The 227255-nt window shown below is 63.3% G+C and carries 215 protein-coding genes, 1 tRNA gene and 1 other RNA gene (1 of these 217 running past the window's edge); 70 read left to right on the top strand and 147 right to left on the bottom strand.

The annotated features are described in order from the left end of the window. The 3 genes from CSQ93_RS16720 to CSQ93_RS16710 all read left to right on the top strand — a co-directional run. On the top strand, positions 1-95 hold the final stretch of the coding sequence (locus tag CSQ93_RS16720; protein WP_099379002.1) for a sulfate adenylyltransferase subunit 1. 1222 nt of this gene lie to the left of the window's left edge; only the last 95 of its 1317 coding nucleotides appear in the window; its start codon lies off the left edge, out of view; its stop codon occupies positions 93-95. A 28-nt stretch (positions 96-123) separates the two neighbouring features. Further along, positions 124-888, top strand: coding sequence for a uroporphyrinogen-III C-methyltransferase (gene cobA, locus CSQ93_RS16715; protein WP_099379001.1), 765 nt, complete (start codon positions 124-126; stop codon positions 886-888). A 231-nt stretch (positions 889-1119) separates the two neighbouring features. Beyond that, entirely contained in the window at positions 1120-1770 is a 651-nt protein-coding gene (locus tag CSQ93_RS16710; protein ID WP_158301267.1) for a hypothetical protein, read from the top strand. Here the strand turns inward: CSQ93_RS16710 and CSQ93_RS16705 are convergent. The 4 genes from CSQ93_RS16705 to lptF are packed head-to-tail and all read right to left on the bottom strand — an operon-like array spanning position 1767 to position 5450. Continuing rightward, on the bottom strand, positions 1767-2735 hold the full coding sequence (locus CSQ93_RS16705) for a stealth family protein (RefSeq protein ID WP_233516217.1): 969 nt from the start codon (positions 2733-2735) through the stop codon (positions 1767-1769). The genes CSQ93_RS16710 and CSQ93_RS16705 overlap by 4 nt on opposite strands. Continuing rightward, complete coding sequence (locus CSQ93_RS16700; protein WP_099378998.1) at positions 2732-3139, bottom strand: sirohydrochlorin chelatase; 408 nt, start codon at positions 3137-3139, stop codon at positions 2732-2734. Before CSQ93_RS16700 ends, CSQ93_RS16705 begins: the two co-directional genes overlap by 4 nt. Next, on the bottom strand, positions 3139-4308 hold the full coding sequence (gene lptG / locus CSQ93_RS16695) for an LPS export ABC transporter permease LptG (RefSeq protein WP_099378997.1): 1170 nt from the start codon (positions 4306-4308) through the stop codon (positions 3139-3141). Before lptG ends, CSQ93_RS16700 begins: the two co-directional genes overlap by 1 nt. Further along, positions 4305-5450 (bottom strand): LPS export ABC transporter permease LptF, encoded by a 1146-nt coding sequence (gene lptF, locus CSQ93_RS16690; RefSeq protein WP_099378996.1) that lies wholly within the window; start codon positions 5448-5450, stop codon positions 4305-4307. Before lptF ends, lptG begins: the two co-directional genes overlap by 4 nt. Before the next feature lie 67 nt (positions 5451-5517). On the opposite strand from lptF, the gene CSQ93_RS16685 reads away from it, so the two are divergent. Next, entirely contained in the window at positions 5518-7011 is a 1494-nt protein-coding gene (locus CSQ93_RS16685) for a leucyl aminopeptidase (RefSeq protein ID WP_099378995.1), read from the top strand. A gap of 99 nt (positions 7012-7110) precedes the next feature. Here CSQ93_RS16685 and CSQ93_RS16680 read toward each other — a convergent pair whose 3' ends face one another. From CSQ93_RS16680 to CSQ93_RS16665, 4 genes are read right to left on the bottom strand one after another with little or no spacing between them, the layout of a single operon-like run. After that, the gene (locus tag CSQ93_RS16680; RefSeq protein ID WP_199534432.1) at positions 7111-7635 is read right to left on the bottom strand and encodes a hypothetical protein; all 525 of its coding nucleotides are present in this window, start codon (positions 7633-7635) and stop codon (positions 7111-7113) included. 11 nt (positions 7636-7646) lie between these two features. After that, positions 7647-8117, bottom strand: a complete 471-nt coding sequence (locus CSQ93_RS16675; RefSeq protein WP_099378994.1) for a CreA family protein — start codon at positions 8115-8117, stop codon at positions 7647-7649. 33 nt (positions 8118-8150) lie between these two features. Further along, on the bottom strand, positions 8151-8339 hold the full coding sequence (locus CSQ93_RS16670) for a DUF1653 domain-containing protein (protein WP_034782199.1): 189 nt from the start codon (positions 8337-8339) through the stop codon (positions 8151-8153). Between the two features lie 10 nt (positions 8340-8349). Continuing rightward, positions 8350-8721 (bottom strand): hypothetical protein, encoded by a 372-nt coding sequence (locus CSQ93_RS16665; RefSeq protein WP_034751548.1) that lies wholly within the window; start codon positions 8719-8721, stop codon positions 8350-8352. A 569-nt stretch (positions 8722-9290) separates the two neighbouring features. Here CSQ93_RS16665 and xth point away from each other — a divergent pair. Then, positions 9291-10055 carry an exodeoxyribonuclease III gene (xth, locus tag CSQ93_RS16660; RefSeq protein ID WP_099378993.1) on the top strand — a complete coding sequence of 255 codons (765 nt, stop codon included), beginning with the start codon at positions 9291-9293 and terminating at the stop codon, positions 10053-10055. Here the strand turns inward: xth and CSQ93_RS16655 are convergent. After that, on the bottom strand, positions 10052-13714 hold the full coding sequence (locus tag CSQ93_RS16655) for a sensor domain-containing protein (protein ID WP_099379027.1): 3663 nt from the start codon (positions 13712-13714) through the stop codon (positions 10052-10054). The genes xth and CSQ93_RS16655 overlap by 4 nt on opposite strands. 211 nt (positions 13715-13925) lie before the next feature. Here CSQ93_RS16655 and prpR point away from each other — a divergent pair, with 211 nt between their 5' ends. The 5 genes from prpR to CSQ93_RS16630 all read left to right on the top strand — a co-directional run bounded on the left by prpR (position 13926) and on the right by CSQ93_RS16630 (position 19249). Continuing rightward, a complete protein-coding gene (gene prpR / locus CSQ93_RS16650) occupies positions 13926-15551 on the top strand; it encodes a propionate catabolism operon regulatory protein PrpR (RefSeq protein WP_099378992.1) in 1626 nt (541 codons plus the stop codon). Between the two features lie 21 nt (positions 15552-15572). Beyond that, positions 15573-16499 carry a phytanoyl-CoA dioxygenase family protein gene (locus CSQ93_RS16645; RefSeq protein ID WP_099378991.1) on the top strand — a complete coding sequence of 309 codons (927 nt, stop codon included), beginning with the start codon at positions 15573-15575 and terminating at the stop codon, positions 16497-16499. Positions 16500-16589: 90 nt separating this feature from the next. Next, complete coding sequence (locus CSQ93_RS16640; protein ID WP_099378990.1) at positions 16590-17462, top strand: alpha/beta fold hydrolase; 873 nt, start codon at positions 16590-16592, stop codon at positions 17460-17462. A 3-nt stretch (positions 17463-17465) separates the two neighbouring features. Then, positions 17466-18533 carry a sensor histidine kinase gene (locus tag CSQ93_RS16635; RefSeq protein WP_233516216.1) on the top strand — a complete coding sequence of 356 codons (1068 nt, stop codon included), beginning with the start codon at positions 17466-17468 and terminating at the stop codon, positions 18531-18533. Continuing rightward, the gene (locus tag CSQ93_RS16630) at positions 18530-19249 is read left to right on the top strand and encodes a LytR/AlgR family response regulator transcription factor (protein ID WP_099378989.1); all 720 of its coding nucleotides are present in this window, start codon (positions 18530-18532) and stop codon (positions 19247-19249) included. The genes CSQ93_RS16635 and CSQ93_RS16630 overlap by 4 nt, the downstream gene beginning before the upstream one ends. A gap of 5 nt (positions 19250-19254) precedes the next feature. Here the strand turns inward: CSQ93_RS16630 and CSQ93_RS16625 are convergent, their stop codons facing one another. From CSQ93_RS16625 to clpS, 3 genes are all read right to left on the bottom strand, one after another. Further along, positions 19255-22611, bottom strand: coding sequence for a S41 family peptidase (locus tag CSQ93_RS16625; protein ID WP_233516215.1), 3357 nt, complete (start codon positions 22609-22611; stop codon positions 19255-19257). A 172-nt stretch (positions 22612-22783) separates the two neighbouring features. Then, positions 22784-25084, bottom strand: coding sequence for an ATP-dependent Clp protease ATP-binding subunit ClpA (gene clpA / locus CSQ93_RS16620; protein ID WP_035825884.1), 2301 nt, complete (start codon positions 25082-25084; stop codon positions 22784-22786). Then, positions 25081-25383 carry an ATP-dependent Clp protease adapter ClpS gene (gene clpS, locus CSQ93_RS16615; RefSeq protein WP_034751577.1) on the bottom strand — a complete coding sequence of 101 codons (303 nt, stop codon included), beginning with the start codon at positions 25381-25383 and terminating at the stop codon, positions 25081-25083. The genes clpA and clpS overlap by 4 nt, the downstream gene beginning before the upstream one ends. Before the next feature lie 32 nt (positions 25384-25415). Here clpS and CSQ93_RS29500 point away from each other — a divergent pair, with 32 nt between their 5' ends. Both CSQ93_RS29500 and cspE read left to right on the top strand, forming a co-directional pair. Beyond that, entirely contained in the window at positions 25416-25607 is a 192-nt protein-coding gene (locus tag CSQ93_RS29500) for a hypothetical protein (protein WP_219312979.1), read from the top strand. A gap of 97 nt (positions 25608-25704) precedes the next feature. Beyond that, the gene (gene cspE, locus CSQ93_RS16610) at positions 25705-25908 is read left to right on the top strand and encodes a transcription antiterminator/RNA stability regulator CspE (protein ID WP_010395943.1); all 204 of its coding nucleotides are present in this window, start codon (positions 25705-25707) and stop codon (positions 25906-25908) included. An 87-nt stretch (positions 25909-25995) separates the two neighbouring features. Here the strand turns inward: cspE and icd are convergent, their stop codons facing one another. Next, complete coding sequence (icd, locus tag CSQ93_RS16605) at positions 25996-27249, bottom strand: NADP-dependent isocitrate dehydrogenase (protein WP_099378987.1); 1254 nt, start codon at positions 27247-27249, stop codon at positions 25996-25998. A gap of 292 nt (positions 27250-27541) precedes the next feature. Between icd and CSQ93_RS16600 the strand changes: the two genes are divergently transcribed. The 3 genes from CSQ93_RS16600 (at position 27542) to CSQ93_RS16590 (ending at position 29114) form a co-directional block, all read left to right on the top strand. Next, complete coding sequence (locus CSQ93_RS16600; protein ID WP_096234386.1) at positions 27542-28105, top strand: pseudouridine synthase; 564 nt, start codon at positions 27542-27544, stop codon at positions 28103-28105. Positions 28106-28215: 110 nt separating this feature from the next. Continuing rightward, positions 28216-28539, top strand: coding sequence for a hypothetical protein (locus CSQ93_RS16595; protein ID WP_099378986.1), 324 nt, complete (start codon positions 28216-28218; stop codon positions 28537-28539). 131 nt (positions 28540-28670) lie between these two features. Next, on the top strand, positions 28671-29114 hold the full coding sequence (locus tag CSQ93_RS16590) for a DUF192 domain-containing protein (protein ID WP_099378985.1): 444 nt from the start codon (positions 28671-28673) through the stop codon (positions 29112-29114). A gap of 157 nt (positions 29115-29271) precedes the next feature. Here the strand turns inward: CSQ93_RS16590 and rpsT are convergent, their stop codons facing one another. Continuing rightward, positions 29272-29538: a 30S ribosomal protein S20 gene (gene rpsT, locus CSQ93_RS16585; RefSeq protein WP_010395935.1), complete on the bottom strand. Its 267-nt coding sequence runs from the start codon at positions 29536-29538 to the stop codon at positions 29272-29274. 308 nt (positions 29539-29846) lie between these two features. On the opposite strand from rpsT, the gene murJ reads away from it, so the two are divergent. Beyond that, complete coding sequence (gene murJ / locus CSQ93_RS16580; protein ID WP_099378984.1) at positions 29847-31394, top strand: murein biosynthesis integral membrane protein MurJ; 1548 nt, start codon at positions 29847-29849, stop codon at positions 31392-31394. A 153-nt stretch (positions 31395-31547) separates the two neighbouring features. Here murJ and CSQ93_RS16575 read toward each other — a convergent pair whose 3' ends face one another. From CSQ93_RS16575 to gspG, 12 genes are all read right to left on the bottom strand, one after another. Continuing rightward, a complete protein-coding gene (locus CSQ93_RS16575) occupies positions 31548-32042 on the bottom strand; it encodes an FxDxF family PEP-CTERM protein (RefSeq protein WP_099378983.1) in 495 nt (164 codons plus the stop codon). Between the two features lie 222 nt (positions 32043-32264). Beyond that, positions 32265-32912, bottom strand: a complete 648-nt coding sequence (locus tag CSQ93_RS16570) for a type II secretion system protein (protein ID WP_099378982.1) — start codon at positions 32910-32912, stop codon at positions 32265-32267. Positions 32913-32917: 5 nt separating this feature from the next. Further along, complete coding sequence (locus CSQ93_RS16565) at positions 32918-33310, bottom strand: type II secretion system protein (protein WP_099378981.1); 393 nt, start codon at positions 33308-33310, stop codon at positions 32918-32920. A 3-nt stretch (positions 33311-33313) separates the two neighbouring features. After that, positions 33314-33805 (bottom strand): type II secretion system protein, encoded by a 492-nt coding sequence (locus CSQ93_RS16560; RefSeq protein WP_099378980.1) that lies wholly within the window; start codon positions 33803-33805, stop codon positions 33314-33316. Next, the gene (locus CSQ93_RS16555; RefSeq protein WP_099378979.1) at positions 33802-35844 is read right to left on the bottom strand and encodes a secretin N-terminal domain-containing protein; all 2043 of its coding nucleotides are present in this window, start codon (positions 35842-35844) and stop codon (positions 33802-33804) included. The genes CSQ93_RS16560 and CSQ93_RS16555 overlap by 4 nt, the downstream gene beginning before the upstream one ends. Beyond that, positions 35844-36371, bottom strand: coding sequence for a hypothetical protein (locus CSQ93_RS16550; protein ID WP_099378978.1), 528 nt, complete (start codon positions 36369-36371; stop codon positions 35844-35846). Before CSQ93_RS16550 ends, CSQ93_RS16555 begins: the two co-directional genes overlap by 1 nt. After that, on the bottom strand, positions 36368-36931 hold the full coding sequence (locus tag CSQ93_RS16545; protein ID WP_099378977.1) for a hypothetical protein: 564 nt from the start codon (positions 36929-36931) through the stop codon (positions 36368-36370). Before CSQ93_RS16545 ends, CSQ93_RS16550 begins: the two co-directional genes overlap by 4 nt. Beyond that, the gene (locus CSQ93_RS16540; RefSeq protein ID WP_099378976.1) at positions 36928-37476 is read right to left on the bottom strand and encodes a hypothetical protein; all 549 of its coding nucleotides are present in this window, start codon (positions 37474-37476) and stop codon (positions 36928-36930) included. The genes CSQ93_RS16545 and CSQ93_RS16540 overlap by 4 nt, the downstream gene beginning before the upstream one ends. Beyond that, positions 37473-38291, bottom strand: coding sequence for a hypothetical protein (locus CSQ93_RS16535; RefSeq protein ID WP_158301266.1), 819 nt, complete (start codon positions 38289-38291; stop codon positions 37473-37475). Before CSQ93_RS16535 ends, CSQ93_RS16540 begins: the two co-directional genes overlap by 4 nt. After that, positions 38284-39981: a GspE/PulE family protein gene (locus CSQ93_RS16530; protein WP_099379025.1), complete on the bottom strand. Its 1698-nt coding sequence runs from the start codon at positions 39979-39981 to the stop codon at positions 38284-38286. The genes CSQ93_RS16535 and CSQ93_RS16530 overlap by 8 nt, the downstream gene beginning before the upstream one ends. Next, on the bottom strand, positions 39981-41186 hold the full coding sequence (locus tag CSQ93_RS16525; protein ID WP_099378974.1) for a type II secretion system F family protein: 1206 nt from the start codon (positions 41184-41186) through the stop codon (positions 39981-39983). Before CSQ93_RS16525 ends, CSQ93_RS16530 begins: the two co-directional genes overlap by 1 nt. 36 nt (positions 41187-41222) lie before the next feature. Next, positions 41223-41666, bottom strand: coding sequence for a type II secretion system major pseudopilin GspG (gspG, locus tag CSQ93_RS16520; protein ID WP_034751618.1), 444 nt, complete (start codon positions 41664-41666; stop codon positions 41223-41225). A gap of 422 nt (positions 41667-42088) precedes the next feature. On the opposite strand from gspG, the gene CSQ93_RS16515 reads away from it, so the two are divergent. Next, entirely contained in the window at positions 42089-42460 is a 372-nt protein-coding gene (locus CSQ93_RS16515; protein WP_158301265.1) for a protease inhibitor I9 family protein, read from the top strand. Between the two features lie 6 nt (positions 42461-42466). On the opposite strand, the gene CSQ93_RS16510 is transcribed toward CSQ93_RS16515, so the two are convergent. The 5 genes from CSQ93_RS16510 to CSQ93_RS28900 all read right to left on the bottom strand — a co-directional run bounded on the left by CSQ93_RS16510 (position 42467) and on the right by CSQ93_RS28900 (position 48093). Further along, on the bottom strand, positions 42467-43150 hold the full coding sequence (locus tag CSQ93_RS16510) for a LuxR C-terminal-related transcriptional regulator (RefSeq protein ID WP_099378972.1): 684 nt from the start codon (positions 43148-43150) through the stop codon (positions 42467-42469). Then, positions 43150-43872: a winged helix-turn-helix domain-containing protein gene (locus CSQ93_RS16505; RefSeq protein WP_099378971.1), complete on the bottom strand. Its 723-nt coding sequence runs from the start codon at positions 43870-43872 to the stop codon at positions 43150-43152. The genes CSQ93_RS16510 and CSQ93_RS16505 overlap by 1 nt, the downstream gene beginning before the upstream one ends. 120 nt (positions 43873-43992) lie before the next feature. After that, on the bottom strand, positions 43993-44649 hold the full coding sequence (locus tag CSQ93_RS16500; protein ID WP_099378970.1) for an NF038129 family PEP-CTERM protein: 657 nt from the start codon (positions 44647-44649) through the stop codon (positions 43993-43995). Between the two features lie 10 nt (positions 44650-44659). After that, positions 44660-47674, bottom strand: a complete 3015-nt coding sequence (locus CSQ93_RS16495; RefSeq protein WP_099378969.1) for an ExeM/NucH family extracellular endonuclease — start codon at positions 47672-47674, stop codon at positions 44660-44662. 146 nt (positions 47675-47820) lie between these two features. Next, positions 47821-48093: a hypothetical protein gene (locus CSQ93_RS28900; protein WP_158301264.1), complete on the bottom strand. Its 273-nt coding sequence runs from the start codon at positions 48091-48093 to the stop codon at positions 47821-47823. On the opposite strand from CSQ93_RS28900, the gene CSQ93_RS29495 reads away from it, so the two are divergent. Next, positions 48092-48814 (top strand): PEP-CTERM sorting domain-containing protein, encoded by a 723-nt coding sequence (locus tag CSQ93_RS29495; RefSeq protein WP_233516213.1) that lies wholly within the window; start codon positions 48092-48094, stop codon positions 48812-48814. The genes CSQ93_RS28900 and CSQ93_RS29495 overlap by 2 nt on opposite strands. Positions 48815-48880: 66 nt before the next feature. On the opposite strand, the gene CSQ93_RS16485 is transcribed toward CSQ93_RS29495, so the two are convergent. From CSQ93_RS16485 to CSQ93_RS16445, 9 genes are all read right to left on the bottom strand, one after another. Continuing rightward, positions 48881-49921: a TIGR03790 family protein gene (locus CSQ93_RS16485; RefSeq protein WP_099378968.1), complete on the bottom strand. Its 1041-nt coding sequence runs from the start codon at positions 49919-49921 to the stop codon at positions 48881-48883. Between the two features lie 74 nt (positions 49922-49995). Then, complete coding sequence (locus CSQ93_RS16480) at positions 49996-51450, bottom strand: mannose-1-phosphate guanylyltransferase/mannose-6-phosphate isomerase (protein WP_099378967.1); 1455 nt, start codon at positions 51448-51450, stop codon at positions 49996-49998. Then, complete coding sequence (locus tag CSQ93_RS16475) at positions 51447-52625, bottom strand: sugar phosphate nucleotidyltransferase (RefSeq protein WP_099378966.1); 1179 nt, start codon at positions 52623-52625, stop codon at positions 51447-51449. The genes CSQ93_RS16480 and CSQ93_RS16475 overlap by 4 nt, the downstream gene beginning before the upstream one ends. A gap of 49 nt (positions 52626-52674) precedes the next feature. Next, positions 52675-53937: a glycosyltransferase family 4 protein gene (locus tag CSQ93_RS16470; RefSeq protein ID WP_099378965.1), complete on the bottom strand. Its 1263-nt coding sequence runs from the start codon at positions 53935-53937 to the stop codon at positions 52675-52677. After that, positions 53918-55228 (bottom strand): nucleotide sugar dehydrogenase, encoded by a 1311-nt coding sequence (locus CSQ93_RS16465; protein WP_099378964.1) that lies wholly within the window; start codon positions 55226-55228, stop codon positions 53918-53920. Before CSQ93_RS16465 ends, CSQ93_RS16470 begins: the two co-directional genes overlap by 20 nt. Further along, complete coding sequence (locus tag CSQ93_RS16460) at positions 55225-57240, bottom strand: heparinase II/III family protein (RefSeq protein ID WP_233516212.1); 2016 nt, start codon at positions 57238-57240, stop codon at positions 55225-55227. The genes CSQ93_RS16465 and CSQ93_RS16460 overlap by 4 nt, the downstream gene beginning before the upstream one ends. Positions 57241-57247: 7 nt before the next feature. Next, positions 57248-59116, bottom strand: a complete 1869-nt coding sequence (gene asnB / locus CSQ93_RS16455) for an asparagine synthase (glutamine-hydrolyzing) (protein WP_099378963.1) — start codon at positions 59114-59116, stop codon at positions 57248-57250. A gap of 26 nt (positions 59117-59142) precedes the next feature. Next, complete coding sequence (locus CSQ93_RS16450; RefSeq protein WP_158301263.1) at positions 59143-60177, bottom strand: glycosyltransferase family 4 protein; 1035 nt, start codon at positions 60175-60177, stop codon at positions 59143-59145. 231 nt (positions 60178-60408) lie between these two features. Next, positions 60409-61620, bottom strand: coding sequence for a glycosyltransferase (locus CSQ93_RS16445; RefSeq protein ID WP_099378961.1), 1212 nt, complete (start codon positions 61618-61620; stop codon positions 60409-60411). Between the two features lie 316 nt (positions 61621-61936). On the opposite strand from CSQ93_RS16445, the gene CSQ93_RS16440 reads away from it, so the two are divergent. Beyond that, positions 61937-62929, top strand: a complete 993-nt coding sequence (locus CSQ93_RS16440) for a glycosyltransferase (protein ID WP_099378960.1) — start codon at positions 61937-61939, stop codon at positions 62927-62929. Positions 62930-62979: 50 nt separating this feature from the next. Here the strand turns inward: CSQ93_RS16440 and CSQ93_RS16435 are convergent, their stop codons facing one another. From CSQ93_RS16435 to CSQ93_RS16370, 14 genes are all read right to left on the bottom strand, one after another. Continuing rightward, positions 62980-65211 carry a heparinase II/III domain-containing protein gene (locus CSQ93_RS16435; RefSeq protein WP_099378959.1) on the bottom strand — a complete coding sequence of 744 codons (2232 nt, stop codon included), beginning with the start codon at positions 65209-65211 and terminating at the stop codon, positions 62980-62982. A 204-nt stretch (positions 65212-65415) separates the two neighbouring features. After that, positions 65416-66360, bottom strand: coding sequence for a glycosyltransferase family 2 protein (locus CSQ93_RS16430; RefSeq protein ID WP_099378958.1), 945 nt, complete (start codon positions 66358-66360; stop codon positions 65416-65418). After that, positions 66360-67778: an O-antigen ligase family protein gene (locus CSQ93_RS16425; RefSeq protein WP_099378957.1), complete on the bottom strand. Its 1419-nt coding sequence runs from the start codon at positions 67776-67778 to the stop codon at positions 66360-66362. Before CSQ93_RS16425 ends, CSQ93_RS16430 begins: the two co-directional genes overlap by 1 nt. Continuing rightward, positions 67771-69309, bottom strand: coding sequence for a lipopolysaccharide biosynthesis protein (locus tag CSQ93_RS16420; RefSeq protein ID WP_099378956.1), 1539 nt, complete (start codon positions 69307-69309; stop codon positions 67771-67773). Before CSQ93_RS16420 ends, CSQ93_RS16425 begins: the two co-directional genes overlap by 8 nt. 64 nt (positions 69310-69373) lie before the next feature. Further along, the gene (epsI, locus tag CSQ93_RS16415) at positions 69374-70060 is read right to left on the bottom strand and encodes an exosortase-associated protein EpsI, B-type (protein WP_099378955.1); all 687 of its coding nucleotides are present in this window, start codon (positions 70058-70060) and stop codon (positions 69374-69376) included. After that, positions 70057-70944, bottom strand: coding sequence for an exosortase B (xrtB, locus tag CSQ93_RS16410; RefSeq protein ID WP_099378954.1), 888 nt, complete (start codon positions 70942-70944; stop codon positions 70057-70059). The genes epsI and xrtB overlap by 4 nt, the downstream gene beginning before the upstream one ends. 20 nt (positions 70945-70964) lie before the next feature. Next, on the bottom strand, positions 70965-71843 hold the full coding sequence (epsG, locus tag CSQ93_RS16405; RefSeq protein WP_035828798.1) for a chain length determinant protein tyrosine kinase EpsG: 879 nt from the start codon (positions 71841-71843) through the stop codon (positions 70965-70967). A 13-nt stretch (positions 71844-71856) separates the two neighbouring features. Then, a complete protein-coding gene (epsF, locus tag CSQ93_RS16400) occupies positions 71857-73254 on the bottom strand; it encodes a chain length determinant protein EpsF (protein WP_099378953.1) in 1398 nt (465 codons plus the stop codon). A gap of 41 nt (positions 73255-73295) precedes the next feature. Further along, a complete protein-coding gene (gene epsE, locus CSQ93_RS16395) occupies positions 73296-74084 on the bottom strand; it encodes a polysaccharide export protein EpsE (protein ID WP_099378952.1) in 789 nt (262 codons plus the stop codon). Positions 74085-74140: 56 nt separating this feature from the next. Next, positions 74141-75079, bottom strand: coding sequence for an EpsD family peptidyl-prolyl cis-trans isomerase (locus CSQ93_RS16390; RefSeq protein WP_233516211.1), 939 nt, complete (start codon positions 75077-75079; stop codon positions 74141-74143). 527 nt (positions 75080-75606) lie between these two features. After that, complete coding sequence (locus CSQ93_RS16385) at positions 75607-76989, bottom strand: undecaprenyl-phosphate glucose phosphotransferase (RefSeq protein ID WP_099378951.1); 1383 nt, start codon at positions 76987-76989, stop codon at positions 75607-75609. Positions 76990-76997: 8 nt separating this feature from the next. Then, positions 76998-78236, bottom strand: a complete 1239-nt coding sequence (epsL, locus tag CSQ93_RS16380; RefSeq protein ID WP_099378950.1) for an XrtB/PEP-CTERM-associated polysaccharide biosynthesis outer membrane protein EpsL — start codon at positions 78234-78236, stop codon at positions 76998-77000. Between the two features lie 40 nt (positions 78237-78276). After that, entirely contained in the window at positions 78277-78939 is a 663-nt protein-coding gene (locus tag CSQ93_RS16375; RefSeq protein ID WP_233516210.1) for a CAAX prenyl protease-related protein, read from the bottom strand. A 176-nt stretch (positions 78940-79115) separates the two neighbouring features. Next, complete coding sequence (locus CSQ93_RS16370) at positions 79116-81008, bottom strand: ATP-binding cassette domain-containing protein (protein WP_099378948.1); 1893 nt, start codon at positions 81006-81008, stop codon at positions 79116-79118. Positions 81009-81228: 220 nt separating this feature from the next. Between CSQ93_RS16370 and CSQ93_RS16365 the strand changes: the two genes are divergently transcribed. After that, positions 81229-81303: transfer RNA gene (locus tag CSQ93_RS16365), tRNA-Arg, on the top strand. A 69-nt stretch (positions 81304-81372) separates the two neighbouring features. Here CSQ93_RS16365 and CSQ93_RS16360 read toward each other — a convergent pair. The 14 genes from CSQ93_RS16360 to CSQ93_RS16295 form a co-directional block, all read right to left on the bottom strand. After that, positions 81373-82113: a PEP_CTERM-anchored TLD domain-containing protein gene (locus tag CSQ93_RS16360; RefSeq protein WP_233516209.1), complete on the bottom strand. Its 741-nt coding sequence runs from the start codon at positions 82111-82113 to the stop codon at positions 81373-81375. A 119-nt stretch (positions 82114-82232) separates the two neighbouring features. Continuing rightward, positions 82233-82625: a RidA family protein gene (locus CSQ93_RS16355; RefSeq protein WP_099379021.1), complete on the bottom strand. Its 393-nt coding sequence runs from the start codon at positions 82623-82625 to the stop codon at positions 82233-82235. Between the two features lie 26 nt (positions 82626-82651). Then, positions 82652-83803: an acyl-CoA dehydrogenase family protein gene (locus CSQ93_RS16350; protein WP_099378947.1), complete on the bottom strand. Its 1152-nt coding sequence runs from the start codon at positions 83801-83803 to the stop codon at positions 82652-82654. Between the two features lies 1 nt (position 83804). After that, positions 83805-84659, bottom strand: coding sequence for an enoyl-CoA hydratase family protein (locus tag CSQ93_RS16345; protein ID WP_099378946.1), 855 nt, complete (start codon positions 84657-84659; stop codon positions 83805-83807). A gap of 2 nt (positions 84660-84661) precedes the next feature. Next, a complete protein-coding gene (locus CSQ93_RS16340; RefSeq protein ID WP_233516208.1) occupies positions 84662-85189 on the bottom strand; it encodes a MarR family winged helix-turn-helix transcriptional regulator in 528 nt (175 codons plus the stop codon). 13 nt (positions 85190-85202) lie between these two features. Further along, positions 85203-86003, bottom strand: coding sequence for an SDR family NAD(P)-dependent oxidoreductase (locus CSQ93_RS16335; RefSeq protein ID WP_099378945.1), 801 nt, complete (start codon positions 86001-86003; stop codon positions 85203-85205). A gap of 1 nt (position 86004) precedes the next feature. After that, positions 86005-88392, bottom strand: a complete 2388-nt coding sequence (locus tag CSQ93_RS16330) for a bifunctional salicylyl-CoA 5-hydroxylase/oxidoreductase (RefSeq protein WP_099378944.1) — start codon at positions 88390-88392, stop codon at positions 86005-86007. Further along, positions 88389-90008, bottom strand: a complete 1620-nt coding sequence (locus tag CSQ93_RS16325; RefSeq protein WP_099378943.1) for an AMP-binding protein — start codon at positions 90006-90008, stop codon at positions 88389-88391. Before CSQ93_RS16325 ends, CSQ93_RS16330 begins: the two co-directional genes overlap by 4 nt. 93 nt (positions 90009-90101) lie before the next feature. Beyond that, positions 90102-90812: a response regulator gene (locus CSQ93_RS16320; RefSeq protein ID WP_099378942.1), complete on the bottom strand. Its 711-nt coding sequence runs from the start codon at positions 90810-90812 to the stop codon at positions 90102-90104. A gap of 86 nt (positions 90813-90898) precedes the next feature. Next, a complete protein-coding gene (locus CSQ93_RS16315) occupies positions 90899-95128 on the bottom strand; it encodes a hybrid sensor histidine kinase/response regulator (RefSeq protein ID WP_233516207.1) in 4230 nt (1409 codons plus the stop codon). A gap of 54 nt (positions 95129-95182) precedes the next feature. After that, a complete protein-coding gene (locus CSQ93_RS16310; RefSeq protein WP_034751717.1) occupies positions 95183-96352 on the bottom strand; it encodes a patatin-like phospholipase family protein in 1170 nt (389 codons plus the stop codon). A 50-nt stretch (positions 96353-96402) separates the two neighbouring features. Beyond that, positions 96403-98178 (bottom strand): gamma-glutamyltransferase, encoded by a 1776-nt coding sequence (ggt, locus tag CSQ93_RS16305; RefSeq protein WP_099378941.1) that lies wholly within the window; start codon positions 98176-98178, stop codon positions 96403-96405. Positions 98179-98262: 84 nt separating this feature from the next. After that, positions 98263-99021, bottom strand: a complete 759-nt coding sequence (locus CSQ93_RS16300; RefSeq protein WP_099378940.1) for a 3-hydroxyacyl-CoA dehydrogenase — start codon at positions 99019-99021, stop codon at positions 98263-98265. 149 nt (positions 99022-99170) lie between these two features. Beyond that, complete coding sequence (locus CSQ93_RS16295) at positions 99171-99593, bottom strand: hypothetical protein (RefSeq protein ID WP_233516206.1); 423 nt, start codon at positions 99591-99593, stop codon at positions 99171-99173. A 246-nt stretch (positions 99594-99839) separates the two neighbouring features. Between CSQ93_RS16295 and CSQ93_RS16290 the strand changes: the two genes are divergently transcribed. Continuing rightward, on the top strand, positions 99840-101906 hold the full coding sequence (locus CSQ93_RS16290; protein ID WP_099378939.1) for a TonB-dependent receptor domain-containing protein: 2067 nt from the start codon (positions 99840-99842) through the stop codon (positions 101904-101906). A 3-nt stretch (positions 101907-101909) separates the two neighbouring features. Here CSQ93_RS16290 and CSQ93_RS16285 read toward each other — a convergent pair whose 3' ends face one another. The 8 genes from CSQ93_RS16285 to CSQ93_RS16250 all read right to left on the bottom strand — a co-directional run bounded on the left by CSQ93_RS16285 (position 101910) and on the right by CSQ93_RS16250 (position 108751). Next, the gene (locus CSQ93_RS16285) at positions 101910-102272 is read right to left on the bottom strand and encodes a hypothetical protein (protein ID WP_099378938.1); all 363 of its coding nucleotides are present in this window, start codon (positions 102270-102272) and stop codon (positions 101910-101912) included. Positions 102273-102460: 188 nt separating this feature from the next. Then, positions 102461-104584 (bottom strand): sodium-translocating pyrophosphatase, encoded by a 2124-nt coding sequence (locus CSQ93_RS16280; protein WP_099378937.1) that lies wholly within the window; start codon positions 104582-104584, stop codon positions 102461-102463. Between the two features lie 178 nt (positions 104585-104762). After that, the gene (gene adk / locus CSQ93_RS16275; protein ID WP_099378936.1) at positions 104763-105419 is read right to left on the bottom strand and encodes an adenylate kinase; all 657 of its coding nucleotides are present in this window, start codon (positions 105417-105419) and stop codon (positions 104763-104765) included. A gap of 244 nt (positions 105420-105663) precedes the next feature. Next, positions 105664-106419, bottom strand: a complete 756-nt coding sequence (gene kdsB, locus CSQ93_RS16270) for a 3-deoxy-manno-octulosonate cytidylyltransferase (RefSeq protein ID WP_099378935.1) — start codon at positions 106417-106419, stop codon at positions 105664-105666. Between the two features lie 2 nt (positions 106420-106421). Then, positions 106422-106598: a Trm112 family protein gene (locus CSQ93_RS16265; RefSeq protein WP_010395789.1), complete on the bottom strand. Its 177-nt coding sequence runs from the start codon at positions 106596-106598 to the stop codon at positions 106422-106424. Beyond that, positions 106579-107634 carry a tetraacyldisaccharide 4'-kinase gene (gene lpxK, locus CSQ93_RS16260; protein WP_099378934.1) on the bottom strand — a complete coding sequence of 352 codons (1056 nt, stop codon included), beginning with the start codon at positions 107632-107634 and terminating at the stop codon, positions 106579-106581. Before lpxK ends, CSQ93_RS16265 begins: the two co-directional genes overlap by 20 nt. Positions 107635-107708: 74 nt before the next feature. After that, on the bottom strand, positions 107709-108149 hold the full coding sequence (locus tag CSQ93_RS16255; RefSeq protein ID WP_035825768.1) for an ExbD/TolR family protein: 441 nt from the start codon (positions 108147-108149) through the stop codon (positions 107709-107711). Further along, a complete protein-coding gene (locus CSQ93_RS16250; protein ID WP_070224614.1) occupies positions 108146-108751 on the bottom strand; it encodes a MotA/TolQ/ExbB proton channel family protein in 606 nt (201 codons plus the stop codon). The genes CSQ93_RS16255 and CSQ93_RS16250 overlap by 4 nt, the downstream gene beginning before the upstream one ends. Before the next feature lie 869 nt (positions 108752-109620). Between CSQ93_RS16250 and CSQ93_RS29490 the strand changes: the two genes are divergently transcribed. Together CSQ93_RS29490 and xseA are read left to right on the top strand one after the other, a co-directional pair. Continuing rightward, positions 109621-109764, top strand: coding sequence for a hypothetical protein (locus CSQ93_RS29490; RefSeq protein WP_233516205.1), 144 nt, complete (start codon positions 109621-109623; stop codon positions 109762-109764). A gap of 315 nt (positions 109765-110079) precedes the next feature. Next, positions 110080-111441 (top strand): exodeoxyribonuclease VII large subunit, encoded by a 1362-nt coding sequence (xseA, locus tag CSQ93_RS16240; protein WP_099378932.1) that lies wholly within the window; start codon positions 110080-110082, stop codon positions 111439-111441. An 81-nt stretch (positions 111442-111522) separates the two neighbouring features. Here the strand turns inward: xseA and CSQ93_RS16235 are convergent, their stop codons facing one another. From CSQ93_RS16235 to CSQ93_RS16210, 6 genes are all read right to left on the bottom strand, one after another. Next, positions 111523-113985, bottom strand: coding sequence for a TonB-dependent receptor (locus CSQ93_RS16235; protein WP_099378931.1), 2463 nt, complete (start codon positions 113983-113985; stop codon positions 111523-111525). Positions 113986-114092: 107 nt separating this feature from the next. Next, positions 114093-115133: an ABC transporter ATP-binding protein gene (locus tag CSQ93_RS16230; protein ID WP_099378930.1), complete on the bottom strand. Its 1041-nt coding sequence runs from the start codon at positions 115131-115133 to the stop codon at positions 114093-114095. A 1-nt stretch (position 115134) separates the two neighbouring features. Continuing rightward, on the bottom strand, positions 115135-116502 hold the full coding sequence (locus tag CSQ93_RS16225; protein ID WP_099378929.1) for a GH1 family beta-glucosidase: 1368 nt from the start codon (positions 116500-116502) through the stop codon (positions 115135-115137). A 26-nt stretch (positions 116503-116528) separates the two neighbouring features. Continuing rightward, positions 116529-117347 carry a carbohydrate ABC transporter permease gene (locus tag CSQ93_RS16220; protein ID WP_034751746.1) on the bottom strand — a complete coding sequence of 273 codons (819 nt, stop codon included), beginning with the start codon at positions 117345-117347 and terminating at the stop codon, positions 116529-116531. Further along, on the bottom strand, positions 117344-118339 hold the full coding sequence (locus CSQ93_RS16215) for a carbohydrate ABC transporter permease (RefSeq protein WP_233516204.1): 996 nt from the start codon (positions 118337-118339) through the stop codon (positions 117344-117346). Before CSQ93_RS16215 ends, CSQ93_RS16220 begins: the two co-directional genes overlap by 4 nt. Before the next feature lie 7 nt (positions 118340-118346). Continuing rightward, positions 118347-119636 carry an ABC transporter substrate-binding protein gene (locus CSQ93_RS16210; protein ID WP_099378927.1) on the bottom strand — a complete coding sequence of 430 codons (1290 nt, stop codon included), beginning with the start codon at positions 119634-119636 and terminating at the stop codon, positions 118347-118349. A gap of 405 nt (positions 119637-120041) precedes the next feature. Here CSQ93_RS16210 and CSQ93_RS16205 point away from each other — a divergent pair, with 405 nt between their 5' ends. The 4 genes from CSQ93_RS16205 (at position 120042) to CSQ93_RS16190 (ending at position 125410) form a co-directional block, all read left to right on the top strand. Further along, positions 120042-121061, top strand: a complete 1020-nt coding sequence (locus CSQ93_RS16205) for a LacI family DNA-binding transcriptional regulator (protein ID WP_099378926.1) — start codon at positions 120042-120044, stop codon at positions 121059-121061. A gap of 185 nt (positions 121062-121246) precedes the next feature. Beyond that, positions 121247-121825 carry a superoxide dismutase gene (locus CSQ93_RS16200; protein WP_034751750.1) on the top strand — a complete coding sequence of 193 codons (579 nt, stop codon included), beginning with the start codon at positions 121247-121249 and terminating at the stop codon, positions 121823-121825. A gap of 125 nt (positions 121826-121950) precedes the next feature. After that, positions 121951-124923, top strand: a complete 2973-nt coding sequence (locus CSQ93_RS16195) for a sensor histidine kinase (protein WP_099378925.1) — start codon at positions 121951-121953, stop codon at positions 124921-124923. 115 nt (positions 124924-125038) lie between these two features. Further along, positions 125039-125410 (top strand): lysozyme inhibitor LprI family protein, encoded by a 372-nt coding sequence (locus tag CSQ93_RS16190; RefSeq protein WP_099378924.1) that lies wholly within the window; start codon positions 125039-125041, stop codon positions 125408-125410. A 110-nt stretch (positions 125411-125520) separates the two neighbouring features. On the opposite strand, the gene CSQ93_RS16185 is transcribed toward CSQ93_RS16190, so the two are convergent. Next, the gene (locus tag CSQ93_RS16185; RefSeq protein ID WP_158301262.1) at positions 125521-127110 is read right to left on the bottom strand and encodes a CYTH and CHAD domain-containing protein; all 1590 of its coding nucleotides are present in this window, start codon (positions 127108-127110) and stop codon (positions 125521-125523) included. A gap of 121 nt (positions 127111-127231) precedes the next feature. On the opposite strand from CSQ93_RS16185, the gene mgrA reads away from it, so the two are divergent. Beyond that, positions 127232-128272 carry an L-glyceraldehyde 3-phosphate reductase gene (gene mgrA, locus CSQ93_RS16180; protein ID WP_099378922.1) on the top strand — a complete coding sequence of 347 codons (1041 nt, stop codon included), beginning with the start codon at positions 127232-127234 and terminating at the stop codon, positions 128270-128272. Positions 128273-128277: 5 nt separating this feature from the next. On the opposite strand, the gene CSQ93_RS16175 is transcribed toward mgrA, so the two are convergent. The 3 genes from CSQ93_RS16175 to CSQ93_RS16165 all read right to left on the bottom strand — a co-directional run bounded on the left by CSQ93_RS16175 (position 128278) and on the right by CSQ93_RS16165 (position 129559). Continuing rightward, a complete protein-coding gene (locus CSQ93_RS16175; RefSeq protein ID WP_099378921.1) occupies positions 128278-128766 on the bottom strand; it encodes a DUF2244 domain-containing protein in 489 nt (162 codons plus the stop codon). A gap of 73 nt (positions 128767-128839) precedes the next feature. Beyond that, positions 128840-129157, bottom strand: coding sequence for a hypothetical protein (locus tag CSQ93_RS16170; protein WP_099378920.1), 318 nt, complete (start codon positions 129155-129157; stop codon positions 128840-128842). Between the two features lie 96 nt (positions 129158-129253). Further along, a complete protein-coding gene (locus CSQ93_RS16165; RefSeq protein ID WP_099378919.1) occupies positions 129254-129559 on the bottom strand; it encodes a hypothetical protein in 306 nt (101 codons plus the stop codon). Positions 129560-129845: 286 nt separating this feature from the next. On the opposite strand from CSQ93_RS16165, the gene CSQ93_RS16160 reads away from it, so the two are divergent. From CSQ93_RS16160 to CSQ93_RS16130, 7 genes are all read left to right on the top strand, one after another. Next, a complete protein-coding gene (locus CSQ93_RS16160; protein WP_099378918.1) occupies positions 129846-130163 on the top strand; it encodes a DUF4148 domain-containing protein in 318 nt (105 codons plus the stop codon). Positions 130164-130290: 127 nt separating this feature from the next. Further along, on the top strand, positions 130291-131703 hold the full coding sequence (locus CSQ93_RS16155; RefSeq protein ID WP_099378917.1) for an efflux transporter outer membrane subunit: 1413 nt from the start codon (positions 130291-130293) through the stop codon (positions 131701-131703). Between the two features lie 73 nt (positions 131704-131776). After that, positions 131777-132283 (top strand): MarR family winged helix-turn-helix transcriptional regulator, encoded by a 507-nt coding sequence (locus CSQ93_RS16150; RefSeq protein ID WP_046682655.1) that lies wholly within the window; start codon positions 131777-131779, stop codon positions 132281-132283. Positions 132284-132293: 10 nt separating this feature from the next. Beyond that, positions 132294-134450, top strand: coding sequence for an FUSC family protein (locus CSQ93_RS16145; RefSeq protein ID WP_233516203.1), 2157 nt, complete (start codon positions 132294-132296; stop codon positions 134448-134450). After that, positions 134440-134640 (top strand): DUF1656 domain-containing protein, encoded by a 201-nt coding sequence (locus CSQ93_RS16140; RefSeq protein ID WP_086138240.1) that lies wholly within the window; start codon positions 134440-134442, stop codon positions 134638-134640. Before CSQ93_RS16145 ends, CSQ93_RS16140 begins: the two co-directional genes overlap by 11 nt. Before the next feature lie 41 nt (positions 134641-134681). Then, positions 134682-135587 (top strand): efflux RND transporter periplasmic adaptor subunit, encoded by a 906-nt coding sequence (locus CSQ93_RS16135; RefSeq protein ID WP_099378916.1) that lies wholly within the window; start codon positions 134682-134684, stop codon positions 135585-135587. Further along, positions 135584-136498 carry a LysR family transcriptional regulator gene (locus CSQ93_RS16130; protein WP_099378915.1) on the top strand — a complete coding sequence of 305 codons (915 nt, stop codon included), beginning with the start codon at positions 135584-135586 and terminating at the stop codon, positions 136496-136498. The genes CSQ93_RS16135 and CSQ93_RS16130 overlap by 4 nt, the downstream gene beginning before the upstream one ends. A gap of 10 nt (positions 136499-136508) precedes the next feature. Here the strand turns inward: CSQ93_RS16130 and CSQ93_RS16125 are convergent, their stop codons facing one another. The 5 genes from CSQ93_RS16125 to CSQ93_RS16105 all read right to left on the bottom strand — a co-directional run bounded on the left by CSQ93_RS16125 (position 136509) and on the right by CSQ93_RS16105 (position 140587). Further along, positions 136509-137039: an ester cyclase gene (locus CSQ93_RS16125; protein ID WP_099378914.1), complete on the bottom strand. Its 531-nt coding sequence runs from the start codon at positions 137037-137039 to the stop codon at positions 136509-136511. 120 nt (positions 137040-137159) lie between these two features. Then, the gene (locus CSQ93_RS16120; RefSeq protein WP_099378913.1) at positions 137160-137906 is read right to left on the bottom strand and encodes an SDR family oxidoreductase; all 747 of its coding nucleotides are present in this window, start codon (positions 137904-137906) and stop codon (positions 137160-137162) included. 81 nt (positions 137907-137987) lie between these two features. After that, the gene (locus CSQ93_RS16115; RefSeq protein WP_099378912.1) at positions 137988-138212 is read right to left on the bottom strand and encodes a hypothetical protein; all 225 of its coding nucleotides are present in this window, start codon (positions 138210-138212) and stop codon (positions 137988-137990) included. A gap of 12 nt (positions 138213-138224) precedes the next feature. Continuing rightward, positions 138225-138896 (bottom strand): thiol:disulfide interchange protein DsbA/DsbL, encoded by a 672-nt coding sequence (locus CSQ93_RS16110; RefSeq protein WP_070219418.1) that lies wholly within the window; start codon positions 138894-138896, stop codon positions 138225-138227. Positions 138897-139042: 146 nt separating this feature from the next. Then, entirely contained in the window at positions 139043-140587 is a 1545-nt protein-coding gene (locus tag CSQ93_RS16105) for a TonB-dependent receptor domain-containing protein (RefSeq protein ID WP_099378911.1), read from the bottom strand. 245 nt (positions 140588-140832) lie between these two features. Between CSQ93_RS16105 and CSQ93_RS16100 the strand changes: the two genes are divergently transcribed. Further along, on the top strand, positions 140833-143121 hold the full coding sequence (locus tag CSQ93_RS16100) for a M1 family metallopeptidase (protein WP_199534430.1): 2289 nt from the start codon (positions 140833-140835) through the stop codon (positions 143119-143121). After that, positions 143118-144002, top strand: coding sequence for a hypothetical protein (locus CSQ93_RS16095; RefSeq protein WP_099378910.1), 885 nt, complete (start codon positions 143118-143120; stop codon positions 144000-144002). Before CSQ93_RS16100 ends, CSQ93_RS16095 begins: the two co-directional genes overlap by 4 nt. Here the strand turns inward: CSQ93_RS16095 and CSQ93_RS16090 are convergent, their stop codons facing one another. Continuing rightward, the gene (locus CSQ93_RS16090) at positions 144003-144893 is read right to left on the bottom strand and encodes a LysR family transcriptional regulator (protein WP_099379015.1); all 891 of its coding nucleotides are present in this window, start codon (positions 144891-144893) and stop codon (positions 144003-144005) included. A 113-nt stretch (positions 144894-145006) separates the two neighbouring features. Here CSQ93_RS16090 and CSQ93_RS16085 point away from each other — a divergent pair, with 113 nt between their 5' ends. Beyond that, a complete protein-coding gene (locus CSQ93_RS16085; RefSeq protein WP_099378909.1) occupies positions 145007-145810 on the top strand; it encodes a DODA-type extradiol aromatic ring-opening family dioxygenase in 804 nt (267 codons plus the stop codon). Positions 145811-145879: 69 nt separating this feature from the next. Here CSQ93_RS16085 and ylqF read toward each other — a convergent pair whose 3' ends face one another. Then, positions 145880-146800, bottom strand: a complete 921-nt coding sequence (ylqF, locus tag CSQ93_RS16080) for a ribosome biogenesis GTPase YlqF (protein WP_035825692.1) — start codon at positions 146798-146800, stop codon at positions 145880-145882. A 229-nt stretch (positions 146801-147029) separates the two neighbouring features. Between ylqF and CSQ93_RS16075 the strand changes: the two genes are divergently transcribed. Further along, on the top strand, positions 147030-147827 hold the full coding sequence (locus CSQ93_RS16075) for a hypothetical protein (RefSeq protein ID WP_099378908.1): 798 nt from the start codon (positions 147030-147032) through the stop codon (positions 147825-147827). Positions 147828-147980: 153 nt separating this feature from the next. Continuing rightward, entirely contained in the window at positions 147981-148373 is a 393-nt protein-coding gene (locus CSQ93_RS16070; protein ID WP_099378907.1) for a hypothetical protein, read from the top strand. Between the two features lie 28 nt (positions 148374-148401). On the opposite strand, the gene CSQ93_RS16065 is transcribed toward CSQ93_RS16070, so the two are convergent. Then, positions 148402-149328 (bottom strand): histone deacetylase family protein, encoded by a 927-nt coding sequence (locus CSQ93_RS16065; protein ID WP_099378906.1) that lies wholly within the window; start codon positions 149326-149328, stop codon positions 148402-148404. 217 nt (positions 149329-149545) lie between these two features. Between CSQ93_RS16065 and CSQ93_RS16060 the strand changes: the two genes are divergently transcribed. The 5 genes from CSQ93_RS16060 (at position 149546) to CSQ93_RS16040 (ending at position 155416) form a co-directional block, all read left to right on the top strand. Beyond that, positions 149546-150454: an AAA family ATPase gene (locus CSQ93_RS16060; protein ID WP_099378905.1), complete on the top strand. Its 909-nt coding sequence runs from the start codon at positions 149546-149548 to the stop codon at positions 150452-150454. Positions 150455-150459: 5 nt separating this feature from the next. Next, positions 150460-151473, top strand: a complete 1014-nt coding sequence (locus CSQ93_RS16055) for a DUF58 domain-containing protein (protein WP_099378904.1) — start codon at positions 150460-150462, stop codon at positions 151471-151473. After that, positions 151470-153491, top strand: coding sequence for a transglutaminase TgpA family protein (locus CSQ93_RS16050; protein ID WP_099378903.1), 2022 nt, complete (start codon positions 151470-151472; stop codon positions 153489-153491). Before CSQ93_RS16055 ends, CSQ93_RS16050 begins: the two co-directional genes overlap by 4 nt. 8 nt (positions 153492-153499) lie before the next feature. Next, positions 153500-154645 (top strand): lytic murein transglycosylase B, encoded by a 1146-nt coding sequence (mltB, locus tag CSQ93_RS16045; RefSeq protein WP_233516202.1) that lies wholly within the window; start codon positions 153500-153502, stop codon positions 154643-154645. Positions 154646-155083: 438 nt separating this feature from the next. After that, a complete protein-coding gene (locus tag CSQ93_RS16040) occupies positions 155084-155416 on the top strand; it encodes a hypothetical protein (RefSeq protein ID WP_034751784.1) in 333 nt (110 codons plus the stop codon). A 100-nt stretch (positions 155417-155516) separates the two neighbouring features. Here CSQ93_RS16040 and cysM read toward each other — a convergent pair whose 3' ends face one another. Next, on the bottom strand, positions 155517-156419 hold the full coding sequence (cysM, locus tag CSQ93_RS16035) for a cysteine synthase CysM (protein WP_035825682.1): 903 nt from the start codon (positions 156417-156419) through the stop codon (positions 155517-155519). 252 nt (positions 156420-156671) lie between these two features. Here cysM and CSQ93_RS16030 point away from each other — a divergent pair, with 252 nt between their 5' ends. From CSQ93_RS16030 to CSQ93_RS16015, 4 genes are all read left to right on the top strand, one after another. Further along, complete coding sequence (locus CSQ93_RS16030) at positions 156672-158441, top strand: FAD-dependent oxidoreductase (protein ID WP_099378901.1); 1770 nt, start codon at positions 156672-156674, stop codon at positions 158439-158441. Between the two features lie 125 nt (positions 158442-158566). Next, entirely contained in the window at positions 158567-160132 is a 1566-nt protein-coding gene (locus CSQ93_RS16025) for a phospholipase D family protein (RefSeq protein ID WP_099378900.1), read from the top strand. 231 nt (positions 160133-160363) lie between these two features. Continuing rightward, entirely contained in the window at positions 160364-161122 is a 759-nt protein-coding gene (locus CSQ93_RS16020; RefSeq protein ID WP_099378899.1) for a PEPxxWA-CTERM sorting domain-containing protein, read from the top strand. 35 nt (positions 161123-161157) lie between these two features. Continuing rightward, positions 161158-162003: a sterol desaturase family protein gene (locus tag CSQ93_RS16015; protein WP_099378898.1), complete on the top strand. Its 846-nt coding sequence runs from the start codon at positions 161158-161160 to the stop codon at positions 162001-162003. A gap of 87 nt (positions 162004-162090) precedes the next feature. Here the strand turns inward: CSQ93_RS16015 and CSQ93_RS16010 are convergent, their stop codons facing one another. The 15 genes from CSQ93_RS16010 to gyrA form a co-directional block, all read right to left on the bottom strand. Further along, positions 162091-162801, bottom strand: a complete 711-nt coding sequence (locus CSQ93_RS16010) for a ComEA family DNA-binding protein (RefSeq protein WP_099378897.1) — start codon at positions 162799-162801, stop codon at positions 162091-162093. Positions 162802-162966: 165 nt separating this feature from the next. Beyond that, entirely contained in the window at positions 162967-163920 is a 954-nt protein-coding gene (rfaE1, locus tag CSQ93_RS16005) for a D-glycero-beta-D-manno-heptose-7-phosphate kinase (RefSeq protein ID WP_099378896.1), read from the bottom strand. Further along, positions 163917-165284, bottom strand: coding sequence for a UDP-glucose dehydrogenase family protein (locus tag CSQ93_RS16000; RefSeq protein ID WP_099378895.1), 1368 nt, complete (start codon positions 165282-165284; stop codon positions 163917-163919). Before CSQ93_RS16000 ends, rfaE1 begins: the two co-directional genes overlap by 4 nt. 85 nt (positions 165285-165369) lie before the next feature. Then, on the bottom strand, positions 165370-166545 hold the full coding sequence (gene lapB, locus CSQ93_RS15995) for a lipopolysaccharide assembly protein LapB (RefSeq protein WP_099378894.1): 1176 nt from the start codon (positions 166543-166545) through the stop codon (positions 165370-165372). A gap of 46 nt (positions 166546-166591) precedes the next feature. Beyond that, a complete protein-coding gene (locus tag CSQ93_RS15990) occupies positions 166592-166894 on the bottom strand; it encodes a LapA family protein (RefSeq protein ID WP_034751796.1) in 303 nt (100 codons plus the stop codon). Positions 166895-167148: 254 nt separating this feature from the next. Then, positions 167149-167454, bottom strand: a complete 306-nt coding sequence (locus CSQ93_RS15985; RefSeq protein ID WP_008446215.1) for an integration host factor subunit beta — start codon at positions 167452-167454, stop codon at positions 167149-167151. Positions 167455-167471: 17 nt separating this feature from the next. Continuing rightward, the gene (gene rpsA, locus CSQ93_RS15980; protein ID WP_071650172.1) at positions 167472-169184 is read right to left on the bottom strand and encodes a 30S ribosomal protein S1; all 1713 of its coding nucleotides are present in this window, start codon (positions 169182-169184) and stop codon (positions 167472-167474) included. A gap of 112 nt (positions 169185-169296) precedes the next feature. Beyond that, on the bottom strand, positions 169297-169965 hold the full coding sequence (cmk, locus tag CSQ93_RS15975; protein WP_099378893.1) for a (d)CMP kinase: 669 nt from the start codon (positions 169963-169965) through the stop codon (positions 169297-169299). 16 nt (positions 169966-169981) lie between these two features. Further along, positions 169982-171337: a 3-phosphoshikimate 1-carboxyvinyltransferase gene (gene aroA / locus CSQ93_RS15970; protein WP_099378892.1), complete on the bottom strand. Its 1356-nt coding sequence runs from the start codon at positions 171335-171337 to the stop codon at positions 169982-169984. An 18-nt stretch (positions 171338-171355) separates the two neighbouring features. Then, positions 171356-172264: a prephenate dehydrogenase gene (locus CSQ93_RS15965; protein ID WP_199534429.1), complete on the bottom strand. Its 909-nt coding sequence runs from the start codon at positions 172262-172264 to the stop codon at positions 171356-171358. Positions 172265-172268: 4 nt separating this feature from the next. Next, positions 172269-173375 carry a histidinol-phosphate transaminase gene (gene hisC, locus CSQ93_RS15960; protein WP_099378891.1) on the bottom strand — a complete coding sequence of 369 codons (1107 nt, stop codon included), beginning with the start codon at positions 173373-173375 and terminating at the stop codon, positions 172269-172271. A 127-nt stretch (positions 173376-173502) separates the two neighbouring features. Then, positions 173503-174573, bottom strand: coding sequence for a prephenate dehydratase (pheA, locus tag CSQ93_RS15955; RefSeq protein ID WP_077400751.1), 1071 nt, complete (start codon positions 174571-174573; stop codon positions 173503-173505). A gap of 180 nt (positions 174574-174753) precedes the next feature. After that, positions 174754-175845 carry a 3-phosphoserine/phosphohydroxythreonine transaminase gene (gene serC, locus CSQ93_RS15950; RefSeq protein ID WP_099378890.1) on the bottom strand — a complete coding sequence of 364 codons (1092 nt, stop codon included), beginning with the start codon at positions 175843-175845 and terminating at the stop codon, positions 174754-174756. Between the two features lie 27 nt (positions 175846-175872). After that, positions 175873-176457, bottom strand: a complete 585-nt coding sequence (locus tag CSQ93_RS15945) for a DUF2059 domain-containing protein (protein ID WP_158301261.1) — start codon at positions 176455-176457, stop codon at positions 175873-175875. A 106-nt stretch (positions 176458-176563) separates the two neighbouring features. Further along, positions 176564-179248, bottom strand: coding sequence for a DNA gyrase subunit A (gyrA, locus tag CSQ93_RS15940; protein ID WP_099378888.1), 2685 nt, complete (start codon positions 179246-179248; stop codon positions 176564-176566). A gap of 656 nt (positions 179249-179904) precedes the next feature. Here gyrA and ompA point away from each other — a divergent pair. From ompA to CSQ93_RS15900, 7 genes are all read left to right on the top strand, one after another. Continuing rightward, positions 179905-180615, top strand: coding sequence for an outer membrane protein OmpA (gene ompA, locus CSQ93_RS15935; RefSeq protein ID WP_034782001.1), 711 nt, complete (start codon positions 179905-179907; stop codon positions 180613-180615). 127 nt (positions 180616-180742) lie between these two features. Then, entirely contained in the window at positions 180743-181438 is a 696-nt protein-coding gene (gene ubiG / locus CSQ93_RS15930) for a bifunctional 2-polyprenyl-6-hydroxyphenol methylase/3-demethylubiquinol 3-O-methyltransferase UbiG (protein WP_099378887.1), read from the top strand. A 68-nt stretch (positions 181439-181506) separates the two neighbouring features. Next, positions 181507-182211, top strand: coding sequence for an HAD family hydrolase (locus CSQ93_RS15925; protein WP_099379013.1), 705 nt, complete (start codon positions 181507-181509; stop codon positions 182209-182211). 83 nt (positions 182212-182294) lie between these two features. Beyond that, positions 182295-182655, top strand: a transfer-messenger RNA (tmRNA) gene (gene ssrA, locus CSQ93_RS15920). Between the two features lie 418 nt (positions 182656-183073). Beyond that, positions 183074-183391 carry an HNH endonuclease gene (locus CSQ93_RS15915; RefSeq protein WP_099379012.1) on the top strand — a complete coding sequence of 106 codons (318 nt, stop codon included), beginning with the start codon at positions 183074-183076 and terminating at the stop codon, positions 183389-183391. Between the two features lie 206 nt (positions 183392-183597). Further along, positions 183598-184149 (top strand): GNAT family N-acetyltransferase, encoded by a 552-nt coding sequence (locus CSQ93_RS15910; protein WP_099378886.1) that lies wholly within the window; start codon positions 183598-183600, stop codon positions 184147-184149. A gap of 290 nt (positions 184150-184439) precedes the next feature. Beyond that, complete coding sequence (locus tag CSQ93_RS15900) at positions 184440-184859, top strand: hypothetical protein (protein WP_099378885.1); 420 nt, start codon at positions 184440-184442, stop codon at positions 184857-184859. A gap of 406 nt (positions 184860-185265) precedes the next feature. Here CSQ93_RS15900 and CSQ93_RS15890 read toward each other — a convergent pair whose 3' ends face one another. From CSQ93_RS15890 to CSQ93_RS15870, 5 genes are all read right to left on the bottom strand, one after another. Then, positions 185266-185634 carry a hypothetical protein gene (locus CSQ93_RS15890; RefSeq protein ID WP_158301260.1) on the bottom strand — a complete coding sequence of 123 codons (369 nt, stop codon included), beginning with the start codon at positions 185632-185634 and terminating at the stop codon, positions 185266-185268. A 13-nt stretch (positions 185635-185647) separates the two neighbouring features. Continuing rightward, positions 185648-186109, bottom strand: coding sequence for a penicillin-insensitive murein endopeptidase (locus CSQ93_RS15885; protein ID WP_099378882.1), 462 nt, complete (start codon positions 186107-186109; stop codon positions 185648-185650). A gap of 217 nt (positions 186110-186326) precedes the next feature. Continuing rightward, positions 186327-186770 (bottom strand): HD domain-containing protein, encoded by a 444-nt coding sequence (locus tag CSQ93_RS15880; RefSeq protein ID WP_099378881.1) that lies wholly within the window; start codon positions 186768-186770, stop codon positions 186327-186329. A 14-nt stretch (positions 186771-186784) separates the two neighbouring features. Continuing rightward, positions 186785-187630 carry a hypothetical protein gene (locus CSQ93_RS15875; RefSeq protein WP_158301259.1) on the bottom strand — a complete coding sequence of 282 codons (846 nt, stop codon included), beginning with the start codon at positions 187628-187630 and terminating at the stop codon, positions 186785-186787. Positions 187631-187755: 125 nt separating this feature from the next. Continuing rightward, positions 187756-189357: a sensor domain-containing diguanylate cyclase gene (locus CSQ93_RS15870; RefSeq protein ID WP_099378879.1), complete on the bottom strand. Its 1602-nt coding sequence runs from the start codon at positions 189355-189357 to the stop codon at positions 187756-187758. A 361-nt stretch (positions 189358-189718) separates the two neighbouring features. Here CSQ93_RS15870 and CSQ93_RS15865 point away from each other — a divergent pair, with 361 nt between their 5' ends. After that, positions 189719-190060, top strand: a complete 342-nt coding sequence (locus CSQ93_RS15865) for a hypothetical protein (protein ID WP_099378878.1) — start codon at positions 189719-189721, stop codon at positions 190058-190060. A gap of 1 nt (position 190061) precedes the next feature. Further along, on the top strand, positions 190062-190430 hold the full coding sequence (locus tag CSQ93_RS15860) for a hypothetical protein (RefSeq protein WP_099378877.1): 369 nt from the start codon (positions 190062-190064) through the stop codon (positions 190428-190430). Positions 190431-190476: 46 nt separating this feature from the next. Here CSQ93_RS15860 and CSQ93_RS15855 read toward each other — a convergent pair whose 3' ends face one another. Then, on the bottom strand, positions 190477-190719 hold the full coding sequence (locus CSQ93_RS15855; RefSeq protein WP_070303981.1) for a hypothetical protein: 243 nt from the start codon (positions 190717-190719) through the stop codon (positions 190477-190479). Between the two features lie 273 nt (positions 190720-190992). Between CSQ93_RS15855 and CSQ93_RS15845 the strand changes: the two genes are divergently transcribed. The 3 genes from CSQ93_RS15845 to CSQ93_RS15835 all read left to right on the top strand — a co-directional run bounded on the left by CSQ93_RS15845 (position 190993) and on the right by CSQ93_RS15835 (position 193064). Next, positions 190993-191742 (top strand): hypothetical protein, encoded by a 750-nt coding sequence (locus CSQ93_RS15845; protein ID WP_099378875.1) that lies wholly within the window; start codon positions 190993-190995, stop codon positions 191740-191742. Positions 191743-191747: 5 nt separating this feature from the next. Continuing rightward, positions 191748-191990 (top strand): Imm32 family immunity protein, encoded by a 243-nt coding sequence (locus CSQ93_RS15840; protein ID WP_099378874.1) that lies wholly within the window; start codon positions 191748-191750, stop codon positions 191988-191990. 63 nt (positions 191991-192053) lie between these two features. Further along, positions 192054-193064, top strand: a complete 1011-nt coding sequence (locus CSQ93_RS15835) for an SMP-30/gluconolactonase/LRE family protein (RefSeq protein WP_233516201.1) — start codon at positions 192054-192056, stop codon at positions 193062-193064. Here CSQ93_RS15835 and CSQ93_RS15830 read toward each other — a convergent pair. Beyond that, positions 193051-194118 carry an SDR family oxidoreductase gene (locus tag CSQ93_RS15830; protein WP_099378873.1) on the bottom strand — a complete coding sequence of 356 codons (1068 nt, stop codon included), beginning with the start codon at positions 194116-194118 and terminating at the stop codon, positions 193051-193053. The genes CSQ93_RS15835 and CSQ93_RS15830 overlap by 14 nt on opposite strands. A 98-nt stretch (positions 194119-194216) precedes the next feature. On the opposite strand from CSQ93_RS15830, the gene CSQ93_RS15825 reads away from it, so the two are divergent. After that, positions 194217-195116 carry a LysR substrate-binding domain-containing protein gene (locus CSQ93_RS15825; RefSeq protein ID WP_099378872.1) on the top strand — a complete coding sequence of 300 codons (900 nt, stop codon included), beginning with the start codon at positions 194217-194219 and terminating at the stop codon, positions 195114-195116. Positions 195117-195119: 3 nt separating this feature from the next. Here the strand turns inward: CSQ93_RS15825 and CSQ93_RS15820 are convergent, their stop codons facing one another. From CSQ93_RS15820 to CSQ93_RS15760, 13 genes are all read right to left on the bottom strand, one after another. Further along, a complete protein-coding gene (locus CSQ93_RS15820) occupies positions 195120-196073 on the bottom strand; it encodes an ABC transporter substrate-binding protein (protein WP_035825547.1) in 954 nt (317 codons plus the stop codon). Positions 196074-196127: 54 nt separating this feature from the next. Beyond that, the gene (locus tag CSQ93_RS15815; RefSeq protein WP_070257549.1) at positions 196128-197102 is read right to left on the bottom strand and encodes an ABC transporter permease; all 975 of its coding nucleotides are present in this window, start codon (positions 197100-197102) and stop codon (positions 196128-196130) included. 19 nt (positions 197103-197121) lie between these two features. After that, a complete protein-coding gene (locus tag CSQ93_RS15810) occupies positions 197122-198654 on the bottom strand; it encodes a sugar ABC transporter ATP-binding protein (RefSeq protein ID WP_099378871.1) in 1533 nt (510 codons plus the stop codon). Between the two features lie 81 nt (positions 198655-198735). Next, positions 198736-199602 carry a fumarylacetoacetate hydrolase family protein gene (locus CSQ93_RS15805; RefSeq protein ID WP_099378870.1) on the bottom strand — a complete coding sequence of 289 codons (867 nt, stop codon included), beginning with the start codon at positions 199600-199602 and terminating at the stop codon, positions 198736-198738. Positions 199603-199623: 21 nt separating this feature from the next. Further along, positions 199624-200379, bottom strand: coding sequence for an SDR family oxidoreductase (locus CSQ93_RS15800; RefSeq protein WP_099378869.1), 756 nt, complete (start codon positions 200377-200379; stop codon positions 199624-199626). Positions 200380-200400: 21 nt separating this feature from the next. Further along, positions 200401-200730: an L-rhamnose mutarotase gene (locus tag CSQ93_RS15795; RefSeq protein WP_099378868.1), complete on the bottom strand. Its 330-nt coding sequence runs from the start codon at positions 200728-200730 to the stop codon at positions 200401-200403. Then, positions 200727-201569 (bottom strand): amidohydrolase family protein, encoded by an 843-nt coding sequence (locus tag CSQ93_RS15790; RefSeq protein ID WP_199534427.1) that lies wholly within the window; start codon positions 201567-201569, stop codon positions 200727-200729. The genes CSQ93_RS15795 and CSQ93_RS15790 overlap by 4 nt, the downstream gene beginning before the upstream one ends. After that, positions 201566-202585 (bottom strand): aldo/keto reductase, encoded by a 1020-nt coding sequence (locus tag CSQ93_RS15785; protein ID WP_099378867.1) that lies wholly within the window; start codon positions 202583-202585, stop codon positions 201566-201568. The genes CSQ93_RS15790 and CSQ93_RS15785 overlap by 4 nt, the downstream gene beginning before the upstream one ends. 11 nt (positions 202586-202596) lie before the next feature. Next, positions 202597-203820 carry a UxaA family hydrolase gene (locus tag CSQ93_RS15780; RefSeq protein ID WP_099378866.1) on the bottom strand — a complete coding sequence of 408 codons (1224 nt, stop codon included), beginning with the start codon at positions 203818-203820 and terminating at the stop codon, positions 202597-202599. Then, complete coding sequence (locus tag CSQ93_RS15775; RefSeq protein ID WP_099378865.1) at positions 203817-204152, bottom strand: UxaA family hydrolase; 336 nt, start codon at positions 204150-204152, stop codon at positions 203817-203819. Before CSQ93_RS15775 ends, CSQ93_RS15780 begins: the two co-directional genes overlap by 4 nt. Positions 204153-204177: 25 nt before the next feature. Continuing rightward, entirely contained in the window at positions 204178-205095 is a 918-nt protein-coding gene (locus CSQ93_RS15770; RefSeq protein WP_099378864.1) for a GntR family transcriptional regulator, read from the bottom strand. 114 nt (positions 205096-205209) lie between these two features. Then, positions 205210-206346, bottom strand: coding sequence for a D-mannonate oxidoreductase (locus tag CSQ93_RS15765; RefSeq protein ID WP_099378863.1), 1137 nt, complete (start codon positions 206344-206346; stop codon positions 205210-205212). Position 206347: 1 nt separating this feature from the next. Then, entirely contained in the window at positions 206348-207358 is a 1011-nt protein-coding gene (locus CSQ93_RS15760) for a zinc-binding alcohol dehydrogenase family protein (protein WP_099379010.1), read from the bottom strand. Between the two features lie 339 nt (positions 207359-207697). Here CSQ93_RS15760 and CSQ93_RS15755 point away from each other — a divergent pair, with 339 nt between their 5' ends. Then, entirely contained in the window at positions 207698-208732 is a 1035-nt protein-coding gene (locus CSQ93_RS15755) for a MerR family transcriptional regulator (protein WP_099378862.1), read from the top strand. 66 nt (positions 208733-208798) lie between these two features. After that, entirely contained in the window at positions 208799-209878 is a 1080-nt protein-coding gene (locus CSQ93_RS15750; protein WP_099378861.1) for a hypothetical protein, read from the top strand. Here CSQ93_RS15750 and CSQ93_RS15745 read toward each other — a convergent pair. From CSQ93_RS15745 to CSQ93_RS15730, 4 genes are all read right to left on the bottom strand, one after another. Beyond that, positions 209875-210564, bottom strand: a complete 690-nt coding sequence (locus tag CSQ93_RS15745) for a M24 family metallopeptidase (RefSeq protein ID WP_099378860.1) — start codon at positions 210562-210564, stop codon at positions 209875-209877. The two genes, CSQ93_RS15750 and CSQ93_RS15745, sit on opposite strands and share 4 nt — an antisense overlap. A gap of 128 nt (positions 210565-210692) precedes the next feature. Beyond that, entirely contained in the window at positions 210693-211655 is a 963-nt protein-coding gene (locus CSQ93_RS15740; protein ID WP_099378859.1) for a GlxA family transcriptional regulator, read from the bottom strand. A gap of 3 nt (positions 211656-211658) precedes the next feature. Then, positions 211659-212873: a D-amino acid dehydrogenase gene (locus CSQ93_RS15735; RefSeq protein ID WP_099378858.1), complete on the bottom strand. Its 1215-nt coding sequence runs from the start codon at positions 212871-212873 to the stop codon at positions 211659-211661. Next, on the bottom strand, positions 212870-213322 hold the full coding sequence (locus CSQ93_RS15730; protein ID WP_099379009.1) for a winged helix-turn-helix transcriptional regulator: 453 nt from the start codon (positions 213320-213322) through the stop codon (positions 212870-212872). Before CSQ93_RS15730 ends, CSQ93_RS15735 begins: the two co-directional genes overlap by 4 nt. A 91-nt stretch (positions 213323-213413) precedes the next feature. Here CSQ93_RS15730 and CSQ93_RS15725 point away from each other — a divergent pair, with 91 nt between their 5' ends. Continuing rightward, positions 213414-214607, top strand: a complete 1194-nt coding sequence (locus tag CSQ93_RS15725) for an MFS transporter (protein WP_099378857.1) — start codon at positions 213414-213416, stop codon at positions 214605-214607. Between the two features lie 7 nt (positions 214608-214614). Here the strand turns inward: CSQ93_RS15725 and CSQ93_RS15720 are convergent, their stop codons facing one another. The 4 genes from CSQ93_RS15720 to CSQ93_RS15705 all read right to left on the bottom strand — a co-directional run bounded on the left by CSQ93_RS15720 (position 214615) and on the right by CSQ93_RS15705 (position 218024). Beyond that, positions 214615-215310, bottom strand: a complete 696-nt coding sequence (locus CSQ93_RS15720) for a Crp/Fnr family transcriptional regulator (protein ID WP_034781930.1) — start codon at positions 215308-215310, stop codon at positions 214615-214617. Positions 215311-215465: 155 nt separating this feature from the next. Continuing rightward, complete coding sequence (locus tag CSQ93_RS15715) at positions 215466-216113, bottom strand: response regulator (protein ID WP_099378856.1); 648 nt, start codon at positions 216111-216113, stop codon at positions 215466-215468. Between the two features lie 32 nt (positions 216114-216145). Then, on the bottom strand, positions 216146-217378 hold the full coding sequence (locus CSQ93_RS15710) for a GAF domain-containing sensor histidine kinase (protein ID WP_099378855.1): 1233 nt from the start codon (positions 217376-217378) through the stop codon (positions 216146-216148). Positions 217379-217442: 64 nt separating this feature from the next. Beyond that, entirely contained in the window at positions 217443-218024 is a 582-nt protein-coding gene (locus tag CSQ93_RS15705) for a DJ-1/PfpI family protein (protein WP_099378854.1), read from the bottom strand. Between the two features lie 171 nt (positions 218025-218195). On the opposite strand from CSQ93_RS15705, the gene CSQ93_RS15700 reads away from it, so the two are divergent. Beyond that, positions 218196-218525 (top strand): hypothetical protein, encoded by a 330-nt coding sequence (locus tag CSQ93_RS15700; RefSeq protein ID WP_099378853.1) that lies wholly within the window; start codon positions 218196-218198, stop codon positions 218523-218525. Positions 218526-218591: 66 nt separating this feature from the next. Beyond that, positions 218592-218891, top strand: coding sequence for an antibiotic biosynthesis monooxygenase family protein (locus CSQ93_RS15695; protein WP_099378852.1), 300 nt, complete (start codon positions 218592-218594; stop codon positions 218889-218891). A 42-nt stretch (positions 218892-218933) separates the two neighbouring features. On the opposite strand, the gene pncB is transcribed toward CSQ93_RS15695, so the two are convergent. From pncB to CSQ93_RS15680, 3 genes are all read right to left on the bottom strand, one after another. Then, positions 218934-220124, bottom strand: coding sequence for a nicotinate phosphoribosyltransferase (pncB, locus tag CSQ93_RS15690; protein ID WP_099378851.1), 1191 nt, complete (start codon positions 220122-220124; stop codon positions 218934-218936). A gap of 78 nt (positions 220125-220202) precedes the next feature. Continuing rightward, positions 220203-221066 carry a cysteine hydrolase gene (locus CSQ93_RS15685; RefSeq protein ID WP_099378850.1) on the bottom strand — a complete coding sequence of 288 codons (864 nt, stop codon included), beginning with the start codon at positions 221064-221066 and terminating at the stop codon, positions 220203-220205. 128 nt (positions 221067-221194) lie between these two features. Continuing rightward, positions 221195-221449, bottom strand: coding sequence for a hypothetical protein (locus tag CSQ93_RS15680; protein ID WP_099378849.1), 255 nt, complete (start codon positions 221447-221449; stop codon positions 221195-221197). A 141-nt stretch (positions 221450-221590) separates the two neighbouring features. On the opposite strand from CSQ93_RS15680, the gene CSQ93_RS15675 reads away from it, so the two are divergent. Next, complete coding sequence (locus CSQ93_RS15675) at positions 221591-221890, top strand: hypothetical protein (protein WP_099378848.1); 300 nt, start codon at positions 221591-221593, stop codon at positions 221888-221890. 17 nt (positions 221891-221907) lie between these two features. On the opposite strand, the gene CSQ93_RS15670 is transcribed toward CSQ93_RS15675, so the two are convergent. Then, the gene (locus CSQ93_RS15670) at positions 221908-222462 is read right to left on the bottom strand and encodes a hypothetical protein (RefSeq protein WP_158301258.1); all 555 of its coding nucleotides are present in this window, start codon (positions 222460-222462) and stop codon (positions 221908-221910) included. A 114-nt stretch (positions 222463-222576) separates the two neighbouring features. Continuing rightward, on the bottom strand, positions 222577-223182 hold the full coding sequence (locus tag CSQ93_RS15665; RefSeq protein WP_099378846.1) for an FMN-dependent NADH-azoreductase: 606 nt from the start codon (positions 223180-223182) through the stop codon (positions 222577-222579). Between the two features lie 133 nt (positions 223183-223315). On the opposite strand from CSQ93_RS15665, the gene CSQ93_RS15660 reads away from it, so the two are divergent. Continuing rightward, on the top strand, positions 223316-224230 hold the full coding sequence (locus CSQ93_RS15660; RefSeq protein ID WP_099378845.1) for a LysR family transcriptional regulator: 915 nt from the start codon (positions 223316-223318) through the stop codon (positions 224228-224230). 59 nt (positions 224231-224289) lie between these two features. Then, positions 224290-224517 (top strand): hypothetical protein, encoded by a 228-nt coding sequence (locus CSQ93_RS15655; RefSeq protein ID WP_099378844.1) that lies wholly within the window; start codon positions 224290-224292, stop codon positions 224515-224517. Between the two features lie 13 nt (positions 224518-224530). Here the strand turns inward: CSQ93_RS15655 and CSQ93_RS15650 are convergent, their stop codons facing one another. From CSQ93_RS15650 to CSQ93_RS15635, 4 genes are all read right to left on the bottom strand, one after another. After that, positions 224531-224842 carry a MerR family transcriptional regulator gene (locus CSQ93_RS15650; protein WP_034759737.1) on the bottom strand — a complete coding sequence of 104 codons (312 nt, stop codon included), beginning with the start codon at positions 224840-224842 and terminating at the stop codon, positions 224531-224533. A 3-nt stretch (positions 224843-224845) separates the two neighbouring features. Continuing rightward, complete coding sequence (locus CSQ93_RS15645; protein WP_099378843.1) at positions 224846-225766, bottom strand: DnaJ C-terminal domain-containing protein; 921 nt, start codon at positions 225764-225766, stop codon at positions 224846-224848. A 96-nt stretch (positions 225767-225862) separates the two neighbouring features. After that, positions 225863-226552, bottom strand: coding sequence for a beta/gamma crystallin-related protein (locus CSQ93_RS15640; RefSeq protein ID WP_099378842.1), 690 nt, complete (start codon positions 226550-226552; stop codon positions 225863-225865). Between the two features lie 104 nt (positions 226553-226656). Next, on the bottom strand, positions 226657-227255 hold a 599-nt coding region (locus CSQ93_RS15635; protein ID WP_158301257.1), incomplete at its 5' end, for an IS1595 family transposase.

Genomic DNA, 227255 nt, shown 5'->3' with positions numbered 1-227255 from the left:
CCGACGCGTATGCCGATATCCGCGCCACCGGTGCCTTCATCCTGATCGATGAAGTCACCCACCAGACGGTCGCGGCCGGAATGGTTCGACTCTAACCCCGCATCGTCCAGGAAAGGCAGCCATATGAACAGCTCCCCATCTCTCCCCGGCAAGGTCTACCTGGTCGGCGCCGGCCCCGGCGCGCAAGACCTGATGACCTTGCGCGGCGCGCGCCTGCTGGCGCAAGCGGACGTCGTGCTGCACGACGCGCTGGTCACCGAAGAGATGCTGGAGTTGTGCCCGCAGGCGCAGAAGATTCTGGTCGGCAAGCGCTGCGGCCAGCTGTCGACGGCGCAGGCCTTCATCAACAAGCAACTGGTCGACAACGCGCGCAAGCACGCCATCGTCGTGCGCCTGAAAGGGGGCGACCCCATGCTGTTTGGCCGCGCCGACGAGGAACTGCGCGCGCTGGAAGAAGCGGGCATCGACGTGGAAGTGGTGCCAGGCATTACCACGGCCCTGGCAGCCGCGGCCGCCACGCAGCAGCCGCTGACCAAGCGGGGCGTGTCGCGCAGCGTCGCCTTCTTTACTTCCAGCACGGCGCCGGGAGAACCTGACCAGACGCGCATTCCCGACTGCGATACCCTGGTGCAATACATGGGCGGCCGCGAAGCCATCGCCACGGCGCAGCGCCTGCTGGCGCAGGGCCGCCGTGCCGACACCCCGGTGGTGGTCATCGAAAACTGCAGCCGCCCGGACCAGCGCATCGTGCGCCTGCCGCTGAGCGCCCTGGCGCATGGACTGGGCGACACCCACGGCCCCGTGCTGGTGATGCTGGGCGACGCCATGGCCGCGCGCGCGCACCAAGCCATCGCAGAACCGGTCGCCATTCTGGCGCGCCATGCTTGAATAAACACAGCGTATTTTACCGACTTTAAAGTCAGTAACCGACGTCTTCAGAAAAAACATGATACGATGCTCACGCATCTTTTCTCGAGAAGTTGTTGCGTGATAGCAATAAATTCACGCTTCGCCCCGCCATAGCGCTTGCCATGCGGTCTCTCGGCTGACCCTCCCCGAAAAAAGCTGCGCCCGCAGGCTGCAATACCGCGCCGCGCAACTTTAGCCTTACGATCACACATGAATTTCACCTCCATGCGCGAAGCCCTGACTTCGCTCAGCCGCAGCAATGTCGGCGTCGCCAGCGCTGTGCTGCTCAGCATGCTCGCCTCCATCGCCCTGTGGACGGTGTTCCCGAATATCGACGACGAAAACCATTTGCTGGAATGGCTGCAGGCGCTGTTCCTGGCCCTGGCCTGCACCGTGCACGGCGTGCGCGCCTGGCAAGAGACTGACCGCCAGTCCTTGCGTTTCCTCATGCATGCCGGCTTGTCTGCCCTGCTGTTTGGATTCCTGCTGCGCGAACTCGATATCGACCAGTTCGGCACGGCGCCCGCCTGGGCGCAGCTGGAAAAAGCCCTGCGCGTGGTGGAACTGCTGATATTGATACGCGTGCTGATCTTTTTCGCGCCGCGCGCGCGCAAGGTGTTTGCCCATGCGCCGCAGATTTTCAGCATGCGCATCACCATCCTGACGGCCATCGGCGGCTTGCTGATGGTTGCCGGCTGGCCGTTCGACAAAAAGGTCTTCCATGGCATGCCGGACGCCTATGCGCTGCTGGGTGAGGAAGTCTTCGAACTGGGCGCCTATCTGCTGCTGTTCCTCGCCTCGCTGTCCGACAGTTCGGCCGCCGCCCGCATCAGCCTGGCGCCGAAGAAGAAAGCCGCTTAAGCGCCTTCAAATGAAGATGGCAGCGGCAGCAGCCGCTGCAAGGTAGCGGCCACGCGCAGCAAACGCGGGTCGTCATCGTCGGCCTCGTCGCAGGTATCGTTGATACAGAAAAACGGCAAGCTGCCGAAACGCGCCGCCAGCTCCTCCAGCTGTTGCGGCGCCTGCACATCGCCGCTGGCGATATGCAGCGGGTCGAGCATGTGCGAGCGCGCCAGTCCCTGATGCACCATCCAGCGCGGCACCAGGTCGGGCAGCAACGCCGGCACCTGCCACGAACGGAACACCGTCGCGCGCACGCCGGCAAACATGGCCGGCGCCAGCCCTTCCAGTGCATGCAGCGCGCTTTTCAGCATGGGCCGCGGCGCATGCGCATACAGGCGCGGTTCATGCACGTATCCGGCGTACTGCGCCGACAGCCATTGCCGCGACAAGGTGGCGCAATTGACAGGCGCCGCCACGTCGGCGCGCAAGTCCGGCAGGTCATCCTGCAGCGCACTCTCCGTGAAAACACTTAAACACCGGTCGCCTGCCCCGCCAAACCAGAATGCGGGCTCGAACGGCGCGCCGAAAAATACGTCGTCGTTCAGATACAGGAAGCATTCGGACAAGCCCGGAATATGGTGCAGATACGATTCGATATGGCCGGAATCAAACACCGGCAAGGATGCATCGGGCATCAGGCTCGCATGGTCGACCACCGTCAGGCGCGGTGAGGCGCGCAGCCAGTCGGGCACTTGCCGGTCCGTCAGCAGGTAGATGTGGCCGTGGCCGGGAAAGAAGCGCTCGAGCGCGCGCAGGTTGTAGCGCAGTTCGCCGTTGTCGCGGTAGCGCCCCGCCACGTTGCCGTGCAGGGCCAGCTGGCCGGGATGCGCCTGCGCCCAGGCGGCATAGGCGTGCTGCCGGCGCGCGCGCCAGGCGGGATCGGCGCCGTCCACCCACAGGTAGACGATGTCGATGCCGCTCAAGGCAGAAAGCTGGAACCTGGCGCCGCCACGCAGTAATCGGCGATGGCGGCGAGCACGCTGGCGTTCTCGCCCACCGCCTCGACCACCTTCAGGCGCAGTGCCGGATGCTGCTGGCGCAGTTCTTCCAGCAGCAGCGGCAAGTCGCGCAGCACATGCCCGCCCTGTCCCAGGAACACGGGCACCACGGTAACGTCAAGGATGGCGCCGGCGGGAAGCTCGGCCAGCAGGGTCGCCACCAGTTCGGGCAGGCGCGGCGTCATCAGCTCCAGGAAGGCCAGGTGCACGCCGGTAGCAGGCATGCGCGCCTGGGTCAGGTCGCGCAGGCGTTCGAAGGGCGCGGCCCACGATGCGGCGCGCGCGCCGTGGGCAAACAGGATCAGCGCCTGCTTCACGTTCGTCTCCATCAGTGCCGCTCCACCCACCACAGGGCGCCCAGCGCCAGCAGCAGGTACAGGGCACTCGGCGCCACCGCCGTCAGGAAGGCCGGCCAGGTGCTGAGCAGCCCCAGATGCGAGAACAGGGTGTTGACCAGCATGAAGCTCACGCCGATCATGATGCCGATGAAGATCTTCAGGCTGATGCCGCCGCTGCGCGTATGCATGTAGGCGAACGGCAGCGCCAGCGCCATCAGCACGAAAATGGCCAGCGGGTCGATCAGCTTTTTCCAGAAGGCGATGCGGAAACGCTCCGTTTCCTGCTTGTTCTCGGCCAGGTGGCGCGTGTACACGGCCAGTTCGCTGGCCGACATGCGCTCGGGATCGGACGCCGACACCGTCAGGATCTTCGGCGTCACTTCCGACGTCATGTCCTTGCTGGCGCTTTGCACCGTGTGCACCAGGCTCGTTTCCTGTCCATAGTAGTTCGCCAGCTTCGGCTCGAACCCGGGCGAGGTGGCCGCGCTGTTCGAGAACGAGGTTTCCGTCACATCGGTCAGGCGCCAGATATTATTGCCCTGATATGTAGCCCCCTTGGCCACGGTCAAGGTGCGCAAGCGCATATCGGTGTCAAATTCATACAGCTTGACGTTTTTCAGCTGGCCATCCGGACGCGCTTCGCCGACATTGAAAAAGCGCGAACCGGTGACGGTGCCCGTCAAGCCCTCGCTCTTGACCATGTCCTTGGTCCACAGGCCCGAGCGAAACTCGCTCGACACGGCCGCGCCGCGCGAGGTCAGCTTGAGGCGTTCGGCCAGCGGTTCCGTGCGCGGCGTGATCAACTCGCCGAAGATGAAGGTGATGACGACGAAGACGATACCGATGCGGAACAGGAAACCGGCCGCCATCGCCGTCGACATGCTCGATGCGCGCATGATGGTAAATTCGGAACTGGCGGCAAACTGCGCCATCGTATAAATGGTGCCGATCAGCGCCGCGATCGGCATCACCTCGTACACGTGTCCCGGCACCAGCACCAGCACGTACAGGAAGGCATACTGGATGGTGTAGCCGTTGCGCCCCACCTTGGGCAGCTCGCCCGTCAGGTCGATGAAGGCTTGCAGTGCCAAAAAGGCGAGCAGCACGAACAGCACCGCCTGGAATATCGAGACCGCAAAATAGCGCTGTAAAATCTTCATTTCGATGCCGCTTTACTTGTGTTGCCGGCGCGGCGCGCGCGCTTGAAAGCCGCCAGCAGGACCAGCGGATGATAGCGGTGGTTCACATTCAGGCGCCACGCAAACAGCGCCACCACGGCCAGCGCCGCCAGCAGGTGCAGCGGCCACCAGGCCAGGCCGAAAGTCAGGCGGCCTTGCTTCACGCTCGCTTCGATGACCTTGATCAGGTTGCTGTACGTAAAGAAAATCAGCAGGGCGATAATCAAATTGGTCGAACTGCCGGCACGCGGATTGACAAAGCCCAGCGGGATGGCCAGCAGGATCAGCATCAGGCCGATCAGGGGCGCGCTGACCCGCCACAGCAATTCAGCCATGGTGTAGGGATTCGGCTCGGCGATGAGCGCCATGGTGCTCATGGCGCGCACGCCCAGTTCCGCGCCCAGCTCCTGCTGCTTGCTCTCGATGCGCATGATGTACTGCTCGAATTCCATGGTCTGGAAGTCCGCTTGCGTCGGCACGCCCTGGTAGCGGCGGCCGCTCTTGAGCACCAGGAAGCGTTCGCCCTTGGCGTCGGTATTGATCACGCCTTCCTTGGCGACGACGACGACGGCGCTGCCTTTTTCATCGACGGTATTGACGAAGACGTTTTGCACCACGGTCTTCTCCCCGCTGACGCCCTCGACGAAGAAGATGCGGTTGCTGCCGGCCGATTCGCGGAACTGGCCCGGCGTGACTTTCTGCAGGTCTTCGCGCTTCTCGAAGCGCGCCACATATTCATCGCTTTTCTTTTGCGCCCACGGCGTGGCGTACAGGCTCAGGACGCCGGTGGCCAGCACCAGCGGCAGGCCGAAGCTGAGCACGGGCCAGATCCAGCGCGACAGGCTCAGGCCGGAGGCGAACCACACCACCATCTCCGACTCCTTATAGCTGCGGGTAACGACCATCAGCACCGAAATGAATCCGGTGAGGATGAGGATGGTGGGCAGCTGCATCAGGGCGGAAAAAACCATCAGCGACATGACGTCGGACGACGCGATCTTGCCGCCCGCCGCCTTGCCGAGAATACCGATCAGCATCCAGGTGAGCAGGATGCTGAACAAAACTGTGAAGGTGGCCCCGGCGGCACTAGCCAATTCACGTCGAAGGGCGCGTTGAAAGATCATTCGGAGTTTATAATTCGGGTCAGTTAGTTGAGTAACACGTTACTAGTAAATGAAAACGGAGAACCAAATGGACTTTAGCATAAAAGCATTCGATACCAAGAGCACCCTCGGCACGGCCAAAAGCGGATGCATCGCGGTTGCGGTATTCGAAAACAAAAAACTGTCGCCAGCGGCAAAATCGCTGGACAGCAAGGGTGCGATTTCGGCTGCGCTGAAGTCCGGCGACATCAGCGGCAAGCCTGGCAGCACTTTGCTGCTGCGCGCAGTCGATGGCGTCGCCGCCGAACGTGTTCTGCTGGTAGGCATGGGCAGCGATGACACTGTCAGCGAAAAAAGCTTCACGACCGGCGTACAAGCCGCACTGAAGGCCTTCGGCTCGCTGGGCGCTGCGGACGCCATTATCGCATTACCGCTGGCTGAAGTGAAAGAGCGCGACGTAAATTGGGCAATCCGTTGCGTGGTGCAAGCCGCCCACGACAGCGAATACCGCAGCGACTCGCAAAAAAGCAAAAAAGATCCGGCGCCAGCAGGCGTGCGCAAGATCGTCCTGGCAGCGCCGGCGACAAGCGCCACGCGCGGCGCGCTGGCGCAAGCCATCGCCATCGCCAACGGTTCCGACCTGACGCGCAACCTGGGCGACCTGCCGGCGAACGTCGCCAATCCGACCTACCTGGCCAACACGGCCAAGCAGTTGGCCAAGGATTACAAGTTCGAAGTCGAAGTACTGGACCGCAAACAGCTCGAAGCGCTGAAAATGGGCAGCTTCCTGTCCGTCACCAACGGCAGCGAGCAACCGCCGAAGTTCATCGTCCTGAAACACATGGGCGGCAAGGCCAAGGATGCTCCGGTGGTCCTGGTCGGCAAGGGCATCACCTTCGACACGGGCGGCATTTCGATCAAGGCCGGTCCTGGCATGGATGAAATGAAGTACGACATGTGCGGCGCCGCCTCGGTACTGGGCACCTTCCGCGCCATCGGCGAAATGAACCTGAAGCTGAACGTCATCGGCGTCATCGCCGCGTGCGAAAACATGCCGTCGGGCCGCGCCACCAAGCCGGGCGACATCGTCACCTCCATGAACGGCCTGACCATCGAAGTGCTGAACACGGACGCCGAAGGCCGTCTGGTGCTGTGCGACGCGCTGACCTACGCCGAACGCTTCAAGCCGGCAGCCGTGGTCGATATCGCCACCCTGACGGGCGCTTGCGTCGTGGCCCTGGGCCACCACAACAGCGGCCTGTTTACGCGCAGCGATGCGGCGCATGACCAGCTGGCCAATGAATTGCTGGCAGCAGGCAAGCAGTCGAGCGACACGGCATGGCGCATGCCGATCGAAGAAGCGTACAACGAGCAGCTGAAGTCGAACTTCGCCGACCTGGCCAACATCGGCACGCCAGGCGGCGGCTCTGTGACGGCAGCGGCCTTCCTGGAAAACTTCACCAAGAAGTACACCTGGGCGCATCTGGACATCGCCGGCACGGCATGGAAGTCGGGCGGATCGAAGGGCGCGACCGGTCGTCCAGTTCCCCTGCTGACCACGTTCCTGATCAACCGCGTGTAAGTTGACGCCTGCCGGTAGCGCTGCGCTACCGGCATCGTCAGGCACAAAAAACCGCCAGGTCTTGCGACCATGGCGGTTTTTTTATGCGTGGATTCTTAATTAGTAGACGACGGGATTGGGCAAAGGCGATGGCGCCACCTTCGGCTGCACCACCGTTTCCGGCACGGCCGCCGCGGGCGGCGCTGGCATCGGCGCGGGCGGCGGCGCCAGGCGCGCGGGGTCTTGCATGACGATGGTCAGAATCGATGGGTAATCGAAGCCGGCGCCCGTGTTGCGGTCGACGAAATAGCCGACGCCCAGGGTCAGGATGACATTGCCCCAGACGCTGCCATTGAGCTTGGGGTCGATATGATCGTCCGTCGCGATGGCGGGCGAACCGTGCTTGCGGCAGTCAACCTTCAACGGTTCCTGGCTCTTGCGGATGGTGATGCGTCCGGGCGTCGTGACGAACCACTTGCCCACGTCGTTGCTGAGGATGCAGCCGGCGCCCGTCAGCTCGCGGTTGTCCTGGATGGTTTGCACCAGCACCATTTGCTCGGTGTTGCCCGTCAGGGTGGCGCAGCCGCCCAGGCCAAACAGCAGCAGCGTCCTGGCGGCAAGGGCAGCAGACGATGGCAGGCGCATGGGACGCTCGCTTAACGGACGGGAATCGGCTGGTCGCCGGGCACGGCGACGGCGGTGACGCTGTTTTTTGGGCTGCCATCGATCAGGCGGTCGGAATACACGAGGTAGACCAGCGCATTGCGCTTGCTGTCGACCATGCGCACGACGCGCACGTGCTTGAAGAAGATCGAGGCACGCTCGGTAAACACCTCTTCCTGGCGCGGCAGCTTGCCCTTGAATTGCAGCGGCCCCACCTGGCGGCACGCCACGGCCGCATCGGCCTTGTCTTCGGCCAGGCCGACGGCGCCCTTGAGGCCGCCCGTCTTGGCGCGCGACAGATAGCAGCTGACGCCAGCGACACGCGGGTCGTCATACGCTTCGACGACGATCTTGTGGTCAGGGCCGATCAGTTTGAACACCGTGTCGACCGAACCGATGGTTTCGGCGTGCGCCACGGCGCAGGCAAAGCCCAGCACCAGAGCGGCAGGCAGCAATTTACGCATGAAGAGTATCCCGGGCACGCACGCAGGCGGCCATCAGTTGATGGGAGCGAAACGCTGGACCATGACGCCTTCGACTTCGATCAGTTGAAAGAACACGTCCTTCGGCCGGGTCCAGATGGAACCGTCGGCGGCGCGATACACGATCATCGGCGTCAGATCCGCTTCCAGCGTGGCTTCGCACACCAGTTCATAAATGCCGCCCTTGTAGTGCCGATAACGCATCGCCGTCCCCTCAAGCCGTAGAATCTTCGCTCTTGTCGTCGGCCAGTGCCTTCTGCTTCTGCTTCAGGCCCTGGATCACTTTCAGTATGCCTTCCATGCCGGCCGCGCCATCGGCGCCGCTGAAGGCGTCGAGCACCTCATTGAGCACCTTGTTGCGCACGGTCGCTTCATCGGAGGACATTTCCAGCGCGCGCTGGGCTTTCGCCGCCTTTTCGGCCGCGCTCACGCGCGGCTTGGCAGCCGTCTTGCCATGCGTCAGAGCAGCCTGCCAGATAACCCAGCGGCGCTGGGTCTCGAAAATCAGGTACTCATCCGGTTTGTCTTCTCTTCGCCGCACAATGTGGCCGTCACGCTGCGCCCACGCTTCAAATGCAGTTCGCATTTTCTTCCTTTGCAAATGCTACGCGCAAGTCTCACTATTAAAACTGCAACATTTCAAAATAGTACCATCTATTGATGTCGCAAAACAGTCTCATAGATATAGTACTGCAATTTATATAACAAGTCTGGCGGCGCCAGGGACGGAATTGACGCTCCGTCCCCGGCACAGTGGTCATGTAATCGGAATAGCAATTACAACTAATTACAACTGCTTCCTGTTCGGTTCTTAACTTGGCTGTAACAAAGCCGTATGACACAGTTGTTACACGGTGCCATTTTAGTAGTTTTTATCGCGTTTTAGCGAGAAACTTTACACCTTTGTCGCGTTAAACGGCGGGACGCATCCTGCCACGCCAGCCACTTATGCCAAATCAAACATAGGGGTTGATCAATGATACACAAAAACATAATATTCATGCGCCACGATTGGTTAAGTATAAATACTTTATTTGTACTCTTTTTCCCGGCCAGTCAATAAAGCCCCTACCCGGCAAGCGGCGCAAGACGTCATCGACACGCATGCGGTAAGATTCGCGCCTATCGCCACCCATTCAAGCAAGGATTTTTCCCATGAAACTCGCCACCTGGAACGTCAACTCGCTCAAAGTGCGCCTGCCGCAAGTGCTGCAGTGGCTGACAGACAACCCGGTCGACATACTCTGCCTGCAAGAGACCAAACTCACGGATGACAAGTTCCCCGTCGCCGAGATCGAGGCGGCCGGCTACCAGGTGGTCTTCAGCGGCCAGAAAACGTATAACGGCGTGGCCATCCTGTCGAAGCTGCCGATCACCGACGTGGTCAGGAACAACCCGCGCTATGAAGATGCGCAGCAGCGCATCCTGGCCGCCACCATCGGTGGCGTGCGCGTCGTCTGCGCCTATGTGCCGAACGGCCAGAGCGTCGATTCGGACAAATATGAATACAAGCTGGGCTGGCTGGCCGCCCTGAACGACTGGCTGGCCGAAGAAGCGCAGCAGCACCCGCAACTGGCCGTCGTCGGCGACTACAATATCGCGCCCGACGATCGCGACGTGCACGACCCTGTCGCCTGGGAAGGCCAGGTACTGGTCTCGGACAAGGAACGCGCCGCCCTGCAGCGCCTGTTCGACATCGGCCTGACGGATGCCTTCCGCCTGTTCGAGCAGGCGGACAAATCGTTCAGCTGGTGGGATTACCGCCAGCTGGGCTTCCGCCTGAACAAGGGCCTGCGCATCGACCATATCCTGCTCTCGCCCGCCCTCGCCGGCCGCTGCACGGCGTGCGTGATCGACCGCGTGCCCCGCAAGTGGGAACAGCCGTCCGACCACGCGCCTGTCGTGGCGACGATTGACTAACTAACGACTATCCGCTCCAGCAAGGCCTGCGCGTTCACGGCAGGCACTGGCGCGGAAAATAGATAGCCCTGCGCATAGCGGCAGCCGTTCGCCTGCAGCAGGGCGAACTGCTCTTCCGTTTCCACCCCCTCGGCCACGGCCGACAATTGCAGGCTGTCGGCCAGCGCGATGATGGCCGCCACGATGGCGCGGTCTTCCGCGCTGTGTTCGAGGTCCTTGATGAAGGCGCGGTCGATCTTGACCTTCTTCACGGGGAAGCGCTTCAGATAGGCCAGGCTGGAATAGCCGGTGCCGAAGTCGTCGATCGACAGGCGCAAGCCCATGCCATTGATCTGGCGCAAAATCTCCAGGGTATGCTCGCCGTGCTGCATCAGTGCCGTCTCGGTGATCTCGAATTCCAGCAGCGCCGGATCGATGCCCGTCTCGCGCACCACGGCGCCGATGGCCGCCACCAGCCCCTTGTGCATGAACTGGCGCGGCGACAGATTCACCGCCAGCGGCACCGGCTGCAAGCCCTGACGCTGCCAGGCCATGCTTTGCTCGCACGCTTGGCGCATCACCCACTCGCCCACCGGCACGATCAAGCCGTTTTCCTCCATGATGGGAATGAAGCGGTCCGGCAGCACCAGGCCGTGGCCGGGACGGCGCCAGCGCAGCAGCACTTCCATGCCGTGCAGCCGGCGCGTGGCGATATCGATGATCGGCTGGTAAAACAGTTCGAACTGCTGCAGCGCCAGCGCCGTGCGCAAGCTGCTTTCCAGATCAAAATGCAGGGCCGCCGCCTGATTCATCGTCTGCGTGAAGAACTGGTAGTTGTTGCGGCCATTGCCCTTGGCATGGTACATGGCCGCATCGGCATGGCGCATCAGCGCGTCAACATCGCCGCCATCGTCCGGATACAGGCAGATGCCGATCGACGGCGTCACGTGCAGCACGTGGCCGTCGAGCGGAAAGGCGGGCGTCAGCGCCTCGATGACCTTCTCGGCCACGCGCGCCGCTTCGTCGCTGCCGCGGATGCCCGGCACCAGCACGACGAATTCATCGCCGCCCAGGCGCGCCACCGTATCGCTGGCGCGCACGGCGCCGCACAGCCGGGCGGCCACTTCCTTGAGCAGCAAATCGCCCGTCATGTGGCCCAGCGAATCGTTGATGGTTTTAAAACGATCCAGGTCGATGAACATCACGGCCAGCTTGCGCCCGGAACGCTGCGCGGCCAGCATGGCCCGCTCCAACCGGTCCGACAGCAGCGCGCGGTTCGGCAAGCCCGTCAGGTTGTCGTGGTAAGCCATGTGATGCACGCGCGCCTCGGCCTGGCGCCGCTCGACGATCTCGCCCTGCAGCAGCAGGTTGGCGCCGGCCAGTTCGGCCGTGCGTTCCTGCACGCGCAATTCCAGCTCGTCGCGCGCGCGGCGCACCGCCTCGGCCGCCTCACGACGGGCCGTCACGTCGTCGACCAGCCACACGGAACGGCCGTGCGCATGCGCCAGGTCGAACGGCCGGCCGGACAGGCGCGCCCAGAAGCGGCTGCCATCCTTGCGCACCAGCTGGTATTCCGACATGTGCACCCTGCCCGCCTCGAAATCGCGCGCCGTCTCGCCGCGCGCCGCCTTCCACGCGGCCACGTCCGGATACAGGGCCTGCACCGACAGGGCGTTGATCTCGCCCGGCCCATAGCCGAACAGCTCTTCCATCTTGCTGTTGGCGCGCAAATTGTAGCCGCCCTCCACCACCGAGATGCCCAGCACGGCGCTGTCGAGGATGGCCTGGTTTTCCAGCAGCGCGTTGCGCAGGGATTCTTCGGCGCGCTTGGCTTCCGTGCGGTCCTCGATTATCCAGATGGTGCCGGCGGCGGGATCGTCGGGATTGACGACATAGGCGATCAGCTGCGCCCACAAGGTCGTGCCGTCACGACGCATCATTTCCACTTCCGTCTGGAAGGGCTTGGCCACGGACAGGAAGGGAAAAGCCGCAGCGCCCAGCAAGTCGTAGGATTGCTGGGACACGTACAGCGCGCGTCCGGGCAAGCCCAGCGCCTCGTCGCCGCTGTAGCCGAACATCGCGGCAAAGCCCAGGTTATAGCGCGTGATCTGGCGGTTCTTGGTATACAGGATGCTCACCGAGGCATTCGTCATGATGGCCGCCACTTCCATCTGCGTCTGGCGGCTGGCCGTGACGTCTTCCAGTATCCAGATGGCGCCCTGTTCGCTGTGCGCCTGGTCGACGGCCTTGGCGCGGATGCGGCACCAGAACAGGCTGCCGTCGCGGCGGCGGAACAGCGATTCATCCTGCTCGTACGGCAAGCCCTGTCCCAGCAGCGGCGTCGCTTGCACGCCAAATGCCTCGTAGGCGGCGGGCGAGGGAAACAGCTCGGCGGCGGGCAAGCCCGTCATCTCTTCCTGCGCGTAGCCGAACATTTCGGCAAAGCGGGGATTGCAGCGCAGGACCAGGCGCGAACGGGAAAACAGGATGCCGACGGAGGCATTGTCGAGGATAGCCTGCTGCTCCAGCATCAGCTGGCGCGTCGCCTCTTCGGCCGCCTTCTGCGCGCTGCGGTCGTCGAACAGCCAGATCGTGTCGCGCAAGCCACGGTCCGTCTGGCTCTCCGGGTTCAGCACATAGCCATACGCCAGCGCCCAGAAGGTGGAACCGTCGCGCCGACGCATCTCCATCTCGCCCTGGAACGGCTGGCCGCGCCGCAGCAGGGGCGACGCCTGCCGCACGACATTTTCATATGCCGCGCGCGACGGATACAGGTCGGCGACGGCCAGGCCCACGCCGCTGTCGCCATCAAAGCCGAAGCATTCGGCGAAGCGCCGGTTGTAGCGCAGCACGCCCTTGTCGCGCTGGAAGCCGATGGCCAGGGGCGCGTTGTCCATCACGGCCTGCATTTCCAGCATGGCGCGACGCAGCTGGTCCTCATCGCGCCGGTGGTCGCTGATATCCTCGATGATCCAGACCGTGCCGTCATGCGTATTCAGGGGATCGACGGCGCGCCCGTGCAGGCGGCTCCAGAACAAGGTGCCGTCCTGGCGCCGCAATTCCAGTTCGGTGCGGTAGGGTTTGCCCATCGAGAGCAGCGGCGCCGCTTCCAGCCCCAGGGCGCGGCAATGCTCGGCGGAGCGGTACAGCACCGCGCCCGGCATGCCCGTCAGCTGGTGGCGCGCATAGCCGAGCATCTCGGCGGCGCGGATATTGCACTCCTCGATGAAGCCCCCCTTGGAAAAGACGATGCCGACGGCCGCGCTTTCCAGGATCGCCTGCTGCTCCAGCAAAGTCTTGCGCAAGGCTTGCTGGTCGCGCTGCTGCACGCTGATGTCGGCAAACACGAGGGTCGCGCCCGGCAAGCCATCGTCCACCAGCAGGGGCCTGGACCAGACCTGTACGGCGATGGCGCCCGATACTCCTTGCAGGCTGCTGTCCCAGTGCCGTTCGCGCCCGGCCGCACCGAGCGCGCCGCGCAGCATGCTGGTGCTCGACGCGCGGTAGGCGTCCGTAAAGCAGTCGGCCAGCAGCCGGCCCGCGATATCCCGCCCCAGCAGGGCGTGCAAGGCGCCATTCGCCGCCACCACCATGCCGCAGGCATCGCAGGCGCAGGCCGGCAAGGCGATCAGCTGCAAGGCATCGGCGATGAAATCGGGACTGGTCGGTACGCGGTTCATGGACACCATGGATGGTTAACGGCAAAGTGAACATGCGCCTGGGAAACATATTCTTCCAAGCATCATGGTGCTGCTAGATCATAAACCAGTTTCCGGCGGTTTTTTCATATTCCTTATTGGCAATATCTGAAACGCCACAGACCAGGTGCAACACGATCGTTGCAACGCCGTTGCATGGCAAGAAAATGAAACAAATCGTTTAGAATAAAGCATGCGCCGCCCTCCCCAACCTCCGCTAGACCACCGCGACAAACCCGTCATCTGGACCGTCTCCGTCTCACGCCTGTTCGACCTGTTCCGCGACATCACGCTCGAATACGACGACCTGGCGACGATCGAACCGATCAACCTCGGTTTCGACGACGCCGTGCGCCACATCCGCGAACGCATGGCCACGGAGCGCTGCGACGCCGTCATCGCGGCCGGTTCGAACGGCGCCTACCTGAAAGGCCGGCTGTCGGTACCCGTCATCATCGCCAAGGCCAGCGGCTACGACGTGATGCAGGCGCTGGCGCGCGCACGGCGCATCTCGCCGCACATCGGCGTCGTCACCTACCAGGACCCGATGCCGGAACTGGCCGAATTTGCCGCCACCTTCGGCTTCCAGATCGCGCAGCGCACCTACGCTACCGAGGAAGACGCGCGCGCGCAGATCAATGAACTGAAGGCGGCGGGCGTCAAAGCCGTCGTCGGCGCGGGGCTCGTCACCGACCTGGCCGAGGAAGCCGGGTTGGCCGCCGTCTTCGTATATTCGGCCACGGCCATCCGGCGCGCCTTCGACGACGCACTGGAACTGGCGCGCCTGACCCAGATCGAATCGAACCGCGGACGACGCACGGTGGTGGCCGACACCCTGCGCGCGCGCCACGGCCTGCACGATCTGCGCGGCGAATCGGAAGCGATGGAAGCGCTGCGCCAGTCGGTGGTGCTGTATGCGCGCTCGCCGGCGACGGTGCTGATCCAGGGCGAGACGGGCAGCGGCAAGGAACTGGTGGCGCAGGCGATCCACCGCGAAAGCCCGCGCAGCCTGGGCGCGAACCGCCCCTTCATCGCCATCAATTGCGGCGCCATCGCCGAATCCCTGCTGGAATCGGAACTGTTCGGCCACGAGGACGGCGCCTTCACGGGCGCGCGCCGCGGCGGCCATGCGGGCCTGTTCGAGGCGGCCAACCACGGCACCCTGTTCCTCGACGAAATCGGCGAGATGCCGCTGGCCCTGCAAACGCGCTTGCTGCGCGTGCTGGAAGAGCGCGAAGTGGTGCGCGTGGGCGGCACGCGGCCCATCGCCATCAATGTGCGCATCATCAGCGCCACGCACTGCGACCTGGAGCAGCGCATCCGCGAAGGACGCTTCCGCGCCGACCTGTTCTACCGCCTGGCCGTGCTGCGCCTGCATTTGCCCGCCTTGCGCGAACGCGCCAGCGACATTCCCGGCCTGACCGAATGGTCGCTGAAAAACGCGCTGGCCGCGCTGGGCGCCCGTCCGCACCCGAACCTGCACGCGGAAATCCAGGCTTGCGCACCGCTGCTGCGCCGTTACGACTGGCCCGGCAACGTGCGCGAATTGCGCAACCTGGCCGAGCGCCTGGCGCTGTTCCTGGCCGCCGAACCGCTGCAGGCGCTGACACCCGCCTTCGTGCTGGGCGTGGCGCCGGAACTGGCCAACGCTGGCGGCACGGCGGTGCTGCCGGCGGCGCCGGCCGCCACCGTGCCGCCGCGCCTGGAAGACGAAAGCGCCAGCGCGGTGCTGGCGCGCTTCGGCGGGCGCCGCGACGCCGCCGCCCACTACCTCGGCATCAGCCGCACCACCCTGTGGCGCCGCCTGCGCACCGGCTAACTCCCAACCAACGACGACACCATGGACGACTGGCCTCACCTGCACGATTTATGGCAGCGCTGCACGGGACACGCTAGCGCGAGCGGCAACCAGGGACTGGCAAGCGACCAGCGCGACATCAAGGCGCTATACGCGCGCGGCATTTCGATGGAAGACGCGCTGCACTTCCTGTATCAGCAACGGCCGACGCTGCAGGCTTACACCGACTGGATCGCCGCGCGCACGCGCCCACGTCCGGCGCACGCCGCCAGTCCCCACCAGGACGTGCTGTCCGCTTCCGACCTGCACCATTTCGAGGAACACGGCTATCTGGTGCTGCGCGGCGCCGTGCCGCGCGCGCAGTGCATCGCCGCACAAACGGCGATCTGGGACTACCTGGGCGCCAGCCCCGATGATGCGGCATCGTGGTACCGGCCGCACCCGGGCAAGCGGGGGCTGATGCTGCAGTTTTCCGACCATCCGGCCCTCGAGGAAAACCGGCACAATGCGCACATCCGCCACGCCTACCAGCAGCTGTACGGCACTGGCGCCGGCATCTACGCCAGCATCGACAAGGTGAGCTTCAATCCGCCGGAAACGCCGCAGCACCGTTTCCTGGGCAGCGCCCTGCACTGGGACGTCAGCCTGCAGCAGCCGGTTCCCTTCAAGCTGCAAGGCATGCTGTACCTGAGCGACTGTCCGGCGCGGCACGGCGCCTTTCACTGCGTGCCCGGCTTCCAGCGGCACATGGCCGACTGGCTGCGGCAAGTACCGCCGGGCCGCCAGCCGCGCGAATGGGCCATTAAAGACTTGCAAGCCGTGCCCGTCGACGGCATGGCCGGCGATTTCATCATCTGGCACCAGGCCCTGCCCCACTGCGCCACGCCCAACCGCGGCCCGGCACCGCGCATGGTGCAGTATCTGACCTACCTGCCGGACCAATGCCAGGATCAGGATGCGTGGATCTGAACCACTCATCCCGCCCTGCCGCCGCTCATCCCGCAGCGCTGGCCGCGGGGCGCGTGCGCCGCTAGCATGGTCGTCAAGGAGGAGTACCCCATGAAACGAACCCTGCAAACATTGATCTTGCTCAGTACCCTGTTGGCGACGGGCGTCAGCCAGGCCGCCGCGCCAAAGGCCTTCACGGTCGAAGTCACCGGACAAGGCCGTCCCCTGATCCTGATTCCCGGCCTCGCATCGTCGGGCGAAGTGTGGCAAGGGACGGTGGCGCGCCTGTGTGGCCCGCAAGCCGCGCGCCAATGCCACGTGCTGACACTGGCCGGTTTTGCCGGCGCGGCCCCCATCGAAGACGACTTGCTGGCGCAGGCGGAGCGGCAACTGGCCGACTACATCGGCAGCCAAAAACTGGGCCAGCCAGCCATCATCGGGCATAGTCTGGGAGGCTTCCTGGCCCTGAAAATGGCCATCGACCATCCGGCGCAAACGGGCAAGCTGGTGATCGTCGACTCGCTGCCGGCACTGGGCGCGACGCAACTGCCCACCATCACGCCGCAGCAACTGCAAACCATGTCCACGCAGATGCAGACGGCCATGCGCGCGCAGGATGACGCCATCTACGCCGTCAGCCAGCGCCGCGCGGTCAGCAGCATGGCCAGCGCGCCGGCCGACGTGGAGCGCATCATCGGCTGGGGACAGCGCTCGGACCGCGAGACGGTGATCAAGGCCATGGGCACCCTGATGGCCAGCGACCTGCGCCAGGACGTGGCGAAAATCAAATCGCCGACCCTGGTGCTGGGCACCTGGATCGCCTACAAGGATTATGCGCCGCGCGCCGCCATCGAAGCCACCTTCCAGCAGCAGTATGCACAGCTGCCAGGCGTGCAGATCGCGTTGGCCGACACGGCGCGCCATTTCATCATGTACGACCAGCCGGACTGGATGCATGCGCGCATCGAACAGTTCCTGGACTAGACAGTGAACGCGCCCTTGCAACGGCCGCCGCTGCTGGCCAGGATCAACTGGTACTGGACCTTCCAGCTGGCCGGCTGGGGGGCGCTCACCCTGTTCAACAGCGTGTATGGCGGCTCCACGCAGCTGCGCATCGTCGTGACGATTGCCAGCTGGGGTTCCCTGGCCGGGCTGCTGCTGTCGCACCTGTGGCATGGCGTACTGCGCCGGCGCGGCTGGGCGGCGAATGGCTTGCGCTGGACGCGCATCGTGCCATCGCTGATCGTGCTGGCCGCCATCCAGACGGCCAGCGTGGCGGCAGCCTTCCATGTCATGTATCCGCCGGGCACCCTCCGCGGCATCGCCTGGCTACCCGGCGCGCTGCTGTTCTGGTTCGGTGTCTACCTGACCTGGACCGTGTTTTACTTCACTGCGCAGTCGCTGCGCCGCGCCAGCCGCTTCGAGGCCGAGGCGTTGCGCCTGGAAGTGCTGGCCAAGGATGCCCAGTTGCGTGCCCTGCAGGCGCAAGTCAATCCGCATTTTTTCTTCAACAGCCTCAATAGCGTGCGCGCGCTGATCTTCGAAGACCGCGACGCGGCCGCGCACATGATCGACCAGCTGGCTGGCCTGATGCGCCACGCGCTGCAATCGGGCCAGCATGCCACAGTGCCCCTGTCGGCCGAACTGGACGCCGTGCGCGCCTACCTGGCCATCGAACAGATACGCTTCGAGGAACGCCTGCGCGTCAGCTTCGCGATCGAGATAAGTGCTCCTGGCCTGGAGCACGTGCGCGTGCCGCCCATGGCCCTGCAAACGCTGGTGGAAAACGCCGTCAAATACGGCGTCGAAGCGAGCGCCGAGGGCGGCGACATCCGCATCACGGCGCGGCGCGCCAGCCCTGCCGACGGCGCCACCTTGCTGCAGATCGACGTGGCCAACACGGGCGCCTTGCGCGAACCGGGCAACTCCACCTGCGTAGGCCTGCGCAATGCGCGCCAGCGCTTGCAACTGGCCTGCGGAGAGCGCGCCAGCCTGGAACTGTGTGAACAGGCGGGCTGGGTACACGCCACCATCCACCTGCCGGAGCAGGCATGAACGGTCAGCCGCTCAAGGTGCTGCTGGTCGATGACGAGCGCCTGGCGCGCGCCGAGCTGCGGCGCCTGCTGGCGCCGCATGTGCAGCAAGGTGCCGTGGAGATCGTGGGAGAGGCGGCCAGCGCGGCCGACGCCGTCGCGCAGATCGGCAAGCTGCGCCCCGACCTGCTGCTGCTCGACGTGCAGATGCCGGGCGGCTCCGGCTTCGACCTGCTGGCCGCGCTCGATGATGCGCCCGACGTCATCTTTTGCACGGCCTTCGACCAGTACGCGCTGCAGGCGTTCGAGGTCAGCGCCCTCGACTACCTGCAAAAACCCGTGCAGGCGGCACGCCTGGCCACGGCCCTGGCGCGCGCCGGCGCGCGGGCGCAAGCCGTGCCGCCGCCCGCGCCGCGCAAGGTCTTCATCAAGGATGGGGAACGCTGCTGGTTTGTCGCGTTTGACGATATCCGCCTGCTGGAATCGGAAGGCAACTACACGCGCGTGCATTTCGGCGCGCAGCGTCCGCTGATGCTGCGCACCTTGAACCAGCTCGAAGAAAAGCTCGATCCCGCCCTGTTCCTGCGCGCCAACCGGCGCCAGATCGTCAACCTGGCGCAGGTGGCGCAAGTGTCGCCGAATGCCGCCGATGGCCTCGACCTGCACCTGCTGGACGGCAGCTTGGTCGAGGTCTCGCGCCGCCGCGCGCAGCAGTTCAAGGCCGCCTGCGGCCTGTAACGCGATTACTTCAGCGCGGGGATCGGCTGTGCCTGGAAGGCCGGGCGCGGCTGCTCCTTGAGCTTTTTCGCCAGCATGTCGAGCGCCACTTCCAGCTGGCGGTCGGCGCCATTGAAGGTGGCGTGCGGCGGATTTTCCACCTCGACGTCCGGCACCACGCCCACGCCTTCGATCAGCCACTGGCCATCGATGCCGAACTGGCCGTTTTCCGCCACGCGTGCCATGCCGTTGTCGGCCAGGCGCGTATTGTCGCTGAGCCAGACGCCGGCGCCAGCCGTGCGCTTGCCCACCAGCGGCGCCAGGCCCAGGGCCTTGATACCGGCGGCGAAGGTCTCGCCATCGGAATACGTGAGTTCATCGACCAGCACCACCAGGTGGCCGCGGAAGGTGTTCTGCATGTTCGACGACGGCTGCACGCCCGGCGGCGCCCAATAGGCCCAGGCCTTGCGCAGCAGTTTTTCGATGATCCAGCTGTCGATATTGCCGCCGTTATTGCGCCGCACGTCGATGATCAGGCCTTCGCGGTTGATGTTGGCGTAAAAATCGCGCGCGAACGAGGCGATGTCATTGGCGCCCATGGCGCGCAGGTGCAAGTAGCCGATGCGCCCCTGCGAAGCGGTGGCCACCTGCTCGGCGCGGCTCAATTCCCAGTCGCCATAGCGCAGTGCCGTCTGTTTCGCCATGTTGACGGGCGTGACGATGACGGCGCGCGGCGCGCCCCCTTTGCCATTACCCCGTTTAACTTGCAGCAGCACCTGCTTGTCGGCCTGGTTCAATAACAGGTCGCTGATGTCGCGCGCGGCCAGCACATTCTTGCCATTGACGGCCGTGATCACGTCGCCCGCCTTCACGTCCACTTCGGGGCGCGACAGCGGTGCGCGCGCCGACGGCAATTCCGCTTCGCTGCGGTAGACATGCTCGACCTGATAGCCATCGCTGGTGCGCGCCAGCACCGCGCCCAGGCCCGCCGGCGTGCCTTCCTGCTCCGTGCGACGCAATTCGCCGGGACGGATCTGCGAATGCAGGGCGCCCACTTCGGCCACCATCATGCCAAGTAAATCATTGAGTTCGGCACGGTCCGTGACCCGCTCGACCAGCGGCGCATATTTGTCGCGCGCCGCCTTCCAGTTCACGCCGCGCATCTTCGCGTCGTACAGGAAGTCGCGGTGCAGGCGCCACGCGTCGTTGAACATCTGCTTCCATTCCAGGCGCGGATTCGAGACAAACGTCCAGTCGTCGACCTTGACCTTGGCCTTCGACAGGTCGGCCGGCAGCTTGGCGCCCGCCTCGATCACCAGCATCTCGCCCGGCCCGGTGGCGGCCGCAGTACGGTAATACAAATGCTTTTTATCCTGCGCCAGGTCGAATTCGCGCACATTGGCCACCAGCAGTTCCGGCTTGGAACCGGTATTGCCAATCGCCAGGGTCTTCAGGCTGGACTTGTTTTCGCCGCTTTCCCGTTCGAGGAAGTACAGGCGCTTGTCGTCGGCGGCCAGCGCGCTGTAATTGCCCGCCGCCAGCGGCACTTCATACAGGCGCTCGGCCAATCCCTGGCTGACAATGGCCGGCAGCGCGGCTGGCGCCTTTTTCACGGCCGTCTTGCCGTCGGCTTTGTCCAGCGCTTTTTCTGCCGCCAGTTCGGCCGCCTTTTCATCGTCCGTTTCGGCCGGTTTCACTCCCGGACGGCTCAGCTCATCGTCGGGCTGAAACGGGAAACGGTTGCCCGGCTGCAGCGCCAGTGCATACACGCCGATGCGCTTGTCGAACACGGGTCCCATGTTGCGGTCGCCCCATGGCGAGCCGTTGGCCAGCTGGAAATTGCGCGCCGACATGAAATACAGCCAGCGCCCGTCGGGGGAAAACACGGGCGAACCGGACGTATAACGGTCACTGGTGACGAATTGCAGCTGTTTCGACGCGAGGTTGTACAGGCCGATCTGCTCGCGCTGCTCGTTGCTGGCCACGCGCACGATGGCCAGGTTGCGGCTGTCGGGCGACCATTGCACTTCGTCGTGCTTGTCCACGCCGGCCTTGCCTGCGTCGTCGATCAACTGGTTGCCCCTGGTCGCCAGATCCAGCAGCCAGAAACGGCCCTTCTTGTCCGTGTGCGCCAGCCAGCGCCCGTCCGGCGACGGGTACAGTTTCCAGCGGTGATTATCTCCTTGCGTCGTCAGCTGCTCGCCCTTGCCCGAACCATCGGCGGCGTACTTCCAGATTTCGTTCTCGCCGCTCGTGTCGACGATGGCGAAGACGGATTTCTCGTCGCTGGAAAACACGGCGTCGCGCGCCCGCGCCCCTTCGGGAATGGCGATATCGACGCGGCGCAGGCTGCCCGTGCCGGCGATGCTGACACGGCCCCGTGCAGTAAGGATGATGCGGTCATCCTTGCCCGACACCTGGACATTGCTCAAGGTGTCGAGCGGCGAGCGGATCTGGCGCGCACGCTGCTGGTCGAAATCGGACACGAGGCTGATCGGCAATGGCGATGAGTCCGTCCCTGCCGCCAGGTCCAGCACCTGCAGGTCTGCACCCAATTGATACACAATCTTGCCGTCGCCCAACTGCGCATTGCGCACATCCCACTGCGTGTGGCTGGTCAAGGCGCGGCGGTCGGAGCCATCCGGCAGCATGCTCCACAGATTGTCGCTGCCACCCTCGTCGCTGATGTAATAGACGCGGCCTTGCCACCACATGGGGCGCTTGTTGTTGCCAGCCAACACAGCAGGCTCCGCGTGCATGCGCACGGCTTCTCCCTTGCCGCCCAGGTCATAGCGCCACAGGGTGGCATGCGCGCCGCCCCGGTAGTTGCGCACATTGTCATTGGTCATGGCCAGGCCGAAACGCGTGAAAAACAGCGTCTTGCCCGCGTCGTCGAGCACGGCATCGTTCGCGTCGGCCACGGGAAACACGCGGCGCGTCTGTTTCACGGGATCGATGGCGGCGACGATGCGGCGCGAAGCGGGACCATCCGTGTTTTGCGTGCTGACCAGTACTTCACCCTGCGCCGTCCAGCCCAGCACCAGCACGCCGCCATTGTCATACGAAATACGGCGCGGCAAGCCGCCGGCCAGCGGCATCACATACGCTTCCTGCGCCCCTTCATACGCGGCGGAAAAGGCCAGCCACTGGCCGTCGCGCGAAATCGCCGCGTTCGTTTCATAGCCGGGATGCGTGGTCAGGCGCTGCGCCGCGCCACCGCGCACGCTGCTTTTCCACAAGTCGCCTTCGGCCGTGAAGACGACGGTATCGCCGCGCACGGCGGGGAAACGGAAGTAGCTGCCGGCAGGCGCGGCAGCGGCAGCAGCGTTACCCAGCAAGCCGGCGGAAAACAAGAGGAAGGCGAGAGTACGGGAAATTTTCATGTGAGCATCCAGATAGCGGTCAGGTGGCATGGACATCATGTCGATACCGGACAGCAATTCTGGCATAACTACGACCAAAGAAAACCTTCTTAAAACCTTCTTTATTGCCCATAAAAACGTAAAAAAACCCGCGCCACTTGCGTGGGCGGGTTTTTCGTTGACTGCAGGAAGCTTATTCGACTTCCACCGTTTCCGGCGCAGCCGTCGGTGCCGCGTCTGGCGGTTCCGGGAATTCCAGCAAGACCTGGTCCTTGTCGTCGAGGTCGACGGTGACCCGTCCGCCGGTGACCAGGCGGCCGAACAACAGTTCGTCGGCCAGGGCCTTGCGGATCATGTCCTGGATCAAACGTGCCATCGGACGCGCACCCATGAGCGGATCGAAACCTTTCTTGCCGAGGAAAGCACGCAGCTTCTCGGTAAATACGGCTTCGACCTTTTTCTCGTGCAACTGCTCTTCCAGCTGCATCAGGAACTTGTCGACCACGCGCAGGATGATTTCCTGGTCCAGCGAGCGGAAGCTGATGGTCGCGTCGATGCGATTGCGGAACTCCGGCGTAAACATGCGCTTGATGTCGGCCATCTCGTCGCCAGCCTGCTTCGAATTGGTGAAGCCGATCGACGTCTTTTGCAAGCTTTCCGCGCCCGCATTGGTCGTCATGATGATGATCACGTTGCGGAAATCGGCTTTGCGGCCATTGTTGTCCGTCAAGGTACCGTGATCCATCACTTGCAGCAGGATATTGAAAATGTCCGGATGGGCTTTTTCAATTTCATCGAGCAACAAGACCGCATGCGGCTTCTTGGTGATCGCTTCCGTCAGCAAGCCTCCCTGGTCGAAACCAACGTAGCCCGGCGGCGCGCCGATCAAACGACTGACGGCGTGGCGTTCCATGTATTCCGACATGTCGAAACGGATCAGCTCGATACCGAGGATGAAGGCCAGCTGTTTCGCCACCTCGGTCTTGCCCACGCCGGTCGGACCGGAGAACAGGAAGGAACCGATCGGCTTGTCCGTCTTGCCCAGGCCGGCACGCGCCATCTTGATGGCCGAGGCCAGCGCGTCGATGGCGGGATCTTGCCCGAAGACAACATTGCGCAAGTCGCGGTCGATCGTCTGCAGCTTGCTGCGGTCGTCCTGGTTGACCGTTTGCGGCGGAATGCGCGCGATCTTGGCGATGATGTCCTCGATCTCGGCCTTGCCGATGGTTTTCTTTTGCTTCGATTTCGGCAGGATGCGCTGCGCCGCGCCCGCTTCATCGATGACGTCGATCGCCTTGTCGGGCAAATGGCGGTCGTTGATGAAGCGCGCCGCCAGTTCGGCCGCCGTCGACAGGGCCGAGGCCGAGTATTTCACGCCATGGTGCTCTTCGAAGCGCGATTTGAGGCCGCGCAAGATTTGCACGGTTTGCTCGACGGTTGGCTCGTTGACGTCCACTTTCTGGAAGCGGCGGGAGAGCGCATGGTCTTTCTCAAACACGCCACGGAATTCCGTGTACGTGGTCGCACCGATGCACTTCAACTGGCCATTTGCCAGTGCCGGTTTCAACAGGTTGGACGCGTCCAGGGTGCCGCCCGACGCCGAGCCCGCACCGATGATGGTGTGGATCTCGTCGATGAACAGGATGCCGTTCGGATTGTCCTTCAACTGTTTCAGCACGGCTTTCAGGCGCTGTTCGAAGTCGCCGCGGTATTTGGTCCCTGCCAGCAAGGCGCCCATGTCCAGCGAATACACGACGGCATTCTGCAGGATTTCCGGCACATCGCTTTGCGTGATGCGGTAAGCGAGGCCTTCGGCGATGGCCGTCTTGCCCACGCCCGCCTCGCCGACCAGCAGCGGATTGTTCTTGCGGCGACGGCACAGGATCTGGATCACGCGGTCGACTTCTTCCTCGCGGCCGATCAGCGGGTCGATCTTGCCTTCCGCAGCGGCCTTGTTCAGGTTTTGCGTGAACTGGTCGAGCGGGCTTTCCTTCGGCTGGCCATCGACGGGCGCTTCTTCCACGCCTTCGGAGGCTTTCGCGCTTTCCGTCGACTGGTCCTTGCGCACGCCGTGCGAAATGAAATTGACCACGTCCAGGCGCGTCACGCCCTGCTGGTGCAGGTAGTAGACCGCATGCGAATCCTTTTCGCCGAAGATGGCCACCAGCACATTGGCGCCCGTGACTTCCTTCTTGCCATTCGAGGCGGACTGGACGTGCATGATGGCACGCTGGATCACGCGCTGGAAACCAAGCGTCGGCTGGGTGTCGACTTCGCCCGTGCCAGGCACGGTCGGCGTGTTGTCGCCGATGAAATTGGTGAGGGTCTTGCGCAGGTCCTCTATATTGACCGCGCAGGCACGCAACACCTCGGCAGCGGAGGGATTGTCCAGCAGTGCCAGCAGTAAATGCTCAACCGTGATGAATTCGTGCCGTGCCTGCCGAGCTTCGACAAACGCCATGTGCAAACTTACTTCTAATTCCTGCGCAATCATACTTCCTCCATCACGCACTGCAGGGGGTGCCCCGCCTTGCGCGCATGCGTTAAAACGAACTCCACTTTGGTACACGCTATATCTTTAGAGAACACGCCGCACACTCCTTTGCCGTAGCGATGAACACTGAGCATGATTTGCGTCGCCGTTTCACGGTCCTTGTTGAAATACTCCTGAATGATGGCCACCACAAATTCCATCGGGGTGTAGTCGTCGTTGAGCAAGGCTACCTGGTAGAGCGGTGGCGGCTTCAGCACTTGCCGCTCCAGCAGGGTTTCTGTGTCGTGCTTGGTTGCCATACGCTTATTCTAATGCTTTCACAGTGGTTGTCATGCGCAATATCTACGCCTTTCCAATTGTTTTCAATCTTACGCGTTTTCTTAATAGTGCGCAGATGGCGACCTTGCCGCCAAAATCAAGAGTTGCTTTTTTGGTTGCCGTGAAGAATTTGGCAATATCGATGGAAAAGCGCTTGACTTCATTATTTATTCCGCCAACAATGCTGTATCGACTGTTGCAGTAATGTACAGCTTGATAAGAAGTGAGACGTCGAGGAGGGGGCAAGAAGCTTCTTGCTTTTATGGCTCGTGTGATTTGTTTTAATTTTGAAAGTTCTTTTTATGGCAACAGGTACAGTTAAGTGGTTCAATGATTCCAAAGGTTTTGGCTTCATCACTCCAGATGATGGCGGCGAAGATTTGTTTGCTCATTTCTCCGCAATCAACATGAACGGTTTCAAGACCCTCAAAGAAGGTCAAAAAGTTCAATTCGAAGTCACGCAAGGCCCTAAAGGCAAGCAAGCTTCCAACATCCAAGCAGCCTAAGCATCGCCTGCCCTCAGATGTGAAAAACCCCGTCTCCTGACGGGGTTTTTTTTCGTCCGCAGGGTGCGCAGCACCCTGCCCCTCGTGTTACATGTGCTCGATCATCACGGCGCCGAAACCGGAGCACGACACTTGCGTGGCGCCTTCCATCAGACGGGCAAAGTCATAGGTGACGCGCTTCGAGGCGATCGACTTTTGCATCGAGGAAATGACCAGGTCCGCCGCTTCCAGCCAGCCCATGTGGCGCAGCATCATTTCCGCCGACAAAATCAGCGAACCGGGGTTCACGTAATCCTTGCCAGCGTACTTCGGCGCCGTACCGTGCGTCGCTTCGAACATGGCGACGGAGTCGGACAGGTTCGCGCCCGGCGCGATGCCGATGCCGCCCACTTGCGCCGCCAGCGCGTCGGAAATGTAATCGCCGTTCAAATTCAGGGTGGCGATGACGCTGTATTCGGCCGGACGCAGCAAAATCTGTTGCAGGAACGCGTCAGCGATGGAATCCTTGACGATGATGTCGCGGCCCGTCTTCGGGTTCTTGAACTTGCACCATGGACCGCCATCGATCAGCTCGGCGCCGAATTCCTTTTGCGCCAGCGCATACGCCCAGTCGCGGAAGCCGCCTTCCGTGTACTTCATGATGTTGCCTTTGTGCACGATCGTCACGGATGGCTTGTCATTGTCGATCGCGTACTGGATGGCCTTGCGCACCAGGCGCTCCGTGCCTTCGATGGAGACGGGCTTGATGCCCAGGCCGGACGTGGCCGGAAAACGGATTTTCGTCACGCCCATTTCATTGACGAGGAAATCCATCAATTTCTTGGCTTCGGGCGAACCTTGCTGGTATTCGATGCCGGCGTAGATATCTTCCGAGTTTTCGCGGAAAATCACCATATCCGTCTTTTCCGGCTCTTTCACGGGCGATGGCACGCCCGTAAAGTAGCGCACGGGACGCAGGCAGACGTACAGATCGAGCTGCTGGCGCAAGGCCACGTTCAGCGAACGGATGCCGCCGCCCACGGGCGTGGTCAGCGGGCCCTTGATGGAAACGACGTAATCTTTCAGCACTTCCAGGGTTTCTTCCGGCAACCACACATCGGGACCATACACATTCGTCGATTTTTCGCCCGCGTAGATTTCCATCCAGCTGATCTTGCGCGCGCCGCCGTAGGCCTTGGCCACGGCAGCGTCGATCACCTTGATCATGACCGGGCTGATATCGATGCCCGTGCCATCGCCTTCAATGAAGGGAACGATGGGATTATCTGGTACATTCAGCGAAAAATCGGCGTTGACGGTGATTTTTTGGCCGTCAGCAGGTACAGTGATATGTTGATACATCGTGATCTCCGAAGTGGGACACACCGCTGGCGGGCAACACAGGCCGGCGACGCGCTCTGCGGTTGCAGAGTTTACAAAAACAAGTCCGAACATGGCGGCAACAACGCACTTTAGCAGGGAAAGAACACCCGGGCCATCCGCGGCGCCAAAGAACCTCGTTGCCATACTGCCTAAAGTCTTCTATAAGACATAAGACTTACGTTTCACATTATGCACCAGTATCTTACAGGGCGCCACGCTTTTGCGGCGCCGACCAGCAGCCACCATCGCTTACATCAATTCCTTTACCAGCATGCCACTCATCCTCTTCAATAAACCATTCCAGGTCCTGTGCCAGTTTTCGCCGCAGGATGGCCGCGCCACCCTGGCCGACCATCTCACCATCCCCGGCATCTACCCGGCTGGCCGGCTCGACGCCGACAGCGAAGGCTTGCTGCTGCTGACGGACGATGGCCGCCTGCAGCACGAGATCAGCCACCCGGACCGCAAGGAAGCGAAAACCTACCTGGTGCAGGTCGACGGCGTGCCCGATGCGGCCAGCCTGGCGCGCCTGCAGGCGCCGCTGGACCTGGGCGACTTCATCACCAAGCCGTGCAAGGCCGTGCGCATCGCCGAGCCGGACTGGCTGTGGCCACGCAATCCCCCGATCCGCGCGCGCGCCGACAAACCCACCTCGTGGCTGGCGATCACCTTGAAAGAGGGAAAAAACCGGCAAGTGCGGCGCATGACGGCAGCCGTCGGCCTGCCCACCCTGCGCCTGGTGCGCAGCGCCATCGGCCCGTTCTCGCTGGCCAGCCATCCCTTGCTGCCCGGCGAATGGTGCGAGGTGCCGGCCGAGAACATAGGAAAAGCGTGAGCGGGGCAAGAAAAAACAGCCTTGGCATCGAATTTTGCCAATAAGCACTATTTATTTTTAGATAATGCATTAAAATCATCCCACCTTAACATGACAGAAAAGGAAAGATGATGACAAAAGTAATTCTGGCCCTGGCCGCCTCCCTGCTTGCTGGCGCCGCACTGGCGCAATCGGGCGCCAAGGTGCACGCTTCCGCCGCGACCGATGCCGTCAAGCCGCCACCCGCTTCGGCAGCCAGCCATGCGTCGGCAGCTACCGACGCCGTCAAGCCGGTGCCGCCGGCCTCGGCCACCGTCAACGCTTCGGCCGCGACGGATGCGGCGCGTTCCGGTGCATCAACCAAGGCTTCGGCCGCGACCGATGCGCAACGCATGATTCCCCAGGCGCGCAAGACGAAGCAGCCGGCTGCTGAAGCTGGCAAGCCCGTGAAGTAAGTGCAGTTCCCGGGGTTACGGCAACAGCCATGTTGCTGTAACCCCACGCTTTCGGCGCGGACAGGCAGCATGCTTGACCAGGCAGCCGCCAGCATGGCTTAATCGCCGCTTCGCAGCCACCATCCCGCCCCATGAAAAATTCCCTACGCCGTCTCAGCCTGTCCATCGCCCTGCTGGCCTGCGCCAGCATTGCCCAAGCACAAACCAAGGGCGTGCAACTGTCGGCTGGCATGCACTTGATCCTGGCGGAAGTGGCCGCCACGGAAGCGCAGCGCGAACAGGGTTTGATGTACCGTGAAAAAATGGAGGCCAATGCGGGCATGCTGTTCGTCTTTGGCAATCCATCGACGCAATGCATGTGGATGAAAAACACGCCACTGCCCCTGTCCGTGGCCTTTATCGACGCCAGCGGCAAGATCGTCAACATCGAAGACATGCAGCCGCACACGCTCGACAGCCATTGCTCGACGAAGACCGTGCCCGTGCGCTATGCGCTGGAAATGCACCTGGGCTGGTTCAAGCAAAAGAACATCAAGCCAGGCATGAGCATCGGCAACTTGCCGGCCGCGCGCTAGGCGGTGGCCGCTGTCCGCTGCGGACACGGCCGCGAAAAACCGCGAAAAAGAACGCGAAAAAACCCGCCAGAATGAATCTGCGGGTTTTTGCTTTTCAACCAGTGCCAGCGTACCGGCACAGACAAGGCCACTGTAGTGGCTTGCCTGCTGGCGAATATTAAGCGGACAGTGCTTTCAAAGCAGCTGCCAGACGGCTCTTATGGCGAGCTGCCTTGTTTTTGTGGATGATCTTCTTGTCAGCGATACGGTCGATGGTCGACACGGATGCTTGGAAGATTGCAGCAGCAGCTGCCTTGTCGCCGCCCTGGATCGCTTTGCGAGCAGCTTTGATAGCCGTGCGCAAGGTCGAACGTTGGGACGAATTGTGTGCGTTTTGCTTAACTGCTTGACGAGCGCGTTTGCGCGCTTGTGCGGTATTTGCCATGGAATTTCCTAAAACAGGGTCAAAGTGCGTTTGCAAACATTAGTGTTTGCCAACCGGTGCGTTCTGTGCGTCTGCCGAACCATGTGTGCCAAACCAGTGCCTGTCAAACATTAGTGTCTGCGTAACAGAATTCTGTACAGCCTTCGATTATAGCGATATTTTCAAGCGGGGGCAAATCAAAAAACCGTGTGCCACGTCAAAAACACGTGAAAATGGGGCTGACAAGGGCGAATAGGCGGCGCTTGTTACCCGCTTGTTACCATATTTTAACCGTTTGCCGGTACTGCGCCCGGCTATAATCTGCCCCCATGAACTTGCTTAAAACCCTCGCCGCCATTTCCAGCATGACCATGCTGTCCCGTGTAACCGGATTATTGCGCGAAAGCCTGTTCGCGCGCGCCTTTGGCGCCGGCGCCTACACGGATGCCTTCATTGTTGCCTTCCGCATCCCCAACCTGTTGCGCCGATTGTTTGCCGAGGGCGCGTTCTCGCAAGCGTTCGTGCCGATCTTGTCAGAATACAAGAACCAGCATGGCCAGGAAGCGAGCAAGCAACTGGCCGACCATGTGGCCACCACCCTCGTCTGGGCCACCTTGCTCGTGTCCGCCATCGGCATCGTGGGCGCGCCATGGTTTGTGTACGCGATCGCCACGGGCCTTTCCAAGGATCCGGGCGCCTTTGACGCGGCCGTGTGGATGACGCGGTTGATGTTCCCATATATTACTTGCATGTCCTTCGTGGCCCTGGCCGGCGGCATCTTGAATACCTGGCGCGAATTCAAGATTCCCGCGTTCACGCCAGTGCTGCTGAACCTGTCGTTCATCGCCGCCTCGCTATTCCTCGCGCCCCATCTGGCGCAGCCGATCTACGCCATGGCCATTGCCGTGTTCGCCGGCGGCCTGCTGCAAGTGGCGATCCAGATTCCCGCGCTGATCAAGATCGGCATGCTGCCGCGCCTGTCGATCAATCCCGCCATCGGCCTGTCCGACGGCGGCGTGCGTCGCGTATTGAAGAAGATGGGGCCGGCCGTGTTCGCCGTCTCGGCAGCGCAGATCAGCCTGATGATCAACACGAGCATCGCGTCGCGCCTGGCCGAAGGCAGCATTTCCTGGCTGTCGTACGCGGACCGTCTGATGGAGTTCCCCACCGCCATGCTGGGCGTGGCCCTGGGCACCATCTTGCTGCCCAGCCTGTCGAAAGCGAACGTGGATGGCGACAAGACGGAATACTCGGCCCTGCTGGACTGGGGCTTGCGCCTGACCTTCCTGCTGGCCCTGCCTGCCGCCGTCGGCATGGCGACCCTGGCCACGCCGCTGATCGCCACCCTCTTCCATTACGGCAAGTTCACGGCCGAATCCGTGACCATGTCGACGCAGCCGCTGGTGGCTTACAGCCTGGGCCTGATCGGCATCATCTTGGTAAAAACCCTGGCGCCCGCGTTTTATGCGCGCCAGGATATCCGCACGCCCGTGAAAATCGCCATCGGCGTGCTGATCGCCACGCAGCTGATGAATCTGCTGTTCGTGCCCTACATCGCCGTGGCCGGCCTGGCCCTGTCGATCGGCCTGGGCGCCTGCCTGAACGCCACTTTTCTGTACTGGGGCTTGCGCAAGCGCGGCATCTACCAGCCGAAACCGGGCTGGGCCAAATTCTTCCTGCGCCTGCTGCCGGCACTCATCGTGATGGGCGGCGTGGCGTATCTTGGCGCCATACGCATCGACTGGATCGCTATGCAAGCCCATCCGCTGCTGCGGGCCGGCGCGCTGGCCCTGGTGGTGGCGCTATGCGGCGTGGCGTACTTTGCCACCTTGTTCCTCGTTGGCTTCCGCTTCCGCGATTTCAAGCGCCACGCGTAACAACATGCGCAGGACGTTGTTGCCTGCGTCTCGCCGTACTAGCGTACTGTCTTCGACTTGGCGCCTGGTCCTGCACATGTTGTCGTAATCACACACATATCAAGAAACAAAAAAACCCGCCTCGGCGGGTTTTGTCATTCCAGCCAATAAAAATCAGGCAGCTTTGCGGGCGCGGCGGGCCGCGAAGCCGACCAGCGCCAGGCCGCCCAGCAACATGCCGTAGGTTTCCGGTTCCGGCACGGGCAAGGCGGAGACCGTGCCCACGTACTGGCCATTCTGCAAACCGCTCAAGCCTGACACACGCACCTCATAGGTACCCGCAGCCAGGGAACCGGCCCAGCTCAGGCTTTGGATGCCAGCCACCGACGTCAGGGTCAGGTCGCCATAACCCACCAGTGTGGCGGCGAAGTTGCTGATCGCGCCTTCGGCAACGGAAAACGTTTGCAATGCGCCAAACGAGGTCGACGATGGGGTCAGCAGCTTGAAGGTCCACAAATCATCGACCACCGAATTGGCGGCGAAATTGGTGGTGATCGATGCCCGCGTATCGAAGCCGCTCGGGTCCAGGATGCCCAGATTGTAGGTGGCCGCCGATGCGCTGAACGATGCTGCAGCCAGAATGCCTGCCGCGATAAATTTCAATTTCATAAATTATCCCTTAAAAGTAATTTATGGCCGCCAAGTGGGTCAGCCATCGCTTTAGTACTGAAAGTACCAAGCGGAATGGTAGCATAAAGACATTAAATTACTTGTAATTATTTTATCGAAATTTCATTTATTGAAAGTGTTTCCTCTATGAAATGGTTATGAGTCAAGATGAATTTCCAAGTGAAAATAGTTGCCCTTGGATACTTCGTTGTTGACTTATGGTTAAAGCGCATTGCGCGCTTCCTGTTCTGCGCCGCTCTCTTCGTCCGGCGCCACCACCTCGTGCGGTACCGGTTCGGGCGCTGGCGCAACAGGATGCGGCGGCGGAAACAACGCTGGCGGAGCGGCGGAGGGCGGCGCGACGGCGTCTGCCGGCACCAGGGCCAGTCCCGCCGGCGGCACGGGCCCGCCGGCAACAAACTGCCACTCGGACAGGTGCGACTTGCCTTCGAAACCGGTGAAACGGGCCTCGAAATTACCTACTTTTAAAGGCGCGGACGACGACAGGCTATGCACGCCGATGATGCCCTGGCTGCCGGGCTGGTACAGCAAACCCCACTCGGCGTGTCCCGTGATGGGGTCCACATACAGTTTGCGCAAATGGCGGCGCACCTGCGGAAAGCGGGAATCGCGCAGCAAGGCGGCCAGGGTCGGCGGCTGCGGCGGCTGGCCCGCTGGCGTGGCGCCCGCGTAACTCTGCAGCGCATCGACAAACTGCGCGCCGATGTCGAGCAATTCCTGCTCGGCCGCCTGGCGCTGCAACAGGGAACCCATCTTCAGCCCGGCCGCCCCCACGAGGCCCAGGATGGCCACCAGGATGATCAGGCCCAGGTAAGTGAAACCACGCTGGCGGCGCGCAGGACGGTGCATGGCCGCTACCAGTCGGCGAACGGCGTGCCGCTGCGGTCCTTGCCGGGCGCGCCGCTTTTCACGTCATACACCTGGCCCGGCGTGTCGTCGGGCGGCGGCACGATGAACCAGCTGCTGTCGCTATCGGTGATGGGGTCGATGGGCATGGCGCGCAGGTATTTCTTTTCCACCAGTTGCTCCAGTGAATCGGGATAGCGCCCCGTATCGCCGTGGAACTGGTCGATGGTCGTGCGCAGGTTACGCAAGTTGTCCGCCAGCACGGTTTCCTTTGCCTTGTCGAGGCTGGGAAAGTAGCGGGGCACGGCCAGGGTCAGCAGCAGCGCCACGATGCCGAGCACCACCAGCAACTCGATCAGGGTAAAGCCGCGCGTGCGGGCGGCGCGGTCATGGACAGGCATGGTTCACCATACACGGTAAGGCACGTTGTTCAGGCCGGTCTTATTGGAAGTCGAGTACACATCGTACACGTCGTCGCCCTCGCGCGGTTCGGCCGCCTCGCTGGCGTAGCTGCGCTTACCCCACGTCTGCGCATCGCTCAGGCCCGCGTCCATATTGAACGGGTCGCGCGGCACGCGGCGCAGGAAAAACAGCTTGCTGCGCTTCGGGTTGCGCTGGTCAGGCACGCCCTCGACCAGCAGTTCCAGGCTTTTCGGATAGCCGCTGGCATCGGGTGCGCGCAGGACGCGGCCTTCGTCGCCGGCCCGCTTGTAGGCGTCGAGGCCCTGGCGGATCTCGCGCAGCGCGCGTCGCAATTCCTGCTCCTGGCGCCGCTGCACCGTCACCTGCGTGACGGGGATCACCAGGGTGGCCAGCACGCCCAGGATGGCCAGGGTCACCAGCAGCTCGATCAAGGTGAAGCCGCCTTGCCCACCCTGCGCATGCACCAGTCTCATTTGGCGGGAGGCGGCGCCACCGGCACCGGCTGGCTGGACGAGAACGGCAGGGGCGCCGCCTGCAGCGGCACGGGCTGGCCAGCCGATATCGGCAAGGGTGAGGCGGCCGGCTCGGGCGACGGCGCCACTTCCGGCGCCGGCACGCTCTGCGGCAAAGTTTGCGTCAGCGGTGCCGGCGGCGCGCCCGGCGCCATCATCTGCTGCGCCGGCGCCGGCTGCATGCCGACGGCCGACGGGCCGGAACGCACGATCACCGTGCCCGGCATCTGCGTGGACGCCTTGGCCGTCATGTCGGGACGGCGGCGGAAGCTGCCTTCCGTGCCGGCGGAAAACTCCGACTCCTTCGCTTCCGGGCGCTGCACCGTGCGTACCAGGTGCGGCGTGATCGACAGCACGATTTCCGTCTTCTGGCTATCGTCCTTGCTGCTGCCGAACAAACGTCCCAGCACGGGAATGTCGCCCAGGCCCGGCACCTTGTTGCCCGAGCTGCGCTCTTCATTGTTGATCAGGCCCGCCAGCACCTGGTTTTCGCCATCCTTCAATTGCAGCATGGTCGATGCCTGACGCGTGCCGATCTGGTACAGGGTCGAGCCACTGCGGGTGGTGGTGGCCGCCCCCAGGTTGCTCACTTCGAGCGAGATGCGGATGCCCACCTCATTGTTCAAATAAATGGTCGGCTCGGCGTTCACCGTCAAGCCCACGTCCAGGTAGCTGATCGATTCGGAAGCGAAGCCGCCCGTGCCCGGCGAAATGGTGGTGGTCACCACAGGCACCCTGTCGCCGATGACGAACTTCGCCTTTTCCCGGTTGCGCACGCGAATGCGCGGGTTGGCCAGGATGTTCGCGTCGCCATCCGTCTTGTTGGCGTTTGCCGTCACGGCCAGGTTGCTCACGCCGATGCTGCGCTGGTTCAGGTTATTCAGGTCGTTGATGGTCAGCCCGATTCCGCCCGAGGTGGAAAGCGGCGTCAGGGTCAGGCTCGATGGCCAGGCCACGCCCAGTTCCATCAGGCGGCTGCGCTTGACTTCGAGGATTTCCAGTTCCAGCACGACCTCCGCCTCCGGCACGTCCTGCAGCGCGATCAGGCGCTCGGCCAGGCGGATCGCCTCGGGCGTGTCACGCACGATGACGAGGTTGAGTTTTTCATCGGCCACCACGTCGCGCGTCTTCAAAATGGTCTTGAGCGTGTTGGCCACCTGCTTGGCGTCCGCGTTCGCCAGGAAGAAGGTTTTTACCAGCACCTCCTGATACTCCTTCAATTTTGCCGCCACGTTCGGGTAGATCAGGATCGTGTTCGCATCCATCACCTGCTGTTCCAGCTGGTTCGTCACCAGCAGGAAGTACACGGCCGATTCCACCGTACTGTTTTTCAGGAAGATCGACGTTTTCGCATCCGCCTTGACGTCCTTGTCGAAGACGAAATTGAGACCGGAACGGCGCGCGATCAGCTCGAACACCTGCTTTAAGGGCGCGTCGCGGAACTCGATCGTGATCGGCTGCTTGTACGACTTGGCCAGGCCCGATTCGACGATGGGCGGCGCCGTCTTTTCATCGACTTCGCGCAGCAGCGCGCGCGCGCCGGCGTGGTTCGGCTGCTCCGTCAGGATGGCGTTCAGGCGCTGGCGCGCCGGGTCGTATTGTTTTGCATCAAACGCCGCGCGCGCTTCGGCCAGCAATTTCCCCTGGCGCTGCTCACGTTCGAGCGCGCGCAAGCCGCTGTTGGCGCGCTCGTTCTGCGCATCGATTTCCAGCACGCTCATGAAAGAAGCACGCGCCAGCTCGCCCTGCCCCGCCTGCGCCTGGCGCTCGGCCTGTTGCAAGCGGTTGCCGGTCGCCCGTTCGCGCGCCTGCAGGTAGGCGCTGCGGTATTGCGCGTTGCCGGGGTCTTGCTGCAGCGCTTCCTGCAGCTTTTGCAGGCCGGCCGGTATTTGATCTTGCGCAATCAGCTCGCGCCCGTCGCGGTAGGCTTGCTGCCCGGCGCAGCCGGACAGCAGCACCAGCAGTAGCGGCAGCAGCGCCGATGAAAAGGAACGAGGCATCACTCGGAAACTCCAATGTTGAGCTGCTGAACCTGGTTCAACGGCAGATAAGTGAGCGTCATGACGGGCGGTGCGATCGTCACGACCTTGTAGGCGCCATCGATGACGGTATGGGCGCGCACGATATACGTCTTGTCGGCGCGCGACAAAAAGACTTCCCAGGCGCCGTCGGCGGCCGCCTTGCCCAGGTAGACGAACGGCAGCGGCGGCGCCATCGGCGGCGGCGGGGGCGCGGCCGTCACCGCCATTTTCGGCGGCGGCGGATTCCAGTTCTGGCTCTGGAAGACACCGCCAGCGCCATCGGCACCGCCAAAGGTCTCGCCCTCCTCGCCCGCCACTTCGCTGCGCGGCAGCAGGGCCAGGATGGCCGGCTGCGCGGCTGGCGGCTTGACTGCCGCATGGCGCGCGGGCGCGACGGCCCGCTCGACCGCTTCGGCCACCTCGGCCACGGGCTGGCGCTCGCCCCACAGCAGCAAGGCACCCGCGCCCAGCACGCCGGCCAGCATGAGACTATGCCGCGGCGTCACGGCGCTTCTCCCGCGCTGTCAGCTAAATAAAACGTCAGGCGCAAGCGCGCTTCGAGTTGCGGATCGGCGATCTGCTCGCGGCGGAAACTCAGTTCGTCGAGCGAGGCGAAGGGAGCCGCGCGCAGCGCTTGCAGCGCGAACTGCCACACGGCCGCATAACTGCCCTTCAGCGGCAAGGTCACCTGCCAGGTGGCGACCTTGCTGGCCTTGTCGTAGCCGCTCTTGTATTCGCCCTGCGCCAGCAGCAAGCCGTTTTTCGCGGCCAGGTCGAACAGCTGCTTGACTTGCTGCTCCGCGTGGCGCTGCTGTCCCAGGGCGGCATAAAAGCGCGCCAGGTTCTCGCTGGCCGTCGCCGGCGGCGCCGCGATGGCGACGGTCAGCGCTGGCACGGGCAAGGGACGCGCTTCCAGCCGCGCCGCCACGGCGCGCTGCTGCCAGGTCCACGCCCAGGCGGCCACACCCAGTGCGAGCAAGGCCACGGCCAGGCAGGCAGGCGCCCCCAGGCGGCGCAACAGCAGTTGCGCGCGCAGGCGCACGATCGCGAGGTCGATGGCCATCATGGCGTGCCCCAGCGCGCTTCGAGCTGGAAGCGCAAGGGTTTGTTCGGATCAAGCGCATTGATTTCATGGCGCAGCAGCTGCACGCGCGTGCCGAACAGCTCCTGCTGCTTCAGTTGCGCGATGTAAGCCACCATGGCGTCGCTACTGGTCGTCTCGGCCGTGATCTTCAGCACGCGCTTGCGCGCATCCGGTTCCAGCGCCAGCAGCGCGATGGCGGGCGGCGTGGCGCTGGCCAGCGCATCCTGCAGGTCGCGCCACGGCAGATTCAGTTGCAGGATGGCCGCATTCACGGCTGCCGCCTGCGCCGGTGCAATCGGTGTTTGCGGTGCGCTCACCGGTCCCTGCGTGGCGGCCAGCACGCGCTGCTGCGCCAGCCGCCAATGCGCCTCGCTTGCCTGCTGGCGCTGCAGCGCGGCGCTGCCGCTGTACGCCGCCGTGACGGCCAGCGCCACGCCCAGCGCCCCCGTGATCCACGCCCAGACGGGAACTCGGTGCAGGCTGCGGCGCCAGTTGGGTGGCGCAAAATCGATATCGAGGCGCGTCATGCCACGCCTCCGCTGCGGGCCAGCCGGGCAGCCGGCGACAAGGCGCCTTCCCCGTCCGGCGTGGAGAAAATCTGGCAGTGGAACGCTTGCGCGGGCGCCAGCCAGCCCGCTGGCGCCGCGCCGCACAGCTGCAGCAGCGCCGGCGCGGGCACGCCTTGCAGCAGCGCCTCGCGCGCCAGCACCTGCAGCAGCCAATCCTGGCCCGCGCCCTGCGGCACGGGAAGTGCGCGCACGGCGCGCAAATACCCATCGTGCCGCACGCCCAGGGTCAGGACGCTCTCCTGCAGCTGGCCAAACCAGGCGCCCGGCTTCAACGCGCCGTGCCAGCGATTCCAGTGGCGCGCGAATTGCGGCGTGATGAAAATCAGGGCCAGCTTGCGTGCGGCCGCCACGCGCGCCAACTGCGCCAGCAGAGCGCGGGGCACGGCGCAGAAAAACGGCGCGCGCGCATCCCAGGCGCTGCTGCTGTGCCACAGACCCGGCGCATCGCCATACAGCGACTGGAAGCGCAGCGCGGCGGCCGCCTCGATATCGGCCAGGCGCGCCGCGCCTTGTGGCATGTCCACTTGCCACAGGCGCGCCAGCGCATCGTCAAGCACCACGGACAATGGCCAGCCCGCGTATTGGCCAACTGGCAGAATCTGTTCCAACGCCTGGCCCAGGGCGGCAAAGTCGCCGTGCAGCGCGTCGTCCGGCGCATACGCGGCTTCACCCAGCAAGGTCCATGCGGGCGCGCGCCAGCGGCTGCTGCGCCACAGGCTCACCTTGCCCGCTGCCACGCCCAGGCGCAAACCTTGTCCATAAGCTCTACGCATGCAGGGTGACCCTCTTGATTTCCGTGATGGTGGTGGCGCCCCGCTTGACCAGTTCCAGCGCCGCCAGACGCAGGCTGCGCGTGCCGTTCGCGTACGCGGCCGCCTTGATCTGGCGGATCGGCTTTTTATCGACGATCAGTTCGCGGATTTCATCGGTCAGCACGAGGATTTCGGCGATCGAGCGGCGTCCCTTGTAGCCCGTGCCGCGGCAGTCGCCGCAACCCTTGCCCTGCTTGAATTGATATGTATCAACGTCGGCGCGCGCCAGGCCCACGCTGGCCAGCTCACTGTCGTCGGGCGTGTACTCCGTGGCGCAATGGGGGCAGTTGGTGCGGATCAGGCGCTGCGCCCAGATGCCGTTCAGGGCCGAGACGAACGCATACGGGTCGATGCCCATGTGGGTAAACCGGCCGAACACGTCGAAGACGTTATTCGCATGCACGGTGGTGAGCACCAGGTGACCGGTAAGGGCCGATTGCACGGCGATTTCCGCCGTTTCGCGGTCGCGGATCTCGCCCACCATGATCTTGTCGGGATCGTGGCGCAGGATCGAGCGCAAGCCCTTGGCAAAGGTCAGCCCCTTCTTTTCATTCACGGGAATCTGCAGAATGCCGGGCAGCTGGTATTCGACGGGGTCTTCGATGGTGATGATCTTTTCGCGCCCGTTATGGATTTCCGTCAGCGCCGCATACAGGGTCGTCGTCTTGCCCGAGCCCGTGGGGCCCGTGACGAGCAGCATGCCGTAGGCTTCCTGCGCCAGCGCGCGCAATGCTTCCAGCGATGGCGCGTCAAAGCCCAGTGCTTCGAGGGTCAGCGCGCCGTAGGCCTCGATCATGGCGCGCTTGTCGAGGATGCGGATGACGGCGTCTTCGCCATGGATGCTGGGCATGATGGAGACGCGCAAATCGATTTCGCGCCCGCCCGATTCGACGCGGAAGCTGCCGTCCTGCGGCACGCGGCGCTCGGCGATATCGAGTTCGGCCAGCACTTTCAGGCGCGAGATGATGTGTTCGGCCACTTCGATGCCGTTGACGGACGTGGCGTGATCGAGCACGCCGTCGACCCGGTACTTGACGGCCAGGCCGCCGGCCGTGCTTTCCAGGTGGATGTCGGAGGCGCCTGCTTTGAGCGCGTCATACAGGGTCGAGTTGACCAGCTTCACGGCGGGGCTGGCCGCTTCCGACACGCTGGCGAACGACAGCACGGCGGCCGTCTTGCCGTCGCGCCGCGCGTCCGTGGCGGCGCCGGGCAGCAGGCTGTCGACGGCGCGCGCCGATTCTTCCTGCTTCGACAGGTAGGCGCCGATGTCGGCCTGCAGCGCCAGACGGATGTTCAAGGCGCCCTGCCCCGCGCGCGCATTCAGCCAGGTTTGCAGGTCGAGGTCGAACGGGTCGGCGATCACGCCCACCAGTTGGCCGTCGGCGGCGCGCAGCAGCACGCTGTGGCGCGCCAGCGCCTGCGACAGCGGCAGCACGTCGAAGGCGGGAGACAGCGCCAGCATGTCGGCCGTTTCCAGCACGTCCAGGCCGAACGGGCGCGCCAGTGCGCGCACCACGGCGCGCGCCTCGATGCCGCTCAGCTGCTGCAATTCCTCGACCAGGCTGCGCTTCGATTGGCGGCTCAGGATGCGCGCGCGCTGCAGCAGCGCAGGGTCGATAGCCACGCTGGCGACGGTGGATTCGGTTTGCATCATGAAATATCGCCAGCAAGGTCAAAGATGGGCATGTACAGCAGGATCACGATGGCGCCCACGACCAGGCCGATGGCGGCCATCAGCAAGGGTTCGAACGTGCGCGTAAAACGGTCGATCCAGCGGCTGATTTCGCCGTCGTAAAAGGCGGCCGACTGCGTCAGCATGGGGCCCATGTCGCCCGTGCGCTCGCCCACGCGCAGCATGCGCAGGGAAATCGGCGTCGTCAATTGATGCTGCTCAAACGCCAACGACAGGGGCTGGCCCGCCTCGATGGCGCCGCGCGCCTGCTGCAACGACGCCTGCATGCCCGGCGACACCATCGCTTGCACGGTGGCAATCGCCTGCACGATGGTGATGCCGCCTTCGGCCAGCATGCCCAGGGTCAGGTACAGGCGCGACAGTTCATAGATGCGCACGCGCTCGCCGATGCCGGGCAGTTTCGCCAGCAGGCGCGCCACGCCGCCATGGCGCAGCACGCGCAGCACGGCCGTGAACACCATGCTGCTGACCAGCGCCAGCCCGAGCAACAGCAGCACGCCGTGTTCGGTGACGAACTGGCCCCAGCTGAGCATCACTTGCGACATCCACGGCAGGTTGCGCCCGGCGCCCTTGTAGACCTCGGCAAAACGGGGCACCACATAGCTGATCAGGAAGGCGCTGACGCCGCCGCCCACGGCCAGCAGGATGGCGGGATAGATGGCGGCGCTGACGATTTTACTGCGCACCGTATCGATGCGCTGCTGGTAGTCGATGTAGCGCGACAAGGCGCGCGGCAAGTCGCTCGTGCCTTCGGCCGCCTTGACGATGCCGATGTACAAGGGCGGAAACAGCTCCGCTTGCTCGCCCAGCACGGCGGAAAAGCGCTTGCCTTCGCGCAAGCCTTCCAGCAGGCGCGTGAGCACGCTGCGCGTGGCCGGCGACGCTTCCTTTTCCAGCAAGGCTTCCAGCCCTTCGACGATGCCCAGGCCCGCGTTCAGCAGCGCCAGCAACTCCTGGCTGAACAGCAGCAGGGGCAGGGCCCGCGCACGCTGGCGTCCGGCCGCGCTGAACGGCGTGGCCCGCACAGGGCGGATGGCGCTGACGAACAGGCCGCGCGCCTCGGCCTGGCGGCGCGCGTCGGCTTCGTCGCGGCCGTCGATCACGCACGTATGCAAGGTAGCAACTGCCTGGTCCGTGGAAAGCGCGCGTACTTCGAACTGCATGATGGCTTGTCCGTAGGAAAAAGAATGGCGCTGGCGCTATTGCGAGCTGATGTCGGCGTTCTCGCCGCTGCCGCCCGGCTGGCCATCCTTGCCCATCGAGACGATGTCATACTCGCCCTTGCTGCCGGGCGCGCGGTATTGATAGGCATGGCCCCACGGGTCGAGCGGCACGGCCTTTTTCAGGTAGGGACCATTCCAGCGCGTGCCGGCGGCGGGCGGCGCGACCAGCAGCGCGGCCAGGCCTTCTTCCGTGGTCGGGTAGCGCCCCACGTCGAGCCGGTAGGTATCGAGCGATTTTTCAAACGCCTCGATCTGCGCCTTGGCCACCGTTACTTCGGACTTGCCCAATTGGGCGAAATATTTGGGGCCGACATATGCCGCCAGCAAGCCGATGATCACGATGACGACCAACAGTTCGAGCAAGGTAAAGCCGCGCGCATGGCGCGTTGCCGCAAGGTTCTGCCTGTGTGCTGCATGCATCCGGTAACTCCTTCTTGCCTACCTTCAATACGTTGCCGCCATGTGCGCCGCTAGTGGCCGCGCACAGGCGGTGCGCGCCTGCCTGATGCCTAAGTAACCCCCAATAAATTATTGTAATTTCTGACTTCCATAACCGGCGCTAGGCGGCGTTGCTCACTGCTAGCAATGCTCGCACTGCGTCGCAGCGAGCGCCTTGCATAGCATCCGGTTCTGTTCGTCATAAATTCACACTAATTTCCCGAGGCTTACTTAGCAGGCTACCATGCCGCTTATGGTTAATACAATCTTTTGTTTGTACTGAAAACAACAAAATTCCGAGGGAAAACATCGCGTTTTCCCTGACGCAAGTCGCGCGCCACCCGCCTTGCGACCGGCGTACAATCGGCGCACGAGCGGCCATGCGGCCTGCCTTGGGAGCTTGCATGTCTGCAATCCGTTTCAGCCTTGCCATCCTGGCCGCCGCCAGCGTACTGCCGGCCGGCGCAGCGGCGGCACAACGACAAGCATATATTGTGCAACTGGTGGCCCCGCCGCCAACAAGCATGGCAGCCGATGCGGCCCAACGGCAAGCGCAGCGGGAAGCCGGCCGGCGCGCCGTGCTGTCGCTGGTGCCCGACGCCACGGTGCAATACCAATATACGGCCGTGCTGAACGGCTTTGCCGCCCTGCTGACGCCGGACGAAGTCACGCGCCTGCGCGCCAGCCCGCTCGTGGCGCGCGTGGCGCCCGGCACCGAGGATCAGTTCAACGATGGCGGCACGCACACAACCGCCGCACCCCGGCCGCAGCGCTAAGCGGCTTCAGGCGGCCAGCAGGCGCAGCGCGATGCCGCGCGACACGGCTTGCGTGCGATTGCTCACACCCAATAATTTGTAGATGCGCTGCAAATGGCTTTTCACGGTCCCGCCGCTGATGCCGAGAATTTGCCCCACCTCCTCATTGCTCTTGCCGATGCTGACCCAGTGCAACACTTCCAGCTCGCGCGCACTGGCCGCGCGCGCCGCGCCGGTGGGCGCTGCCTGCGCTCCGTCCGGCAGCGCCAGCCAATGGATATGCAGGTAGGGCAGCAGCAATTCCAGCACATACGCCTGGCGCGCCGGGTCAGGCCGGGAGGCGCAGGAGGCGCAAAACAGGGCAAAAAAACTGCCGGCGCCCGCAGCCGCGCTGCCATGCACGAGGACTCCGTCGAGGATGGCCACGCGCCGCCCGCCTGCGCGCCAGGCTTGCGCCAGCCGCGCCACCTGTCCCTTGCGCGGGTCGCTGAGCGCCCGCACCTCGGCCTCGGCCAGCACCGCGCTATGCCAGGCCGCGCTGCGCACCACGCCGCCATCGGCGCCCAGCTGCGCGCAGACGAGCACGGCATGCGGCAGCAGCGCCTGCAGCGGCCCCTGGCTCCACAAAAAGAAATCGCCGGGCACGGCGATGCCATGCGCGCCGAGTATGGCGTGCAGCAGGTATTCCTGTTCCCGCCCCGTCAGCAGCATCAGGCGCGCACGGCGGTGTCAAAGGCGTCAAGCGCCAGGTAGCGATAGCCGCTGCCGCGCACGGTTTCGATGCGGTGGCCGCAGCCGCCCGGCTGCAAGGCTTGCCGCAAGCGTCCCACGTGGGCGTCGACCGTGCGTTCGTCGAGATACGCGGCATGGCCCCACACCTGGTCCAGCAGCTGCGCGCGGCTATGCACCCTGCCCGGATGGTGCATGAAGAAATGCAGCAACTTGAATTCCACGCGGCCCAGATTGACGGGCACCTTGCCGGCCGTCACGCGCCGGGTGTGCGGATCGAGGCGCAAGGCGGTGGCGCTGGCCGTGCTTGCGCCTGCACGCAAGGCCGCAGGCGCGCGCCGGCGCAGCAGCGCATGCACGCGGGCCAGCATTTCGCGGGGGCCGACAGGCTTGCACAGATAATCGTCGGCGCCGCTGTCCAGCGCCAGCACCTTGTCCTGTTCGCTGTCGCGCGCGCTGAGCATGATGATGGGCAAGTCGCACAGCACGCCATCCTGGCGTACCTGGCGCAGCAGCGCGATGCCGGACGCATCCGGCAATTCCCATTCCAGCAACAGCACGTCGGGCGGGTCAATTGCCAGCAGCGCCAGCGCGCCACGCGCATCCACGGCGCAACTGACCCGGTAGCCGGCGCCCGCCAGGTTATGCGCCAGCAGCGCTTGCATGGCGGGCGCCGGGTCCAGCACCAGGATATGGCCAGGCATCGATGCATCTCCCGAAAAAAGTTGGCGGCAGTCCATGAAAAACTAGACTACCCGACAAGTTTTTTACTATGCATCAAGCGTAAAACGGTGACCAATACAATTTAGTTTCCTGATTTATAGCTATTTCAAATAAATAGACGATGGGCGTGTGGCGGATTGACGGCGGCGCAGGGCAAAACCGATCAGCGCCAGGCCGCCCGTCAACATCATCCATTCCGACGCTTCCGGCACGGCCGAGATCGTCGCGATGCTGGCGTAGCTGCTGCCCGTAATGCCGGCGGGCAAGCCGCCGTTCAGCGGCGTCAGTTCGAATTGCACGAGGTTGCCATTTGCATTGCCCAGGTAAGTGGTGCCGGTGTAGTCGAGCAAGCCTACGCCAAATGTCGTGCCCGCGTTGCCGGCCGTGCTCAGGAAATCACCGCCGAAGACGACGTTGAAACCGAACTTGCCGCCCAGGGTCACGTTGTGAAACCAGTCGTTGTAGGCGCCGCTGTTTCCAAAGGTCAAGGTACCGGGCACGCTGCCGCTGACATTGCCTTCCAGCGATTCCAGCGCGCCGAACGCGCCCGAAAAATTGCTGAGCACGGCGCTGGCGCCGGGCACGGGGCTGTTACCGGCGATAAAGGCGAAGTCGAGGAAACCGGCGCCCGAAAACTGGCTCGTGTCGATTTCCACGCGATAGCCGAGCGGATCCGCCAGTGCCACGCTGGAGCTGGCAGCCAGCATGGCGCCCAGCACGGCGCGGCGCAGAGCCAGATTAAGTGTCGTTGTCAGCATGATGGTGTCCTTAGAAGTTGCCGGCGAAAATGCTGGCGGAATAATGGATCGTCACTTTCGACGGATTGGTGAAACTGACGGCAAACGAGGCCGTCGCGCCCGGCGCCAGGCTGGCCGCGTTGACGGTGACATACTCGGCGCCCGCATGGCTGCCCGTGGCATTCGCCAGGGTCACGCCAGCCGGCAAGCCGCCGAACACCACCTGGAACGGACCGTTCAAGGCGCTCATGCCCGTGTTGGTAAACGAGAACGTGCCCGTGTATTTTTGCGTCGCGCGGCTGTACGTGAGGCCCGAGCTGGTTGTCGCCACGCCGGCCGTGACGTCGCGGTAGGCCGGTTGCAAGTCCAGGCTGATGACGACGGGATCGTGGTCCGAGGCGCGGTAGGGCAAGCCGTTGTACAAGTCTTGCGGCTTGGCCGAGTCGATGTTGTAGTCGATCATTTCCGGCTCGTCCGCATTCACATGCCATTCGGCCACACCGGCCACTTGCGGGCTCAGCGACGCACTGGCCAGTGCATGGTCGAGGTAGCCGCTCTGGCCGCCGAATACGTACGAATACGGCATGCCGGACGGCCGCACGAAACGCTCGAGTTCGTTGACGAAGCCGACGCCCGTGATGACCTGGATCGGGTCTTCCGCACCATATGAGTTCAAGTCCCCGATGACCAGCACGTCCGCGTCGCCGGCAGCGGCCGCCACCTGCGGCACAAAGCTGCCCACCAGGCGCTGGGCTTGCTGCACGCGGGTGGCGTTCCAGCAACTCTGGCTATCGTTCTGGTCCGCATCCAGCCCGCTCGAGGGGCAGCTGCCCTTCGATTTCAGGTGATTGACGATCAGCGAGAATTTCTCGCCATTGCTTGCAAGAAAAGTTTGCGCCATCGGTGGCCGGTTGTTGATGGCGTTGGCGTCCGACAAGGCGCCGCCCACCAGGCCCAGCTTGCCTGGCTTGTAGATCATTGCCACGCGGATGGCGTCCGTGCCCGTGGCGGCCGGTTTCGGCACGACGGCATACGTGACGCCGCCGATGGCAGCGTTCAACTGTTCGACCAGGTAAGTGACGGCTATTTCGCCATTGTTCTGGATTTCCATCAAGCCCACCACGTCCGCATCGATAGCCTTGAGCTCGGCGACGATCTTGTCGCGCTGGCGCTCGAACTCGGCCAGGTTGTCGGCGCCGCGGCAATTGCTCTTGGTGGTCGATGCGCCCACGGTACAGCCCTGCCCCGTCTGGCCAAAGATATTGTTGCCATTCGTAAAGGTCGTGAAGAAATTCAACACATTCGCGCTGGCCACCTTGACGTTGCCGGATGGCAGTTCCGGGCTGCCCGTGCGCGGATTGTCGCGCGAGAATTGCGGCGTTTGCGTCGGCTGCAATTTGTAGGCGGCGCCGCCACCGCCGATGGCACCGAAATCCACCACGCCCGTCAAGTCGGCCACCGTATCGCCGCTGCGCACGGTGTTGTCCTGGCCAAGATACGGAATGCTGGGCGGCGTGACGAAGATGCCATCATCGAGCACAATCAGGTTGTTCGCATTGGCGGCGATCAAGGCTTGCGCCTCGGCGGAGCCAGCCGGATGGTGATTGGTCGGCACTTCGCGCCGGCCCGCCGACAGGGTCAATTCACCGCGCGCGCCCAGATAGGCGTTTTGCGACACGGTCAACGGTTGCGTGAAGCGCACCAGCATGCCTTCCACGGCGGCCAGGTTTTCGTTCGGTAAGGTTACATTCGTCGGCACGATGCTGTGGCCCGCGCTTTGCACGAGGATGGCCGTCACGTCCTTGAATTCCGTATAGGAATTTTTCGCGCCCGAGGGCGTGTATTCGACCACCGTGCCCGTCACGCGCACCAGTTCGCCCGGCTGCACGGTGGTGGCCGTCGCGCCCGTGTATACAAAGATACCGTCCGACGTCGATGGGTCGCCATCGCCGGCCGCGTCCTGCATGAAGAAGCCCGTGCCCACTTTCAAGGTCACCACGCCTTGCGTCGTTTGCACGGAATTGGCGTAGGGGCTGGTGGCGCCCGCGCCCTGGATTTGCGGAATCGTGTGGCTGACGGCGGCCAGGCCTTGCACGGCGACATCGATCTTGCAGCTGGCGCTCTGCTGCTGGTCATTGCTGAAATTCACGATGACGGGATAATTGCCCACCGGCACGCCAGCGGCCACCAGCAGGCTGACCATGGCGCTCTCGCCCGCCACGCCGGCCGCGCTGAAGTTGCCCAGGCTGATGCCGGCCACGGCGGGCGAGCTCAAGATAGCGGCATTCACGACGCCATCCACGTCGGACGCGCGCAGCACGGCGCTGCCGCCATTGCCCACGGCCAGGGCCAGGCTGGCGGGGCAGCTGGTGACGATCTGGTGCACGATAGGGCCGCCGCACACATTCAGTGGCGAAGCCGTATTGCGCGGCGTCACGCTGCCGGTGGCAAAATCCACGCTGTTATCGTCCGTGTCGCCGCAGCCGCCATTCGCGCGCAGGATAGACAAGGTATTCGAGGGCGCTTGTGCCACGGCCCCTTCAAAGCCGTTGGCCGTGCCGAAGCCGACCAGGTCGATGACGGCCGCACCCGTGGGGCTGGCGCCCGTTTGCGCCGTCTTGTTATTACTCAACAGTACCTTGCCTGCCGTGCCGGACATGGCCAGGCTGCCCGTGGCGTCCGGCGTCGGCAAGTCCTGCGTGCCGCCCGCGCCCTTGGCTTGCTGGACCAGCAAATACTGGCCAGCTTGCAAATCGATAGCCGGCAAGGCCGTCACGGACCAGCTCGTGCCAGCGGCGGATGCGTATTGCACGCTCCAGTTGCTCAGGTCGACGGGACTGGCGCCACGGTTGAACAGCTCGATGAAATCGTTGCGGTACACGGCACCCGTGTTGCCGCCGCCCCCATACACCTGGCTGATGACGATGTCGGAGGCGGCCAGGGCTGGCAGGGACAGGCTGGCCAGCACGGCGGCCATGACCGTCAGGCGCAAGTATTTACGCAGGGACAAGGGCGAAACGGACGAGGCGGCAAGGTGGGAAGTCATGGTTTTCCTGGTCAGTAAAATGACAACGAACTTATGATTTGCATACGAATGTACATACTAAACAGGCTGCATGACGAGTTGATGACATTTCATTAAGCCGAACGGAGTAACGCGCAGCCAGGATGCACGCCCGCGGCCGCATGTCATCAGTATCCATTCAACAACGCCATGCCTTGCAAAGCAATCCCGGCCGTTACACGGCCGCACAATATGATATAATTCAAACAAATAAGTTTAGTTCCTGATAAGAAATTGAACGGCAACACCAGACCCAGTAGTGCAGGCCCCATCCATGCCTGACCTTGAAACGCACTCCCCACCTTGCTCGCAACAGTAGCCTGGACGGGAGCGGCAACAATCGCATGTGGACACACGCGCCGAGCGGCGCACCCTTCCATGCTTTTTGAGAGATCGATCATGCCAACACCAATTTTCACGCCAGCCTCTTCCCGTCCCTTGCTGCTGGCCGCAGCCTTGATGCTGTTCGGCGCCAGCGCCCAGGCACAAACGGCCGCGCCTGCGCAAAAGAATGAAAAGAATTGCCAGGCCAGCACGCAATCGGCGAATGGCAATACGAAAGATGCCAACCTGGACGGCACCTACAGCGCTTGCAGCCTGGCCAATGGCTTCATCGGCTCCGGCACGCGCACCAACGACGGCTCGAACAAGACGCCGGAATTTGACGGCATCGTGTCCGACCAGGAATTCCGCAATTCGTCATCGGCCGAGAATAATCACCGCCTGGCCGCGCGCCAGTTGCCTGACGGTGCCGGTGCCGGCGAACCGCGCAAGGTGCTGGCCAGCGGCGACCGCGACTTCCGTTTTGCCACGCGTGACTTCGTCGCTTCCGAAGAAAACCGTCCCTTCGACGATGGCCCAGGCTACCGTGGCCCGGGCCGTTCGTATCTGGGCCGCAGCGGCGACACCCAGGCACCATTGATCGTTTCGTCGTCGCTGGGTGAAAACTTGCCCACAGGCAGTAACAGTGTCGGCGGCGGCGGTTCGGGTGGCGGCTTCACGGGCGGCAGCATCATCCCCGTGACGCCGGAAATCCCGGCCGTGCCGGAACCGGAAACCTACGCCATGCTGCTGGCCGGACTGGGCCTCGTCGCCCTGGCGCGCCGCCGCAAGAGCAAATAACGTTGCACATTGCAGCATAAAAAAAGGCCCGCAAGGGCCTTTTTTATTATCTGGAAGAATCAGGTTTCAACGCCGGAAGCCCGCATACGGGGCGGCCAGCGGGTCGCCGATGAACAGGCCCTGGGCCGGCCACAGCACGCTGCCCCAGTACGCTTCCAGCGCCGTGCTGCCGGACAGGTAGCGGCGCAGCAGCACGGTCGGATTGGGAAACTTCTGCCAATAGCTGCACGGTTCGCTGACGGTGCCATAGCTGGCCGTCGCGCCCGCCTCCAGCCAGCGCTGGCTGCTCATCTGGCTACTGCCCTGCAAGTCGCCGCCAAACGAGGTCAGGTGGTCGGCCAGGGCACCGGGCAGGAAACGCAGGGTCTCCAGCTTGGCCACCTTGGCCAGCCCCGTCTGGTACACCATGATGTCTTGCGCCCCTTCCAGGCTGTCCGCCTTGAGGTTCTTGACGGTCAGCTTGCGCTGGCGCACGACACCGGCGGGTGGAAAGAAACCGGCCCGGCTGTTGCGCGCCGCGTCGCTGGTGGTCAGGTAATACGCGCTGGCGGCCGGCACGGAAAAGCCGCTGACGGCGCCGCGGTCCACCACGGCCTTGGCCTCTTCCACGAAATCGATGGGCAGCAGCATCGACAAACGCAAGCCCAGCTGCGTGTAAGGCTGCGCCACCTCGCTGTTGAAATACGCGCTGGGCTTGCCGGGATCGCACGTTTTCGCGCATTGATCCGCGTCATAGCCAAGTGTGAATGCGGCCGTGATGGCATTGCATTCGACGGCATACGGCGCGCTCCACACCATCAGCACGGCCTGGATTTCGGGTTTCAGCTGCGCATTGATGCGTTCCTTCAACTGCGCGAACTGATCGATGCTGAGCTTGCGGGGGCGGTTGGGAATGTTGACGTGCGCCACATTGGCGGCCGGAATGCCATGCGCCTTGCGGTAGTACTCGCCCACTTCGATACTGTTGGGCTCGGCATCGTTGATGACGATGGCCAGCTGCGATGCCTGCAATCCGGGCGGCGCGACCGCAGCGGCAGGGGCGGCAGGTGCATCGGCATGGGCGGCGCCGGCGGCCAGCGCCAGCGAAAGACAAAGGAAGTTGCGCAAGGGTCGGTGCACCGGTAAGGGAGGGATCGGAGGCAGGCGGCCAGGGGCGCGACTGCCCTCCGATTATAGCGCCATCAGGCGCGCTGGTAGACATCCTCCAGACGCACGATGTCGTCTTCGCCCAGGTAGCTGCCCGACTGCACTTCGATCAGGTGCAAGGGCAGCTTGCCCGGATTTTCCAGCCGGTGCGTCATGCCGATGGGGATGTACGTCGATTCGTTTTCCGTGAGTAAAGTCACCTTCTCGCCGCAGGTGACTTGCGCCGTGCCGCTGACGACCACCCAGTGTTCGGCGCGGTGATGATGCATCTGCAAGGACAGCTTGCCGCCCGGATTGACCGTGATGCGCTTGACCTGGAAGCGCTCGCCGATATCGATGCCTTCATAACTGCCCCACGGGCGGTACACCTTGCGGTGCTGCACGTGTTCGCTGCGTCCCGCCTGCTTCAAGTGATCGACCACCTGTTTCACGCGCTGCACCTGGTCCTTGTGCGCGATCAATACCGCATCGTCCGTTTCCACCACAATCAAGTCCTGCACGCCCAGCACGGCCACCATGCGGCGCTCGGCGCGCACCAGGCAATTGCGCACGCCATCGAGATACACGTCGCCACGCACCACGTTGCCATTGGCATCGCCTTGCTGCACTTCCCACAGGGCCGACCAGGAACCGACATCGCTCCAGCCGATGGCCGCCGGCAGCACTACCGCATGCGCCGTATGCTCCATCACGGCATAGTCGATCGAATCGGATGGACAGGCGGCGAAAGCCTGCTCTTCCAGGCGGCAGAAATCGAGGTCGCGATAGCCGTCGCGCACGGCCGTTTCGCAGGCGGCCAGCATGGCTGGCTGGAATTGCCCCAGCTCGCCCAGATAGCGTTCGGCGCGGAACATGAACATGCCGCTGTTCCAGAAATAATTACCGGCGGCAAGGAACGACTGCGCCGTGGCAAGGTCCGGCTTTTCCACGAAACGCTCGACCTTGCAGCCCACGGCGCCCGGATTCACGGGCACGCCGCTGCGGATGTAGCCATAGCCCGTTTCCGGCGCCGTCGGCACGATGCCGAAGGTGGCCAGCGCGCCATCGGCCGCCAGCAGCGCCGCCTCGGCGATGGCCTGGTGGAACGCGGCCACGTCGGTGATGACATGGTCGGCCGGCAAGACCAGCATCAGCGCCTGCGGGTCGATGGCCAGCAGGTATTGTGCGGCCACGGCCACGGCCGGCGCCGTATTGCGCCCCACGGGTTCGAGCAAAATGCCCAGCGGCGGCAAGCCGATCTCGCGCAGTTGCTCGGCCACCATGAAGCGGTGCTCATTGCCGCACACCACCAGCGGCGGCATGACGTCGAAACCGGCCAGTCCGCTATCGCCGGCACGGCGGTTCGGCAGGCTGGTCACGCGCAACGCCGTTTCCTGCAACATGGTCTTGTCCGTTACCAGCGGCAACAGTTGCTTGGGCAACACGGCGCGCGACAGCGGCCACAAACGGGTGCCCGAACCGCCGGACAGGATGACTGGGTAAATTTTCATGGCTTCATTTCAAAAACAGTATATTGGGCAGCATACAGGGCCGGCGGCGTTTCGTCGCGCCGCAGGCTGCGCCGGTCGCGCGCATTGCCCCAGGCATCTTTTTCATAGTCGGAGACATGGCGCATCTGGCCGGCACGGTCGACACTATAATCCTTGAAGACGATCATTTCATCAAGCACCACGCCAGGCAGCACGCGCGTGTACTCGAACAGCACGCTGCGCACCACTTCGGCGCCGCCGCAGACATGGCTGCCATGGCCGATCCAGGCCGGCCCGATAATGGTCGTGCCCGCCTCGATGCGGCAGCCCGAGCCGATGTAGACGGGGCCTTCGATGCGCGTGCCGCCGCTCCAGTCGATGCTGGTGTTCAGGCCGGCCCAGACGCCATCGGCGATCTGGGTGCCAGGCACATGCAAATGAGCAACATTTCCCAGCAACACACTTTGCAGCACTTCCCAGTAATCCTTGATGCTGCCGATATCGATCCAGTTGTACTGGCGCTTTTGCGCATAGAAGGGCAAGCCTTGCGCGACCAGCAAGGGAAACAGTTCCGAACCGATATCGAAGGGCTGGCCAGCGGGAATCAGGTCCAGCACGGCCGGCTCGATAATATAGATACCGGTGCTGACGCAATTGGACAGCGCATCGGCCTGCGCCGGCTTTTCCTGGAAGGCGCGGATGCGCCCGTCGTCGTCGCTGACCACCACGCCATAGCTCGACACCTTGTCCCACGGCACTTCCAGGGTGATGACGGACGCCAGCGCACCCTTGCTGCGGTGTTCGCGCAGGGCCGCTTCCAGGTCGAGGTCGATCAAGGCGTCGCCGCACAGCACGATCGTCGTGTCGTCGAAAAAGCCGCCGAACTCCTGGATCTTCTTCATGCCGCCAGCCGAGCCGAGCGGCTGCGGCACGACCTCGCCCGCATCGTTCGTATAGCCTTCGAAGGAATAGCCGATGCGCATGCCGAACTGGTGGCCTTCGCCGAAATACTCCTCGATCTTTTCATGCAGGTAGCTGACGTTGACCATGATGTCGGTCACGCCATGCTGCGCCAGGTGTTCCACCAGGTAAGCCATCACGGGCTTGCCCAGGATGGGAATCATGGGCTTGGGCAAATCATAGGTCAGGGGCTGCACGCGCGTGCCCTTGCCTGCTGCCAGTATCATTGCTTTCATCGTCACACTGCTCCATCAGGGTTGAGGATGGCTGGCCAGGCGGCGCACTTCAGCGGCCATCCTTGCTCAAGGTCACGGAAGCGGCGGGCGCGGCGGCGGGAAACAGGCGCGCATACGCGGCCAGCAGCTTCGGTGCTTCATACTCCCACTCCAGCTCGTTGATCACGCGATGGCGGCCAAACGCGCCCATCTGCTCGCGGCGGGCCGGGTCGTCCAGCAATTCGACGATCTTGCGCGCCATGTCGATGGGATCGTTCTTCAATGCATACAAGGATGCCTGCTGCGCGGAAACTTTGCCCTCGACCAGATCAAACTGCACGATCGGTTTGCCCAGCGCCATGTATTCCATGATCTTGTTCATGGTCGACTTGTCGTTCATGTCGTTGGCCACGTCAGGATTCACGCACACGTCGGACGTGTTGAGCATTTCCAGCAATTGCTGGTCCGGCACGCGCCCCGTAAACGTCACGTAGTCGGCGATGCCCAGGTCCTGCGCCATCTGCTTCATCTGTTCCAGCGAGGTGCCGCCGCCCACCAGGCCGAAGTGCACATCCTCGCGCTTCAGGGTTTGCACGATGTATTGCGCCGCCTGCAGCAGCAGATCGATGCCTTCCTGCGCCCCCATCACGCCCACGTAGCCAACCAGGTAAGCGCGGCCCTTCTTGAGTTCCGGCACGGGCGGCAGCACGCGCAAACGGTCCAGCTTGGGCCCGCTGCGCACCACGTAGACATCCTCGGGCTTCATGCCGCCCCGCTCGATGGCGATCTTCTTGTACGACTCGTTGGTGGCGATCGACACGTCGGCGCTCTGGAACGACCAGCGCTCGAACAGCACCATCAGTTTATAAAAGAAATCGCGCCGGCCGAACTTGGCTTCGTACAGCTCCGGATTGATGTCATGGTGGTCGAACAGGAAACGCTTGCCCATCGTCAACTTGAAGAAGCCGCCGATGAGAAACAGCAGGTCCGGCGGATTGCAGGCGTGGATGACATCGAAGCCGCGCGCGAAATGCACTTTCCACGCCAGGCGGAAGGTGTGGAACAGCGCCAGCGAATATTCCACCAGGTAACCCTTGGCCCCTTCCGCTTCCAGCGGCAGGTTGTAGCGGTAGATATGGATGCCGTCGATGGCTTCGTAACGCGACTCGTAGCCCTTGCCCGTCGGGCAGATGATCGACACTTCATAACCGTTCGCATGCAGGGTAGTCGCTTCCTGCCACACGCGCCGGTCGAACGGCGACGGCAGGTTTTCCACCAGGATCAGCACGCGCCGCGGCTGCCCTGCCACGGTGTTACCAGCAGATGCCGTCATATTGCTCTCCACTTTGTTCTTTGCTGATGCGCACCAGGTCGACGATGTGCTGGTGCGGCTGCAGGCTGCCTGGCACGCTCTTGAATTCGGCCGCGCCGTTGCCGATGACGATGGTGTCGGCAAAATCGAGCACGTCCTGCATGTTGTCCACCATCAACTTGGAAATGTGCGGGATCATGTTCAGGATGTAATCCTGGTTGGCGCCCGTCAAGGCGGCCAGGTTGACATTCTTGTCGTACAGTTTCAATTCATAGCCCTTGCCCAGCAGATACTCGATGACATCGACCAGCGGCGACTCGCGCAAGTCATCCGTGCCGGCCTTGAACGAGAAGCCCAGGATGCCCACCTTGCGCGCGCCCTTGTCGACGATCATCTTGATGCCTTTTTCCACTTGCTTCTGGTTCGATGGCAGGATGGAATTGAGCAAAGGCAAATCGAGGTCCAGGCTGCGCGCCTTGTAGGTCAGCGCGCGCACGTCTTTCGGCAGGCACGAGCCGCCGAAGGCAAAGCCCGGCTTCATGTAGTAAGGCGACAGGTTCAGCTTGGTGTCCTGGCAGAAAATCTCCATCACCGTGTGGCCATCGATGCCGACGGCCTTGCAGATATTGCCGATTTCATTGGCGAACGCCACCTTGACGGCGTGCCAGGTATTGTCCGTGTACTTGACCATCTCGGCCGTCTCGACATCCGTGCGCACCAGCGGCGCATCCATCTTTTCATACAGCTGCACCAGCAGCGCGCCCGCCTTTTCATCGGATTCGCCGATCACCGTCTTCGGCGGATTGTAGTAATCGTAGACGGCCGTGCCTTCGCGCAGGAATTCCGGGTTGTTGCACACGCCGAAATCGACGCCGGCCACCTTGCCCGAGGCCGCTTCCAGGGTCGGGATGACGAGCGAGCGCATGGAGCCGGGCAGCATGGTCGAGCGCGCCACGACGACGTGGAAGCTATCCTTTTCACGGATGGCGGCGCCGATTTCCTGGCACACCTTGCGCACGTGGCTCAGATCCAGGTTGCCATTGAGCTGCGAAGGCGTGCCCACGCAGATGAGCGACATGTCCGAGCCGAAGACGGCGTCGCGCACGTCGAAGGTGGCGCGCAAGTGGCCGCTTTTCACGGTGGCGGCGATCATCTCGCCGATGTCTTTTTCGATGATGGGCGTGGTGCCCTGGTTGATCAGCTCCACCTTGGTCCTGTTCGGATCGACGCCGATGACTTCGTGTCCATCCGTTGCCAGGCAACCAGCCGAGACGGCACCCACATAACCCAAACCAAATATGCTAATTTTCATGTTTTCCTCGTATTTTCTGACAGATCAGGGGTAGCCAAACTCAGGTGAAACTCCGTGCGCAAGGTGGCCGCGCCTTGCAGCCGCCCGCGCCAGACCAACACAGGCGCAGCCTGTTTTTCATCGAAGCGGTGCGAAATCCAGCCCAGTGGCGGATTGTCGCTGCCGCGCACCAGTTGCACGGAAGCATCCTGCAACGGCGGTAAATGCATGTCCAGCGCGAAGGCGTCGCCCGCCACGCGCAACACCTGGCCGTCCAGCTGCACGCGGCAGCGGGGATCGAAGTGCCAGAACAGCTCCACCTCGTGCGCGCCCTGGCATTCGAGCACATCGTCGACGACGATCCGCGCGGCGCCAGGTGCCACGCGCACGTCGCGCCGGTGTAGCACGGCATCTTTCAAGCCCAGGTAGCCGTCATGGCTGGCGCTCCAGAATTGCCCATCGGCATCGTCACGCCACGCCAGGCACTGTGCCCTGGCCTTGCGCAGCCACAGGAAGTTGCCACCGGACTCGGACTGGTCGCGGCCATCGATGCGCACGGTGTTGTGCGCGCTGGTGCCGCGAAAATAATCGCGCCACTGTTTTTGCGTATGGTAGGCATACGTGCCCGGATCGACCAGCACCATCTGGCCCGCCACGGACAAGGTCAGCGCCAGCGCATCGGCGTGGCCGTGCGCGGCAATGCCCAGGTAGCCCAGCGGGCCGGCATCGGCAATCAGGCGCACTTCACCGGGCATGCCAAAGCCGGCGCCCATCACGTAATAGCCCCCATCGGGGAAGGCGCGCGGCAAGGTATCGGGCGCGGCGTCGGGCAAGGCGTCAAACGCCTGGCTCCCCGCCTCGCCCAGCAGCCAGGCGCTTTTCTCGTCGAAAGTGCGCGCCTTGGCCTTGAAGTCGGCGCGTCCGAACAGCGCCGCGCCGCTGGCCAGCAGGGAGGTGTAGGGATTGGCGTCCGCTGCCTTGTCCCAGTGCGCCAGCAGCGCGTCGTCGGCGTCGCCGATCATCGGCACCTCGCCCGCCACATTCGTCATGGCGGCCAGAAATTCCAGCATGGCTTCCAGGCGCCGCAAAAAAGCGTCCGAGCGGGGCCGGCCATTCGCGCGGCCCGCCAGCACGCACAGCAGCATTTCGTCGGCCACCGTGTGCTGATAATAAATGGCTTGCTCGCGGTTCACGCCATCCGGACCGTTTTGTTTGAGCGCCTGCGCTTCCAGTTCGCGTTCCGTCTGCGCCAGCCAGCCGGCGCTTTCCGGCCAGCACGGCCATGTGAGCGCGGCGATATGCAAGCCCGTCAATTCGCCAAACAGGTGGTTGTTGGCCGACGAGTGGCGCGAAAAGTGTCCCGCGATGAAGTGGCAATGCTGGTAGATGCTGTCTAGCCAGCGCTGCAGGAATGCCTGCCCTTGCGCGCCCTCAAACAGGGGGCTGTTGATGCCACCGAGCAAATGCCACGCATGCGACCAGCTGACCAGGCGCAAGGCCAGTTCCAGCGCGCTGCTCCAGTTCGGTCCCAATGGATACGGGCATTGTTGCCACCACGATTCCAGCAAGGCTTGCGCGCCGTGCGCATGGCGCAGGTCGCCGCCAAGGCGGTACGCCATCGCCAGGTCGGCCACGGCCAGGTGGCGGTTCGGTTCCCACAGGCATTTGATGTCGCCCACCACGGTTTCATCGCGGTAATTGAGCGTCTTGCCAAAATCCAGCGGCACCACGGTGCCCGTCTTCGGATCGCGGTTCCATTGCGGCGGGAAACCCAGGTCCGCATCGCGCAGGGCGAACACGTCGTAGCGGCCCGCCAGGATGCGTTCGGCCGCCGCCAGGTGCGGCGCAGCATCGATGGGCAAGCCCAGCCATGGCGCGCCGAAACGCTGGCGCGCGGCAGGCGGCGGCACATGCGCCAGGCCATAGCCGCGCGCCTGCAGCCGTTGCTGCACGGCATCACGCACGCGGTGCGCCACCTCGGGCGCCCCCATGGCGCGCAAGCGGTTCAGTTTCCAGGACAAGTTGCTCAGCATGGACGTCTCACAGATACTGGCGGTGCCAGATTTCCAGGGTGAGCAAACTCCACAGCAGCTTCTCGTGGTTTTGCCGCCCGGCCACGTGCTCGGCCAGCACTTGCTGCAGGGCTTGCGCATGGTAATAGTGGCGCGTGCGCGACTCGGCGCCCGTCAGGTGGTCGTACAAGTAATCCTTCATGGGGCCACGGAACCATTCGTTGACGGGCACGCGGAAGCCCACTTTCGGCCGCGACAGGATATTTTCCGGCAGCAGTTGCTTCATGGCTTCGCGCAAGATCCACTTGGTGGTGCGGCCGCGCACGCGGTACTCGTCCGGCAGGCTCGACACATACGCGGCCAGTTCGTGGTCCATGAAGGGCATGCGCGCTTCCAGCGAGGCGGCCATGGTCATGCGGTCGCCCCGTTCGAGCAGGTTGTCGGGCAGCCAGCTCAGTTGATCGAAGCACAGGATGCGGCGCAAGGCGCTGTTGCCGGCACTGCCGCAGCCCAGCGATGGATCGCGCTGGCGCGACGGCGCCGGCATGGCCACCAGGCGCGCGCGTTCCTGGTCGGACATCATGCCGAACCAGCGCGGCATGCGCTCGTCGAACGCTTCCAGCCCCAGGTTGACGATGGCCGTCTTTGCGCGGCGGAAACGGTAGGGCAAGGCGCCGACAGCCGGTTCGATCAAGCCGTGGCGCAGCAAGCCCGGCAGCATCTGGTAATGGCCCGCATAGCGCTCGTAGACGTGCTTGGGGTAGCCGCCGAGGATTTCATCGGAGCCTTCGCCCGTCAAGACCATCTTGACCGTCTTGCGCGATTCTTTCGCCAGCAGGTAGATGGGAATGTCGGACGGTTCGGCCACGGGGGCATCGCGGAAGCGCACGAGGTCGGGCAGCAAGGCGATGACCTGGTCGACGGACACTTCCAGTTCATGGTGTTCCGTGGAAAATTGCCGCGCGATATCGGCCGCATACGCCAGCTCGCTGAAGCCGCCCTCCTTGAAACCGACGGAAAACGTTTTCACGGGCACGCCCGCATGGCGCGACATCAGCGCCACAACGGCCGACGAATCGATGCCGCCGGACAGGAAGGCACCGAAAGGCACGTCGGAAATCATGCGGATGCGCACCGATTCATCGAGCTTGCCGAGGAAGGTGGCGACGGGGTCGGCCGGCAGCGGGGCCGCCAGGCGGGGCCGGCTGTCGGGCGGCGTGTAATACACGCGCTCGCGCAGCACGCCGTTTTCCCACGTGGCCGTGGAACCGGGCGCCAGCTTGCGGATGCCCTGGAACAAGGTGGCCGGGCCCGGCACGTAGCGGTAGGCGAAATAATCCCAGATGGCGGCCTCATCCGCTTGCGGCGCCACGTCCGGCAAGGCCAGCAACGCCTTGATTTCCGAGCCGAAAGCCATTTTCCCCTCGTGCTGCCACAGGAACAGGGGTTTCTTGCCGAACGGGTCGCGCGCCATGAACAGGCGGTCGTTGCGCGCATCCCAGATGGCAAACGCAAACATGCCGCGGAAATGCTGCACGCACTCTTCACCCCATTGCACGTAGGCATGCACGATGGTTTCCGTGTCCGATGCCGTGCGGAAATGGTGGCCCAGCGCGATCAGCTCGTCACGCAGGGGCTGGAAATTGTAGATTTCGCCATTGAAGATGATTTGCACGTCACCCGTCTCATTGCCCAGCGGCTGGTGGCCCGTGGCGATGTCGATGATGGACAGGCGGCGGTGCAGCAAGCCCACCTGCCAGGCGCCGTCGGCCGTGGCCGCCTGGAGCACGCCCGTGTCATCGGGACCGCGGTGCGCGATGGCGCGCCCCATGGCGTCGAGCGCGGCCGGCAGGCCGGCAACGGACGAAGGGAAGATCAAACCGGCAATACCGCACATATAGGCTCGCTTAAAAAAGAGTTCGGCTAGACTGCCGGCGGCGCCAGCAAGGCGCGGTAGACGCGGCGGAAATCCTGCGCCAGGCGCTCGACCGTATAGGCGCTTTCGATGCGCTCGCGGCATGCTTGCCCCATGCGCTGCAACAGGGCGCGGTCGCCGTCGAGGCGCACGATGGCGTCCGCCAGCGCCTGGGGATTGCGCGGCGGCAAGAACACGCCATGCACGCCATCCTGCATCACGTCGGCAATCGCGCCCACGGGGCACACCAGGACGGGTGTGCGCGCGGCCATGCTTTCCAGCAGCGCATACGGCAAGCCTTCCTGGTGCAAGGTGGGAAAACCGAACAGGTCGGCCTGGCGCCACACGGCTTCCTTTTCAGCGCCAAAGACGGGGCCGAGAAAGCGCACCGCCTCCTGCAAACCGAGTCCGGCGACGCGCTCGCGCAGCGCCGCTTCGAGGGGGCCGCTGCCGGCCAGTGCCAGCGTTGCCTGCACGCCAGCGGCGCGCGCCAGGCGCAGCGCTTCGAGCAAGTCGAACAGGCCCTTGCTTTCCGCCAGGCGCCCCACGTACACGAGTGACAGCGGACGCTGCGGCAAGAGCGGCCTGTCGCCGGGGTCGCTGCCCGCATCGATGGCATTGGGTATCACGTCGAGCGCCAGCGCGGGATCGAAGTCGCGATAGCCCTGCAATTCGCATTGCGCCAGCAGCACCACCACATCGGCCGCGCGCAGCACGCGCCGCAGCAGGCCCGTCAGCAATGGCTTGCCGTTAAAAAACACCTGTGGCAATGCGCCGCCATGCACCTGGTACACGACGCGCTTGCCCATGGCCTTGGCCAGCAGCAGATAGACGATATCGCGCCAATAGCTGCGCCACTCCATCGACGTGTTGATATGCACAATCTGCGGGCGCTGCTGGCGCACGGCCTGCACGAACTGCACGGGGCTCCAGGCAAAACGCAGCAGCTTGTGCAGGCGCGACTCGTTGCGCCCTTCGCTGCCCACCTGGAAGTGTACGAGCTTGTAGTCTTGCGACAAAGAACTGTGAAATAGTTGATTCAAATGGGTGGTTACCCCGCTCACCGCAGTCAGTGCAGGTCCTAGCAGCATTATCGTAGTCATATTGGTATTATATGTTGTACTTTTGTAATTTAGACACGAAGACAAATATATTTGCTGCATTGCGCTAATATCTACAACAATTTTCTTCCAGGGAACACCACCCATGGTGCATTCTGAGCGCCGTTTACGTGTTCGGCAACAACTTCTTGCCTGTCCATCCAAGCTTGGGCGTCAACTGCGCGCACTGGCAAGATCCTGGTAGCGCTGCGCCAGTGCCTGCGCCAGCACACGGTAGCTGCGCTGCGCCGCGATATAGGCGACGCCGGCCTGGGCACGGGCGCGCGCTGCGGGCACATCGGACAAGATGGCCGTCATCGCCGCGGCCATCGCGGCCGGTTCGCTGGCCGTCAGCCAGCCTGCGCCGCTGGCCGTCAGCACCTCGACCTGATCCGGACTGTCATTGCCCACGGCCGGCATGCGCAGGGCCAGGTATTCGAGCAGCTTGGTGGGCGAACTGACGTCGAACAGGGCGCCACGGGGAATATACGACAGCGCGGCATCGGCCCCGGCCAGCAGGGGCCACGCCTGGTCCGAGGGCAGCCAGCCCGTCACGCGCACGGCCCCGGCCAGGCCGGCGCGCTGCGCATAGGCCAGCAAATCATCGACGTCGGATGGCGTATCGGAAGCGCCGATCAGCAGCAGGCGGGCATCCGGGATATGCCGGCGCACGATCAGCAAGGCGTCCAGCAAGCGTTCCAGCTGGCGCGACTGGTCGAGTGTGCCAAGGTAGGCCAGCAAGGGCACCTCCTCCCAGCCCCCCGGACGGACGGGCGCGATGGCTTGCGCCTGCAACACTTCCATGTCAACACCCATGGGCACGGCCGTGAGGCGCTGCGCCGCGATGCCGCGTGCCTGCATCATGCGCAGCATCGCTTCGCTTTGCACGAAGACGTGATTAGCGCGCGGCAACACAATGCTGTACAGCAACCATTGTTCGAGCAAGCCCTTGCACAGCACCAGGCGCGCGCGCAAGGTGGGGCGCTGCGCCAGGCTGCTGCGCGCGCGTTCGATGCGTCCCTCGCTGATCAGGTAAGACACCCAGTAATAGAACGGTATGCCCTTCAGGCGCGCCACCAGCATGGCGAGCAGGCCCGTGGGCACCATGTCGCGCACCTGGATCGCATCGCAACTGGCGCGGCGGGCGCCCACCAGGGCGCGCAGGCAAAGCCACTGAAACGCCAGTTCGCGCAAGAGACGGCTGTCCAGGAAACGCCCGTGGCGCACGGAGCGAAAGCCCTGCGCCTGCGGCGCCTGTTGCGACGGCATGCCGACGATATCGCATTCGACACCATGGCGCGGCAGGTATTTGCCGAACAGCACCGCGACATCAGGGCGAAACGTGGGCAGGCTTTCCGGCACCAGTTGCAAAATCTTCAGGGACATAGGCGGTTCGACGGCAAAAGAAGGTTGAGGCAGATACAATACGCCATGCGCCGAAGCATATCATACCCTTACGAAATAATTAATTATATTGCACTAATAACATCAAGCCAACGTTGCGCCAGCAGCGAACGGCAATGGCGCGGCAAACTGGCCGCAGCGTGACAGCTCTTTCATTGAAACAATGTGTAAACATCTATTTTAATGCTATTATAATAATTCCGTCGATTGCCAATCATTAATTTAGTGACAACAACCGCCGGAACGGCGCTGGCTGTTGTTTTAATGTGATAATGTTCATTTTTAATAAGGCGCAACAATGATCCATGTGCTGCTGTCGGAAGCGGGAACCTACCACGACATCGTCGAGCATCTGGCGGCAGGCGGCGCGCGCGTGACGCATATCGGGCCGGATGCGCAGGCGCAGCCGCAGATGCGCAGCAAACTGTCCATCCTGGCGGCCATGCTGTCGCCGTCGCTGTTGCGCACGCGCAAATTATGGCACCAGCAAGACCGTTTGCTGGTCGTCGGCTGGCAGGCCCTGCCCGTGCTGGCGCTGATACGCCTGGGCCTGCTACCGCGCCCGCAGCGCCTGCTCGTGATGGCCTGTTTCATCCATGGCACGCGGGCCCGCAACGTGATCAACCGGGCCTGGCGCCTGCTCAATTTCCCCGGACTGGAATTCATTACGTTTTCCAGCGGCGAAACGCTGAACCTGACCGACAACGTCGGCATCGCGCCCGCCGCCGTGCACTTCCACCTGTGGCGCCAGCATCTCGACGGCGCCACCACGGCGGCCCAGCGGCAAGATGACGGCAGCATCTTCGCCGGCGGCTTTTCCAACCGCGATTACGACCTGTTGCTGGACGCGGCGCGTGGGCTGGAAGCGCACCTGGTAATCGTGGCGTCGGCGCAAAACCAGATCCCCGCGCAAGACCCGGCACGGACGACGGTCCATCTCGACTTGCCGGAAGCGCAGTTTGAAAGGTTGCTGGCAGGCAGCCGGGTAGTCGCCATGCCACTGAAAAGCCAGGGCGAGGCGTGTGGCCAGAGCGTGCTGCTGCGGGTATTGCGCAATGGCAAACCGCTGATCACCACGCGCCACGAAGCCATCGAAGCGTATCTGGGGCGCGATTACGCGGGCTTCGTTGCCGCCGGCGACAGCGCCGCCATGCGCGAAGGCTTGCGGCGCGCCCTGTCCGACGACGCCTTCCGGGAAGCATTGGCCGGACAAGTGTCGCGCGCCTATGCCCGGATGGAGCAGCGCGGCGGACCGGGCCAGGAAATCGAACAATTTCTGCTGGCGCCTTGAAAAAAATCCACTGCCGCAACAACGACAGTGGATTTTGTTGGAACCAGCGGTCAGTTCGGCAATGTCACCACTTGCTTGCCGACCGTCAGCGTGCGGGCCGTGCCGTTGCTGCCCAGCTTGATCAACGGCTTCTTGCAGCCGACATCGAGCACCGTGAGGAACTCGCCGCTCAGCGCCGCGGCCGACTTGATGAACACCCCATGCTCTTCATAGGTGCCGGGCTGCGGCGGAGGTCCCGTGCGCTTTTCGAAACGCGCACCGGTGCTGACCGGCACCACGCACACCTTGCGGCCCTGATTCGTCACCGAGATCGCGCCGCCGGCGTCGACCACGATAGGCGCATACGTATGGAAGTTCCACTCGAACACGCGCGGCGTGGCCGAGGTCACCTGGTCCTGCACCACCACGGCGTCCATGGTGCGCAAATACCACAGCTTGCGCAGCGCCGATTTGAGCTGGCCGCCATAGGCCAGCGTGGCGTCGCCCGCCACATAGTCGACGGTTGCCTTGGGAGCAAAGGCGGTAATGCGGCCGTTGCGCGCCATGGTCGTTTCATAACCGTCGACCAGCTGGCCCTGGCCATTGTCGAACGTCAAGGCATTGTGCGCCTTGGTCTGGCGGTACCATGACGTCCACAGCGGCGAATCGTACCAGTCGTACCAGCCGCTTTCCGTCAGCAGGGGTACGCCCGCGCTGGCCAGCACAAAGCCGTTCTGGTCGCCATGACTGTGATTGAACGAACCATAGGGACTCGATTTGAAATACACCGAGGTACGCTGCAGATTGCCGATGTCGCTGTGCATGGCGGCCCAGCCGATGCTCGGGTAATACGCCGAGTTGGCTGGCGGCGCGGGCGTGACCACCGTCGCCACCGGCAACGGGTACGGCGCCTGCAGCGTAGCCAGCGAATCGTCGGTACGGATCAGGTTCTTGAAATACCACGCCGCGGCAGGCGTGGCGAAATGCGCGGCGAAACCCTTCATCATGCGGATTTCAGGCAGCGTCTCGTGCCCGTCGCCAAACACGTGGGTCTGCGAACCGGGTGGCACGAAATGCATCAGGTAATCGAGGAAGCCGCTGGCCCAGGGCTTGGTGAACAGGTCGACCTTGGTCGCGTAAGCCAGGGCGGGCCAGATCTGCAGCGCGTAGTCGGCCTCATACTCGGCATACGCCGTGCCGTTGGCAAAACCGCCCTCGGGACCGCTCCACACGCTGTAGGAACTGACAAAGGCGCGGAACGAAAAATCGAACCAGTCCTTCGCCTCCGGGATATCGCCCAGGGACAGCGTTGAAATCAGCGTCAGGAAACCGATATTGCTGGCGGCGTGGGAATCGTAGGGATACTGGTCCAGGCGCCCGGTCTGCGCTGCCAGGTCGAGGTACATCGCATTCGTGCGTACGCGCACCTTGTCCAGCCACAGGGCGCGGCGCGGCGCATCAAGGGCGCTGCCCAGGTTGTCGACCGCCTTGATCAGGCTTTGCGCAATGGCGCGGTTACCCTGGTCATGATTGACAAAGCTGGTGCCGCCGCTTGTACTGAGCGCGGCATGCTGGTCGCCACGCTTGAGCGCCTCTACCAGGTACTGGTTCTCGCCCGTCACGCGATACAGCAGCGAGGCAGCCTCAAGCTGGCGTGCACTCAGATTCGTGCGCGAAATGACGCGCGCATTCTGCGCCTCGTTGGCGGCAGTGCGTACCTTGCCTGGCGACAAAGGCCACTCGGCGTCGGAAACGGGCGCGAGTTCCGTCATGTTGCGCTTGACTTCATTGCTCAGCCAGGTCAGCACCTGGCTGCGGTCGGCGCGCTTGGCCGCGCTCCAGCTCGCAAAAAAGGTCGCATTATCCTCCAGGCCGCGCGGGCGCGGACGCAATACGACGGCCGCGCGCAAGGTGGCGTTTTCCGGCACTTCGAACACTTTCGATGTGGCATCGATCACAAAAGTTCGCGGACTCGACCACTCATTGCTCGTGCTGGGACGCACGCGCCAGCTATATGTGCCTGCCGCAAATTTCTTGGATGGCAGGTACCAGTTGCGCGCCGATGTGAAGGTGCTGACCACGGTGCCCGCGGAGCGCACTTCAATCAGGTAGGACGCCGGCGACTGCGGATGGCGCGACCAGCTGAAGCTGGGGGGATTTTGCGGCTGGATCTGGCGGTTGTCCGGCAAGGTGCGGATAGCCAGCGGATCGGTCGCGAGCGCCCAGTCGGCCTGGGCCTGGCCGCAAGCCGAACAGACGAGCAGTAGCGCTACCTTGACCAGTGTATATTTAGCGAATTTCATAGATTACCTTCTTAACATCAACTATCGAGCAAGATACCGCCGCTGCGTGGGGCATATCATACGCCTCCTGTCGAGGCTGCTTGCGAGACACAGGACGGCCCGCCGTACAAGATCGGGCAAAAGGCGAAGACACTGCGGAAGGCACTGCGAATACCTGCAGCATATACCTAAAGTATTCTTTCAAGCATTAATATTAGTTTCAGCTCAGCCAATAATGTGCGTTTCGCGCCACATTTGCCATTTGACGGCGAGCCGGGTCGGCAGCAAACAGCACAAAGCCAGGGCCACCCACCAGTGACGCGACATGCCGCCGCTGGCGGCGCGACGCAGCCCGGCCAGCGCTTCGCCGCGCCGGCCCCGCGCCAGCGCCGCGCGCGCCACGCTGACGCGGGCATCCGACACCAGCCGCAAGGCGGAACGGCGCGCCGGATTGGCCGCCGGCCAGGCCCGGGCGCGCTGCTCCAGCCGTTCGAACGTGGGCGCCAGCACATCGGCCGACTCGATCGCGCACAGGCTGCCGGCCACCTCGACACGGTAGGCCACCAGCTGTGCCGGCGTAAACGCCAGCGTCAGGCGCTCGGCCAGGCGGAACCACAGGTCCTGGTCTTCGCCGGCCGACTCGCCTTCCGGAAAGCACGGTTGCAAGGGCAACAAGTCGCGGCGCCAGATGGCCACCGAATTCGTGCAAAAAAACGGTCCGCCCCGGCGGCGCCGCTCGAAAAAGTCGTCCAGCAGGCGCGTCTCGCGCACTGCCGCGCCCTGGTAGCTGAGCGCCGCCAGGCTGCTGTCCGGTATGCGTTCGAAGCCGCAGGCGAAAAATGACCCCGACGGATGCGCGCGCGCCATGGCCACCATGGTTTCCAGATACACGGGGCCATACCAGTCGTCCGCATCGAGAAAACAGATCAATTCGCCACGCGCTTCCTGGATGCCGCGGTTACGCGCGCGCGACACGCCGCCATTCGCCTGGCTTACCAGCCGCACGCGCGCATCGACGCAGGCCAGCACGCGCTGCGCGCCATCATCGCTGGAACCATCATCGACCACCACCACTTCCCAGTCGGCATGGGTTTGCGCCAGCACCGAGGCCAGCGCCGCTTCGATATACGGCCCCTTGTTATACAGCGGCACGATGACCGAGCACAGCATCAGGCCATCCCCGGCACGCGCACCTTGCGCGCCCTGACGGCCTGCCGGTCGGCCACCGGGTAATACGCCGTCACGATGATGAGCAACAGCAGGTGCGTCATCGCCTCGGCGGCAAAGCCCGTCAGCGACAGCGGCACTTCGCTGATCGAACGGATGGCGATGAGGACGAACAGGGCCATCGACAGGCCCTGACTGGCCCGCGCCGTGCGCGCGCAGGCATACAGCAGCGCCATGGCATACAGCACCAGGCCGATGGCGCCGATGGTGCCGGCGCTGGCCAGGCTCTGGTAAAACTGGCTGTGCGCATGGGTGGCGTAGGGCATGCCGATGCTGACGCGGAACGCGTCATCCCACAGCGGCAAGCCGTAGCCGAAGACGGGATTCTTGTGCCATTCCTGCACCGCCACCTGCCAGATCACGTCGCGTCCCGTCAAGCTGATCAGGTCGAAGCCTTCGTTGCTCGAAGCAAAGCGCGCCAGCTTGGCGTCGAGATTGCCGAACATCACCAACAACATGCCCAGCACGCACAGCAGGATGAAGCAGAAGATGCCGATGATCGACAATTGCGGGCGGCGGTAATCGAACAGGCGCTCCTTGATCTGCTCGCGGAAACCGAAATACGCGACACAGGCAAAGCACAGGATGCAGGCGACCCAGCTGGTTTTCGATTGCGCCAGCAACAGGCTGGCCAGGCCCATGCCCCAGGCGAACAGGTTCAGCAGGCGCGAAGCATAAGGCTTGCGCCACAAGCACAGCAGGAACACCACCACCATCGGTCCCAGGCTGTTGGCGTGATTGGCCAGGCCCGCATAGCGGATGCTGAGGAAGGGAATCAGGCCGTGGTAATTCTTGTTGATGACCATGTTCGGCTTCCAGGCAAACACGGCTGCGCTGAGCACCAGGAACAGCAAGGTAGCGTTGCGCATCGAGATGACGCTCAGGTCGACCTCCTTCGGCGTCATCAGCAAGGCCGCATAGCCGGCCAGGAACATGTACAGGTATTCATGCGACACATCGGTATGACGCCCCAGCAGGGCCGGGCTGACGATATTGCTGAGGAAATACACGAACAGCGCCCAGAACAGCAGCATCGGCATCGGCTGGACCTTGTCGCGCGAAGTCAGGCGGTGCAACATGCGCTCGCCGCAGGCAAAGATCACGAACAGGGACGTGAGCCGGCCAAACCAGGCGCTGGCCGGATGCCGCACCACCGTCTGCATGCCCAGCAGGAGGTCATTGCCCGAGATATCGCGGTTCGACAGGATGGCCGCCACGGCGATCGACAGCAGTACCGGATAGAACACATAGGGCACCAGTCCCGTCTCGCGCTTGCTGCCCCAATGAATGCTCAAGGCGATCACGAACACCACCACCAGCGCGGCGACCACGGCAAACAGGCCAAACAGTATTTCACTCATGTAGTTCTCGCGTATCCAGTAAGTTGTCGCGCGCGCCACAGCGGGCGCGCAGATAAGAGACCACCTTGGCCGGCAGCGGCGGGCTGAAGCGGGCCAGCATGCCCACCGCGCGCGCGCCCAGCAGTTCTGGCCAGGCCAGCACGGCCAGCAACAGGGTCAGGCCGCCAAACACCGCGCCGCCCAGGAAAGCGGGCAGCGGATGGCTGCCGCCCAGGCCACCCAACACGGTGCCGCCCCAGCTGCCGGCGGCGGCCAGCAAGCCCATGGCCAGGCCGCGCGCGGCCAGCGGCGCCAGGTCGCCCAGCCCCACCTGCAGGCGCACGCACGCCACCGTGCCCACCACCAGCGCCCGTGCCAGCAAGGTGCCGGCGGCGATCATGGCGACCACCGCCCCGCCCTGCTCCGCCCACAGCACCAGCGCCGCGCCGGCCAGCACGATCAGCGGCAGCTGCAGCAGGCTTTCCAGGTGCTTGCCGCCCGTATTCCATAAAATCGGCGTCGACATGCCCCACGTGATATACGCGGGCATGGCCAGCGCCAATATGCTCAGCACGATGCCCGACTCTTGCCACACCTTGCCGTACAACACGCCGATCAAGTCCGGCGCCGTCATCGCCAGCAGCACGAACAGCGGCAGGATGATGATCCAGATGGTCGCCAGCACCGACAGATAGGTGTCGCGCAGGCGCGGCAGATCGTCCTGCAGCTTGGCGCCCGTAGCCAGGAACGCCGGCTGCAAGGCGCTCAGGAACAGCGAATTGGGCGTATTGGCCAGGTTGTAGCCGACCGCATACACGCCCACCGCGTGGGCGTTGAGGAAGCGGCCCAGGAACACGCGGTCCATATTGTTCAGGCACCAGTTGCACAGATTCGTCACGAACACCGTCACGCCCACATTCGTCGAGCGCCGCGCGCCCTCGTACCACAGCAGCGGCTTGAGCGAGAAACGCGTGCGCGCATACGTCAGCACCAGCGCCGTGGAAGCCTGTCCCAGCCAGGCGCACACGAGAGTCCAGACGCCGGCGCCAGCATACGCGAGCGGCAAGCCCACCAGCAGGTAGCCGACGATGTAGCTGCTCACCTGGATGATGTTGAGCCAGCGGAAATCGAGGGCGCGCCGCAGCAGGCTGCTGCCCGGCGCCGTCAGCGCATTCAGCAGGCAGGTTAGACTCATCCAGGCGATCACGGGCGCGATGCGCGGTTCCTTGAAGTACGCGGCGATCCACGGCGCCATGAAAAACAGCAAAGTCATGGCCGCCAGGCCCGTCAGCGCCTGCCACGTCACCGTGAAGCGCACGTCTTCCTCGCTGAGCGTGCGGTTTTGCACCAGCCCCCAGGAAAAACCGAAATCGGCCAGAAAGTTGCTAAATGTCAGCACAATCAGTCCCATCGCAAACAAGCCGTAGTTTTCCGGCCCCAGCAGGCGCGCCAGCACCACTTGCGTGACCAGTTGCAGGCCAAACATGAGGACCGTGCCCATCGCCGCCCACTTGACGGCGCTGACGCTTTTCTTGTTGATGTCGCTGCTCATGATTCTCGCTGTCTGCCGCGCCGTGCCACGCCCGCTGGCACACTGTCATCGTTCAAGCCATGCCTCATCCGGGCGGCGCGCCGATCAGGCGGCTACGCTGCGCCGGCGGCATGCTGGCCAGCAAGCCGTTGACGAAATCGGCCTGCAGGCGGTACGCGCGCGGCAAATCCGTATCGATGCTCGACACGCGGAACAGCATGGCGTCGGCGACGGTGCCCGTCAGGCCATAGCGCAATTGTTCCAGGCGCTGCTGCATGCCCACCTTGCTGATCTTGTCGCCGATGGTGATCCAGTATGTGATGGGCTCGCTGCGGTTGCCATTCACGGCCAACAAGCGCTTCACGGGCAGGCTGCCGTAGGCCGAAGCCAGCTCGCCATATTCGTCGCGTTCGACCTGGAAACCCTGCGCCGCGTAGCACACTTCCGGCTTGTGCACGCCCATGTTGTCGCTCTGGTCGCCGCCGTAGGCGATCGACAGCATCACCCGTTCGCCGTGCGCATTGATGTAGGTGCGCGACAGGGTCTGGTTGTAGATCTTGTTCAGGCGTTCCTGGGTTTCCGGATCCACCTGCAGCGGCACGATGGAACTGTCGACGCGCCAATCGCCGAAGGCTTGCGGTATCGCCGCTTCGAGCGAAAAACTCGGGCGCTGGTCGGCCATCTTCACGCCCGGCGCCACGCCGTGGCTGAGGATGGCCGCGCCCAGCAGCAAGGCGCCCAGCAGCATATTCATGCGCAGTGCCGCGTTCATGTCGACGCTCCCACGGTTGGCGCGCGGTCCGCCTGGCGCTTGCGCACGATCCACTGCAGCAAGCTGTCGACACTGAGGATCAGCAGCAGCGCGGAAATGAACAGCACCATGCCGGCGAAGCCATGCAGGAAGCCCTGCCCGGCCGCGTCGCCGAAGTAATACGTGATCAGGGTCAGCACGATCACGCGGATGACATTGGCCGTGAAGGAAATCGGCACGATCAGCAGGGCCAGCACGATGTTGCGGAACGGCGAAGTATGCCGCACCAGGTTCAGGTAAAACAGGCCCAGCGCTTCAAGCGTCAGCAAGGTCTGCAAGCCGGCGCAGGCGTCGGCCACCAGCAGCTGGTACTGGCCGATCTGCAGGATCACGCCATTGCGGGCGATCGGATAGCCGGCCAGGAAAAGCAGGTGTTCGGTCACATACGAAACCGCCATTTTCATCGGCATGGTCAGGGTCGTCACCAGCGGCAGCGGCAGCGGCACCATGAACAGCATGAAGAAGAAGGGAAACCACAGCACGCGCGCGGCAATCCAGCCGCGCTTGAGCAGCAGCAACGCCAGGCCGGTGCCGATCAGGGCGAGGATTTCCAGCGACAGGATGTGCTGCGAACGGCCCAGCACATACAGCAGCAGCGCGGCGGCCAGCAGCGGCCAGCCGGCGCGGGCCGGACGGGCGCCAGCGCTCTGCGCCAGCATCTCCGGCCATTTGCGGTAGATCAGCCACAGCGACAGGGCCAGGATGATGGGGCCGTGCGCCTGCTCTTCGGTCGACCAGATGCCACGGAACAGCCCGACCAGGCTGGGCGCGAGCATGGCAAGAAAGCCCAACGCCAGCGGCAGCCAGTCCGGCACGGCGGAGCGGCCGGCCTGTGCCGGCGGCATGGCGTGGCCAGGCGCAGCCATCAAAAGTCGACCATCACGGAACCGACCACCTGGGCGCCGCTATGCGTCATTTGCTCGGCCATGGCCGCCACTTCCGCCATCGGCGTCTTGTTCTTGCGCGCCACCAGCAGCACGCCGCCCGCACGCGCCGCCACGGCCAGCGCATCGGAACCGGTGGCATACGCCGGCACGTCGTACAGCACCACGTCGTAGCGGCTTTCCAGCTGCTTGTTGAGCGTGACAAAGGAGGTGCGGCTGAGCAATTCCTGCGGATTCGGCGGCAAGGTGCCGGCGGCCAGCACCGACAGCGCGACAAACGATTCCACCTTGGCGATGATATCGAGTTCGGCGCGGCCGGCCAGCACGTCGGACAGGCCCTGGCGCGTCTTCAGGTCGAAGATTTCCTGCTGGCGCGGCGCGCGCAGGTTGGCGTCGACCAGCAAGGTGTGCTCGCCCAGCTGGGAAAACACCACGGCCAGGTTGGCCGCGAACAGGCTGGCGCCGTCGCCCGGCTCCATGCCCAGCACCACCAGCGACTTGCTGCCGCGGGCGAACCAGCGCAGCATCAGCTGGCTGCGCACGGCGCGCAGGGTTTCCACCTGGTGGCTGAAAGGCTGGTAGGCGGCCACCAGTTCCTGCGGATACTTGCCGGCGCCTGGCTGCAGGTAGGGATAGTCGAACTGGCGCGCCAGCACCTGCTCGATATCGGCTTCCGTGATCAGGCCCAGGCGCAGGGCAGCTTCGCCGAAGCGGATGCCCAGTTCCTTTTGCATGCGCAGCACGCGTTCGGCGTTTTCCGGCGTGATCTTGCCCGATTCGAGCAACAGGCCGCCAATGCTGGAATCGGCGCCGCGCACCAGGGGTGCAGTGGTATTGAGGAGGTGTGGACTTGAAGTCATGATAGGTTCCATCTCAGTTCAGGCGCAAACGGCGCGGCAGCATGCCGCGCATGCGACGCTGTTTAGGTTTCCAGTCGACCACGCCGAACACGGGAATCTGCAGCACTTCGCTCAGATCCTGGTCGGAACGGATACGGCGGTCCAGCAATTCGGCCAGCAGCGCGATGCCGCAGCCCAGCATGAGGCCGAGGAAGATCGACAGCAGCACGTTGCGGGGAATCTTCGGGCTGTCCGGCTCGATCGGCGCCGTGGCCGGGTTGAGCATGGCGATATCGGACTGCTCCGCCTGGCCTTCGATGCGCGTCTGCGACAGGCGCTGCGAAGTCACGTCGAAGGCGCGCTGGGCGCTTTCCACATCCTTGCTCAGCACGCCCATTTCATCGCGCGTCCGGTTCAGTTCCAGCACCTTGGCTTTTTGCGCCGCCAGTGCGGCGCGGATCGCGCCTTCGCGCTGCTGCAGGATCTGTGCATTGTTGCCCACGCTTTGCGAGGTGGCGCGCGTCTGCTCGGCCAGGTCGCGGCGCAGCTTGTCCACTTCCGCCTTGGCGCTCTGGTATTGCGGGTGATTGCGGTCCAGGCGCTGGCCCAGTTCGGCCAATTTACCCTCGGCATTGCCCAGGCCCAGCTTCAGGCTCTGGATCAGCGGATTCGACGCCACGTCCGGCGATTCGGACAGGTTGCCGCCCTGCGCCATGCGCTGGCGCGAATTGGCTTCCATGGCCTGACCCTGCGCCAGCACCAGTTGCGCCGACAGGTCGTTCAAGCGGTTCGATTCCACGTCCAGGCGGTTGTCGACGCTGACGATGCCGTTATCCTGCTGGTATTTCGACAAACGGCTTTGCGCGCGCTCGACGTTATCGCGCAGCAATTTGGTCTGGTCATCGAAGTAAGTCGTCGCCTTGCGCATCGGATCGACCTTCAGCTGGATGCTGACCTTTTGGTACTGTTCCGCAAAGGCGTTCGAGACGGCCGCGACGAATTGCGGGTCGGCGCCCTTGAAGCTGACATCGACCACGCTGCTTTCGCGCGACGGCATCACTTCGAGTTTCTTCAGCAGCAAGTCGGCCAGCCAGTCGCGCACCGTGCCCTTGCCTTGTGCCGCGTCATTGAACTGGGCGATCACGGCAGGGCTGCGCGCCAGTTCCAGCTGGTCGACGACGCGCAAGGCCACGTTCTTGCTGCCGATAATATCGACCTGGGTCGCCATGTAGCCAGGCAGCAACTGCCCCGGCATGGTCATGCCCGTCAAGGGATCGACGCCCTTGTAGTTCAGCAGCAGGGTGCTGGTGGCCTTGTAGGTCTTCGGCAGCACCAGGCTGACGCCCAGCGCCAGCGCCACGGTGATCATCAAGGTCAGCAGCACAATCTTCTTGCGCGCCCGAAGGATCAGCAATAGTTGGGTGAGGTTCATTTGGAAACTTTCAATACAAAAAGGTAGGGAGCCAGTTGCTCTTAGAACAGGCTTTCCTGGACATACACGACATCGTCGACGCGCAGCAGGTCGTCATGCTTGACCGGCAGCACTTCCATCTCGCCGGCCGCATTGCGGCGCTTGACGCGCACGCCGCGTTCGGTGCCGCGCAAGGTCAGGCCACCGCCCACGGACAGGGCTTGCAGCACGGTCATGTTGCGTTCCAGGCGGAAGGCGCCCGGACGCTGGACTTCGCCGTAGATGTAGAAGCGCGGCGCGCGTTCCACGTAGATGATGTCGTTGCCGCCCACTTCCATGTCGCCCTTCAGGTCGCCGTTGCGCACGATGTCGAGGATATCGGCCACGTCGCGCGTGGCAGTGCCGCTGCGCTTGCGGATCACGGTGATCTGGTCGGCGCCGTCAGGACTGACGCCGCCGGCCATGGCCAGCATGTCCATCACGCTGCGCTTGCCTTCCACCGGGTAACGGCCCGGGCGGTTCACCTGGCCCAGCACGGATGCCTGCTGGCTTTGCAGACTGGTGACGATGATGTTGACTTGCGCCTTGCGCAGGAAGCCGCCGCTCTCGAGCAGGCCGCCCAGTTTCTTTTCCGCTGCCGACGTGGACAGGCCGCCGACGGCCACCGCGCCCACCAGCGGGAAGGTGATTTCCCCCGCTTCGCTGACGCGCGTCTCCAGGCCCAGATCCGGGTTGCCGTAGACGGAAATTTTCAGCACATCACCAGCCCCAAGGGGGACATCGGCTGCACCGGCCATGCCTGCGGCGAGGGCCAGAAAGGCCGCCATCATCCAGTTTGCGAGTCGTTTCATGATTGCAGATTCCCGTTGGTAGATTGCTGATGTTTAACTACTTGTCGATAAGTCACTTATTTCAATCCCGCTACGCCGCGCTCATTGGCTTCATGCGCGCTGTTCACCGGCGCCGCTGCCGCAGGTGCCGCTGCCGATGCGCTGGCCGAGGCCGCCGCATCCTTGTTGAAATACTCGATCTTGGCGCTGGCGCGCAAACGCTTCAGTTCCGCTTCGGCCGCATCCTTGTTCTTCTTGTTGGCCAGGAACTGTTCGATTTGCGGCGCGGCCGCGTCCAGGCCCACCGGAGTGTCCTTGATATCGGCCAGCGCGATGAGCAGGCTGCGCTCGCCTTCGCGCACGATGAACAGCTGGCCCTTCGGCATCGATTGCAGTTTGCTGCTTAGTTCGGGCGCCAGGTCGGCGCTGGTGCGCGACACCTGTGTGCGGCCGAACGCGATCTTGTGCTCGTCGAGCCATTGCGCCACGTCTTCCAGCGACTTGGCGCGGTCCATGACGGCTTTGAGCTCATCGTTCAGCGCCGCCGTCGGGATGACCAGCTCGCGCAAATCGAATTGCTTGCGCTGGCTGAAGAACAGGGGATTTTTCGCGAAGTACTCTTCCACTTCGGTCTTGCTCGGGCGGGTGGCCGCGCCGATGCGCTTTTGCATGTATGCCTGGGCAACGATCAGCGCCTTGGCGCGCTCGATGGCTTGCATGACTTTCGGATCGCGGTCGACCTTTTCCTTGGCCGCTTCGTTCTGCAGCAACTGGCGATCGATCAGCGACTCGAGCAACTGCTTGCTGGCCGCGGCCTGCTGCGGCGCCTGCACGCCGGCGCGTTGCAACTCTTCATTCAACTGCAGGACGGTGATTTCTTCGCCGTTCACGCTGGCCAGCGCCTGGCCAGCCTTTTTTTCCTTGTTGCCGCAGGCGGACAGGCCAGCAGCGGCCAGCAGGACCAGGGCGGCGCACAACAAACGTGGCGCGGGGCGGGAGTGAATAAAATGATTCAAGCGTGCTCCTTCGGATGACAGGTATGACGGGTGGAAAATCCGGCGCAGTATAACGGCCCATGGCCAGGCTGCACCGCACAGACGCCCCGAAAAAAATAGTTATTCGTCAAATAATTAACAATATTGTAAACATAATACACATAATGCATGACGACAAGCAAAATATTTGCTTAAAAATCTACTAATGAGATATAAAAACAACTATTTCCACAGTCTACTTGATTGCAAAAAATTATGTATTGCGTGGCTCAGACTGACTTTAATAATGATAGTTGGCGCGTGCCGTCCCTGACGGCTGCCCGTCCGGGTGACGCACGACCGGCAGGGGCAAGGCCGGATACTGCACACATCGTGAACCCTTTCCAAGAGGAAAGTAATGGCGCATGGCCGGCACGACTCGTGGCAAGGTGAGCGCGGAGTGGTCGCGTAATGCGCTGGTGCTCTATAGATGCTCCATTTTAACGCGTATTGACTCCGTGCAAAGTATATTCAAACGCTATTTTTTCCTGCTGGCAGCATACTGATGCTCAATGGGCGTTCTCGCGCGCCAGCACCACTTTGACCGTGCGCGCGATAATCCACAGATCCAGCCACAGCGACCAGTTGCGCAGGTAATCGAGGTCGAAATGAATGCGCGCCTCCATCTTGTCGAGCGTTTCCGTCTCACCCCGCAAACCGTTGACCTGGGCCCAGCCCGTAATGCCGGGCTTGACCTTGTGGCGCAACATGTAACCCTTGATCAGCTTACGGTACTGCTCGTTGTGCACGACGGCATGCGGGCGCGGCCCGACGATGCTCATGCGGCCCTGCAAGACGTTGAGAAATTGTGGCAACTCATCGAGCGAGCTGCGGCGCAGGAAAGCGCCGACACGCGTCACGCGCTGGTCGTTCTTGGTGGCCTGCACCACCGTGTCGCCATCTTCGCCCACCGTCATGGAACGGAACTTGTAGACGACGATCTCTTCGCCATACAGGCCATAGCGGCGCTGGCGGAAAATCACGGGGCCTTTCGAGGTGGTCTTGACGGCGATGGCGATGACCAGCATCACCGGCAGCAGCATGACCTGGATTACCAGCCCCAGCACGATATCGCTGCCCCGCTTGACCATGCTGTTAAAGCCCGTGAACGGCGATTCGCGGATGGCGATGACGGGCATGCCGCCCACGTTGTCGAAACGCGCCTGCATCAGGTCGAAGATATAAATATCGGGCAAGAAATATACGGAAGCCGTCGTATCTTCGAGCTCATCGAGCATCTTGCGGATGCGCGGCTGGGCCGAAATCGGCTGGCTGATGAAGATCATCTTGATATTGTGTTCGCGCACGTAGGTGGCGATGTCATCCATGCGTCCCAGCATGGGTTCGCGCATCTTTTCCGGCCAGCGGTCGTCCGTGCGGTCATCGAAAAAGCCATGCACCTGCATGAAGAGGTTGGCATTGCGCTCGACGGTGGCGGCAAACTTCAGGCTGGCGTCGTTGGCGCCGATGATGACCACCGAGCGCACTTCGCTGTCGCCGTCCGGGCGCAGGCTGAACCTGCGCCCGGCCAGGTGCCCGGCCAGCAGCACGAAGGGCGTGAGGACAAACCAGGCCAGCACCACTTCGGTATCGAAATGATAGGCCAGGCCCGTGGCCGAACCCAGGAAGATGAGGATCAGCGCGACGATGGTCCAGCCGACGAGGATATCGCGCGCATAGGCCAGCATGCGGCCGCTGCGCCAGGTACGGTAGGGGTCGACATGCTGGAACACCGTCGACGAAATGAAGACGGCCAGTATCATCAGCACCAGCGTATAGCCAGTGAATGTCGAACCCGACAAAACCGTCATCAGGTACAGCAAGCCCATGATGATGATCGGGTCGAGGACGCGCTGGAAAAACGAAATCAGGGGTATATCATTGACAGTCATGTTGATCTTTAAAACTGTACGCTGCCATTGAAGGAAATGCCCTTGGCCCGGTAGCTGCCGCTATCGATGATGGCGACGCCTTCACGCCGCTCCTGGAACACGCGCACGCCCAGCTGGATTTTCCGGTGCGGCGCGTACGTCGCGCCCAGCGAGGCCGTGCGCGTGGTGTCGCGCCCGTCGCCCGGCAGCACCAGGCCGCTGACGGCCTCGAAATCGCGCCGTTCCTGGCGCAGCTGCGCATCGACGCGCACCTTCGACGTGGCCGTCCACGTCGCGCCCAGGCTGGCGCCCGTGTTCAGGCTGCTTGTCACCAGCGAATTGTCGACGGAACCGAATTCGCGCCAGACGATGCCCGTGAAATTGACCTTACCCAGAGGCTTCCAGTACACGCTCAACCGGCCATTCGTGCCGCTGGTGTCGCGCCCGGACAGCAAGTTGTTGCGATGGCGTACCCAGCCACCGAGGAACTCCACCTGCGTGATGTCGCTGTAATCCCAGAAGACATTGGCCTTGATCTCGTCCTGGCGATAGCCGTTGCCGTACACATTGGCATCGAACGCGCCGCGGTTCGGATACTTGCCATTCAAGTGGCGCAACTGCAGGCCGACGCGGCTATTGCTGCGTGCCAGGTAGTCGACACCAAATTCCGTCGCGTCTTCCGTCCAGTTGGAAAACGATTGCGAGGGCAAGTCATACGAGTAGCGGTCGCGCGACAGGCCGCCGCGCACGCGCCAGCTGGGGTGGAAGCGCCAGGCGCCATTCACGTACTCGCGGCGCTGCGTGCGCAAATTGCGCACCGTGCTCTGGAAGTCGCTGAACGGCGTCAGGGTCTGCGAATAACTGGCGCCCACATGGCCTTCCAGGTGATTGGCGATGTGCCACTCCAGATCGGCCAGGTAATCCTTGCCATCGTAGTCGAACTGGCTGAAGCGGTTGAAGCTCACCTTCGACCACTTGGCCTGGCCCGTCAGTATCTGGCGGCCGATGGGACGGTTGAACAGGAAGCCCGCCTGCAGCATCCGCGACGTATCCGAGCGGGGGCCGGAAAAGCCCGGCACGTCGTCCGGCAAGCGCATCAGGTTGTCGTCGTACGAATACGCAGTGGCAACGAAAGGCTTGATGGTGTCGCTGATGTCGGCCACGGCGGCGCCGCTGGCCAGGGTACCTAAGAGTAACAGCGCAACCGGCAAACGTGGGCTGGCCGTGAAGGCGGCGGCAACGGCTTTTTTACGCAAGGAATTCAACATGGATTTTGTCTTTGAAAGATCACACAGTTGATAGGCAATACTACCAGTAAATCCAGTGCCCACCAGAAATAATCCAGAGCCCCAACACGCCGTTCGTCACGCCGTGCGCGAGGATGGGCGACCACAGGGACTGGCTACGCATGTACAACACACTATAGGCGGCACCGGCCACAATGCCGGCCAGCCATAAATTATGCTCAAAGCCAAACAGCAACACGCTGATGGCGAAGGCCTTGGCGCTGGCCAGGCGCGGATCGGCCCGCAAAAAATCCGGCTTGTCGATCCAGCGCAGCAGGAAGGAGCGCCAGAACAGCTCCTCCATCACGGGCACCACCAGCGCCGCGCCAGCGATGCGCAGCACCACCAGGCTCCACTCGATGCGGCCATCGGTGCGGGGATCGAAGCCGTCCGGGTTGCCGATGCGCATCCAGCTGGCGTCGAGATTGATCCACAGCAAAAAAACAACAATACCGCTGGCCAGCGCTCCGAGAATGGCACGCGCGCCCAACGGCGTCCACAGCAATTCCGTATAACTGCGGCGCCAGTACAACAACAAGCCCAGCACGACGCCGATCTTGACTGCATACAGCCAGCGCATATCCTGCGCGGCAACGCCCAGGCGGCCGAGCATGTCGGCAATAAAAATGAAGGAGAGATAGGCCAGGAATGGCGCTACCCGGGGCAAGGCGGCGCGGTCAAACATGCTGCTGCGCATCGGAGGTGAAGCCACGCGCCGGACGCGGTGGTCCGGAGCGCATGTTTTTCATGACAAACATGCATCCCCCGATGTAATAAATATAATTATATAATTATATCAAGCAGAACCGTTGCCGTGGCAAATAATCCTGACTTAATTACAACAGGGTATGCAAAAAAGCATCAGCTATTGGCGCGCGCCTCGATCTGCTCCCACTTTTCCAGCGCTTCCAGCAGTTCGCCTTCGATCTCGGCCACGCGCGCATTCAGGCGTTTGCCTTCGGCTGGCGTCTTCTTGTAGAAGTCCGGATGCGACAACTCGGCGGCCAACACCGATTGCTCGTCTTCCAGCTTGGCGATCAGTTTCGGCAACTCATCGAGTTCGCGCTGTTCCTTGTAGCTGAGCTTTTTCTGCTTGGCGGCCGGTGCGGCAGCCTCGACCTTGACGGCCGGCTTGCTGGCTGGCGCCGTGGCGATCGGCAAGGTGCGCACGCGCTCCCAGTCCGTGTAACCGCCGACGAATTCGCGCCACTTGCCCTCGCCTTCGGCGACGATCACTTGCGTGACCACGTTGTCGAGGAAGGTGCGGTCATGGCTGACGAGGAAGACGGTGCCCGTGTATTCTTCCAGCAACTCTTCCAGCAATTCCAGCGTATCGATATCCAAGTCATTGGTCGGCTCATCGAGCACCAGCACGTTGGCCGGCTTGGCGAACAAGCGCGCCAGCAGCAAACGGTTGCGCTCGCCACCGGACAGCGACTTGACGGGCGAACGGGCGCGTTCCGGCGCGAACAGGAAGTCGTTCAAATATGTCATCACGTGGCGGCGCTGGCCATTGATCTCGACCCAGTCACTGCCTGGCGCGATGGTTTCCATCAGGTTCGCTTCTTCATTCAACTGCGTGCGCATCTGGTCGAAATACGCCACTTGCAGCTTGGTACCCAGGCGGATGCTGCCCGTGTCCGACTCTTCCTGGCCCAGGATCATCTTCAGCAGGGTAGTCTTGCCGGCGCCGTTGGCGCCGATCAGGCCGACCTTGTCACCGCGCAAGATGGTGGCGCTGAAATCCTTGACGATGACCTTGTCGCCATAAATCTTGGAAACGTTTTCCAGGTCCGCCACGATCTTGCCCGAGCGTTCGCCGGCCGAGACGTCCAGCTTGACTTGTCCCTGCTGGTCGCGGCGCGCATTGCGCGTCAGACGCAGCGCTTCCAGACGGCGCACGCGGCCTTCGTCACGCACGCGGCGGGCCTTGACGCCCTTGCGTATCCACACTTCTTCCTGCGCCAGGAACTTGTCGAACTTGGCGTTTTCCACTTCCTCGATTTCCAGTTGCTCCGCCTTGCGGGTCTGATAAGCCGTGAAGTTGCCTGGATACGACAGCAAGCGGCCGCGGTCGAGTTCGATGATGCGCGTGGCAACGTTATCGAGGAAGGAGCGGTCATGGGTAATGAACAGCACGCTGCCCTTGAAGTCGCGCAACAAGCCTTCCAGCCACAGGATGGAGCTGAAGTCCAGATGGTTGGTCGGCTCATCGAGCAGCAGCACGTCGGGCGCCGACACCAGCGCGCGCGCCAGCGCCACGCGCTTCTGCATCCCGCCGGACAGGGTTTTCATCAGCATGTCGCCCGTCAGGTTCAAACGGTCGAGCACGGTTTCCACCTTGTTCGGCAAGCTCCACGCATCGGCCGCATCGAGTTTGACCTGGATGTCGTGCATGCGTTCCATCAGTTCGTCGTCATTGCCCTGGCCAAACTGGCCCGTCAGCGCATCGTATTCCTTCAGCCACGCCTGCGATTCGCCCATGCCGGAAGCGACGGCATCGAACACGGACATGTCCGGGTCGAATTGCGGTTCCTGCTCCACATACGCGATCTTGATGCCTTGCTGCATCACCAACAAGCCGTCATCGAGCTTGAACTTGCCCGAAATAACCTTCAACAGCGACGATTTACCCGTGCCGTTGCGGCCGATCAAGCCGACCCGCTCCGTGGTTTCCAGTGAAAATTCCGCGTGATCGAGCAGCGCGACGTGACCGAACGCAAGTTGCGCCGATGAAAGAGAAATGACAGCCATAATGAGTAAGAGTGCTCGGGCGCCGTCTCGCGCACACCGCGTGGTGTGCAAAACAGCCGCCGATTAGATGAATGAAGCACGCATTGTACCGATACTCGCGCAAGCATAGGCATATCTTGCAAACTGTCGGCTATAATTGCGCTCGATTCGCGACACATGGGACGTCTTGCACGCCCCGTGCCGCCGGATCCGGCATGGCAGCTTGCCACGCCTGAGCGTCCTCCCCGTAGCACAATGGATAGTGCACATGCCTCCTAAGCGTGGGATACTGGTTCGATTCCAGTCGGGGGGACCAATCACCTGCCACCGCGCCCTGCCGTACCCAAGCAATTCATCATCGAAACAAATTAACGAAGATCAATCCTCAAGCACGGGCGGCCCTGCGGCGCCAGCCTGCCAGCGACACGAGTCCCAGCAGCATCAGCGCATAGCTTGCCGGTTCCGGCACGGCGCTGACGCTAAATACTTGCATGGCGCCAAACGTGACATTCGGATAAGAGCCGTACGGCGCGCCATCGAGCAAGCTTGCGCCAAAGATGCCATTGACCGGATCGATGTACGAGTAACGCGAAGAAATACCATTGGTGCTCAGATCCGCCGACATGCCCAGGTCGGCGCCGATGCCGAACGTGGGGCCGGCGTTGATGTCATTGAAGGTTTGATACGATCCCACCGTGTCCAGCGCATAGGTTTTCGGCGTTTGCCGGAAATACTGGCCCGACGTCAGGTTGAAGATGAAGGCTGTGCGGTCGCGGTCTTCCGGCGTCATGTTGTAGTTGCCCGACGAATTCCAGCTTTGCGGGTTGTAGCCGCCCACCAGCCAGGTCTGGCCGGCGGCGTTGCTCGCCTGCATCACGGAAAACGTGCGTCCCTTGCCGTCGGCGGCCAGGTGGAAGTCGCGCGAGGTGTCGCCCGCCGACTTCGTGTAGATGGCCGTCAGCGCCAGCGGCCCTTCGCCCAGCCAGGCGGACAGCTGCGCTTCCTGCGCGCCGTTGAGCAAGGATTGCGCCGAGGCGGCAGGAACGCTACCGATGCACAGCAAGGCACCGGCGAGCAAGGTGACGGGCTGCACCGCCTTGATTTTCAGCATGATTTGTTGTTGCATCGCTCCCCCTGTGTGATTACCGCGAATTTTCGGCATATCAATATAGCACAAGGAAATGCATTAATTGCATTAATTTATTTCAATTGAAATGCACTTAATACAACAGTTTACTGCAGCCATCATGGCGGCAGCACGGCCGTCACCTCGATTTCCACCTTGGCGCGATCCTCGATCAGGCCGGCTACCTGCACGGCCGTCATGGCAGGAAAATGCTTGCCGATCAGCTCGCGGTACGCCACGCCGATTTGCGGATACGCCGCCACATATTCCTTCTTGTCGAGCACATACCAGTTCATGCGCACGATGTGCTCGGGCAAGGCGCCCGCCTCGGCCAGCACGGCGACGATATTCTGCAAGGCCTGGCGCACCTGTCCCGCAAAATCATCCGTATGGAACTGGCCCTGCGCATCCCAGCCTATCATGCCGCTGACATACACCGTGCGTCCGCTGGCGGCGATACCATTCGCATAGCCGCGCGGCCTGGCCCATCCCGGTGGTTGTAAAACTTGCATATTGCTTTCCTCGTTGTTGATGCGGGTCATGCGTCCGCCGCCTCGCGCAGCAATTCGCGCGCGATGATCAATTGCTGTACTTCGCTGGCGCCTTCATAGATGCGCAAGGCGCGGATTTCGCGGTACAGGCGCTCGACCGGATGGTCGCTGACCACGCCCATGCCGCCGAACAGCTGCACGGCCGCGTCGATTACCTGCTGCGCCGTTTCCGTCGCCGTCAGCTTGGCCATGGCCGCTTCCTTCGTCACCTTGCGGCCCTGGTCGCGCTGCCAGGCGGCGCGGTAGGTGAGCAGCGCGGCCGCGTCGATACCGGTGGCCATCTGCGCCAATTTTGCCTGCGTCAGCTGGAAGTCCGCCAGGGTCTGGCCAAACATCTGGCGCTTTGTCGCGTGGCGCAGCGCTTCATCGAAGGCGCGCCGCGCAAAACCCAGGGCGGCGGCGGCCACCGACGTGCGGAACACGTCGAGGGTCGCCATGGCCACCTTGAAGCCCTGCCCCGCCTCGCCCAGGCGCTGCGACACGGGCACGCGGCAATTGGCAAAGCGCAGGCGCGCCAGCGGATGCGGCGCGATCACGGCGATGCGCTCGGCGACTTCCAGCCCGGGATTGTCGGCGTCGACGATGAAGGCGCTGATGCCGCGCGCGCCGGGCGCCTCGCCCGTGCGGGCGAACACCACGTAAAAGTCGGCGATGCCGCCATTCGAGATCCACGTCTTTTCGCCATCGAGCACATACTCGTCGCCGTCGCGCCGCGCCGCGCACGCCATGGCAGCCACGTCGGACCCGGCCTGCGGCTCGGACAGGGCAAAGGCGGCGATGCGCTTGCCGCTGGCCACGTCCGGCAAATAGCGCGCCTTGTTCTCCAAGCTGCCGAACAGGCCGATGGCGCCGGAACCGAGTCCCTGCATGGCGAAGGCGAAATCGGCCAGGCCGTTGTGGCGCGCCAGGGTTTCGCGCATCAGGCAAATGGCGCGCGTGTCGATCTTGCCATCGGTGCCCGTGGCGTATGTCAGCCAGCCGCCCTGCCCCAGTTGCGCCACCAGCGCGCGGCAAGCCGCATCGACGTCGGCACCATGCGCGTCGTCCAGGTGCTGCGTCGCCCAGGCATCGAGCTCGCGTTCAAGTTCGGCATGATGCCTTTCGAAAAACGGCCAGTCCAGATAGCTCATGTCACGCATGTCAGTTACCCTCGAATTGTGGTTTTTCCTTCGCCACGAAGGCGTGATAGGCGCGGTGGAAATCGTTGGTGGCCATGCAAATGGCCTGCGCCTGCGCTTCCGCCTCGATGGCTTCGTCGACGCCCATGTTCCACTCCTGCTGCAGCATTTTTTTCGTCATGCCGTGCGCGAAGGTAGGGCCGCTGGCCAGGCCGGCCGCGAGCAGCTGCGCCGCCTCGGCCAGCTCCCCGGGTTCGACCAGGCGGTTGAGCCAGCCCCAGCGCTCGGCCTCGGCTCCCGCCAGGGAGCGCCCCGTGTACAGCAGTTCGGCGGCGCGGCCCTGGCCGATCACGCGCGGCAGCAAGGCGCAGGCACCCATGTCGCAGCCGGCCAGTCCCACGCGGGTAAACAAAAAGGCCGTCTTGCTGCGCGCCGTGCCGAGGCGGATATCGGAGGCCAGCGCCAGCATGGCGCCAGCGCCAGCGCAAATGCCGTCGATGGCGGCGATGATGGGCTGCGGGCAGGCGCGCATGGCTTTCACCACGTCGCCCGTCATGCGGGTAAACGCCAGCAAGCCTGGCATGTCGAGTTTTGTCAGCGGGCCGATGATGTCGTGCACATCGCCGCCCGAGCAGAAATTGTCACCGCTGCCCGTGATGATGACGGCCTTGACGTCGTCCGCATGCGCCAGCGCGCGAAACAGCTCGCGCAATTCCGCATACGAGTCAAAAGTGAGCGGATTCTTGCGCTCGGGCCGGTGCAAGGTCAATGTGGCGACGCCTGCGTCGACGGAAAACAGAAAATGCCGCGCGGCGTAGCCGGCCAGGCTGGCGCGGTTGCCTGGCAGGTCTTGCGGCTGGCCGGGTAAATGGCGCATGGTCAGTCCTTTGGGGGGGTGTTATTCAACTGCTGCTTCATGTGCGACAGCAGGTCGATCAATCGGGTTTTGTCGTCGGGCGTCACGCCGTGCAGCAATTCCGCGATCCAGCCTTCGTGCACGCGCGCCATCTCGTCGAACGCGCGCCGGCCCGCCGGCGTCAGCTTGACGCTGTACGAGCGGCGGTCCTTCGGATCGACCACGCGCGCCACCAGTTTTTCCTGCTCCAGCTGGTCGGTGATGCCCGTGATATTGCCACCCGTAACCATCATGCGCTTGGACAGTTCGCCCATGCGCAAGCCTTCGGGAAAGCGTTCAAGCTGCGCCATCAAATCGAAGCGGGGCAAGGTGATGCCGAAGGTGGCGCGCAGGCGCGTGCGCACCTCGTTTTCAATCTTCACCGTGCATGACAGCATGCGCAGCCACAATTTCAGCGACTGGTGGTGGTCCTGCGTCAGCCTGCTGGCCAGGTCCAGCACGGGTTCGTCCTGTACGGATTCGTCCTGCATGTTATCGGGTTCTTTATCCATGGTCTTCATTCCGTTACATGACTTCGCCGCCGGCGACGGCGATCGATTGTCCATTCATGGCGGCCGACGCGGGCAGGCAGAGCCAGGCCACCGCATCGGCCACTTCGCGCGGCTGCACCAGCCGCTGCTGCGGATTGCTGGCCGCCAGTTCCGCGCGCGCCGCGTCTTCGCCGCGTCCCGTCTTGCGCACGATGTTTTGCACGGCCTGCGCCACCATGTCCGTTTCCGTGTAGCCGGGGCAGACGGCGTTGACGGTGACGCCGCGCGGCGCCACTTCCAGCGCCAGCGCGCGCGTCAGGCCGATCACGCCATGCTTGGCGGCGACATAGGCGCTGACATAGCGATAACCCTTCAGGCCCGCCGTCGACGCCACGTTGACGATGCGCCCCCAACCCGCTTCCAGCATGCCCGGCATGACTGCCTGGCAGCAGTGGAACACGCCCGTCAGGTTCACGGCCAGCATCTGCTGCCAGATGGCGGCATCCGTCTTGCCGAACGGCGCCGCATGCGCCTGGCCCGCGTTATTGATCAAAATATCGATGCGGCCGAAATGCGCGGCCGCCTGCGCAAACCCCGCTTGCACGGACGCTTCCACGGCCACGTCGAGCACGCAGATGGCGACCCGGCCCGCATGGCCCGCCTCTTCCAGCTGCATGCGCGCGCGCGCCAGCCGCGCGCCATCGCGTCCGGCCAGGGTGACCCGCGCGCCCGCATCGAGCAAGGCGCCCGCGCACGCGAAGCCGATGCCGCTGCCGGCGCCCGTCACCAGCGCGTGTTTATCGGCCAATGCGCCGTCCAGTTGTTCCTTGCTCATGTCATCCTTCCAGCAGCCGCGCGGCCACCTGTTGCGGGCTGAGGCCCGTATTGGCGGCGGCCAGTTGCCGCTCGCGCTGCAGATTGCGTTCCAGCTGCTGCTGGCCCGGACGGTACTGTTTCGGCCACGCTGCGCCTGTCCCTGCGCCTGCGCCGCTGTAGCCGATGCGCGCCATTTCCGTCAGGGTCCAGGCCGGGTTGGCCAGGTGCGGCCGGCCCACGGCGCACAGGTCGGCGCGCCCGGCGGCGATGATGCTGTTGGCGTGGTCGGCCTCGAAGATCGAGCCGACAGCCATGCTGGCGATGCCCGCCTCGTTGCGCACGCGGTCGGCAAACGGCGCCTGGAACATGCGTCCGTACACGGGCTGTTCGAGTTTGCTCACCTGGCCCGAGGAGCAGTCGATCAAATCGGCGCCCGCCTGCTTGAACAGGCGCGCGATGACGACAGCGTCCTCGGGCGTGATGCCGCCTTCCACCCAGTCGTGGGCCGAGATGCGCACGCTCATCGGTTTATCCTGCGGCCAGGCGGCGCGCATGGCGCGAAATACGCGCAGCGGATAACGGCAGCGGTTTTCCAGGCTGCCGCCATAGTCGTCCGTGCGGCGGTTGGTCAGCGGCGAGATAAAACTCGACAGCAGGTAGCCATGCGCGCAATGCAGTTCCAGCCAGTCGAAACCGGCGACGGCGGCGGCCAGGGTGGCGCGCACAAAGTCCTGTTCGATGCGCGCCAGGTCGCTTTCCGTGGCCGCGCGTGCCGTTTGCGACACACCGGCCAGATACTGTTGTTCCGAGGCTGAGATCAGCGGCCAGTTACCGTCCGTCAAAGGCAGGTCGATGCCATCCCACATGGGGCGCGTCGAGCCTTTCGCCCCCGCGTGGCCCAGCTGCAGGGCGATCTTCGCATCGCTGTTCGCATGCACGAAATCGACGATGCGGCGCCACGCCTGCGTGTGCGCTTCGCTGTACATGCCGGGACAGGCGGGCGTGATGCGCGCATCGGCCGATACGCACGTCATCTCGGCAAACACGAGCCCCGCGCCGCCCATGGCGCGCGCGCCCAGGTGCATCAAATGGTAGTCGCCCGCCACGCCATCGACGGCGCTGTACTGCGCCATCGGCGAGACGGCGATGCGGTTTTTCAGCAGCACGCCGCGCAGGCGGAAGGGCGTGAGCATGGGTGGCAAAGCCTCGTCCCGTATCGCCACGCCAGCCTGTTCGCCCGCGCGCCGCGCCAGCCATTGTTCGTAGCCAGCCACATACGCGGGGTCGCGTAGGCGCAGGTTTTCATGCGAAATGCGCTGGCTGCGCGTGAGCATGGAATAGGCGAACTGCGGCGCCTCCATGGCGCTGTAGCGCTCGACGTTTTCAAACCATTCCATGGAATTGCGCGCCGCGCTCTGGATTTTCAGCACTTCGATGGCGCGCAGCTGCTGGTAGGCGGCCAGTGCGGCAGCCGTCCCGGCATGCTGGCCGAAGCAGCGCGCCAGCTCGATCGCGTCTTCCAGCGCCAGCTTGGTGCCCGAGCCAATGGAATAATGCGCCGTGTGGGCCGCGTCGCCCATCAGCACGACGGGCACGCCATCCTGCCGATGCACCCATTGCCGGCAAACGATGCGGGGGAAGGTGATCCACTGGGCCGAGCCGCGCAAGTGCGGCGAATTGCTCAGTAAACCGTGGCCATCGAGTTCCTCGGCGAACAGCGCTTCGCAAAAGGCGATGCTCTCTTCCTGGCTCATGGCATCCAAACCCGCCGCGCGCCACACGTGTTCCGGCGTTTCGACGATGAAGGTCGAGGTTTCGCCGTCATACTGGTAGATATGCGCCTGGAACCAGCCGTGCGGCGTCTGGCGGAAGGCAAACGTGAACGCCTCGAATTTCTTGCGCGTGCCGAGCCAGACGAAACGGCAATGCCGCTGGTCGATCTCGGGCTGGTAGCTGGCCGCATAGCGCGTGCGGATGCGGCTGTTCAAGCCGTCGCTGGCGATCACCAGGTCGGCGCCATACTGGCGCGCGATGGCCTGGTCGTCCTGCACTTCCGTCTCGAAGACAAGTTCCACGCCAAGTTCCTCGCAACGCGCCTGCAGGATGTTGAGCAGGCGCTTGCGGCCGATGCCGCAAAAGCCATGGCCGCCCGAGCGCACGGTCGCGCCCTTGAAGTGGATCTCGATATCGTCCCAGTGGTTGAACGCCTGCAGGATGGCGCGCGCCGTCGGCTCGTCCGCATTGGCCAGGTTGCCCAAGGTCTGGTCGGAAAACACGACGCCCCAGCCAAACGTGTCGTACGGGCGGTTGCGCTCGATGACGGTGATGCAGTGATGCGGGTTCTGCTTTTTCATGAGCAGGCTGAAATACAGGCCGGCGGGACCGCCGCCGATGCAGACAATATTCATGGGGTGTCCGTGCGAAGTTTGAAGCGCTGCAGCTTGCCCGTTTCCGTGCGCGGCAGGGATGGCAGGAAACGGATGGCGCGCGGGTATTTATAGGGAGCGATCTGCTGGCGCACGAAGTCCTGCAGTTCGGCCGCCAGCGCATCGCTGGCCTGGCAGCCCTCCTTGAGCACCACGTGCGCTTCGACAATCTGGCCACGCTCGGCATCGGCGCGCCCGACCACGCCGCATTCGGCGACGGCCGGGTGGCGCAGCAGCGCCTCTTCCACTTCCGGGCCGGCGATGTTGTAGCCGGCCGAGACGATCATGTCGTCGCTGCGCGAGCGGTAATAGAAATAGCCGTCGGCATCCATCTCGAAAGTGTCGCCCGTCAGGTTCCAGCCGTTCTGCACATACTCGCGCTGGCGCGGGTCGGACAGGTAGCGGCAACCGGTAGGGCCTTTCACGGCCAGGCGGCCCGTCACGCCGGGCGGCTGCGGCACGCCGGCATCGTCGACGATGCATGCCTGGTAGCCTGGGATGGCCTTGCCGATGGCGCCGCGGCGGATGCCCTCGCCCGTGGCGGAAATGAAAATGTGCAGCATCTCGGTGGCGCCGATGCCATCCGTCATGGCCAGGCCCGTCGCCGCCTGCCAGGCGTCGCGCGTGGCCAGCGGCAGCGCCTCGCCGGCCGACACGCACAAGCGCAGGCTGCGCAGGTCGTGCTGCGCGGCCAGCGGCGCCATCTGGCGGTAAAAGGTGGGCGCCGTGAAGCAGATGGTGGCCTGATAGGCGCCGATGGCGCGCAGCAGGCCCTCGGGCGTGAGTTTTTCCAGCAGCACGGCGCAAGCGCCAAAGCGCAGGGGAAACAGCAGCAAGCCGCCGAGGCCAAAGGTGAACGCCAGCGGCGGCGTGCCGATGAAGATATCGTCGGCACATACCTGCAGCATGGAGCGGGGAAAGCAATCGCAGATGGCCAGCAAGTCGCGGTGCATGTGCATGGTGCCTTTGGGGACGCCCGTCGTGCCCGAGGTAAAACTGATCAGGCAGACGTCGTCGGCCGCCGTATCGCACGCGGCAAACGGTGCAGCGTGGGCCGCCATGCGCTGCTCCAGTTCCGCGTCATCGGCGCCAAAGCACAGCATGACCGGCAAGCCGGGCACGCCATCGAGCTCCGCGCGCAAGCCTTGCGCGCACAACACGGCATTGACTTCCGCCTTGATGATAATCGTGGACAGTTCGCGCGCGCGCAGCAGCGGCATGGTGGGCACGGCGATGCAGCCGGCCTTCAGCACGGCCAGCAGGCAGGCAGCCATCATGGGGGTATTTGCGCCGCGCAGCAGCACGCGGTTGCCGGGGATCAGGCGCAGGTCGACCCGCAGCACGTGGGCGATGCGGTCGACCAGCTGCGCCAGCTGCACGTAAGTCCAGCGCTGGCCATCGGCGAGGATGGCGGTGCGCCCGCCACCGCCACTGGCCACGGCCCCGTCGAGCAGCGCGGCGACGCAATTGAGGCGCGGCGGATACTGCAGCTCGGGCAAGTCAAGGCACAACTGCGGCCAGAGTGCGCGCGGCGGCAAGTGCGCGCGCGCAAAGTCGTCCTGGGGAGATGCGGTGGTAGGCGAAGGGTCGCTGCTCATGCTCATCCTGGCTGATAGCGGGCGCACGCACAAGGCCCGGAAGCAGATACTTTAAACCTAAAGTATTTTTCCAGCAAGCGGAAAACAGCAGATTCAGTCGGCGCCGTCATCCTGGCGCAGCAAGCGCGCCTGCTGCCCCACGCTGCGCGCCAGCGCGGCCAGGGCCGTTTGCATCTGGTCGCCATCGAGCACTGCGGCCTGCAACAGGGCCATCATGCCAGCTTCCGCCCCATGCAAACCCAGGGTGCGGCAACCGAGGTGCAGCCGTTCGAGTTGCTGGCGCGCCTGGGCCGGTTCGCCGCGCGCCAGCAAGGCGTCGACCTGTTCGCTCGCGGCGTCGATCTGTCCCTGGAAGCCCGTCAGATACGCCAGCAGGCGGTCGCTGTCGATGCCCAGCCGCTGCAAGGTGTCGCGCGGCGCCTCGGCCGGCAAGGCCGAGACGTCGAAGCAGGCGTCGATATGCTGGCGCACCTGCTCCGGCTGGAAAGGCTTGACGATGTAGCCGGCGGCGCCGGCCTGCACGGCGTCGCGCACCGTGTCCTGGTCATTGGCCGACGACACGAGCACCAGCGGCATGGCGTCGAGCGCGCTGTCGGAGCGGATTTTCTGCAGCAGTTCCATGCCGGACAGGCGCGGCATGCGCAAATCGCAGAAGCACAGCGACGGGCGCAAGCCGCCTTCGAGCTGTTCCCACGCCGCCGCGCCATCCTCCGCTTCCACGATATCGTGCACGCCGCAGCTGTCGATCAGATGCATCAATACCATGCGCGACACGACATCATCGTCAACCACCAGTACTTTCATTGCTTTCTCCATTGGCGGCAGCGTCAAGGTGCCTGGCCGTATTCTACCCAGTTTCGCCGCGCGTTCGATGGCCGGCATTGCCTATTTTACATTTCCTTGCCCGAAACGGCTATTTGCGTCAACAGTGCGCGCAATTGCGGCAAATGCAAGGCCACCTGCGTCCAGCGCCCGCCGTCCGCCGCTTCTTCCATTTCCGTGCACAGCATGTGCAGCTGCGTTTCATCGAGATAGGCGGCGCTGCCCTTCAAGCCATGCAGCAGGCGCCCGGCGTTGTCCTTGTCCTGCGCCGCCAGGGCGGCGTCGAGCTCACGCAAACGTCCCTCCAGATCGGCGACGAAGGCGACGCGGATGCGCCGTTGCAGTTCGCCGCTGCGAATGGACTGGGCAGGCGCCGGCACGGGAATCGCCGGCGCGATGCCGAACAGGGCGTCGAGCTCCGCCTGCCCCCGTGACGCGCCGCGCGGCGCGTTCGACGGCATGCGCGGCAACAGGAAACCGCGCTGCAGCTGGCGCTCGATGGCGCGCGCCAGCAAGCCATGCAGCACCGCCTCATCGACGGGTTTGCTGAGGAAATCATCCATGCCGACGCCAAGATAGCGGCTGCGGTCTTCTTCGCTGGCATTCGCTGTCAAGGCCACGATCATCAATTCCTGATCGCGCACGGGCTGGTCCGGCCAGCCACCCACGCGTATCAAACGCGTCGCCGTGGCGCCGTCCATCTCCGGCATGCGCCCGTCCATCAGGATCAGGTCATAGCGCGTATGCACGCAGGCCGCCACCGCCAGCACGCCGTTGGCGACCACGTCGACCCGGTGCCCCAGTTCTTCGAGCATGACGCGGATGATGATCTGGTTGGTGGGGAAGTCTTCCGCGCACAGCACGCGCAACTGGTGACTGTGCGGCGCCAGCGCCACCTGCGGCACCAGCGGCGGCGCCACGCCATCGGCCAGCGGCAAGGTGAAGGCAAACGTGCTGCCCTGCCCCGGCGTGCTGGCCACCTCGATCTGGCCATCCATCAGTTCGACCAGCTGGCGGCAGATCGCCAGGCCCAGTCCCGTGCCGCCGTAGCGCCGCGTGGTGCTGGCGTCGGCCTGCTCGAATTTCTGGAACAGGCGCGCCATGGCCTCGGCATCGATGCCGATGCCGCTGTCGCTGACCGTAAAGCGGATCAGGTTGACCTTGCGTCCGCCGCTGCCGCTGGCCACGCCGGTCCGCTCGACGGATACACTGACGCCGCCGCGCTGGGTGAACTTGAAGGCATTGCCGACCAGGTTGACCAGCACCTGGCGCAAGCGGGTCGGGTCGCCCACCACGAAGGGCGGCAGGTCGGGCGCGAAATCGATGGCGAAACCGATGCTGCGCGCGGCCGCCTGCTCCTCGAACAGGGTGACGACCGTCTCGATCGCCGCGCCGAGCGCGAAATCGATGTTTTCGATACTCAGCTTGCCCGCCTCGATCTTGGAAAAATCGAGCAAATCATTGATGATCACGAGCAGCGACTGGGCATTGGCCTGGCCACGCAAAATCTGCTCGCGCGTGGCATCGTGCAGCTGCTCGTCGCGCAAGGCAAAGCCCAGCATGCCGATCACGCCGGCCAGCGGCGTGCGCATCTCGTGGCTCATGTTGGCCAAAAATTCCGACTTCTGGCGCGTCGCATCCTCGGCCTTGCGCTTGGCCTGGCGCAAGCTTTCCTCGTTTTTCGTCAGGCTGCTGTTCACTTGCGCCAGCTTTTCCGACTGGGCCAGCACTTCGATTTCCTTGCTCTGCAACTCCGCCGTGCGTTCGCTGACCTGCTTTTCCAGTTCATTCTGTTGATGCCGCAGCGCGCGCACGCGCTGGCGGTACGCGCCATAGATGGCGCCCAGCAGCAGCGCCGCCATCAGCGTGCGGAACCACCAGGTTTTCCAGAACGGCGGCAGGATCGTGATGGCCAGGGTGGCGCCGCTCTCGTTCCACACGCCGTCCTTGTTGGCCGCCTTGACGCGAAACACATAATTCCCGGCATCGAGGTTGGTGTACGTGGCAAAGCGCCGCCGCGCATCCGTCATGACCCAGTCCTGGTCGAAGCCTTCGAGCCGGTAGGCGAACATGTTGCGCTGGGGCGCGGCGAAATGCAGGGCCGCGAATTCCAGCGAAAAGACGCTTTCGCGGCTGGTCAGCACCAGCTGGCGCGTATGATCGATGGCCGTCCTGAGCACGTGCGCGAACTCGCCGCGGCCGATGGCCACCGGCTTGTTGAAGATCTGCAGCTCCGTGATGGCCACCAGCGGCGGCACGCGGTTGTCGTGGATATCCTGCGGCACGAACGCCGTCATGCCGTTAAAACCGCCAAAATACATGGTGCCGTCGGACGCGCGCAGGGCCGCGCCATCGAAGTACGAGCCTTCCACCGTGCCGTCGGCACTGTCGTAGTTGCGAAACAGGCCGCTGCGCATGTCGAGCCGCGTGATGCCGCTGTTCGTACTTAGCCACAGCTGCTCGTTGTCGTCGCCGAGGATGCTGGCGACGGCGTCGTCGGCCATGCCATCCTTGCGCACGAAGCGCCGGAAGCGGATCTCCCCCTTCGCGTCGACGTCCATGCGGTTCAAGCCATTGGCCGTGCCCACCCACAGCACGCCGCGCTTGTCTTCGTGCAGGAAATGCACTTCGTCGTGGCTCAGACTCTGCGGGTTTTGCGGATCGTGGCGAAAATGGCGGAAGTGGCCGCTGGCGCGGTCCAGCAAGTCCAGACCGTGGAAGGAACCTATCCACAAGCGCCCCTTGCCGTCTTCCAGCACGGGCCGCACCATGTTGTCGGACAGGCTGTTCGGGTTGGCCGGGTCGTGGCGGTAGGTGGTAAAGCGTTTGGTAACAGGGTCGAAGCGGTGCACGCCGCCCCGCGTCGAGACCCACAGCATGCCGCTGCGGTCGCTCACGATATTGCGGATCGTGTCGCTGTTCGGGTCTCCGGCGGCAAAGCGCATGGTAAAAAACCGCCCGAGGGCCGGATCGAAGCGGTGCAAGCCCGTCGAGCCGCCCACCCACAGCACGCCGTCCGGCGCCTTGTACAGGGTGGTGACCTGCTCGTCGCGCGACATGCCGGGCGAGCTGCGCAGGTCGAACAGCCGCGAGCTGCCATCGCGCGTGTCGTACAGTTTCAGGCCGCCCTTGGTGGCCAGCCACAGCTTGCCATCGCCCGCGTCAGCCACGGCGCGCACTTTCTTGTCCGCCAGCGCACCCACGTCGCCGGGTGCGCGTGCCATGCGCGAAAAGCCGCCACTGCCCAGGTCGACCCGGCTCACGCCGCTGTACCAGGAACCGACCCAGAAGGTGCCGGCGCGGTCGCGGTACAGCGACGACAGCTGGTTGTCGGCGACGCTGAATTTGTCGCCCGTCTGGTGCCGGTATTGCAGGAAGGTGTCGCTCCCTGGCAGCCAGCGGAACAGGCCGTCGGCATTGCTGCCCAGCCAGACGGTGGCGTCGACATCCTGGTACAGGCTGGCCACGCGGATGGCGGAAAAGCCATGTTTCTCGCCGAAGCGCACGCGCGACTGCGGCGCCTCGCCAGCACCGCCCAGGCGCCAGCGCTCTGCACCCGCCATGGTGCCGATCCACAGGTTCTGCTGGCGGTCGATCAGCAGCGACTGGATCACGTTGTACTTCGAGCCGGGCTCCGCGTCGACGGCGAAATGCTCGAAGCGCTCGCTGCCCGGCGCCAGCATGTCCAGGCCCGTTACCGTGCCGATCCACAGGCGCTGCTGCGCGTCCAGCGCCAGCGCCTTGATTTCATTGTCGCCCAGGCTGTGCGGGTTGCCTTCTTCATGGTGCCAGGTGCGGAAGGCGCCCGTGGCGGGGTCGAAATGCTGCAAGCCGTCCGAAGTGGCGATCCAGAAGCCGCGCACGCCATCGTCGAGGATGGCGTGGATATGCCGGTTACCGTTGCCGCGCTTGCTCTTTTCGGCCGGGACGTAATGGATGAAGGTCTGACTGGCGGCGTCGAAGCGGTCCAGGCCATTGTCGGTACCGACCCACAACTGGCCCTGGCTATCGACGTGCAGCTCGCCCACCCAGTTGTCGGCCAGGCTGGTCTTGTCACCCTCGATATTCTTGTAGACGACCATGCGGTAGCCATCGTAGCGGCTCAGGCCAGACTGGCTGCCGAACCACATATAGCCCTGCCGGTCCTGGGCGATGGCCAGCACCGATTCCTGCGCCAGGCCCTGGTCGACGCCGAGCTGGTCGAAACGCAGGGTGGGCGCAGGCGCCGCCGCGGCCGGGACGCCCAGCAGCAGAATTAACAGTAAGGCAACATCGAAAACACGTCGAAATACCAGCACAATCGTCCTGTCAAAAAAAACGCGAAAAACCCGCACGCCGCTCCAAGGGCCGTCTCAGGAACCAAAGAACGCCAGGACATCATCCTTGCGGGCTTGCGTATCGCGCTGTCCAAGACGGATCAACTCGTTAGTATACGTCGATTCGAACAATAAATACGATGCCAGCGCCGCGCCGCGCGCTTCGGCCGCGCCGATGCCCGACAACATGGTGCGGATGGGACGCGGCAAACTGCCGATATGCCGGCTGGCGATGGCGTCGAGCCGCTCCGACGGCGCGATGACCAGCAACTCCACCGGCCGCAAGGCCGTCTTGCCCAGCAATTCGGGCGGCAGCATCGACAGGGTCAGGTTGATGCGGTTCAGGCGTTCGATGTCGACGGCCAGGCCATCGAGGAAAATCGACGACAGCGCGTGGCCGGCGATCTGCGCCAGACTCGGGTAGCGCGCCGCTTCGGACGCGGCGGGCGCCGGTTCCGTCATGCGCCCCGCGCCCACCACCAGCACCTTGTTCGCGCCCAGGTGGATGGCCGGCGAGATCGGCGCCAGCTGGCGCATGGAACCGTCGCCGCAGTATTCACGCTGGCCGCCCACGTACAGGGGCACGGCAGGGAAGATGAAAGGGATGGCGGCCGAGGCGAGCAAGTGCTCCACGCCGATCTGGTCCGGCAGGGCCAGGCGCTGCGTGCGCACCCACGGCGCGATATCCTCGGCCGTCTGGTAAAACGTCATGTGGCGGCTGCCCGAGTACGACGACGCCGTCACGGCCAGCGCATGCAGCAAGCCATCGGCCAGGGCCGCGTCCAGGCGCGGCAGGTCGAGCATGCGGTGCAGCAGGCTGACCAACGGGGTATTGTCGAGCAGGGAACTGGGCGGCGACGCATGCCACTGGCGCAGCAGCCAGCCGAACGACAGCAACGACAGCCAGCGCGCGCCCGAGCGGATCACGCCCAGCGAATCGGCGCGGTAGACTTGCTCGACCTCGATGTGCTGCCACACGTCGAGCAGCTTTTGCACGCCTTCGCCGAAATTATCGGCACGGCAGGCCAGCGCCGTGGCGTTGATGGCGCCGGCCGAAGTGCCGCAGATGATGTCGAACGGGTTGCGCGCCGGCGCCCAGCCCGCCTCCCACAGAATCGCTGAAATCGCCTGCAGCACGCCCACCTGATAGGCGGCACGGGCACCTCCTCCCGTGAGTATCAAGCCTGTTTTATTTTGCATTCCCATGCCGGCAGATTAGCAGGGTCTGGATGCTTTGTGGAAAAGTTTAGGGCTAATTAATCGCCCCGAACCATTCCCTCTCTTCTCGGATCCGCCCCGCCAAACCAGAAATCCTTGCCGTGCGCGTTCAGACGCATGATGCCCTGCAGGCCGGAATTCTGTTCGATCACGCGCACCTCATGGCCCATCGCCTGCAGCGCCTCGACTTGCGCGGCCGGCGCACGGCCCTTTTCCAGTTCCGTCGGACCATTGCGGCTGCCGAAGTTCGGCAGGCTGATCGCCTGTTGCACATTCAGACCCCAGTCCATGGTGCCGACCAGGACCTTGGCGACATAGTTGATGATGGACGAACCGCCGGGCGAACCCGTCGCCAGCACCAGCTTGTGCGTGCCCTTCTCGAATACGAGGGTGGGCGACATGGCGCTGCGCGGACGCTTGCCCGCTTCGACCCGGTTGGCGATGGGGCCGTCGGCATCGCGCGAATCGAACGAGAAATCCGTCAGCTGGTTATTCAGCAAAAAGCCGTCGACCATCTGGCGCGAGCCGAACGCGTCTTCCACGCTGGTGGTCATCGACAGGCCGCCCCCAAAAGCATCGACGGCCACCAGGTGCGAGGTCGACGGGCGCTGCAAGGCGTTGTCCATGCCCCACGCCACCTGCATGCCGGGCGGCGTGCCGGGCAAGGCGCGGCCCATGGATTTGTCACCGATCAGCGAGGCGCGCTGCGCCAGATAGGTTTTATCGAGCATCGAGGCGATACCGTTGCCGGGCAGCGGCACGAAGTCCGTGTCGGCCACGTAGCGGTTGCGGTCCGCGTAGGCCAGGCGCCCCGCTTCCGAGAACAAATGGATCGCCTGCGCATCGAGCACGCCGTCGACGGGCGCATACGGGCGGATATCCTTCACTTCCAGCATGCCCAGCATCTGCGCGATGGCGATGCCGCCCGACGATGGCGGCGGCATGCCGCACACGGTCCATGCCTTGTAATCGCTGCAGACGGGTTCGCGTACCTTGGCCCGGTAGCCGGCGATGTCCTGCGCCGTCAGCTTGCCAGGATTGGTCGGGTGCGACGCCACCTTGGCGGCGATGTCGCGCGCGATGCGGCCGCTGTAAAACGCGTCGGCGCCGCCACGCGCGATCTCGCGCAGGGTGCGCGCCAGCTGCGGGTTTTTCAGCACGTGGCCGACGGGCCAGGCCTTGCCGTCCTGGTCATAGAAATAGGCGGCGGCGACAGGGTCGCGCTTCAATGCCTGGTCCCAGTTCAGCAAGCCGTTGAGGCGCTGGCTGACGGGAAAGCCGCCGTGCGCCAGCTTGATGGCGGGACCGAACAGGGTCGCCCACGGCAGCTTGCCATGCTCCTTGTGCGCCAGTTCCAGCATGCGCAGCACGCCCGGCGCACCCACGGAACGCCCGCCCACCACGCCCGTGGCGCGCGAGACGGGACTGCCGTCCGCATTCTGGAACAGGTGTTCATCGGCGGCGGCAGGCGCCGTTTCGCGTCCGTCAAACGCCTGCACGCCCTTGGTCGTGGAATACAGAAGGAAAGCGCCGCCGCCGATGCCCGACGATTGCGGTTCGACCAGGGTCAGCACCAGTTGCGTGGCGATGGCCGCATCGATGGCGCTGCCGCCCTTTTTCAGCATCTGATAGCCGGCATCGGCGGCCAGCGGATTGGCGGCGGCGACCATGAATTTCTGTGCCGCCCAGCCCGATTTTTCCGCATACGCGGTAGCGATTTCCGGCGCCTTTTGCGGCACCTCGGCAAATACGGGACTGGCAGCGAGGGCTCCCAGCAAGGTCAGGCTCAGCGCCAGCGGCTTCAATGTGATCATGGATTCTCCGATAAAAAAAGGGCGCACAGCCAGGCAAGGCTGTACGCCCCATACGGGGGTATCCTACATCAAATCGCGCCAGGCTTATTTGGGCTGCATGCGGATAGCGCCATCTAAACGTATTGTCTCGCCATTGAGCATGACGTTTTCCACGATGGCTTTCACCAGTTGCGCGTACTCTCCGGGCTTGCCCAGGCGCGAAGGGAACGGCACCATCTTGCCCAGCGCATCCTGCACTTCGGCCGGCATGCCCAGCAACATCGGCGTTTCGAAAATACCGGGCGCCACCGTCATCACGCGGATGCCGTTGCGCGACAGGTCGCGCGCCATCGGCAGAGTCAGGCCCACCACGGCCGCCTTCGACGAAGCGTAGGCCGCCTGGCCGATCTGGCCATCGTAGGCCGCCACGGACGCCGTGTTGATGATGATGCCGCGTTCACCTTCAACCGTGGCATCCTGCTTGGCCATGGCGTCGGCCGCCAGGCGGCACATATTGAAAGTGCCCACGAGGTTGATGTTGACGACCTTCTGGAACAGGGCCAGCGGATGCGGGCCATCCTTGCCCACGGTTTTCACGGCCGGCGCCACGCCGGCGCAGTTGACCAGGCCGCGCAAGGTGCCTAATTTGGTCGCTGCCGCCACCACGGCCAGGCCGTCTTCTTCCGACGTCACGTCGCATTGCACGAACACGCCGTTCAATTCCGCGGCCAGCGCCTGGCCCGCCTCCGTCTGCACGTCGGCCAGCACGACCTTGCCGCCGGCTGCCGTCAGCATGCGCGCCGTGGCCGCGCCCAGGCCCGATGCGCCGCCCGTGATGATGAATACATTGTCCTGAATCTGCATGAAATCTCCTGAGTGATGAGGGCCGTGTTCCCGGCGCCTGATAGTTACATGGTGCCATAGTTACGTTTACGTAAACGTAATGTCGGCGACAATTGTAGCCATTTTTGAGCGCACCGAGCGAAAACTTGCAGCGCTGGCGCATGGAAAGGTTAAAAACACTGGATGAAAGCACCGTTGCGGTGGCAGATGCGCCCGTTCGCATCGAGCGTGGCGTTGCCCGCGCCGTTGTAGCGCGCGCCTGCCGCATCGCGGCAACCGCCTGTATCGCAGGAACCGATGGGCTGCGGCGCGCGCGGCATCGGCACGGCCGGGCTGGGCGGCAGGGGCGCCATGGGCACGACCGGTGGCGCAGGCTGCGCCGGCATGCGGCCGATCACCTGCGCCACGGAACGGCGCGGCTGCACGGGCGGCGCCGGGCGGCATGGCTCCACGGCCAGCTTGCCGCTGTCGCGCGGGTCGAGCTGGCACACGGGCAGTTGATCGAGTGCCGCCGGCTCCTGCGCCCATGCATGGCCGCCAGCGAGCAGGATGGCGCAAGCCAGCGCCGGTATGGTTTTTATCATCGTCTTCATGCCACCTCCCCAAGCATCGATCTTACCGCTTTCATTATTGGCACACACGACGCCAGATACCATGCACATGCTGCAACGGTGTTTTATTTCCTTTCATCACTTTCTTTCTTGCCAGCATGGCATTACAATAAGAACGATTCTTATTCTCATTCGTAAAATGAGAGCGCAATTTGTTCTCTTTTCATTCATTCATACCCGAGCCACCCGGAAGGCAGCCAGGAAATAACAACATCCGGAAAGTTCACCATGACCAAGCGTAGTCCCGCCTTCGCAACCTTCGTAGCTCCTGTCGCCACTCCCGTCCGCGCCCATTCCGCCGCCCTGCTCCTGCCCTGCCTGCTGTCGCTGGCCGTCAGCAGCGCCTGGGCCGAAGGCAATGTGGCCGCCGATCCCACCATGAACACGGTGGTCGTCACCGCGTCCGGCACGGCCATCGATATCAAGGATGCGCCGGCCAGCATCAGCGTCATCACGCGCGAGGAAATCGAGCGCCAGCCCGTGTATGACCTCAGCACCTTGCTGCGCCGCATCCCCGGCGTGACGGGCGGCACCGGTCCCGAAGGCGAAGCGTCGAAGATCAAGCTGCGCGGCTTGCCCGACAAATACACCTTGATCCTGGTCGATGGCAAGCGCGTGGGCAGCTCGGCCGACACGGCTTACCGCCCGGACCTGGGCCGCCAGGACTTGAACTGGATTTCGCCCGACATGATCGAGCGTATCGAAGTGGTGCGCGGACCCATGTCCTCGCTGTACGGCTCGGACGCCATGGGCGGCGTGATCAATATCATCACGCGCAAGGTGCCGGGCAAGTGGAACGGCTCGGCCACGGCCAACTACACGCAGCCGCAGGACAGCGACCGCGGCACGGCGCACCAGCTGGGCGTAAACCTGGCCGGTCCCCTGTCGGACACGGTCGGCATGCGCCTGGGCGTGAGCCAGACGCGCCAGAATCCCGATGAAAAATTCTTCGACAAAGCGGGCAGCATGGGCGGCGAACGCAACCAGACTGTCTCGGGCCAGCTGACCTGGGCGCTGAGCAAAAAACAGAACCTGTCGCTGGACGCCAGCTATGGCAGGCAGGAAGCCAGCACTTCGAGTGCGCGTGATGCGAACGGCGAACCGCTGGTCGACAGCTGGGGCGCCAACAAGCTGATACGCAAGAGCGTCAGCCTCGGCTACGAAGGCCGCTGGGACTTCGGCAAGACGACGGTCAACCTGTATCACAACGACTTCGATAACCAGGACGTCGGCACGGTGGCGAAATCCAAGGACAGCACGCTCGATGCCAGCCTGGAAAAACGGCTCGGCTGGGGCGGCATCGAGCAGATGCTGGTGATGGGCGGCCAGTGGAAGCACCAGGAACTGACGAACACGAATACCATCGGCACCGTGCCCACCGATTACCTGGGCAACACCGTGAGTGGCGCGACCTTGTCCGGCACCACGTCGGCCCTGTTTGCGGAAGATCAGCTGTTCCTGCGCGACAACCTGACGGCCACGGCCGGTCTGCGCCTCGATCACCACAGCAAGTTCGGCAACCACTACAGCCCGCGCCTGTATCTGGTGTACCATCCTGCTCCCGCCTGGACCATCAAGGGCGGCGTCTCGCAAGGCTTCCGCGCCCCGAGCCTGAAGGAAAACTCGCCGGCGGCAGCGACCAACTCGGCCGGACGCGGTTGCGGCAGCCTCAAACCGCTGGGCTACATCACCGGTTCCTGCTACATGGCCGGCAATGCGGACTTGAAGCCGGAAACGAGCACGGCCGGCGAGATCGGCGTGGCGTGGGAACAGAATGGCTGGGACGTGGGCCTGACCTACTTCCACACGGATTTCAAGAACAAGATCGACTATGCGCCGCTGGGCTTTTACCAACAGCGCTGGTGGACCAAGATGACGAATATCCAGAAGGCGCGCACCAGCGGCCTGGAAGCGACGGCCACCATCCCGCTGACGAAAAACCTGAACTGGCGTAACAACGTCACCTACATGGCGGAAGCGAAAAACCTGACCACGGGCGCCAACCTGCTGTCGACGCCAAAACTGTCGTGGTACTCGGCGCTGGGCTGGCAAGTCAACGACCAGCTGTTCGGCGAAGTATCGGCCCAGTACACGGGCAAGGAACTCGATGCGGGCAAGCTGGCCGACAAGGCCTACACCATCGTCGACACCGTCGTGTCGTACAAGGTCACGCCGCAGTGGACCGTGCGTGGCGGCGTGCAAAACCTGTTCAAGAAGGGTCCGATGGCCGATGGACTGGTCGACTATTATGTGCCGGGACGGCGCATGTTTGTCGGCCTGACGTCGCGCTTCTGACGTTCAGGGCACGCTGGCCGGCACCACGGCGCGCCAGGGTGTCATGCAGCGCGCCACGTACGGGTAGTACCCGCGTGGCCGCGCGCAGTAATACCACACGTCCGGTTCCGGATACACGGGCGGCGGCACGATGACCGTGCCGCCGTAGTAGTCAACACGGGGATAGCCATGCCAGGGATTGCCATACCAGCGCGGTCCGTGGCCATGGTGCCATCCATGGCCGGCCCATGCGCCGCCATGCACGCGGCCGTGAAAATGACCGTGGCCGCCATGGCCACCGGGCGTGGCCCAGGCATCGCCTGCCAGCACCAGGCCCGCTACCAGCAGCGCCAGCCATAGGCCACGTCTTTTGTGCTTGCTGTCCATGACATCCTCCTGCCGTGCAAGACTTTCATCATCCTCTCTCCATTATTGGCAAACGGGCGACGCAAGCCAAGCTGCCGTAACAATTGCTCACCTTTTAGACGCCGGGAACAAGGGCAACCGGGAGCTGCGCCCCATACAAACGCAAACAGCCCCGCGGCGCGGGCCACGGGGCTGCAGGGAGTGACCAGTTATTGCGCCGGCAAGCTTTGCACGGGTGTCGCAGGTGCCAGGATGGGCGGCACGGGCGCGTGGATGGGCGCCGGTGCCTTGACCGCCAGCCAGCCCGTGGCTGGCAGCAGCGGCACCAGCAGCAGGGCCACGATATTGATGATCTTGATCAAGGGGTTCACTGCCGGGCCGGCCGTGTCCTTGTACGGGTCGCCCACGGTGTCGCCCGTGACGGCCGCCTTGTGCGCGTCCGAACCCTTGCCGCCGAAGTGGCCATCCTCGATGTATTTCTTCGCATTGTCCCAGGCGCCGCCGCCCGTGGTCATGGAAATGGCCACGAACAGGCCCGTGACGATGGTCCCCATCAAGAGGCCACCCAGCGCCGCAGGCCCCAGCAGCATGCCCACGACGATGGGCACCACCACGGGCAGCAGGGACGGCACGATCATTTCACGGATGGCCGACGCCGTCAGCATGTCGACGGCCTTGTCGTATTCGGGCCGTGCCGTGCCTTCCATGATGCCCTTGATGTCGCGGAACTGGCGCCGCACCTCGACCACCACGGCACCCGCCGCGCGGCCCACGGCTTCCATCGCCATGGCGCCGAACAGGTACGGTATCAGCCCGCCGATGAACAGGCCGACGATGACCATGGGGTTCGACAAATCGAAGGTGATGTGCTGACCCACGGATTCGAGCGCGTGCGTGTAGTCGGCAAACAGCACCAGCGCGGCCAGGCCCGCCGAGCCGATGGCATAGCCCTTGGTGACGGCCTTGGTGGTGTTGCCGACGGCGTCGAGCGGATCGGTGATGGCACGCACGGAGTCGGGCAGGCCCGACATTTCCGCGATACCGCCCGCGTTATCCGTGATGGGGCCATACGCGTCGAGCGCGACGATGATGCCCGCCATCGACAGCATCGAAGTGGCCGCGATGGCGATGCCGTACAGGCCCGCCAATTGATACGAGACGAGGATGGCGACGCAGACGGCCAGCACCGGATACGCGGTGGACTTCATCGACACGCCCAGGCCGGCGATGATGTTGGTGCCGTGGCCCGTCGTCGACGCTTCGGCGATGTGGCGCACGGGCTTGAAGTCCGTGCCCGTGTAGTACTCGGTGATATACACCATCAGCCCCGTGAGGACGATGCCGACGACGGTGGCGCCCAGCATCTTGTAGCGCATGGCGTCATCGGGCCACAGCAGCCACGTGACGACGGCAAAGCCGACCAGTGACAGGCCGGCGGCCCACCACAAGCCCGTGTACAGGGCCGACATGATCTTCTTCCCGGGTGCCGTTTTGACCATCGAGCAGCCGACGATGGACGCGAGGATGGAGACGGCGCCCAGCAGCAGCGGGTAGATGATGGCCGTGCCGCTGGCCTCGGCCATCAGCAAGGCCCCCAGCAGCATGGTGGCGATCAGGGTCACGACATAGGTTTCGAACAGGTCGGCCGCCATGCCGGCGCAGTCGCCCACGTTGTCGCCCACGTTGTCGGCGATGACGGCCGGGTTGCGCGGATCGTCCTCGGGAATGCCCGCCTCCACCTTGCCCACCAGGTCCGCGCCCACGTCGGCACCCTTGGTGAAGATGCCGCCGCCGAGCCGCGCGAAGATGGAAATGAGCGAGGCGCCGAAGGCCAGGCCGATCAAAGGCTTGATCAGGTCATGCTGCGTGAGGCCGGGCGCGCCCGTCGTCACCAGCAGCCAGTAGAACAGGGTCACGCCCAGCAGGCCCAGTCCGACGACCAGCATGCCCGTGATCGCCCCGCCCTTGAAAGCCACGTTCAGGGCCTGGTTGATACCCAGGGTGGCCGCCTGCGCCGTGCGCACATTGGCCCGCACCGAGACATTCATGCCGATGAAGCCGCAGGCGCCCGACAGCACGGCGCCGATCAAAAACCCCAGCGCCGTGTGCAGACCAAGCAGCGCATAGATGGCGATCAGGAGCACCACGCCGACGATGGCGATGGTGCGGTACTGGCGCGCCAGGTAGGCGGCCGCGCCCTGCTGGATGGCCAGCGCGATTTCCTGCATGCGCGCGTTGCCGGGATCCTGCCGCAGGATCCAGCTGCGCGACACCAAACCATAAATGACTGCGACCACGCCGCAGGCTACCGCAAACCACAAACTGGCTGCCATATCGTCCCCTTCTGTTTTTATCCGACGTCATTGCCAACAGCTGCAGACCGCACCGGGTAGGCACGCGCAGCCAGGAAAACACGACCTGCAAAAAACCTGAACCACGAAAACGATACGGCGCCCGCCTCAAGCGCGGGCACAAAAAAAGCGGACACTCAGGTCCGCTTTTCAATACTGCTTATTCCGCCAGGGCGGCAAATGCGCTGTCGCGGATTTGCTCGACCGGACCGACGCCGGCGATGCGGCGGTATTTCGGTGCGCCTGGCAGGCCGGACTTGGCCCAGTCATTGTAGTATCCCAACAAGACCTTGGTCTGGTTGTGATACACGTCCAGGCGTTTCTTGACCGTTTCCGCCTTGTCGTCGTCGCGCTGGATCAGCGGTTCGCCCGTGATGTCGTCAATGCCGTCGACCTTGGGCGGATTGAATTTGACGTGGTAGACGCGGCCCGAACCCGGGTGGCTGCGGCGGCCATCCATGCGCTCGATGATCGAAGCGTCAGGCACGTCGATTTCCAGCACGTAGTCGACATTGATGCCGGCATCTTTCATGGCGTCCGCTTGCGCGATCGTGCGCGGGAAGCCGTCGAACAGGTAGCCATTGGCGCAATCGGCATCCTGCAGGCGATTCTTGACCAGGCCGATCATGATGTCGTCCGACACGAGGCCGCCCGCATCCATGACTTTTTTCGCGGCCAGGCCCAGTTCCGTGCCTTCCTTGATCGCCGCGCGCAGCATGTCGCCCGTGGAGATTTGTGGAATGTTGTATTTTTCTTTGATGAAATTAGCTTGGGTGCCCTTGCCGGCACCGGGTGCTCCTAAAAGTATCAGACGCATTGAAAAGTTCCTAAAAAACAGATTTTGGATGGTGGTATGTGTAATTATTTTTAGATGGTGTTGCTAAGGCTATCTTTCCCTACGAAACTTACCACAAAAATTCCCCGGAACGCCAGTTTGCTATCGAATTGCTATGCCCTGATTGATCAAAGCCAGCAATTCGCGCGGCGCACGTTTCAAAATGTGGTTTTTACTGCAGGCGCACAAAATTATATTTGCACGCCTGCCGTTTTGCGGGTAGCGCTTACAGGGCGCCGTAGTGGGCTTGCACCCTGGCAAGATCTTCCGGCGTGTCGACACCGGCGGCCGGCGCCGAGTCCGTGACGTGCACGGCAATGGCAACACCGTGCCACAAGACGCGCAACTGCTCCAGCGCCTCGATGGCTTCCAGCGGCGACGCGGACAATTGCGGATATTCTTGCAAGAACGCATTGCTGTACGCATACAGGCCGATATGCCGCAGCGGCACGTAGCCTGCCGGCAAGCTGTCTTTTGCTTGCGCGAAGCCGTCGCGGTGCCAGGGAATCGTGGCGCGCGAGAAATACAAGGCGCGGCCGTTCTTGTCCAGCACGACCTTCACCACGTTCGGATTGAACGCGTCAACCACGTCGTGCAGCGGATGCGCGCACGTGGCCATGGGAACGGCGGCGCTGATCTGCGCCGCGCAGGCAGCCAGCAGGGACGGATCGATCAGCGGTTCGTCGCCCTGCAGGTTGACGACGACGGCGTCCGGCGGCAAGCCGAGCGTGCGCGCCACTTCGGCGATGCGGTCCGTGCCCGACGGATGGTCGCTGCGCGTCATGCACACTTCCACGCCATGCGCGGCGCAGGCTACGCGGATGCTGTCATGGTCGGTGGCGACGATGACGCGCGCGGCGCCCGACAGGGCTGCCTGCTCGGCCACGCGCACCACCATGGGTTTGCCGCCCAGGTCAGCCAGCGGCTTGCCCGGCAGCCGCGTCGAGGCCAGCCGGGCCGGGATGATGACGATGAACGCCATCGTTATTCCACTGCGTCTTGCAGGGTGCGCGCTTCGTCCGCCCACATGATGGGGATGCCATCGCGGATAGGATAGGCCAGGCGGTCGGCGCGGCAAATCAGTTCCTGCGCCTTCTTATCGTGTTCAAGCGGACCCTTGCAAACAGGGCAGACCAGGATATCAAGCAGTCGAGCGTCCACGACATTTCTCCACAATTTGTTGGGCCAGCGCGCTATCGATGCGCGCACTGACGGGGACGACCCACAGTCTCGGGTCATCTTTGAGATGTTCAATTTGCGCACATTTTACTGCATCCTTCTCGGTGATCAAGATCACATCCGTGTCGAGCGCCGCAAATGGCTGGTCGAGGAAGTCGTGATGGTCGGGCAAGGGCAGTTCCATGAAGTCCAGCCCGGCCCCGCGCAGCATGGCAAAGAAGCGCTGGGGATTGCCGATGCCGGCCGCCGCCACGATGCGCTGGCCGCTGGCCGCCAGGGTCGCCAAAGGCATGCGCTCGCTGCGGTCGAGCAGGCGCTCGGCCACGCCACCGGCCAGCAGCATCTGCACCACCAGCCCGCCCTGCGGCGCGACCCTGGCTACCAGTGCCGGCGCCAGCTCGGGCGCATTGATCACCGTCACGTCGCGCCGGCGCCGCGGCGATTCGCGCAAAGGTCCCGCCGGCAGCAGCCAGCCATTGCCCGCGCCGCGGCCGTCGAACAGCACGATTTCCACGTCGCGCTGCAAAGCGTAATGCTGCAAGCCATCGTCCGTCACCAGCACGTCGACCTCCGGGTGCTCGGCCAGCAGGGCCCGGCCCGCTTGCGCGCGGTCGCGCCCCACCATCACGGGGCAGCCGCCGCGCTGGAAGATCAGCAGCGGCTCGTCGCCCACCTGCTGCGGCGTGGAAGCGGTGCTGACGGCGCGCGGCGAACGGTCGGCGCTGCCATGGCCGCGCGAAATGACGCCCGGGCGCATGCCCGCGTCGCGCAAGGCTTGCACCAGCCAGATCGTCAGCGGCGTCTTGCCCGTGCCGCCGATAAAAATATTGCCGACGACGACGACGGGCACGGGCAGGCGCGCGGATTTCAGAATGTTTGCCTGATACAGGCCGCGCCGCACGGCGCTCAGGGCGCCAAACAGCAGCGACACGGGCCACAGCGCGCACGCCAGCGGGCCGCGCGTCAGCCAGGTGCGGGTCAATGTGGATTCAAGCTTGGCGGGAGAGGATGTGGGCATGCGGTGAGGGGTAAAGGGCTGGGGTCTGACCCGGCGGGCCAGACCCCAATTTTGTTGCCGGTAACGGTCGGAACTTACTTGCCACCCGCCTGCGCCGCAAACGTCAGCTTTTCATAGCCGGCCAGGCGCGCCGCTTCCATCACGTGGATGACCATCTGGTGCATGGCGAACTGGTCGGCGTTGACCACCACGACGGGCGTCTGCGCCGGCGCCTTGCCGCCGTTGGCCGCTTTCGCCGCGTCCTGCAGGGCGTCGGCCAGGCCGGCCACGTCGCGGAACGACACCGGTTCGCGGTTGACCGTGTAATTGCCCTTGGCATCGATGGTGACGTCGAGCTGCTGCGGCTTGTCCTTGGCTTGCTCGGCGTCGGCCGTCGGCAAGGTGATCTGCAGCTCCGTAAACTTGCTGTAGGTGGTGCTGACCATCAAAAAGATCAGGATCACCAGCAGCACGTCGATAAACGGGATCAGGTTGATTTCGGGGTCTTCACGCCCCTTGCCTTTGCGGAAGTTCATTTGCGGCCACTGTGGACGATATCGACGAATTTGACCGCTTGCTGCTCCATGTCAATGACGAAGCTGTCGACGAGAGCGCGGAAGTGGCGGTAGAAGACGAGGGTCGGCATGGCGATGGCCAGGCCAAAGCCCGTGTTATACAAGGCCACCGAGATGCCGTGGGCCAATTGTGCGGGATTCGAGCCGCTGGCGTTTTGCGAACCGAAGATTTCGATCATGCCCACCACCGTGCCGAACAGGCCCATCAGCGGCGCCAGGGTGGCGATGGTGCCCAGGGTCGTCAGGAAACGTTCCAGTGTGTGGGCCACGCCGCTGCCCGCCTCTTCGATCGATTCCTTCATCACTTCGCGCGGCGCGTCGACATTGCGCAGGGCGGCGGCCAGCACCACGCCCAGCGGCGAATTGTCTTCCAGCTTGGCCACCGTGTCCGGCGTGATCTTGCCGCTGCGATACACCTGCACCACTTCATCAAACAGCTTGCGGGGCAGGATCTTGGCGCGTCGCAAATACAGCAGGCGCTCGATAATCAAGGCCAGGGCGACGATGGAAGCGATCAACAACAGCCAGATGGGCCAGCCAGCGGCTTGAAATATAGCGAGCAAAAGGAACTCCTGGTAAAGGGAAGGCGGTGAATCACCCGAACAGCCTGTATTGTACCGAGCGCCGAAGACCGATTCGACGTCCGCGCGGGAATGGCGCAATGTAGCGCGTTGCCGCGCCGGCGGCAAGTGGCGCCCGCATGGCACTTGTCCACACGGCGCGTCGGGCGCACGCTGCCGCCGCACAGTTTTGCACACTTTGTGTGGATAAGATTGTGAGCAAGCATGAAGTCCAGCATGCAAGCCCTTGATTTACATGAGAATTACTGCACTGCGCAAAATACAGGCATAGCAGCTCATCGCCATTAGTCAATGTCACAAAATCAAGAATTCAAGAGTTCTGCACATTTACTGTGGACAAGATTGTGCGCAAAGCCGAGGAATTCAATCAAGTCATTGATTTTAAAGGAAATTAAATCGATGAGTAAAAAAGTGGCAGCCAGCACGAAATCGGTGGCAAACAGGCGGTCAAAGTTCTGCACACAATCTGTGGACAAGATTGTGTGCAAGCGCAAGGATACGCGCCAAGTACATTGATTTATATCGTTTTTATTGCCATGCATAAAAATGTAGCAAGGGCTGGAAAGCGGGCTTTTATCGCTCCGATTGCACTTCAACACGGCAGTTTTCCACCGCAACAGCAGTTCCGCACATAAAGTGTGGATAAGATTGTGAGCAAGCGGATTGACTCCATGCAAACACCTTGATTTTAAAGGAGTTTTTTTCAATGCTGAAAAATTAGGCAGCGCAACTCCCTGGCCGCGTGGTGGAAAACCAGGTCAACAGGCGAAACGGTTTATGCAGTTTTGCACACATTCTGTGGATAAGATTGTGAGCAAGGCGCACGGCATGGTGCTACACCATTGATTTATATGGCTATTTTTATGCTGCGCAAAATTCAGGCAAGCGATGCCGTGGCTCTTCCAGTGGATAAATCCGGCGCCGTGCCAGAGTTCTGCACATTTTTTGTGGATAAGATTGTGCGCAAGGCCATGCATGGCATACTAAGCATTTGATTCCTATAGACTTTATTTCCGTGCGCAAAAATGTAGCAAGGCACTTTTATCGGTCAATATTGGCTTGCCGGGCCATGTTTGTCCAAGGCAAAAAGTTCCGCACACTTTCTGTGGATAACTTTGTGCGTAAGTGGCAGGGGCTGTACTGATGTGCTTGATATTAAAGGTTTTTTTCCCTGTGCACGCAAATCAGGCATACGGGAATTCATCATGAAATCAAATACTTAGAAATAGAACTTGTTGTTTTGCACGATATATGACATAAGCATGACCTCGCCGATAATATGTGGACAGTTCCCTCCCCCATAGCACCAGATGATGACCGATACTCCAACTGACAGCGGCTTTGCCGCCCCGCCCGTGCTGACCGTCAGCGCCCTGAACCAGGCCGTTGCGCGTCTGCTCGAACGCTCATTTCCCCTGACCTGGATCGCCGGCGAGATTTCCAACTTCACGCGCGCCGCTTCCGGCCACTGGTATTTCACCTTGAAGGACGATGGCGCCCAGGTGCGCGCCGTGATGTTCCGCGGCCGCGCCCAGTTTGCCGGCTTCACGCCGCGCGAAGGCGACAAGGTGGAAGTGCGCGCCCTCGTCACCCTGTACGGCGCGCGCGGCGATTACCAGATCAACGTGGAAGCCATCCGCCGCGCCGGCGTGGGCGCCCTGTATGAAGCGTTCCAGCGGCTGAAGGAAAAGCTGGCCGCGCAGGGCTTGTTCGACCAGGAACGCAAGCGCGCCATCCCCATGTTCGCGCGCAGCATCGGCATCGTCACCAGCCCGCAGGCGGCAGCCCTGCGCGACGTGCTGATCGCGCTCAAGCGCCGCGCGCCGCACGTCAACATCATCCTGTATCCCACGCCCGTGCAGGGCCAGCAGGCGCCGGAAAAAATCGCGCACGCCATCCGCACTGCATCCACAAGGGCCGAGTGCGACGTGCTGCTGGTGTGCCGTGGCGGCGGCAGTATCGAAGATTTGTGGTCGTTCAACGATGAAGCCGTAGCCCATGCCATTGCCGATTGTTCCATGCCCGTGATCAGCGGCGTGGGACACGAGACGGATTTCACCATCGCCGACTTCGCGGCCGACCTGCGCGCAGCCACGCCGACGGCGGCGGCCGAACTAGCGGCCACGCCGCGCGCCGACTGGATGGCTTCCCTGCGCGCCGATGCGGCCGACCTGCGCCGCGCCATGCGCCGCAGCCTCGACGATGCGGCGCAGACCCTGGACCGCCACAGCCGCCGCCTGCTCAACCCGAAGGCGCAGCTGCAACAGCAGCGCTTGCAGCTGCTGGCCCTGTCGACGGCCATGACGCATGCGGCGCGCGCGCCCGTCAACCAATCGCAGTACGCGCTGGAACGCCTGCGCTCGCGCTGGGCCAACCTGCGGCCCGACGTCACGGCGCCGCGCACGCGCCTGGCGGACATGCTGCGGCGCAGCGGCGCGGCCATGGCGCAGCAGCTGGGCCAGCGGCGCTACCGCCTCGACGGCCTGGCAGCGCAGCTGGAGCTGCTCAATCCCCAGCGCACGCTGGAGCGCGGCTACGCGATCCTGCGCGATGAAAAGGGAAATATCGTGCGCTCGCCGGCGCAGCTGCAGGCGCGCCAGAATGTCAATGTGCGCCTGGCCGAAGGCAGCGCGCAGGTCGGCATCGCCAGCGTGCAGGCGACGTTAGAATAAAAAAGGCCGGGGAAGAACCCCGGCCCAACACCTTCCCTACTGAGTGGACTGCTACCGCAACTGCCCTTTCACACGGCCTGATTAAAACTTCATCGACACGCGCGCGCCAAAGGTGCGCGGCGCGTTGTAGAAGGCGCCGTAGATCTGCTGCGTCGGCTGGCATGGCATGCCGACGTCCGTGCAGATTTCATTGACGTCCAGCTTGACGGCCTTGTCGGTGGCGTTCTGCACGAACGCTTCGACCGTGTACGCCTTGTTCGCCGGCTGGAAGCGCAGGCTCAGGTCCAGGGTCGTGTAGGCTTCCTGGCGCTTGACGCCGGCATGGCCCGGCACGTCGCCGTTGAACGCGCCCGCGCCCACATACGACATGGTTTCATAGTGCACCGACGCGCGCGGCGTGAGCTGGCCGCCGGCGACACTGAAATCATGCTCGTACTGGACGGTCGTGGAAAACTTCGGTGCATGCTTCATGGTGCTGCCGCCCACGTTCACCAGTGGCGCCGTCGAACCGCAGGACTGGCCATTCGCACGCGCCGCATCGACGTCGCACGACATGAAGTCGTCATACACGGCTTTGAGCCAGGTGGCGTTGCCCGTCAGGCGGTCGACCTTCGTTGGCCGCCACACCCATTCCGCTTCCAGCCCCTTGACGGTGGCGCCGGCCGCGTTGAAGTTGGCCAGCACACTGTTGACCACCTGCGATTCGAGCTTGTCCTTGTACTTCATCAAAAACGCATCGAGGTTCAGGGTCAGTTCGCGGTTCAGCAGGTCGGACTTGAAGCCGATTTCATAGCTGGTCAGCTTTTCCGGCTTGGTGGTGGCGCCGCCGTCGCCGATGGCTGGCGAATGGAAGCCCGTCGTCACGGAGCCGAACAGCAGGATATCGGAGCGCAGCTTGTACTCGATGCGACCCAGCCAGGTGGCCTGGCCGTATTTCAGGTCGGCCGTGTTGTCGCCCGGCGTATTGCCGCAGGTGGCGGCCGTGATGGCGCCGCCAGGGCCGATATTGTGCGTGTTGGCCAGGCCCGTGCCGGGCGTGACCAGCTGGCGCAGCTGGTCGGCAGTGAGCACGGTGGTGCCCAACGGCGTATTCGCGGGCCAGTTCGGGCAGGCCCAATTCTGGCCGCCGATGTCGAATTTGTGGTCTTTCGTGTAGCGCGCGCCGGCCGTCAGCTTAAGTGTATCGGTCACTTGCTGGCTGACCTGGCCGAATACGGCCTTCGATTTGAGCTGGCGGTCGCCCTGGATGAAGGACATCGACGAGGCGTACTGGCCCACGGTCGGCTGCACGAAGATCACGGCGCCGTTTGCGATATCCTGCTGCACGGCGGCCTGCGAAATCTGGCTGCGGTCGATATCGAAGCGCACCTTGTTCTTTTCGTTGAACAGGAACAGGCCGGCCACCCACTGGAACGGCGCATCGTCGTCCGAGCGCGCCTGCAGCTCGTGCGAATAGCTGTCGAACTGCGCCCAGTCGGTGCGGTTTTCCGATTTGAAGCCGGAGAACAGGCCCGCATCGGAATCGTTGCTGTTCTGGCGCTTGTAGCGGCTCCAGCTGCCCAGGTACGTGAAGTCCAGCGCGTCCGTCGGCTTGTAATTGAGCTTGCCCTTGTAGGTCAGAATCGACTGGTCAAGGGTGCCCGGCGTGTCGATCAGGGCCGAACGCCGCTTCTCGCCCGGCTTCGGTTCTGCCGCCAGGTAGACGTTGCCGGCGCCCTGGTCGAGGAAATAGTCGGCGATGAAGGTGCCGCGCAGCTGCGGCGTGAACTTCCACAACAGGGAGGCGCGCACGCCCATCTGGTCGCCGGCGCCATACTTGGCCGTGCCCGGCATGACGTTCGAGCCGCGGCGGAAGTCCACCGTGCCGTCGTGGCTATCCTTGATGGCGGCGATGCGCAGCGCCACGTCGTCGGAAAACGGGATATTGATCATGCCCTGCGTCTGCAGATGGCGCTTGTCGCCCACGGTGATGCCGGCCGAGCCCATGAACTTCGCCGTGCTTGGCGCGGCCGAGACGAGGTTGACGGCGCCCGCCGTCGAATTGCGGCCATTTAAAGTGCCCTGCGGTCCGCGCGCTACCTCGACGTGGGACAGGTCATACATCAGCGCCGTGGCGCCCTGGGGACGCGGCGAATACACGCCGTCGACATAGAAGGCGACGGCCGGGTCGCCCAGCTCCGTGTGGTTGGCCGAACCGACGCCGCGCATGTAGACGTGCACGCCGCCCGAGTCGCCATGCTGCTCGACGACGAGGCTGGGCACCATGGTGGCCAGCGATGCCAGATCCTTGACCTGGTTGTTTTGCAGGGTGTCCTGGTTGAAGGCGGTGACGGCCAGCGGCGTCTCCTGCACGAAGGTATTGCGGCGCGTGGCCGTGACGACGATGCGGTCCATCTGTTCGGCGGCCGGTTTTGCCGCGTCCGTGACTGGCGTGGTGCTGGCCGAATCCTGGGCCATGGCGGCGCCGCTGCCCAGCAAGATGAACTGGGCGAAGGTCGCATGCGCCAGACTGAGGGCGATGGTGTTGCGTTTGAGCTGTTGCATTGTTGTTGTCTCCTGTACCGCTGGTTGATTGATGATCACATAGCTCTTTGGCTATTGCTGCACATTTTTTGGGTGTCAATCTGAAGTCATGTCGCCTCCGTGCGGGGTCAATGGGTAGCCACGGCGCGCCCGGCCGTGTCAAATAGAAAGGCATGGCCCTCTTCCGGCGCGAAGCCGATGGCGCTGCCCTGCGCCAGCGCGTGGCGCGCCTCGCCGTGCAGCTTGATGGCCACCGCATGCGGACTGTTATCGAGGGTCGCGTGGATGATCTGCGCATCGCCCAGCTGCTCGATCAGGGTGACCGTGGCGCCGTAGCCTTCATTGCGCGGCACCAGGCGCAGGTGTTCGGGACGTATGCCGACCAGCATGCCCGCCTCGCCGCCAAGCTGGCTGGCCAGCGCGGGGACGGCGGCGCACGGCAAGAAGTTCATGCGCAGAGCGCCGATGAAACCTGCCACGAACTGGCTGGCCGGATGGCGGTACAGGTCCAGGGGCGCGCCTACCTGCTCCAGGTGGCCGCCATGGAAGACGGCGACCCTGTCGCCGAGCGTCATGGCCTCGACCTGGTCGTGCGTCACGTAGATCATCGTTGTGCCCAGTTCCTGGTGCAGCTTGGCCAGCTCGATGCGCGTCTGCACCCGCAAGGAGGCGTCGAGGTTGGACAAGGGCTCGTCAAACAGGAACACCTTGGGCTGGCGCACGATGGAGCGGCCGATGGCCACACGCTGGCGCTCGCCGCCCGACAAGGCCTTGGGTTTGCGGTCGAGCAGGTGCGTGATCTGCAAAATCTCGGCCACCTTGCCAACGGCGGCGCGCACTTCCGCTTCCGGCTTGCCCGCCAGTTTCAAGGCAAAGCCCATGTTGTCGCGCGCCGTCATGTGCGGATACAGGGCATAGCTCTGGAAGACCATGGCGATGCCCCGCTCGGCCGGCGCCACATCGTTGGCCAGCAAGTCGCCGATGCGCAGCTGGCCCGCGCTGATGTCTTCCAGCCCGGCGATCATGCGCAGCAGGGTCGACTTGCCGCAGCCGGATGGTCCGACGAAGACCATGAACTCGCCGTCGTGGATATCGAGGTCCAGGCCCTTGACGATTTCCGGGCCATCGCCATAGGTCTTGCGGATGCCGCGCAGGGAAATGGCGGCCATGTCAGTGCTCCTCGGCCAGGACGGCGGCGTGGGACGCACGCTGGGCGGCGATGAAGTCGCGGTACCACAGGGCGCTGTCCTTGAAGCTGCGCTGCTGCGTGGCGTAATCGACGTAGAGCATGCCGAAGCGCTTGGCGTAGCCGGAGTTCCATTCGAAGTTATCCATCAAGCTCCAGTAGAAATAACCGCGCACGTCGATGCCCTGCGCGATCACGGCGCGCAAGGCGTCCAGGTGCAGCTGCACGTACTCGATGCGCGGTGCATCGTGGATCTTGCCGTCGACGGGCTTGTCGGCCACGGCCATGCCGTTTTCCGTGATGTAGACGGGCGGCAGACGGTATTCGCGGTGCAGGCCGACCAGCAATTCCGTCAAGCCTTGCGGATAGGTTTCCCAGCCCATGTCGTTGACACCGAGCTTGCATTCCGGCTTGCGCGGCGGCGTCTCGGCACTCATGAAAGCGCGCGTGTAGTAGTTCACGCCGAGGAAATCGATGGGCTGCCTGATATCTATGAAATCGTTTTCAAAGATGGATAAAGCGGAAGCATCTGGGTGTTTCAGGGCCAGGGCCGGGTAGCGGCCCTTGAAGATGGCGTCCATATACCACTGCACCGAGCGCGCATATTCGAGTTCGGCCAGCTCGCGGTCCTGGGCGCTGTCGGTGGCCGGCGTGGCCGTCCATTGATTGAGCACGATGCCCAGCTTCGCCGGCGCGTTCACCGTGCGCATGGCTTGCATGGCCAGGCCGTGCGACAGCAGCAGATGGTGCGACACTTGCACGGCGGCGGCCGGGTCGGCCATGCCGGGGGCGAACTGGCCCGTGCCGTGGCCCAGCACGGCCGTGCACCACGGTTCGTTATGGGTGGCGATGCTGGCGACCTTGTGGCCGAAGCGGCGCGCCACTTCGGCCGCATAGGCGGCGAAGTGGTAGCAAGTGGCGCGATTGAGCCAGCCGCCCTCGTCCTGCAAGGCTTGCGGCAAGTCCCAGTGGTACAGGGTCAGGTGCGCATCGAGTCCCTTGGCGGCCAGGGCGTCGAGCAGACGCCCATAAAAGTCGAAGCCGGCCTCGTTCCAGGCGCCGGAACCCGTCGGCTGCACCCGCGACCAGGACATGGAAAAGCGGTAGGCGTTCACGCCTAGGCTGGCGATCAGCTCCACGTCATCAAAGTAGCGGTGATAGTGGTCGCAGGCCACGTCGCCATTGCTGCCGTCGATGATCTTGCCATCCGTGTGGCTGAAGGTATCCCAGATGGATGGGCCGCGGCCATCGATGGCGGCGGCGCCCTCGATCTGGTAGGCGCTGGTGGCCACGCCCCAGGTGAAGGTGGCGGGAAAGTTGGTATCGGTGTCGTCGTTATGCATGGTGGTCATGTCAGTGTGAGTGGATTAAGAGAGTGCTAGCCTTTGACGGCGCCTTGCGTGAGGCCCTCGATCAGGCGCTTGGAGGCAACAAAAAACATCAGCAGCAGCGGCAGCACGGCAATCGCGGCGCCCGTCATCAGCGCGCCCCACTCCGTGTTGTTCGGCGCCTGCATGCTGCGCAGGGCCAACGGGATCGTGTAGTTCTCGACCGAGCGCATGACGACCAGCGGCGTGATGAAATTGTTCCACGAGTTGATGAAGGTGATCAGGCCCAGGGTCCCCATGGCAGGGCCGATCAGCGGCAGCACGACCCGCCAGTAGATGGCGAATTCGCCGCAGCCGTCGATGCGCGCCGCCTCGATCAGGTCCTTTGGTATCGCCGTGCCGATGTACTGGCGCATCAGGAAAATGCCCAGCGCGCCGGCCGCTCCCGGCACGTACAAGGCGCGCGGCTGGTCCAGCCAGCCGAGGAAATCCATCAGCATGAAGGTCGGAATCATGTTCATGAACGACGGGATGATCATCGACGCCATCACCAGGGTAAACAGGGGCCGCTTGAAGCGGAACTCGTACATGGCGAAGGCATAGCCGCCCAGCGAGCAAAAGAACAAGGTCAAGGCCGTCGTCATCAGGGCCACGTACAGGCTGATGCCGATATTGCGCCAGAACGGCAGGCGCTCCTGCAGCAATTCCAGGTTGTTGAGCAGGGCCGTGCCGAACCAGCGCGGCGGCGGCAGGCTGTAGATCTCGGCGCTCGTATGCGTGGCGAAGACGAACATGAAGTAGAACGGCGCGACCATGATCAGGGCGCCGATGGCCACCATGGCGTAGGCCGTCCAGCGGGTGGTTTTCATCGGGCCTCCTTGCGTTCACTACGTTCATTGCGGCTGAAGATGCGGTTGTTGACCCAAGTGGTGCTGGCGATGATGAGGAACAGCAGCCAGGAAATGGCCGACGCCGTGCCGAAGTCGCCCGAGGAAAACGCCGTCTTGTAGACGAAGATGGCCGTCGTCATCACGGACTGGCTCACGCCGCTCGATTCGGCCACCAGCACGAACGGTTCCTCGAACAGCTGCAGATTGCCCATGATGGTGAGTGTCACGGCCAGGTAGATCATGGGCCGCAGCTGCGGCAGGGTGATATACCAGAACTGCTGGCGTTTCGAGGCGCCGTCGATGGTGGCCGCCTCGTACAGATCCTTCGGGATCACCTGCAGCGCGGACAGATACAGCACCAGGTTCCAGCCCAGGTAGCGCCAGAAAATCACGAAGGCGACGGCCGGCTTGATGAACAGCGAGCTGCCCAGCCAGTCGATCGACTCTGTCGGAAACAGACCGCCCACCAGCGGCAGGCTGGCGCACCATTGGATCAGCACATTGATCTGCCCGTAGTCGCGCGAGAACAGGGTATTGAAGACCATGGCGATGGCCACGCTGGACGTGATGAACGGTAAAAAGTAAATGCCGATCACCAGGTTGCGCGAGCGCTTGAAGCTGTTGTGGATGAAGGCTGCCAGCGGAATGGCCACCAGGTGCTGCGGCACGCCCGAGGCCAGCGCCAGCCAGACGGTATTGCCCAGCGAGCGCAAAAACCACGGGTCGCTCAAGGCGTACTTGTAGTTGTCCAGGCCCACCCACTGCATGGCTTCCACGCCGCTGGCCGCTTCCCACTGGTTGAACGACAGATAGATGGAAAACAGCAGCGGGAACAGGCTGAAGACGGCGAACAAAATGAAGAAGGGGCTGATGAAAATATACGGCGCCCACTTCTTCATGTTGTAGCGTTTCCTTGCGGGCCTCGCTGCAGCAGCGGGCGCGCCCTCGGTACAAGGCATGGAGGTAGTCATGCTGCTCCTAGCGCCGCGCGCGGTGGGTGATCAGGGCCTTGGCGTCGGCCAGCGCCGTCTTGATATCCTTGTTTTGCGCCAGCACGCTTTCCAGTTCCATGTTGACGATGTCGCGCGCCACGGCGTCGAACTTGTCGACGCGGATGACGGGGATTTTCGCCGCCGTGTCGCGTGCCAGCAAACGCGTCTTCTGGCCGCCGAAATACGGCTGCGGCTCGTCCATCATCGGGTCCGCATACGCTGCCTTGAGGGCCGGGAAGGCGCCGATCTCTTTCAGCGAGTGCAGCTGGATATCCTTGTTGACGGTCATGAACTTGATGAATTCCCAGGCTTGGACCTTGTTGCTGGCCTTTTTCGGGATGCCGTAAAAGGAGCCGCCATACGACGCCAGCGCGCCGGCCGGCAAGTTCGCCGCGCGCCACTGGCCTTTGGAGTCGGGTGCCAGCCACTTGGCCAGGTGGCCGCTGAGCCAGGAACCCATCATCTGGCTGGCCACCTTGTCGCGCTTGAAGCCTTCGGCCCACTCGCCCGTCCAGGCCACGGTGCGCGCATCGATGCCGGCCACCCGCGCCGCCTTCGCCAGCTCGAAGGCCTTGACGAAGCGGGGCGAGTCGACCAGCACCTGGCCCTTGTCGCCAAAATAGATGCCTTCGCCATCTTTCAGATTGGCGCGGATAACAATGTCGGCCAGGTCGCTGGCGCCGGCCAGCAGATAGGTGCCGGTGGCGGCCTTGAGCTTCTTGCCGGCGGCGATATACGATTCCCACGATTGCGTCAGGTCGGCCTCCTTGATGCCCGCCTTGTCCATCAAGTCCTTGCGGTAGAACAGGGTGCCCGGTCCCAGGTCGGCCGGCATGGCGCCCAGGGTGCCGCGCGAACTGGTCGCCTGCACGAAGGTGAATGGCACGAACTGGGCACGGTACTGCCCTGCCCCGTAGGGCGGCTGCAGCAAATCTTCCATGCCCTTCGATTCGGCAAAGCTGCCGACATAGCGGAAGTCGATGGCCATCACGTCGGGCAGGCGCGCGCCGGCCGCCAGCGCCGTCGTCATCGAGTTATGGTGGTCGTCGATCTGCAGGCTGACCAGCTTGACCTTCACTTGCGGGTAGAGTTTTTCCCACAGGGGCAAGGCCGTCTTGACGGCGCGGTCCAGGTCGGGAAACGAGGCGACGGTAATCGTGGCCGGGGCCAGCGCGGGCAGGGCTGCAGCCGGCGGGACGGCTGCGGGTGCAGCGGCCACACCAAACGACAGGGTCAACGCTGCCAGCGGGGCGGCGCCAAGGATGCTTGACTTCATTATTTCATCTCCGTTTATTGAGCGTCTTCTATCTTGAAAACGTTTTCACAACATGTGTCCATTTAACACCGCAAAGAAAATCAAGTCAACTGAAAAAGTTGTCATTTTTATTGATGGCGGCGTGGCGAGATGGATGACATGGCGCGTATCCCCCTATGAAAAAGCACAAAAAACCGCCATTTCAAGATGCTGTTGTTTTTTGTGAAAACGTTTTCAAGCATAGGTCGTATTAGCGGGGCCGCCGAGGTGCGCAAGCGCGCAACCCGACGTGCACGGCCAACAATATGTCGGGTTACGCCCGCAGGGCTAACCCGACCTGCGGCCCTTTGGGCATTTATGGTAATCTTTCGATGAAAAGGTTTTCAGAGCACTGACAACCAGCCATCTTGATACCCAGGAATCACCTTGAACGATAGCGCCCACGCTGCTCCCCCTTCCACCCTGCTCGACGTGGCCCGCCAGGCCGGCGTGTCGCCCAGTACCGTCTCGCGCATCCTCAATGGCACGGCCAAAGTGTCCGATGACAAGCGCGACGCCGTGCTGGCCGCCATTGCGCACATGAAATTCGCGCCGAACCAGATGGCGCAAGGTCTGAAAAAAGGCCGCTCGATGACCATCGGCATCGTGGTGCAGGATATTTCCAGCCCCTTCTTCGACGAAAGCCTGCGCGGCGTGGACGATGGCTTGAAAGACACGGGCTATGCCTCCGTCATTGTCAGCGGTCACTGGAATGCACAGGAAGAGGCCGACCGCATCCGTTTGCTGCTGGCAAGGAAGGTCGACGGCATCATCCTGCTGTCGGGACGCATCTCGGACGAGAGCGTGCTCGATTTCTCGCAGCAGCGCCCCATCGTCTCGACGGGCCGCCTGCTGGCCACGAAAAGCGCCATCGGCTTCAAGCTCGACAACGAATACGGCGCCTACCTGGCCGTGCGCCACCTGGTGGAACTGGGCCACCGCCGCATCGCGTTCGTGGCCGGCCCCGCCAACAACACGGATGCGGCCGAGCGCCTGACGGGCTACCAGCGCGCGCTGCGCGAAGCGGACATCGCCATCGATCCGAAGTTGATGGTGGAAGGTGATTTCCACGAGGCAAGCGGGATGCTGGCCATGAACCATTTGTTCGATACGCAGCAGCAATTCAGCGCCGTCTTCGCCGCCAATGACCTGTCCGCCTACGGCGTGCGCCTGTGCCTGTACCGCAAGGGCATCCGCGTGCCCGACGATATCTCGCTCGTCGGTTTCGATGACTTGCCCGGCTCGTCTTACACGACGCCGCCGCTGACGACCATCCACCAGCCTCTGTACGACATCGGCCGCATCGCCACGGAAGCACTGCTCGGCCTGATCAATGGCGAAGCCGTGCAGGCGGCGATACCGCCTTTGGAACTGATCGTCAGGGAAACCACCCGGCGTGTTCGCTAGGCTTGGCGCTAAACGAGAATCACTACGCAAACAGCATCCGCAACGCGTGCGGGAATCTGCAGCAATGGCGCATCCGCTTTACAATAGTGGCTCGTTCAGCAAGAATGCCTGCTTCAAGCAAGCTTGGCTCAACCCTCCGGCCGCAGGCTGGAAGACTCCGAACACTCACCACAAAGGGACATCACATGGAACATACTCTGCCACCACTGCCGTATGAAATGGACGCTCTGGCGCCGCATATTTCGAAAGAAACCCTGGAATACCACTATGCCAAGCATCACCAGGCGTATGTCACCAACTTGAACAACCTGATCAAGGGTACCGAGTTCGAGAACCTGTCGCTGGAAGAGATCATCAAGAAATCGTCGGGCGGCATCTTCAACAATGCAGCGCAAGTATGGAACCACACCTTCTACTGGAACGGCATGAAGCCGGCCGGCGGCGGCGCACCTGCCGGTGCCGTGGCTGACGCGATCAACGCCAAATGGTCGTCGTTCGACAAGTTCAAGGAAGAATTCACCAAGTCGTGCGTGGGCAACTTCGGTTCGGGCTGGACCTGGCTGGTGCAAAAAGCCGACGGCTCCGTTGACATCGTCAACACCTCGAACGCCGGCTGCCCGCTGACCACCGGCGACAAGCCGCTGCTGACCTGCGACGTCTGGGAACACGCCTACTACATCGACTACCGCAACCTGCGCGCCAAGTACGTGGAAACGTTCTGGGGCCTGGTCAACTGGGACTTCGTTGCCAAGAACTTCGCGTAAGCGACTCTTGTCAACGTAGGGCGAAAGAAGCCTGCGCCGCCCCGCGCAGGCTTTTTTTCGCCTGCTGAAAAGCAAGGCGCTGCGCTACAATCACTGCCCCGCCACCGCTATCTCCCTCTGCCCCGATGTCCGCTCGCCTGCTGCGCCGCCTGTTGATCCTGCCCCTGCTGGCGTGCCACCTGCACGCGTGCGCGGCTGCCCCATCGCCCCTGCTATCCGACTATACCCACAACGCCTGGGGCGCCCTGCAAGGCGCGCCCGTCGATGTGTTGAAATTCGCCCAGGGCAAGGATGGCTGGCTGTGGATCGCCACGGCCACCGGCTTGTACCGCTACGATGGCGTGCGCTTCGAGCGCGTCGACAGCGTATATGGCCACCGCCTACCGTCAAGCAATGTGCTGGGCCTGGCCACGCCGCAGGACGGCGCCGTGTGGGTCGGCTACCGCCTCGGCGGCGTCAGCGTCTTTCGCCAGGGCGCCACGCGCACCTACCGGGAAGCGGATGGCTTGCCGTCGGGCGCCGTGTTCCATATCGAGGCAGCGCCCGACGGCGCCATCTGGGTCGGCACGCGCGATGGCGCGGCGCGCCTGGCGCCTGGCGCGGACCGCTTCGTTGCACAAGCCGCCAACGTGGGCCTGCCCGACAAGCGCGTGTACCAGATCCTGTTCGGGCGCGATGGCACGCAGTGGATGGGCACCATGCATGGCGTGTATTTCAGGAAGCCGGGCCAGACGCGCTTTTCGCATGCCTGGCCGCGCACCATGCTCACCAGCATGGATGAAGCGCCCGATGGCGCCATCTGGGCCGTCGACAGCCAGAGCAATTACTATCGCGTGCGCACCAGCGCGCCACACGGCGATGCACTCATCCGTCCCGACGCCAGGGGCAACAGCCTCCGCTTCGACCGCGCCGGCACCATGTGGCTGATGCAGCCCGACGGCATCGAGCGCAAGTTCGACCCTTCCGGTCCCAGCCTGCCGGCCCAGCGCCTGACGCGCCAGAACGGCATCAGCGGCCCGCTGCCGCAAACCTCGTTCCAGGACCGCGAAGGCAATCTGTGGTTTGGCACGTCGACGGGACTGGACCGGCTGCGGCCGAACCGCCTGCAAACCTTGCCCGTCGCCGTACCCTTCGACCATCCCGGCATGCTGCCGGGGCCCGATGGCGACGTGTGGATCGGCGACTACGTGGGCGACGTGCGCAGCTTTACGGCCGACGGCGTGAAAAAAGTGGTATTGAAAGGGGCGCTGGCGGCCAGCCACTGGGCGCCCGATGGCACGCTGTGGCTGGGCAACGAGCAGGAACTGCACCATCGCGCGCGCAATGGCGCCATGACGCGCGTGGTGCCACCCGTGCAAGGACTCGATCCGCAGGCGCTGCAGCAGGATCGCTCGGGCGCCCTGTGGGCCTCGTTTTCCGGCGGCGGGCTGTTTCGCCTGGGCGAAGGAAAATGGATCACGAACGGCGGTTTATCCGGCCTGCCGGCGGTGCTGACCACGGCCATGGCGATCGATGGCGCCGGCACCGTCTGGCTGGGCCATGCCGACAATACCATCAGCCTGGTGGCCGAGGGGCAGCGCGCAGGCGCCGTCAGGCGGCTTGGCGCGCCCGAGGGCCTGCAAGTGGGCACGGTGCTACAGCTGTACCGCGATGGCGACGCGATGTGGGCCGGCGGCGAAAACGGCGTGGCCCTGTACCGCGCCGGCCGCTTCCACACCTTGCGCGGCGCGCACGGCGCGGCGTTTCGCGGCGTGTCGGGCATCGTGCGCCTGCCGGACGGCGACCTGTGGCTGCACGGCGCGGATGGCATAGCCCATATCGCCGCCGCCAGCCTGACCGCGTGGATGCGGGACGGCAGCGCCGTCACCTCGGAACGCTTCGACGCGCTCGACGGCTTGCAGGGCCATGCCTCGCAGCTGCGCCCCGTACCGTCGCTGATCCATGCGCCCGATGGCAAGCTGTGGTTTTCCACCTCGGCCACCATCGCCATGCTCGACCCGCTGCATATCCGCCGCAACGCCCTGGCGCCGCCCGTGCAGATCCACAGCTTGCTGGCCGATGGCGCGCGTTATGCGCTGGACGATGGCAAGCCTCTGCACCTGCCGCAGGGCAGCAAGTCCCTGCAGATCGGCTTCACGGCCCTGAGCCTGTCGATGCCGGAACGCGTACGCCTGCGCTACAAGCTGGCGGGCGTCGACGCGGGCTGGCAGGAAGCGGTAGGGCGCCGCGAGGCGTACTACACCAATCTTGCGCCAGGCAGCTACCGCTTCGACGTCACGGCCGCCAACGAAGACGGCGTGTGGAACACGCAGGGAGCGGGGCTCGACATCGTCATCGCGCCCGCCTTCGTGCAAACGCCGTGGTTCATCGTGCTGCTGGCGCTGGGCGCCGCGCTGCTGCTGTATGGCGGCTATGTGCTGCGCATCCGCCACCTGACGCGCAATATGCAGGAACGGCTGCAGGAACGCTTGCAGGAGCGCCTGGCCGAACGCTCGCGCATCGCCCGTTCGCTGCACGACACCCTGCTGCAAAGCGTGCAAGGCCTGATCCTGTCGTTCCATGCGCATGCGGACATGCTGCCCAAGGGCACGCGCGAACGGGCGCGCCTCGATGGCACGCTCAACCTGGCCGACCAGCTGCTGATCGAAGGGCGCGACCAGATCATGGACTTGCGCGCTTCGGCCGAACCCGACGAACTGCGCCTCGCGCTGCAGCAATTCGGCAAGGGCCTGGCCGAGCACCGCGCGCACGCGTTCACGGTGCATGTCAGCGGCACCTGCCGGCGCCTGCAGCCGCGCGTGCACGACGAAATCTATGCCATCGCGCGCGAAGCGCTGTTCAACGCCTCGCGCTATGCCGAGGCGGCAAACATCGTGCTGGAACTCGACTATGCGGAACAGGCCTTCACGCTGCGCGTGCGCGACGACGGCTGCGGCCTCGATGACGCCGTGGCGCAAACAGGCCAGCGGCCCGGCCACTGGGGCCTGGTCGGCATGCGCGAGCGCGCCGCCAACATCGAGGCCAGCCTGCGCATCGACAGCCGCCCCGGCGCCGGCACGCAGATCGAAGTGAGCGTGCCGGGCCGCCTGGCCTATTGACGGCGCTGGCGGGCGCGCCCGCAAGCGTCTGCGGCCTCGATGAAAAATGTTGTACGATGCGCAAGAGCAATGCCTTGCTCGCCCATCCAGCCACACCACTTTCTGAAAGCACCCGATGAAAAAATGCCTGCTCGCCCTGCTGCTCTGCGCCTCCGGCTCCGCCTTTGCCAACTCGGCCTGCGACACGCCGCGCAACGACTTCGACGGCCTGTATTGCCTCAACAAGGTCTACCAGGAAGCGGACAAGGAACTCAACGCCAACTACAAGAAACTCGCCGCCCAGCTCGATGCCGGCGGCAAGCAAAAGCTGAAATCGGGCCAGCTGGCGTGGATAAGCAACCGCAACCAGAATTGCTCCAAACGCGAATCGTCGGGCTTTTATGTGAACCTTGATTGCGCCACCCAGACCACCATCGAACGCGCGCAATTTTTGCAGGACCGCGTGCGCGAATGCGTGAGCGCCGGTTGCCAGAACAGCAAACTGTGACCTGAAGCTGCGCGCCATGGCCGCCCCGCACCGGTCGCAACCGGCCATTCTTGAGCGCCAGTTGCCACGCCCGCTGGCCTGGCGGGGCCACACGCCACCGCCAATACGGCTCAGGCCGGCAAGCGGGCTGCCTTGAAGCGCCGCCAAGCCTTGCGCATGCGGCCATCGCTGCCCTGCGCCTGCGCACGCGCCGCCAGGTAGCCGCGCACGAAAGCCGCGTGCAGCCGCAGCCCGTCCTTGACGGACTGGTCAGCATGGCCAGCCTGAACCTCGGGCAATTGCAGCAGCAGCCGGTCGGCCACCTGCACATCGTTGAGCCAGCCCAGCTCATCCTGCAGCACGGACAGCCGCCCCACATACGGTTGCACGGCGCGCGCGGCAAACAGCGAGGCAAAAAATTCCGTCGCATAGCGCGTCTTCTTGGCCGCGATGCGCACGCGGTGGCGCTGCTGCGGCGTGGCATGCAGCAGGCGCTTGCCGCGCTTCATCAGGCGGCGCTGATCCTTGCGCAGGGTGGCGCGGGCAAACGGCGAGACGTGCGCGTCCAGGCGCCGCACTTGCCGCGCGGAACAGCTGTCGCGCCAGGCGCGCGCCTGCAGCCAGCGCTGCACGCCCAGCATGCAGGCCGTGTAGCGCGCCGACGTGACGGCCTGGGCCGCTTGCACGTGCTTGAGGCGGGCCTGCGCGTGCGCCGCCTCCGCCAGCGCCGCCGCATCCGTGGCCGCCTCGCCATCGAGCTGCGCCAGGGTATTGCCTGCCAACACATCCCAGTCGCGCGCCTCGCCCAGCGCGCCGCCCAGCCAGTCGAGTTCAGCCTTCAAGGCGTCCGGCAAGGCCAGCAGCGCCTTGAACATGCCCAGCGCCGAGCGCAAACGGCGCAGGCCCACGCGCATCTGGTGCACGCTTTCCACATCCTCGCCCGCCGCCACGCCATCCTGGTTGCCGCTGACTTGCTCCAGGCAATTTCCGGCGATGGCCAGGAATACCTGCTCCACGGACATCGCCGCGTCCAGCGCCAAAGGCTGCGCCTTGACCGCCCGCAGGGGCTGCGACACCGCGAGGCGGTAGCCGCGCTCCGCCTTGCTCATGTGGCCCAGTTGCAGCGGCACGTCCTGCAGCAGGGCCAGCGCCACGTCGAACAGGCTGGCGGCCTGCCCCTGCTTCAACTCCAGCTCGATCTCGCTGACGGGCACGCTGTGCACGACACCATCGGCACCATCGGCCCCGTCCGCGCCGCGTTCAATGACACCCTGGTCCAGCACGCATTCGATCTCGTCCCCCTGCGGCGTGCGCAACTGCCATACGGTGCGCTCCATGCGCGTGGTAAACACGGGCTGCAAGGCGTCGCGGATGGCGTCCTGGCGCAGCAGCGCGCGGATGGGCTGCTTGTGGCCGATGGCCGCATCGAGCGCGGCGAGGTCCGGTTGCGGCCCGGGCACCTCGCCTTCCCATTCGTGGCGGCTGTGCAAGCCGCCGCTGACGCTGCCGCCGGCCTTCAGGGTTTGCACCCAGCGCCCGTCCACCTGGCGCACGCGCAAGCCTGCCTGGTGGCGGCACAGCTGCAAATCGGGCGTATCGACATAGATATCGTGCATCTGCAGCACCAGGGGCGCGCCTTGCGTAGTCTGCGCCAGCAACGGGTGCGTGCGCAGGCGGGGCGCGTCTTGCGGCGCCAGCAACAATTTCAATTCGATTTCCATGACCGCTCCTTGCGAGACTCCTCCACGCCCATTGTAAGGCGCGTCCGGTCGCGCGCAAGGCGCACGCACACCGACCTTGATTTTGCGCGAAAATAGGCGCTTCATTCAACCAGGAGATGCCATGACCTACCACGCCGCCGAAAACCGCTACGACAGCATGCCATACCGCACCTGCGGGCGCAGCGGACTGAAACTGCCACTGCTGTCGCTGGGACTGTGGCATAACTTTGGCGACAGCAACAGCCTCGCTTCCCAGCGCGACATGCTGCGCACGGCGTTTGACCTCGGCATCACGCATTTCGACCTGGCGAACAACTACGGCCCGCCGTATGGCAGCGCGGAAAGTAATTTCGGCAAGCTGCTGCACGACGATTTTTTACCATACCGCGATGAACTGATCATTTCCACCAAGGCGGGCTGGGACATGTGGCCGGGGCCGTACGGCCAGGGCGGCGGTTCGCGCAAATACGTGCTGGCCAGCCTGGACCAGAGCCTGCAACGCCTGGGCCTCGATTACGTCGACATCTTTTACTCGCACCGCTACGACGCCGACACGCCGCTGGAAGAAACCATGGGTGCGCTGGCCACCGCCGTGCAACAGGGCAAGGCGCTGTACGTGGGCCTGTCCTCGTACTCTCCGCAAAAGACGGCCGAAGCGGCCAAACTGCTGAAAGAGTGGAAAGTGCCGTGCCTGATCCACCAGCCAGCCTACAACATGCTCAACCGCTGGATCGAGGAAGACGGCTTGCTCGATACCTTGCAACAGGAGGGCATGGGTTGCATCACGTTCACGGCGCTGGCGCAGGGACTGCTGAGCGACAAATACCTCGATGGCGTGCCGCAGGATGCCCGCGTCAACCGCCCCGGCGGCGGCTCGCTGCTGCAAAAACACCTGAGCGCGGAAAACCTGGCCCGCGTGCGCGCGCTGAACCAGATCGCCGCCCAGCGGGGGCAAACCCTGGCGCAGATGGCGCTGGCCTGGGTGTTGCGCGATCCCCGCGTCACCTCGACCCTGATCGGCGCGAGCAGCAGCGCGCAAATCCGCGAAAACGTGGCCGCACTGCAGCAATTGTCGTTCACGGCCGACGAGCTGGCCGCCATCGACGTGCAGGCGCGCGAAGGCCATATCAATCTGTGGGAAGGTCCTTCGCGGGCCGTGTAAGCCGATCACGGTGGAGCTGGCGGCGACAGGGGCGGTGGCAACAGGGCCAGCAGTTCCTGTGCCACCTGCCTTCGCCGTTCGGGCGTGGCAAACACGCCGACGTCGACGTGTGCTCCACCACCGCCGATATCCTTGATGTGTATCAACTGGCGCGGCCACTGCGGCACATCGATGCGCGTGCGCCACGGATGAAAATGGTGGCGCCGGCAATGCCCGGCACTGACCTGTTCGATGATCAACTCACCGTCGCGCAAGGCAATGTGTTCGTAGTCGCGCGCGTGGCGCAGGTAATGCAGCAGGGCGAAGGCCACCAAGGCCAGTTCGGCAAACGAAAAAACGGGGATGTACCAGAGGCCGCGCAATGCAAAGGCGGCGGCAACGACGAGGGAAAACAGGCACAGCAAGCCGTAGGCGCGCAACAACTGGCGCGCCGTCAAGGCACTGTGGCGCGCCAGCAGCCATTGCGGCTGCTCGCGCGAGTGATCGCGTGGCATGACGCCTCCCGCACTATCGCTCCATCACCGCAGCGGCCCTCGCCGCCACAGGTTCAGCCAGATTGCGCCCGGCTCAGGCGCCCATGCGCACCAGCGCGTGACCCACGTGCTGCCACCAGTGATCGCGCGACTTGACCTGTTTCAGGCAAGACGTGTCGATTTCCACCGGGAAGACGCGATCCTGGCACACCTTCATTTCCAGGGCGTAGCGCTGGTTTTCAGCAGCCGCCAGGGCCACGACGAGCCAGAACGCCAGCGCCAGCAAAACCACCAGCAAACTCCAGGCCAGGTGATTGGTGTTACTTTTTTCGCCAAAAAACTCGCGCGGCCGCGTCTCGCGGTACATCGACATCAAGTCTTTTTCTTTCTCTTCCGACATCTGCGTTTGCATCCTCTGACATCCTATCCTGTGCCGGCCGGCTGGCCATGGCGGCGCGCACGCCGCCTTGCCCACATTTTACGCTGATGGCGCAGGAGAGGCGGTAATTCATGAGGGCAATTCGCCATCGCCTCCCTCTTCCGGCCGCACGGGCGCCAGACTTTCCACATGATCGACATCGATGTCGCCGCCATCGGGCGCCGTATTGCGCGGCTCCACGCCGGCCCGCTCGCCCGTACCGGCCGCATCGCTGTCGTTGTCCAGCGCTTCCGCATCCTGGCCCGGCACGCCCTGCATGTCGCTGCCGCTGTCGGAACTGTCGCTGGGGCCGAGTGCGCCCTTGCCATGGCCACTGCCCAGGACGCGGTCGGGCGTGACGGGCAAATTGTCCGGATCGAGTGTGCTGCCGCTCATGGCGATCTCCCATTCACAAAAAAACCAGCTTACTCGCCTGGCCTGACTGGCGGCGCACGCCTGCACGGCATTTTCCAAGGAACAAATGCGGCGGCGCACAACTATTTTCAGAAAATACTTCACAAATGTACTATTCATTGCTATAGTTAATTCAAGTAAGCATCTTCTCATCCAGAAACTGCTTCATCGGCGGCACGGCGCCCACCAGCGCCATGCCGACGAACCGACCGGTAAGTGGCGATCCGGCCCATCCACCCAGCCATCATGCACATTTTGGAGTCTTATCATGCAAGCCAAATCACTCATCGCAGCATTGTTTGCCATCACCACCGCCACCTCGGCTTTCGCCCAAAGCACCGCTCCTGCCGCTGCCAGCCAGCAACTCACGCGCGCTGACGTCACGGCCGAATACATCCGTGCCCGCAACGCCGGCGAAATCGCCACCAGCGAAGTCGACTATCCGAAAACGCCGGCCACCGCCGCCAGCAACGTGACGCGCGAACAAGTCATGGCCGAGTTCTACGCCGCCCGCAAGGCTGGCCTGATCCCGCAAACGGAAGCGGACTTTGACGTCGCGCAAACGACAAAACACGTCGTGAAATAAGAAACCAGTCAGCCGGTTTCAGTCAGTAACACATCTCAGTTGCGGCGCAGCACTCGGGCCACTCCCGAAGCTCACCGCGGCGAGCTGTCAGCAGCACCCCCAACACGATCTTTCCCGGAGTCCCTGCATGCCCCTGCACCGCCGTTTGCTTGCCGCCAGCCTGATCCTTGCCTTGAGCGCGTGCGCCGACATGGGCCATATCGCGCCGCAATCGGCCATGCTCGACGCTAACAAGCTGCAATCGAGCCAGGCCATGGATGCCGCCGCCAGTGCCGCCATCCAATGGCCCCGCACGCAATGGTGGCAAGACTTGCACGACCCCCAATTGAACCGCCTGATGGACCAGGCGCTGGCCGATAGCCCCACCCTGCGCGGCGCCCAGGCGCGCGTGCGCCAGGCCGAGGCGCTGGCCGGCGCTGCCGAGGACAAGACCCGCCCACAGGCGGACGCGAGTGTTTCCATCAACCGCGAACTGTATTCGCAGCATGGCAGCACGCCGGCGCCGCTGGCCGGCAATTACGCCTGGCGCAACCAGGCCACCGTCACGGCGTCGTACGACCTGGACCTGTGGGGCCGCAACCGCGCCGCCCTGTCCGCCGCCCTGGGCGACGTGCAACTGGCGTCGGCCGAATCGCAGATGGCCCGCCTGGCCCTGGAAACGGCGCTGGTGCGCACCTACATCCAGCTGTCGTATGAGTTCCGGGTGCAGGATGTGATCGAACGCAGCCTGGCGCAGCGCGCCCGCATCCTCGACATCACGCGCCAGCGCAAGGCGGCCGGCATCGGCACGGACATTGACGTGGCGCAAATAGAAACCACCTTGCCGGCCGGCCGCCGCCAGCTGGAGCAGTCGGCCGAATCGCTGGCCCTGCTGCGCAACCAGCTGGCCGCCCTGGCAGGCAAGGGGCCGGCCGCCGGTGCGGCGCTCACGCGTCCCGTGCTGCGCCTGGACCAGCCGCTGGCCATTCCCGCCGCCCTGCCGGCCGAGCTGATCGGCCGCCGCCCCGACATCGCCGCCCAGCGCTGGCGCGTGGAAGCGGCGGCGCAGCGCATCGACGCGGCCAAGGCCGAGTTCTACCCGAACGTCAACCTGGTGGCCTTTGCCGGCTTCCAGGCCTTTGGTTTCAGCCATTTTTTGGACGCCAACTCGGACATCCGCGGCGTCTCGCCCGCGCTGAGCCTGCCCATCTTTGCCGGCGCCCGTTTGCGCGCCCAGCTGGGCAGCCAGACGGCCGTGTATGACGGCGCCGTGGAGCAATACAACGCCACCGTCATCAACGCCATGTCGGACGTGGCCAATGCCGTCACCAAGGCGCAATCGCTGGCGAAACAGCACCAGCTGACCGTGCAGGCGCTGGCGACGGCGCAGCGCGCGCGCGACCTGGCGGAAAAGGCCTACAAGGCGGGCATGAGCGACGCCATCGCCATGCTCAACACGCAAGTGGCGCTGCTGGCGGAAGAACAGCAGCAGGCGCAGAATGGGGCGCGCGAACTCGATCTGTACGTTTCCTTGATGAATGCACTGGGAGGCGGCATCTGAGCTTGCAATCCTGGCATTGCCCTAGCCCAACAAGATACAATCGGAACTTTATTCACACATGAAGGAATATGACATGACCGCTTTTGACGCCACCTCCAAGCGGCTGCAAAACATCCGCACGCGCATGCCAGGCTTCCCCATGGAACTGATGCGTTTGTTGCGCATGACGTACCACATTCAAAAAGGCATGAAGGACCTGACCAATGCCGCGCTGAAAAAGCACGATCTGGTCGATGCCAGCTACATGGTGCTGGCCGTGCTGTACGGCACGGACGACGAAACCTCGAACGCCTGCACCCTGGGCATGGCCTGCCATGAAAAGCCGGCCAACCTGACACGCGTGTGCAACGACCTGGAAACGCGCGGCCTGATCCACCGAGGCACCCGCCCTGGCGACCGCCGCTCAGTGATGATCTCGCTGACCGACAAGGGTCGCGCACTGATCGAGACGGCGCTGCCCGACGTGTACCAGGAAACCTCGGCCCTGTACGAAGGATTCACGGAAGAAGAGCTGCAAGTGCTCGACAAGCTGTACATGCGCCAGTTGCGCAACCTCAACAATCTCAACAACCAGAACTGATAGCCTATCGATGACGCCAGCCACAGCAACAAAACCCACATACGGCCCCCTGACCCAGGCGGCCCGCTGGCTGGCGCTGGCGCTGCAGGACTGGCGCGCGACGGAAGGCGAACGCTGGATCTACGTCGGCAAGACCCTCATCGCATCCTTCTGCGCCCTGTGGCTGGCCTACCGCCTGGGCCTCGATTCGCCCAGCACGGCAATGACCACAACCATCATCCTGGCCCTGCCCAGCAGCGGTATGGTGCTGGAAAAGAGCTTTTACCGCCTGTGCGGCACCCTGCTGGGATGCACGGCCGCGCTGACCCTGATCGGCCTGTTCCCGCAGCAGCCCGTGCTGCTGTTCGCCGGCCTGGCCCTGTGGGTGGGCCTGTGCACGAGCGGCTCGGCCCTGCACCGCAATGCCCAGTCGTATGTGTACGTGCTGGCCGGCTACACGGCCTGCATGATCGTGCTGCCCGCCATCGAGCAGCCGATGCAGGTGTTCGCGCTGGCCGTCACGCGGGTGGCCGAAGTGAGCCTGGGCATCATCTGCTCGGCGGCCGTTTCCAGCGTGCTGCTGCCGCGCCACCAGGGCACGCAGGTGATGCGCACGGTGCAGGCCCGCTACGGAAAATTCCTCACCTTTTGCCAGGACGTGCTGCAGCAAAAGCTCACGCCGGCGCAGGTGGAACTGACGCATCTGCAGTTTGCCGCCGACGTGGCGGCGCTGGAACTGGGGCGCTCGGCCGCCCTGTTCGAAGTCACCAGCAAGGTGAGCCACGTGCGCGCGCAAAACCGCAAGCTGCACGCCTTCAACGCCACCTTCATGACGGCGCTGACCACCTTCTATACCTTCCACCGCCTGTTCGATCGCCTGCAGCGCGACGACGAAACGCTGGTCATGCAAGCCTGCGCGCCCCTGTACGCGATCGTCGCCGAGGCGCTGCAAACGACGCCGTCGCAAGACTCGCTCGACACCATGCAGCGGCATCTGCAGACGGCGCTGGGCCAGGCGCGCGCGGAGATCGACGGCGCCGCCATCGCGCATGCGCAGCGCATCGATTTCGATACCGTGTGCGAGCTGCTCGAGCGCTTCGCGCGCGACATGAGCCGCTTTCACGAAGTGTATTTCAGCCTGGCGCACGACACGCCGCTGGAAATCAGCACGCCGCAGGCTTACGCGCCGAAGACGCCGCCTGCGCTGGTGATCGCCAGCGGCGCGCGCGCGGCCATCAGCCTGGCCCTGCTGGCGCTGGGCGCCTACTTCCTCGCTTGGCCCTACGCCAGCACGGCGATGCTGATGGCGGCCGTGTTCTGCGCGCTGGCCTCGTCCTCGCCGCGCCCCATCATGATGATCCGCCAGGTGCTGGCAGGCTTCCTCATCGCCATGCCGCTGTCGCTCGTGTGCGTGTACTTCGTGCTGGTGCATGGCGACGGCTTCCCCATGCTGGTACTCAGTTTTGCGCCCTTCCTCGCCGTGGGCCTGTATCTGATGACGAATCCGGCCAAGCTGGGCGTGGGCCTGGGCGTATCGACCTTCATCACGCAGATGGCGCCGACGAATCTGATGCACGTCGATGGCGCGGCCTTTTTGAACACGGGCATGGCCCTGATCGTCGGCCTGATGCTGGCCGCCCTCGTGTTTGCCGTGCTGCTGCCCGAGCACACGATGGGCCACAAGGACCATATCGGCCGCGCACTGTGGCGCGAAGCGCTGCATGCGTGCACGGCGCCCGCGCGGCGTGTCAAACACCGCTTCGACAACCGCGTGCGCGACCTGCTCAGCCAGCTCAATGCGGCGGCCGGACCGGCGCCGGGCGAGGCCACGCGCGCCGTCGTGCGCCAGGCGCTAACCCTGCTGGAGATTGGCCATTCCGTGATCGAATTGCGCGAACTGATCGCCACGGCCCGGCCGGGCGCCACGCCTCACGCGCTGCAACAGTGCGTGGACCACATCGCCACCTGGCTGCGCACGCGCAGCGACACGGCACTGCAGGCGGCCCTGGCGGCCACCCTGCAGGCGGGCGCCGTGGTGCGCGCGGCGCAGACGGAAGCGGGTGCGACGCAAGAACGCAAGCAGGAGCAAGACCTGCGCCTGCACACGGCATTGGCCGACCTGCATTCGATCTACACCTCATTGCTCGACCACATGGCGCCTGGCGCCGGAGACCACCATGCCGCGTGAATTCGCCCTGTTCGGAATTTTGATTCCCACCCTGCTGCCCCTGTTCATCCTCAGCATAGTCCTGCAAACCCTGCTCGACCGCGTGCTGGGCTGGCTGGGCGTGTACCGCATGGTGTGGCACCCGTCGCTGGCGCGGCTGTGCATCTTCATCGCCATCTTCGGCGCGCTGGCTTTATCGCTGTACAAATAATTAAAAAAACTGTTCAACCCCATCAAGGAAAGGCTGCCGCCATGGTAAGCAAACTGACCCGCTATGCAATCACCCTGCTGCTACTGGCCGCAGCCCTGTGGATAGGCAAGACCGTCTGGGACCGCTACATGGAGTCGCCGTGGACGCGCGATGGCCGTATCAAGGCCGACATCGTCAACATCAGCGCCGACGTCGCCGGCACCGTCACGGACGTGCTGGTGCGCGACAACCAGGTGGTGCAAAAGGGAGATATCCTGTTCGTCGTCGACAAGGAACGCTATGCCAGCGCGCTGGCGCAGGCCGACGCCGTGCTGGCCGCGCAAAAAACGGAGCAGGGCCGCCGCGGCAAGGAAGCGCAGCGTCGCGCAGGCCTGGACGCCAGCATCATTTCCACGGAAAGCCGCGAAAGCGCCGCCTTTGCCGCCAGCTCGGCCTCGTCGCAAGTGCAGGCCGCCGTGGCCGCGCGCACCCTGGCGCAATTGAACCTGGAGCGCACCACCGTGCGCGCGCCCGTCAGCGGCTACGTGACGAACCTGAACGTGCATAAGGGCGATTTCGCCGCCGTCGGCGCGGCCAAGCTGGCCGTCATCGACAGCGCCTCGTACTACGTCGTCGGCTACTTCGAAGAGACCAAGCTGGGCATGCTGGCGCAGGACGACAAGGCGGAAATGAACCTGATGAGCGGCGGCACCCTGCATGGCCACATCGAAAGCATCGCGCGCGGCATCACCGACCGCGACGCCGCCACGGGCCGCGAATTGCTGGCCGACGTCAACCCGACGTTCAACTGGGTGCGTCTGGCGCAGCGCGTGCCCGTGCGCATCCACATCGACGAGCAGCCGAAGGGACAACTGCTGGTGGCAGGCACCACTTGCACCGTGGTGATCACGGCCCACTCAGCTCATTCGGCACCGGCGCCGAAACCAGCGGCCGCGCACCCGGCATGATCCGCGGCGGCGCCGGACGCCTGGCGGAAATCGCCCTGTTCCTCGACGCCGCGGCGCTGGGCAGCTTTTCCGCGGCCGGCCGCAAGCACGGCCTGTCGCCGGCCGCCGCCAGCGCCGCCATCGCGCGCCTGGAAACGGCGCTGGGCGTCACCCTGTTCGAGCGCACCACGCGCCAGCTGCGCCTGACGGACGAAGGTGCGCACTACCGCCGCTACAGCGAACAGGCGCTGGACTTGCTGGCGCAGGCCGAAGACGGCTTGCACGCGGGCGGCGCCGTGCGCGGCGTGGTGCGCATCTCGGCGCCGTCCGACATCGGCCGCCAGTTGCTGCTGCCGATGCTCGACAGCTTTGCCGCGCTGCACCCGCAGGTGCGCCATGCGCTGACCTTGACGGACGCCACGGCCAACCTGGTGCAGGACGACGTCGACCTGGCCATCCGCTACGGCGAGCTGCCCGACAGCGACATGGTGGCGCGCCTGCTGCACCCGGGCCGGCGCGTCGTGTGCGTAGCGCCCGCGCTGGCCGCCAGGGTCGGTTTGCCAGCCGCGCCGCGCGACCTGGCGTCGCTGCCGACGCTCGTGCTGACGGCCGGCGACGGCGCGCCGCAGGAATGGCGCTACCGCGAAGACGGCAAGCGCCACAGTCTGCGCCTGCAGGGCGCCTGGCACAGCAACGACGGCGAAATCATCCGCCGCTGGGCAGTGGCCGGCCATGGCTATGCCTACAAATCTCTGCTCGACATCGGCGATGACCTGCGCGCAGGGCGCCTGCAGACGGTGCTCGACGATCACTTTGCCGATAGCGTCCCCCTGAACCTGCTGTACCGGCGCAGCCGCTTCCAGGCGCCGCGCATCACCCTGCTGGCCGACTTCCTGCAGCAGCAGTTCGCCGCCCTGCCAGCCCAGCGCTAAGGGGCCACGCTCAGGGCACCAGCACGCCCAGCTGCCGCAGCAGCGTCAAATTATCTTCCAGGTGCCAGTTGTCGCTGATGCGTCCCTGCGCATTGACCCGGTACAAATCAAACGCGTAAAAGTCGATGGATTGCCCCTGACCGCGCAGCTCGCCCTGTGGCGTGGGGAAGACGCCCGTGAAATGGCCCGTAAAATGCAGGCGCAAGGTGACCCGGTCACCGGCTACCAGCATGTCGTCGATGGTCACCTGCAAGTCCGGCACGGCAGCGTGGAACACCTGCGATGCCTGCAGCGGGCCGGCCCATCCCTGTGGACGCCCGGCGGGCAAGGTGCGGTCGGTAAAATCGTCGGCCAGCGCCTGGCGCGCCACGGCTGGATCGCCGCTCTGCCAGAACGCGGCGTAGCGTCGCGCGGCCAGCACCACCTTGTCGGTGGCAGCGGCGCCGGCCAGGTGGGCCGGCATGGGCAGATTGACGACGGCATGGGCTGGCGCGGCGGCCAGCAGCGACAGGGCGAGGATGGCGGGGGCAAAAGCGGGCATGGTAGTTCCAAATGAGTTGATCGGCGTGCCTACTGCAATGGCACACCGTCATTCTGGACTCGCTTGCCCCACTTGATAATTGGCCCTGCGCTTGAATCAGTTGCTTGCAGAAGTTGAAAATCAGCGCCCGCCCGCCACGTCGAGGATGCTGCCCGTCACATACGTGGCGTCCGGTCCCAGCAGGTACAGGATGGCGCCGGCAATTTCTTCCGGCTGGCCGCCCCGCTGCATCGGCACGCCGGACGCCAGGCGCGCCACCCGTCCCGGCTCGCCGCCCGAAGCGTGGATCTCCGTGTAGATGATGCCGGGCCGCACGCCGTTGACGCGGATGCCCTCGGCCGCCACTTCCTTCGCCAGGCCCAGGGTCAAGGTGTCGACGGCGCCTTTCGAGGCAGCGTAATCGATGTATTCGCCCGGGGAGCCGATGCGCGCGGCCACCGACGAGACGTTCACGATGCGCCCGCCCTGCCCGCCATTCGCCGTCGACATGCGCCGCACGGCTTGCTGGCAGCACAGGAAATAACTGATCACGTTGGTGCGCAGCACGCGTTCGAGACGCTGCACGGAAATGTCGGCCAGCCGGCATTTCTGCTCCAGCACGCCCACATTGTTGACCAGCGCCGTGAGCGTCCCCAGGCGCGCGTCGATTTCCGCAAACAGGCGTTCCACGTCCGCTTCATCGCTGACGTCAGCCTGCACAGCGATGGCCTCGCCCCCGTCGGCCACGATGCGCGCACACAGTTCCCCGGCCGCCTGCGCATCGCGCACATAATTGACGCACACGGCATAGCCCTGGCGCGCCGCCAGCTGCGCCGTCGCTGCACCGATGCCGCGGCTGCTGCCGGTAATCAAGATCACTTCCTTCATTGTCCCTCCTGAATAGTTGTGGCTTCATCATACGCGGACGAAAAAAAACCCGCGCGCGGCGGGTTTTTCGTACTGATACTTTCAATTTCGGAAATGCGTCATGGCGTAAGTCAAGTGCTGCCACCAGTGTTCGCGCGACCGCACGGACGCCAGGCATTTCGCATCGACCTCGTTCTTGAACGCGGGGTCCACGCAAGCCTTGGTGACCAGCGCATTGCGCTGGTTTTCCACGCTGACGACGGCGATCGCCAGCCACGCCACGAGGGCGAAGGCCAGCGCGCACAGGGTCCAGGGCAGCTGTTTCATGACGTTCTCCGTTTACTTCTTCGCAGGCGCCGGGGCGCGCTCTTTCAGCACGCGCGCCACCAGTTCATCCATCACGCGCAGGGTCGCTGCCTGGGTTTGCGGCTCGGACTGGCCAGGACGCGACAGCTGCGCCGGCGACGTGACGAAGCGGCCATCGATGACGATGGTCGGCGCGCTGTCGATCTTGCTGGCGGCGATCAGCTGCTCGTTGCGTTTCAGCTTGGTCTGCACGCCGAAGGAATTGAACATGTCCAGGTACTTCGCCTTGTCGATGCCGTTCTTCACCAGCAGGTCGAGGATGGCGTCATCGCGGTTCAGGCGGTTGCGCTCGACGTGGATGGCGCGGAATATCTTATCGTGGAACTGGTCCAGCTGGCCCATCGCTTCCAGGGTGGCATAGGCGTGCGCCTGCGGGTCTTTCGGGCCGGAGAAGGCCAGGTGGATGCGGCGGAAGGCGATCTTGTCGCCCTGCTTCTTGACCCAGTCGTGCATCAGCGGATCGAGCGCGTAGCAATGCGGGCAGGAATACATGAAGTACTCGACCACTTCCACCTTCTTGCCCGTGTCCGTGCGCACTGGCGTCGGGAGCGTGGTAAAGCCGGTATCGGCCGCCATGGCGCCGCCGGTGGCCGCCACCAGGGTGACGGCGGCAAGCAGGGGACGCAAGAAACGCAGAAAACGCATAATAATCCTTCATCATAAATGGTCGTGAACGGGGCGAGATTACCACTTTTTGCGCCGGGCGATGAGGCCCGGGCGGAAAAAATCCGTGTTTATCGCCCCGGTTTGTGCCCGCTTAAGCCGCATTTAAGCCCCGCTGCGCTCGCTCCTCAAAAATGGTAGCGCGCCGACATGCGCAGCTGGCGCGCGTCGTTGAGGTAAATGCTGGAACGGCAACCGGGCGCATCGCCATAATGGCGGCGGTTGGCCAGGTTGCTGCCGGCCAGTTCCAGCTCCCAGGCGCCCAGCTTGCGCACATAGCGCCCGTCCACGGTGGCAAACGCAGGCACTTGCGCCAGGCAGCTGTTGGCGAAATCGGGACCATAGCGCAGGGCGCGCAGCCATTGCACGCCCACGTCGGCACTGGCGCCGCCCTGCCCCGTCCAGTACAGGCGCAGGCTGGCCAGGGTTTTCGGCACGAGGGCGATGTCCGGGCCGTCGTAGGCGTAATCGTCATAGCGCGCATGCACTTGGCGCACTTGAGCGTCGAGGCGCCAGTCGCGCGCCAGCGCCATGCTGGCCTCGATGGCGATGCCGTCTCGGCGCGAGGGGTCGAGGTTGCCCGCAAAGCCCAGCTGGCCCAGGCTCTGGTCGAAGACGATCTGGTTGCTCAGGCGCTCGCTGAACACGCGCACGGAAGCGCTGCGCGCCGCGTCGCCGAAGGTGGCGCCCACTTCCATGTCGCGCCGCAGCTGGCCCGCCAGGGGGCGGTAGCCGGCACGGGTATAGCCATCGTCGTCGATGCGGTAGCTGCGCGCAGCCTGGGCGTACACGCTCAGTTGCGGGCGCAATTGCAGGCTGCCCTGCACGTCCCAGGCATTCTGGTTTTCCCAGTCGCTGCCGCCGGCGGGCAGGTCGGCCGGATCGAGCTGGAACTGTTCATGCCGCAGCCCCAGCAGCAGTCGCGGCGCATACGGGCCGCCGAAGGCCAGCTCCTCGCGCAGCAGCAGCGCGCGCGAATACTGGCGGCGCTGCCCGTCGCCATCGCGGCCCGAGCGCCGCTGCCACTGCATCAGGTCCAGGCCCACTTCCGTATCCGTGCCCACGCCGCCCACCTTGCCGTAATGGCGCAGGCGCGGCGCCAGTTGCCGGCGACGGCTGCTGTAGGTCGATTCACTGCTGCCCTCCTCGCCCGCATAGTGGGCCGCGGCGCGCTTTTCCCGCTGCGACAGTTCCACGCCCAGCTCGAAACTGCCCACATAGCGCTGCACGAAGGCGCTGGCGCGCCGCACCTCATAGCGGTACAGGTCTTCGGGACGGGCCGCCAGCAAGGCCAGGAACGGCGCCTCGGGCGCGGGATAGCGGGTGTCCTGGTTCAGCTGGTCGGCGCTGAAGCCGAAGCGCCCCTGGCGCGCCTTCCATTCCGCGCCGCCGTTGAAGCCGCGCTGGTGAAACACGCTGCCATCGCGGTAATTGCCGTTGCGCAGAGCGTCGACGGCCGCATCGAGCGTCATGCCGCCCTGCTCGCGCGACAGGGCGCCGCGCACGCTGTGCTGGCCGCCCTGCCCCAGTTCGGCGGACACGTCGCCATGCGTGACGCCGGCCGCGCCGCCATCCACGCCATTCACGCCATCCTGCGCGCACGCCGGCATGGCCAGGGCGCACAGCAGCAAGGCGCGCGTAGCGATGGTCAGGATGGGAGGGGCAGGCATCATGGCGGCAGGCTTGAGGCGTCACCGCGGCGCGGGCGCGCGCTGGTGGAACGGAGCGATGGCAAAAGCGAATCATTATACGCACGGCGCGCGGCGCCGCAAGCGCCAGCCCGATGGTACTTTCCTTATGCCAATATTTTATTGGTGATTTGGCATTTTTGTAGGTATATTAAGCTGCGCCCGGCGATCCTGGGCGCAGCCGACTGCATTTAAAAATCAACAATAAGAAGTCACTGTGGGAGTCACGCATGGAAAGTCGTAGCACAACGCGCCAGGGGCCACCAAGTCCCCGCGGCACGCGCCGCAGCATTGGTTTTTTCCCCATCTCGGGCAAGCTCAAAGCCCTCTCCATCGCCGCCCTGCTGCTGGCCGGCCTCGCCCTGCAGGCCGACCTGTTCGCCCAGCCGGGCCAAGGCAAGCCGGCCAGCGCGCCCATGCCGCTGGCGCCATCGGCCGACGGCATCGCCCTGGCGTCGCCGCACGCGTCGGCCGTCAGCACGCCCAGCGCCAGCAACGCCTGGGGCGGTGCGCGCACGGGCGCGCAAGCGACCCTGTCGGACCGCGTGGTCGACTACCAGATCGAAGCGACGCTCGATCCCGTCAAGCACACGATCGACGGCCAGCAAAAACTGCGCTGGCGCAACCGCAGCGCGCAAGCCGTCAGCAGCGTCTACCTGCACTTGTACCTGAACGCCTTCGAAGGCGAACATTCGACCTTCTTTACCGAAAAGCGCAAGCTCGACACGGGCTTCCGCTCGGGCGTCGACACGCGCGACGGCGAGTGGGGCTACATCGAACTGCGCAGCATGACGCAGAACGGCGCCAAGGCGCCCTGGCATTTCGTCCAGCCGGACAACGGCCCGGCCACCGACCGCACCGTCGTGCGCGTCGACCTGCCGCAAGCCGTCGCGCCGGGCGCCGAGACGACGCTCGACATCCGCTTCTTCGACCAGCTGCCGCGCGTCATCGCGCGCACCGGCTATTTCGGCAGCTTCCACCTGGTGGGCCAGTGGTTCCCGAAGATCGCCGTGCTGGAACTGCCCGGCGAACGGGGCGCCACCGCGCCGCGCTGGAACGCGCATGAATTCCACCTCAATTCGGAGTTCTACGCCGATTTCGGCAACTACGACGTAAAGCTGACCGTGCCCAAGGAGTACACGGTGGGCGCCACAGGCGAATTGCAGGGCGCGCCGCAGGAAAAGAACGGCATGCTCACGCATCACTATGTGCAGGGCGACGTGCACGATTTCGCCTGGACGGCCGACAAGCGCAGCGCGCAGCCGCTGACAGGCAGCTGGAGCGGTCCTGGCAGCCCGCCGGTGACCATCAAGGTGCTGTACCCGCCCGAATACGCGTCGAACGCGGCACCCGCGCTGCAGGCGGCGAAGGATTCGCTCACGTATTTCTCGCGCACCCTGGGCCCGTATCCGTACAAGACCCTGACGGTGGTGATTCCGCCGTTTAACGCGGCTGAAGCGGGCGGCATGGAATATCCGACCTTCATCACGGCGTCGAGCTACGCCAACCTGCAGCCGAAGACCATACCCGAATTCGGCCTCGATTTCGTCACCATCCACGAATTCGGCCATGGCTATTTCTATGGCATCCTGGCCTCGAACGAATTCGAGGAACCGATCCTCGACGAAGGCTTGAACGAGTACTGGGACCAGCGCATGCTGCGCGCGCGCGACCAGCACATCCACGCCACCACGCCCCTGCTCAAGCGCCTGGGATTCGATCCCGTCTTCAAGGTCTTCGAATTCGAGCGCATGGCCGCGCCGCGCCAGGATGCGGCCGACCCGCTGGGCCAGAACGCGTGGAACCGCCTGCAGGGCGTAGGCCCCGTCTACAGCCGCACGGCCATCACCATGCGCGACCTGGAAGCGCGCATCGGCAGCGAAGCCATGGAACGGGGCTTCAAGGCCTATTACGAACAGTGGAAATTCCGCCATCCGAGCGTGGCCGACCTGCGCGAAACGCTGGCCGAGGCGACAGGCCAGCGCCGCATCGTGGAACAGGTCTTCGCGCAGCAAGTGTATGCCAGCGCAAATATCGACGACCGCATCGGCAGCTTCACCAGCGAAGAGCAGATGCCGCTGGCCGGCACGGCGCTGGTGAACGGCAAGCGCGTGGAACATACGGCCGAAACGCTGGAAAAAGAGGAGAAAAAGGTGCGCGAGGCGTGGGACAAGGCGCATCCGGACGCCAAGCCTGGCACGGGACCGTATCCTTATCTCACCAGCGTGGTCCTGCGCCGCCGCGGCGCGCCCGTGCCGCAGGTGCTGCTGGTGAAGTTCGCCGACGGCAGCTCCGAACGCGTGGTGTGGGATAACGAGCAGCTGTGGCAGCGCTACACCTGGAGCAAGCCCGTGAAGGCCGTCTCGGCCGAACTGGACCCGGACCGCGTGCACTACCTCGACGTCAACAAGCTTGATGACAGCCGCACCCTGAAAGCCGATACCTCGGCCTCGCGGCGCTGGAGCTTCGACCTTGCCGCCGTCTTCCAATACCTCCTTTCCCTGATTGCCATCGTATGAGCGCCACTTCCACGACACGGGCCAGCGGCCTGACCCTGACCATGCGCGCCAGCCGCGCCGCCCTGCAATGGCGCTTGCTGCTGCTGTGGGCGGGCCTGCTGCTGATCCCCGCCATCCTTGCCGTCATTCCCCTCTGGCGCACCCTGGGCGCCAGCCTCGATAACGCCGTGCATGCGGCGGCCCTGGCGCACAAGCTCGACCTGATGACCCTGGCCGACCTGGTGGCCAATACGGGGCGCAACGGCGCCGCCATCAGCCAGGCCGCCATCACGGGCATCGTGCTGGCCCTGCTGCTGTCGCCGCTGCTGAGCGGCCTGGTGGTGACGGCCGCGCGCGCGCCGGTGCCGCTCGGTTTCGGTCCACTGCTGACGGGCGCCTTCAGCGAATACGGCCGCATGCTGCGCATGCTGCTGTGGAGCATCGTGCCGCTGGGCCTGGCGCTGACGATCGGCGCCGGCGCGCTGAAACTGGCCGACAAGCACGCGGCGAAAGCCATCCTGGAAGCCGACGCCGACCTGGCCCGCCACCTGGCCTTGCTGTTCGCGGGCGTGCTGTTCCTGCTGGCCTGCGCCACGCTCGACGCCGGCCGCGCGGCGCTGGCTGTCGACCGTCGCCGCACCTCGGCCGTCAAGGCCTGGTGGCGGGGCCTCGGCATGCTGCGCCGGCGTCCGCTGGCCAGCCTGGCCATCTACCTCGTCATCACCGTGCTGGGACTGGCGCTGTATGCGCTGCTGGGCGTGGCGCGCCTGAACCTGGCCGCGCCCGGTCCACTGGCCATCGTGGCCGGCCTGCTGGTGACGCAGCTGGCGGCGCTGGTGCTGGCGTGGATGCGCAGCGCGCGCCTGTTCGCGCTGATCGACGTCAAGCGCTCGCTGGCGTAATCAAGTCCCCAGGCGCCCTTCATCGGCGAGGAAGTCGATGAAGGTGCGCACTTTCGAGGACAGGTAGCGGCGGCTCGTGTAGACAGCGTACACCTTGCCGCCCGCCAACTTGAAATCATCGAAGAGGCGCACCAGCCGCCCGGCCGCCAGATCCGCATCCGTCTGCCACGACGGCAGCAGCGCGATGCCCATGCCATCGAGCGCGGCCGCATGCAGCAGGCTTTCGTTATTGCATTGCAACACGGGCGAAAACTTCACCGTCTCGCGCCCCTGCGGCCCGTCGAAATCCAGTTCATTGCCGTTTGCCAACAAGGAATAGCTGATCATGGCGTGTTGCGCCAGGTCTTGCGGCAGCTGCGGGTGGCCCGCGCGCGCCAGATAAGCGGGCGCGGCCACCAGGTGAAAGGCGATGCTGCCGATGGGCCGCGCGATCAGGGTCGGCGACGGCGCCTGGCTCACGCGCAGGGCCAGGTCGAAACCCTCTTCCACCAGGTTGACGACTCTTCCGCTGAGGTCGATATCGAACGTAACTTCCGGAAAGCGTTCGCGGTAGGCGGCCAGGGTGCGCGTGAAGATGGCGTTGGCGAACCAGACGGGCGCGCTCAGGCGCAGCATGCCGCGCGGCACCACTGTCGTGCGGCCGACCGTCGCTTCCACCTCGTCGAGATTGTCGAGCATGTCGCGGCACTGTTCAAAATACACCTTGCCGATTTCCGTCAGGCTCAGGTGGCGGCTGCTGCGGTTCAGCAGGCGCGCGCCCAGGTGGCGCTCCAGGTGCATCACATGCTTGCTGACCATGGCCGGCGACAGATCGAGGCGCTCGCTGGCGCGCACAAAACTGTCGAGTTCCACCACGGCGCGAAACACGCGCATGCTGCGCAAGGTATCCATGACCATCCCATCATCAACAAAATGGAAATGATATATCAATAATTGCGATCTTGATCAACTGACTGCGCATGACTATTATGGTCCCATCATCAGCCATTCCTTCTGGAGCCGCCATGCAAGAGCACACCTTCCCTACTTACTTCCTGTCGCACGGCGGCGGCCCGTGGCCGTTCATGAAAGACCAGTTCGGCGGCCGCTACGACGTGCTGGAAGCGTCGTTGCAGGATATCCCGCGCCAGATCGGCGCGCGGCCGAAAGCCGTGCTGGTCGTCACAGCGCACTGGGAAGGGCCGCAATTTCTCGTTTCGGCCAGCCCCCGGCCGGGAATGATCTATGACTATTCGGGCTTCCCGCCGCACACGTACCAGATCCAGTACCCGGCGCCCGGCGCGCCGGAACTGGCGGCGCAGGTGAAACAATTGCTGGACGCGGCCGGCCATCCAGCGCGCCTCGACCACGAGCGCGGTTTCGACCACGGCACCTTCAGCGCCCTGTTCCCCATCTACCCGCAGGCCGACATGCCGCTGGTGCAACTGTCGCTGAAACACGGCTACGACCCGCTCACGCACGTCGAGGTGGGCCGCGCGCTGGCCAGCCTGCGCCGGCAAGGCGTGCTGATACTGGGCAGCGGCCTCAGTTACCATAACCTGCGCCAGTTCGGCCAGGCGGGCGCCGTCGCCTCGCACCAGTTCGACGCCTGGCTGCGTCAGGCCATGGCCTTGCCCCCAGAACAACGGCTGGAGCAATTGCTGGCCTGGGACCGTGCACCCGGCGCGCGCCAGGCCCATCCGCAGGAAGACCATCTGCTGCCGCTGATGGTGGCGCTCGGCGCGGCCGAGCAGGAAGCGGCGCAGGTGGTGTACCACGAGGAGAATTTCTTTGGGGCGCTGGCGGTGACAAGCTTCAAATTCGGCTAATCGGCTAGCACATGAAAAAAGCGCCGCGACATTGCTGTCGCGGCGCTTTTTTCATGGTGAAGCGGTAACTTACGTGCCGCGCTTGCCGCGCGCCGCATTCTTCGCCTTCTCGGCAGCAATTTCCGCTGCCTTGGCCGCTTTCTCCGCCATTTCGGCCGCGTGCTGGGCCAGCAGGGCCGCGCGCGTGTCCGGCGTTTCCAGCGAAATACGTCCGAGGATGCCGCTGCGGTAGTCGAGCAGCAAGGTATGCGAGGCTTTCTCGAAATCGTAGTCGCCGCCCTTGATGCGGAAGCCGCGCTTGGCGGCGATGCCTTCGACCACGCCGATGGCGTCGACTTCATCGACCTTGGTGCCGTAGCGGGTCGCCAGCAAGTCCGGGTAGCGCTTGAGCAATTCTTCGGCCAGGAATACGGCCACTTCCTCTTCGATCAGTGCGTTCGAGCCGATGGCGTGGCTGGCCGCCAGCATCAGGCCGTCGCTCGGGATGGCGATCTTCGGCCACAGCATGCCGGGGGTGTCGACGAGGATGGTGTTCTTGTCCAGGTACAGCTTTTGCTGCATCTTTGTAACAGCCGGCTCGTCGCCCACCTTGGCCACGCGCTTTTTCAGCAGCGCATTCATCAGGGTCGACTTGCCCACGTTGGGGATGCCCATGATCATGATGCGCAGCGGTTTCGTCGGCACGCCGCGGTGCGGCGCCAGCGATTTGGCCAGGTCCGGAATGCGCGCCACGTCGCCCGGCTTCTTGGTCGTCATCGCGTACGCGGTCACGCCTTCCTGGGCATTGAAATAGGCTACCCAGGCGGCTGTCGCGGCAGGATCGGCCAGGTCGGTCTTGTTGAGGATTTTCAGGCAAGGGCGCTGGCGGAACAGGCGCAGCTCGTCCACCATGGGATTGCAGCTGGCTGCCGGCAGGCGCGCGTCCACCACTTCAATCACCAGATCGGTGTTTTCCATGGTCTCGGCCGCTTTCTTGCGGGCCGCGTTCATGTGTCCTGGGTACCATTGTATCGCCATGCTCTTGCTTTCAAAATCGTTCGGTCAATCCGCTATTTTACGTGGTTGCCGCCACGACGTCCCATTTTCCGCCGCCAACGCCAGCCGTGCGACATGAACGAGACAATTGGTGATAATTTGGCAGTTACATGAATGATAAGATCCGCAGTCCGTCCAGCCTGGACGGGTTTCCCCATCGCAAGCTTAACCTGGCACGCATTCCATGCATCTTCCCCGCTTCTGCCTCCTCGCCGCCTTCTACGCCTGCCTGCTGCCCGTCATGGCCCAGCAACAAGCAGCGGCGCCGGGCGACCCGGTGAACCAGGAAATGCAGCAGATTGTCGACGTGCAAAGCACGCGCGATCCCGACCTGCGTCCCTACCGCACCATGCTCAGGGGACTCGACGCATATGCCGACCACCAGCGCCTGGCGCCGGGCGCGCCGCTGCGCTTCATGCTGATCCCCGCCACGCCCCAGGCCAGGCTCGATGGCGTGACCTTGCACCTGTCGGCCGACAACCTGTCGATCCCCGTGCCGCTGGCAGCGGACGGCGGCTTCACCTTGTCGCGCGACAAGACCGCCTATGATGCGAATGCCGACCTGGTCAGCAACAAGAAGCGCGACACCTTGCGCTGGCGCGCCGACATCCACACGCCGGGCTTGCCGCAGAACGTGCGCCGGCTGGGCGACTTGCGCCTGGAATGCGAAATCCGCTGGGCCGTCGAGCAGGATGAGCTGTCTTTTGTACGGCGCAACCTGTTCCGCCTGGCAGGCGGGCCGTGCCACTCATCGCTGATCCACGTGCCGTTTCCCGTCGTGCGCAAGCTGCTTGCCGTGCAGGCGCGCTCGGGCGAGCGCACGCTGGACATCCGCGTCACGCAAGACCGGCAGCGCTACGTGCCGCCGCTGCATGACGTGAACTGGGACGACAATACCCTGCTGACCCTGACCTATGCCGACGATGGAAAAATGGCCGAAGCCGCCCCGGCTGCGCCCTTGCAGGCGGCGCAGCGCCAGTAAAGGCACCGCTCGCGCAGCCAGGTCAAATATTTCCACATGGATTCTTATATTTACTGAAAGAAACAAAAAAGTATGCTCTAATATCGCCTCTTAAATGAAAAGCAATTATTTTCCAGGCTGGCTCCAGGAGATACGCGATGGGAATAGCTCGATATGATGATGGAACACACTGGCACGGCGCCAGCGGTACACGGGGAATGCGAACGTGGCAGCTCGCGCCCGGCCAAGGCGGCGCCCAAGCGCGTGCCGCGCAATGGCAGCCTGTTGCAGTGGAAGAAGGAATCCCTGCAGTTGCAGGGGCAAGTAGCGCAGCTGGAAGAACGGTTGAAGCGCCAGAGCGCCGACAGCTATGGCTTGCAAGTGCTGTATGACCAATTGGTCAATGAAATCAAGCACCACCGCGACATGTTGCAGCTCGACAGCTTCGATGCGGATAAATCATCGCTCGTCTACACGCAAGCCTGGCGCCGCTTCATGGCTGGCGACGCGCTCGACTACCAGACGCACCGCCACACGAATTCCCGCAGCCGCCCCAGCTTGCTGTAGTTATAACTCAACCGTTACAGCGCAACCATTACAGCTCCGCCAGCGCCTTCACGTGCGCCGCCACGCTGCGGCCCAGGGATGACAGGTTGTAGCCCCCTTCGAGGCAGCTGACGATGCGGCCTTTGCCATACTGATTGGCCACGGCCATCATTTGCTGCGTCATCCACGTGTAGTCGGCCTCCACCAGGCCCATGCCGCCCACGTCGTCTTCGCGGTGGGCATCGAAACCGGCGGAAATGAAAATCATCTGCGGCTGCTGCCGGTGCAGCGCAGGCAGCCAGTGGTCGAGCACCAGCTGGCGCACGGCATCACCCTTCGAACGGGCCGGTACGGGCACATTGACGCGTGTGTCCGTATACGATTCCACGTCGCTGTACGGGTAGAACGGGTGCTGGAAAAAGCTGACCATCAGGATGCGCGGGTCGTGCGCCACGGACTCGGCCGTGCCATTCCCATGGTGCACGTCGAAATCGACGATGGCGACCCGTTCGAGTCCGCGCACGTCGAGCGCATGCTTGGCGGCGATGGCGACATTGTTGAACAGGCAAAAGCCCATGGGCTCGCTGGGCCGTGCATGGTGGCCGGGCGGGCGGATCGCGCAAAAAGCGTTGCTGATCTCGCCGTCGATGACGGCGTCCGTGGCGGCCACGGCCGAACCGGCGGCGGCCAGCGCCGCCTCGTAGCTGTGCGCGTTGAGCAGGGTATCGCCGTCGAGCGGGTAATAGTCACCGGCCGGTGGCACGTTGTCGCGCACGAGGCCGATAGCCGTGGCGCTGTGGTTGCGCTCGATATCGGACAATTGCGCGCGCACGCCATCGCGGTGCTCGACCAGGTCGCTGATGTGCGCGAGGATCAATTGATCGTTGATGGCCTGCAAGCGGGCCGGCGATTCGGGATGCCAGTCGCCCATTTCGTGGCGCTGGCAATCGGGATGGGTATAAATGGCTGTGCTCATGCGCTGTACTGGTTACCTCTGTCTCTGTCCGTTCTCCGGGAACACTGCATGGCATTCCTGTTCGCCCTGCGCGTTCTCGCATAAAATCACTGGCTGGTCTGTGCCGCCGTCGCTGCCACTCTAATCTACCACGTGCACGACACGGGCGGGCGGCACGGTTTGACCTGGCCAAAGCGATTGTAAATTAAATAATCCGACTTACTGTGATAGAAATAGCATGTTTTCGAAAATACACCAGGCCGCACAGCAGATTGGCGAAGTTCTCGTCGGCAAACACTTGCAGATCCGCCAGACCCTCGCCTGCGTGCTGGCCGGCGGCCACCTGCTGATCGAAGACGTGCCCGGCGTGGGCAAGACAACGCTGGCGCACGCGCTGGCCATCTCGCTGGGCCTGCAATGGAAGCGCCAGCAATTCACGAGCGACCTGCTGCCCGCCGACGTGGCCGGCATGAGCGTGTATGACCGGGGCAGCGCCAGCTTCCTCTTTCATCCCGGCCCCCTGTTTACCCAGGTGCTGCTGGCCGACGAAATCAACCGCGCCACGCCGAAGACGCAATCGGGCTTGCTCGAAGCGATGGAAGAGCGGCAAGTGACGCTCGACGGCGTCACGCGCGCGCTGCCGCAGCCGTTTTTCGTCATCGCCACGCAGAATTGCGCGCACCAGCTGGGCACCTTCCCCCTGCCCGAATCGCAGCTCGACCGTTTTCTCATGTGCGTCACCCTGGGCTACCCCGATGCGGCGGCCGAACGGGAACTGCTGCGGGGTGCCGACCGCCGCGCCATGCTGCAAACCTTGCCGGCCGTCATGAACGCGGAAGAATTGCTGCAGGCGCAAGCGGGCCTGCGCGCCATCCACGCCTCGATCGCCGTCGTCGACTACGTGCTGTCCCTCGTGCATGCCACCCGCGTGCCAGGCGTGTTTGCCGATGGCCTGAGCCCGCGCGCCGCGCTGGCCCTGCTGCAGGCGGCGCGCGCCTGGGCCGCCCTGGCCGGACGCGACCACGTCACGCCCGACGATGTGCAAGCCGTGCTATTACCCGTCTGCGCCCACCGCCTGCATGCGGCGCAAGGATCCACGGACAGCCGCCACCTGCTGCAGCAATTGCTGCTGGCAACCCCCGTCTGACCGCCGTGCGCCTGCGCACTATCCGCTGGCTGCCGGCGCGCCCCTGGCTGGGCGCGCAGCGCGTGCATATCCGCCCCTCGCGCGCGGGCCTGGCGTTTGCCGCGCTGCTGCTGGCGCTGTGGATCGCCGCCGTCAATTACCGCCTGGGCCTGGGCTACGCGCTCACGTATTTCGCGGCCGCCTGCTCCATCGCCGACATGCTGTTTGCCAGCCGTAACCTGGCGGGCCTGGCGCTGGCCGCCACGCCGGGCAAGCCCGTGTTCGCGGCCAGCCACGCCACGTTCACCTTGCGCCTGATCAACCGCAGCACGCGCCCGCGCCATGCGATCCACGTGGCCGTGCACGGTTCAACGGCGGCACCCGGCCTGGCCGATATCGATGCCCACGGAGAAACGGCCATCCATATCGTCGTAGCGGCGCGGCAACGTGGATGGCTAGCTGCGCCCTCCGTGCGCCTGTCCGGCAGTTTCCCGCTGGGCCTGTTTGTTGCCTGGTGCCATTGGCAGCCCGAGGCGCGCGTGCTCGTGTATCCGCAGCCCGAGCACAACGCGCCGTCGTTGCCCTTGCCTGCAGGGACAGAACAGCCGGCAAAGCAGACACCACAACAGCCACGCACGTCCGATGGCGCCTTGGAACTGGCGGGTGTGCGCGCCTACCAGCCGGGCGACCCCTTGCGCCGCCTGGCCTGGCGCCAGATCGCCCGCCATGACGGTGAGCATTTATTCAGCAAGCAATTCCAACTCGCCGCCGACGCGCAGGTCGGCACAGACCGTGGCAGCATCGTGCTTGAGTACGCAGCCCTGCACATGCTGGCGCCGGAAGCGCGTTTGTCGCGCCTGGCCGCCTGGGTGCTGCAGGCGGAACGCACGGGCTTGCCGTACGGTTTGCGCCTGGGCAAGCTGACTTTGGCGCCGGCCCTGGGCGCCAGCCAGCGCGACGCCTGCCTGCGCGCGCTGGCCCTGCATGATTTGCCGCGCGATTTTCCACAGGAGTTGCCGCAACATGAGGCCATGGCATGAGGCAATGGCTGACCAACTTGCCACGCGACAAGGCCGACATCGTGCTGCTGTTGCTGGCTGCCGCCATGGTGCTGGCGCCGCACGCGCTGCACCTGCCCCCATGGCTGTCGGCCGCCGCTGCCGCCCTCCTGCTGTGGCGCGCCATCATCACCGTGCGGGGCCGGCGCCAGCCGCAGCTGGCCGTGCTCGCGCCGCTGGCCTTGCTGGGCATCGCCGCCGTCCACGCCAGCTACGGCACCGTGCTGGGGCGCGATGCGGGCGTGGCCATGCTGGCCTTGCTGCTGGCCTTGAAATCGCTGGAAATGCATGGCCGGCGCGACATCTTCGTCTTCGTCTTCCTCAGTTTTTTCCTCTTGCTGGCGAACTTCTTTCATGCGCAAGGCATCCTCAGCGCCGCCTGGATGCTGGCCACCGTCATCGTCCTGCTGACCTGCCTGCTGTCGGCCCAATACGGCGCCGTGCAGCCGCGCCTGGCGCAAAGGTTAAGTTTGCTGGGACGCATGCTGGCGCTGGCCATCCCCCTGTCGGCCGTACTGTTTCTTGCCGTGCCGCGCGTCGACGGCCCCTTGTGGGGGACGGCGCCAGAAGGCGCACAGGCGCGCACGGGCTTGTCCGACAGCATGCAGCCGGGCGCCATCGCCTCGCTGGCTCTGTCAAGCGAACCCGTCTTCACGGCCCGTTTCAGTACACCACTCCCGCCGCAAGAGCAGCTGTACTGGCGCGGCGTCGTGCTGGGCGACTTCGACGGCGCCACCTGGACGCGCCGGGGCGCGGGCCAACGCGCACCGGCCAGCGACAACCGGATAGACATCGCGCTGGAAGGCCAGCCCAGCCAATACGAAGTGACCTTGCAAGCGAGCGGCCAGCGGCGCATCTTCGCGCTCGACGTGCCGCGCAGCATCGAACGCCTGCCCGGCAATCCGTATGTCGTGTCGTCCGCGCTGGAAGTGCTGACCATACAGCCTATTACTTCGACCGTCCGTTACCGCGTCAGTTCCCTGCCCCGCTACCGTTTGCAAGCCGGCCTGTCTTTGGCCCAGCAACAGCCATGGCTGGCCTTGCCCGCAGGCAGCAATCCGCGCAGCGTGGCCTGGGCCCGCGCCCTGCGCGGCCAGGGCGCGCAGGCGCTGGCACCCGCCGACGCCATCGCCGCCGTGCTTGAGCACTTCCGCCGCGCGCCCTTCCGCTACACCCTGCAGCCGCCACTGCTGGGCAAGCATGGCGTCGACGACTTCCTGTTCACCACGCAGGCGGGCTTTTGCGAACATTACGCGGGCAGCTTTGTCGTGCTGATGCGCGCGATGGGCATTCCCGCGCGCGTCGTCACGGGCTACCAGGGCGGGCTGCGCAACGGTACGGACAACAGCCTGAACGTGCGCCAGTCCGACGCCCATGCCTGGAGCGAAGTGTGGCTGGCGGGTCGGGGCTGGGTGCGCATCGATTCCACCAGCGCCGTCGCGCCCCTGCGCACGGAACGCAACCTCGACGCGGCCCTGCCGCCGGCGCCGTCGCCGCTGACGGCATGGCGCGCCTTGGCCGGCCTCGATGGCGGCGCGCACGGGGCGGTGGCCGCGTGGCGCCAGCAATGGCAGCAGGCCGAGCAAGCCTGGAGCCGCTGGGTGCTCGACACCACGCTGCAACGCCAGCGTGCCATGCTCGATGGCTTGAAAAACGTGCCAGCGAAAAAGCTGGCAGCCGCTTGCGCCGTGCTGGCCCTGCTGGCCGCCGTGGCTGGCGCGCTGGTCTGGTGGCGGCAGACGCGGCAAGGCAATCCGCTCGACGCCCTGTACGTACAGTTTTGCCAGCAGCAGGCGCGGCGCGGCTACAGCCGTGCGCCGCATGAAGGCCCGCACGGTTATGCTGCGCGGTTGGCCGCAGGCAAGGCCACACAAGAGGCGCACGCCGCCATCGCACAGTTTCTGGCAATCTATGCCGCGATGAAGTATGGTAATGCCAACCCAGACGAACAATTCCGCGCGCGGCGCAGCTTGCGCCGCCTGTTAACCCAATGCCGATGAGACGCTCCTTGTTACCGATCAAATACCCCGCCCTGTCCCTGCTCCTCTCCCTTCCCCTGTGCCTGTCCACCGCGCATGCTGGCGAAAACAGCAATATTTCCGCTGCTGACCGGGCCCGTGCCGTGCGCGCGGCCAAGGCGCCTCCCGTCAAGGCAGCCGCAAAAAAAGCACCGGCGAAATTCGACTTCGAAGGCGAATTTGTCGACTATGCCAACTGGAAAGAAGTACGCGCCTTCCTCGACGAGATGTCCGCCAAGCACGGCTTTAACCGCGCCGAACTCGATACCCTGATCGGCAAGGTGCGCTATGTCGAGTCGACCGTGCAACTGATGAAGCCGGCCCCGCCGGGCAAGCCGAAGAACTGGCAAGCGTACAGCGCCCGCTTCATCGAGCCGGTACGCATCAATGCGGGCGTGAAATTCTGGGAAGAGAACGCGGACGCGCTGACGCGCGCCGAACGCGAATATGGCGTGCCGGCCGAGATCATCGTCGGCATCATCGGCGTGGAAACTGTCTACGGACGCAACACGGGCCGTTTCCGCGTGCTCGACGCACTGACCACCCTGGCGTTTTCCTACCCGGAAAGCCCGACCCGCGCCGCGCGCATGGAATTTTTCAAGGGAGAACTGGAAAACGCGCTGCTGTACGCGCGCAAGGATGGCATCGATCCCTTGACTCTGCTTGGCTCGTATGCGGGCGCCATCGGCCTGCCCCAGTTTATGCCGAGCAGCATCATGAAATATGCGGTGGACTTTGATGGCGATAGTCACATCGACCTGCGCAATTCCACGGCCGACGCCATCGGCAGCGTCGCGCATTTCCTCGTCGAACACGGCTGGCGGCGCGACGATCCGGCCATCAGCACGTATTCCGTCACCGTGTCGGCCAGCCGCGCCTGGGAAAAGTTCATCGGCCAGGGCTTGCAAGCGAAGTACCGGCTGGCGGAATTGCAGGAGGCGGGCGTGAGTGCCGCCCCGTCCACGCCCCAGAACATGCTGTTCGGCCTGATCGATCTGCAAAATGGTTCAGAAGCAACTGAGTATCACTTGGCAACCAATAACTTCTTTGCTATAACTCAGTACAACAGAAGTTATTTTTATGCCATGTCAGTCATCGACTTGGGCAAGGCCATCAGTCAAGTGCGCGCACGCTAACCGAAAGTCGGTGTAAAGTTATAATATTACTTGTAAGAAAGCGTAAGGGATGTTGAAGCGACCAGAAAACAAGTCTATGGTAGGGCCGATAACATGTGCCAGCCTTGCTCGCCAGCCTTTGTGCGGCACGGAATACGGAAATGGTTTTATACTTAACTTTTGTCAAAGTACAATTTTTGCTCTATCATAGAGCATAATAAAGAATAAATAGGTGTTGCAACAAGACAACACCTATTTTGTACAAAGCAAGATTACTGGGCTTTCCGGCCTGAAATTGAATCCTGTTGTACAATTGTGTATATATTACGAAAAACTGTATCCCGGATCGTACCGTGTGTGAATTCGTTCCTTTTAGTAAAGAATGAACATGAACGCAGCAAGAGCGAGCTCCGAGTGTTTTTTACTTTGCAGTGCAACTACAGAAGGAACAATAACATCATGACAAACCAAGTCGGCATTGATATGAACAGCGATTCGGACTCCGACGATCTGCTTCAATACAACCCAAACAGATTGCTCGATACCCTGATCGAAAACCTGCGCCTGAAAAACGACGCAGCCTTGTCCCGCGCGCTGGAAGTAGCGCCACCAGTCATCAGCAAAATCCGCCACCACCGCCTGCCGGTCGGCGCATCGCTGCTGATCCGCATGCACGAAGTCAGCGACCTGAGCATCCGCGACCTGCGTTACCTGATGGGTGACCGTCGTAACAAATTCCGCATCAGCGACAAGCAATTCAAGCCAAAAGAAGGCGAAACGCCACAAGGCTGATCCTGCCAGTTTCGCAGGTTTTCCCTCCCCGCCATGGGGAGGGGGTATTTCCAGCAGTTCTCAGGCCGTTCTGGCCGACATTATTTCCCCGTATCAACTATCAAGCAGGAAACACACCGGTAGATAAGTAGCGGTCGCCACGATCGCACACGACAAACACGATCGTCGCGTTTTCCACCGTTTGCGAGATGCGCAGCGCGATTTCACACGCGCCGGCGGCCGAGATGCCGCAGAACAAGCCTTCTTCCGCTGCCAGGCTGCGCGCCATGCGCTCGGCCACGCCCTGGCTCACGTATTCCACCTGGTCCACGCGCGACTTGTCGTAGATTTTCGGCAAGTATGCTTCCGGCCACTTGCGGATGCCGGGAATCTGCGAACCTTCCTCGGGCTGGGCGCCGATGATCTGGATGGCGGGATTCTGCTCTTTCAAGTAGCGCGATACGCCCATGATGGTGCCCGTCGTGCCCATGGCGCTGACGAAATGCGTAACCTGGCCATTCGTATCGCGCCAGATTTCCGGCCCCGTGCTTTCATAGTGGGCGCGCGAATTGTCTTCGTTGGCGAACTGGTCGAGGATCACGCCACGGCCATCCTTCTGCATCTGCTCGGCCAGGTCGCGCGCATATTCCATGCCGCCCGTCTTCGGCGTCAATAAAATGTCGGCGCCGTAGGCAGCCATGCTCTGGCGGCGCTCCACGCTGAGATTGTCCGGCATCAAGAGCAGCATCTTGTAGCCGCGCAAGGCGGCGGCCATGGCCAGCGCGATGCCGGTATTGCCGCTGGTCGCTTCGATCAGGGTATCGCCCGGCTTGATGACGCCGCGCTCTTCAGCGCGCTTGAGCATGGACATGGCGGCGCGGTCCTTCACGGAGCCTGCCGGATTATTGCCTTCCAGCTTGCCCAGGATGACGTTGTTGCGCGCAAGCGCATCGGCACCCGGCAAGCGCGTCAGCTGCACCAGCGGAGTATTGCCTATCGTATCTTCAAGTGTCTTGTAAGCCATCGTGTCTGTTTGAGTAGGTTCAACAAAGACCCATTCTAATATGAGATGCCGGCCTGCGTATCGCTGATCGGCTCCAGCAGCCTGGCCCGCGCGCGCCCCTTGCTGCGCCGCCACATGCGGCATGGCGCCTGCCGCGCTGCCATTTCCGGGCGTACACAAGGGGTATTGCGGCAGACGCGCGCCGCATGCGCTAGACTCGTCACTGTTAGTTATTTTTGTTATTTGCTTATTCAGCCTCCGAACGGACTCGCCATGGCCAGCAGCACACCCGAATTCATTCCCGAAACGACGCAGGACGATCCCGTCCAGTTCGCCACGCTCGACTTGCAGGGCCGCAGCCACCAGATCTCGCCCGTCTTCAATGCGCTCGAACTGCAGCGCTTGCAACGCTATGGCACGCTGCAGCGCTTTGCCGATGGCGATACGCTGTTCGAGGCAGGCAGCAGCAGCTTCGGCATGCTGGTGATACTGTCCGGGCGGGTCAGCATCAAGCGTCACGAAGTGCTGGGACAGGCGTCGCTGCTGCGCGAAGTGGGCGTCGGCCACTTCATTGCCGAGGTGGCGCAATTGTCCGGCCGCCCCACCCTCGTCAACGGCAGCGCCGTGGGCGCCGTGGAATTGCTCGACATCAGTTCGGAATCCTTGCGCGCGCTGATCGTGGCCGAGGCGGAGATGGGCGAGCGCATCGTGCGCGCCCTGATCCTGCGCCGCGTGGCGCTGATCGAATCGAATTCCGGCGGACCCGTGCTGGTGGGGCCGCGCGGCAATGGCAACCTGTTCCACCTGCAAAGTTTTCTGTCGAGCAATGGCCATCCGCATACGGTGCTCGACCCGGCCACCGATTCGGCCGCCGCCGCGCTGGCCGAGCGCTGCCAGCCCACGCCGCAGGACTGGCCGCTGGTGGTCTGTCCGGACGGCAAGATCATGAAGAATCCCGGCAATGCGGAACTGGGGCGCTGCCTGGGCATGCTGCCCGATTTGTCCGGTGACAAGATCTTCGATGTGCTGGTGGTGGGCGCCGGGCCCGCCGGCCTGGCCACGGCCGTGTATGCAGCCTCCGAAGGCCTCACCGTGCTGGCGCTGGAACAGCGCGCGTATGGCGGCCAGGCGGGCGCCAGCGCGCGCATCGAAAATTACCTGGGTTTTCCTACCGGCATCTCCGGTCGCGCGCTGGCGGGGCGCGCCTATGTGCAGGCGCAAAAGTTCGGCGTCGAAATCGCCACGCCGGCCAGCGCCGCCAACCTGCTGTGCGACACCTGGCCCCTGCGCGTCAACTTGTGCGACGGCACGCAGGTGCGCGCCCGCACGGTGGTGCTGTCGTGCGGCGCGCGCTACCGCCGCCCCTCGCTGGCCAACCTGAAAACCTATGAGGGACGGGGCGTGTATTACTGGGCCTCGCCCATCGAAGCCAAGCTGTGCCGGCAGGAAGAGATCATCCTGGTCGGCGGCGGCAATTCGGCCGGCCAGGCGGCCGTGTTCCTCTCTGGTCACGCCGCCAAGGTCCACATGGTGATCCGCGGCGAAGGCCTGGCGGCCAGCATGTCGAGCTATTTGATCGAGCGCATCGCCGCCACGCCCAACATCACCTTGCACACGCACACGGAAATCATCGCCCTCGAAGGTGACGACGATGGCTTGACGGAGGTGCGCTGGCGCAACAGCCGCACTGGTGAAGAAGCCGCTTGCGCCGTGCGCCGCGTCTTCCTGTTTGTTGGCGCCGATCCGAACACAGACTGGCTGCACGACTGCGCCGTGGCCGTCGACGAACAGGGTTTCATCCGCACGGGCTTCGATGTCACCCGCGCCGAATGCCGCGCCCACGGCCATGCTGCGCATTTGCCCTACCCGCCAGCCGACTTGCCGGACCGGGCCGCCCTGGAAACGAGCGTGCCGGGCGTGTTCGCCATCGGTGACGTGCGTGCCGGCTCCACCAAGCGCGTGGCCGCCGCCGTCGGTGAAGGGGCGGCCGTGGTGTCGCAAATTCACGGCTTCCTGGCGAGGCTGCCGGCTGGCTCCGCCTGAAAATCGTGCATTGTAGAAACTGCTACAATCGGCTGTTGCCATCCCGCTGAAAGAGTCCGCATGCCCCATACCGCCAAGCTTTCCTCGCGCCGCAACATGCCCGCGGTGCGCTGACGGTGCGCCGCATGTTCGTCAAATTGTTGCTGCTGGCCACCTTGTTTGCCGTGCTCAGCATCGCCGCCCTGTACAGCTATGGGCGCTTCGCCGAGCGTTCGCTGGGGGCGCCTGGCACGGCCCTGCCCGTGGCGATGGATGCCACCCTGCTCGACCGCGTGCTGGCGCCGCAACTGGCGCAACGGCCAGGCGAAAGCGGCACGGCCCTGATCGACGACAATCTGGAAGCGTTTGCCCTGCGCGCCCTGAGCGCGCGCGAAGCGGGCCGCAGCCTCGACCTGCAGTACTACATCTGGCATAACGACGTCACGGGACGGCTGCTGGTGCGCGAGTTGCTGCGTGCGGCCGACCGCGGCGTGCGTGTGCGCGTGTTGCTCGACGATATCAACGCGCGCGGCCAGGATGCCGCCATCCTCGCGCTCGACAGCCACCCGCTGATCGACGTGCGCATGTTTAACCCGGGCCGCAACCGCGACGGCATCTGGTTACGCGCCACGGAAATGGCCTTGCGCGCCCTCAGCCTGAACCGGCGCATGCACAACAAGGCCTGGATCGTCGACGGCAGGGTCGCCCTCGTCGGCGGGCGCAATATCGGCGATGAATATTTCGATGCCGCAGAACAAGTCAATTTCCAGGATGCGGACTTGCTGCTGGTGGGACCCGCCGTGCAGCAGACGAGCGATATCTTCGACCGCTTCTGGAACAGCCGTGCCGTCATCCCCATCCGCGCCTTGCACGCCGGTAAAAATGCGGGCGCGCCGGAACTGCAGGCCGTGCGCGCCCGCCTCGACGCACTGACGGGCGAACTCGGCGCTTCACCCTACCTGCGGCAGCTGACGGATGCGGGCCAGTTGCAAGCCCACCTCGATGGCCGCGTGCGCCTGCACTGGAGCGGGCACGTGCAAGTATTGTCGGATCCGCCGGAAAAAGCCGCACCCGTGGCCAGTTTGCAGCGCAGCGAGCACTGGCTCATGCACAGCTTGCTGCCTCTGCTGACGGAAGCGCGCGAGGAAGCGCTGCTGACCTCGCCATACTTCGTGCCCGGCGCGGAACTGACACAGACCCTGGGCGAAAAAGTTGCCACCGGCGTCCAGGTCCAGGTACTGACCAACTCGCTGGCCGCCACCGACGTGGCCCTCGTGCATGCGGGCTATGCGCGCTACCGCCAGGCGCTGCTGGGCGGCGGCATCGAACTGTTTGAATTGAAGACCCAGCACCGCAAGCGCATCAGCCTGATGGGCTCGAGCCGCGCCAGCCTGCATACCAAGGCCATGGTGGTGGACGGCCAGCGGGGCTTCGTCGGCTCCTTCAACCTCGATCCCCGCTCGGCCCAGCTGAATACGGAAATGGGCGTGCTGTTCGACGACGCCGCGCTGGCGGCCGACATGCGCGCGCTGTTCCAGCACTCGACGGCGAGCGACACCAGCTACCGTTTGCTCCTCGACAACGGCGCCCTGCGCTGGTCCGACGCCACCGAAGTGCCCGCCAAGGTGTGGACGCACGATCCGGAAGCGGGCTTCTGGCGCCGCATGCTGGTGTCCGTGATGCGCTGGCTGCCGATCGAATCGCAGCTGTAGGCGCGCACGGCGTGTGAAAACTTTAACCCTGACAAGATTGCCATCTAAAAATATTTGTTGTTTTCGAGACATGTCAGATAGCGTTTTGTCAAACGCTGCTATAATCGCCTCAACGGGACACCACCGCTGTCCCTGAAGTACCTTTCTCGCCCCTTCCGCGATTGAATCCAACGTTGGCCAAAAGCTCGCCGACAGACTGCAACACTACCCTGTCACTTTTGGAGCTTTATCATGCGTAACACATCTACTTTGCTGGCGCTGGCCGCCGCTTCCCTGTGCGTCACTGCCGCCCAGGCCGCCACGACCAACCTGGTCAAGAATGGCGATTTCGAACTGACCAGCAACGGCACCTCGAAACAACTGAACGAAGGCACGTATGCCCGCGCGGACCGCACCTACCTGAGCGACTGGTCCAGCAAGGGCTATAACTTCGTCTTGAACGGCAACAACATCGACGACACCAACGCCGCGACGGCGCTGGCCTTGTGGGGCCCGAATTCCTACAGCGGCCGCGGCCCGCAAAACGGCCTGGGCGCCAGCCCCACGGGCGGCAATGTGCTGGCGGCGGACTGGGATTACTTTCCCGGCCCCGTCACGCAGCAAGTAAGCGGCCTCGTCCCCGGCCAAGCCTACACCCTGAGCTTTTCGTATGGCGCTGGCCAGCAGGTGGGTTTCCGCGGCGATAATCCCGTCAATTACTGGGACGTTGCGCTGGGCAGCAGCAAGCAGCAGACGGCATCGCTGGCCAACGTCAGCCAGGGCTTCACGGGCTGGCACCAGGCCAGCATGACCTTCACGGCCACGGACAGCAGCGAATTGCTGTCGTTCATGGCCAAGGGCAGCCCGACGGGCGCACCACCGTTCATGCTGCTCGACGGCGTGTCGCTGGTGTCAGCCGTGCCGGAACCGTCGACCTGGGGCATGCTGATCGGTGGCCTGGGCTTGCTTGGCTTTATGGCGCGCCGCCGCAAGACGGCCATTGCGGCCTGAGACACCAACAATTGGGCATTGCTTGATGGAATAAAATGAGCCTGCTGCACACCTTGCAAACCCACCTGCCCGGCATCGCCATCGACGTGCTGCGCCTGACCCTGTGGCTGGTGCTGCTGGCCGTGATCTTCGTGCCGCTCGAGCGTTTCTTTGGCGAACGCCATGCGGGACGCTCCCGCACGGAACTGTTCAGCGACCTGGGCTTTTATTTCATCAGCAGCCTGCTGCCGGCCGCCTTGCTGGCCGCGCCGCTGGCCATCATTGCCGTCGCTGGCCAGCGCTGGCTGCCGGACGCCATCCCCGCCACCTTGTCTGCCCTGCCCCTGTGGGGCAAGCTCTTGCTGGGCTTGCTGATCGGCGAAGTCGGCACTTACTGGGGACATAGACTCAGCCATGAATTACCATGGCTGTGGCGTTACCACGCCGTGCACCACAGCACGGAACAGCTGTATTTCCTCGCCAATACGCGCACCCATCCCGTCGACATGCTCGTCACGCGCCTGTTCGGTCTGACACCCCTGTATCTGCTGGGCCTGGCCGGTCCCGGCGCGGCAGGCAGCGCCGCCCCCGTGCTGTTGCTGCTGATCGGCACCGTCTGGGGCTTCTTCATCCACGCCAACCTGCGCTGGCGCTTCGGCCCGCTGGAATGGCTGGTGGCCACGCCTGCCTTCCACCACTGGCACCACAGCAAGTTCGAGCACATCAACCGCAACTACGCCTCTACTTTACCCGTGCTGGACCGGCTGTTCGGCACATATCACTTGCCGCGCGCCTGGCCCGCCGCCTGCGGCATCGAGACGCCCATGCCGAAGACACTGGCAGGACAACTGGCCGCGCCATTCAGGCGTCCTGGCAAGCCAGAATCCCCGGCCGTAGAATGAAAAAAAACCCCGCGCGGCCGGTACCGCGCGGGGTTTTCTTCTCGTGCTGCGCGGCACCACCACGCAACACGCTTCACAGCAACACGCTTACTTTTTCTCGGCTTCGGCCTTCTTCGCGTCGGCAGCAGCCAGTTTGGCTTCCTTCTTCGCAGCCGCTTCCGCAGCCTTGGCTTCTTTCTTGGCGGCCGTTGCCGCTTTCTTCGCGGCAGCAGCTTCCTTCTTCGTTTCGGCAGCCGTTTTCACTGGGGCGGCATCGGCCGCGGCAGCAGCAGGAGCCGGCGCTGCGGCAGGCACCACCTTGGCGGCGGCGGCTTCTTTCTTCGCGGCAGCAGCAGCGGCCTTGGCTTCTTTCTTCGCGGCGGCAGCTTCTTTCTTCGTTTCAGCGGCTGACTTGGCTGGCGCCGCAGCGGTGTCGGTCGCAGCAGCTGGCTTCGGTGCGGCTTCTTTCGCTGCAACTTCCTTCACAGCAGCTTCCTTTTTTGCCGGGGCAGCTTTCGCCGCCGGGGCGGGTGCTGCCGGCGCGCCGGACTTGGCCTGGCCATTCACTTGCAAGCCCGCTTCCGACAGTTTCACGGAACTTTTCGGACCGATGCCTTTTACGCGGGTTTCAAAATCAGCCCAATCCTTGAAGGCGCCGCCCTTGGCGCGTTCATCGATGATGGCTTTCGACGTGACGGGGCCGATGCCCTTGACGCTATCGAGTGCCGCCTGGTCCGCCTTGTTGACATCGACCTGGGCAAAGGCAAAGCCCATCGTCGCGATCAGGGTGGCGATGGCCAGCAGTATTTTTTTGAACATGGATATCTCTCCGTAAGGTGGTTTCAAGATGACTCGAACGCAAAGGAGGAACGGCGCCTTAACGGCTTAACGGCTGGGGCGTGATACGGTTGACAAGACGGGACAGCGGAACGGTGGGAAAACCTGCGCCAGATCAAACGCTCTGACGCAGGTGAGGCCGCATAGTTACTGCGGGAACAGCTCTTCGCGGGTGACGGTGGCCGTGCCCAGCTTGCCGACGACGATGCCGCCGGCGCGATTGGCCGTGCGCACGGCGTCGCCCAGGGCCATGCCGGCGCCCAGCATGGCCGCCATGGTGGCGATCACCGTGTCGCCGGCGCCCGAGACGTCGAACACTTCGCGCGCATCGGTCGGCATGTGCAACACCTCATCGGCCGTGTACAGGCTCATGCCTTCTTCCGATCGGGTCAGCAGCAAGGCGTCCAGACCCAGTTGCGCGCGCATCTGCTGGGCACGTTCCGTGAGTTGCTCTTCCGTATTCCAGTTGCCGATCACGCGGCGCAGTTCGGACTTGTTCGGAGTGAGCACTGACGCACCCGAATAGCGGCTGAAATCATCGCCTTTCGGGTCGACCATGACGATCTTGCCGGCCGCCCGGGCCGCCTTGATCATCTCGGCCACGTTCACCAGGCTGCCCTTGGCGTAGTCGGACAGGACCACCACGTCATAATCGGGCAAGAGGGCATTGAACTGCGCCAGCTTGTCGCGCAGCACCGTATCGCTGGGCGCATCCTCGAAATCGATGCGCAGCATCTGCTGCTGGCGGCCAATCACGCGCAGCTTGATGATGGTGGAAATGGCCGCATCGCGCTGCAGATAGCTGTGGATGCCGCCGCCTTCGAGCAAGCGCTCGACCTGGCTGCCCGCCTCGTCGTCACCCACCACGCCCAGCAAGCTCGTCTTCGCTCCCAGCGCGGCCGCATTGCGCGCCACGTTGGCCGCGCCACCGAGACGCTCTTCGCGCTTCTCGATGCGCACGATGGGCACGGGCGCTTCCGGCGAAATACGGCTGACGTCGCCGAACCAGTAGCGATCCAACATCACATCACCCACCACCAGCAGGCGTACCTGGGCCAATGCGGCCGGCGCCGTCAAGGCGAGCACCTCATGGGCGCTCATGCGCGCGTCAGGATCGAGCGACCGATCCCGTGATATTCGATGCCATTCTCGGCCATGACGGCCGGCTCGAACAGGTTGCGTCCGTCAAAGATCACGGCCTGCTTCAGGCGCGCCTTGACCTGCTCGAAGTCGGGGCTGCGGAAGGCTTTCCATTCGGTCACGATGACCAGCGCATCGGCGTCCTGCAGCGCATCCTTCGGGCTGTCGGCAAAGCGCACCTTCGCCAATTGCTCCGGCGTCAAGTCCAGTTGCAGCACGCGGCGCGCCTCGGCCATGGCGACGGGGTCGTACACGGCCACGGTGGCGCCGCGCCCCAGCAAGTCAGCCAGCAGCACGCGGGCCGACGCTTCGCGCATGTCGTCCGTATTCGGCTTGAAGGCCAGGCCCCACACGGCAAAGTGCCGCCCCGTCAGATCTTCGCCGAAGCGAGTGACCACTTTGCGGCCCAGCACCTGCTTCTGCTGGTCATTGACGGCTTCGACGGCACGCAGGATCAGCAATTCCTGGCCATGGCCGCGCGCCGTGCGCTCGAGCGCCTGCACGTCTTTCGGGAAGCAGGAACCGCCATAACCGCAGCCGGCGTACAGGAAGCTGTGGCCGATGCGCGGGTCGGAACCGATGCCGTGTCGCACGGCTTCGATATCGACGCCCACCTTGTCGGCCAGGTTGGCCAGTTCATTCATGAAGGAAATACGCGTGGCCAGCATGGCGTTCGCCGCATACTTCGTGAATTCGGCCGAACGCACATCCATCCAGTAAGTGCGTTCGTGATTGCGGTTGAACGGCGCGTACAGGCTTTTCAGCAGTTCGCGCGCACGCTCGCCGTCCGGCGTGGCGTCGACGCCGATGACGATGCGGTCCGGGCGCATGAAGTCTTCGACGGCCGCGCCTTCCTTGAGGAATTCCGGATTCGACGCCACCGAGAACGTGGCGGCCACGCCGCGCGCATCGAGTTCGCCCTGGATGGCGGCGCGCACTTTTTCGGCCGTGCCGACGGGCACGGTCGACTTGTCGACGATGACCTTGAATTCCGTCATGTACTTGCCGATGCCGCGCGCGGCCGCCAGCACGTATTGCAGGTCGGCCGAGCCGTCTTCATCGGGCGGCGTGCCGACGGCGATGAATTGCATCACGCCGTGCGCGGCAGCGGCTTCGACATCGGTGGAAAAGGTCATGCGGCCGGCGGCACGGTTGCGCGCCACGACTTCTTCCAGGCCCGGTTCATGGATGGGGATGCCGCCGCTGTTGAGCAAGGCGACCTTCTGTACGTCGAGGTCGAGGCAAAAGACGTCGTTGCCCAGTTCCGCCAGGCAGGCGCCGGTCACGAGGCCCACATAGCCCGTGCCGATAATGGTGATTTTCATGGTTGTGCCGTATTTCTTATTTGTAAATTTCGGGTACTACATACAAGTACACGCCACGTTGCGCAGGGCAAGGTGGCGTGTCGGTTTAATTCATGACGTTGAGTTCTTCCGTGCGGCGCGGTGGATACGTTTCCCACTTGTTGCAGCCCGGGCAGTGCCAGTAGAACTGGCGAGCCTTGAAGCCGCAGTGGCTGCACTGGTAGCGCGCCAGCTTCTGCGTGTAGCCGTGCACGAGGTTTTTCACCATCGACAGCTCCGACCAGATGGCGGCCGGCGCATCCATCATGCGCGCTTCCAGCAGTTTATCCAGGCCCAGCAGGGTCGGCGTGCGGCGCAGCTCGGCGCTGACCAGCTGCTTCGCCGCTTCCACGCCGTCGAGTTCGATGACAGCCTTGAAGACGACTTCGATCAGGTCGATCGACGACGCTTCTTCCAGGTAGGAGCGCAACAGGTTGACGCCTTCCTGTGGACGACCCAGCTTGGTATAACCATCCATCAGGCGCTGCGCCACCAGGGCCACGTGCGGCACGCTCTGCTGCTCCACGCGGCGCCAGGTGGTCAGCGCGCCTTCCACGTCGCCGCGCGCCAGCAGCACGTCGCCCGTCAGGATGGTGGCGCGCACGCTCTTGCGGTCCGTCTGCAAGGCTTTTTCCAGCAGCGGCATGGCTTCGTCCGGCTTCATGTGCACCAGCGCGTCATGTGCCAGTTCGCAATAGAACTGGGCGATTTCCTTCTGGCGCGCGCCGGCGCCCGATTCCTGCAAGCCCACGGCCGCTTCGATGGCGCGTGGCCATTCCTTTTCGCGCTGGTAGATTTCCAGCAGCGCGCGGCGCGCCTGGGCCGCATATTGCGTGTCGATCAGGCTATTGAAGGTTTCTTCGGCGCGGTCCAGCAAGCCTGCCTTCAGGTAATCCATGCCCAGCTCATAGGCGGCGTGGCCCTGCTGTTCCAGCGGCAGGTCCGGGCGCGCCAGCAAGTTCTGGTGCACGCGGATGGCGCGCTCCGTCTCGCCGCGGCGGCGGAACAGGTTACCCAGCGCAAAGTGCATATCGGCCGATTCCGGGTCCAGCTTGACGACTTCGATGAAGGCATCGATGGCCTTGTCATGCTGTTCATTGAGCAGGAAATTCAAGCCCTTGAAGTAATTGCGCGGCAGGCTGCGCGATTCGGACACCAGTTGATGAATGTCCACACGCGCGGCAATCCAGCCCAGCGCGAAAAACACGGGGATACCCAAGAGCCACCAGAGTTCAAATTCCATGCGATTGTTTTTATTCGAGTAAGAGAGATAGGAGCGATGGCGCCGCTTACTGCGCGCTCACGCTGTCCGGTTGCGGCTGGACATTGCTGGCCACGCCAACAGTCTGCAGCGCGGCAATGGTGGTTTTTTGCTTGGTCGCTTCGCGGCGGTGACGGAACACGGTCGGCGTCAGGGCCAGTACGCCCAGGCTGGCGCCAGCGACAAAAAAGCCCAGCAGCATCAGGACCAGGGGGCCGCGAATTTCATAATTGAGGAAAACATGCAGGTCGACAACCTGCGCATTCTTCAGCGCAAAACTGAAGAACAGGACGAAAAGAACACAGCCAACGATGGTGGAGATGATTTTCATCGATAGGTCCAGAAAGAGCAAAAAAATACCAGTGCGACATGGCAAATGCCAAATGGCACAAACGTAGAGTGCTGATCAAACCGTAGCGAGCGGCAGTGATTTGTGGCCGAGAAGCGCAACCGTACTGAAGTACGGTGAGCATCGCCGGCCGCAAAGCGCGCCGCGCAGTAGGTTTGAGCAGTGCTCTACAGCATATTAACAAAAAAAAGCGGCATCCAAGGACGCCGCTTTCTATGTCGCCTTCCAGCAGACGATTAATCCTCGATTATCGGTTGCCCGACCATCGCATCCACCCGCTCGCGCAACTGTTTGCCCGGCTTGAAGTGGGGTACCCGTTTTTCGGGAACCATCACCTTGTCGCCGGATTTCGGGTTGCGGCCGATGCGCGGGGGCCTGCTGTTCAGGGCAAAACTGCCAAAACCGCGGATCTCGATGCGCTGACCGGTCGCCAGGGCGTTGGTCATCGCATCGAGAATGGTCTTGACGGCATACTCCGCATCTTTCGCCACCAGCTGAGAATAACGCTCAGCGAGGCGGTTGATCAGCTCGGACTTTGTCATCTGCCGTATCCGCAGTCTTAGTTCTTGTTATCGAACTTAGCTTTCAACAAGGCGCCCAGGCTGGTGGTGCCCGAAGCTGCGTTGTTGTCGGTAGCTGCCATCTTCTGCATTGCTTCCTGGGTTTCAACGTTGTCTTTCGCTTTGATCGACAGTTGGATACCACGGGCTTTGCGGTCGATGTTCAACACCATAGCTTCGACGGTGTCGCCGACTTTCAGGTGCGTACCAGCATCTTCAACGCGGTCGCGCGAGATTTCGGAAGCGCGCAGGTAGCCTTCAACTTCTTCGGACAGTTGGATTACGGCGCCTTTAGGCTCAACCGATTTAACGGTACCGGTTACCAGCGAGCCCTTGTCGTTCATGGCTGCGAAGTTGTTGAATGGATCACCTTCCAGTTGCTTGACGCCCAGGGAAACGCGCTCGCGCTCAACGTCGATGGCCAGAACGATGGCTTCCAGTTCGTCACCTTTCTTGAAGCGACGCACGGCTTCTTCGCCGGTTTCGGTCCAGGACAGGTCGGACAGGTGCACCAGACCGTCGATGTTGCCGGCCAGGCCGATGAACACGCCGAAGTCGGTGATCGATTTGATCGCGCCGCGGACTTTATCGCCCTTCTTGTGGGTCACGCCAAAGTCATCCCAAGGGTTGGCTTTGCACTGTTTCATACCCAGCGAGATACGACGACGCTCTTCGTCGATTTCCAGAACCATCACTTCTACTTCGTCGCCCAGTTGGACAACTTTGTTAGGAGCAACGTTTTTGTTCGTCCAGTCCATTTCGGAAACGTGTACCAGACCTTCGATACCCTGTTCCACTTCAACGAATGCGCCGTAGTCGGTCAGGTTCGTTACTTTACCGAACAGACGGGTGCTTTGTGGGTAACGACGGGACAGACCGGTCCAAGGATCGTCGCCCAGTTGTTTCACGCCCAGCGAAACACGGTTTTTCTCTTGATCGTATTTCAGGACTTTGGCGGTGATTTCCTGGCCAACCGTCAGAACTTCCGACGGGTGACGTACACGGCGCCATGCCAGGTCGGTGATGTGCAGCAGGCCATCGATACCGCCCAGATCCACGAACGCGCCGTAGTCGGTGATATTTTTGACGACGCCGGTCACGACCGTGCCTTCTTTCAGCGTTTCCATCAGTTTCTGACGCTCTTCGCCCATCGAAGCTTCGATGACGGCGCGGCGGGACAGAACCACGTTGTTACGCTTGCGGTCCAGTTTGATGACCTTGAATTCGAGGGTTTTGCCTTCGAATGGGGTGGTGTCTTTGACAGGACGGGTATCAACCAGCGAGCCCGGCAGGAATGCGCGGATGCCGTTGGTCAATACGGTCAGACCGCCTTTGACTTTACCATTGACGGTACCGACGACGATTTCGCCCGATTCCATCGCTTTTTCCAGAGCCAGCCACGAAGCCAGACGCTTGGCTTTGTCGCGCGACAGGATGGTATCGCCGAAACCGTTTTCCAGCGATTCGATCGCCACGGAAACGAAGTCACCAACTTTGACTTCCAGTTCGCCGTGGTCGTTCTTGAATTCTTCGACAGGGATGAATGCTTCGGATTTGAGGCCAGCGTTCACGATCACGAAATTGTGGTCGAGGCGCACGACTTCAGCGGAAATAACTTCGCCGGAGCGCATATCTTGACGCGACAACGATTCCTCGAAGAGCGCAGCAAAACTTTCCATACCGGTAGATTCGTTAGTTGTAACAGTAGACATAGGGTTCACACAGGTTATCCAGCAGAGATCGCACGATGCGACTTAAACTGGGTTAGGTTTTTGACACACCCGGACAGGCCAGGAGCCGTCAACGGGCACCACATAGCACAGGCTATTTTGCTGCAGCGGCATGCCATTTCAACACGGTTTCGACGGCTTCATCAGCCGTCATTGCCGAGGTATCCAGGACATGCGCCCCTTCCGCGGGGACCAGCGGCGCAATCGCACGGTGAGTATCACGTTCGTCCCGCGCCTGCAAATCCATCAGAAGGTCTTCCATATTAGCAGAAAAACCCTTGTCTATCAATTGCTTGTAGCGCCGTTGCGCGCGCGCCTCGACGCTGGCCGTCAGGAACACCTTCAATTGGGCGTGCGGAAAGATCACCGTGCCCATGTCGCGCCCGTCGGCCACCAGGCCTGGCGTCTTGCGAAAACCCAGCTGCAAACCCACGAGGGCATGGCGAACAGTTGGCAATACGGCAATCTTCGACGCCGTATTACCCACCTCTTCAGCACGAATCTGCTCGGTGACATTTTCATGCGCCAGCAGGATCTCGCCACCGGCGAAGTGGCAAGGCAAGTGTTCGGCCAGCTTGGCCAGCGCGTGCTCGTCGCGCAAATCCGTGCCACGGCGCAGCGCCGTCAGGGCCGTCAGGCGGTACAGCGCGCCCGAGTCCAGGTAATGAAAGCCCAGCTTGTCGGCTACGCGGTGCGCCACCGTACCCTTGCCGGAAGCGGTGGGGCCATCGATGGCGATGACTGGGATGTTGGAGGTCGGCATAGTATTAGGCAATCAATTAAATCAGGGTGTCTTTGGCAATCCCCGCGAATGCGGCGAAATACTCGGGGAAGGTCTTGGCCACGCATTTCGGGTCGTTGATGCGCATCTCGTTGCCGCGCCGCGCGGCGCCGTCCAGCGAAGCGAGCGAAAAGCACATGGCCATGCGGTGGTCGTCGTACGTGTCGATGGTGGCGGCAAGAATCTGCGCAGGCGGCGTCACGCGCAGGTAGTCCGCACCCTCTTCCACTTCCGCACCGAGTTTGCGCAATTCCGTTGCCATGGCGGCCAGGCGGTCCGTTTCCTTCACCCTCCAACTGGCGATATTGCGCAAGGTCGAGGTGCCATCCGCGTACAGGGCGGCCACGGCGATCGTCATGGCCGCGTCGGGGATGTGGTTGAAATCCATGTCGACGGCTTTCAGGACGCCGTTCGAGCGGGCCTCGATCCAGTTCTCGCCCATGGTGATGGTCGCGCCCATCTGCTGCAAGGCTTCGACGAAGCGTACGTCGCCCTGGATACTGTCGCGCCCAACCCCTTCCACGCGCACGGGACCGCCGCCGATGGCGCCGGCCGCCAGGAAATACGACGCCGACGAAGCGTCGCCTTCCACGTGGATCGTACCAGGACTTTGATATTGCTGGCCCGGCTGCACGGTGAACGACTGCCAGCCGTCATGCTCGACCGTCACGCCGAAGCGGCGCATCAGGTTCAGGGTGATCTCGATGTACGGCTTCGAAATCAGCTCGCCCGTCACGTCGATGGTGACCGCATGGTCGCGCGCCATCAGCGGCGCCACCATCAAGAGGGCCGTCAGGAACTGGCTCGACACGTTGCCGCGCACGGCGATGCGCTGCGCGTGGATATGGCCGCGGCGGATGCGCAGCGGCGGGAAGCCCTGCTCGCCCGTGTACTCGATCTGCGTGCCGACAGCGTTCAGCGCGTCGACCAGGTCGCCGATCGGGCGCTCGTGCATGCGCGACACGCCATGCAGCGTGTAGTCGCCGCCGATGACGGCCAGCGCCGCCGTCAGCGGGCGAATGGCCGTGCCGGCATTGCCCATGAACAGATCCGCCTCGTGGTGCGGGAACACCCCGCCGCAGCCTTCCACGTGATGCACCTGGTGGGCAGTGGCCGGGTCGCCCGTCAATTCATCCTGCGTCCATTTCACGCCCAACGACGTCAATGCCGTCAGCATGACAAAGGTGTCGTCGGAGGCAAGCAAGTCGATGATTTTCGTCGTGCCCTTGGCCAGCGCGGCCAGCAGCAGCACGCGGTTGGAAATACTTTTCGAGCCGGGCAGGCGCACCGAGCCCTCGGCGTGCATCACCGGTTTCAGATCGATATGGTGGGGATAGTGCTTGGTCTGGGTCATGCTGGAATCCTTGAGTATTTATCGTGTGGGCGCGGGTGGAATTTCCGCCGTTTCAATCGCCTCGATCCATTGCTGCCGCGCGTGCTGGGCGTTCGCGTACACGCCTTCGATGGCGGCGCCGTCGTTCGCGGCCAGGTGGGCGCGCAAGGTCGTCAACTGCGCCAGGTAGGCGTCCAGTTCGTGCAGCAGCGCCGGCTGGTTGGCCAGGCTGATGTCGCGCCACATTTCCGGCGATGAGCCGGCGATGCGCGTAAAGTCGCGAAAGCCGCTGGCCGCGTACTGGAACAGCAGGCCCGCGTGCGGTTTGTTGGCGATGTCGTCGACCAGCGCAAAGGCCAGCAAATGCGGCAGATGGCTGACGGCGGCAAACACCTTGTCATGTTCTTCGGGGCTCAATGTGTGCAGGATGGCGCCGCAGGCGCGCCACGCGGCCGCCACGCGCTCGACGTCAGCCGCGGCGTTCTCCGCCAGCGGCGTGAGCACCACTTTCTTGCCTCGATACAGATCGATGATGGCGGCGTCGGGACCGTTCGTCTCTCGCCCCGCGATCGGATGGCCGGGCACGAATTGCGCCACCTTGCCACCGAGCGCCGCGCGCGCGGCCGCCACCACGTCGCTCTTCGTGCTGCCCGCATCGGTGACGATGGTACCGGGCTGCAGGTGCGGCGCGATGGATGCCAGGATGGCGCCCGTTTGCGCCACGGGCGCAGCCAGCAGCACCAGGTCGGCGCCAGCGATGGCCTGCGCCATGTCGCCGCCGATCTCGTCGATGATGCCCAATTCGAGCGCGCGCGCCATCGATGCCGGCGAGCGGCCCATGCCGACTACCGTGCCGACCGCGCCCGCGTGTTTCAAGGCGCGCGCGAACGAGCCGCCGATCAGGCCTACGCCAAAAATGACGACCTTCTTCAGTGCAGGCGTCGTCATAAGGTCAGGCCAGCGCTTTCGTCAGCGCGGCGATGAAGATGGCGTTTTCCTGCGGCAGGCCGATGGAAATGCGCAGCCATTGCGGCAAGCCATAGCTGCCCACGGGACGCACGATCACGCCCTGTTTGAGCAGCGCCAGGTTGACGCGCGCGCCCGCTTCATCATCGTCGCCCACCTTGACCAGCACGAAATTGCCGTGCGACGGCACATATTCCAGACCCAGTTGCGTAAATGCCTCGGTGAACTGCTGGTAGCCGGCCGCGTTGTTGCGCGCGCTTTGCTCGAGGAATGCCTTGTCGTTCAGGGCGGCAATCGCAGCCGCTTGCGCCAGCGAGTTGACGTTGAATGGCTGGCGGATGCGGTTCATCAGGTCCGTCAACACCGGCTGGGCGATGGCGAAGCCGATGCGCAGGCCGGCCAGGCCATACGCCTTCGACAGCGTGCGCGAGACCACCAGGTTCGGATACTGGCGCACCCACGCCGTCGACTCATACTGGTCGTCGGCCGACAGGAATTCGTTGTAGGCCTCGTCCAGCACGACGACGACATGCGCCGGCACTTTCTTGAGGAAGGCTTCCAGCTGCGCCGCCGTCAGGAAGGTGCCGGTCGGGTTGTTCGGGTTGGCGATGAAAATCAAACGCGTGTCGTCGGCAATCGCCGCCGCCATGGCGTCCAGATCATGACCATAGGCTTGCGCCTGCACGACGAGGTGGCGCGCGCCCAGTCCTTGCGTGGCCAGCGCGTACACGGCGAACGAATACTGCGAGTACACGACGGATTCGCCATGCTGCACAAACGCGTGCGCGGCGATTTCCAGGATGTCGTTGCTGCCATTGCCCAGGGTGATCCAGTCGGCCGGCACGTCATAGCGTTTCGACAGCACTGCCTTCAAGTCGAAGCCGTTGGCGTCCGGGTAGCGGCCCAGGTCATCGATGGCGGCGATCATCGCCTGCTTGGCCGATTCCGGCATGCCGTACGGGTTTTCATTCGACGCCAGCTTGACGATGGCTGCCTCGTCGAGGCCGAATTCGCGCGCGACTTCCGCGATCGGTTTGCCGCTCTGGTAAGGGGCGATGGCGCGGACGTATTCTGGACCGATATTTTTAGACATGGTGTTCTTTAAAAGTTGGTGAATGATTAGGCTGGTGGTTTTTGTTGGGTTACGCTGCGCTAACCCAAGCTACGGCTTATTGTAGGTCGGATTAGGCGGCAGCCGTAATCCGACACCACCGTCGGCGTCACAAACTGACCGGATATGACCCCAGCACCTTGAAAAACGCCGCATTGCTTTGCAGCTCGGCCAGCGCCTGGGCGACGGCCGCGTCGTGCACGTGGCCTTCCACATCGACATAGAAATAATACTCCCAGCTGCCCATGCGCGCCGGGCGCGACTCGAAGCGCGTCATCGACACGCCGTGTTTCGCCAGGGGCGCCAGCAACTGGTACACGGCGCCCGCCTTGTTCGGCACGGCCAGCACCAGCGACGTCTGGTCCTTGCCCGACGGCGCCGTCTGCAAGGTGCCCACGACGGCAAAGCGCGTGCGGTTGTGCGGATCGTCCTGGATATGGCCCTTGACCACGCCCAGCTTGTACTGCGCGCCGGCCAGTTCGCTGGCAATCGCCGCCACCGTGCCATCTTCGCCTGCCATGCGGGCAGCTTCGGCGTTCGATGCGACGGCATGGCGCGCGATGTGCGGGTAGTTCTGGTTCAGCCACACCTGGCACTGCGCCAGCGCCTGCGAATGGGCGCAGATGGCGGTGACGCCATCCATGTTGCCGCTCTTCGTCATCAGGCTGTGGTGCACGGCGATCGCCACCTCGCCACTGATGATGAGGCTCGTCTGCAGCATCATGTCCAGGGTGCGGTTGACGGCGCCTTCCGAGGAATTCTCGATCGGCACCACGCCGAAGTCCGCCGTTCCCGCCTCGGCGGAACGGAACACTTCATCGATGGAGGCGCACGGCAAGCCTTCGACGGCGCTGCCGAACTGCTGATACACGGCCTGTTCGCTGAAGGTGCCGGCCGGGCCAAGGTAGGCCACGGTGACGCGCTTTTCCAGCGAGCGGCAGGACGACATGATTTCGCGGAAGATGGTCTGCACTTCGCGGTCGCCCATGGGGCCAGGATTGCGTTCGGCCACGCCGCGCAGCACCTGCGCTTCGCGCTCGGGGCGGAACACGGGCGCCTGGGTTTCCGCTTTCACGTGGCCCACTTGCTGGGCGATTTGCGCGCGGCGGTTCAGCAGTTCGAGGATTTGCGCGTCGATCGCATCGATCTGTTCGCGCAGCGGTTTCAATTTATCGGTCATGGTTGGTTTGTTTCGTCAGCTGTACTTCAATCATGGCCGCGCGGCCTGCGCCGGCGGCGGGCCGGCGCGCTTATTCATGAGAATGCCGGACAAAATGATCAGGGCTAGGCGCGTTGCCGCTGGCAGTACGAATGTACGACAAGGCAATGCAACAACGCCCTGGACTTTTTGGCAGGCATTCTAGCGTCCGGCAAACTCGTTCAGATAATTCACCAAGGCTTGCACGCCCTCGATCGGCATCGCGTTATAGATCGATGCACGCATGCCGCCGACGGACTTGTGGCCCTTCAATTGCAGCAGGCCGCGCTGCTTGGCGCCGGCCAGGAATGCGTCGTTCAAGCTTTCATCGCGCAGATAGAACGGGATGGTCATGCGCGAGCGGTATGCGGGGTCGACCCGGTTCTGGTAAAAGTCGTCCGCATCGAGCGCCGCGTACAGCAGCGCCGCTTTCTCAATATTACGCTGTTCCATGGCTGCAACGCCACCCTGGCGTTTGAGCCACTGGAAAACCAGGCCGGCGATATAGATGCCATAGGTGGGCGGCGTGTTGTACATCGACTCATGTTCGGCCACGATGGTCCAGTCAAAGGCCGATGGGCAGATCGGCAAAGCCTTGCCCAGCAAGTCTTCGCGCACGATGACCAGGGTCAGGCCGGCCGGACCGATATTTTTCTGCGCGCCGCCGAAGATGACGCCATATTGCGACACGTCGATCACGCGCGACAGAATGTGCGACGACATGTCGGCCACGATGGTGGTCCCCGCCGGCACGTCCGGCGCCTGCTGGAATTCGACGCCGTCGATGGTTTCATTGGTGCAGATGTGCAGGTAGGCGGCGCCTGGCGTCAGCTTCCACTCGGAGACCGGCGGCACGCCCGTGAAACGGGCAGCCTTCGACGACGCGGCCACGTTGACGTTGGCGTACTTGGCCGCTTCCTGGATCGACTTGCCGGACCACGAGCCTGTGTGCACGAAGTCCACGGTGGCCGGCTGCTGCGCCGCCAGGCCCACCAGGTTCATCGGAATGATGGCGTTCTCGCCCAATCCACCGCCCTGCAGGAACAGGATCTTGTAGTTGTCGGGCACGGCCAGCAGTTCGCGCAGGTCGGCTACCGCCTGCTTGTAGATGGAAATGAATTCGGGACCACGATGGCTCATTTCCATCACCGACATGCCACTGCCATGCCAGTCCTGCATTTCAAAGGCCGCTTGCGCCAGCACTTCCTTGGGCAAGACGGCGGGGCCGGCTGAAAAATTGTAGATATGGGTCACGATACGGTCCTTGGCAAAATGGGAATCTTATTGGGGCGACTGCGTGGCCGCCCGCATGACCTGGTCAAGCACCGCATTCACGCGCGGGATCAGCACGCGCTGGCTGATGGCCATCGATTCGGCCGACAGTTGCGGCATGGTGGCCAGCATCTTGCGGCCCAGCGGCGTCTTGTAGAAGGCCGTCAGCTGCTCGACTTCGGGCACCGTGTAAAAGCGCGCGTACAGGGGCACCATTTCAGCGGCCAGCTCGTCGATCAGGGTCGGGTCGGCCAGCACCTGCGTCAGGGTGCCGATGGCCAGGGGAATTTCTTCCTCGGCGCTGGCCAGCGCGCGCGCCTTGCGCTGCTCGTCCAGGTTCGGGTTGCCGCTGATTTGCTGCTGCGCCGACTGGCGGATCATGGCGGGCACCGATTGCAGCATCTGGTCGAAGATGTTGCGCGTCAGTTGCGGAAATTGCATCGCATCGAGCATGCGCCGCACGGCCACTTTCATGGCGGGGCTGGGCGCCGCCTGGCGCGCGGGCGTGGCTTGCGCACTCTGGGCCAGGGCCGGCAGGGTCGCAAGAAAAGCCAGCGAAAACGCGGCGAAGAAGGTGGCGACGATTTTTCTCATGGCATGCAGGACTCTATAAAAGCGGGGAACTATCTGGGGTATGCAGGCTGGCGCCGCAACTGGCGCGCCAATAGCAATTGGGGCTCCCGAAAGAGCCCCAATCATCTTACTCCGGCTGGGCCGGATCTGCCGGATCGGCCGGTTCAGCCGCTGCCGGCGCGGCTGCGGCATCCGTGCCCGCCTCCGTCGTCAGCTCGACTTCGTCGATATCCGTTTCCACCACGCGCTGCAGGCCGGACAGCTTGGTGCCGTCTTCCACGGCGATCAGGGTCACGCCCTGCGTCGCGCGGCCCATCTCGCGGATTTCCGACACGCGGGTGCGGATCAATACGCCACCGGTGGTGATCAGCATGATTTCATCGCTGGTATCGACCAGGGTCGCGGCAACCACTCTACCGTTGCGCTCGCTGGTCTGGATGGCGATCATGCCTTTCGTGCCACGGCCATGGCGCGTGTACTCGGTGATCGGCGTACGCTTGCCGTAACCGTTTTCGGTTGCCGTCAGCACCGACTGCTGCTCGTTCTCGGCCACCAGCAGGGCGATCACGTGCTGGCCTTCTTCCAGGTTCATGCCGCGCACGCCGCGCGCCGTACGGCCCATCGGACGCACGTCGTTTTCGTCGAAGCGCACCGCCTTGCCCGAATCGGAGAACAGCATCACGTCGTGCTGGCCGTCGGTCAGCGCCGCGCCGATCAGGAAGTCGCCGTCGTCCAGGTCGACCGCGATGATGCCGGCCTTGCGTGGATTGCTGAAGTCCTTCAGCGGCGTCTTCTTGACGGTACCGAGGCTGGTCGACATGAACACGTAATGGTCTTCCGGGAACGTGCGGTTCTCGCCCGACAGCGGCAGGATCACGGTGATCTTTTCGTTGTCCTGCAGCGGGAACATGTTGACGATCGGCTTGCCGCGCGAATTGCGCGAGCCTTGCGGCACTTCCCACACCTTCAGCCAGTACATGCGGCCACGATCCGAGAAGCACAGGATGTAGTCGTGCGTGTTGGCGATGAACAGCTGGTCGATCCAGTCTTCCTCTTTCGTCGCCATCGCCTGCTTGCCACGGCCACCGCGTTTTTGCGCGCGGTATTCGGTGATCGGCTGCGCCTTCATGTAGCCGGTGTGCGACAGGGTCACGACCATGTCCTGCGGCGTGATCAGATCTTCCGTTTCCAGGTCGGTCGCGTTCAACTCGATCTGCGAGCGGCGCACGTCCTTGTTGCCAGCGCCGTATTCGTTCTTCGCCGCCGTCATTTCATCGGTGATGATGATGGTGACGCGTTCCGGCTTGGCCAGGATGTCGAGCAAGTCGGCGATATGTTCCATCACGTCCTTGTACTCGTTGACGATCTTGTCCTGCTCCAGACCGGTCAGGCGCTGCAGGCGCATCTGCAGAATTTCCTGCGCCTGGTCGTCCGACAGCTTGTACAGGCCATCCATTTGCATGCCATAGTGCTTCGGCAGGTTTTCCGGACGGTAGGCATCGATGCCGCCTGGCGTCGTGCCGTCACCCGTGCGGGCCAGCATTTCGCGCACGACGGACGAATCCCATGCCTTGGCCATCAGCTCGACCTTGGCGATCGGCGGCGTCGGCGCGGCCTTGATGATGGCGATGAAGTCATCGATGTTGGCCAGCGCGACAGCCAGGCCTTCGAGCACGTGGCCCCGTTCGCGCGCCTTGCGCAGTTCGAACACGGTGCGGCGCGTCACCACTTCGCGGCGGTGCGACAGGAAGCATTGCAGCATCTGCTTGAGGTTCAGCAGCTTCGGCTGGCCATCAACCAGGGCCACCATGTTCATGCCGAAGGTGTCTTGCAACTGGGTCTGCTTGTACAGGTTGTTCAGCACCACTTCCGGCACTTCGCCCCGTTTCAGCTCGATCACCACGCGCATGCCCGATTTATCGGATTCGTCGCGGATGTCGGAAATGCCGTCGAGCTTCTTGTCGCGCACGTTTTCAGCGATGCGTTCCAGCAAGGATTTCTTGTTGACCTGGAATGGCAGCTCGTCGACGATGATGGCGATGCGGCCGCCATCCTTGCCGTATTCTTCGAAGTGGGTCTTGGCGCGCATGACGACGCGGCCACGGCCCGTGCGGTAGCCGTCGCGCACGCCGGATACGCCGTAGATGATGCCGGCCGTCGGGAAATCGGGCGCAGGAATGATTTCGATCAATTCATCGATCGTGCATTCCGGGTTGCGCAGCACGTGCAGCGCGCCGTCGATGACTTCGGTGATGTTGTGTGGCGGAATGTTCGTCGCCATGCCGACGGCGATACCGGACGAGCCATTGATCAGCAGGTTCGGGATACGCGTCGGCAAGACCGTCGGTTCCTTTTCCTTGCCATCATAGTTGGGCTGGAAGTCGACGGTGTCCTTATCGATATCGGCCAGCAGCTCGCCGGCGATCTTGTCCAGGCGACACTCGGTGTAACGCATCGCCGCGGCGCCATCGCCGTCGACGGAACCGAAGTTGCCCTGGCCATCGACGAGCATGTAGCGCAGCGAGAAATCTTGCGCCATGCGCACCAGTGTGTCGTAGATCGAGGCATCGCCGTGGGGATGGTATTTACCCATGGTTTCGCCGACCACGCGGGCGCACTTGACGTAAGGGCGGTTCCACACGTTATTCATTTCATGCATCGCGAACAAGACGCGGCGGTGCACTGGCTTCAAGCCATCGCGCGCATCGGGCAAGGCGCGACCGACGATCACGCTCATGGCGTAATCGAGGTAGCTCTTGCGCATCTCTTCTTCGAGGGAAATAGGAATTGTTTCTTTTGCGAATTGATCCATTGGCGGTTCGACTGATCTCAGGCTGTGGTTAACTTATCTGTTACGCAATGTATGACGCAATACTGCATATCCTGGGTGGCTGTCGTCGTGGACGCCGCACCGCGCGCTGCTGGCGCGGCCCGGCTTCCATGTCGCAGAGTGCCAGAACAAATCGGCGGGCTGGCGGCGCGGCCAGTACGGGTACCGCAGTGGTACGTGCTGGCCATGCAGTGCCGCCGTGGGCATTTGCCCGACACTCTTAACAGTCAAGCGCACGATTTTAGCATGCGCGCCCAGCTACCTGTACAAATTGGCCATACCAACAAGATTGGCAGTTTGCATCGGAGCCGTGCAAGTTGACCTGTCGATAATGCACAATGGCAATATCAGTTCAAGACACCTGCCCTTAAAAGAGGCAAAAAAAGCGATCAATTGTTACAGACGCGTTACAAATGGGCATTTTCGTTGCGCAAAAACAACGCACGGTCTAAAATCGGGCAAGCTTTGATTTAACCACGGTCGTGCGCCCCTGATGCGTGTGGCAAAATGACTGGGAAGTTAATTGCTAGTTTCGCAATCTGAAACGAGCGCATATGGTCTACATGATAAAATCTTGGCACGTAGCACCAGTAGCGCAGTGTTGTTCTGCGGATATCACCCCCCGAAAGGAAAAAAGAATGAATAAATTTGTAACGCTGTTTTTCGCTGCATCCGCAGTGATTGCTGGCTCGGCTTCGGCCCAAACCCCAACCTCCCCACCATTCGCGCCAGTTACCACTGACATCAAAGCACCAAGCCCAAAAAGCGCTTACGTGCAAGATGCCCGCGGCGTAATCGTGCGTGACCCATTCGGCCTGTGCTGGCGTACCGGCTACTGGACACCTGCTGACGCAGTGCCAGGTTGCGACGTGCCACTGTGCGTAGAGCCAGAAACCCTGCAAGACGGCAAATGCGTGGCTCCTCCAGCACCAGTCGTACCAGCACCGGCACCAGTCGTTGTCGTACCAGTACCAGTTGTTGTTGCTCCTACCTCGGAAAAAGTCAGCTTCGCTGCTGATGCATTCTTCGATTTCGACAAAGCTACGCTGAAGCCAGAAGGCAAAGCCAAGCTGGACGAGCTGTCCGCACAACTGGGCGGCATCAACCTGGAAGTCATCATCGCTGTGGGTCACACCGACTCCGTCGGCACCGATGCTTACAACCAAAAACTGTCGGTACGTCGTGCTGATGCTGTCAAAGCCTACCTGGTCACCAAAGGCGTTGAAAGCAACCGCGTGTACACCGAAGGCAAAGGCGAGAAACAACCTGTTGCTGATAACAAAACTGCCGAAGGCCGTGCGAAAAACCGTCGCGTGGAAATCGAAGTTGTTGGTACCCGCAACAAGTAATAGCTGAACTCCTGGACTTGCCGCAAGTCATCGCGCAAGTCAAGAACAGCATGAAAAACCCCGCCACGGCGGGGTTTTTTTTCGTCCGTGGCTGCCCAATTGTAAAATTGCCGCTATTATTCGACCTATGAACGCCGACCCTCTCGAAATCCAAAAATTCAGTGAGCTGGCCCACCGCTGGTGGGACCCCACTTCCGAGTTTCGTCCCCTGCACGAAATTAACCCCCTGCGCCTGGAATGGATCAACGCGAAAGTGCCGCTGGCCGGCAAGCGCGTGATCGACATCGGCTGCGGCGGCGGTATCCTGGCCGAATCGATGGCCCGCAAGGGCGCCGACGTGACGGGCATCGACCTGTCCGAGAAGGCGCTAAAAGTTGCTGACCTGCACAGCCTGGAATCGGGTGCCAAGGTACGCTACAAGCTGATCGCCGCCGAAACCATGGCCGAGGAAGAGCCGGGCCAGTACGACGTCGTGACCTGCATGGAAATGCTCGAGCACGTGCCGGACCCTGCCGCCATCGTCAAGGCTTGCGCCACCCTGGTGAAACCGGGCGGCCACGTCTTCCTGTCGACCCTGAACCGCAACCCGAAAGCGTATCTGTTCGCCATCCTGGGCGCCGAATACCTGCTGCGCCTGCTGCCGAAAGGCACGCACGACTATGACAAATTCATCACCCCGGCCGAACTGTCGCAATACCTGCGCAGCGCCGGCCTGGACGTCAACAGCATGCGCGGCATGGGCTACAATCCGCTGACCAAGATTTACTCACTTAATAGCGATACCAGCGTCAATTATCTGGTGGCCTGCACCCGGCCGCTGTAACCATCACGCACATTACAAGGCGGCTGCGGCCGCCATTTTTCATTCCTACTTGACACACTTTGCCCGCCATGATCACTGCCCCTCTGCCAGCCCCGCACGCCATCCTGTTCGACCTCGACGGCACCCTGGCCGACACCGCGCCCGACCTGGCGGCGGCCATCAACCTGCTGCGCGCACGCGCCGGCTTGGCACCGACCCCGTATGACATCCTGCGCCCCACGGCCTCGGCCGGCGCACGCGGCATGATAGGCGCGTCATATGGCATCGGCCCAGGCGAAAGCGGCTACGAAGCCCTGAAAGACGGTTTCCTGAACAATTACGAAGCGGCCCTGGCCGTGGAAAGCCGTTTATTCGACGGCATCCCCGCCATGCTGGAAGGTCTGCAAGCCCTGGGCCTGGCCTGGGGCGTGGTCACCAACAAGGCCGCCCGCTTCACCGACCCGCTGGTCGGCCAGATCGGCCTGGGCGCCGCCGGCTGCGTGATCTCGGGCGACACCATGGCGCACCCGAAGCCGCACCCCGCCCCCCTGCTGGAAGCGGCGCGCCGCCTGGACCTGGCGCCGGAAGACTGCTGGTACGTGGGCGACGACCTGCGCGACATCCAGGCCGGCCGCGCCGCCGGCATGCGCACGGTCGCCTGCGCCTGGGGCTACTGCGGCCCCATCGAACCGCAGCACTGGAACGCGGACCATCTGCTGGACACGCCGCTGGCGTTGCTTGAACTGGTCAGCGCCGTGGTGAAGGCAGCGCAGGAGCGGCAGTTGGCGGCATAAATCGGCCTCCGCTTGATCTGGCACGCAAGCAAGCGAATGCATCATGCAAGAGTGTGCAGATTGCGCTACAATGAAGGTTCTGTGGGGACGACCTGGTTTCGACGTGGGTTGCAAAGCAGCGCAGGGCATACCGAGGGCGGGCTACCTCGTAAATACAACCTGAAAAAACTTAACTGCAAACGATAACTCGTACGCACTGGCAGCTTAATCGCTGTTAGCTCTAGAACACCTCGTCCCTGGGGTGGGCCGTCAAAAGCTCTAGAGTCATTTACAGGGACTCGTCGTATGCTGGGTTACTTAGCGTCCGACTAAATAATAGGTAACTCGCTTGCCCATAACGTGCACATCCGTGCTGGCTGAGTTAAATTAAATGATAGTGCTAAGTATGTAGAACTGTCTGTAGAGTGCTTGCGGACGCGGGTTCGATTCCCGCCGTCTCCACCACCGAATAAATAAAAAGGGCTTCCCCGTTTTGGCGGGGAGGCCCTTTTTATTTATTCCATGCATGCAGAACGCGGGCGTCGCGTCCGGTACGGACGCGGGGGTTTTGCGGGACTTCGGCGAGCGCAGCTCGGCGCCGCAAAACCGGGTTGCGCTTGCAAGCGCAACCCTCTCCGATTCGTCTGGCTGGCTCTTGCGCCGCAGGCGGTTTTTCCTAGCAACAACATCAGCCGCTCAGGCCGTGTACGAATGCCGGACTAGCTCAACCTGCCTCTTACTCCTTGCGGATGCAGATCCGGCGACCAGATCACAAGCGGAAATTGTGTTCGGTCTCTAACGATGAAATCTACCTCCTGACTGTCATGCAACATCAGGGGCCAATGATATAGTGGCGGGAATGTATTCACTGAAAGAAACTGCCATGAAAAACGACGCAACCGCTCGCCCGCAAGCCACCCAAGCACCTGCCAGACTCAGCAAAGGGGACTTCGTCACCGCACTGCGCAAGCTGCTGCAAGAAGAAGGAAAGGCCGGCAAGACCAGCGTGGACGTACGCGCTGCGACCCTGCACACCGACGTTGGCATTTATCCGGCGCGCGGCCACTCCATGCCGACCTGTTGCACGGTAATGTATGAAGAGATGCAGCCCGGTGACGAGATACTGCTGACGCCACCCGGCGGCAAAGGACCTACGCTGCTGGTACGGTATAAATTCCCACGCGGAGAATCGCAGCCTTAAGCTACTGGTGGCGATTCAGAGCGCTAATCTGCTTTGTCCGCTTTCGCCTGCGGATCATCGGGTATATGCCACGATTTAAATCTTAGGGGAATGTCCCTTCACTCACGAAGATTTGCAAGTAAGTAATTAGTTTTCGTCGATAGATGGAATGAAGGAATTTACAAGGTCGTCCTACATTGCATCCCCTCTCACTAGATCGAAATAATATGATTAATATTCGTGAAGCCAGAACCGCTGACCTGAGTACTCTACGTGAAATTGGCTGTCAGACCTATCGAGAGCATTTTTCGGAAATTTGGTCCTCTGATGGAATATCAGATTTCTTAGACCAAGATTTTTCGCCCAGCGCGCTTGAAAGTTCGCTGAATTCATTAAACCAAGTCTGGCTTGTTGCTTCCGACGAAGGCGGCAAAGTCGTAGGATTTTCCAAGGTCAACTTGTCGAAGCCGGTGCCAACAATCGGTGAGGTGGGCTTAGAGCTCCAAAAGATATACTTCCTCAAATCCGAGGCCGGGCGTGGCTATGGAAAACAGCTTTTAAGCTACATTTACGACCTGGCGATAAAGCGCGGGGAGAGCTTGGTATGGCTCGATGTACTCAAGACCAATTCAAGTGCTCGGCGCTTCTACGCAAGCCTTGGTTTTCAAGAACGCGGTGAAATCCCCTTCAAAACGGACATGGCAGAAATTGGAATGATGGTAATGGTCTGCCATCTTTCCAATAACACGCTTCCTCATCACGCGTCCATTACCTCGTAATTAGCCTCGCTCGCCATCCTCGCATCTGTCATGCCTCAGCCAGTACGCGGTCCGGCCAGACAAGAATTAGCGGCGGCGGTAGCTCTTGGCGCCGCTGTCGCTCAGACAGTACTGTCCGCCACGCGGTCCAGTGCAGTAGTTTCCACTGCGACAGAAGCAACCGGAAGAATCGGCCACAGGCTCCTTGGCCGCCTAGCCAGTTGCAAGCAAAGGCAAGATCATCAAGGTAACCACGCAGAAGCGCCACCTGGCCGGGAGCGATCTCACGCATTGGCAAAGAAATCCCAACCATGAAGATTGCGCGCCTGCTTTCCTCCAGTTTCCTCGTGCTAGCTGTGGCCCTCGTCGTCTATGGTCTTTTCGGCTTCTCCCGTTTTACGTGGCACACCGGCGTCTACTATGACGAGCGCATGATCCTGTTCGACCACGGCGTCTATCCTTTTGCGTGGGGTATCGCATTGCTGCTGATGGGGCAAATCGCCCGCTTGCACCATCGTCGTCCAGCCATGCTGCTCGCCGCTGGCGCCGCCCTGCTGCTGCTTCTCTGGAAGCGTGTAACAGTGCCCGCTGCCATCGCCAATCAGCAACTTTTTCCGGATCCTGCTTTACTGGAGGGACTGATTGTTACCGCTGCCGTGGTGATCGTCCTGGCGCTGATAGACCGCCCCGTCGAGCAGGCCATCCGCAAGGCGCTTGCTCGTACCCGGTGACCCTTGAAGGTCCACCGCCGCCCCCACTACTCGCCACACACCGCCCCACCAACCGCTCCTCCGATACTCAACCCCGTCGACAAATCAAAGCCAAAATCGCAGTGATGGCCATCCTTTGGCCGATATCGGCACAGCAGCATGTCACGATGGCGAACGCGTATTTGTGCATCGGGACAGCCATTGGGCAAATCCGGCCCCATGGCGTCGAACATGTCTCTGGCAACGGCTCCCGTCAAACGAAACGCGACTTTGGTATCGCCCGCAATCGGGGCTACGGCTTCGTCAAGATATCCGCCATAGATCGCGTACGAAGCTGAAAAAATCCTCTCTGCAAACGCCCATACGGCCCGAGCCTGGTGCGCCAACAGCAGGCACAGTAGCGTGATGCCTAGCAGGCTGGCCCGCCTCAGCATATGGAGCCGCCGATGCTGCGCCCCGTCAGCAGATCAAAGCCAAAGTCGCAATGATGGCCATCACGGGGATGGTAGGAGCAGCTCACTTCCGCCCGCTGGCGCAATCGATATTTGCCATCCACGCCGCACGCGTTGCGCAAGTCGGGCCCCATCGCATCAAATAGCTGTTTCGCCGCCTTGCCGTCGATCCAGAACGCGATGCGCTTGTCTTTCCTGGTTGGCGGCTGCGGATCGCTCAGGCTTCCGCCATAAATCGCATAGCGGCCTTTGAATGACTGGTAAGAAAATAGCCATTTGGGAGCGGATTGGGCCATGGCCATAGCCAAAAAAAGAAGAAGAAAAACAGCGAGAAGGCGTTTCATATCATCAGCCTTGCTACTTGATCGTGACATGAAAATGGTCGTCGTGCCGTATGAGGGGTCTTACCCGGGGAATAGTGGGATCATTAAAAAAAATAACGTGGACAAAGCTGAATTCAAAAAATATGCGGATTAACTGGGCCGTGGCATCGCGGTCGTACTGAGAGTCAAACCTTGTTACAGGACTATCCATTTTGTCTTTGCGAAGCAATCGGACGTCGACGTCTTTTCCGCTTCGATGACTTTTATGTTCACTGTAGGGAGCGCCATCAGCCAGGCTGATATTTCCAAAACCAATTTTCCGGTTATCGATACCTTGCCATTGATGCTCAACCAAAAACAGGAGCGAAAGCAGCTTGGGATGCGCATATTGGCCGGCGCCATTCGGCGGCGTCCCGTAGGTGTAATATCCCGCGCCTTCAGGTCGTTGCGGAAGATTGAAATAGCCGCGTGCATCCTTTGGCTGCAATTCCAGCATGCGTACTCCTGAATGTAAAATCCCGAACTCAGCTCAAACCAATGGCAGGATGCCCCCCTTGGCAGGACTCCTTGCACGCTCGCAAAGAAATCTGTGCGCTCGACAATTCTTACCGCTATACATTTTCTGAGCATTGCGAAGGATCAAAGATCCGTACGTTGGTGGACTTGTTGCCAGTTGAAGCGATGGCGTTGCGCCATTTCGAAGTTAAAAAACATCACCCCCTTAAATATTCCATCGCCCGCCGATACTTCTCCAGCCGCTCCAGATCCTTCTGCGTCGGCCTATCTATCCTCGACAAATCGCTATTCTCGGCCAGATCCGCCAGCTTGACGGCCTTGCCGACCGGGTCCAAGGCCGCGCGGGCGATGAACGCTTCGTAGGACTCGCCGTCGATCTTGGTCACGGCGCGCACGCCGTCGATGACTTCCCGGGGAAATCCTTCGCGCGCCAGGTCGTCGAAGGTGATTTTTCCATCGCTGTCTTCCACTACATCATGCAGCACGGCAACGATCTGCTGAGCACCGGGCGCGACGCGCAGCATGACGCGCAAGGGGTGGAGTATGTACGGCGCACCACCCTTGTCCGTCTGGCCCGCATGGATGGCGGCGGCAATTTCAATCGCGCGCTCCAGGGTGCCGCGTCTTGCGTGTTCACTCATTGTTCACTCCTTGTTCACTCCACCTTGATTGGTGACCCCGTTGCGCGCCAGCCGCGGCGCTGCAAATGGCAAACACTGCTGCACAGCAAGGCTGGCACCAGTAAATTGAGGACTGGTACGAGCATCAGCAAACACAACAGCAATCCGAGGGCAAAAATCGCCGGACGCTGTTCGCGGCGCAACGCCGCTTGCTGTTCCGCGCCAAGCACCTTGTCGGCCGCCGCGCCGTAGACCATCTGGACATTCCAGGCCAGCAAGTACGAAATCAGCACGCACATGGCCCACACCGGAATCAGCAGGGAAAACAGCAGCAACAGGCGCCGCCGCCAGACAGGGCGCGCGGAGGATGCATCCAGGCCGGCCGGCGGCTGCCAAGCGGCATAGCGGCGCGCTGCCACAGCCTTGGCGCGCTCCAGCAACAGCCAGCGCAACGGCAAGCGCGCCGTGCCGATGGCGCCGACGCTAAAAACCATCACATAGAAAAAGCCAGCCAGCGCCAGCAAGGCCAGGGCGATCTGGCCTATCGACAACAGAGCTTTGGCGGCACTGCCCAAGCCGCCGGCGATATTGCCCATCTGCGAAAGCGTGGCAGGTCCATTGGCCAGTGTCCCGACGCCATCCATCACGCCCAGCCCCAGCAAGCCGGTAACGGACACCAGCGCCAGCATGGCGCTCAGTTCGACAAAAAAACGACCGAAGCAGCTATACAGTCCCAGCCACAGCGCCACGACCGCCATGCACCACAGCGCGGAGCGCCACCACAGTCCCGCATGACGCGCATCGCGCAGTCCCAGGCCGACGCACGTGAAGGCTTCCCGCCAGGCCTGCAGCCAGGTTTGCAATATTTGTGTCACGCTCAAGCGTACTCCGCAGTGAAGGGGTGGATACGTCGATCCGTATGTTGCCGATTGTACATGGATCAGACTGGCGCACGCGCCACCCAGGATCTGCAGTTGACGCCCACCCCGCCACCATTCAAAAATGGCTATCGAAATGCAAAAGCAGTCGCGGCCTGCTCGGCAGGCTCGCAAGACGATTCATAACAGACCTGATTTCTTCCCGATGCCTTTGCCCTGTAGAGTGCCTTGTCAGCGAGTTCAACCAACTCGACCGCCTGATTTTCCAGGTGCGTCGGCATGAAAGCGGCCACGCCGACGCTGGCCGTCACTACGCCAAGGGGATTGCCACTATGCTCGACGCCCAGCGATTGCACGGCCTGGCGGACGCCTTCCGCCACCGCCAAGGCACCCGGCAGATCCGTTCCGGGCAATAAAATGACCATTTCCTCGCCACCGTAGCGCGCCGCAAGGTCGCCCGGCCTGCGCATGCTGTAGCCGACCACTTTGCCGATTTTTCTCAAGCACTCGTCGCCAGCCACATGGCCATAGATATCGTTGTATTGCTTGAAGAAATCGACATCGATCAACACGAGTGCCAGAGCACTATTTTCACGCTGCGCACGGCTGAACTCGGCAAGCAGCGACTGGTCGAAGTGGCGCCTGTTCGCCAGCCCCGTCAAGCCATCCTGGTTGGCAAGGCGGGCCAGGGTTTCATTAATCAATTCCAGTTCATTGCGCGCTTCAAGCAAACCCGCTTCGCTCTTGACACGCAAATCGATTTGCCGCACCACGCGGTATCCGATGAAGGCAATCAGCAGTACCAACACGCCCCCCACCGCGTTCTGTAAAATCATGTCGAGACGCCACTCGGCGAGCACTTCATCCTGTGACAATGCGGCAGAGACCACCAGTGGGTATTCCTCGATTCTTCGATAGCTATTGATACGCGTCACGCCATCGACTCGCGACTTGATCACTGCCGTGCCAACGGGACTTTTGGGCAAATAATCATGAAACACGGGAAATTGCGAAAGATCGCGCCCCAGTAAACTTTCATCGAAGGGCCGTCTCAATAAAAGAATCCCTTTTCCATTCGCAATGAAAATGGCGCCTTTTTTTCCTATCGAAAAGCGTTCGTAAAACTGCCGGAAATAATTCATGTCGATGGTCGCCAGAGCCACGCCACCAAAACTTCCGTCAGGCATGTTGATTCGCCGCGACACAGTGACTATCCAGTGCCCCGTTGATTTGCTGCGCACGGGAGGTCCGACATACGGCCCCCGGTCCTCATGCGTTCGATGGTAGTTGAAATAATCCCGATCAGAATGATTCAGATTGCTCAACAGCGTTTTCTGCGAGTTCACGAGCCAGCTGCCATCCCTGGCATAGATGAAGATGACGTGCAACTGGCGCAGCTCGGCGACACGGGTCACCAGCAATTTGTGCGTACGCGCCAGTTCCAATTCGGAAACACCGTCTGTCTCCACCCGCTCCACCAGTCCGACCAGCACCGTATCGGCCTCCTTGATGGTGTCATAGGCATGCTGCGCAACGGATTGCGCCAGATTGGCGCTTTCACGGCCCGCTTCATTCAGCTGCACTTCCCGTGCCCGCAAGGTCATCCATAACTGGATCGCCAAGAGCGACAGGCACACCAGCACGACAAATGAGATGGCCAGCGGCAGCAGGGAAAAGCCACGAAAGCCAGCTCCCAGCAATCGTGGCGGCAAGCTGCGTGACCTGACCATGGAGGCACTCCCGAATTGATATGCCGCAGAGTGTGCACCAAATAGGCAGCAACATACTCACACATCGTCACAAACAAGATATAAAAAAGTTATCGTGACACTTGCCGGGCAAGGAGTCCTTTCACATGCTATCGATGAATCCGGTTCCAGTTCGCCACTGTTTGCGATACCGCAATTACCTATGGAAAGGAATGCAAAACAATGCCAACTCCCCCATCGTTGCGCATAGCGGAGTTGACCATGCTTGAAGTTCAGCCCAGGGATAAGCGCGGTTTCGTCATCCTGCCGCAGGCTCCGGAGGGTGCCGGGTACTACGTCTATGGTACCCCGGGCAGGGGTGCGGGCCAATGCGCACCCGAATATGATGATGGCACTGCTGTATGTGGAGCGCGAATGGCAGGCGTCGGATACACGGAAATTTGGTATCGGCAACATTAGCCTGGCGAACGGGACCGAGTATGGGCAACACTCCACGCACAAGTCCGGCCTGGAGGTGGACATACGTCCACTGCGCAAAGATGGCCTGCCCATACCGGTACATTGGTACAACAAAGAATACGATCAAGCCGCGACGGCAAAGCTCATCGCACTTTTTCGTGCCCATGCCAATGTGCGTCGGGTGCTGTTTAACGATACCGGCATTCCATTCGTGACGCCGTTCAAAAATCACGACCATCACTTTCACCTGGAACTGAGAGCTTGAAATGAAAAAGCAGTATGCTCTGGCGTGGGGTGCCCTCACCCTGCTTTCACTGGCTTATGCGGCCGGCAACAGCGACTGGGGCGAATACAGGCCATTCAAGGGTTCTTATCTGATCTATTCGAATACCTTGGGCGAGCAACAACCGCCGACACCGCATGAACGCAAGATTTCTTTCATGGTCACGGGGGCAGTGGCCAAGGACATGTTTGACTCCATGGCTCCGGATTCAAAAGAGCGCTGCAGTTTGGAGCAAGGCTATCGACAACGCGACAAGGAAAATGTTTCCTGTGTCCGGGATCCCGACGGCCATAGGTGCTACTTCGGCTTTAACTTGCGCAGTGGAAAAAGCATAGGTGGATCGATTTGCTAGATCGCCTGTTGCCTGGCACCGTCAACGGCACCAGGCTCACAAGCCCCTACCGCCGGCTCAACGGCACATACTCGCCCGGCAAGCTGGCCGCTTCCAGCGCATCGGCAAAGGCCAGTAAAAATTTCGCCGGGCCATGCTCGGAAACGAGCAGGGAGGCGCCCTTGTGGCGCAGCAGTTTCAATACTTCCTGCTGGTGCGCCTGGTATTCGCTGGAGTGGCCGTAAAAGGTTTGATACATCTCCAGCGTTTCCATGGCCTTGGCGGCCAGGATGAATTCGGGTTTGTCCATGATGTCTCCTCGTTGTCATTGCTGCCAAAACCACGAAAAAAACCTGCAAGATGTGCGGCCGGTGCCGGTCGCACGGCCTTGCGGCAACCACATCTGTATTTCCATCATACGCCTCAACCCGGCCATTGCGCCGTCCAGTCGCGCATCTTTTTCCATCTCGCCCGCGCGGCACCGCCACCATGCATCCATGGCCAGCACCATTCCTCGCGTGCGCGCTAGGCACGGGGTCCCGCGCATGGCATCATGCGCGTTGCCCATTTACTCTGACGACACATGGATCAATATCACTTCCTGGTAGGCGAATTCAAGAAAGATAGCCCCTTCATCGCCGCCGCGGCAAGCGCGCAGCTGTTTGCCTGGTTCGCGCACATCGGCGAACCCGTCGAGCGCTATGGCAACAAGCGCGGCAAGGTCGTCAAGTTCTCAAAGCGAAATTACGAGAAGATGCTGTTTGCGCCAGAGACCGACAGCATCGAGCTGTTTTCAGCGCGCATCGTGCCGCCCGACGAAGCCGACGAGACCACCAACTGCGACGCGCTTGTCGTGTATTCATCGGGCTCGTTGTTCGTGCTGGCCATACGCGCCAGCAAGCTTGCGCTGGCGCCCTTGTTCGACGCTGCGCGGGCCATACCCGGTCTGTTCGAGCATTGCGAGTATATCTACTGCTACGCTGAAACGCAGGGCTATGGTACCGGCTACGCACTCGGCTACCGGCAGCTCGACGAGGCCCATCCGATGACCTTTGGCATTCCTTGCCCCGCAAATAACTGGGCCGCCATCAAGCGGCGCGGGCTGCAAGACTCGCACCTGCGGGATGTATATCCCATCAATGGTTTTACGCAAGCCCGACTGGATGCGCTGCCGCCCGAGCGCCGACAAGCCCTGCGCGACGCAATGCAGGCGTATGGCCGCTGCGAAGAGCATGCCGGCTGGATCTTCTGGCACCTGCAGCCCGGGGAATTGGAAGCGGCCCGCGCCGCACTGAACACACACGCCATGCTGGGCGCCTACATCAACAACTGAACCTCATGACCACACATTTATCGCTGCACTGCTATCTGCAAGACGAGGCCGCAGAACGTCCCAAACGTTGTTCCGACGTGACCATCCAGGCCGACCCGGCCACCTTGCGCGCCATCGCCCGCTTCCTGCTGGCCAGCGCGGACACGTTTGAGCAGGCGCAAGACCGGGCCGGCATGCACGCCCATCTGCAAGACGAATGGGACGGCTGGCAGGACGACTTCCCCGACCTGATCGTGGTGGCCGCCTAGCCAGGCGCCCCGGCTGGCGCGCGTCGGGTAACATACGCCACCTTTGCCATACAGAGAACACTGATGCACCAATCCCGATATGCCCTGCCATCGCTGCGCACGGCCGTGCTGGCCGCCGCGCTGGCCAGCCTGTCCGCCTGCGCCAGCCAGCCCGCGCACGAAACGCTGTTCCTCGCCACCACGCTCACGCCCGCGCATTCCTTTACCAAGGGCATCGAAGGCCCGGCCGTGGATGCGGATGGCAATATCTATGCCGTCAACTTTGCGCGCCAGCAAACCATCGGCAAGGTCAGCCCCGGCGGCATTGGCGAGGTGTACCTGACCCTGCCCGGCACCAGCATCGCCAACGGCATCCGCTTCGGCAGCCGGGGCCAGATGTATTTGGCCGACTACATGGAACACACGATTTACCTGGTCGACCCGGCCACGCGCGCGCTGACCATCCACGCGCGCGAGCCGCGCATGACGCAGCCGAACGACATCGCCATCACGGCCGACGACGTGCTGTATGCGAGCGACCCGAACTGGAAGGAAAATACGGGCCGCGTGTGGCGCATCGCAAAGGACGGCACGGTGACCCTGGCGCTCGACACCATGGGCACGGCCAACGGCATCGAGGTCAGTCCCGACGGCAATATCTTGTATGTGAATGAAAGCGTGCAGCGCAATATCTGGATGTATGACATCGCCGCCAATGGCAGCCTGAGCGGCAAGCGCCTGCTGATCAAGTTCGACGATTTCGGCATGGACGGCATGCGCGTGGACGTCGACGGCAACCTGTACGTGACGCGCTACGGCAAGGGCAGCGTCGTGAAACTGTCGCCGCAGGGGCGCATCCTGCGCGAAATCAGCGTGCCCGGCGCCAAGCCCAGCAACATCACCTTCGGCGGCCCCGATGGCCGCACGGCGTATGTGACGGAAGTGGTGCAGGGACGGCTGCTGCAATTCCGCGTCGACCGCCCTGGCCTGGAATGGCAGCGGGCGCAGCAGCATAGGGCAAATGCGGCAGAAGCAGCAGCAGCGGCAGCAGCAGCCCCGCCACCGGTCGCCACGGAACCCGTCAGCGCGGAATGACGCGCTCCGCCTTCAACTTCTCGAACAGATTGAAGAAGGCATCGGGCGTATCCTGATAATCGAGAAAGCCCGCCTTGCGGCTCTTGCCCATGTCCGTCATCACTTCCATCGGCCGCCCCAGGTCGGCATCCGTATGCCACCAGGAAGCGAGGCGGCTGACATCCAGCTCCACCAGGCCGTGCTGCTGCGCGATGGCGCGCCACTGCGCGGGCGCGTCCTGCATGCGCCCGGCCAGCGGCGCCATCGCCTCGGGCAAGTCCGCCGCCTCGATACCAAAATACGCGGCCAGACGCGGCCACAGCCACTTCCAGCGGAATACGTCGCCATTGACGATATTGAAATCCTCGTTGCGCGCGGCGGGGCTGTCGGCTGCCCACGCCAGGTGGCGGGCGATCTGGCCCGCGTCCGTCATGTCGGACAAACCGTGCCATTGTGCGGACGAACCCGGAAAGACGAAGGGCTGGCCGCCGGCCTTGCACAAGTTGGCATACACGGCCAGGGTCAGGCCCATGTTCATGACATTGCCCAGCGCGTAGCCGATGACGGTGTGCGGGCGGTGCACGCTCCACGTAAAACCATACTGCGCGGCCGCTTCGAACAGCCGGTCTTCCTGCTCATAGTAAAAATTGTCAACGTCCTGGCGGCCCTGCTCCTCGCGGAACGGCGTGACGGGCACGGCTCCCTTGCCATACGCATCGAACGGTCCCAGGTAGTGCTTGAGGCCCGTCACCAGCGCCGCATGGCGCAAATGGCCAGTGGGGCCCAGCGCGGCCAGCACATTGGCGACCATGGCGCCATTGACGCGGATGTTTTCCTGTTCGTTTGCCTGGCGCGCCCAGGCTGTGAAGAAGACGTGGCTGGCGTCCAGGCCAGCCAGCGCGGCGGCGACGGCAGCGCCATCCGTCGCGTCGAGCGACAGGGCCGCGCAGCCGGCAGGCACGGGCGTGCGGCCGCGCGAGACGCCCGTCACCTGCCAGCCCTGCGCCAGCAAGTGCGTGGCCAGATTGCTGCCGATAACGCCGCTGGCGCCGATAATCAATGCGTGCTTGTTCATGCGTACTCCCATACCTGTGTGAAACACCATGATATAGCGGACAGAAATTCTTATCTGCGATAGTATTTCGCCTTATTCATGAAAAATATTCTTCAATCATGTCCGAACACTTGAAAGGCATCGCGCCGTTTCTTGCCACCGCCGACGCCGGCAGCTTCACCAGGGCGGCCGCACGGCTGCACCTGAGCAGCTCGGCCGTGAGCAAGAGCGTGGCGCGCCTGGAAGCACGCCTGGGCGTGATCCTGTTCGAGCGCAGCACGCGGCGTTTGCAATTGAGCAGCGCGGGGCATGCCTATTACGCCACCTGCAAGCGCGTGCTGCAGGAACTGGTCGATGCGGAAAACGTGCTGGCCGAGCAGGATGGCGAACTTGCAGGCAAGGTGCGCATCGGCGTGCCCGCTTCGTATGGCCGCATGCGCGTGATGCCGGCGCTGATTGAACTGTGCGAAAAATATCCGCAGCTGCAACCGTCGATCAGCTTCAGCGACCGCTTTGCCGACCTGTTCGAAGAGCGCATCGATATCGCCGTGCGCATCGGCACGCCCGGCAGCTGGCCGCCAACGCTGGGGCAGATGCCCTTGGGCGAAGAGCGCCTGATCTTTTGCGCGGCGCCCGCCTACCTGGCGCGGCGCGGCACGCCGGTGGCCATCGCGGATCTCGATGGCCACGACTGCATCGCCTATGGCCGGGGCGACGGCACGGCGGCGCCGTGGCTGTTTGCCGGCGAGAACGGGGTGGAACGGCGCGCGGTCCATCCGCGCCTGACGGTGGGGGACGCCGAAGCGCAGACGGCCGCCGTGCTGGCCGGCCTGGGCATCGCGCAGCAGGCGACCTGGCTGGTGCAGGAACACCTGGCCAGCGGCGCCATCGTCGAAGTATTGCCGGCCTGCGCCACGCCAGGCTTGCCGCTGTCCCTCGCGTGGCCGCTGGCGCGCCAGCTGACCACCAAGACCGGCACGCTGCTCAAGGAATTGAAGCAGCGCCTGACGATCAGCTGATACTCAATATAAAACGTTCTTCGCTTCCGGCTGATCGACATTGGCCTTGGTGACGATCACCACGCCCGTGTTGACGAACGGCGCGACCTTCTTGCCTTCGATCAGGCTGACGAGGGTTTTCACGCCCAGTGCGCCCATCGAGTACGAACCTTGCACGGCGGTCGCGTACAGGGTCCCGTCCTTGACGAAGTTTTTCAAGTCTTCATTGCCATCGAAGCCCACGGCGATCACCTTGCCGGCCTTGCCCGCCTGCGCGATGGCGCGGCCCATGCCCACGGCCGTCGGCTCGTTGGCGCCGAAGATACCCTTCAAGTCAGGATTTGATGCCAGCACGTCGGTCGTCTGGTTCAGCGCCGTGGCCATCTGCGACTGCGAGTAATACGTGCCGACGATCTGCAGCTGCGAGTTCTTTTCGATATAGCGCTTGAAGCCGCCCACCCGGCCCGTTTCGGAACCGGCGCCCGCCACGTACGACATCACGGCGATCTTGCCCGTCTTGCCGACCTGCGAAATGAGGGCCTTGGCGCTTTGCTCGCCGGCCGCTTCATTGTCGGTCGACAGGAAGGACTGGTAATAGCGCTTGCCGCTGTCGGCCACCAGCGAATCGATCAGCACCACGGGAATCTTCGCTTCCCACGCCTTTTTCAGGGCCGGCACCAGCGCGTCCGGGTCCGACGCGGCCAGCACGATGCCGGCCACCTTGCGCGTGACGGCGTTTTCCACCATGCTGACCTGGTCGGCGATGGCCGATTCCGAGGCCGGCCCCTGGAAGGTCAGGCTGTAGCCCTTGGCATCCGCCGCGCTGGCCGTGGCGCCCTTCTTGACGTTTTGCCAGTAGTTGGAATTGGTCGTCTTGACGATCACAGCGATCTCGCCCGGGGCCGCGAAGGCGGCACTGGAGCTCAGGGCAAATGCTGCGGTCAACAGACCGAGTGACATGGCTTTGATGGTGTTCATTGTCGTCCTCATTTAATTATAGATTTATGGGTGTGACTACTTTCAGCTGCTGCTTCAGGCGCGGTTGCGCTTCTGATCGATCCAGACGGTCAGCAAGATGACCAGTCCGATAATGATTTGCTGGATAAAGCTCGATACCCCGTTCATGTTCAAGCCGTTGCGCAAGATGCCGATGACGAAGGAACCGATGACGGTGCCGGAAATGGTGCCGATGCCGCCGATCAGCGAGGCGCCGCCGATCACGGCGCTGGCGATGGCATCGAGTTCGTACATCACGCCCTCGTTCGGCTGCGCCGTCACCAGGCGCGACATCAGCACGCAGCCCGTCAGGCCCGACAAGGCGCCGGACAAGGTGTACACCAGCAGGGTCACGCGGCCCACTTTCACGCCCGACAGGCGCGCCGCCTCCGCATTCGAACCGACGGCATAGATATGCCGGCCAAAGGTGGTGCGGCTGAGCATGATGGAGACGGCCACGGCGATCACCACCATCAGCACCACCGGATACGGAATGCCGGGAAAGACGACTTCGGGAAAGGTGCCGCCCGTGTCGCGCTCGATGCGCCACAGCACGCCGTTACCCAGTTCACCGAACGAATCGCCCAGGCCGGAAATGGCGCGCGCGCCCGTCACCTGCAGCGCCAGGCCGCGCGCGATCAGCATCATGCCCAGGGTGGCGATGAAGGGCGGCAGCTTCAATTGCGTGATGCAAAAGCCGTTGACGGCGCCGCACATGGCACCCACCACGACGCCGCCCAGCATGGCGACCGGCACGGGCACGCCGCTTTTCACCAGCAGCGCGGCGGCCACGCCGGCCAGCGCCAGCACGGAGCCGGAACTGAGGTCGATGCCGCCCGTGATGATGACGCAGGTGGCGGCAATGCCCAGGTAGGCGATCGACGTCACTTGCAAGGCCACGCTCATGCCGTTGCTGACGGAGAAAAAGGCGTTGCTGGTCAGGGAGAACACCAGCAGCAACAGCGAAAGGCTGCCCAGCGCGGCGAATTTTTGGATCAGTTCTTTGTTCATTTTTTTAAGCTTTCTGTTTTTAATGGGCTGCCACCTGGCCAGGAGTGGGACTGACTACGCGCCCCGACGCCAACTGCATGATCTCTTCCTGCGACGACTCGCGCGTATTGACGATGCCGCTGATGCGCCCTTCATGGAACACGGCCACCCGGTCCGTCATGCCCATGATCTCGGGCAGCTCGGACGTGATCAGCACCACGCCGATGCCTTCCGACGCCAGCTTGTCGAGCAGCTGATAGATGGCGAACTTGGCGCCCACGTCGATGCCGCGCGTGGGTTCGTCGAAGAAGATGATTTTCGATTCGCGGTACAGCCATTTGCTGATGACGATCTTTTGCTGGTTGCCGCCGGAGAGGTTGCGCGCGATCTGTTTCGAGGTCGGCGTCTTGATGCCCAGCGCCGCGATGTACTGCTGCGCCACCGCCTCTTCCCTGGCGAAATCGATGAAGCCGAACCGGTTCGCCAGCCCCGACACATTCGTCAGGGTCAGGTTGGCCGCCACCGACATGCGGATCGCCAGGCCATGGCTCTTGCGGTCTTCCGACAGATAGGCGATGCCGTGGCCGATGGCGTCGATGGGACTGGCGATCGTCACCGCCATATCGCCCAGGTGGATCGCGCCGCTGGTGAGGGGATCGGCGCCAAAGATGGCGCGCGCCACTTCCGTGCGCCCCGCGCCCATCAGGCCGGAAAAGCCGAGGATCTCGCCGCGCCGTAAATCAAAGCTCAACGGGCCGAAGACATCCTTGCGGTGCAAATCGGTCACGCGCAGCAGCACGTCGGCGGTCGGTGTCGAGACGCGGTCGGGAAATTTTTCATCGAGCGTGCGGCCCACCATCTTTGCCACGATGGCGTCCAGGGTGGTGGCGGCAAAATCATCGGTGCAGACGAATTTCCCGTCGCGCAGCACCGTCACCCTGTCGATAATGTGCTGCATCTCTTCCAGCCGGTGCGAGATGTAGACCACGCTCACGCCATTGCGCTTGAGTTCATTGATGATGTCGAACAGCTGGCCCGTCTCGCTTTCCGTCAGCGACGACGTGGGTTCGTCCATGATCAGCACTTCCGTATTGAGCGACAGGGCCTTGGCGATTTCCACCATCTGCTGCTGCGCGCAGGACAGGTTTTTCACCAGCTGGCGCGGATCGATGCGCAGCTTGAGCCGGTCCAGCAGCGCCTGTGCATCAAGACGCATTTTTTTACGGTCGATAAAAATGCCGCGCACCGGTTCGCGCGCCAGGAAAATATTCTCCGCCACGCTCAGGTGCGGGATCAGGTTCAGTTCCTGGTGGATGATGGCGATGCCGGCCGCCTCCGCATCCACGCTGCAGGAAAAACTGCACACCTTGCCCTTGTAGACGAGTTCTCCCTCGTCGGCCTGGTACACGCCGCTCATCACCTTCATCAGGGTGGACTTGCCGGCGCCGTTTTCACCGCACAGCGCATGCGCCTCGCCCTTGCGCAGGCTGAAGCTGACGTTATCGAGCGCCAGCACGCCGGGAAAGCGCTTGCTGACCTTGTTCAGCGCCAGTATCTCTTCGGATTGATTCATGGTGTGTCTCCTCCACTCCACTGCCATAGGCCGGCGCGCCGATGTCTGAGCACCTTGGCGGCACGCCGGTCTGCTACTGGTTTAACCGTCGATCAGTTCCGGATTCCACGCATGCACGGTCTGCTTCTGCTCACCGAGGCCTTCGATCCCCAGGCGCATGGTGTCGCCCGGCTTCAGGTACACGGCCGATGGTTTCTGCCCCATGCCCACGCCCGGAGGCGTGCCGGTACTGATGATGTCGCCCGGGTACAAGGTCATGAAACGGCTGATATAGCTGACCAGGTTGGCCACACCGAAGACCATGGTTCTCGTATTGCCATCCTGGACGCGCTTGCCGTTCACTTCCAGCCACAGGCCCAGGTTTTGCGGGTCCGCCACTTCGTCGCTTGTGACCAGCCAGGGGCCGATCGGGCCGAAGGTATCGCAGCCCTTGCCCTTGTCCCACTGGCCGCCGCGCTCCAGCTGGTACTCGCGTTCGGACAAGTCATTGACAACGCAGTAGCCGGCCACGTACGACAGCGCATCGGCTTCGCTCACATAGCGCGCGGTGGTGCCGATCACCACGCCCAGCTCCACTTCCCAGTCGCTTTTCTTCGAGTCCTGCGGCATCACCACGGCATCGTTGGCGCCGATGATGGCGCTGGTGGCCTTCATGAACAGCACCGGCTCGGCCGGCACGGCCATGCCCGATTCGGCCGCATGGTCAGCATAGTTCAGTCCCACGCAGAGAAACTTGCCCACGCCCTTCCACGGCGGCGCGATGCGGCCGGGATGGTCCACCACCGGCAGGCTGGCGATATCGATGGCGGCCAGGGTTGCCAGGCCATCCTTGCCCAGGGTCTCGCCCGTGATATCGGACAGCACGCCGGAGAGGTCGCGCACGGCGCCGTCAGCATCGATCAGTGCAGGTTTTTCAGCGCCCTTGTCGCCATAACGCATCAGTTTCATGTGTGTCTCTCGTTGTTGTAATTAATTGGACCAGCCACCATCGATGACGTGAGTCATGCCGGTGGTGAAAGCGGATTCGTCGGAAGCCAGGTAGACGGCCAGCGCGGCGATTTCCTCCGCCCTGCCCACTCTGCCCATCGGCTGGCGGGCGACAAACGCGGCCTGCACTTCATCGACGCTCACGCCCGTCGCCGCCGCCTGCGCGGCAATGCGTTCCTTCAGCGACGGCGACTCGATGGTGCCGGGACAGATCGCATTGCAGCGGATGCCGCGCGTGACGAAATCGGCCGCCACCGACTTTGTCATGCCTACCACGGCCGCCTTCGAGGTGCCGTAGATAAAACGGTTCGGCGCGCCCTTCACGCTCGACGCCACCGACGACATATTGACGATGGAGCCAGCGCCCCGTGCCAGCATGCCGGGCAGCACGGCACGCATCAGCCGGTACATGGAGCGCGCGTTGATGTCGAAGGAACGGTCCCAGGCCGCATCGTCGCAGTCGAGGATGGTGCCGCCGTCGACGAAGCCGGCGCAGTTGAACAGGATATCGACGGGGCCGATCTCGTCGGCCAGCGCGGTGATCGCCGCGCCATCGGTCACGTCGAGCCGGCGGATGGCGCAGCCCGTCGCCTCTTTCAGCACGTCGAGCTGGGCCTGGTTGATATCGGTGGCGATTACCGTAGCGCCTTCGCGCACGAACGCTTCGGCCGTGGCGCGGCCGATGCCCTGGCCGGCGGCGGTGAGCAGGGCGATTTTGCCTTGTAGTCTGGCGGTCATGTTGTCTCCTTTTTTTAGGGCCTAAGCCATATGAAATACGTGTTCCATCATCGCCCAGTGCTCGCCTTCGGCGCGCGAGGCCAGCGGCTCCTGGCACGGTGCGCAAAAGGTCCACCAGCGCTGCGTTTCCGGGTCGGCGGCAATGGCCGCCATGTCGGCTTCGAAATCCTCGCCGTGGTATTCCCAGTAGCCGAACAGCAGGTTTTCCGGCTGGCGCAGGAAGATCGAATAATTACTGACATGCGCGGCTGCCAGCCTTGCCAGCACCTGCGGCCAGACGGCGGCATGCAGGGTCTTGTATTCCGCGATGCGCTCCGGCGCGATGCCGATGACCATGCCCATTTTTTTCATGGCGTTTCCTGACTGATGCCGTAAAAGCGCAATGCGTTGAGGCCGAAAATATCATCCCTGTCCTCTTGCCCCAGATGCGCCAGCAGCGCCTCGCTGGCCGCCAGCCACGCCGCATAGCCGCCGGCCAGATCCACCACAGGCCAGTCGCTGCCCCAGATCACGCGCCGGGGGCCGAATACTTCCAGCACATGTGCGACATAGGGGCGCAAGTCGTCCACGTTACAGCCGGGTTTCGCTTCCGTCACCAGTCCCGACAGCTTGCAGTGCACGTTCGGCAGCGTGGCCAGCTGCGCCATGTCTTCGCGCCATGTGCCGAAGGCGGCATCGGCGATCGGCGGCTTGGCTGCATGGTCGATCACGATGGGCAGCAGCGGATAATCGCGCGCGCAATGCAGCAGCGCGGGCAAGTGACGCGGCAGCACCAGCGCATCGAGCCGCAGACCGTGTTCCACCATGGCCTTCAAAGCTGGCGCCAGCGCCGGATTGGCGATCCAGGCATCGTCTTCGAGATCCTGCAGCATGGGCCGCAAGCCTTTGAGCTTCGGCTGCGATGCCAGGCGGGCAATCGCAGCCGCTGCGTCAGGCGCCAGCAAATCGCTCCATCCCACGACGGCGCGGATAAAACTGTTCTGTTCCGCCAGCGCCAGCAGGTAGTCGGTATCGGCAACCGAGGGCAGCGACTGCACCAGCACCGTTCCAGCGATACCGTGCGCGGCCAGCAAGGGCGCCAGGTCGGCGGGCGCAAAATCGCGGTGGATGGCGGCCAGCGATGGCGGTGGCCAGCTGCCGGCGCGCGCGGCCAGCTGCCAGAAGTGCTGGTGGGCGTCGATGCGCATCATGCGGCCACTCCCGCAGGCAGCGGCGCGCGCGCATCGAGCAAGTCCGCGTCCCGCAGCGCCAGCCACAGGGCATCGGGCAGCGGCGTGGCGAACCAGTCCAGGTTTTGCCGCAGCTGCGCCAGGTCCTGGCCGCCCGGGATGCAGGAAGCGACGGCCGGATGGGCAAGTGGAAACTGCAGGGCGGCGGCTTGCAAGGGCACGCCAAAGTCACGGCAGACGGCGTCCAGGCGCGCCACGCGCTTGAGTATCACGGCCGGCGCATCGGTGTAATTGAATTTACCGTTCCCGGCCAGCACGCCAGAGTTGAACGGGCCGCCGATGACGATGGCGTTGCCGCGTTCCACGCACAGGTCCAGCAATGGCGACAGCGAAGCCTGCTCCAGCAAGGTGTAGCGGCCGGCCAGCAGGGTGCAATCGAGGTCGAATTCGGCCATGGCCCGCAGCACGATCTCGCATTCATTGACACCGAGGCCCACGGCCTTCACCTGGCCGCTTGCGCGCAGCTGGTCCAGCGCGCGAAAGCCGCCGCCGTCCGTCAGCTGGCGCCAGTAATGCTGATCGCATTCGCCATGCGTGGCCTTGCCGATATCGTGCACGAACAGAATGTCGATGCGCTCGAGCCCCAACCGCTGCAGGCTGTCGTCGTGCGAACGCAGCACGCCGTCATACGTGTAGTCGTAATGGGGACGGAACGGCAGCGGCGCGGCAAAACCATCGTCGCCGGGGCGCACGCTGGCGTCGGGCCGCATCAGCCGTCCCGCCTTGGTGCTGACAACAAAATGATCGCGGGGCCGCCCGCGCAGCGCAGCGCCGAGACGGTGTTCGGACTGGGTGTAGCCGTAGAATGGCGCCGTGTCGTAGAAGCGCACGCCGGCATCCCAGGCGCCATCGAGGGTGGCGCGCGCCTGCGCATCGCTGACCGCCTGGTACAAGCCGCCCAGCGGCGCGCAGCCCATGCCGATGCAGGGCAGCGACAGGCCGCCGCGCGGCAGGTTACGCATTTGTGTGGCATCCATGAACCCGGCCCTCACGCTGCGCGCAATGGGAAACAGCCTGGCCCCACCGCGTCGAATTGTTTATAGGTCAGCACGAATTCCTGGTGCCCCAGGTCTTCCGAGCGGCTCAGTTCTCCGTTGGCCACGTTCAGCACGGCGGCGACGATCTCCGCGCCTACTTCTTCCAGGGTGGCTTCGCCCGTGAGTATCTTGCCGGCGTTGATATCCATGTCGTCGGCCAGGCGCTCGAAGGTTTGCGGGTTGGCGCACACCTTGATGACGGGTGAAATCGCCGAACCCACGACGGAGCCGCGGCCGGTAGTGAACAAGGTGATGTGGGCACCGCAGGAAATGAGTTCGACGATTTCCGCGTTGTCCGACACGTTCGGAAAACCGAAGCGCGGCTCGCCGTCCGGCACCACGTCGAGCAGGTACAGGCCGCCGCCGGCCGGCTGGTCGCCCGGTTTCAAAATGCCGACGATGGGCGAGGAACCGCTCTTGGCGTAGGCGCCCAGCGACTTTTCTTCCTGCGTGGTGAGGCCGCCATCGGCGTTCCCCGGCGAGAAGCTGCCATGGCCCATGATGGTGTAATAGCGGGCCGCCTTGGCCACGGTCTCGACGATGGCGTTGCCCAGGTCGGGGCTGACGGCGCGCCGCTGCATGTGGTATTCGCAACCGACCAGTTCGCCCGTCTCTTCGAAGATGCAGGGGCTGCCGGCCGCGATCAGGGTGTCGAATGCCACGCCGACGGCCGGGTTGGCGCTGATGCCGCTGGTGCTGTCGGAACCGCCGCAGATGGTGGCGACGACCAGTTCATCGATCCTCATCGGCACGCGCTCCTGCTGCGCCAGGTGCTCGAGCGCCCAGCCTATCCATTCCGTACCACTGCTCACGCTGGGGCGCGTGCCGCTGTTTTCCTGGATCGTGATCGTGTGGACGGGGCGGTCGCTGTCGGCCACGGCGCTGGAGAGGCCGTATTTGTTGAAACCTTCGCAGCCCAGGGAGACCAGCAGCACGGCGCCCACGTTCGGGTGCGTCAGCAGGCGGCGCATCACCTGGTCCGCGTATTCATTGGGGAAGCAGCCCGTAAAGCCGATCAGGTGCACGGGCTGGCCGGGAAAGGCGTTGACCATCAGGCGCGCCACGTGGTGCGCGCATTCGACCATATAGGCCACCACCACGATATTGCGGATGCCCTTGCGGCCATCGGCGCGCAGGTAGCCCGACAGGGCGGGTGTCGTCACGGGAGCGTTCATGCTTGGTCGTCCTTGTCCAGGAAGTGGTGGCCGTCCTGGCCCAGGGTAAACGTGGGGATGTAATCGCTTGCCAGGTTGTGCGTGTGGATATGCTCGCCGATGGCGACGGGGGCCGTGATGCTGCCGATCAGGGCGCCGTAGCGCAGCACCTTGTCGCCCACGGCCAGCGCGCGGCGCGCCACCTTGTGGCCGATGTGAATATTTTGCGCCAGGGTGACGGGCAAGCCATCGATGGCGACGACGTCGCCGCTGGCCAGGGCTGTCCTGGCGATCAGGCAGTTATCTTCGGGCGACATCAGCAGCAGGCTGGCAGGCTGGGAAGCGAGGCTCATGGCGCACCCTCCCCGGCAAAGATGGCTAGGCGCCCGGCTGGCTCAGTTTTTCGCGCGTGCCGATCGACGACAGCATGGTGCGGCGCGAGGAATCGAGGTGCGAGCGCATGCCCTCGAGCGCCTTCGGTATGTCGTGCTCCGCCAGCGCGCGCAGAATCGCCAGGTGCTCCTGCACCGCGTACTGATTGCGGCCCTTTTCCTCGCCCTTGTCCCACTGGTAGTGATAGTGGAAGACAAACGAGACGATATCGTAGAAGCCCTGCGCGAAGCGGTTGTTCAGCAAGCCGATGAGAAAGGTGTGGAACTCGCGGTCCAGCGCCGGAAAGGCGTTGTGGCGCGTGTCTATCCTGGCCGCCAGCTTCTCGTGCTGCTTGATCAGCCGCGCCAGTTCCGCATACGCGGGATCGCCATGCGGCAGGTGCGCAAATTGCTCCACGGCCGCCATCTCGAACATGCGCCGCATGTCCGCCAGTTCGGTGGCAAACGAGCGGTCGAACGCGCACAAGCGCCAGCCGCCGCGCGGTTTCTTTTCGATCAGGCCGAAGCGCGAAAAACCGATCAGGAATTCGCGCACGCTGACGGTACTGGCGCCCGCCTCGCGCGCCAGCTCCGCTTCCGAAAATTCCGCGCCGGGCGGCATGTCGCGCTGGTACACGCGTTCCATCAGCACTTGCTGGATGCGCTCCGCCCCCGACTGCAATTCGGAGATATCGAAGTAGTCGCCCGGTATGGGTTTGCGCAGCAAGCGCCGGTCCGCCGGGCTGGCGATCAGCCGCCGCGTCGACAGGTAGGCGATCGCGCTGCGGATCGCCGTGCGGCTGCCCTGGCAGATGGTGGTCAGGAACTGCTCCGTCGGCAGCATCTCGCCCACTGCGACATTCTCGGCGAGAAATTGCAACAGCAGATTGGTACTGCGCTTGAAGACGGTGGCGGGTTTGGACATGGATGAATGAACGCGCTATGCCAGCGAAAGGGAAAGTGGATGAGTGGGCCATTTTAGTCGATATCGGATTGGATCGGCATGCCGAAAAAGAAACAACTGCGTTAACCGGGGCGTTCATGGCTGCGCTCCCGGCGCCAGCATGGCGCGCAGGCGCGGCTGCGCCAGGGCGGGACACAGTTGCCGCGCCAGCGCCGCCACGGGCGCCATGCGGCGCGCGATCTTGCCGGCGTGATGCTGGGCGATGTCTGCCAGGCGGTGCGCGAGGAAGGGATTGCCGAAGCGTTCCCTGACCTGCGCCACATAGGCCAGCGCGGCGTCACCGTGCCGCGCCCCCATGGCGGCAAACACGGGCAGCACTTCCTCGTTCCACAGGGCTTCTAGCGCGGCGCGCATGGCGCCATCGTCCATCGCCTCGCGCACCGTCATGCCGACCGGACTGCCCCGTTCCAGCCACAGTTGCGCCAGATAGGTGTGGCCCAGGTTGAGCAAAAACAGTTTGCGCTGTTCATAGTCGCGCAGGCTGCCCGTCACCACCAGTTGCGGGTGGCGGCACGGCAGCAGCATGCCTTCCTGTGCCTCGATGGCCCACAGCGCATAGGGCTCGGCCACCGCGCCTATCGGTTCAATCGCTTCGGAAACGATGCGGTCGACGAGGGAATTGATCCACAAACAGCCCGTTTCCAGGTAGGCGATGGCGTCTGGCGAGACTTGCCACTGCCGCGCCAGTGTCACGACCACCTGGCACAGTACATGACCGTTGTCGGCCACCAGTTCGCACGGGAAGATCGAGAGGGGCGCGGCGCCGGCCAGGAAGCGACCGTGCAGCAGCACCAGCAGCTTGGCGGGAAAGCTGGCGGGAACGGCCGCGCCGTCGAGCATGCCGGCGTGGTCGGCGTCATCGAGCTGGTAGCCCGTGTCGCCCGTATTCGAGATGATCACGCGCGCGGCCACGGCCGCATCGCGCACCTGCCGCCAGTCGCTGCCGGCTTGCCACGCTTGCGTGACGGCGTCGGCACGGCGCTCTTCATCGACTTGCGCGCCGTCCTGCCAGCCGCGGATGCGCACCGGGTAGCCGCCGGCCTGGCGAAACGCCGCCACCCGCGCCGCGCCCTGCGCGCTGTGCGTGGTCTGCACGATGGTGATATGGCCCAGCGCCTCGCCTGCCTTGGCCGCTTCGCTGACGAACAGGTCGGCGTGCGCCTGCAGGAAGCGGCTGGTGCCAAATTGCAGTATGGGGTTGAGATCGCTCATCTCAGACCTCGACGATGGCCTTGATGACGCCCGCCTCGGGCTGCATCCAGCGATCGAGCACGCCGGTAAATTCATCGAGCGTGGTGCGGTGGGTATTGAGCAGCGCGGTGGGTACTTTGCCCGCCTTCATGGCCGCCACCACTTCCTCGAAATCGTCAACGGTGGCGTTGCGGCTGCCCAGCAAGGTCGTTTCGCGCTTGTGGAATTCGGGATCGGAAAAGGACAGGCGGTCGCGCACGATGGATACCAGCACATAGGCCCCGCCGTGGGCGACGAAGTCGAGGCCCCGCTCCATGGCGGCGATATTGCCGGTGGCGTCAAACACCACGTCGAAAAATTCACCGCCGGTGGCGTCCGACAGCTGTTCCTTGTCGCCCTCGCCCAGCTGCACCGTGCGGGTGATACCGAGCGCATCGCGGCAGAACTGCAGGCGGTCGGCGCGGCCATCGAGCACCGTCACGTCGGCGCCTTTCAACGATGCGAACAGCATCACGGCCATGCCGATCGGGCCGGCGCCCACCACCAGCACGCGCTTGCCGGCATCGACCGCGCCGCGCTTGACGGCGTGCGCGCCGATGGCGAGAAATTCGATCATGGCCGCGTCGTCGAGCGAGATGCCTTCCGTCTTGAAGACAAAGCGCTCGGGCAGCGCCAGGTATTCGGTCATGCCGCCGTCGCGGTGCACGCCCAGCACTTCGATGCGGGTGCAGCAGTTGGTCTTGCCCTGGCGGCAGGCCACGCAAGTACCGCATGACAGGTAGGGCATCACATAGACCTGGTCGCCCACGGCCAGGCGCGAGCCGGCTGGCGCGCTGTCGATATGGCCGGACAATTCATGGCCCATCACGCGCGGATAGCTGAGGAAAGGCTGGGTGCCGCGGAAGATATGCATGTCGGTACCGCAGATGCCGACGCGGCGTATGCGCAGCAGCACTTCACCCTCGCCGGGCACGGGCACGGGGCGCTGCTCCATGCGCAAACTGCCGGGCGTATCGCAAACGATACTTTTCATCATGGTCGTCCCTCTCGCCTCCCGGATCTTGCCGGTGGCATATTATATTTAACGTACAAACCAACTGTGAAAAAAATCCGTCTGTGCGGATTGTCTTTCCAGCCCTGCCAATGGCGCTTCTTGCTGCGCCGCACAACGATTACTCCATCATGCCACCTGGCCCGAACCTGTTTCTTTTGCTGTAGTTGCCATTCGGTTTTATAAATATACCGTACAAAAAAATGAAGGTCAACGGATTCTTTTACGGGTTTTTTTGGCTCTTCTGCTACATTCTTGCTTGACCCTGACGTTACGTCAGGCGCCATCGTGGCGGTACGCACTGAAGACAAGGAGACGACGATGCTGTTAAAAATCGGGGAACTGGCCAGGCTCACGGGCCTGACTATCCGCACCCTGCACCATTACGACAGCATCGGCCTGCTCTCGCCTTCGGCGCGCACGCAGGCTGGCTACCGCCTGTACCAGCACGGCGACATGGACCGGCTGCACCGGATCATGGCGCTGCGCAAGTTCGGGCTGTCGCTGGCCGATATCGCCAACGCCCTCGCTGGCCCGGATCTGCCTTTGCATTCCATCGTGGCGCAGCAAATCGCCATGCTGGAACGCCAGATCGCGCAAGCTTCCACCTTGCGCGAACGCCTGTGCAGCCTGCAAGCGCAACTGGCGCAGGGGCAGGCGCCGGAACTGGCCGAGTGGCTCACCACTATGGAGTTGATGACCATGTACGACAAATACTTTACTCACGAAGAACTGCAACAACTGCCGCTGCTGTCCGATGCGGCCGTGGAACAGGAATGGAAGGCGCTCGTCGCCAGGGTACGCGCGCTGCAGGCGACGGGCGCTGGTCCCGACGATGCGCGGGCGCAGGCGCTGGCCACGGAATGGATGGTCAAGCTGGTGCGCGACACAGGCGCCCACCCTGGCCTGTTCGCGCGCCTGAACGACATGCATGCGCAGGAACCCTCGATGCAAGCGACGACCAGCATCGATGCGGACTTGATGCAGTTCATCCTGGCCGCCTTCAATGCAGCGCGCATCGCGCTGTACCGGCCCTTCCTCAATGAGCAGGAGTACGCACACCTGGTGGCCAACTACGGCAAGCGCTCGGGCGAGTGGCCCGCCCTGATCGCCGCCGTGCGCGCCGCCATCGATGCGCGCACGCCGCCCACCGACCCGGCCGTGCTGCAACTGGCGCGGCAGTGGCTGGAACTGTTCCGCTCCTACGCGGGCACGGCCCCGGCCACGCAGCTGAAGTTCCGCCAGGCGCACCAGCAGGAACCGCGTCTGATGGAAGGCAGCTTTGTCAACGGGGCCATGCTGCAATACCTGGGCGCGGCAATGGCCGTCGTGGCGCAGGAACCTCCACGCCCATAGTTGACGTGTGGCATCTCGTGGGCGCGGCCATGTAAAATCGGCCTTCGCCCACGAGAGGATTAACCGATGCGCCGCTTTCTGTTTGCTTGCCTGACCCTGCCCGCCTTCCATATCGCCATGGCTGGCGATGCGCCCGTGCAAGGGGTATGGCAGGGCACCGTGGGCAGAGCCAATATCGTGGCCTGCTTCAACCAGCCCAGCCCCACGCAAGGGTCTGACCGCAGCGGCAATTATTACTACACGCGCTACAAGACGCCGATCATGCTCTCCAAGCCGAACGGCAAGGCGCTGTGGCAGGAACTCGACGCCAAGGGCGACACGACAGGCACGTGGAGCCTGGATACCCCGCAAAACGACAAGGTCACCGGCACATGGACGGACCCGAAAAGCGGCAAGACCCTGCCCGTGGCCTTGACCTTGCTGGAAGCGGCGGGCGACCGCGAACATCCATCGTGCGCCAGCGATGCCTACAACCTGGCGCTGGAAGCGTTTCCCAGCACCAAGGTAAGTAAACCCGTTACCTTTGAAGGCAGGCAATACCGCAACCTGCAAGTGGGCGACACCATCACGGTGGAACTGATCGCGCCCGGCGATGGCATCGCGAAAATCAATACGCAGCTGCGCGCCGTGCTGGCGAAGAACAAGAAGGACCTGGAAGACTTCTATGCGACGCGCCGCGAATACCTGGGCCGCAACGGTTTCACGACGGAAGACGAAGTGTATGCGGAGCCCACTTACTGGTCGCCGCGCTGGGTGACGATCAAATTCTACCGCTGGGCGGCCGGCTATGGCGCCAGCGGCATCTCCATCAAGTTCCGCACTTGGGACGTGAAAACGGGCCAGGAAACGGACGTGTGGAACTGGTTTGGCGCCAGCGCCAGCGGTGGCGACGACAAGGCCGAATTGCCGGACCGCCTGCGCCAGGCCCTCTTCAAGGACGTCAAGATCGACGCCGAGTGCAAGGGCACGGATTACGACGGCCGCGGCCGCTTCCACCTGTCCCTGAAGCCGGAAGGCGTGTCCTTCTGGGAAGACTCGAACGGCAGCGGCTGCGAAAATGACTTTTTACTGCCCTACAGCAAGGTCGGCCCCTTCCTCACCGTCAAAGGCCGCGCTGCGCTCAGCGATTTGCTGCCGAAGAATTAAGCATAGTAGTTATCATCGAGCAGCATGTCCTCGAAAAATGCGCCATACGGCAAGGTCGGATGGCGCAAATGGATTTCCAGTATCCAGCGCATCGGTGACGGAGAAAAATCCGCGTCGGCCAGCGCGCCCGCGTAGATCGTCGCGTGCGGGAAATCGGACACGCGGTGGCCGCCGAGGTCAAAGTTCAGCGCCCAGCCCAGCTTGCGCGCTTCCTCCTCTGCGTAGGCATACAGCGCTTGTCCCGTCAGCCTGTCGCGCTGCCACACGGCGCGCACCTGGTGGAACAGGCATTCGGCATCGCGCGCGCAGTGGGCATAGTCCGCCTGCTGCGCGCTGTCGCCCACCGTAAACGTGGCGCCGCCATCGCCCTCCCACGCCTGCACACGGGGGGCGATATCGAGGAAGAAAATATCGTCCTCTTGCAGGATCACGCCCGGCTCGGAGGCCCGCTTCATCGGTTTGAGCGTGTTGCGGCCGAAGCGCACGCGCGTGGGATGCCAGCTCAGAGCCAGGCCCATGTCCAGCAGCACCTGCTTCGCCATGGCGACGGCGTCTTCTTCCAGCATGCCGGGGCGGATGCGCGCGGCAATGGCGGCGATCGCCTCGCGTGTCTTGCGGCGCGCCAGCAGCATGCCGTCCTCAGTATAGGCGGGGCCGACCCGCTCGGCGTCCAGTGTGGTGTGCATGTTTGACTTTCCTCAAGGGCGCGCCGAAGTGGCGCGCCAGCAGGAAAAGTATAGGTTTGCGGCGTGATGGGCGGGGGTGCTGGCTGCCGTGCTTTCCGGACAGCATGGCGGGGATTCCTGCCATCCAACTATTGAAGGCTGGAAAAGTTCTGCCGGTATTGTTTGGCCGATACGCCCAGGCGCCGCAGAAACACCGTGCGCAACTGGTCGGCCGTGCCAAAGCCGCAGCGCCAGGCGACGGTTTTCAGCGGCTCGCTACCCGCTTCGAGCAAGGCGCGCGCCGCATCGAGCCGGGCGCTTTCAATGAAGTATGCCGGCGTCACGCCCAGCTCGCGCACGAAGACCCGGGCAAAGTTGCGCGGGCTCATGGCCACCAGCCGCGCCAAGGTATCCACATCGAGCGCCGCGCCAAGGTGTGCCAGCACGTATTGCTGCGCCTGCGCCACGGGCGAGGAAGCATCGACGACCGGGGTCAGGTACGGACTGAACTGCGACTGCCCGCCCTGGCGCTGCGTGTACACCACCAGCCGCCGCGCCACCTGCAGCGCCAGTTGCGCTCCACAGTCGTCTGCTAGCAAGGATAGCGACAGGTCGATGCCCGCCGTCACGCCCGCAGAGCTGACCAGCTTGCCGTCATGCAGATAAATACTGTCCGCATCGACTTGCGCCAACGGAAAACGGGCGGCCAGCGCCGCCGCATCGTTCCAGTGCGTGGCAACCTTTTTTCCATCGAGCAAGCCCGCATGGCCCAGCAAGAACGCGCCATTGCAGATGGAGCCGTGGCGGCGCGCCTTGCCGGCCGCGCTGGCCAGCCAGGCGCTCAGGTCCGCGTCACGCGCTTGCGCCGGCAAGCCGGGACCGCCCGCCACCAGCAACAGGTCATAGGCGTCGTGCACCTGCGCATAATGCCGGTGCGCAGCCAGACATAGCCCGTTGGAGCAGCGCAGCAAGCCTTCCTGCGTGCCCAACACTTCGATCACGTAATGCTGTTCGGGTGGCAAAAAGCTGTTCGCTTCGGCAAACACGTCCATGGGCCCGCTGACGTCGAGCGCCTGCACGCCGGGAAAGATCAGGATGGCAATCGTTGGCATGCTTCAATCCTGCGCCATGGCAGCCACTTGCTGCGCCACCATCTCCGCCGTGGCGGCTGCCAGGGTCCAGCCCAGGTGGCCGTGGCCCGTGTTGTAGTACACGCCCGGCGCCTTGCCCGGCCCCACTTTCGGCAGCATGGCAGGCAGCATGGGGCGCAAACCGGCCCAGGGGATCACCTTGCGCGTATTGATACCCGGAAAACACTGCTCCACCCACTGCAATAGCGGGCGGATGCGGTCGGCGCGGATGTCGTGGTTGACGCCATTGAATTCCGCCGTGCCCGCCACCCTGAGCCGGTCTTCGCCCAGGCGGCTGCTGACCAGCTTGGTGGCGTCGTCGAGCAGGCTGATGGACGGTGCGGCCGCGCGGCTGGCCGCATCATCGAGCTGCACGGTGATCGAATAGCCTTTCACGGGATACACGTTCACATGGTCGCCCAGCATTGCTGCCATGGCGCGGCTGGCCGTGCCCGCGCAAATGATGACGGCGTCAAACACGGTGCTGTCCCCATCCATGGAGACGCGCACCTTGCCATGTTCGCGCGCCAGCGCCGTGACCTGTGCGCCGTAGCGGCACGGCACCCCCAGGCGGACGCAGGCGTCGGCCAGGCCGCTGGTGAATTTGTGGATGTCGCCCGTGGAATCGCTGTCCGTGTAATAGCCGCCGTAAAAATTACCTTGCAGCGCCGGCTCGATGGCGCGCATTTCCGTCAAGGTCACGGCGCGCCGCTGCAAGCCCCCTTGCGCCAGCAGGCGCGACACGCCGGCCGCCCGCTCGAAGCCGCGCTGGTCGCGGTAGACGTGCAGAATGCCGGCGCGGCGGTGATCGAAATCAATATTCTCTTGCTCTGCCCACGCAAACAGATGTTCGCGCGCGGCGATCGCCATGCGGGCCGTGGCGATGGTATTGCGTTCATAACCCGGCATGGCAGCAAGGAATTGAGCAAACCAGCTCAGCTTGTGCCAGCTGGGCCAGGGATGGAGCAGCAAGGGTGCATCGCGCCGCGCCATCCATTTCAGGGCGTTCAGTACCGTTGCCTTGTGGTTCCACACCTCCGCATGTGAGGCCGACAATTGCCCGCCGTTCGCATACGACGTTTCCATGGCCGCATAGCGGTGGCGCTCGATCAGGGTGACATTGACGCCCCGTTGCGCCAGCGCGTAAGCGGTGGTGACGCCCGTGATGCCGCCGCCGATGACTGCCACCGTGCGGCTCATGGCGCCACGACCTTGTGCACGACGGTGTCGCCCGCCTGCAACACGCGGCCATCGGGCGCCAGCACGTCCATCCTGCGCACGGGCAAGCCTGAGCCACGCTGCAGCAAGGTCGAATGCGCCTCGCCTGATTCGAACAGCTGCGTCTCGCTCCACTGGCGCAAGCCGACGACGACGGGAAACAGGGCCAGCCCCTTTTGCGTCAGCACGTATTCCTGGTAGGCCGTGCCGTCCGAGGCGGGCGCGACCGTGAAGATGCCCTCTTCCACCAGGGTGTGCAGGCGGTCGGCCAGGATGTTCTTCGCCACGCCCAGGCTTTTCTGGAACTCGCCGAACCTGCGCATGCCGTCGAAGGCGTCGCGCACGATCAGCAGCGACCAGCGCTCGCCGATCACGTCGAGCGCGCGCGCCACGGGACAGGGGTCGGTTTTCAGGCTCTTGCGCTTGGCCATCATCATGCTCCAGGATTGAGTGGTTGCATTTTAAAACTTCTCGGCGTAGACTCCAACTGGTTTTAATTTGAAACCACCTACCTAAAAACCCATGCGCGATACGACGACTCCCATCACGACAGCACTTCCCCCTTCCCTCGTCTGGCTGTTTGCCACGGCGGCCGGCCTCAGCGTGGCCAATGTGTATTACGCCCAGCCCTTGCTCGCCACACTGGCGCACGAATTCGGCATGACGGAGGCCGCCAGCGGCATGGTCATCACGGCCACGCAGATCGGCTGCGCGCTGGCCCTGCTGCTGCTCGTTCCCTTGGGCGACATGCTGAACCGGCGCCGCCTGACCCTGTTCCAGCTGGGCTTGCTGGCCATCACCCTGGCGGCGCTGGGCTGCGCCCGTTCCACGGCCGCCTTGCTGGGCGGCATGCTGCTGGTGGGCTTGCTGGGCACGGCCATGACGCAGGGCTTGATCGCCTATGCGGCCAGCGCGGCGGCCAGCCATGAACGGGGAAGAGTCGTCGGCATGGCACAGGGCGGCGTGGTGATCGGCTTGCTGCTGGCGCGCACCCTGTCCGGCGTGGTGGCGGACCTGGCCGACTGGCGCGCCGTGTACGTTGTCTCGGCGACCATCGCCTGCGCTCTGCTGTTGCTGCTGTGGCGCAAGCTGCCACCGGCGCAGCCATCCAGTCAAAAACTGGCCTACGGCGCCCTGCTCGCTTCCATGGTGGAGATGTTGATGCACAACAAAGTGCTGCGCGTACGGGGCATGCTGGCCCTGCTGATGTTTGCCGTCTTCAATATTTTCTGGAGCGCCCTGGTGCTGCCCCTGACGGCGCAAGGCTATAGCCATGCAGCCATCGGCGCGTTTGGCCTCGTCGGGGTGATCGGGGCGCTGGGCGCGGCGCAGGCGGGAGCATTGGCCGACAAGGGCCGCTCGCAGTGGACGACGGGCGCGGCCCTGTTGCTTCTGCTGGCCGCGTGGCTGCCGCTCAGCTTTGCGGGCGCGGCCCTGTGGCCGTTAATCGTCGGCATCATCGCGCTGGATCTGGCGGGCCAGGCTATCCACGTGACGAACCAGAGCCTGATCTTCAAGGACGACAGCGACGCGCACAGCCGCCTGGTGGCGTGCTACATGCTGTTTTATGCGGTGGGAAGCGGACTCGGTGCGATTGCCGCCACCAGCGTGTATGCGCTGGCGGGCTGGCATGGGGTATGCGCGCTGGGCGCGGCGGTCAGCTTGCTCGCCCTGCTGTTCTGGCGGCTGACCTTGCCTACTGAAAAAGCTGAGTGATAAACGCTTAATTCAGCATGGCCGCAGTGGAACCATGGCGATATGTTTTCAAGGCATCGGGCTGGATCTGGATCAGCGAACCGCTGACTTTAATCAAATGCAAGTCCGTCAGCTGGTGCAGCACGCGCGACAGGGTGGCGGGTGCCAGGTTCAGGAACGATGCCAACAGACTTTTCTTCAGGTCCAGCTTGACCTCGTTCGAGCGCTGCTGGTCCGACGCCTGCAGCAAATACTCGACCACGCGCTGGGTGGCGTTCTGCACGGAGCAGCGCTCCACGTTGCGGATGAAACCCATCAGATGATGCGACAGGCTGTTCATCATCTGGCGCGCGATGCGCGGCGACTGGTCCAGCAGGCGCAGCAGCGCGTGCGGCGGGATGCGCAGCAGCAAGCAGTGCTCGAGCGCTTCGGCGCAGAATGGATACGGTTCATCGAGGAAAATCATGGCTTCGCCGAAACTCTGGCCCGGACGGATCAGTTCCAGTACCTTGTCCGTACCTTCCATGGAAAACACGCTCAGCTTGACGAGGCCGAAAACCACCACATAGGCGCCTTCCGCCACTTCGCCCTTGCGAAACAGCACTTTGCCTTTTTCCACTTCAACACGCACGACATCCTGGCGCAATTGCTCTAATTGCGAAGGGGAAATATGGCGGAACAGAGCCTGGCTCGATAGCAAGCCATCGACGTTGACCTTATGCATGACACTCTCTTATTAGATTAGCGAATGACTAAGAGTGTAATGGGCCGGCACGGTCAAGGCCATACGTCAAAGGAACTAGGGTTGTCTAGGCCGGAACGCCATGCAGATCAAACAATCGCGCATTGCTTGCGCACTATTTGCACTTTGTTTGATCTTTATTTGCTCAATTCGCGCTCGACCGCATACACGGCGATCTGCACGCGGCTGCTGAGCTTAAGCTTCTTGAGGATGTTTTGCACGTGGATTTTCACCGTGCTTTCGGCCACGTCGAGCTGGCGCGCGATTTCCTTGTTGCTCAGTCCTTGCGCCAGGCAGGCCATGGCTTCGCGTTCGCGCGGCGTCAGTTTGTCATAGTCGGCCTGGGGCGCGTTCTGCCCCGCGCGGAACTGCGACACGAGCTTGGCCGTCATGGCGTCGGCAATCACGGATTCGCCGGCGGCGGCGCGGCAAATGGCCTGGCCCAGCTGCTCGGCCTCGATATTTTTCAGCAAATAGCCGCGCGCACCGGCGCGCAGGGCCGCGCCCAGGTCGGCTGCGTTTTCCGACACGGTCAGCATCAGCACGACCATCTGCGGCAGGGCCTGCAGGATCAGCTGCAGCGCCTCGACGCCGGACACGCCAGGCATGTTCAAGTCCATCAGCACCACGTCGGGCTGCAGTTCGGCCGTCAGGCGCACGCCGTCGAGCCCATTCGATGCCTCGCCCACCACCTGGAATTGAGGATTGCGCTGCAACAGCAGCTTGACGCCGCTGCGCAGCAAGGTGTGGTCATCGACCAGCAGGATTTTGATTGGTGCGTTCACGTGTTTGTTGCCTGATAAGGATGATTCATCTGTTACGCGGCCTGGCGCCGGGCTGCCGGCAAGGCCAGCGAGATCGTCGTGCCGCCGCCGGGCGTGCTGTCGATGGCAAATTGCGCACCGAGCCGCTCGGCCCGTTCCTGCATGATACGCAAGCCGATCTGCAATTCCGTTTTCTTGTCGCGCAGGTTGGCAGCAAATCCTTCGCCATCGTCGCGCACCTGCAGCGCAAAATCGCGCCCGTTTTCCACGCGCAGGGCCACGTTGCTCGCTTGCGCGTGCTTGCGGATATTCGACAACGCTTCCTGCACGATGAACAATATCTGCAGCTGCTGCTCGGGCGCCAGTGGCGCGCCATTGCCGCTCATGTCCAGGGTGCCGACGACGCCCGTCTGCAGTTCGAACTTGGCCAGTACTTCGCTGAGTTTGCTTTCGAGGTCGCTGCCATGCCAGCGCGTGCGGAAATTGACGAGCAATTCGCGCACGTCCTGATAGCTTTGCTCGACACCCATGCGCATCAGCGGCAACACTTCGGCCGCTTCGTCGAGCTGGCCCCGGCGCACGGAATCGTCGAGCATCTGCACTTGCAGGCTGATGAAGTTCAGGCTTTGCGCGATGCTGTCATGCAAGCCTTCGGCCAGCAGGCTGCGTTCGCGCGCCACGGCGAATTCCTTTTCGCGCGCGATCAGGCGCTGGTTTTCGATGGCGATGCCCAGGCTCTGGCCCAGGGTTTCCAGCCAGCCCTGCTGCTGCGCATGCACGGCTTGCGGGCGCGCAAAGTGCAGCGAAAAACTGCCCACCACCTGGTCGCGCGCGAGGATGGGGAAGACGGCGATGGCGATAAAACCTTCGTCCTGGCAACGGTAACGCTGCAGCGCATCGACCTGGCGGAAATCGCGGATCTGGATCACGCCCTGCGCCACGGCCGCGCCACACAGGCAATCGTTGTTGCGGATGCAGTGTTCCTCTTCCACCATGGCATCGGAAATGCCCTCGTGCACGATGATATGCACGGTATCGTGCTGCGGATCGAGGATGCGCACGGTGCCGCCTTCGGCTTGCGCGAACTGCATCACGTGGCGCAGGAAGCCACGGCACAGCGCATCGATGGCGTGCTGTCCCGCCAGCAAGGTGGAAATCTCGTGCAGGGTGGCCAGCTGGCGCTCCTGCGCGGCGCTCAGGCCCGATTCGGCTTGCGCCAGGCGGCGCTGGCGCCAGCGCGACGCTGGAAGTTGTTTGCGGGAAGGTTGACTGCGCGGCGCATGCATGAAGAACTCGAATCTGAAAAGTGGTGCGCCCGGCAAACGCTGCGGCCTGCCGGGCTGGTAAAGGTTACAAACGGATCTCGGTGCCCAGCAGCTTGACGAACTGCGCCAGCCAGGCCGGATGCGCAGGCCAGGCCGGCGCCGTGACGAACTGGCCATCGGTGACGGCGTCCGTGACGGCGATGTCGGCATACGTGCCGCCCGCCAGTTTCACTTCCGGCGCGCAGGCGGGATAGGCGGAAATGCGCTTGCCACGGATGACATCGGCGGCGGCCAGCAATTGCGCGCCGTGGCAGACGGCCGCGACAGGCTTGCCCGCCTCGGCGAAGTGACGCACGGCGGCGATGACTTTTTCGTTCAGGCGCAAATATTCGGGCGCGCGACCGCCGGCAATCATCACGGCGTCATAGTCGGCCGGGTCGATCTCGTCGAAGCTGGCGTTCAGCGTAAACAGATGGCCCGGCTTTTCCGTGTAAGTCTGGTCGCCCTCGAAATCGTGGATGGCCGTCTTGATCGTCTCGCCGCTTTTCTTGCCGGGACAAACGGCATGCACGGTATGGCCCAGCATCAGCAGGGCCTGGAACGGCACCATCGTTTCATAATCTTCTGCAAAATCGCCGGTCAAAAACAGAATTTTCTTCGCTGCCATTTAGTTCTCCTATGAAAGATTGATACCGCAAGGCGTATCTTAGCGCGACTTGGCAACCATACTGGATATTTATCAAACTTTTGCGCCTTGATCGAGGATTTTACAGGCTGAGGCAGAATTATTTGCAGGCTGGCAGGTCAAACCCGGACGCCCCTATTCGAAAGCCTGGCCATGCACACCGCCACCAGCCCCCTTGTTTCACCCGCCCTGATCCGTATCTTCGACCACTTTGCCGATGCGCAGCAGGCCCGCAGCGCCCTGCTCGATGATGGCTTCCCCGCGCACGCCGTGCAGCTCGACACGGTCGACGACGAAGCCGTCCCCATACAGGGCAAGGCCGCGTGGCGCGGCATGTTCCGCCTCGTCGTGACCATCGGCAATGCGCAGGAACGGCAACGGGCGCACGCCATCGTGCAGGCCTGCAATGGCTGCGACATCGAACAGCGCACGGCCAGCCACGCGGGCGGCCGGCGCACGGGCGCGCACGCGCAGGCAGGCTGACGGTCTCCCTTGCGCGGCCAAATTATGGCAAGATCCAGCTTCCTTCATTCCACAGTGGAACTTGCCATGATTTTTGAAATTGCCCACATCCAGATCAAATCAGCCACGCATGCTGCCTTCGAAGCGGCCGTGACGAAAGCCATCCCCCTGTTCCAGCGCGCGCGCGGCTGCGAATCGATGCGCCTGGAGCGCTCGATCGAAAACGGCGATGCCTACCGCCTGGTGGTGGGCTGGGCCACCCTGGAAGACCATACCGTGCATTTCCGCGGCAGCGACGACTTCCAGGCCTGGCGCGGCCTGGTGGGTGAATTCTTTGCCGCCCCACCGCAAGTGGAGCACATGAACACGGTGGTGGCCGGGTTTTAATATTGGCAGTCGGCACGGGCTGTGAATGCCCGTACCGGCGCCTTAAACGGCAGGATGGTGAAACACCTGCCGCAAGTAAGCAAGGAAAGTTTCATCCTTGCACAGGGTCTTGCCCGGCGAATCCGACAGTTTCGCCACGGACTGGCCATTGCAACGCACCAGTTTCATGACAATATTGAGCGGCGTCAAACCGACGTCGTTGGTGAGATTGGTGCCGATGCCAAAGCCCGTCATGATGCGGTCGGCGAAGTGCTGGTACAGGGCGAACGCCTTGTCCAGGTCCAGGCCGTCGGAAAACACGAGGCGCTTGGTATTGGCGTCGATGCGCAGGGTCGCATAATGGGCCAGCGCCTTCTCGCCCCACTCGACGGGGTCGCCCGAATCGTGACGCAAGCCGTCGAACAGCTTGGCGAAATACAGGTCGAAATCGGCCAGGAAGGCATCCATGCCGACCACGTCCGTCAGGGCAATGCCCAGGTCGCCCCGGTATTCCTGCACCCAGTCTTCCAGTGCCGCCTTTTGAAAGTCGCGCAGGCGCACGCCAAACGACTGGAACGATTGCATGTATTCATGCGCCATGGTGCCGATCGGCACGATGCCCAGCTTTTTCGCCAGGTAGACATTCGACGTACCCTTGAAGTACTCGGGCACGTCGCGCGCCAGCCGTTGCACCACTTCGTCATGCCAGGCGCCAGAAAAACGCCGGCGCACGCCGAAGTCGGAAAACTCGAACGGATGCTTGCGCCGTGGCAGCTTGCCGAATTCCTTGACGGCTTCCACTTTCAAGCCCAGGCGGTGCCGCCCTTCGCGCATGGCCGCATCGAGGTCGAAGCGGCGGAAATACAGTTCGTTGATGATGTACAGCACAAAAATCTCGAAGCCCATCACGTGTACCTGCGGCCCGGCCGCGTGCACGAGCAGGGTATCGCCATCCGTGCTGACGTCGATGAATTTGCGCTGGAAGCGGAACACCGTCAAAAAGTCGACGAAATCGCTCTTCATGAAGCGCAAGGTGCGCAGATAGGCCAGCTCGTCGTCGGCAAACGACATCGAGCACAGGTGATCGAGCTGTTCTTCCAGCTCGCCCTTCAGTTCGGCCAGGGGAAAGGCGGTGGCGTTGCGGCAGACAAATTCGTATTCGGTATGGGTATTCGGATGACCGTGCAGCAATGCTTGCCACATTGTAAATTTATACAGATCGGTTTCCAGCAAACTGCGCACTATCGGGGTCATGTGTGTTTTCTCCAACTTCCTGAAGCCAGAATAGTACGCCACCGCAAGCATTTCAGCAGGACACGTTTAACAAACGGCTCAGGCAGCCGCGTTGGCCAACAATTCAGGCAAGACGTCGGCGGCAGTCGCCAGCCGCGCGCCGCGCGCCTGCATTGCGACAAGGAAGTCGCGCTGCTGCGCGGCAAAGCCCGTGACGGGACTCATGCAGTCCGTCAGCAAGACCAGGCGCGACAGGGCCGCCTTGCCTTGCTGCGCTTCCAGGTAGTCGGCGATGTGCTCGGTACTGGCTTTTACGCAATGGCTGCCCGCCTCGCCGGTGACATAAATCTGCTGCGCCGGCAGCAAAGTGGCGAGGAAATCCAGGTTCAGCTGGGTGGCAGCATCCTGCGCGTCGGGCACTTCCGCCATGACGGCCGAGTAATGCTCGGTCCATGGGTTGGAACCCTTGCTCAGCTTGGCCACCACTTGCAGGTTGGCTACTTCCCAGCCGTTGTAGGCGGCGCGCACGGCCGCGTGGATATTCTGGCCCCAGCTGCCGATCTCGCAATGCACGGGCCACACCATCAGCTGGTAACGCCCCGCTTGCTGCAAGGCATCGAGGTAAGCCAGCGCACGCGGCAAGGCGCCGCTGGCGGCGGGCAGGAACAATCGGTCGCGCACCTGCTGCGCGCTGATCTGCGTAAACGGCGGCACGGCGCCGCCATCGCCCGTACGCCAGAAGGCGGGGTGGGCGATATCGTAGCGGTGGTGGGCATCGAGCGTCACGCTGATCTGCGTCAAACCGCCGCCCCCTTCGCGTATCAGCTGCGCCACGCGCAGCATGTCGGCATGGGCGCCAGGCACGGCCAGCGCCGGCGCCGCATCCTGCGGCAACCAGGCGGGAGGCAAATCGCAAAAATCGTTTTGCGGGTCGATGACAAGCAGGTGCAACTGGCGTTTCATGGCGCTCCTCTGGCGTGGCGATATCTCGCCTGATATCTTGCATAATACGGGCAACTTCGCTGGCGCGCCTACCCCGTCGACGCCAGGACTGTGCTCATTCGCAATAACTTGCGTCTGAACAAGCCTGGTCAGGGGTGGAAGACATAACGGCGCTGGCGCCGCTCGACCAGCTTGACGGCAGCCTCGCCCGCCTCCGCCACGGCGTCCGCTTCCGTTGTAAACTGGTGATCGGCCGACACCCGGCGCTTTTTCACCAGGTTGACCCGGTGCATGGGGTTGCGCGACGGGGCATAGATGGCGACGTAGGCGCCCCATAGCTTGCAGCCCCGCAAGGGTTCCGCCGTGTAATTCACCTCATAAAAATCAACATACTTTATCGGCACGATGTTCGCTCCAAAAATGACATGGCCGGACAGCTTGTCTCTACGGACTGACGCGGTAAAAGGGTAAAACCATGCGTTCACGCCTGCTCGGGATACCCGATGCGGCTGTTTGTTTTTATCACGCGGCACAGGAGAAAATGAATGAATGACTATCTCATCTTCATGCATGACGACACGGAAACACCGATGGACGTCGCCACCTCGGCCTGGGAAGACTACTTCGCCATGCTCAGGGCCAGCGGCCGCTTCTGCGGTGGCAGCTCCATCGGTTCCGGGATCTGCGTGCACCGGTCCGGCCAGGCCAAACCGGTTACGTCACACTTGTCAGGCTATCTACGTGTACAAGCTGAAAGTATAGACGATGCTAAAAAATTGTTAATCGGAAACCCCGTACTGAACGCAGGGGGAACGGTGGAAATTCGCGAGCTGCCGCCCGACTGACGCGGCGTCACTGGCCCCTATTTCCCGGCCTCGGCCGCGGCATGCATGGACCACACGACGCTGAGGATTTTCCATGCGCCATCGCGCTTGACCATTTGCCACGCTTCCACGCCATAGTTGGACAATTTATTGTCGACGAGGAATTCGTAGTCGAAGTTGACCCACGCCACATGACGGTCCTGGGTGATCTTGACGTTGTAGAATTTTTCTTCCGTGCGCAAGGGTTCGCGCTTGATGAAGTTGGCGAATGCGATATAGCCGCCCACCGCGACGCCATCGAAGTGGACGTCCGTCGTGTCGCGCATTTTCTTGATGAAACCGTCGTCGGCCGGCGAGGCGAACAGGATGTTGGTGTGCAGCATCAGCGACGACAGCAGCTTGACATCCTTGGCGATCAGCGCCGCCTGGAAATCGGCGACGACTTTTTCAATGGCGCGGATATCTTCAGGCGTGGAGGCGTGGCGGCCCACGTGGGATGGCGCAGGGGATGCAGGGGGCGCAGTCTGCGCCAGCGCCATGCCTGCGGAAAACAAAGAACATCCGAACAGTACTGCGCTTGCCAACTTGTGCATGGGGGACTTTCATGGCGAACGGCTCGCCGGCCTGGCACGGGGCGTGCCGCCGGCAAGCTTATGTCAACCATGGCAGATTGGCAACCCCCCATTGGAACTAGGGTGAAAGCAAACTCAGGCAGCCAGGGCCTCGATCGAAGCGCGGCCCTTGGCGATCGCGCTGCTGACGGCATCCTCGCCCATGGCCACGCCTTCGGCTTGCACGAACTCGATATCGGTGATGCCGATGAAGCCCAGCGCCATGCGCAGATAGGTGCTCAGGTAGTCATATGCGGCGCCCGGACCTTCGCTATAGACGCCGCCGCTGGCCGTGAAGATCACCGCTTTCTTGCCCGTGGCCAGGCCGACCGGGCCCGTCGCCGTGTACTGGAACGTGCGGCCCGCGCGCGCCACGTGATCGATCCACGCCTTCAGGGTCGAGGGCACGGAAAAGTTGTACATGGGTGCGGCCAGCACCAGCACGTCGGCGGCCAGCAATTCATCGACCAGAGTATCGGACAATTGCACGGCTGCTGCCGCCTGCGCGCTGCGCTGCTCGGCCGGCGTGAAGAAGGCGCCCATCACCTCTTCCGTCAGGTGCGGCACGGGCTGCGCCGCCAGGTCGCGTTCGACGACGCTGGCGCCTTGCGCGGCCAGTTTGGCGACGAATTCACCGGACAACTGGCGCGACAGGGATCCGCTGTTACGCACGCTGCTATTGATATACAAGACCTTGCTCATGAAGTGCTCCTTCGAAAACGGTAGACTGGAATGCCGCATCGCGGCCCTTGCACACAGCATAGTTCGGGTCTACCATCGATGAAACCGTATAAATATAAATGATTAGCATCGAATTTTTAGATATGGAGTCACCATGAGAGAACCGGGCCAGCCTTCGCTTGACCAGTTGCGCGTGTTCGTCGCCGTCATCGACGCGGGCGGCTTCGCCCACGCGGCGCGCCAGCTGCACCGCACGCAGTCCGTTATCAGCTACACCATCGCCAACCTGGAAGAACAATTGAATGTGGTGCTGCTCGACCGCGGCAAGCGCAAGCCCACCCTGACGGACGCGGGCAAGGCCCTGCTGGCCGACGCGCGCGCCGTGGCCCTGAAGGTCGATGGCATGCGCGCGCGCGCCAAGGCGCTGGCTGGCGGGCTGGAGGCGGAAGTGTCGGTGGTGGTCGACGTGATGTTTCCCACCTGCGTGCTGGTGCGCGTGCTCGAGGCGTTCCAGGCGCAGTTCCCCACCGTCGCCCTGCGCTTGCGCATCGAAGCGATGGGCGCCGTGGCGCAACTGGTGATGGATGGCAGCTGCCACATCGGCCTCGGTGGCTGGATGACGTCCACGGCCAGCGTCTTCGAGCGCCTGGCCGTCGGTCACGTGCGCCTGATTCCCGTGGCCGCCCCCAGCCACGCGCTGGCGCAACTGACAGGCCCGATCGCCTCCAACGTGGCGCGCGAACACGTGCAACTGGTGCTCAGCGACCGCAGCGTGCTGACGCAGGGCCAGGATTTCGGTGTGCTGGGCTTGCGCAACTGGCGCCTGGGCGACCTCGGTTCCAAGCATGCGCTGCTGCGCGCGGGCCTGGGCTGGGGCAACATGCCCGAGGCGATGGTGCGCGACGACCTGGCGGAAGGCCGCCTGGTGCACCTGCCGCTGGCCGTCGACAATGGCGAGAATTACCCGATTTATTTGATCCAGCGCGCCGACACGCCGCCTGGCCAGGCGGGCAAGTGGCTGACGGAACGGTTTGCGGAGCAGTTGCCACTGCTGGAACAAGTCTTCTAGAAGCACGCGCGCGCAGGTATCATGCGCGCATACATTGATCAGCATCAAAAGGAACCACCATGGCCGGCATCGACGACTTCGTCAACAAACAAAAACCGGGCGCGCGCTTCGTCATCACGGCGCAGATGCTGCGCATGACGCCGCAGCAATTCGACTCGCTGGCGCAGGAGTGGATGGAAGACGGCGGTCCCGGCTTCGACGTGGCCGGCATCCCGCACCGGGTCGTCATCGATGGGCAATTCTATATCGGCCGGCTCACCGTGCAGCGGCACGGCGAGCCGGCATAACGGCGACTCCAGCCTACTCGACGCCCAGCACGTGCAGGCGGCGGCGCAGGCGCGCCACTTCCTCCGACAGATCGACCACCAGCGCGGCCAGTTCCGCGTTCGCGTCGAACACGGATTCGATTTCGTGCAGGCGGCGCGCACGCACCAGATCCAGGCTCGTGAAGCGCCAGGCTGTCAGTTGCCCCGCCGGCGGGCCGTCCTGCAGCAGCACGCCCGTCTGCACGTGCTGCACCACCCAGTCCGGCTCCACGGCGCAGGCGCGCGCCAGTTCTTCCAGGCTCAGGGCACGGTCTTCGAGCAATTCGCCAATTACCTTGTTAGTCATGATTTACCCTCCCAGCTTCTGGCGCGGATTGAAAGCCATTTCGCGCGCCATGGTTGCATACAGTTCGCGCGCCTTGTCATCGTTGGCCGGCGGCAGCACCACTTCGAGCAGCAGGTACAGGTCGCCCGGCTGGGCGGCGGGAATACCGCGTCCCTTCAGGCGCAGCTTGCGCCCCGTCTGCGAATTGGGCGGCACCGTGACGGACACCGTGCCCGATGGCGTGGGCACGTCGATTGCGCCGCCCAGCGCCGCTTCCCACGGCGTGACGGGTACCGTCTCGAAGACGTCGCGCCCCTCCACCTTGTAGCGCGCATCGGGCCGGAAGCGGATTTCCAGGTACAGATCGCCGGCGGGCGCGCCGCCGCTGCCGGGATTGCCCTGCCCCTTCATGCGCAGCTGCTGTCCTTCCGTGACGCCTTTCGGTATCGTCACTTCCAGCGTGCGTTCGCGCGTCACCACGTGACCTTGCGCATCCGCTTCGGGCACGCGCATGACGATGTGGCGCTTGGCGCTCTGGTAACTGTCCTGCAGGTCGATGGTGATGGCGGCATGGCTGTCGTCGCCCTGCATCTGGAACGTGCTGTTGGCGCGGCGCCGCCCGCCCACGTGGGCGAACAGGTCGGCAAAGAAGTCGCTGTCGTCGGCGCCCGAGGATTCGTAGCCCGAACCCCAGTCCGGCGGCGGGCGGAAAGGCTGACCCTGCGCGCCCTGGTTACGGCCCAGTTCATCGTAGGCGGCGCGCTTTTCCGCGTCGCCCAGCACGCCGTAAGCTTCGTTGAGGGCCTTGGTGCGCTTGTCGGCGTCCGGCTCCTTGCTCACGTCGGGGTGGTATTTGCGTACCAGTTTGCGGTACGCCTTCTTGATCTCGGCCTCGGTCGCCGTCTTTTCGACGCCAAGCTCCTTGTAGTAGTCCTTGTATTCCACCGTGCCTGCTCCCCATGGTTGAACTGCCTATGGGAAGAGTACACGAATTAGTCGCCGGACAGCGTGTGCACAATACAACGCTGCCCGGCGGCGAAATCAGCGCACGCGGCGCAGCGAGGATATGCGGCGATCCAGGCCATTGTGCAGGCGGCCGTAGCTGCCCGGCCCCATCACCACGCAGCGGCCGAGGAAGTTGGCGTCGACGCAGAATTCCCAGCGGCCGTAATTGACGATGATCGATTCGGCGCGGTCGTTGAAGCCATAGCGGCTCAAGTCATGCACTTCGCGGTCCAGGCGCACGGGCCGGCCGCGCATGCCCGCATCGGGGAACATCAGCACGGCGCCATTCATGTCGGGACGGTGGCCGCCGCCGTGGCCGGGATAACCTGGATAGCCGGGATGAGGACGCTCCGGCTCCGGACGCGGAGGGCGCGGCGGGTAGGGACGGTGATCGCCGCCGCCATGCCCTGGCCGGCCCACTTCGCGCACCGAAGAGATGGCGTCGTTCATGCCCGGCATGCTGCCGTAGCGGCCAGGTCCCAGGGTGCGGCAGTTGCCCCTGTAATTGGCGTCCTTGCACACTTCCCAGGTGCCCGAGCGCACGATCACGCTGGAGGTCTTGTCGTTAAAGCCCATGCGCGACAAATCGCCCGCGTCGGAGCGCAGGGTGACGGGACGGCCGCGAAAACCGGCATCCTCGAACAGGGTGATTTCGCCCGCCGATGCGGCAAGGGGGGCGAGGAAGGTAGCGGCGCACAGCAGCGCGGGCCGGAAAGATCGAACCATGACAACTCCAATACTGAGACATTTTCGCCAGTGTAGTCCAGGCGGCAGGCGGCGAGTGTAACAAAGGGCAAGCAAATGTCAGCACACGGCTGGGAATGTAAAGGCTATGTCACCGTCAAATGTGGGAATGCTCCCAGCGTTGCTTTCAATAACGTTTCTGGCGAACGGATGCGCCCGGCGTCGAGTATCCAGCGCCAGCCCAGGTAATTTGGCAGGTAGCGCGTGGCCACGCCGTGAAACGGACGCAGCCATTGCCGCAAGCGGCTGTGATACGCATTGACGTTCTGCACATGCGCGGCACCTTGCACACGGATGCCGGCGCGCAAGTTGACGGCCTGGTGGCTGATGCCCGCTTCCCTCGCAAACGCCCGGTAGGCCGCATGACCATCCGTTACCAGCAGAACATCCTTGTCGATAACGGGCAACAAACATCGGTGCAGCTGTGCCTTCGTCAACGCGCCTTTGCCCATGACGAAATCGAGAGTCTGGCCCGTACGGTCGCGCGCCACCAGGATGCAGACTTGCTCATTCGATATGCCGCGTTTAAAGGCACGGCCGCCACGGCGGCGGGCCGGACGCGTCATCTGCCTCGATCCCTTTTCCGATTCCAGCACGTAGAGTTCATCGGCCTCGGCGATGCCATGCAGGCCATGCGGCCGGTCCGTCTTCGCCACGCTGAGAAAACGGTGGCGCCAGCGAAACG

The organism is Janthinobacterium sp. BJB426, from assembly GCF_002735705.1.
GTDB lineage: Bacteria > Pseudomonadota > Gammaproteobacteria > Burkholderiales > Burkholderiaceae_D > Janthinobacterium.
This window is presented reverse-complemented; position numbering and strand designations above follow the sequence as displayed.

Coding starts and splice junctions, on each gene's coding strand:
- cobA (WP_099379001.1), top strand. CDS start 124: ATGAACAGCTCCCCATCTCTCCCCGGCAAGGTCTACCTGGTCGGCGCC.
- CSQ93_RS16710 (WP_158301267.1), top strand. CDS start 1,120: ATGAATTTCACCTCCATGCGCGAAGCCCTGACTTCGCTCAGCCGCAGC.
- CSQ93_RS16700 (WP_099378998.1), bottom strand. CDS start 3,139: ATGGAGACGAACGTGAAGCAGGCGCTGATCCTGTTTGCCCACGGCGCG.
- lptG (WP_099378997.1), bottom strand. CDS start 4,308: ATGAAGATTTTACAGCGCTATTTTGCGGTCTCGATATTCCAGGCGGTG.
- lptF (WP_099378996.1), bottom strand. CDS start 5,450: ATGATCTTTCAACGCGCCCTTCGACGTGAATTGGCTAGTGCCGCCGGG.
- CSQ93_RS16685 (WP_099378995.1), top strand. CDS start 5,518: ATGGACTTTAGCATAAAAGCATTCGATACCAAGAGCACCCTCGGCACG.
- CSQ93_RS16680 (WP_199534432.1), bottom strand. CDS start 7,635: ATGCGCCTGCCATCGTCTGCTGCCCTTGCCGCCAGGACGCTGCTGCTG.
- CSQ93_RS16675 (WP_099378994.1), bottom strand. CDS start 8,117: ATGCGTAAATTGCTGCCTGCCGCTCTGGTGCTGGGCTTTGCCTGCGCC.
- CSQ93_RS16670 (WP_034782199.1), bottom strand. CDS start 8,339: ATGCGTTATCGGCACTACAAGGGCGGCATTTATGAACTGGTGTGCGAA.
- CSQ93_RS16665 (WP_034751548.1), bottom strand. CDS start 8,721: ATGCGAACTGCATTTGAAGCGTGGGCGCAGCGTGACGGCCACATTGTG.
- xth (WP_099378993.1), top strand. CDS start 9,291: ATGAAACTCGCCACCTGGAACGTCAACTCGCTCAAAGTGCGCCTGCCG.
- CSQ93_RS16655 (WP_099379027.1), bottom strand. CDS start 13,714: ATGAACCGCGTACCGACCAGTCCCGATTTCATCGCCGATGCCTTGCAG.
- prpR (WP_099378992.1), top strand. CDS start 13,926: ATGCGCCGCCCTCCCCAACCTCCGCTAGACCACCGCGACAAACCCGTC.
- CSQ93_RS16645 (WP_099378991.1), top strand. CDS start 15,573: ATGGACGACTGGCCTCACCTGCACGATTTATGGCAGCGCTGCACGGGA.
- CSQ93_RS16640 (WP_099378990.1), top strand. CDS start 16,590: ATGAAACGAACCCTGCAAACATTGATCTTGCTCAGTACCCTGTTGGCG.
- CSQ93_RS16630 (WP_099378989.1), top strand. CDS start 18,530: ATGAACGGTCAGCCGCTCAAGGTGCTGCTGGTCGATGACGAGCGCCTG.
- CSQ93_RS16625 (WP_233516215.1), bottom strand. CDS start 22,611: ATGAAAATTTCCCGTACTCTCGCCTTCCTCTTGTTTTCCGCCGGCTTG.
- clpA (WP_035825884.1), bottom strand. CDS start 25,084: ATGATTGCGCAGGAATTAGAAGTAAGTTTGCACATGGCGTTTGTCGAA.
- clpS (WP_034751577.1), bottom strand. CDS start 25,383: ATGGCAACCAAGCACGACACAGAAACCCTGCTGGAGCGGCAAGTGCTG.
- CSQ93_RS29500 (WP_219312979.1), top strand. CDS start 25,416: ATGCGCAATATCTACGCCTTTCCAATTGTTTTCAATCTTACGCGTTTT.
- cspE (WP_010395943.1), top strand. CDS start 25,705: ATGGCAACAGGTACAGTTAAGTGGTTCAATGATTCCAAAGGTTTTGGC.
- icd (WP_099378987.1), bottom strand. CDS start 27,249: ATGTATCAACATATCACTGTACCTGCTGACGGCCAAAAAATCACCGTC.
- CSQ93_RS16600 (WP_096234386.1), top strand. CDS start 27,542: ATGCCACTCATCCTCTTCAATAAACCATTCCAGGTCCTGTGCCAGTTT.
- CSQ93_RS16595 (WP_099378986.1), top strand. CDS start 28,216: ATGACAAAAGTAATTCTGGCCCTGGCCGCCTCCCTGCTTGCTGGCGCC.
- CSQ93_RS16590 (WP_099378985.1), top strand. CDS start 28,671: ATGAAAAATTCCCTACGCCGTCTCAGCCTGTCCATCGCCCTGCTGGCC.
- rpsT (WP_010395935.1), bottom strand. CDS start 29,538: ATGGCAAATACCGCACAAGCGCGCAAACGCGCTCGTCAAGCAGTTAAG.
- murJ (WP_099378984.1), top strand. CDS start 29,847: ATGAACTTGCTTAAAACCCTCGCCGCCATTTCCAGCATGACCATGCTG.
- CSQ93_RS16575 (WP_099378983.1), bottom strand. CDS start 32,042: ATGAAATTGAAATTTATCGCGGCAGGCATTCTGGCTGCAGCATCGTTC.
- CSQ93_RS16570 (WP_099378982.1), bottom strand. CDS start 32,912: ATGCACCGTCCTGCGCGCCGCCAGCGTGGTTTCACTTACCTGGGCCTG.
- CSQ93_RS16565 (WP_099378981.1), bottom strand. CDS start 33,310: ATGCCTGTCCATGACCGCGCCGCCCGCACGCGCGGCTTTACCCTGATC.
- CSQ93_RS16560 (WP_099378980.1), bottom strand. CDS start 33,805: ATGAGACTGGTGCATGCGCAGGGTGGGCAAGGCGGCTTCACCTTGATC.
- CSQ93_RS16555 (WP_099378979.1), bottom strand. CDS start 35,844: ATGCCTCGTTCCTTTTCATCGGCGCTGCTGCCGCTACTGCTGGTGCTG.
- CSQ93_RS16545 (WP_099378977.1), bottom strand. CDS start 36,931: ATGATGGCCATCGACCTCGCGATCGTGCGCCTGCGCGCGCAACTGCTG.
- CSQ93_RS16540 (WP_099378976.1), bottom strand. CDS start 37,476: ATGACGCGCCTCGATATCGATTTTGCGCCACCCAACTGGCGCCGCAGC.
- CSQ93_RS16535 (WP_158301266.1), bottom strand. CDS start 38,291: ATGCGTAGAGCTTATGGACAAGGTTTGCGCCTGGGCGTGGCAGCGGGC.
- CSQ93_RS16530 (WP_099379025.1), bottom strand. CDS start 39,981: ATGCAAACCGAATCCACCGTCGCCAGCGTGGCTATCGACCCTGCGCTG.
- CSQ93_RS16525 (WP_099378974.1), bottom strand. CDS start 41,186: ATGCAGTTCGAAGTACGCGCGCTTTCCACGGACCAGGCAGTTGCTACC.
- gspG (WP_034751618.1), bottom strand. CDS start 41,666: ATGCATGCAGCACACAGGCAGAACCTTGCGGCAACGCGCCATGCGCGC.
- CSQ93_RS16515 (WP_158301265.1), top strand. CDS start 42,089: ATGTCTGCAATCCGTTTCAGCCTTGCCATCCTGGCCGCCGCCAGCGTA.
- CSQ93_RS16510 (WP_099378972.1), bottom strand. CDS start 43,150: ATGCTGCTGACGGGGCGGGAACAGGAATACCTGCTGCACGCCATACTC.
- CSQ93_RS16505 (WP_099378971.1), bottom strand. CDS start 43,872: ATGCCTGGCCATATCCTGGTGCTGGACCCGGCGCCCGCCATGCAAGCG.
- CSQ93_RS16500 (WP_099378970.1), bottom strand. CDS start 44,649: ATGCTGACAACGACACTTAATCTGGCTCTGCGCCGCGCCGTGCTGGGC.
- CSQ93_RS16495 (WP_099378969.1), bottom strand. CDS start 47,674: ATGACTTCCCACCTTGCCGCCTCGTCCGTTTCGCCCTTGTCCCTGCGT.
- CSQ93_RS29495 (WP_233516213.1), top strand. CDS start 48,092: ATGCCAACACCAATTTTCACGCCAGCCTCTTCCCGTCCCTTGCTGCTG.
- CSQ93_RS28900 (WP_158301264.1), bottom strand. CDS start 48,093: ATGATCGATCTCTCAAAAAGCATGGAAGGGTGCGCCGCTCGGCGCGTG.
- CSQ93_RS16480 (WP_099378967.1), bottom strand. CDS start 51,450: ATGAAAATTTACCCAGTCATCCTGTCCGGCGGTTCGGGCACCCGTTTG.
- CSQ93_RS16475 (WP_099378966.1), bottom strand. CDS start 52,625: ATGAAAGCAATGATACTGGCAGCAGGCAAGGGCACGCGCGTGCAGCCC.
- CSQ93_RS16470 (WP_099378965.1), bottom strand. CDS start 53,937: ATGACGGCATCTGCTGGTAACACCGTGGCAGGGCAGCCGCGGCGCGTG.
- CSQ93_RS16465 (WP_099378964.1), bottom strand. CDS start 55,228: ATGAAAATTAGCATATTTGGTTTGGGTTATGTGGGTGCCGTCTCGGCT.
- CSQ93_RS16460 (WP_233516212.1), bottom strand. CDS start 57,240: ATGCTGAGCAACTTGTCCTGGAAACTGAACCGCTTGCGCGCCATGGGG.
- asnB (WP_099378963.1), bottom strand. CDS start 59,116: ATGTGCGGTATTGCCGGTTTGATCTTCCCTTCGTCCGTTGCCGGCCTG.
- CSQ93_RS16445 (WP_099378961.1), bottom strand. CDS start 61,620: ATGTCCCTGAAGATTTTGCAACTGGTGCCGGAAAGCCTGCCCACGTTT.
- CSQ93_RS16440 (WP_099378960.1), top strand. CDS start 61,937: ATGATCCATGTGCTGCTGTCGGAAGCGGGAACCTACCACGACATCGTC.
- CSQ93_RS16435 (WP_099378959.1), bottom strand. CDS start 65,211: ATGAAATTCGCTAAATATACACTGGTCAAGGTAGCGCTACTGCTCGTC.
- CSQ93_RS16430 (WP_099378958.1), bottom strand. CDS start 66,360: ATGCTGTGCTCGGTCATCGTGCCGCTGTATAACAAGGGGCCGTATATC.
- CSQ93_RS16425 (WP_099378957.1), bottom strand. CDS start 67,778: ATGAGTGAAATACTGTTTGGCCTGTTTGCCGTGGTCGCCGCGCTGGTG.
- CSQ93_RS16420 (WP_099378956.1), bottom strand. CDS start 69,309: ATGAGCAGCGACATCAACAAGAAAAGCGTCAGCGCCGTCAAGTGGGCG.
- epsI (WP_099378955.1), bottom strand. CDS start 70,060: ATGAACGCGGCACTGCGCATGAATATGCTGCTGGGCGCCTTGCTGCTG.
- xrtB (WP_099378954.1), bottom strand. CDS start 70,944: ATGCCGCCGGCACAGGCCGGCCGCTCCGCCGTGCCGGACTGGCTGCCG.
- epsG (WP_035828798.1), bottom strand. CDS start 71,843: ATGACTTCAAGTCCACACCTCCTCAATACCACTGCACCCCTGGTGCGC.
- epsF (WP_099378953.1), bottom strand. CDS start 73,254: ATGAACCTCACCCAACTATTGCTGATCCTTCGGGCGCGCAAGAAGATT.
- epsE (WP_099378952.1), bottom strand. CDS start 74,084: ATGAAACGACTCGCAAACTGGATGATGGCGGCCTTTCTGGCCCTCGCC.
- CSQ93_RS16385 (WP_099378951.1), bottom strand. CDS start 76,989: ATGACTGTCAATGATATACCCCTGATTTCGTTTTTCCAGCGCGTCCTC.
- epsL (WP_099378950.1), bottom strand. CDS start 78,236: ATGTTGAATTCCTTGCGTAAAAAAGCCGTTGCCGCCGCCTTCACGGCC.
- CSQ93_RS16375 (WP_233516210.1), bottom strand. CDS start 78,939: ATGTTTGACCGCGCCGCCTTGCCCCGGGTAGCGCCATTCCTGGCCTAT.
- CSQ93_RS16370 (WP_099378948.1), bottom strand. CDS start 81,008: ATGGCTGTCATTTCTCTTTCATCGGCGCAACTTGCGTTCGGTCACGTC.
- CSQ93_RS16360 (WP_233516209.1), bottom strand. CDS start 82,113: ATGCAACAACAAATCATGCTGAAAATCAAGGCGGTGCAGCCCGTCACC.
- CSQ93_RS16355 (WP_099379021.1), bottom strand. CDS start 82,625: ATGCAAGTTTTACAACCACCGGGATGGGCCAGGCCGCGCGGCTATGCG.
- CSQ93_RS16350 (WP_099378947.1), bottom strand. CDS start 83,803: ATGCGTGACATGAGCTATCTGGACTGGCCGTTTTTCGAAAGGCATCAT.
- CSQ93_RS16345 (WP_099378946.1), bottom strand. CDS start 84,659: ATGCGCCATTTACCCGGCCAGCCGCAAGACCTGCCAGGCAACCGCGCC.
- CSQ93_RS16340 (WP_233516208.1), bottom strand. CDS start 85,189: ATGGATAAAGAACCCGATAACATGCAGGACGAATCCGTACAGGACGAA.
- CSQ93_RS16335 (WP_099378945.1), bottom strand. CDS start 86,003: ATGAGCAAGGAACAACTGGACGGCGCATTGGCCGATAAACACGCGCTG.
- CSQ93_RS16330 (WP_099378944.1), bottom strand. CDS start 88,392: ATGAATATTGTCTGCATCGGCGGCGGTCCCGCCGGCCTGTATTTCAGC.
- CSQ93_RS16325 (WP_099378943.1), bottom strand. CDS start 90,008: ATGAGCAGCGACCCTTCGCCTACCACCGCATCTCCCCAGGACGACTTT.
- CSQ93_RS16320 (WP_099378942.1), bottom strand. CDS start 90,812: ATGAAAGTACTGGTGGTTGACGATGATGTCGTGTCGCGCATGGTATTG.
- CSQ93_RS16310 (WP_034751717.1), bottom strand. CDS start 96,352: ATGGGAATGCAAAATAAAACAGGCTTGATACTCACGGGAGGAGGTGCC.
- ggt (WP_099378941.1), bottom strand. CDS start 98,178: ATGATCACATTGAAGCCGCTGGCGCTGAGCCTGACCTTGCTGGGAGCC.
- CSQ93_RS16300 (WP_099378940.1), bottom strand. CDS start 99,021: ATGCAGATTCAGGACAATGTATTCATCATCACGGGCGGCGCATCGGGC.
- CSQ93_RS16295 (WP_233516206.1), bottom strand. CDS start 99,593: ATGAAGACGATGATAAAAACCATACCGGCGCTGGCTTGCGCCATCCTG.
- CSQ93_RS16290 (WP_099378939.1), top strand. CDS start 99,840: ATGACCAAGCGTAGTCCCGCCTTCGCAACCTTCGTAGCTCCTGTCGCC.
- CSQ93_RS16285 (WP_099378938.1), bottom strand. CDS start 102,272: ATGGACAGCAAGCACAAAAGACGTGGCCTATGGCTGGCGCTGCTGGTA.
- CSQ93_RS16280 (WP_099378937.1), bottom strand. CDS start 104,584: ATGGCAGCCAGTTTGTGGTTTGCGGTAGCCTGCGGCGTGGTCGCAGTC.
- adk (WP_099378936.1), bottom strand. CDS start 105,419: ATGCGTCTGATACTTTTAGGAGCACCCGGTGCCGGCAAGGGCACCCAA.
- kdsB (WP_099378935.1), bottom strand. CDS start 106,419: ATGGCGTTCATCGTCATCATCCCGGCCCGGCTGGCCTCGACGCGGCTG.
- lpxK (WP_099378934.1), bottom strand. CDS start 107,634: ATGCCCACATCCTCTCCCGCCAAGCTTGAATCCACATTGACCCGCACC.
- CSQ93_RS16255 (WP_035825768.1), bottom strand. CDS start 108,149: ATGAACTTCCGCAAAGGCAAGGGGCGTGAAGACCCCGAAATCAACCTG.
- CSQ93_RS29490 (WP_233516205.1), top strand. CDS start 109,621: ATGGCTATTTTTATGCTGCGCAAAATTCAGGCAAGCGATGCCGTGGCT.
- xseA (WP_099378932.1), top strand. CDS start 110,080: ATGATGACCGATACTCCAACTGACAGCGGCTTTGCCGCCCCGCCCGTG.
- CSQ93_RS16235 (WP_099378931.1), bottom strand. CDS start 113,985: ATGCAACAGCTCAAACGCAACACCATCGCCCTCAGTCTGGCGCATGCG.
- CSQ93_RS16230 (WP_099378930.1), bottom strand. CDS start 115,133: ATGGCCGCCATTTCCCTGCGCGGCATCCGCAAGACCTATGGCGATGGC.
- CSQ93_RS16225 (WP_099378929.1), bottom strand. CDS start 116,502: ATGACCACCATGCATAACGACGACACCGATACCAACTTTCCCGCCACC.
- CSQ93_RS16220 (WP_034751746.1), bottom strand. CDS start 117,347: ATGAAAACCACCCGCTGGACGGCCTACGCCATGGTGGCCATCGGCGCC.
- CSQ93_RS16215 (WP_233516204.1), bottom strand. CDS start 118,339: ATGACTACCTCCATGCCTTGTACCGAGGGCGCGCCCGCTGCTGCAGCG.
- CSQ93_RS16210 (WP_099378927.1), bottom strand. CDS start 119,636: ATGAAGTCAAGCATCCTTGGCGCCGCCCCGCTGGCAGCGTTGACCCTG.
- CSQ93_RS16200 (WP_034751750.1), top strand. CDS start 121,247: ATGGAACATACTCTGCCACCACTGCCGTATGAAATGGACGCTCTGGCG.
- CSQ93_RS16195 (WP_099378925.1), top strand. CDS start 121,951: ATGTCCGCTCGCCTGCTGCGCCGCCTGTTGATCCTGCCCCTGCTGGCG.
- CSQ93_RS16190 (WP_099378924.1), top strand. CDS start 125,039: ATGAAAAAATGCCTGCTCGCCCTGCTGCTCTGCGCCTCCGGCTCCGCC.
- CSQ93_RS16185 (WP_158301262.1), bottom strand. CDS start 127,110: ATGGAAATCGAATTGAAATTGTTGCTGGCGCCGCAAGACGCGCCCCGC.
- mgrA (WP_099378922.1), top strand. CDS start 127,232: ATGACCTACCACGCCGCCGAAAACCGCTACGACAGCATGCCATACCGC.
- CSQ93_RS16175 (WP_099378921.1), bottom strand. CDS start 128,766: ATGCCACGCGATCACTCGCGCGAGCAGCCGCAATGGCTGCTGGCGCGC.
- CSQ93_RS16170 (WP_099378920.1), bottom strand. CDS start 129,157: ATGCAAACGCAGATGTCGGAAGAGAAAGAAAAAGACTTGATGTCGATG.
- CSQ93_RS16165 (WP_099378919.1), bottom strand. CDS start 129,559: ATGAGCGGCAGCACACTCGATCCGGACAATTTGCCCGTCACGCCCGAC.
- CSQ93_RS16160 (WP_099378918.1), top strand. CDS start 129,846: ATGCAAGCCAAATCACTCATCGCAGCATTGTTTGCCATCACCACCGCC.
- CSQ93_RS16155 (WP_099378917.1), top strand. CDS start 130,291: ATGCCCCTGCACCGCCGTTTGCTTGCCGCCAGCCTGATCCTTGCCTTG.
- CSQ93_RS16150 (WP_046682655.1), top strand. CDS start 131,777: ATGACCGCTTTTGACGCCACCTCCAAGCGGCTGCAAAACATCCGCACG.
- CSQ93_RS16145 (WP_233516203.1), top strand. CDS start 132,294: ATGACGCCAGCCACAGCAACAAAACCCACATACGGCCCCCTGACCCAG.
- CSQ93_RS16140 (WP_086138240.1), top strand. CDS start 134,440: ATGCCGCGTGAATTCGCCCTGTTCGGAATTTTGATTCCCACCCTGCTG.
- CSQ93_RS16135 (WP_099378916.1), top strand. CDS start 134,682: ATGGTAAGCAAACTGACCCGCTATGCAATCACCCTGCTGCTACTGGCC.
- CSQ93_RS16130 (WP_099378915.1), top strand. CDS start 135,584: ATGATCCGCGGCGGCGCCGGACGCCTGGCGGAAATCGCCCTGTTCCTC.
- CSQ93_RS16125 (WP_099378914.1), bottom strand. CDS start 137,039: ATGCCCGCTTTTGCCCCCGCCATCCTCGCCCTGTCGCTGCTGGCCGCC.
- CSQ93_RS16120 (WP_099378913.1), bottom strand. CDS start 137,906: ATGAAGGAAGTGATCTTGATTACCGGCAGCAGCCGCGGCATCGGTGCA.
- CSQ93_RS16115 (WP_099378912.1), bottom strand. CDS start 138,212: ATGAAACAGCTGCCCTGGACCCTGTGCGCGCTGGCCTTCGCCCTCGTG.
- CSQ93_RS16110 (WP_070219418.1), bottom strand. CDS start 138,896: ATGCGTTTTCTGCGTTTCTTGCGTCCCCTGCTTGCCGCCGTCACCCTG.
- CSQ93_RS16105 (WP_099378911.1), bottom strand. CDS start 140,587: ATGATGCCTGCCCCTCCCATCCTGACCATCGCTACGCGCGCCTTGCTG.
- CSQ93_RS16100 (WP_199534430.1), top strand. CDS start 140,833: ATGGAAAGTCGTAGCACAACGCGCCAGGGGCCACCAAGTCCCCGCGGC.
- CSQ93_RS16095 (WP_099378910.1), top strand. CDS start 143,118: ATGAGCGCCACTTCCACGACACGGGCCAGCGGCCTGACCCTGACCATG.
- CSQ93_RS16090 (WP_099379015.1), bottom strand. CDS start 144,893: ATGGATACCTTGCGCAGCATGCGCGTGTTTCGCGCCGTGGTGGAACTC.
- CSQ93_RS16085 (WP_099378909.1), top strand. CDS start 145,007: ATGCAAGAGCACACCTTCCCTACTTACTTCCTGTCGCACGGCGGCGGC.
- ylqF (WP_035825692.1), bottom strand. CDS start 146,800: ATGAACGCGGCCCGCAAGAAAGCGGCCGAGACCATGGAAAACACCGAT.
- CSQ93_RS16075 (WP_099378908.1), top strand. CDS start 147,030: ATGCATCTTCCCCGCTTCTGCCTCCTCGCCGCCTTCTACGCCTGCCTG.
- CSQ93_RS16070 (WP_099378907.1), top strand. CDS start 147,981: ATGATGATGGAACACACTGGCACGGCGCCAGCGGTACACGGGGAATGC.
- CSQ93_RS16065 (WP_099378906.1), bottom strand. CDS start 149,328: ATGAGCACAGCCATTTATACCCATCCCGATTGCCAGCGCCACGAAATG.
- CSQ93_RS16060 (WP_099378905.1), top strand. CDS start 149,546: ATGTTTTCGAAAATACACCAGGCCGCACAGCAGATTGGCGAAGTTCTC.
- CSQ93_RS16050 (WP_099378903.1), top strand. CDS start 151,470: ATGAGGCAATGGCTGACCAACTTGCCACGCGACAAGGCCGACATCGTG.
- CSQ93_RS16040 (WP_034751784.1), top strand. CDS start 155,084: ATGACAAACCAAGTCGGCATTGATATGAACAGCGATTCGGACTCCGAC.
- cysM (WP_035825682.1), bottom strand. CDS start 156,419: ATGGCTTACAAGACACTTGAAGATACGATAGGCAATACTCCGCTGGTG.
- CSQ93_RS16030 (WP_099378901.1), top strand. CDS start 156,672: ATGGCCAGCAGCACACCCGAATTCATTCCCGAAACGACGCAGGACGAT.
- CSQ93_RS16025 (WP_099378900.1), top strand. CDS start 158,567: ATGTTCGTCAAATTGTTGCTGCTGGCCACCTTGTTTGCCGTGCTCAGC.
- CSQ93_RS16020 (WP_099378899.1), top strand. CDS start 160,364: ATGCGTAACACATCTACTTTGCTGGCGCTGGCCGCCGCTTCCCTGTGC.
- CSQ93_RS16015 (WP_099378898.1), top strand. CDS start 161,158: ATGAGCCTGCTGCACACCTTGCAAACCCACCTGCCCGGCATCGCCATC.
- CSQ93_RS16010 (WP_099378897.1), bottom strand. CDS start 162,801: ATGTTCAAAAAAATACTGCTGGCCATCGCCACCCTGATCGCGACGATG.
- rfaE1 (WP_099378896.1), bottom strand. CDS start 163,920: ATGAGCGCCCATGAGGTGCTCGCCTTGACGGCGCCGGCCGCATTGGCC.
- CSQ93_RS16000 (WP_099378895.1), bottom strand. CDS start 165,284: ATGAAAATCACCATTATCGGCACGGGCTATGTGGGCCTCGTGACCGGC.
- lapB (WP_099378894.1), bottom strand. CDS start 166,545: ATGGAATTTGAACTCTGGTGGCTCTTGGGTATCCCCGTGTTTTTCGCG.
- CSQ93_RS15990 (WP_034751796.1), bottom strand. CDS start 166,894: ATGAAAATCATCTCCACCATCGTTGGCTGTGTTCTTTTCGTCCTGTTC.
- CSQ93_RS15985 (WP_008446215.1), bottom strand. CDS start 167,454: ATGACAAAGTCCGAGCTGATCAACCGCCTCGCTGAGCGTTATTCTCAG.
- rpsA (WP_071650172.1), bottom strand. CDS start 169,184: ATGTCTACTGTTACAACTAACGAATCTACCGGTATGGAAAGTTTTGCT.
- cmk (WP_099378893.1), bottom strand. CDS start 169,965: ATGCCGACCTCCAACATCCCAGTCATCGCCATCGATGGCCCCACCGCT.
- aroA (WP_099378892.1), bottom strand. CDS start 171,337: ATGACCCAGACCAAGCACTATCCCCACCATATCGATCTGAAACCGGTG.
- CSQ93_RS15965 (WP_199534429.1), bottom strand. CDS start 172,264: ATGACGACGCCTGCACTGAAGAAGGTCGTCATTTTTGGCGTAGGCCTG.
- hisC (WP_099378891.1), bottom strand. CDS start 173,375: ATGTCTAAAAATATCGGTCCAGAATACGTCCGCGCCATCGCCCCTTAC.
- pheA (WP_077400751.1), bottom strand. CDS start 174,573: ATGACCGATAAATTGAAACCGCTGCGCGAACAGATCGATGCGATCGAC.
- CSQ93_RS15945 (WP_158301261.1), bottom strand. CDS start 176,457: ATGAGAAAAATCGTCGCCACCTTCTTCGCCGCGTTTTCGCTGGCTTTT.
- gyrA (WP_099378888.1), bottom strand. CDS start 179,248: ATGGATCAATTCGCAAAAGAAACAATTCCTATTTCCCTCGAAGAAGAG.
- ompA (WP_034782001.1), top strand. CDS start 179,905: ATGAATAAATTTGTAACGCTGTTTTTCGCTGCATCCGCAGTGATTGCT.
- ubiG (WP_099378887.1), top strand. CDS start 180,743: ATGAACGCCGACCCTCTCGAAATCCAAAAATTCAGTGAGCTGGCCCAC.
- CSQ93_RS15925 (WP_099379013.1), top strand. CDS start 181,507: ATGATCACTGCCCCTCTGCCAGCCCCGCACGCCATCCTGTTCGACCTC.
- CSQ93_RS15915 (WP_099379012.1), top strand. CDS start 183,074: ATGAAAAACGACGCAACCGCTCGCCCGCAAGCCACCCAAGCACCTGCC.
- CSQ93_RS15910 (WP_099378886.1), top strand. CDS start 183,598: ATGATTAATATTCGTGAAGCCAGAACCGCTGACCTGAGTACTCTACGT.
- CSQ93_RS15900 (WP_099378885.1), top strand. CDS start 184,440: ATGAAGATTGCGCGCCTGCTTTCCTCCAGTTTCCTCGTGCTAGCTGTG.
- CSQ93_RS15890 (WP_158301260.1), bottom strand. CDS start 185,634: ATGAAACGCCTTCTCGCTGTTTTTCTTCTTCTTTTTTTGGCTATGGCC.
- CSQ93_RS15885 (WP_099378882.1), bottom strand. CDS start 186,109: ATGCTGGAATTGCAGCCAAAGGATGCACGCGGCTATTTCAATCTTCCG.
- CSQ93_RS15880 (WP_099378881.1), bottom strand. CDS start 186,770: ATGAGTGAACACGCAAGACGCGGCACCCTGGAGCGCGCGATTGAAATT.
- CSQ93_RS15870 (WP_099378879.1), bottom strand. CDS start 189,357: ATGGTCAGGTCACGCAGCTTGCCGCCACGATTGCTGGGAGCTGGCTTT.
- CSQ93_RS15865 (WP_099378878.1), top strand. CDS start 189,719: ATGATGATGGCACTGCTGTATGTGGAGCGCGAATGGCAGGCGTCGGAT.
- CSQ93_RS15860 (WP_099378877.1), top strand. CDS start 190,062: ATGAAAAAGCAGTATGCTCTGGCGTGGGGTGCCCTCACCCTGCTTTCA.
- CSQ93_RS15855 (WP_070303981.1), bottom strand. CDS start 190,719: ATGGACAAACCCGAATTCATCCTGGCCGCCAAGGCCATGGAAACGCTG.
- CSQ93_RS15845 (WP_099378875.1), top strand. CDS start 190,993: ATGGATCAATATCACTTCCTGGTAGGCGAATTCAAGAAAGATAGCCCC.
- CSQ93_RS15840 (WP_099378874.1), top strand. CDS start 191,748: ATGACCACACATTTATCGCTGCACTGCTATCTGCAAGACGAGGCCGCA.
- CSQ93_RS15835 (WP_233516201.1), top strand. CDS start 192,054: ATGCACCAATCCCGATATGCCCTGCCATCGCTGCGCACGGCCGTGCTG.
- CSQ93_RS15830 (WP_099378873.1), bottom strand. CDS start 194,118: ATGAACAAGCACGCATTGATTATCGGCGCCAGCGGCGTTATCGGCAGC.
- CSQ93_RS15825 (WP_099378872.1), top strand. CDS start 194,217: ATGTCCGAACACTTGAAAGGCATCGCGCCGTTTCTTGCCACCGCCGAC.
- CSQ93_RS15820 (WP_035825547.1), bottom strand. CDS start 196,073: ATGAACACCATCAAAGCCATGTCACTCGGTCTGTTGACCGCAGCATTT.
- CSQ93_RS15815 (WP_070257549.1), bottom strand. CDS start 197,102: ATGAACAAAGAACTGATCCAAAAATTCGCCGCGCTGGGCAGCCTTTCG.
- CSQ93_RS15810 (WP_099378871.1), bottom strand. CDS start 198,654: ATGAATCAATCCGAAGAGATACTGGCGCTGAACAAGGTCAGCAAGCGC.
- CSQ93_RS15805 (WP_099378870.1), bottom strand. CDS start 199,602: ATGAAACTGATGCGTTATGGCGACAAGGGCGCTGAAAAACCTGCACTG.
- CSQ93_RS15800 (WP_099378869.1), bottom strand. CDS start 200,379: ATGACCGCCAGACTACAAGGCAAAATCGCCCTGCTCACCGCCGCCGGC.
- CSQ93_RS15795 (WP_099378868.1), bottom strand. CDS start 200,730: ATGAAAAAAATGGGCATGGTCATCGGCATCGCGCCGGAGCGCATCGCG.
- CSQ93_RS15790 (WP_199534427.1), bottom strand. CDS start 201,569: ATGATGCGCATCGACGCCCACCAGCACTTCTGGCAGCTGGCCGCGCGC.
- CSQ93_RS15785 (WP_099378867.1), bottom strand. CDS start 202,585: ATGGATGCCACACAAATGCGTAACCTGCCGCGCGGCGGCCTGTCGCTG.
- CSQ93_RS15780 (WP_099378866.1), bottom strand. CDS start 203,820: ATGAACGCTCCCGTGACGACACCCGCCCTGTCGGGCTACCTGCGCGCC.
- CSQ93_RS15775 (WP_099378865.1), bottom strand. CDS start 204,152: ATGAGCCTCGCTTCCCAGCCTGCCAGCCTGCTGCTGATGTCGCCCGAA.
- CSQ93_RS15770 (WP_099378864.1), bottom strand. CDS start 205,095: ATGTCCAAACCCGCCACCGTCTTCAAGCGCAGTACCAATCTGCTGTTG.
- CSQ93_RS15765 (WP_099378863.1), bottom strand. CDS start 206,346: ATGAGCGATCTCAACCCCATACTGCAATTTGGCACCAGCCGCTTCCTG.
- CSQ93_RS15760 (WP_099379010.1), bottom strand. CDS start 207,358: ATGAAAAGTATCGTTTGCGATACGCCCGGCAGTTTGCGCATGGAGCAG.
- CSQ93_RS15755 (WP_099378862.1), top strand. CDS start 207,698: ATGCTGTTAAAAATCGGGGAACTGGCCAGGCTCACGGGCCTGACTATC.
- CSQ93_RS15750 (WP_099378861.1), top strand. CDS start 208,799: ATGCGCCGCTTTCTGTTTGCTTGCCTGACCCTGCCCGCCTTCCATATC.
- CSQ93_RS15745 (WP_099378860.1), bottom strand. CDS start 210,564: ATGCACACCACACTGGACGCCGAGCGGGTCGGCCCCGCCTATACTGAG.
- CSQ93_RS15740 (WP_099378859.1), bottom strand. CDS start 211,655: ATGCCAACGATTGCCATCCTGATCTTTCCCGGCGTGCAGGCGCTCGAC.
- CSQ93_RS15735 (WP_099378858.1), bottom strand. CDS start 212,873: ATGAGCCGCACGGTGGCAGTCATCGGCGGCGGCATCACGGGCGTCACC.
- CSQ93_RS15730 (WP_099379009.1), bottom strand. CDS start 213,322: ATGGCCAAGCGCAAGAGCCTGAAAACCGACCCCTGTCCCGTGGCGCGC.
- CSQ93_RS15725 (WP_099378857.1), top strand. CDS start 213,414: ATGCGCGATACGACGACTCCCATCACGACAGCACTTCCCCCTTCCCTC.
- CSQ93_RS15720 (WP_034781930.1), bottom strand. CDS start 215,310: ATGCATAAGGTCAACGTCGATGGCTTGCTATCGAGCCAGGCTCTGTTC.
- CSQ93_RS15710 (WP_099378855.1), bottom strand. CDS start 217,378: ATGCATGCGCCGCGCAGTCAACCTTCCCGCAAACAACTTCCAGCGTCG.
- CSQ93_RS15705 (WP_099378854.1), bottom strand. CDS start 218,024: ATGGCAGCGAAGAAAATTCTGTTTTTGACCGGCGATTTTGCAGAAGAT.
- CSQ93_RS15700 (WP_099378853.1), top strand. CDS start 218,196: ATGCACACCGCCACCAGCCCCCTTGTTTCACCCGCCCTGATCCGTATC.
- CSQ93_RS15695 (WP_099378852.1), top strand. CDS start 218,592: ATGATTTTTGAAATTGCCCACATCCAGATCAAATCAGCCACGCATGCT.
- pncB (WP_099378851.1), bottom strand. CDS start 220,124: ATGACCCCGATAGTGCGCAGTTTGCTGGAAACCGATCTGTATAAATTT.
- CSQ93_RS15685 (WP_099378850.1), bottom strand. CDS start 221,066: ATGAAACGCCAGTTGCACCTGCTTGTCATCGACCCGCAAAACGATTTT.
- CSQ93_RS15675 (WP_099378848.1), top strand. CDS start 221,591: ATGAATGACTATCTCATCTTCATGCATGACGACACGGAAACACCGATG.
- CSQ93_RS15670 (WP_158301258.1), bottom strand. CDS start 222,462: ATGCACAAGTTGGCAAGCGCAGTACTGTTCGGATGTTCTTTGTTTTCC.
- CSQ93_RS15665 (WP_099378846.1), bottom strand. CDS start 223,182: ATGAGCAAGGTCTTGTATATCAATAGCAGCGTGCGTAACAGCGGATCC.
- CSQ93_RS15660 (WP_099378845.1), top strand. CDS start 223,316: ATGAGAGAACCGGGCCAGCCTTCGCTTGACCAGTTGCGCGTGTTCGTC.
- CSQ93_RS15655 (WP_099378844.1), top strand. CDS start 224,290: ATGGCCGGCATCGACGACTTCGTCAACAAACAAAAACCGGGCGCGCGC.
- CSQ93_RS15650 (WP_034759737.1), bottom strand. CDS start 224,842: ATGACTAACAAGGTAATTGGCGAATTGCTCGAAGACCGTGCCCTGAGC.
- CSQ93_RS15640 (WP_099378842.1), bottom strand. CDS start 226,552: ATGGTTCGATCTTTCCGGCCCGCGCTGCTGTGCGCCGCTACCTTCCTC.